The 170,693-nt window shown below is 63.1% G+C and carries 160 protein-coding genes, 2 tRNA genes and 1 pseudogene; 80 read left to right on the plus strand and 83 right to left on the minus strand.

Going from position 1 to position 170,693, the window contains the following annotated elements:
- Nucleotides 1-125: 125 nt before the first annotated feature.
- Nucleotides 126-1,304 (minus strand): DUF6538 domain-containing protein, encoded by a 1,179-nt coding sequence (locus RA21_RS04395; RefSeq protein WP_039146769.1) that lies wholly within the window; start codon nucleotides 1,302-1,304, stop codon nucleotides 126-128.
- Between the two features lie 258 nt (nucleotides 1,305-1,562).
- Here RA21_RS04395 and RA21_RS04400 point away from each other — a divergent pair, with 258 nt between their 5' ends.
- From RA21_RS04400 to RA21_RS04430, 6 genes are all read left to right on the plus strand, one after another.
- The gene (locus tag RA21_RS04400; RefSeq protein ID WP_039146772.1) at nucleotides 1,563-2,750 is read left to right on the plus strand and encodes a tyrosine-type recombinase/integrase; all 1,188 of its coding nucleotides are present in this window, start codon (nucleotides 1,563-1,565) and stop codon (nucleotides 2,748-2,750) included.
- Nucleotides 2,747-3,523, plus strand: coding sequence for a hypothetical protein (locus RA21_RS04405; RefSeq protein ID WP_039146775.1), 777 nt, complete (start codon nucleotides 2,747-2,749; stop codon nucleotides 3,521-3,523). Before RA21_RS04400 ends, RA21_RS04405 begins: the two co-directional genes overlap by 4 nt.
- 79 nt (nucleotides 3,524-3,602) lie before the next feature.
- On the plus strand, nucleotides 3,603-3,788 hold the full coding sequence (locus tag RA21_RS04410; RefSeq protein WP_039146778.1) for a helix-turn-helix transcriptional regulator: 186 nt from the start codon (nucleotides 3,603-3,605) through the stop codon (nucleotides 3,786-3,788).
- A gap of 227 nt (nucleotides 3,789-4,015) precedes the next feature.
- Nucleotides 4,016-4,438, plus strand: coding sequence for a hypothetical protein (locus tag RA21_RS04415; RefSeq protein ID WP_039146780.1), 423 nt, complete (start codon nucleotides 4,016-4,018; stop codon nucleotides 4,436-4,438).
- 283 nt (nucleotides 4,439-4,721) lie between these two features.
- The gene (locus tag RA21_RS04420; RefSeq protein ID WP_039146782.1) at nucleotides 4,722-5,933 is read left to right on the plus strand and encodes a reverse transcriptase domain-containing protein; all 1,212 of its coding nucleotides are present in this window, start codon (nucleotides 4,722-4,724) and stop codon (nucleotides 5,931-5,933) included.
- 565 nt (nucleotides 5,934-6,498) lie between these two features.
- The gene (locus tag RA21_RS04430) at nucleotides 6,499-6,798 is read left to right on the plus strand and encodes a hypothetical protein (protein WP_039146784.1); all 300 of its coding nucleotides are present in this window, start codon (nucleotides 6,499-6,501) and stop codon (nucleotides 6,796-6,798) included.
- A gap of 386 nt (nucleotides 6,799-7,184) precedes the next feature.
- On the opposite strand, the gene RA21_RS04435 is transcribed toward RA21_RS04430, so the two are convergent.
- Nucleotides 7,185-7,439, minus strand: coding sequence for a helix-turn-helix domain-containing protein (locus tag RA21_RS04435; protein ID WP_052257598.1), 255 nt, complete (start codon nucleotides 7,437-7,439; stop codon nucleotides 7,185-7,187).
- Nucleotides 7,440-7,567: 128 nt separating this feature from the next.
- On the opposite strand from RA21_RS04435, the gene RA21_RS04440 reads away from it, so the two are divergent.
- From RA21_RS04440 to RA21_RS04455, 4 genes are all read left to right on the plus strand, one after another.
- Nucleotides 7,568-7,906 carry a hypothetical protein gene (locus tag RA21_RS04440; RefSeq protein WP_152610490.1) on the plus strand — a complete coding sequence of 113 codons (339 nt, stop codon included), beginning with the start codon at nucleotides 7,568-7,570 and terminating at the stop codon, nucleotides 7,904-7,906.
- A gap of 1 nt (nucleotide 7,907) precedes the next feature.
- Entirely contained in the window at nucleotides 7,908-8,306 is a 399-nt protein-coding gene (locus RA21_RS04445; RefSeq protein WP_039146792.1) for a hypothetical protein, read from the plus strand.
- A gap of 251 nt (nucleotides 8,307-8,557) precedes the next feature.
- Nucleotides 8,558-9,199, plus strand: a complete 642-nt coding sequence (locus RA21_RS04450; RefSeq protein WP_039146795.1) for a tail assembly protein — start codon at nucleotides 8,558-8,560, stop codon at nucleotides 9,197-9,199.
- A 72-nt stretch (nucleotides 9,200-9,271) separates the two neighbouring features.
- Entirely contained in the window at nucleotides 9,272-10,153 is an 882-nt protein-coding gene (locus RA21_RS04455) for a DNA adenine methylase (RefSeq protein WP_052257594.1), read from the plus strand.
- Here the strand turns inward: RA21_RS04455 and RA21_RS22550 are convergent.
- The 8 genes from RA21_RS22550 to RA21_RS04500 form a co-directional block, all read right to left on the minus strand.
- The gene (locus RA21_RS22550; RefSeq protein ID WP_152610491.1) at nucleotides 10,150-11,175 is read right to left on the minus strand and encodes a hypothetical protein; all 1,026 of its coding nucleotides are present in this window, start codon (nucleotides 11,173-11,175) and stop codon (nucleotides 10,150-10,152) included. The genes RA21_RS04455 and RA21_RS22550 overlap by 4 nt on opposite strands.
- On the minus strand, nucleotides 11,175-12,317 hold the full coding sequence (locus tag RA21_RS04470; protein WP_039146804.1) for a hypothetical protein: 1,143 nt from the start codon (nucleotides 12,315-12,317) through the stop codon (nucleotides 11,175-11,177). Before RA21_RS04470 ends, RA21_RS22550 begins: the two co-directional genes overlap by 1 nt.
- A 200-nt stretch (nucleotides 12,318-12,517) precedes the next feature.
- Nucleotides 12,518-12,592: transfer RNA gene (locus tag RA21_RS04475), tRNA-Phe, on the minus strand.
- 81 nt (nucleotides 12,593-12,673) lie between these two features.
- The gene (locus RA21_RS04480; protein WP_019295074.1) at nucleotides 12,674-12,877 is read right to left on the minus strand and encodes a DNA gyrase inhibitor YacG; all 204 of its coding nucleotides are present in this window, start codon (nucleotides 12,875-12,877) and stop codon (nucleotides 12,674-12,676) included.
- Entirely contained in the window at nucleotides 12,874-13,896 is a 1,023-nt protein-coding gene (locus tag RA21_RS04485) for a ribonuclease E/G (RefSeq protein WP_039146807.1), read from the minus strand. The genes RA21_RS04480 and RA21_RS04485 overlap by 4 nt, the downstream gene beginning before the upstream one ends.
- Nucleotides 13,893-14,474, minus strand: coding sequence for a Maf family protein (locus tag RA21_RS04490; protein WP_039146810.1), 582 nt, complete (start codon nucleotides 14,472-14,474; stop codon nucleotides 13,893-13,895). The genes RA21_RS04485 and RA21_RS04490 overlap by 4 nt, the downstream gene beginning before the upstream one ends.
- 176 nt (nucleotides 14,475-14,650) lie before the next feature.
- Complete coding sequence (gene infA / locus RA21_RS04495) at nucleotides 14,651-14,869, minus strand: translation initiation factor IF-1 (protein WP_005978431.1); 219 nt, start codon at nucleotides 14,867-14,869, stop codon at nucleotides 14,651-14,653.
- 83 nt (nucleotides 14,870-14,952) lie between these two features.
- Entirely contained in the window at nucleotides 14,953-15,831 is an 879-nt protein-coding gene (locus tag RA21_RS04500; RefSeq protein WP_039146813.1) for a carbon-nitrogen hydrolase family protein, read from the minus strand.
- A 254-nt stretch (nucleotides 15,832-16,085) separates the two neighbouring features.
- On the opposite strand from RA21_RS04500, the gene RA21_RS04505 reads away from it, so the two are divergent.
- Nucleotides 16,086-17,006: a hypothetical protein gene (locus RA21_RS04505; RefSeq protein ID WP_039146816.1), complete on the plus strand. Its 921-nt coding sequence runs from the start codon at nucleotides 16,086-16,088 to the stop codon at nucleotides 17,004-17,006.
- A 39-nt stretch (nucleotides 17,007-17,045) separates the two neighbouring features.
- Here RA21_RS04505 and RA21_RS04510 read toward each other — a convergent pair whose 3' ends face one another.
- The 4 genes from RA21_RS04510 to RA21_RS04525 are packed head-to-tail and all read right to left on the minus strand — an operon-like array spanning nucleotide 17,046 to nucleotide 18,966.
- Nucleotides 17,046-17,633: a GNAT family N-acetyltransferase gene (locus tag RA21_RS04510; RefSeq protein WP_039146819.1), complete on the minus strand. Its 588-nt coding sequence runs from the start codon at nucleotides 17,631-17,633 to the stop codon at nucleotides 17,046-17,048.
- Nucleotides 17,630-18,028 carry a ketosteroid isomerase-related protein gene (locus RA21_RS04515; protein ID WP_039146822.1) on the minus strand — a complete coding sequence of 133 codons (399 nt, stop codon included), beginning with the start codon at nucleotides 18,026-18,028 and terminating at the stop codon, nucleotides 17,630-17,632. The genes RA21_RS04510 and RA21_RS04515 overlap by 4 nt, the downstream gene beginning before the upstream one ends.
- Nucleotides 18,025-18,483, minus strand: coding sequence for an arsenate-mycothiol transferase ArsC (locus tag RA21_RS04520; RefSeq protein ID WP_019295067.1), 459 nt, complete (start codon nucleotides 18,481-18,483; stop codon nucleotides 18,025-18,027). Before RA21_RS04520 ends, RA21_RS04515 begins: the two co-directional genes overlap by 4 nt.
- A 3-nt stretch (nucleotides 18,484-18,486) precedes the next feature.
- Nucleotides 18,487-18,966 carry a UPF0262 family protein gene (locus RA21_RS04525; protein ID WP_019295066.1) on the minus strand — a complete coding sequence of 160 codons (480 nt, stop codon included), beginning with the start codon at nucleotides 18,964-18,966 and terminating at the stop codon, nucleotides 18,487-18,489.
- 160 nt (nucleotides 18,967-19,126) lie between these two features.
- Here RA21_RS04525 and RA21_RS04530 point away from each other — a divergent pair, with 160 nt between their 5' ends.
- Nucleotides 19,127-19,885, plus strand: coding sequence for an SDR family oxidoreductase (locus RA21_RS04530; RefSeq protein ID WP_039146824.1), 759 nt, complete (start codon nucleotides 19,127-19,129; stop codon nucleotides 19,883-19,885).
- A gap of 81 nt (nucleotides 19,886-19,966) precedes the next feature.
- Here RA21_RS04530 and hisD read toward each other — a convergent pair whose 3' ends face one another.
- The 5 genes from hisD to RA21_RS22815 all read right to left on the minus strand — a co-directional run bounded on the left by hisD (nucleotide 19,967) and on the right by RA21_RS22815 (nucleotide 23,814).
- Nucleotides 19,967-21,268, minus strand: coding sequence for a histidinol dehydrogenase (gene hisD, locus RA21_RS04535; protein ID WP_039147045.1), 1,302 nt, complete (start codon nucleotides 21,266-21,268; stop codon nucleotides 19,967-19,969).
- A gap of 123 nt (nucleotides 21,269-21,391) precedes the next feature.
- Nucleotides 21,392-21,904 carry a GNAT family N-acetyltransferase gene (locus RA21_RS04540; protein ID WP_052257595.1) on the minus strand — a complete coding sequence of 171 codons (513 nt, stop codon included), beginning with the start codon at nucleotides 21,902-21,904 and terminating at the stop codon, nucleotides 21,392-21,394.
- Nucleotides 21,905-21,907: 3 nt separating this feature from the next.
- A complete protein-coding gene (locus RA21_RS04545; RefSeq protein ID WP_039146827.1) occupies nucleotides 21,908-22,384 on the minus strand; it encodes a DUF2948 family protein in 477 nt (158 codons plus the stop codon).
- Nucleotides 22,381-23,652 (minus strand): UDP-N-acetylglucosamine 1-carboxyvinyltransferase, encoded by a 1,272-nt coding sequence (gene murA, locus RA21_RS04550; RefSeq protein ID WP_019295061.1) that lies wholly within the window; start codon nucleotides 23,650-23,652, stop codon nucleotides 22,381-22,383. Before murA ends, RA21_RS04545 begins: the two co-directional genes overlap by 4 nt.
- Before the next feature lie 6 nt (nucleotides 23,653-23,658).
- Nucleotides 23,659-23,814, minus strand: a complete 156-nt coding sequence (locus RA21_RS22815; RefSeq protein WP_019295060.1) for a hypothetical protein — start codon at nucleotides 23,812-23,814, stop codon at nucleotides 23,659-23,661.
- 85 nt (nucleotides 23,815-23,899) lie between these two features.
- Here RA21_RS22815 and RA21_RS04555 point away from each other — a divergent pair.
- From RA21_RS04555 to RA21_RS04590, 8 genes are all read left to right on the plus strand, one after another.
- Nucleotides 23,900-23,974 (plus strand) — tRNA-Thr (locus tag RA21_RS04555).
- Between the two features lie 177 nt (nucleotides 23,975-24,151).
- Entirely contained in the window at nucleotides 24,152-24,421 is a 270-nt protein-coding gene (locus tag RA21_RS04560) for a hypothetical protein (RefSeq protein ID WP_039146828.1), read from the plus strand.
- A gap of 143 nt (nucleotides 24,422-24,564) precedes the next feature.
- Nucleotides 24,565-24,714, plus strand: coding sequence for a periplasmic nitrate reductase, NapE protein (gene napE / locus RA21_RS04565; RefSeq protein WP_019295059.1), 150 nt, complete (start codon nucleotides 24,565-24,567; stop codon nucleotides 24,712-24,714).
- A 12-nt stretch (nucleotides 24,715-24,726) separates the two neighbouring features.
- A complete protein-coding gene (napF, locus tag RA21_RS04570; RefSeq protein WP_039146831.1) occupies nucleotides 24,727-25,242 on the plus strand; it encodes a ferredoxin-type protein NapF in 516 nt (171 codons plus the stop codon).
- Nucleotides 25,239-25,517: a chaperone NapD gene (locus RA21_RS04575; protein WP_019295057.1), complete on the plus strand. Its 279-nt coding sequence runs from the start codon at nucleotides 25,239-25,241 to the stop codon at nucleotides 25,515-25,517. Before napF ends, RA21_RS04575 begins: the two co-directional genes overlap by 4 nt.
- A complete protein-coding gene (gene napA / locus RA21_RS04580) occupies nucleotides 25,514-28,012 on the plus strand; it encodes a nitrate reductase catalytic subunit NapA (protein ID WP_039146835.1) in 2,499 nt (832 codons plus the stop codon). Before RA21_RS04575 ends, napA begins: the two co-directional genes overlap by 4 nt.
- Nucleotides 28,013-28,020: 8 nt before the next feature.
- Nucleotides 28,021-28,491 (plus strand): nitrate reductase cytochrome c-type subunit, encoded by a 471-nt coding sequence (locus RA21_RS04585; protein WP_019295055.1) that lies wholly within the window; start codon nucleotides 28,021-28,023, stop codon nucleotides 28,489-28,491.
- A complete protein-coding gene (locus RA21_RS04590) occupies nucleotides 28,491-29,159 on the plus strand; it encodes a cytochrome c3 family protein (RefSeq protein WP_019295054.1) in 669 nt (222 codons plus the stop codon). Before RA21_RS04585 ends, RA21_RS04590 begins: the two co-directional genes overlap by 1 nt.
- Before the next feature lie 126 nt (nucleotides 29,160-29,285).
- On the opposite strand, the gene trhO is transcribed toward RA21_RS04590, so the two are convergent.
- A complete protein-coding gene (trhO, locus tag RA21_RS04595; RefSeq protein WP_019295053.1) occupies nucleotides 29,286-30,197 on the minus strand; it encodes an oxygen-dependent tRNA uridine(34) hydroxylase TrhO in 912 nt (303 codons plus the stop codon).
- A gap of 177 nt (nucleotides 30,198-30,374) precedes the next feature.
- Here trhO and pncA point away from each other — a divergent pair, with 177 nt between their 5' ends.
- From pncA to pncB, 3 genes are all read left to right on the plus strand, one after another.
- Complete coding sequence (pncA, locus tag RA21_RS04600; RefSeq protein ID WP_039147048.1) at nucleotides 30,375-30,971, plus strand: bifunctional nicotinamidase/pyrazinamidase; 597 nt, start codon at nucleotides 30,375-30,377, stop codon at nucleotides 30,969-30,971.
- A 69-nt stretch (nucleotides 30,972-31,040) separates the two neighbouring features.
- Entirely contained in the window at nucleotides 31,041-33,302 is a 2,262-nt protein-coding gene (locus tag RA21_RS04605; RefSeq protein WP_039146838.1) for an ATP-binding protein, read from the plus strand.
- Nucleotides 33,303-33,364: 62 nt separating this feature from the next.
- Nucleotides 33,365-34,654: a nicotinate phosphoribosyltransferase gene (gene pncB / locus RA21_RS04610; RefSeq protein WP_039146842.1), complete on the plus strand. Its 1,290-nt coding sequence runs from the start codon at nucleotides 33,365-33,367 to the stop codon at nucleotides 34,652-34,654.
- Between the two features lie 120 nt (nucleotides 34,655-34,774).
- Here pncB and RA21_RS04615 read toward each other — a convergent pair whose 3' ends face one another.
- Genes RA21_RS04615 through RA21_RS04630 form a run of 4 tightly spaced genes read right to left on the minus strand, consistent with a single transcriptional unit; the run spans nucleotide 34,775 to nucleotide 39,582 of the window.
- Complete coding sequence (locus RA21_RS04615) at nucleotides 34,775-36,226, minus strand: aldehyde dehydrogenase family protein (RefSeq protein WP_039146845.1); 1,452 nt, start codon at nucleotides 36,224-36,226, stop codon at nucleotides 34,775-34,777.
- Nucleotides 36,219-37,826, minus strand: coding sequence for an ABC transporter ATP-binding protein (locus RA21_RS04620; protein WP_039146848.1), 1,608 nt, complete (start codon nucleotides 37,824-37,826; stop codon nucleotides 36,219-36,221). Before RA21_RS04620 ends, RA21_RS04615 begins: the two co-directional genes overlap by 8 nt.
- Complete coding sequence (locus RA21_RS04625) at nucleotides 37,823-38,638, minus strand: ABC transporter permease (RefSeq protein WP_039146850.1); 816 nt, start codon at nucleotides 38,636-38,638, stop codon at nucleotides 37,823-37,825. Before RA21_RS04625 ends, RA21_RS04620 begins: the two co-directional genes overlap by 4 nt.
- Nucleotides 38,635-39,582, minus strand: a complete 948-nt coding sequence (locus tag RA21_RS04630) for an ABC transporter permease (RefSeq protein WP_019295046.1) — start codon at nucleotides 39,580-39,582, stop codon at nucleotides 38,635-38,637. Before RA21_RS04630 ends, RA21_RS04625 begins: the two co-directional genes overlap by 4 nt.
- 199 nt (nucleotides 39,583-39,781) lie before the next feature.
- On the opposite strand from RA21_RS04630, the gene RA21_RS04635 reads away from it, so the two are divergent.
- A complete protein-coding gene (locus RA21_RS04635) occupies nucleotides 39,782-40,903 on the plus strand; it encodes an acetoin utilization protein AcuC (RefSeq protein WP_039146852.1) in 1,122 nt (373 codons plus the stop codon).
- A 39-nt stretch (nucleotides 40,904-40,942) separates the two neighbouring features.
- Here the strand turns inward: RA21_RS04635 and RA21_RS04640 are convergent, their stop codons facing one another.
- Nucleotides 40,943-41,905 (minus strand): hypothetical protein, encoded by a 963-nt coding sequence (locus tag RA21_RS04640; protein WP_241483473.1) that lies wholly within the window; start codon nucleotides 41,903-41,905, stop codon nucleotides 40,943-40,945.
- Between the two features lie 186 nt (nucleotides 41,906-42,091).
- Nucleotides 42,092-43,570 (minus strand): ABC transporter substrate-binding protein, encoded by a 1,479-nt coding sequence (locus RA21_RS04645; RefSeq protein WP_039146857.1) that lies wholly within the window; start codon nucleotides 43,568-43,570, stop codon nucleotides 42,092-42,094.
- Between the two features lie 167 nt (nucleotides 43,571-43,737).
- Here RA21_RS04645 and panB point away from each other — a divergent pair, with 167 nt between their 5' ends.
- From panB to glpK, 3 genes are all read left to right on the plus strand, one after another.
- Nucleotides 43,738-44,568: a 3-methyl-2-oxobutanoate hydroxymethyltransferase gene (gene panB, locus RA21_RS04650; protein WP_039146861.1), complete on the plus strand. Its 831-nt coding sequence runs from the start codon at nucleotides 43,738-43,740 to the stop codon at nucleotides 44,566-44,568.
- An 8-nt stretch (nucleotides 44,569-44,576) separates the two neighbouring features.
- Complete coding sequence (gene panC / locus RA21_RS04655; RefSeq protein ID WP_029204698.1) at nucleotides 44,577-45,437, plus strand: pantoate--beta-alanine ligase; 861 nt, start codon at nucleotides 44,577-44,579, stop codon at nucleotides 45,435-45,437.
- A 67-nt stretch (nucleotides 45,438-45,504) separates the two neighbouring features.
- A complete protein-coding gene (glpK, locus tag RA21_RS04660; RefSeq protein WP_039146864.1) occupies nucleotides 45,505-46,995 on the plus strand; it encodes a glycerol kinase GlpK in 1,491 nt (496 codons plus the stop codon).
- Nucleotides 46,996-47,121: 126 nt separating this feature from the next.
- Here the strand turns inward: glpK and RA21_RS04665 are convergent, their stop codons facing one another.
- The 12 genes from RA21_RS04665 to RA21_RS04720 form a co-directional block, all read right to left on the minus strand.
- Nucleotides 47,122-48,378, minus strand: coding sequence for a flavin-dependent oxidoreductase (locus tag RA21_RS04665; protein ID WP_039147050.1), 1,257 nt, complete (start codon nucleotides 48,376-48,378; stop codon nucleotides 47,122-47,124).
- Nucleotides 48,379-48,456: 78 nt separating this feature from the next.
- The gene (gene idi / locus RA21_RS04670; protein ID WP_019295038.1) at nucleotides 48,457-48,999 is read right to left on the minus strand and encodes an isopentenyl-diphosphate Delta-isomerase; all 543 of its coding nucleotides are present in this window, start codon (nucleotides 48,997-48,999) and stop codon (nucleotides 48,457-48,459) included.
- Between the two features lie 152 nt (nucleotides 49,000-49,151).
- Nucleotides 49,152-49,613, minus strand: a complete 462-nt coding sequence (locus RA21_RS04675; protein ID WP_019295037.1) for a c-type cytochrome — start codon at nucleotides 49,611-49,613, stop codon at nucleotides 49,152-49,154.
- Nucleotides 49,614-49,723: 110 nt separating this feature from the next.
- Nucleotides 49,724-50,746, minus strand: a complete 1,023-nt coding sequence (locus RA21_RS04680; protein ID WP_039146867.1) for a P1 family peptidase — start codon at nucleotides 50,744-50,746, stop codon at nucleotides 49,724-49,726.
- A gap of 82 nt (nucleotides 50,747-50,828) precedes the next feature.
- Nucleotides 50,829-51,182: a cupin domain-containing protein gene (locus RA21_RS04685; protein ID WP_039146870.1), complete on the minus strand. Its 354-nt coding sequence runs from the start codon at nucleotides 51,180-51,182 to the stop codon at nucleotides 50,829-50,831.
- Nucleotides 51,179-51,925 (minus strand): SDR family oxidoreductase, encoded by a 747-nt coding sequence (locus RA21_RS04690; RefSeq protein ID WP_039146873.1) that lies wholly within the window; start codon nucleotides 51,923-51,925, stop codon nucleotides 51,179-51,181. The genes RA21_RS04685 and RA21_RS04690 overlap by 4 nt, the downstream gene beginning before the upstream one ends.
- A gap of 75 nt (nucleotides 51,926-52,000) precedes the next feature.
- Nucleotides 52,001-52,420 carry an alternative ribosome rescue aminoacyl-tRNA hydrolase ArfB gene (arfB, locus tag RA21_RS04695; protein ID WP_039146876.1) on the minus strand — a complete coding sequence of 140 codons (420 nt, stop codon included), beginning with the start codon at nucleotides 52,418-52,420 and terminating at the stop codon, nucleotides 52,001-52,003.
- Nucleotides 52,421-52,683: 263 nt separating this feature from the next.
- The gene (locus RA21_RS04700) at nucleotides 52,684-53,319 is read right to left on the minus strand and encodes a queuosine precursor transporter (RefSeq protein ID WP_039146879.1); all 636 of its coding nucleotides are present in this window, start codon (nucleotides 53,317-53,319) and stop codon (nucleotides 52,684-52,686) included.
- Nucleotides 53,320-53,494: 175 nt separating this feature from the next.
- Nucleotides 53,495-54,406, minus strand: coding sequence for an esterase-like activity of phytase family protein (locus RA21_RS04705; protein ID WP_039146882.1), 912 nt, complete (start codon nucleotides 54,404-54,406; stop codon nucleotides 53,495-53,497).
- Nucleotides 54,379-55,248 carry a penicillin-insensitive murein endopeptidase gene (mepA, locus tag RA21_RS04710; protein WP_039146884.1) on the minus strand — a complete coding sequence of 290 codons (870 nt, stop codon included), beginning with the start codon at nucleotides 55,246-55,248 and terminating at the stop codon, nucleotides 54,379-54,381. The genes RA21_RS04705 and mepA overlap by 28 nt, the downstream gene beginning before the upstream one ends.
- A complete protein-coding gene (locus RA21_RS04715; RefSeq protein ID WP_272946445.1) occupies nucleotides 55,245-56,642 on the minus strand; it encodes an MFS transporter in 1,398 nt (465 codons plus the stop codon). Before RA21_RS04715 ends, mepA begins: the two co-directional genes overlap by 4 nt.
- A 17-nt stretch (nucleotides 56,643-56,659) precedes the next feature.
- A complete protein-coding gene (locus RA21_RS04720; RefSeq protein ID WP_039146886.1) occupies nucleotides 56,660-57,208 on the minus strand; it encodes an acyl-CoA thioesterase in 549 nt (182 codons plus the stop codon).
- Nucleotides 57,209-57,341: 133 nt separating this feature from the next.
- On the opposite strand from RA21_RS04720, the gene RA21_RS04725 reads away from it, so the two are divergent.
- The 3 genes from RA21_RS04725 to yaaA all read left to right on the plus strand — a co-directional run bounded on the left by RA21_RS04725 (nucleotide 57,342) and on the right by yaaA (nucleotide 60,606).
- The gene (locus tag RA21_RS04725) at nucleotides 57,342-57,629 is read left to right on the plus strand and encodes a YggT family protein (RefSeq protein WP_019295027.1); all 288 of its coding nucleotides are present in this window, start codon (nucleotides 57,342-57,344) and stop codon (nucleotides 57,627-57,629) included.
- 125 nt (nucleotides 57,630-57,754) lie between these two features.
- Nucleotides 57,755-59,812 carry a DNA helicase RecQ gene (gene recQ, locus RA21_RS04730; protein ID WP_039146889.1) on the plus strand — a complete coding sequence of 686 codons (2,058 nt, stop codon included), beginning with the start codon at nucleotides 57,755-57,757 and terminating at the stop codon, nucleotides 59,810-59,812.
- Between the two features lie 29 nt (nucleotides 59,813-59,841).
- Nucleotides 59,842-60,606 (plus strand): peroxide stress protein YaaA, encoded by a 765-nt coding sequence (gene yaaA / locus RA21_RS04735; protein WP_039146891.1) that lies wholly within the window; start codon nucleotides 59,842-59,844, stop codon nucleotides 60,604-60,606.
- 243 nt (nucleotides 60,607-60,849) lie between these two features.
- Here the strand turns inward: yaaA and RA21_RS04740 are convergent, their stop codons facing one another.
- Nucleotides 60,850-63,201, minus strand: coding sequence for a response regulator (locus tag RA21_RS04740; protein WP_039146894.1), 2,352 nt, complete (start codon nucleotides 63,199-63,201; stop codon nucleotides 60,850-60,852).
- A 150-nt stretch (nucleotides 63,202-63,351) separates the two neighbouring features.
- Here RA21_RS04740 and RA21_RS04745 point away from each other — a divergent pair, with 150 nt between their 5' ends.
- The 3 genes from RA21_RS04745 to RA21_RS04755 all read left to right on the plus strand — a co-directional run bounded on the left by RA21_RS04745 (nucleotide 63,352) and on the right by RA21_RS04755 (nucleotide 71,822).
- Nucleotides 63,352-68,802, plus strand: a complete 5,451-nt coding sequence (locus RA21_RS04745; RefSeq protein WP_193748050.1) for an alpha-2-macroglobulin family protein — start codon at nucleotides 63,352-63,354, stop codon at nucleotides 68,800-68,802.
- A 182-nt stretch (nucleotides 68,803-68,984) separates the two neighbouring features.
- Complete coding sequence (gene pbpC, locus RA21_RS04750) at nucleotides 68,985-70,946, plus strand: penicillin-binding protein 1C (RefSeq protein WP_052257599.1); 1,962 nt, start codon at nucleotides 68,985-68,987, stop codon at nucleotides 70,944-70,946.
- 27 nt (nucleotides 70,947-70,973) lie between these two features.
- Nucleotides 70,974-71,822: a 2-keto-4-pentenoate hydratase gene (locus tag RA21_RS04755; RefSeq protein WP_039146897.1), complete on the plus strand. Its 849-nt coding sequence runs from the start codon at nucleotides 70,974-70,976 to the stop codon at nucleotides 71,820-71,822.
- Between the two features lie 147 nt (nucleotides 71,823-71,969).
- Here RA21_RS04755 and RA21_RS04760 read toward each other — a convergent pair whose 3' ends face one another.
- From RA21_RS04760 to RA21_RS04775, 4 genes are read right to left on the minus strand one after another with little or no spacing between them, the layout of a single operon-like run.
- Nucleotides 71,970-74,012 (minus strand): membrane protein, encoded by a 2,043-nt coding sequence (locus tag RA21_RS04760; protein WP_039146899.1) that lies wholly within the window; start codon nucleotides 74,010-74,012, stop codon nucleotides 71,970-71,972.
- A 9-nt stretch (nucleotides 74,013-74,021) separates the two neighbouring features.
- Complete coding sequence (locus tag RA21_RS04765; protein WP_039146902.1) at nucleotides 74,022-76,829, minus strand: DUF4159 domain-containing protein; 2,808 nt, start codon at nucleotides 76,827-76,829, stop codon at nucleotides 74,022-74,024.
- The gene (locus tag RA21_RS04770; protein ID WP_039146905.1) at nucleotides 76,826-77,719 is read right to left on the minus strand and encodes a DUF58 domain-containing protein; all 894 of its coding nucleotides are present in this window, start codon (nucleotides 77,717-77,719) and stop codon (nucleotides 76,826-76,828) included. Before RA21_RS04770 ends, RA21_RS04765 begins: the two co-directional genes overlap by 4 nt.
- Nucleotides 77,716-78,723 carry an AAA family ATPase gene (locus tag RA21_RS04775; RefSeq protein WP_039146908.1) on the minus strand — a complete coding sequence of 336 codons (1,008 nt, stop codon included), beginning with the start codon at nucleotides 78,721-78,723 and terminating at the stop codon, nucleotides 77,716-77,718. Before RA21_RS04775 ends, RA21_RS04770 begins: the two co-directional genes overlap by 4 nt.
- Nucleotides 78,724-78,787: 64 nt before the next feature.
- Between RA21_RS04775 and RA21_RS04780 the strand changes: the two genes are divergently transcribed.
- From RA21_RS04780 to RA21_RS04795, 4 genes are all read left to right on the plus strand, one after another.
- The gene (locus tag RA21_RS04780) at nucleotides 78,788-79,372 is read left to right on the plus strand and encodes a DUF1285 domain-containing protein (RefSeq protein WP_039147056.1); all 585 of its coding nucleotides are present in this window, start codon (nucleotides 78,788-78,790) and stop codon (nucleotides 79,370-79,372) included.
- Between the two features lie 234 nt (nucleotides 79,373-79,606).
- Nucleotides 79,607-80,359 carry a hydroxypyruvate isomerase family protein gene (locus RA21_RS04785; RefSeq protein ID WP_019295015.1) on the plus strand — a complete coding sequence of 251 codons (753 nt, stop codon included), beginning with the start codon at nucleotides 79,607-79,609 and terminating at the stop codon, nucleotides 80,357-80,359.
- 113 nt (nucleotides 80,360-80,472) lie between these two features.
- Nucleotides 80,473-80,709, plus strand: a complete 237-nt coding sequence (locus tag RA21_RS04790; RefSeq protein WP_039146911.1) for a DUF2798 domain-containing protein — start codon at nucleotides 80,473-80,475, stop codon at nucleotides 80,707-80,709.
- Nucleotides 80,710-80,799: 90 nt separating this feature from the next.
- Nucleotides 80,800-81,036, plus strand: a complete 237-nt coding sequence (locus RA21_RS04795; RefSeq protein WP_039146914.1) for a DUF2798 domain-containing protein — start codon at nucleotides 80,800-80,802, stop codon at nucleotides 81,034-81,036.
- A gap of 397 nt (nucleotides 81,037-81,433) precedes the next feature.
- Here RA21_RS04795 and polA read toward each other — a convergent pair whose 3' ends face one another.
- The gene (polA, locus tag RA21_RS04800; RefSeq protein WP_039146916.1) at nucleotides 81,434-84,241 is read right to left on the minus strand and encodes a DNA polymerase I; all 2,808 of its coding nucleotides are present in this window, start codon (nucleotides 84,239-84,241) and stop codon (nucleotides 81,434-81,436) included.
- Between the two features lie 157 nt (nucleotides 84,242-84,398).
- On the opposite strand from polA, the gene RA21_RS04805 reads away from it, so the two are divergent.
- Nucleotides 84,399-84,836: a hypothetical protein gene (locus RA21_RS04805; protein ID WP_052257596.1), complete on the plus strand. Its 438-nt coding sequence runs from the start codon at nucleotides 84,399-84,401 to the stop codon at nucleotides 84,834-84,836.
- A gap of 35 nt (nucleotides 84,837-84,871) precedes the next feature.
- A complete protein-coding gene (locus tag RA21_RS22225) occupies nucleotides 84,872-85,285 on the plus strand; it encodes a DUF4279 domain-containing protein (RefSeq protein WP_082008890.1) in 414 nt (137 codons plus the stop codon).
- Nucleotides 85,286-85,344: 59 nt separating this feature from the next.
- Here RA21_RS22225 and RA21_RS04810 read toward each other — a convergent pair whose 3' ends face one another.
- Both RA21_RS04810 and RA21_RS04815 read right to left on the minus strand, forming a co-directional pair.
- Entirely contained in the window at nucleotides 85,345-85,830 is a 486-nt protein-coding gene (locus RA21_RS04810) for a flavodoxin family protein (protein WP_039146919.1), read from the minus strand.
- A 131-nt stretch (nucleotides 85,831-85,961) separates the two neighbouring features.
- Nucleotides 85,962-86,144, minus strand: coding sequence for a zinc-finger domain-containing protein (locus tag RA21_RS04815; RefSeq protein WP_019295009.1), 183 nt, complete (start codon nucleotides 86,142-86,144; stop codon nucleotides 85,962-85,964).
- Nucleotides 86,145-86,215: 71 nt separating this feature from the next.
- Here RA21_RS04815 and RA21_RS04820 point away from each other — a divergent pair, with 71 nt between their 5' ends.
- The 3 genes and pseudogenes from RA21_RS04820 to RA21_RS04825 all read left to right on the plus strand — a co-directional run bounded on the left by RA21_RS04820 (nucleotide 86,216) and on the right by RA21_RS04825 (nucleotide 88,658).
- Nucleotides 86,216-87,145, plus strand: coding sequence for an ABC transporter ATP-binding protein (locus RA21_RS04820; RefSeq protein WP_039146922.1), 930 nt, complete (start codon nucleotides 86,216-86,218; stop codon nucleotides 87,143-87,145).
- A gap of 281 nt (nucleotides 87,146-87,426) precedes the next feature.
- A pseudogene (locus tag RA21_RS22555) lies at nucleotides 87,427-87,558 on the plus strand (transposase); the annotation flags it as partial.
- Nucleotides 87,559-88,028: 470 nt separating this feature from the next.
- On the plus strand, nucleotides 88,029-88,658 hold the full coding sequence (locus tag RA21_RS04825; RefSeq protein WP_052257597.1) for a hypothetical protein: 630 nt from the start codon (nucleotides 88,029-88,031) through the stop codon (nucleotides 88,656-88,658).
- Nucleotides 88,659-88,700: 42 nt separating this feature from the next.
- On the opposite strand, the gene RA21_RS04830 is transcribed toward RA21_RS04825, so the two are convergent.
- A complete protein-coding gene (locus RA21_RS04830; protein ID WP_241483474.1) occupies nucleotides 88,701-91,142 on the minus strand; it encodes a DUF3131 domain-containing protein in 2,442 nt (813 codons plus the stop codon).
- A gap of 104 nt (nucleotides 91,143-91,246) precedes the next feature.
- Nucleotides 91,247-94,528, minus strand: a complete 3,282-nt coding sequence (locus RA21_RS04835) for a glycosyltransferase (RefSeq protein ID WP_241483475.1) — start codon at nucleotides 94,526-94,528, stop codon at nucleotides 91,247-91,249.
- A 737-nt stretch (nucleotides 94,529-95,265) separates the two neighbouring features.
- Between RA21_RS04835 and RA21_RS22235 the strand changes: the two genes are divergently transcribed.
- Nucleotides 95,266-95,769 carry a DUF995 domain-containing protein gene (locus RA21_RS22235; RefSeq protein WP_082008894.1) on the plus strand — a complete coding sequence of 168 codons (504 nt, stop codon included), beginning with the start codon at nucleotides 95,266-95,268 and terminating at the stop codon, nucleotides 95,767-95,769.
- A 631-nt stretch (nucleotides 95,770-96,400) separates the two neighbouring features.
- On the opposite strand, the gene RA21_RS04840 is transcribed toward RA21_RS22235, so the two are convergent.
- Nucleotides 96,401-96,865, minus strand: coding sequence for a DUF1203 domain-containing protein (locus RA21_RS04840; RefSeq protein ID WP_039146928.1), 465 nt, complete (start codon nucleotides 96,863-96,865; stop codon nucleotides 96,401-96,403).
- A gap of 221 nt (nucleotides 96,866-97,086) precedes the next feature.
- Between RA21_RS04840 and RA21_RS04845 the strand changes: the two genes are divergently transcribed.
- The 8 genes from RA21_RS04845 to RA21_RS04880 all read left to right on the plus strand — a co-directional run bounded on the left by RA21_RS04845 (nucleotide 97,087) and on the right by RA21_RS04880 (nucleotide 107,355).
- Nucleotides 97,087-100,014, plus strand: coding sequence for an error-prone DNA polymerase (locus RA21_RS04845; RefSeq protein WP_039146931.1), 2,928 nt, complete (start codon nucleotides 97,087-97,089; stop codon nucleotides 100,012-100,014).
- Nucleotides 100,015-100,114: 100 nt separating this feature from the next.
- Nucleotides 100,115-100,363: a hypothetical protein gene (locus RA21_RS04850; protein WP_039146934.1), complete on the plus strand. Its 249-nt coding sequence runs from the start codon at nucleotides 100,115-100,117 to the stop codon at nucleotides 100,361-100,363.
- Entirely contained in the window at nucleotides 100,360-100,785 is a 426-nt protein-coding gene (locus RA21_RS04855; RefSeq protein WP_019294988.1) for a hypothetical protein, read from the plus strand. Before RA21_RS04850 ends, RA21_RS04855 begins: the two co-directional genes overlap by 4 nt.
- A 147-nt stretch (nucleotides 100,786-100,932) precedes the next feature.
- Nucleotides 100,933-102,450: a 2,3-bisphosphoglycerate-independent phosphoglycerate mutase gene (gpmI, locus tag RA21_RS04860; RefSeq protein WP_039146936.1), complete on the plus strand. Its 1,518-nt coding sequence runs from the start codon at nucleotides 100,933-100,935 to the stop codon at nucleotides 102,448-102,450.
- A complete protein-coding gene (locus tag RA21_RS04865; RefSeq protein ID WP_039146938.1) occupies nucleotides 102,447-103,580 on the plus strand; it encodes a murein hydrolase activator EnvC family protein in 1,134 nt (377 codons plus the stop codon). Before gpmI ends, RA21_RS04865 begins: the two co-directional genes overlap by 4 nt.
- A 7-nt stretch (nucleotides 103,581-103,587) precedes the next feature.
- Nucleotides 103,588-104,922 (plus strand): S41 family peptidase, encoded by a 1,335-nt coding sequence (locus tag RA21_RS04870; protein ID WP_029204693.1) that lies wholly within the window; start codon nucleotides 103,588-103,590, stop codon nucleotides 104,920-104,922.
- A 628-nt stretch (nucleotides 104,923-105,550) separates the two neighbouring features.
- Nucleotides 105,551-106,615: a bifunctional transcriptional activator/DNA repair enzyme AdaA gene (locus RA21_RS04875; protein WP_039146941.1), complete on the plus strand. Its 1,065-nt coding sequence runs from the start codon at nucleotides 105,551-105,553 to the stop codon at nucleotides 106,613-106,615.
- On the plus strand, nucleotides 106,612-107,355 hold the full coding sequence (locus RA21_RS04880) for an isocitrate lyase/PEP mutase family protein (RefSeq protein WP_039146944.1): 744 nt from the start codon (nucleotides 106,612-106,614) through the stop codon (nucleotides 107,353-107,355). The genes RA21_RS04875 and RA21_RS04880 overlap by 4 nt, the downstream gene beginning before the upstream one ends.
- 18 nt (nucleotides 107,356-107,373) lie before the next feature.
- Here RA21_RS04880 and RA21_RS04885 read toward each other — a convergent pair whose 3' ends face one another.
- The 3 genes from RA21_RS04885 to RA21_RS04895 form a co-directional block, all read right to left on the minus strand.
- On the minus strand, nucleotides 107,374-107,751 hold the full coding sequence (locus RA21_RS04885; protein ID WP_019294982.1) for a hypothetical protein: 378 nt from the start codon (nucleotides 107,749-107,751) through the stop codon (nucleotides 107,374-107,376).
- A 26-nt stretch (nucleotides 107,752-107,777) separates the two neighbouring features.
- On the minus strand, nucleotides 107,778-108,539 hold the full coding sequence (locus RA21_RS04890) for a DUF6478 family protein (RefSeq protein ID WP_019294981.1): 762 nt from the start codon (nucleotides 108,537-108,539) through the stop codon (nucleotides 107,778-107,780).
- 82 nt (nucleotides 108,540-108,621) lie between these two features.
- Nucleotides 108,622-109,314, minus strand: coding sequence for a hypothetical protein (locus RA21_RS04895; RefSeq protein WP_241482002.1), 693 nt, complete (start codon nucleotides 109,312-109,314; stop codon nucleotides 108,622-108,624).
- Between the two features lie 297 nt (nucleotides 109,315-109,611).
- Here RA21_RS04895 and RA21_RS04900 point away from each other — a divergent pair, with 297 nt between their 5' ends.
- The 3 genes from RA21_RS04900 to RA21_RS04910 all read left to right on the plus strand — a co-directional run bounded on the left by RA21_RS04900 (nucleotide 109,612) and on the right by RA21_RS04910 (nucleotide 112,927).
- Nucleotides 109,612-110,502, plus strand: a complete 891-nt coding sequence (locus tag RA21_RS04900; protein WP_039146947.1) for a CPBP family intramembrane glutamic endopeptidase — start codon at nucleotides 109,612-109,614, stop codon at nucleotides 110,500-110,502.
- A 63-nt stretch (nucleotides 110,503-110,565) separates the two neighbouring features.
- Nucleotides 110,566-111,516, plus strand: a complete 951-nt coding sequence (gene accD, locus RA21_RS04905; protein ID WP_019294978.1) for an acetyl-CoA carboxylase, carboxyltransferase subunit beta — start codon at nucleotides 110,566-110,568, stop codon at nucleotides 111,514-111,516.
- A 142-nt stretch (nucleotides 111,517-111,658) separates the two neighbouring features.
- Nucleotides 111,659-112,927, plus strand: a complete 1,269-nt coding sequence (locus RA21_RS04910) for a bifunctional folylpolyglutamate synthase/dihydrofolate synthase (RefSeq protein WP_039146950.1) — start codon at nucleotides 111,659-111,661, stop codon at nucleotides 112,925-112,927.
- A 150-nt stretch (nucleotides 112,928-113,077) separates the two neighbouring features.
- Here the strand turns inward: RA21_RS04910 and RA21_RS04915 are convergent, their stop codons facing one another.
- Both RA21_RS04915 and zapE read right to left on the minus strand, forming a co-directional pair.
- Nucleotides 113,078-113,983 carry a bestrophin family protein gene (locus RA21_RS04915; RefSeq protein ID WP_039146953.1) on the minus strand — a complete coding sequence of 302 codons (906 nt, stop codon included), beginning with the start codon at nucleotides 113,981-113,983 and terminating at the stop codon, nucleotides 113,078-113,080.
- On the minus strand, nucleotides 113,980-115,056 hold the full coding sequence (zapE, locus tag RA21_RS04920; RefSeq protein ID WP_039146955.1) for a cell division protein ZapE: 1,077 nt from the start codon (nucleotides 115,054-115,056) through the stop codon (nucleotides 113,980-113,982). Before zapE ends, RA21_RS04915 begins: the two co-directional genes overlap by 4 nt.
- A 150-nt stretch (nucleotides 115,057-115,206) precedes the next feature.
- On the opposite strand from zapE, the gene RA21_RS22560 reads away from it, so the two are divergent.
- Both RA21_RS22560 and RA21_RS04925 read left to right on the plus strand, forming a co-directional pair.
- Entirely contained in the window at nucleotides 115,207-115,773 is a 567-nt protein-coding gene (locus RA21_RS22560; protein ID WP_152612824.1) for a hypothetical protein, read from the plus strand.
- Between the two features lie 90 nt (nucleotides 115,774-115,863).
- Entirely contained in the window at nucleotides 115,864-117,111 is a 1,248-nt protein-coding gene (locus tag RA21_RS04925; protein ID WP_039146956.1) for an MFS transporter, read from the plus strand.
- Between the two features lie 76 nt (nucleotides 117,112-117,187).
- Here the strand turns inward: RA21_RS04925 and RA21_RS04930 are convergent, their stop codons facing one another.
- The 3 genes from RA21_RS04930 to RA21_RS04940 are packed head-to-tail and all read right to left on the minus strand — an operon-like array spanning nucleotide 117,188 to nucleotide 119,725.
- Nucleotides 117,188-118,105 (minus strand): ornithine cyclodeaminase family protein, encoded by a 918-nt coding sequence (locus tag RA21_RS04930; RefSeq protein ID WP_039146959.1) that lies wholly within the window; start codon nucleotides 118,103-118,105, stop codon nucleotides 117,188-117,190.
- Between the two features lie 31 nt (nucleotides 118,106-118,136).
- Nucleotides 118,137-118,757 carry an HAD family hydrolase gene (locus RA21_RS04935; protein WP_039146962.1) on the minus strand — a complete coding sequence of 207 codons (621 nt, stop codon included), beginning with the start codon at nucleotides 118,755-118,757 and terminating at the stop codon, nucleotides 118,137-118,139.
- Between the two features lie 5 nt (nucleotides 118,758-118,762).
- Nucleotides 118,763-119,725: a DMT family transporter gene (locus RA21_RS04940; RefSeq protein ID WP_039146964.1), complete on the minus strand. Its 963-nt coding sequence runs from the start codon at nucleotides 119,723-119,725 to the stop codon at nucleotides 118,763-118,765.
- A gap of 400 nt (nucleotides 119,726-120,125) precedes the next feature.
- Here RA21_RS04940 and RA21_RS04945 point away from each other — a divergent pair, with 400 nt between their 5' ends.
- Complete coding sequence (locus RA21_RS04945; RefSeq protein WP_019294569.1) at nucleotides 120,126-120,464, plus strand: NIPSNAP family protein; 339 nt, start codon at nucleotides 120,126-120,128, stop codon at nucleotides 120,462-120,464.
- Here RA21_RS04945 and RA21_RS04950 read toward each other — a convergent pair.
- Genes RA21_RS04950 through fghA form a run of 3 tightly spaced genes read right to left on the minus strand, consistent with a single transcriptional unit; the run spans nucleotide 120,461 to nucleotide 123,264 of the window.
- Nucleotides 120,461-120,919: a YaiI/YqxD family protein gene (locus RA21_RS04950; RefSeq protein WP_039146967.1), complete on the minus strand. Its 459-nt coding sequence runs from the start codon at nucleotides 120,917-120,919 to the stop codon at nucleotides 120,461-120,463. The genes RA21_RS04945 and RA21_RS04950 overlap by 4 nt on opposite strands.
- Entirely contained in the window at nucleotides 120,916-122,412 is a 1,497-nt protein-coding gene (sthA, locus tag RA21_RS04955; RefSeq protein ID WP_039146969.1) for a Si-specific NAD(P)(+) transhydrogenase, read from the minus strand. Before sthA ends, RA21_RS04950 begins: the two co-directional genes overlap by 4 nt.
- An 18-nt stretch (nucleotides 122,413-122,430) precedes the next feature.
- On the minus strand, nucleotides 122,431-123,264 hold the full coding sequence (fghA, locus tag RA21_RS04960) for an S-formylglutathione hydrolase (protein WP_039146972.1): 834 nt from the start codon (nucleotides 123,262-123,264) through the stop codon (nucleotides 122,431-122,433).
- A 228-nt stretch (nucleotides 123,265-123,492) separates the two neighbouring features.
- On the opposite strand from fghA, the gene RA21_RS04965 reads away from it, so the two are divergent.
- Nucleotides 123,493-123,834: a cupin domain-containing protein gene (locus RA21_RS04965; RefSeq protein ID WP_039146975.1), complete on the plus strand. Its 342-nt coding sequence runs from the start codon at nucleotides 123,493-123,495 to the stop codon at nucleotides 123,832-123,834.
- Nucleotides 123,835-123,844: 10 nt separating this feature from the next.
- On the opposite strand, the gene RA21_RS04970 is transcribed toward RA21_RS04965, so the two are convergent.
- Nucleotides 123,845-124,768: an AEC family transporter gene (locus RA21_RS04970; protein WP_039146977.1), complete on the minus strand. Its 924-nt coding sequence runs from the start codon at nucleotides 124,766-124,768 to the stop codon at nucleotides 123,845-123,847.
- Nucleotides 124,769-125,090: 322 nt separating this feature from the next.
- Nucleotides 125,091-126,065: an iron exporter MbfA gene (mbfA, locus tag RA21_RS04975; protein ID WP_039146980.1), complete on the minus strand. Its 975-nt coding sequence runs from the start codon at nucleotides 126,063-126,065 to the stop codon at nucleotides 125,091-125,093.
- 137 nt (nucleotides 126,066-126,202) lie between these two features.
- Between mbfA and RA21_RS04980 the strand changes: the two genes are divergently transcribed.
- Complete coding sequence (locus RA21_RS04980) at nucleotides 126,203-126,820, plus strand: TetR/AcrR family transcriptional regulator (protein WP_039146981.1); 618 nt, start codon at nucleotides 126,203-126,205, stop codon at nucleotides 126,818-126,820.
- A 32-nt stretch (nucleotides 126,821-126,852) separates the two neighbouring features.
- Here RA21_RS04980 and RA21_RS04985 read toward each other — a convergent pair whose 3' ends face one another.
- Nucleotides 126,853-127,329 carry a c-type cytochrome gene (locus tag RA21_RS04985; RefSeq protein ID WP_039147064.1) on the minus strand — a complete coding sequence of 159 codons (477 nt, stop codon included), beginning with the start codon at nucleotides 127,327-127,329 and terminating at the stop codon, nucleotides 126,853-126,855.
- 112 nt (nucleotides 127,330-127,441) lie between these two features.
- Here RA21_RS04985 and RA21_RS04990 point away from each other — a divergent pair, with 112 nt between their 5' ends.
- From RA21_RS04990 to RA21_RS05000, 3 genes are all read left to right on the plus strand, one after another.
- Nucleotides 127,442-129,115 carry a Y-family DNA polymerase gene (locus RA21_RS04990; protein WP_039146983.1) on the plus strand — a complete coding sequence of 558 codons (1,674 nt, stop codon included), beginning with the start codon at nucleotides 127,442-127,444 and terminating at the stop codon, nucleotides 129,113-129,115.
- Nucleotides 129,116-129,192: 77 nt separating this feature from the next.
- A complete protein-coding gene (locus RA21_RS04995) occupies nucleotides 129,193-129,882 on the plus strand; it encodes an ArsR/SmtB family transcription factor (RefSeq protein WP_039146986.1) in 690 nt (229 codons plus the stop codon).
- A 127-nt stretch (nucleotides 129,883-130,009) separates the two neighbouring features.
- The gene (locus RA21_RS05000; protein ID WP_029204641.1) at nucleotides 130,010-130,354 is read left to right on the plus strand and encodes a DUF2794 domain-containing protein; all 345 of its coding nucleotides are present in this window, start codon (nucleotides 130,010-130,012) and stop codon (nucleotides 130,352-130,354) included.
- Nucleotides 130,355-130,449: 95 nt separating this feature from the next.
- Here the strand turns inward: RA21_RS05000 and RA21_RS05005 are convergent, their stop codons facing one another.
- The 3 genes from RA21_RS05005 to RA21_RS05015 form a co-directional block, all read right to left on the minus strand.
- Nucleotides 130,450-131,286, minus strand: a complete 837-nt coding sequence (locus tag RA21_RS05005) for a C40 family peptidase (protein ID WP_039146988.1) — start codon at nucleotides 131,284-131,286, stop codon at nucleotides 130,450-130,452.
- Between the two features lie 4 nt (nucleotides 131,287-131,290).
- Nucleotides 131,291-132,673, minus strand: coding sequence for a leucyl aminopeptidase family protein (locus tag RA21_RS05010; RefSeq protein ID WP_039146990.1), 1,383 nt, complete (start codon nucleotides 132,671-132,673; stop codon nucleotides 131,291-131,293).
- 85 nt (nucleotides 132,674-132,758) lie between these two features.
- Nucleotides 132,759-133,118: a hypothetical protein gene (locus RA21_RS05015; RefSeq protein ID WP_052254254.1), complete on the minus strand. Its 360-nt coding sequence runs from the start codon at nucleotides 133,116-133,118 to the stop codon at nucleotides 132,759-132,761.
- Between the two features lie 176 nt (nucleotides 133,119-133,294).
- On the opposite strand from RA21_RS05015, the gene RA21_RS05020 reads away from it, so the two are divergent.
- Nucleotides 133,295-133,945 carry a carbonic anhydrase gene (locus RA21_RS05020; protein ID WP_019294554.1) on the plus strand — a complete coding sequence of 217 codons (651 nt, stop codon included), beginning with the start codon at nucleotides 133,295-133,297 and terminating at the stop codon, nucleotides 133,943-133,945.
- Nucleotides 133,946-133,947: 2 nt separating this feature from the next.
- Here the strand turns inward: RA21_RS05020 and RA21_RS05025 are convergent, their stop codons facing one another.
- Nucleotides 133,948-135,111 (minus strand): DUF3095 domain-containing protein, encoded by a 1,164-nt coding sequence (locus RA21_RS05025; protein WP_039146993.1) that lies wholly within the window; start codon nucleotides 135,109-135,111, stop codon nucleotides 133,948-133,950.
- A gap of 127 nt (nucleotides 135,112-135,238) precedes the next feature.
- On the opposite strand from RA21_RS05025, the gene RA21_RS05030 reads away from it, so the two are divergent.
- The 4 genes from RA21_RS05030 (at nucleotide 135,239) to RA21_RS05045 (ending at nucleotide 139,720) form a co-directional block, all read left to right on the plus strand.
- Complete coding sequence (locus RA21_RS05030; RefSeq protein ID WP_019294552.1) at nucleotides 135,239-136,411, plus strand: MFS transporter; 1,173 nt, start codon at nucleotides 135,239-135,241, stop codon at nucleotides 136,409-136,411.
- Nucleotides 136,412-136,493: 82 nt separating this feature from the next.
- Nucleotides 136,494-137,516, plus strand: coding sequence for an aspartate-semialdehyde dehydrogenase (locus RA21_RS05035; RefSeq protein ID WP_039146996.1), 1,023 nt, complete (start codon nucleotides 136,494-136,496; stop codon nucleotides 137,514-137,516).
- A 125-nt stretch (nucleotides 137,517-137,641) separates the two neighbouring features.
- Complete coding sequence (locus RA21_RS05040) at nucleotides 137,642-137,974, plus strand: hypothetical protein (RefSeq protein WP_019294550.1); 333 nt, start codon at nucleotides 137,642-137,644, stop codon at nucleotides 137,972-137,974.
- 93 nt (nucleotides 137,975-138,067) lie between these two features.
- Nucleotides 138,068-139,720, plus strand: a complete 1,653-nt coding sequence (locus RA21_RS05045; RefSeq protein ID WP_029204639.1) for a DUF4139 domain-containing protein — start codon at nucleotides 138,068-138,070, stop codon at nucleotides 139,718-139,720.
- 189 nt (nucleotides 139,721-139,909) lie between these two features.
- Here RA21_RS05045 and RA21_RS05050 read toward each other — a convergent pair whose 3' ends face one another.
- The 8 genes from RA21_RS05050 to RA21_RS05085 all read right to left on the minus strand — a co-directional run bounded on the left by RA21_RS05050 (nucleotide 139,910) and on the right by RA21_RS05085 (nucleotide 147,695).
- Complete coding sequence (locus RA21_RS05050) at nucleotides 139,910-140,680, minus strand: aldolase/citrate lyase family protein (protein WP_019294548.1); 771 nt, start codon at nucleotides 140,678-140,680, stop codon at nucleotides 139,910-139,912.
- Between the two features lie 12 nt (nucleotides 140,681-140,692).
- A complete protein-coding gene (gene hpaH, locus RA21_RS05055) occupies nucleotides 140,693-141,493 on the minus strand; it encodes a 2-oxo-hept-4-ene-1,7-dioate hydratase (RefSeq protein ID WP_039146998.1) in 801 nt (266 codons plus the stop codon).
- Nucleotides 141,490-142,359 carry a fumarylacetoacetate hydrolase family protein gene (locus tag RA21_RS05060; RefSeq protein ID WP_039147000.1) on the minus strand — a complete coding sequence of 290 codons (870 nt, stop codon included), beginning with the start codon at nucleotides 142,357-142,359 and terminating at the stop codon, nucleotides 141,490-141,492. The genes hpaH and RA21_RS05060 overlap by 4 nt, the downstream gene beginning before the upstream one ends.
- Entirely contained in the window at nucleotides 142,359-143,768 is a 1,410-nt protein-coding gene (locus RA21_RS05065) for a pyridoxal phosphate-dependent decarboxylase family protein (protein WP_039147003.1), read from the minus strand. Before RA21_RS05065 ends, RA21_RS05060 begins: the two co-directional genes overlap by 1 nt.
- Nucleotides 143,769-143,903: 135 nt before the next feature.
- Complete coding sequence (gene hpaD, locus RA21_RS05070; protein ID WP_039147006.1) at nucleotides 143,904-144,884, minus strand: 3,4-dihydroxyphenylacetate 2,3-dioxygenase; 981 nt, start codon at nucleotides 144,882-144,884, stop codon at nucleotides 143,904-143,906.
- A gap of 13 nt (nucleotides 144,885-144,897) precedes the next feature.
- Nucleotides 144,898-145,752 (minus strand): 3,4-dihydroxyphenylacetate 2,3-dioxygenase, encoded by an 855-nt coding sequence (hpaD, locus tag RA21_RS05075; protein ID WP_039147010.1) that lies wholly within the window; start codon nucleotides 145,750-145,752, stop codon nucleotides 144,898-144,900.
- Between the two features lie 39 nt (nucleotides 145,753-145,791).
- Entirely contained in the window at nucleotides 145,792-147,303 is a 1,512-nt protein-coding gene (hpaE, locus tag RA21_RS05080; RefSeq protein WP_039147012.1) for a 5-carboxymethyl-2-hydroxymuconate semialdehyde dehydrogenase, read from the minus strand.
- On the minus strand, nucleotides 147,303-147,695 hold the full coding sequence (locus tag RA21_RS05085; RefSeq protein WP_039147016.1) for a 5-carboxymethyl-2-hydroxymuconate Delta-isomerase: 393 nt from the start codon (nucleotides 147,693-147,695) through the stop codon (nucleotides 147,303-147,305). Before RA21_RS05085 ends, hpaE begins: the two co-directional genes overlap by 1 nt.
- Nucleotides 147,696-147,809: 114 nt before the next feature.
- On the opposite strand from RA21_RS05085, the gene hpaR reads away from it, so the two are divergent.
- From hpaR to RA21_RS05110, 5 genes are all read left to right on the plus strand, one after another.
- Nucleotides 147,810-148,250, plus strand: coding sequence for a homoprotocatechuate degradation operon regulator HpaR (hpaR, locus tag RA21_RS05090; protein WP_039147018.1), 441 nt, complete (start codon nucleotides 147,810-147,812; stop codon nucleotides 148,248-148,250).
- Nucleotides 148,251-148,524: 274 nt separating this feature from the next.
- Nucleotides 148,525-149,775: a sarcosine oxidase subunit beta family protein gene (locus tag RA21_RS05095; protein ID WP_019294539.1), complete on the plus strand. Its 1,251-nt coding sequence runs from the start codon at nucleotides 148,525-148,527 to the stop codon at nucleotides 149,773-149,775.
- Between the two features lie 16 nt (nucleotides 149,776-149,791).
- A complete protein-coding gene (locus RA21_RS05100; RefSeq protein ID WP_019294538.1) occupies nucleotides 149,792-150,079 on the plus strand; it encodes a sarcosine oxidase subunit delta in 288 nt (95 codons plus the stop codon).
- Nucleotides 150,080-150,090: 11 nt separating this feature from the next.
- Nucleotides 150,091-153,102, plus strand: a complete 3,012-nt coding sequence (locus RA21_RS05105; protein ID WP_052257600.1) for a sarcosine oxidase subunit alpha family protein — start codon at nucleotides 150,091-150,093, stop codon at nucleotides 153,100-153,102.
- Nucleotides 153,095-153,676: a sarcosine oxidase subunit gamma gene (locus RA21_RS05110; protein WP_039147022.1), complete on the plus strand. Its 582-nt coding sequence runs from the start codon at nucleotides 153,095-153,097 to the stop codon at nucleotides 153,674-153,676. The genes RA21_RS05105 and RA21_RS05110 overlap by 8 nt, the downstream gene beginning before the upstream one ends.
- Nucleotides 153,677-153,750: 74 nt before the next feature.
- Here RA21_RS05110 and RA21_RS05115 read toward each other — a convergent pair whose 3' ends face one another.
- On the minus strand, nucleotides 153,751-154,755 hold the full coding sequence (locus RA21_RS05115) for a GlxA family transcriptional regulator (protein WP_019294534.1): 1,005 nt from the start codon (nucleotides 154,753-154,755) through the stop codon (nucleotides 153,751-153,753).
- 106 nt (nucleotides 154,756-154,861) lie between these two features.
- The gene (locus RA21_RS05120) at nucleotides 154,862-156,208 is read right to left on the minus strand and encodes an NAD(P)-binding domain-containing protein (protein ID WP_019294533.1); all 1,347 of its coding nucleotides are present in this window, start codon (nucleotides 156,206-156,208) and stop codon (nucleotides 154,862-154,864) included.
- A gap of 162 nt (nucleotides 156,209-156,370) precedes the next feature.
- Here RA21_RS05120 and RA21_RS05125 point away from each other — a divergent pair, with 162 nt between their 5' ends.
- Nucleotides 156,371-157,672 (plus strand): ABC transporter substrate-binding protein, encoded by a 1,302-nt coding sequence (locus tag RA21_RS05125; protein ID WP_039147025.1) that lies wholly within the window; start codon nucleotides 156,371-156,373, stop codon nucleotides 157,670-157,672.
- Nucleotides 157,673-157,678: 6 nt separating this feature from the next.
- Here RA21_RS05125 and RA21_RS05130 read toward each other — a convergent pair whose 3' ends face one another.
- Entirely contained in the window at nucleotides 157,679-158,407 is a 729-nt protein-coding gene (locus RA21_RS05130; RefSeq protein WP_019294531.1) for a FadR/GntR family transcriptional regulator, read from the minus strand.
- A gap of 559 nt (nucleotides 158,408-158,966) precedes the next feature.
- Between RA21_RS05130 and RA21_RS05135 the strand changes: the two genes are divergently transcribed.
- Entirely contained in the window at nucleotides 158,967-159,623 is a 657-nt protein-coding gene (locus RA21_RS05135; RefSeq protein ID WP_052257601.1) for a helix-turn-helix domain-containing protein, read from the plus strand.
- Nucleotides 159,624-159,910: 287 nt separating this feature from the next.
- On the opposite strand, the gene RA21_RS05140 is transcribed toward RA21_RS05135, so the two are convergent.
- The 4 genes from RA21_RS05140 to RA21_RS05155 form a co-directional block, all read right to left on the minus strand.
- Nucleotides 159,911-160,957, minus strand: coding sequence for a heme-dependent oxidative N-demethylase family protein (locus tag RA21_RS05140; RefSeq protein WP_039147028.1), 1,047 nt, complete (start codon nucleotides 160,955-160,957; stop codon nucleotides 159,911-159,913).
- An 11-nt stretch (nucleotides 160,958-160,968) separates the two neighbouring features.
- A complete protein-coding gene (locus RA21_RS05145) occupies nucleotides 160,969-161,934 on the minus strand; it encodes a PDR/VanB family oxidoreductase (protein ID WP_039147030.1) in 966 nt (321 codons plus the stop codon).
- The gene (locus tag RA21_RS05150; RefSeq protein ID WP_039147033.1) at nucleotides 161,931-162,542 is read right to left on the minus strand and encodes a dimethylamine monooxygenase subunit DmmA family protein; all 612 of its coding nucleotides are present in this window, start codon (nucleotides 162,540-162,542) and stop codon (nucleotides 161,931-161,933) included. Before RA21_RS05150 ends, RA21_RS05145 begins: the two co-directional genes overlap by 4 nt.
- A gap of 71 nt (nucleotides 162,543-162,613) precedes the next feature.
- Nucleotides 162,614-163,759 carry an aminomethyltransferase family protein gene (locus RA21_RS05155; RefSeq protein ID WP_019294526.1) on the minus strand — a complete coding sequence of 382 codons (1,146 nt, stop codon included), beginning with the start codon at nucleotides 163,757-163,759 and terminating at the stop codon, nucleotides 162,614-162,616.
- Nucleotides 163,760-164,308: 549 nt separating this feature from the next.
- Between RA21_RS05155 and RA21_RS05160 the strand changes: the two genes are divergently transcribed.
- The 6 genes from RA21_RS05160 to glnT all read left to right on the plus strand — a co-directional run bounded on the left by RA21_RS05160 (nucleotide 164,309) and on the right by glnT (nucleotide 170,381).
- On the plus strand, nucleotides 164,309-165,682 hold the full coding sequence (locus RA21_RS05160; protein ID WP_029204636.1) for an ammonium transporter: 1,374 nt from the start codon (nucleotides 164,309-164,311) through the stop codon (nucleotides 165,680-165,682).
- Between the two features lie 11 nt (nucleotides 165,683-165,693).
- Entirely contained in the window at nucleotides 165,694-165,909 is a 216-nt protein-coding gene (locus tag RA21_RS05165; protein ID WP_019294524.1) for a hypothetical protein, read from the plus strand.
- A 132-nt stretch (nucleotides 165,910-166,041) separates the two neighbouring features.
- The gene (locus tag RA21_RS05170) at nucleotides 166,042-166,938 is read left to right on the plus strand and encodes a class II glutamine amidotransferase (protein ID WP_019294523.1); all 897 of its coding nucleotides are present in this window, start codon (nucleotides 166,042-166,044) and stop codon (nucleotides 166,936-166,938) included.
- A 1-nt stretch (nucleotide 166,939) separates the two neighbouring features.
- On the plus strand, nucleotides 166,940-167,623 hold the full coding sequence (locus RA21_RS05175; protein ID WP_019294522.1) for a GltB/FmdC/FwdC-like GXGXG domain-containing protein: 684 nt from the start codon (nucleotides 166,940-166,942) through the stop codon (nucleotides 167,621-167,623).
- An 18-nt stretch (nucleotides 167,624-167,641) separates the two neighbouring features.
- Entirely contained in the window at nucleotides 167,642-168,973 is a 1,332-nt protein-coding gene (locus tag RA21_RS05180) for an FMN-binding glutamate synthase family protein (RefSeq protein ID WP_039147036.1), read from the plus strand.
- A 76-nt stretch (nucleotides 168,974-169,049) separates the two neighbouring features.
- A complete protein-coding gene (gene glnT, locus RA21_RS05185; RefSeq protein WP_039147038.1) occupies nucleotides 169,050-170,381 on the plus strand; it encodes a type III glutamate--ammonia ligase in 1,332 nt (443 codons plus the stop codon).
- Between the two features lie 130 nt (nucleotides 170,382-170,511).
- Here the strand turns inward: glnT and RA21_RS22975 are convergent.
- Nucleotides 170,512-170,693, minus strand: a 182-nt coding sequence (locus RA21_RS22975) for a hypothetical protein (protein WP_206540043.1), incomplete at its 5' end; no start/stop codon positions are given.

Consider the following 170,693-nt stretch of genomic DNA (forward strand, 5'->3'; position numbering starts at 1 on the left):
GAAGCAGTGCCTGTAACGGGAACACAACGGAGACAACCCTCCGCCCCCGGGCACCATCACTTCAGCTAACACATTGGTTTTGTTCCAGCTTTTTGCACGTGCAAGGAGCCGTAGACCATGTCGGCTTATGTGACAGCCTTCATCCACTTCTGCAGCACCTCGACAGGGTAACCAGCCCCGTATCCGTGGCCCACGCCATCGGTCTGCCAGCCGCCGATCTGATCGACGATGTCGGCAGGACACTCAACAGCACGGAGCCTGTCCCGCATAGAATGGCGAAAGCTGTGCATGGTGCATCCTTCGGGTGCCATCTGCTTGATCCACTTGTTCAAGGCGGCGCTGGCCGCGTTCGCGTTTGTTTGGTCTTTCCTGTTGTAGCGCGGGAACAGAAACTCGGTGTCGGTCACCTGTGCTATCAGGCGCTCGGCTGCCCAGCGAGCTTCACCCTCCAGCGGCACATTGCGTTCGCTGCCCTTGGTCTTCAGGCGGCGCCACGGATGCGGGCGCACTTGGGCGACGAGCGACCCATCTGGCCTGCGCTCAATGTCCTCCCTTACCATACCCACCGCCTCAGCGAGACGCATCCCCGTGTCGGAGACCAGGGCCACGAGCCACCGGATGTCGTCGTCCATCTGGCGACACTGACGTTGAACTTTGCTCAGGGCATCGGCAGGGATCGGATTACGTTCACTGACCCCGGCCTCTCGGTCGTAGTATACCCCGTTGAACGGGTTGGTCAGGGTCAGGCCAAGCTCGCTTGCCGTAAAGTTGGTGACTGCCCGAACGGTCCCGAAGATGCGGGTGATGCTACTGCCTGCCAGACCTCGTTTGATCAGCGCGTCCCTGAACTTGTTGGCATCGGCCTTGGTGTAGGCGTCGAGTTGCTGGTCACCACAAGCGTCGATGACATAGCCGCAGGACCTCTCAGCAGCCCGGTGAAAGGTGTCAGGGCGACCCTGTCCTTTGAGGCGCAGATAGATGCCCACTGCTTCGGACAGCTTCACAGAGGCCGAAGAAACCTCAGATGGCTTCGAGCTGGCTACAACGCGACCCTCTCCTTGCAGCCTGAGCATGTGTTTGCCGGGCAAGTCCGCGTCCTTGGACCGAAGGTGAAACCAGTACTCATCAAGCTGATCTGCGGCTCTCCTAGCCCGAGCTTCCGCCACGCGAGCGGCCCTTGTTCGCAGGGAGTATGCGATCCTAGGAGAGCAGTAATGTTTCCTGAGGTCTTTGGGGATGCGGCGGCTGAAGTAGAAAACGCCATCCTTCACGAAGGTGAACGCGGGCGAAATGGTCTCCGACATGGTCTACGGCTCCTTGCACGTGCAAAAAGCTGGAACAAAACCAATGTGTTAGCTGAAGTGATGGTGCCCGGGGGCGGCCTGCAACCGAAGTTTCAGGAAAGGTCATAGGTCGTCACAAGTGGTCACTTTCCTGAGCCTAAACAACTGAAATTCAACAAATAATGCACATCCGGATGGTTCCATGGGTGACCACAGTATGTCATGGTGGCTCAAACAACTTATCAAAGACCAAATGGTGGATAGGATGGTGGATTGAAGATGGCGATTAATCGGCTCGCGGCTGCCCAACTCAAGAGGCTTCCGCCAGGAAAGCACTGTGATGGCGGGGGCCTCTACTTCATCAAACGTGACGACGGCGGAGCTCAGTGGGTTTACAGATATTCAATCTATCAACGCCGGAAAGAAATGGGCCTCGGTTCTTGGCAGGACATTAGCCTAAAGCAAGCTCGAGAAGCTGCGCAAAAATGGCGAGCAGTGAAGGCCGACAGCAAAGATCCAATCAAGGAAAGAGAACGAGAGAAACGTATCGCACTGAAGTCTGATCATTCCCTAGAAACCATTGCCTTGGCTGCTTTTGAAGCCAAAAAAGCGGAACTCAAGGGCGATGGGCAGGCGGGGAGGTGGTTCTCCCCTCTGCAATTGCACATCTTACCGAAACTAGGAAAAACGCCTGTTCAAGAGATCGACCAGCAAGACGTTAAAAACGTACTTTCGAAAATATGGCATGAGAAGGCCCCGACCGCGACAAAGGCGATCAATCGCCTCGGTATTGTGATGCGGCACGCTCTAGCGATGGGCCTAGACGTAGATCCTGCGGTTACCGACAAGGCAAAAATTCTTCTCGGAAAGCAACGTCATACTGAAGAGCACATTAAGTCTCTAGCTTGGCAACAAGTGCCTGAATTTTATGCCAGTCTAGATGAAGGTACGGTCACCCATCTCGCTCTCCGGTTCCTGATTTTGACAGCCGTTCGGTCCGGCCCTATCCGAATAGCACGCTGGGACCAAATAGAAGGTTCAACTTGGACTATCCCTGCAGAAGTGATGAAAGGGCGTCTTGGCCATACTGAGGAGTTGAATGTGCCGCTCTCGGCAGAAGCCATGGCAATCTTGAAGCAAGTGCGCCCCTTTGAAAGAGAAGGCTGGATCTTCCCTGGGGTTCGAAAGGGAACAATCTCTAACCAGACCATGTCCAAGTTAATGAAGACCCGAGGCATGGACGAACGGCCACACGGGTTTCGGTCTAGTTTTGATACCTGGTGCGCTGAAACACAGGATGTTTCGTTCCAGATTTCAAAGGCGGCTCTCGGCCACAAATTCGATAGCAAAGTAGGCCGAGCATATCGTCGAACCGATTTCTTGGAGAAGCGTAGGGTTTTAATGGAGGCATGGGCAAGTCATGTATCCGGGGAAAATTGTCAAGTAATCAAAATAGCTCACACATGACCAGAGAAGAGGAAGAGCTGACAGCAATCGCGACGGTGATCGAGCGTCATTGCCCTAATGTTTTCAAAACAAATAAGGAGGCACTTAGCAGCTACGCCAACCACGTCTACATAGCTCACAAAAACTGCCACAAACTCTTCAATGTGAGCCCCGACGTTTCCACTTTAAGTGATCTTGAAAAGCTGATTGGACAAGCGTCTGATTTACTTAATACTTTGTCTGAGCAGACAATCAACGACTTAAACCTCTCAATATCTGCTCTGGATGCCGACATTTTGTGCGCGCGCTCATCAAGGTATTTAGATCCCGACTTGTCAGATGCGCAGGCAACAAGAAGTTTACAAGCTGACAGGAACGCCAAGTCTCTAATTGGCTCGATGCGTGAATGTGGCATTTCAGAAAACAACGAAATCATCATGTCGCGTGAGGCAGCCCTCACCTCGCTCCTTCGAGGTGTCCAAAAACTCAGAAGCCGCCCTGAGTACGTTAAAAAGTCTTCCAGCAAGCGAAATTATCGCGCGATTGCGGTTGCTTGGGCTTGCAGAAAAGTCTGGCGCGAAGAGTTAAACCCAGGCGAAATACAGCACTGGAAAGACTACCCAAACCCTACGCCGAAGCAAATCAACCCGCTTAGCAAAAACCATCCCTACGAGAGTTTCTTAGCTGATATGTTTGATGCCCTGCGAATTGGGTGCCTACCAAATTCAGCGTTGGCTGCGCTAGAGAAGCTTGGAGGCGAGGAAGCCGTCACTTTGTTGGTCGAAAACGGTTAAACCTCTGGTTTCCTACTTACCAACGTGCCGTCGTGCTGTGCGCATATGGCTCCACAGTTGATCATAAGGAGTCACCTATATGCTCGAAAAGTATCTCACCTTTAGCGACTTGATGGTTCGCCTCAATTCGTCTCGCAGCACGGTCAGGCGCCGCGTTGCGGACGGAACGCTGCCTGCTCCTATCGTAATGGGGCACTTGAAGCGTTTCAAAGAGAGTGAAGTGAAGGACGCGCTCTCGCGCCTTGCCAAAAACCGTTCCCAATAAGAAAACCCGCCCCAGTCAAACCGGGAACGGGCTGTCATTAGATCCGATTGAACAGTACCATTTTCCGGCTCTTGATGCAACCCAAGAGTGAGAAATGCATCACGCTATTTACTGCGTGCAACCGGCTGCAATTTGCTTGAACCTCCCCCATTGCAACCGGCTGCAAAACTCAAATCCGCCCGGTCGTACAACCATTTTCAAAAACTCGCCGAAATGCGAGGTGAGCTATGCCTGACGATTGGAGCAATGTACTCCTTTTCTTGCCTAATGCTCCCCTGCGTGTAGCTGAGAAATTTGAACGTGGTCTGTCCGGAAATGAGATAACTCCTTTAGACCGCAATCAGTGCCATGGGTACTTTTTCCGTGTTTGGCGCAGGTTCCTGTGCCCCAGCCAATACACCATCGTAAAGTACATCTCAGATCGTACCATCATGGTCGGGCAAGATCGCTTTGCCGACACATGGGCAAACATCTTTGAGGGCAGCGAAGATCATCGCCCTCTTGGCCTCGATCTCATGACAACCCTCGAAGCCTTGAATGATCTCAGGGAGCACGGCGTTGTCGAAACCTATGGTATTGCATGTGATGACCGGCTTCTCGGATGCTTGATCAACCTCCGTTGGTCACCGGAGGTTAGCTATGACTTGTGATCTCCGCCATCGCGAAAGCAGTTCAGACTATGGGAAGGTGATAGCCTGCGCCCAGCGCTACAGGGTCGCCGTCTGCAAAGATGGCGTTCAGTGGATACTTCAAAAGCGTGTCTCGCTCGCTGAGAGCCGTTCTGGAGGCGTGTGGAGGTCTGTCAGCTACCACATTGAACGCAAGTCACTAATCCGGCTGTGGAACGCCTCCGTAGGGCTGCCCGCACCGGAGGCAATCACCACATTGCCTTCTTTCTTTCCCACCCGTTCTTGAAGTCCCAAGGAAAAGATCATGCAAGTCGCCAGCGCGTTCGACATGCTCAATCCCGCTTGGGAGGCTGAGCGCTATGTCCAAAAGGCCCACCTAATCCGGGCAGGCAAGAAACGCCGATTGGCGACGGCATCCCAGACGGGCAAAGGCAAGCAATTGCGCCGCTTAGTCGACGGCTACTTGACCAATCCACAAGTCAAGATGTCAGCCTTGTACAAGGCTGGCGTCCGCCGCCCCAACGTTCGAGAATGGCATGCGGAGGCAAGGAGCTTAGATCTGTTCTGCGCCATTCAAGAGACGGTCTATTGGTGGCCGGAACCCAAGCGCTCGGGAAGTTTTAGGCCGGTCTGCAGCCTGCCGCAGAACCTCAAAGCTGCGCATAACATGATTTCGGACGTAATCTCCGCAATGATGGCCCTGCCGCCTTTCATCTACAACGTGAAGGACAGGGGCCGTGACAAACTGGCCCTGCAGCTCCTTGCAGTTCTTCGTCAAGGCTTCAACTGCTACCGCATCTATGATGTCCAGGACTGTTTCCAAAACGTCTGTCCGGACGCGGTCTACCAACTGAAACTACCGAGGAGAGTAATCACACATGCGCTAGACATGAGGAACTTGAAATTGCAGCCAGTTGCAATTCACGATGCCACCCAATCCGATCCTATCCCTTGGGATACTATCATCGATACCGCTGTAGAGAGTGGGCCAGCGGGCCTAATGCAAGGTTCCCCGGCCTCCAATCTCATTCTCGCTTACCTGCTGCAGGCCATGCCACAACCCGCCAATGAGCGCGGACGCTTGTTCCTTTACGGGGACGACCTGATTGCAGTCGCAAAAACAGAAGAGACCGCTGACCGGGTAGAACAATCTCTGCTCCAGTTCTTCGAGCAGCCCAGCATTGGTCCACTCCCTCTACAGAAAAAGGCCGCCGGGACGGGCTGTACCTTTGAATTTCTCGGATACGAATTTCACAGGAACACGATGAAGAACACCTGGTCGATAGGTCTATCTCAACGGAATTGGGACGAATTGACTAGAGACCGCCATCTGGAGGTATTGAGACTGCACCTGGAAAACCCCAGCGGCATTTTCCTGGATGATATGCGGTCTGTTCGTCGCAAGCTACTTGGTCATGCAGCACTGTCCGACCCCGAAGCCATTCTCCGTGCCCTCTACGACATTGGCCCTGACTTAGCAGAAATTCAACGTGCGCGATCAAAATGGGGAACTTAGAAGCAAAAAAGTAGATAGTTGACGCACCTCACCCACCCTGTATGTACTTGATATGGATAGAAGATCTTTGCTGAGCATCACCCGAACTCTCGCCGCTAAACCTCCAAAGACTGTGAAGCTGGAGCAAGCTTTGCAGATTGGTGCGGGCTTCGGCACGGCTTGGTACAGCGACCAGAAAGAACACGTCGTCCGGTGGTTGGAAGAATACGACACCCCCGGCGTCTACGGGCGCAAACCAAACTCCGGCAGAGATGCTAAAGCTATCTACAACCTACTCCTATGCCCGCCCGCGGTGTTTTGGCTGGCAGAAGCCGCAGGTGTGCCGGAAGCCCTACTCGATGACGCGTTCGCCGCCGGGGTCAACGCACACAAACATTGCGCTAGTCAAAGCGCAGCCATACGCCGGGTCATCCCTTGGCCCATCGTCGCACAGCATCTTCACAAGTTGTCAGAGGGGGGTGCAACCCGTTGCAGCAGCCAGAGGGGCGCAAAGGCGCCCAGCGCCTAGTTGCAACGGGTTGCAATGGCTCCCGCATAACTCATCCGCCTGAAAGGACCGCCTAAAATGACCACACTGATCATCATCACCGCCGGGTTGTACTTCGCCATCGGAGCGCTAGTTTGGAAAACCATTGTACTGCGGAAATTCTCGCAGACCGACGCCAGCAAGTGCCGCACGGACGACGAGTACATAGTTATGTATGTCAACCAGCACTCACTTCGGGACAAGGAGAACTCCGGTGACCCCGCTCAACAGATCTGCAAAGCGGTGTTCCTCTGCGCTTGGCCCTTTTTCCTGATGTACGGTTTCTTGTCTGCCCGCTTTCTGGACGCGGCGGACCTACGGGCGCCGGAGACAAGTTGAACCTAGAGGCTATGTCAGCGACCGCCCCCGCCCGGTATCAAAGGTCAGATGGTAGACGGCGGGGGGTAGACACTTGGTCAAGGCCCGAAGCTGGGTGCCACACCACTCAAAAATTGCAACGGGCTGCAGCCGTGATAGATGTTGATAGGGTAGACGGCGCCAAACTGCGGGCTGTTATAATGATAGACGGCGATAGGGTAATCACGAGGCCAGCACAGTTCATGGCACGCTCGCAGACCAAAATTGCAACGGGTTGCAACCGTGTGAGATGTTGGGGGGGTACACAAATGATCAACGCTACAGAGCGGCCAACAAGCTACCTAGATATTGCAACTGGCTGCAATTCACTGCAGCGCAAAGCATTTGCGCCATCGCTCCCCAGCTAGTTATTCGCCGTTCGCGGAACCGTACCCATAAATCTGCTGCAGCAACGGAAATGGGTCCCAGGCGATACAGCGGGCCAGAACGATGAACTCAATCACATCTAACCGTCTCTCAAAGCCCTCGACCTTTGCCACGTAGGATTGAGGCTTACTCAAGGCCTCTGCCACTTGCTGCTGCGTCATCCCGGCATCCAAACGCGCAGCTTTCAGTGCAGCTACAAGTTGCCGATAGGTTTCATCGTAGATGCTTTTTTGCACGCCCACATTCCGTTTGACCTGATGTAAGCGCGTCGGTATTCAGAACGCAGAAATATCCCAAAATAGGATATTTTCTGAGCGCCGCAGGCTGACCTTCCGGGCAAGATGCTGACGAAGGAAACCCACATTTGCAGGCGCATCAGATTTCAATCGGAGGGGGCATTGTGACAAGATTGGGCATTACAGCATCAGCAGGCGCCATGGTGCTGTTGGCAAGCATGGCCTACGGCAAGATCATCACAGGAGCATATGTAGGCTGCGTTACCGAGGACGCCTTGGACACATTCATTTCCGCGGCGAATTCTGAGGATTACCGGCAAATGCAGGCGCTGACAGGAACCGTTTGCACATCAATCGAAGGATTGGAGTTCTCGGTGGTTGATCGTGGCTGGTCGCGCAGTCAGATCAGGGTCTACGCGAATGGCAACTCCGCCCTGCTCTGGACAGTATCCGAGGCTGTGAAGTGACATGGGTATCAGAATACTCGCGGGCGAAGGTCTCCGCCTCGGCAAGCACGACAGCACCAAGGTCCTGTTCGGTCAACTACAACTCAAAAAGGAAAAGGGCTGGTTCGCCACCTGCAACTATTCGCTGACCCAGGTCGCACAGATTGAGACAGTTGACGAAGAGAACTACCGCACCCTTGGCGCCACCGCAGGCTGGGGCTTGGTAGGCATCGCACTTGCAGGGCCGTTTGGTGCGGTGTTGGGCGGCTACTTCGGCGGCAAGAAGAACCTGATTGTCGCCGCGGTAGAGATGGATGACGGTCTGCGGTTTCTGGCCGAGTTCAGCCCGGCGAGTTTCCGGAAACTGACGAAACACTATAAGCACACCGAAGCGCTCCAGAAGACCGGTTTCGCCAAATAACCTAATCGATGGCTGCCCACCTCAATCAGGCGGCCATCGCTCTGTACTTTCTCACTGTTCTCTGCAGCCTCCCAAACGCGGTATAAACCAGCGCGGGCACCCCGTGTAATTGCAACGGGCTGCAATCGAAATACATAGCAAATACAAATAGATAACTTCTTTCCTCCAGCTATTTATGCTATAGAAGGAATGGTGGAACTCCTCTGTTTTCGCCGCATGGAAATTGCAACGGGCTGCAACGGAAGAGATCGATGAGCATCCAGAAAGTTAAACTCTACGGCCTCTTGGCAGAGAAGTTCGGGGATGAACTCCCGATCAAAGGTGACACCCCGACGTACATCATCCAAATTATGGAAGCCAACTTCCCCGGCCAGGTCTACAAAGAGATCAGCATGGGTGAATACTTCATCTGGTCCGAGAATGAAGACGGTAACAAACGAGGCTATGAGACCGAAGAAGATCTGATCACCGCTACATCTGATACTGTGTTGCACATCATGCCGCGCCTTGAAGGGGCATCGAACCAAAAAGGCGGCATCATGGCGATCATTGGTGTCGTTGTGATAGGTGTAGTCATCGCCGCCTCAGGAGGCGCAGCATTGGGTGCCCTTCCCGCTCTACAAGGCGCTTTGGCCTCCGGAGGTTTAGCGGGTACAGCCGCCCAGCTTGGGATTGGCCTCGCCCTTTCCGGCATCGGGTCAATGCTAGTGAAGCCGCCAGCCTTCAATGTCGACAATGACCCGCAGGGCGATCACCAGTCCTACATTTTGAGCGGAGCCGTCAACACCATGGCCGAAGGCGGCGCAGTTCCTGTTATCTATGGTGCCCCCATTGTCGGCTCCACTGTCATCTCTGGCGGGGTCGACATTGAGCAAATTGGTGTTGATGAGTGACGCTTTTGGCGAAGCTTTCTGAAGCTTACATCTCTTCTTTTGATCGGCGTATGAAGAGTTTAAGACGGTGACATGAATACGCTTCCGACAACAGAAATCCCCAGAGACCCCAACCGCTCGACACAGAACGCTGTTTCTCCGTTCCGTTACCCCGGCGGAAAGGGCTTCTTGTCGGCGCTACTCAGACACAGGCTGGCTGTACTGGACCCGAACGAAACACGGATTTTTGCAGAGCCATTTTGCGGCGGCGCTGGCGCAGCCCTAATTCTTTTGGCAGACCGTGATGTCGACATGATCATGCTAAATGATGCTGATCTGCGTATTTTCTCAGCCTGGAAGGCGATGCTTGATGAAACTGACCGCTTCATCAAGCAACTGCGGTCTGTTCAGTTGAACATGGACGAATGGTATCATCATAGAGACGTAGTGGCCGGTTTTTCCGGCGACCAGTATGACTTTAATGTCGGGTTTTCCACCTTTTACATGAACCGGACAACCAGGTCAGGCATCATTCTAAAGTCGGGCCCAATTGGCGGGTATGACCAGAGAGGTAAGTGGAAGATTGACGCACGGTTCAATCCGGAACGCCTTACAAAACAGGTCGGATGGTTATCAGAAAACAGGACGCGCATCGAACTTACTAACAAAGACGCCTTGGCATTCATTGACCAAACTCGCAGAAAACCCAACGCTGCGAACACCTTTTTCTTTATCGATCCGCCGTATGTGAAAGCCGGTGGGCGTCTTTACTTTGATGGGATGAGCGAAGCCAAGCATGTTGCCCTTTCAGACATTCTCACAAGCGGTTCAGTTCCGCACTGGCTTCTAACTTACGACGATGCTCCTTTGGTGCGGCAACTTTATCGCTCGGAAAGATGTTCGACAATTTCCGTGAACTATAGCCTGCAAGCCAAGCGCAAAGAGAATGAACTTCTTGTAGAGCCTACGCGCTAAGCCAACGCTGCCTGCCGGAAATCTTCCACCCAAGAAGTAACCTGTGGCATGTTCCCAGCTTCGTCTGTTTCAGTACCAGCTTCTACAATGCGCAGCCCTTGAAACGCGTATTTTGGCATGCGTGTGCGCTCCAAAATTCTACCATGCCCCATATGCTCTCGATACCATTCTCCTTCGTCCAGCACGCGGAATGGCATCATCGTGGCTGTATTTCGTTCAACCATCGGCCGGATCTCCATGTAGTTCACTTCAAGCAGCTCCATGAAGTACCCTACCGGCTTACCGCGCCAATTGTGTCCGCTGGCTACTTGGCCATAGACAAACAGGCTAGGCGGGGGCACGTTTTCGGTCCGCCATGCAATGACATCAATTCCTCCATCCTTAGCCTGAGGCGGAGTATAGGGGCCTGGGGCATCCTTGGTTTGAAATCCAGCCCCCCTCATTTCGGCACGTCGTAGAGTTTCTAAAACTGTGGCTTTGTCTTCTCGCGGCCAGCCGACGCTAGCAGCTTGTCCATCAACAAAACCACACAATGCGTAGGTTGAAACCACTTGAAACACTCTGTTTCGCAGCCTTGAGATCAAGCCTGTTTCAACCTCAAAGTCCAGAAGACTTTGACGGGAAACATGTGAAGCTAGCAAACAGGTCAGGTACGTCGCGTACCTTTCATCCGTCCAATCTTCTACTAGTTCAAGCTCCTCAGCATCTGCCGACAAAACGAATGGGTACGCACCCTCACAAGCTTGGATGCGCAAGTCCACTTCGTTTTCAACGCTTTCACGCAGCCGCTCATTCCGCGCATCTATGCGCGCAATGTTCTCTGCACCATCGTCGCCGAGGTCGCCATCTTCATCGTCGACCTCATCGTCATCGACTTCTTCATACTGCTCTTCAAGAGCAGCCTCCAATTCATCCAATCGTGCGGTCCGAAACTCATTGAAGAAGGCAACAAGCTCTAACCAGTCCACAAAGACATCCTCTGGCGCACCCAGAGGCGGGGTTACAACAGGTTCGCCAGCCATTATTTTTCTTTGGACGCTTCTAACCCAGACATCTGAACATCAACCGTGGCTTTGATAAGTTGCACACGCTTGAACGCGGAGTTTACGATTTCCTGCAACTCGGACTGCGTCTCCGGTTCGAAACCATCAAGAGTTTCCATCGCGAGCCGGAGCTGCCCGTTGGCTTCCACTATGTGCTTTGAAAAGCGCCGATCTTTGGGGGTAGCGGTAATAAGCGCATCATCAAGATGGCTCGTTTGCTCCAGAACTTTGGTCCCTGACTTTGACCGCAGCACCTCTCTGACCCTACCCAAATCCGGGTTTTGGCTTCTTACAACCGGCTGCAAATCTCTTTCCTTGGAACCATACAGCCAGGTTAACAAGAAGCGCAGGTTGTCAGCATGCTCTGTATCGACCGGCTCACGAGAGGGGTCTTGGTCTCGCTGCGGTTTAGGCATACCCAGATACTCTGTAAATTCCGGGTAGGACAGGCCAGTGTAGAGGTGCGAAAAGCTGAATGCCCGCTTGTACCTGTCTTCCAAATTGAAAACGTCCATCCGCTCGGCCTGCATCAACACATAGTACGCGGTAACCATCCGGTGGATGGTCGCGTGTTTATCGCCCATGCGGTTAGCGATATCTATCAGCTTCAGCGGGTTTTCAGCCTCCAATTGGCTATCAAGCCAACGTGCCGCGAACGTGGCTTTGGCAAAGGCGTCCCATGCTTGCGGCCCGTTGATGTGCTTAAATCCGATTAGCTCCCGAGCGTCCTCTTCTCGCTCAACGCGATAAACAAGAATGTTCTCAAAAGTTGCCCGGATCTCATCACCAAATTCGGGAGCGCTCAATTTGGCGTAGCGAGCGTAATCAGAGTTTCGCAGTGCTTTTAGCGCTGCCAAGCGGCGATTGCCTTCAAGAACGACAAGCTTGTCGTCCCGGACAACAACTACAAGCGGCTCAATATTGATGTACCCGCTAGTGCCGATTGACTGAACCAACTCGGATAGATCAGCTGTTCGAGCCAACTCAGCGATGATTGCTGGGTCCGTGTCCTCACCTGGGCGCCTATCTGGTGTGAAGCGCGGATTGTTGGTGTCGAAATGTAGCAAGTCGACCGACACCAACTCGGTATCCCTGATACCTATAACGTCATCCCAGTTCATCGCAGCCTCCGATGCCGCACCAGTTTTTTTCAGCGGCCTGTTCCAACAGTTTTATATTGATTTCTTAAGTTCTTGCTAGTGGGGCCATACAGAACCCGGACAATTTCGCCTAAGGAAACTGCCCTGGTGGATACACTGGTGGATTGGAAAGCACATGGGGCAACTAACGCTTTGAAAGCATTATAATATTTTCTGATAAATGGTGCCCGGGGGCGGAATCGAACCACCGACACGAGGATTTTCAATCCACTGCTCTACCCCTGAGCTACCCGGGCACGGGAAGGCTGTTCGCCTTGGGTGGGGGCCTTCTATGCCGTGGGCGCGGCGGTGTCCAGAGGGTTTTTCAAAGAAAATCGCTAATGGCGCGTCTGCTGCGGTTTTTCTTTGGATGCTTGCGCGCGTTCCGCTTCTTCCAAAGCGTTTTCAATGTCTTCCGGGTCCTGGCTGGGCACTGAGTAGGCGCCGGTCAGCCATTTTCCGAGGTCGATATCGGCACAGCGCTTGGAGCAGAATGGGCGGTAGCTCTTTTGCGATTCCCCGCCGCAGACCGGACAGCTCATTTCAGCACCTCGCTCAGGGCAATTCGGCCGCGCTTGCGCTGCAATTCGTAGTGGCCGAGGTTGGTCCAGCCTGCCAGTACGGTTTCCTCGGAAGCCGCCCGGAAAGCGGCCCGCAGCGCGGTTTCAAACCCGCGGCGGTCCTTTTTCGGCATCGGGGCCAGGTCCAGCACGATCTGTCCACCCAGGCCGCGCACCCGCAGGGCGCGGGGCAGGGCCTTGGCGGCCGCCATATTGGCCTTGATGCCTGCCGCAAGAGAGGTGTCCGAACCGGTGTTCACATCCACCGCGACCAGGGCGCGGGTCGGCTCGATGAACAGGAAAGCACCCCCTGGCAGCGGCTCGCGGATGCCTTGAGCCGTGTCCAGTGCGTCCAGCACGCCGAGGCGCTCAAACCCGCCCGGCTCGCGCTCAATATCCGCAGGTTCTACCCAGTCCCGCCAGGCCAGCAGGTGCGGAGTGTCGCCTTGGGCCAGAACCTCAGGATCGGTCCCTTCATCCTGCATCACTTGCGCCGCCATGGCCGCCATGGCGGCAACGTCTTCGGCGATCTCTTCACTGTCTGCCCCGGCGCAGGCAGAGCGCAGGATCAGGCCGTAATCAGAGGCGTCCATTTCCTCATGGGCAATCTCCAGCAGCCGGTCGCGTTCATCCTCGTCGCGGATGCTGCGCGAGATGTTCAGCCCCGGCGCCTCCGGCGTGACAATGGCGTAGCGGCTCTTGAACAGCAGCTTCTGGGTCACCGGAATGGCCTTGCCAGGCTCGGCATAGCCGGAGATCTGCACCAGGATCATTTGGCCCGGTGCCAGCCCCTTGACCTGGCGCAGGAAGGCCGGGCCGTCCGGCGTGGTCAGGAACATGCCGCCTTGGCCCTTGACCGGCCGGTCGGCGCGGGCGCGGTAGATGGTGCCGGGGGCAGGGGCGTCGCTTTCGACCAGGATGTCTTCCAGCTTGCCGTCCACCATAAGGGCTGCGGCTTCGCGGTCCTGGATGTGGTCGAGGATGATAGTGCGGCCCTTCATGCGGCGGCCTCCTGATAGAGCGGCAGGCCGGAGGCGCGCAGCAGGTTTGCGGTTTCAGAGAGCGGCAGACCGACAATGCCGGTGAAGGAGCCGCTGATCCAGGGAATGAAGGCGCCGGCAGGGCCCTGGATGGCATAGGCGCCTGCCTTGCCCTCCCAATCGCCGGTGGCGAGATAGGCGTTCAGTTCCTCGTCAGAGAGGTTTTTCATCTTCACCTGGCTGACCACGTCTTTCTCCCATACCCGGTCCCCGCGGCGCACCGCAACGGCGGTAATCACGCGGTGGCGGCGGCCGGAAAGTGCCAGCAGGAATTCTGCGGCTTCGCCTGCATCGCGCGGCTTGCCCAGGATGCGGCGGCCAAGCGCCACGGTGGTGTCTGCGCAGAGAACGACGTCATCAGGGCCGGCTGGAACGGCTTCGGTCTTTTCCCGTGTGACGCGCGCGCAATAGTCGCGCGGCAGTTCGCCTTTTCGGGGGGTCTCATCGATTTCCGGCGGGCACACCTCGTCCGGATGCACACCCAGTTGCGCCAGCAATTGCAGCCGCCGCGGGCTGCCCGATCCCAGGATAAATGCCATGCCGTGGCCCTCTTAACTCTTCGCGCCTGTCATAAGGCGAAATCCGCCATCAGGAAAGCGGGCCGGGTCTTTTCCTCTTGCCCAAAATATCCCTGCCGGAAGCTGCGGCCGTCAGGCCGCCAAAAACAAAAGCCCGGCAGAATGCCGGGCCTTGATATTTCTTCCAGATCAAACGCTTACTTGAAGCGGTAGTTGATCCGGCCCTTGGTCAGGTCATAGGGGGTCATTTCCACCTGGACCTTGTCGCCAGCCAGAACACGGATGCGGTTCTTGCGCATCTTGCCTGCCGTATGTGCGATGATTTCATGGCCGTTCTCAAGCTCGACCCGAAACGTCGCGTTAGGCAGGAGTTCCTTCACGACACCGGGAAATTCGAGCGTATCTTCCTTGGCCATGTTGTCTCCATCATTGGGTTAACCCGCAAACTGCGGGACGTGCGCTTAAATGGGGTCATTTTTCCAATATTTCAAGGGCTCAATCAGCAAAGTGCGGCCTTTGTGACCGATTTCACCCGCGGCACTTGCTCCTCCCAGTGCAGCCGGTTCAGCACGCCGCCATCTGCCCTTACATGGGCGATTGCCTCCAGGTCCGCTTCTCCATAGGTCCAGCCCGGCTGGTTCAGGGTGCCTTCGGCCAGAACACCGGTGCCGGGGAAGCCCTTGTCCGGCGGGCCGAAAATGCCGCCTGTGCCGGTGTTCATGTCCACCGCTTCCGACCATTCATTGGCCCCGGTAATAGAGGCCATGGCGGTCACGCACTGGTTTTCCAGCGCCCGCGACATCGCGCCGATGCGCACCCGCCAATAGCCGGCCAGCGCCTCGGTGCAGGAGGGGACCAGAATCACTTCCGTCTCCGCCAGCGCGCGGCCCAGCAATGGGAACTCGCTGTCATAACAGATCAGCACGCCGATTCTCCCCAGGGACGTGTCAAAGATCTTGAGCGGCCCGCCGCCCGTGATGCCCCATTCCTCGCGCTCGAACCTGGTCATGATCTGCTTGTCCTGATGGTCCCGCTTGCCCGCGGGTGTGTACAGTTCGGCCCGGTTCACCGGCCGGTCCAATCCGCTGTTCACCGGGGCAGAGGCGCCGAGGATATGCACGCCGTGCTCGGCGGCCAGTTTCAGATGCAGTGCAGCGGCATCTTCCAGTTTCTCCGATACGGAATGAATCGACTGCTCCAGATCACCTGCAACCGCAGCGCCATCCAGCGTCGACAGCTCCATCGCGCCGTATTCGGGAAACACCAGCAGCTGGGCGCCATTGCCGGCGGCCTCCGCCACCCAGGCGGCCAGCTTGTCTTCGTACTGGGCCCAGCTTTCGAGCCAGTCGAGCGGATAGGCGGCGGTGGCGATTTTCATGCGGTCTCTCCGGCAGTCAGTGGCCGCATCCCGGTGCGGTCCTTCCGAAGGATTGCCCGGCATTGCGGCCCTGCGCAAGGCTATGCGGCACCCTGGTTTCATCTGATGCCGGGCACGCCGGAAAAACTCAAACAGAATGCACATTTTTGCAACGGAAACAGCCGCGTGCTGCGTTCCATCTTGGTGCTGCCCGGCATTTTGGCCATTCTCTCGTGCAGCGGATCATTTGATTTATTGAAAGAAGGACCACTCCCTTGGCGACCAAGCTTGATGACAAGAACCTGAAAGGCGTTATTGCCGACATCCCGAAAAAAGGTTTCCGCACCAAATTCTGGCGCGAATACCGTGCCGGCGCCTGCAAGGGCAGCGGCGTCGGTAAATACATGGACCTGCTGGAAAAACTGGGAGTGCCAGCCTCAGGCGACCCGGCCAAGGCGGATCTGGATAACATGGCCGAGATCGTTCAGGCCTTCAGCATGCTGGCCAACGCGATGCTCAAGGCGCGCGGCAAGTGCGGCAAGCTGCAGTCCCACAGCCGGGAACTGTGCCTGGCCTATGCCAAGCAGATCGAAAAACGCGAAGACGCGGCGGCGGATCTTGCCCGCAATGCGGACAAGATCAAGCAGAAGCAAATGGCGCAGCAGCTGAAGGCCGAGAAGGCCAACGAGGAAACCGACAAGCATCTGGCCAAGCTCAAGAAAGAGCACGAAGAAACCCGCAAGCTGATCATCAAGGAGATCAAGGCAGCCGAGGTGCGTGGCAAGAAGATCGAAGCCGCCTGCCTGGACATTTCCAAGGATGTGAATGCTGCGCTGAACAAGCTGGAAGCAATCAAGAAGGCTTGGAAGTCCGCCTATCACAAGGAGGGCGCGGATCGCTCCAAGATCGAAGCCCAGGCCGACAAGGGCATTCGCGACCTGACCAAGGCCTACAGGATCGATGCCCACGCCAAGAACGTGAAAGGCGCTTTGCCCAAACTGTTCAAGGAACTGGCTGAGAACTACAAGCAGTTCAAACAGGAAGATTACAGCAAGAAGGAATATGTTGCGGCCGGCAGGGCGGTGACAGCAGCCAAGCGCACATTTGATGATGCCCGCGATTCCGTGAAGCTTTATGCCACCCAGCAGAAGATCGCGCTGGAAGAAGTGCAGGCGGCGCGGCCAGAAGGCGTCTGAGCCAAATCAGTCAGGCGCCCGTCGGGGCGCCTGTCTCCGTTACAGATCCCGGATCCAGAACTGCAGCGGCTTGCTGGTTTCCCCGGTTTGATCCACATCCTTCCAGGAAAAATACGCAATGGCACCCTCCAGAGGCGCATACCCGCGCTTGCGCCAGAAGGGATCCAGCGGCGCGTAATCCGAAGGCCGCAACGGATGATCCGCCGGACGCTGCACGCCGCAAAAGGCGGTTTTCTTGAACCCGTGCTTCCGGGCATGTGCCTCGCGCGCGTCAAAGAACCCATGACCGACGCCATGCCCGCGGTATTCCGGCAGCAGCACGGATTCGGCGCAGTAGAAGACGTCGTTCAGGTCAATTCCGGCGCCTTCAAACGCGGCCGCAAAATCATCTGCATGATCCGCCAGCGGTGCGCCAGTGGAGGCCCCCACCAGGGTATCCCCGTCAAAGGCCCCGACCACCACGGCGCGGGCGCTGTCGCGGTAGCTTTGCAGATACTCCCGCTCATAGGCCAGATCCCCGTCGTATAGATACGGCCAGGCGCGGAACACCGTGATCCGCAGGTGCGCCACATCGTCCAGCGCGGCCTCCAGCGCCGCGCCGGTCATGGCTTCAACCCGGATGGTCATCCGGCTGAGACCTGGGCTATCCAGTCCGCCAGGTTGTAATAGGTGGTGACGCGGGAAATCTTGCCGTCCTTCAGCTCAAAGAACGAGCCCGCAGGCAGGCGGTAGGTCTGGCCCTTGGCCTCCGGCAGGCCCTCGTCAGTCACCAGATAGGTGCCGTTGACGATGAACTCCGCTGCGGCGCGGCTGCCGCCCTCTGCGGAAAAGATCACCATATCGGTCAGCTCTTCCTTGTAGCAGCGGTCCATATGGGCGCAGAACTCCGCGAACTTCTCCTTGCCCACCCGGATTTTGCCTTCGTTCACATGATGGGCAATCTGCTCATCCAGGCAGTCCAGCATGGTGTCCGTGTCGCCGGCATTGAAGGCCGCGAAATAGCGCGCGATGGTATCGGTCATGTTCTCTCCGTCGGTTCACCCCAGCGGTTTTTCAGGTGCTGGATGATTTGATCCCGTGTTTGACGGTAGATATCTAGCTTGGCCTGCCGTGTCTCGCCGAGCCCGGTAGGGTCCATAATCGGCCAATATTCGACATCGAGGTGAAAAAAACGGGTAAGCTCCAGCGCCCGGCGCTGGCTGGCGGGCGACAGCGCCACCACCAGGTCAAAGGACGACAAGTCATCGCCCCAGCGCTCCATCTCGTCGAATGAGCGCGACCGGTGCCGCGACAGTTCGACGTCGATCTCCTGGCAGACCGCGATCGAGAAGCCGTCGATCTCCATGTCGTTCTTGACGCCGGCGGACTGCACATAGGTGCCGGTGCCATAGAATTTCTTCATGATGCCCTCCGCCATCGGAGAGCGGACCGAATTGTGGTCGCAACAGAACAGAACGGACTGCGGCAGCTCCTCCACGCGTCAGCCTCCGAAGTGCAGGACGCAGATCAGGGTGAACAGGCGGCGGGCGGTGTCGGTGTCGACCTCGGCCTTGCCCTCCAGCCTTTCCTGCAGAACCCGGCTGCCTTCGTTGTGAATGCCGCGCCGCGCCATGTCGATGGTTTCGATCTGGCTGGGGGGCATTGTCTTTACCGCAGTGAAATAGCTCTCACAGATCTGGTAGTAGTCCTTGACCACCTGCCGGAAGGGCGACAGCGACAGGTGAAACTCTGCGGCCTTCTCCCCGGCTTCGGTGTTGATGTCAAAGACCAGCCGCTTGTCGCGGATCGCCAGCCCCAGATGGTAGGGGCCGGCCGGAATATCGCGGTCTTCCCGCTGCGGCAGGGCAAAGCTGTTGTCCTCGATCAGGTCATAGATCGCCACCTTGCGCTCCTGCTCGATCTCGGGCGTCGGGGGCGGCAGGTTGCGGTCGTCCAGTTCGATATGGCTGATGCGGCTCATGGGTCTTTGTCTCTGATATGCGCAGGGGCGTCCGGCCATGAGTATCGCACCGCTTTGCCCGGGGCAATGCAGCAGCGGGCGTCAAACGCCTGCCCGTTTGCGGCAGTGCTTGACAGGCAACGCCTCCGCAACCAGCCTGCCGCCAGCAGGAGACAGAGAAATGACAGCCCTCGAACAGTTTTCCCTTCATGGCCGACGTGCGCTGGTGACCGGCTCCACTGACGGTCTCGGCTTCGCCGCGGCCCGCCTTCTGGCAGAGGCCGGAGCCGAGGTCTGGATCAATGGCCGCAGCAGGGCGCGGGTGGATGCCGCGCGCGCCCGGCTGCCCGGCACCGCCCGCCCGCTGGTGCTGGATATCGCCGACGAAAGCGCCGCGACCAAGGCGATGGCCGGGATTGCACAGGAGGGCGGGCTGGACATCCTGGTCAACAACGTCGGCCAGCGCGACCGGCGCAGCCTGCCCGAATTCACCCGTGCCGATCTGCAATCGCTGTGGGAGGTCGACCTGGTCTCGCCCTTCCGCCTGTCCCAGATGGCGGCGGCGCAGATGGCGCCCAAGGGCTGGGGCCGCATCATCAACATCTCGTCGATTGCCGGCCTCATCGCGCAATCCGGCGATGCCGCCTATACCACCGCCAAGGCCGGCATCAACGGCATGACCAAGGCGCTGGCGGCAGAGCTTGGTGCTCAGGGAATTACCGTGAACGCAATTGCCCCGGGATTCTTCAAGACCGCACCCAATATGGCTGCTGCTGCAGACCCTGCGATTGCAGAGAAGCTGAAAAACGCCACTGCGCTGGGCCGCTGGGGTGAGCCGGAGGAACTGGCGCCTGCCATCCTGTTTCTGGCCTCGCCCGCCGCGTCTTACATCACCGGGCAGGTACTGGCCGTGGACGGCGGATACACTGCGCATTATTGATCTGCCAGCCGCTTCTTTCTGGCCCCAAATATCCCGGGGTGAATGCGCGGCACGCGCAGAGGGGCAGCGCCCCTTTCTGCGTTACCCGTTCAGCGCAGCCAGACGTGCAGTTACTGACAGCCCGTGCGCTTCCAGGCTTTCGCTTTTCGCCAGCACCTCGGCTGCAGGGCCGATGGCGCGCAGCGATTCCGGGGTCATCTGGCTCAGCGTCGTGCGCTTGAGGAAATCCATCACTGACAGGCCGGAAGAGAACCGGGCAGAGCGTGCTGTCGGCAGCACGTGGTTCGGTCCGCCAACATAATCGCCAATTGCTTCGGGGGTGTACTGGCCGAGAAAGATGGCGCCGGCGTGCACTGTTTTTTCGCTCAAGGCTACCGGATCGGCGACACACAGCTCCAGGTGCTCCGGCGCAATGCGGTTCGACAGCGCTGCCGCCTCATCCAGGTCCCTCACCGTGATCACCGCGCCGAAATCGCGCCAGGAGGCGCCGGCAATGGCGCGGCGCTCCAGCGTTTCCAGGCGCTTGTCCACGGCCTCAGCTACCGCACGGCCAAAGCCTTCGTCATCGGTGATCAGGATCGACTGGGCGCTTTCGTCGTGTTCGGCCTGGCTCATCAGGTCCAGGGCGATCCAGTCCGGGTTGTTGTCCTTGTCCGCAATCACCAGGATCTCCGATGGGCCTGCAATCATGTCGATGCCGACCTTGCCGAACACCCGCCGCTTGGCCGCGGCGACAAAGGCGTTGCCGGGGCCGGTGATCTTGTCCACCGGCGCGATGCTCTCGGTGCCATAGGCCAGCGCCGCCACCGCCTGCGCGCCGCCGACGCGGTAGATCTCATCCACACCCGCCAGCCGCGCCGCCAGCAGTACCAGCGGGTTCACTTGCCCGTCCGGGGTCGGCACCGTGATGGCCAGCCGGTCCACACCTGCAACCTTGGCCGGGATCGCGTTCATCAGAACCGAGGAGGGGTAGGAGGCCAGCCCGCCCGGCACATAAAGCCCGGCGGCGGAGACCGCCGACCAGCGCCAGCCCAGCGTTGCGCCGCTCTCGTCCGTCCACTGTGCATTTTCCGGCATCTGGCGCGCGTGATAGGCACGGATGCGCTCTGCCGCCAGCTCCAGCGCGCTGCGCTCCTCTGCCGGAACATCAGCGATCGCTGCATCCACCTCGGCTTCGGTGAAACGCAGTTGCGATGCGTCCAGTTCCAGCCGGTCGAATTTCGCCGTCAGCTCCACCAGCGCCGCATCGCCGCGGGCACGTACATCTGCAATGATCCCGGCCACGATGGCATCCACATCCGGGCTGTCCTCGCGTTTGGCACCCAAAAGCGCGGTGAAGGACTGTTCAAAACCGGCATCGGCGGTGTTCAGAAACTGCGGCATCGGGATCTCCTTTGGCCCCCGCATAGCGGCATGGGGGCAGAGCCTCAAGATTTATGCGTGAAGCCGGTGCAATTGGACGCAAGGCAAAAGGACTGGGTATGCCCAGCCAAAGGCGCTGAGACCTTAGTCCAGGGCTTTGCGCATCGGAATGCAGGGGGTACCGCAGCATCCGCCGGTCTCCTCCGAGGTCTCCCAGCCGTGTTTGCGGTAGAAGTCCAGCGCTGTCCGGGTGGCATCAAGGCGGCCCTCGGTATGGCCATCCCGCAGCAGTTCTGTTTCCAAATGAGCCAGCATCGCGGCGCCATTACCCCTGCCGGCCGCGGCTGGGGCAACATACAGCAGGGAGATGGCACCGCCCGGAGAGAGCCCGCCTACGGCGGCGGCCTCTCCGCCATGTTCGGCCAGCCAGTAACGCCCCGGTCCGCCAACCCAGCCGCGGATCTCCTCCGGCGTCTTGTTTGCAGTCCACTCCGCGATCCGGGTGGCATCACCGCAGTGGTCGGCCTGGCACATATCGCGGATCGAGGCGATAAGAACCCGGCTCATGGCAAAGACGTCAAAAACCGTCGCGCGGCGGATCTCCAGCGGTGCCGCCGGGGCGGCGAAGGCCTGGGAAATGCCGCGCTTGTTCTGCACGGTTCAGGCGCCGTGGTCCGGCGCCTGGCCGGAAGGGGCCTGGTAGGGCCGTGTGACATCGCGCAGGGAGACCTCCAGCGCCTCCACCGACAGGCGCACCGCACCATCGCCTGCAAGGGTCAGCAGCACATGGCCCGCGCCGTCTTCGCCCGGCTCAAAGGTGACAGAGAGCAGCGACAGGATCAGGTCCTTGTCCTTGCGGTCGACCCCTTGCGAGGACACCCCCAGCACATTGTCCACGACCAGCAAGGACTGCACCCGTTCATAAGTCCGGCCCCGGCGCTCTGCCGCGTCGCGGTCTTCCCAGCGAAACCGGTTGACCAGCAGGGCAAAGCGGCGCTCAGACGCGCGCCAGCTCATTTCAGTCACCGGAAACACCGCGTCCTGCAGCAGCGAGGACAGCACCTTGAGGTCCTCCTCCTCCAGCGCGCCCAGATTCAGCGGCGCCTCGCGGCCATCCTCGAAGCTGGCATCTGTCATGACTGCTCCTTGATCCGCTCGATTTTTGCACCGACACCGGACAGCTTGCGCACCACATGCTCATAGCCGCGGTCCAGGTGGTAGACCCGGCTGACCTTGGTTTCGCCTTCTGCCGCCATGCCGGCCAGGATCAGCGAAACAGAGGCGCGCAGATCGGTGGCCATCACCGGTGCGCCCTTCAGTTTCTCGACACCGGTCACCGTGGCATGGCCGCCGTGGACTTCGATCTGGGCGCCCATGCGCACCAGTTCTGGCGCGTGCATGAATCGGTTTTCAAAAATCTTCTCCTCCAGAACCGCGGTGCCTTCGGCGGTGCACATCAGCGCCATCATCTGCGCCTGCAGGTCGGTGGGGAAGCCAGGGAAGGGTTCGGTCACCACATCCACAGCGCGCACCCGGTCGTTCTTGCGGCTGACGGTTAGGCTGTTCTTGCCTTCGGTGATCTCGATGCCGGCTGCTTCCAGCTTGGTGCAGAAGCTGTCCAGCAGGCTGCGGCGGCCGCCCAGCAGCTCCACCTCGCCGCCGCAGATCGCGGGGGCCAGCATATAGGTACCCAGTTCGATCCGGTCGGTCACCACCTGGTGGGTGGCGCCATGCAGCCGGTCGACGCCCTGGATGGTGATGTCGGGGGAGCCGTCGCCCTCAATCTGCGCACCCATCTTGCGCAGGCAATCGGCCAGATCGACGATTTCCGGCTCGCGCGCGGCGTTTTTGATGACGGTGGTGCCCTTGGCAAGTGTCGCCGCCATCATGATGTTCTCGGTCGCTCCGACGGAGGCAAAGCTCAGCTCCACCACCGCGCCTTTCAAGCCCTTGGGTGCCTTGGCGTGCAGATAGCCGTCCTTCAGCTCAATTTCGGCACCCAGCGCTTCCAGCCCGTGAATGTGCAGATCCATCGGGCGTGCACCGATGGCGCAGCCGCCGGGCAGTGACACAACAGCCTGGCCCAGCCGGGCCAGCATCGGACCCAGCACCAGGTTAGACGCGCGCATCTTGCGGACGATGTCATAGTCGGCGACATGGCTGGTCAGGTCGTGGCTCGACATTGCCAGCACCTGGCCATCCTGCAGGCTCGACACTTCGGCGCCCAGCGATTGCAGCAGCAGCGTCATGGTTTTGATGTCGCTGAGCCGTGGCGCGTTGGTCAGCGTCAGCGGCTCCTCGCTCAGCAGCGTGGCCGGCATCAGGGTGAGGCAGGCGTTCTTGGCGCCGGCAATCGGGATCTGCCCGTTCAGCGGGCCGTTGCCCGTTACCAGAATCGAATCCATCTGACGTTATTCTCCGCTCTTGCCCGTGTCCTGGTCCTGCTTGTCTGCCCGCGCCTTGGCCTGTGCCTTGCGCCGGGCCATGTTAGCCTTCAGCGCCGCCTTCAGCCGGTCTTCGCGCGATGCTGCGGAACCGTCGTTTTTAGGTGATTTCTTCTCTGCCATAAGACTTCTGTAACTTAGTGCGAAAAAACCGTCCAGAATGGTCTTGCACCCCCCCGCGTTTATGCCTAAAAGCCCCCTCACCGGCGCTGCTGTAGCTCAGAGGTAGAGCACTCCCTTGGTAAGGGAGAGGTCGAGAGTTCAATTCTCTCCAGCAGCACCATTAATCACTGAAATTGCTAAGAAATTTCGCATCATTGGGTGCAGTGCACGGTCCTGTGTTCATGGGCTGATTTCTGCCATTTCGAGGGCGCGGAGGGTTCTTCAGGCGGCATTTGCAAAAACAGACCCGCATACGCGCCTGACGAATCGATGGCGCGGACCCGGCGGCGCGGCACAGGTGCGCGCTGACCGTTACTGGCGCCGCAAATCATCCGACAGCAAGGGCGTATCCATCGCGGCAGCACCGGTTTTTGTGCGGTGCCATGCCGGCATAGGCTGCAATGGCCGCCGAATCGAGTACAGGCCGGTCAGCCCCGGCCTGTCCACACCGCCGCAATTCAGTTTCACCTTTTTGAATATTTATCTTTTTCAAATCAGCAGCCTGCGAAATGATTCAGATCAAGGTGGCCGCAACAGCACATTTGCATGGTGGCGCTGGCAGAGCTGAAGCCGGCCGGCTGAAAAGGTGGATCTGACATCACTGTTAGACAGCCGTCAGTCACATCCGGATCAGCCCGCCACCGCTTGCACAGCAGGCTGCGGTCATGCCGCAGTCCGATTGTGTGAAAACAACAGCCAAGGAGGACTCATATGTCCGAACAGCCAACCAAAGCCGAAGAGAGGAACACCTTTCTGTTCCTTGCCGTGGTCCTGGCGCCGGTTCTGGCAGTGGGAATCGTCGGCGGATACGGCCTGATGATCTGGATCTCGCAGATCTTCCTGGGACCACCCACAGGTTAAGGGCCCAGGCCAATGCCAGCACATGCCAGCACCGCCCCCTCGCGCCGCGCCTTCCTGACCGGAAGAGTGGCCCGCCCGGACCCGGAATTCCGCCCGCCCTGGACGGATGAGGCCCGGGTGCAGGCCCATTGCACCAGCTGCAATGCCTGCGTGGAAAGCTGCCCGGAGAACATTATCGAGTTCGACAGCCGCAACCGCCCGCGGATCAATTTCCGCGGCGGCGAATGCACCTTCTGCGCGGCTTGCGCCGAAGCCTGCCCCGAACCTGTGTTCGATCTGGAGCAGCCGGCGGCCTGGCCGGTCACGGTAGAGATCACCGGCAGCTGTCTGAACGCCGCCGGCATCGCCTGCCAGCTGTGCACCGATATCTGCGACCCGCGCGCCTTGCGGATGGACCTGTCGGTCCGCCCGGTCGGCGCCATTCAGGTGGACGCCGGCGCCTGCACCGGTTGCGGCGCCTGCCTGTCCACTTGCCCGAACAGCGCCATCGCGATCACCGATCCCCGCCAGCAAAGGAAGTCCGCGTGACAGAAGAAATCCATATCTCCAGCCTGCTGGTGCGCAGCGACCCGGCGCGGATGGAGGCCGTTCTGGCCGACATCAAATCCATGCCCCGCGCCGAAATTTCGCAAACCGATCCCTCGGGCAAGATTGTGGTCCTGTTCGAGGCCGACAGCGACCGGGCCATCGGCGATGCACTCGCCAAAATTCAGCTTCTCGACGGCGTCGCCAGCGCGGCGCTTGTCTTCCATCAAACCTGCGATGCGCAGGACCTCGCCATTGAAGAAGGAGTCCCCCAATGACCGGACTTACCCGCCGTGACGCCATCAAGGCGCAGGCCGCCGCCGCAGCGGCGCTTGCTGCCGGCCTGCCGGTTCCCGCGGCAGCGCAGAACCTTGTTACCGACGCAAACGTGACTGAGCTGAAATGGTCGAAGGCGGCCTGCCGCTTCTGCGGCACCGGCTGCTCGATCATGGTGGCCACCAAGGCCGGCCGCGTGGTCGCCACCCACGGCGACACCCAGGCAGAGGTCAACCGCGGCCTGAACTGCGTCAAGGGCTACTTCCTCTCGAAGATCATGTATGGCGCCGACCGCCTGACCACGCCGCTTTTGCGCAAAACCAACGGCGAATATGACAAGAACGGCGAATTCACCCCGGTTTCCTGGGATGAAGCCTTCGACATCATGGCTGAGAAGTGGAAGAAGACCCTGGCCGAGAAAGGCCCGGAGGGCATCGGCATGTTCGGTTCCGGCCAGTGGACCGTCTGGGAGGGCTATGCCGCCTCCAAGCTGATGAAGGCGGGCTTCCGCTCCAACAACATCGACCCGAACGCGCGCCACTGTATGGCCTCGGCCGTGGGCGGCTTCATGCGCACCTTCGGCATCGACGAGCCGATGGGCTGCTATGACGATTTCGAGAACGCCGACGCATTCGTGCTGTGGGGCTCGAACATGGCGGAGATGCACCCAATCCTGTGGACCCGCATCACCGACCGCCGCTTCAGCCATCCGCACGTCAAGGTGGCGGTGCTGTCGACCTTCACCCACCGCAGCTTCGACCTGGCGGATATCCCGGCGGTGTTCACCCCGCACACCGACCTGGTGATGCTGAACTACATCGCCAACTACATCATCCAGAACGGCGCGGTGAACGAGGACTTCGTCGCCAAGCACGTCAACTTCAAGCGCGGCAACCAGGACATCGGCTATGGCCTGCGCCCGGAGCACCCGCTGGAGCAGATGGCCGAGAACGCGGACAAGGCCGGCGGCGCCTCGGATATGACGTTTGAGGAATTTGCCGAGTTCGTCTCCGAGTACACGCTTGAAAAAGCGTCGGAAATGTCCGGTGTTCCGGCAGAAACCCTGGAGAAGATCGCCAAGCTCTATGCCGATCCGGATACTAAGGTGATGTCGCTCTGGACCATGGGCGTGAACCAGCACACCCGCGGTGTCTGGGTCAACAACATGATCTACAACATCCACCTGCTGACCGGTAAGATCTCCACTCCCGGCAACTCGCCGTTCTCGCTGACCGGCCAGCCGTCGGCTTGCGGCACCGCGCGCGAGGTCGGCACCTTTGCCCACCGCCTGCCCGCGGACATGGTGGTCAAGAACCCGGAACACCGCGCCTATGCCGAAAAGATCTGGAAACTGCCCGAAGGCACCGTTCCGGGCTGGGTTGGCTCCCACGCGGTGAAACAGAACCGCGACCTGAAGGACGGCAAGATCAACTGCTACTGGGTTCAGGTGAACAACAACATGCAGGCCGCTCCCAACATGATGGAGGAAGGGCTGCCGGGCTACCGTAACCCCGACAACTTCATCGTGGTCTCGGATGCCTATCCGACGGTGACGGCTGAAGCTGCAGACCTGATCCTGCCCGCCGCCATGTGGGTGGAGAAGGAAGGCGCCTATGGCAACGCCGAGCGCCGCACCCAGTTCTGGTATCAGCTGGTGAACGCGCCGGGTGAATCCAAGTCCGACCTGTGGCAACTGGCGGAATTCTCCAAACGCTTCACCACCGATGAGGTCTGGCCGGCGGAAATTCTCGACGCCAACCCCGAATACAAGGGCAAGACCCTGTTCGAGGTGCTGTTTGCCAATGGCAAGGTCGACCAGTTCGAGCTGTCCGAGAAGGCCAAGGAATACGGCAACCACGAATCTGAGGACTTCGGCTTCTACATCCAGAAGGGTCTGTTCGAGGAATACGCGGAGTTCGGCCGCGGCAAGGCGCATGACCTGGCCCCGTTCGACACCTACCACGAGGTGCGCGGCCTGCGCTGGCCCGTGGTGGACGGCAAGGAAACCCGCTGGCGCTTCAAGGAAGGCTCCGACCCCTACGCAAAACCCGGATCGGACTATGATTTCTACGGCAAGCCCGACGGCAAGGCGGTGATCTTTGCGCTGCCCTACGAGCCGCCGGCGGAAAGCCCGGATGACGAATACCCGATGTGGCTGGCCACTGGCCGGGTGCTGGAGCATTGGCACTCTGGCTCCATGACCCAGCGGGTGCCGGAGCTGTACCAGGCCGTCCCGGATGCGCTGTGCTACATGCACCCGGACGATGCCAAGGCGCAGGGCTTCCGGCGCGGCACCGAGGTGCGGATCATCTCGCGCCGCGGTGAAATCCGCACCCGGGTGGAAACCCGCGGCCGCAACAAGCCGCCCAAGGGTCTGGTCTTTGTGCCGTGGTTCGATGCCCGCCGGCTGATCAACAAGGTCACGCTGGACGCCACCGATCCGATCTCGAAACAGACGGATTTCAAGAAATGCGCAATCCGTATCGAAGCAGTGTGAGGCCCGTCATGAAACATCTCCGTCTCGCCATCCTGGCTGTTCCGGTTTTTCTGGCCACCGCAGCCTTCGCTCAGAACCAGGTCGCCACGCTGCGCAACACCGCGCCGCTGGACCAAGAGGGCGAAGCCACCCAGATCCCCGGCATCGTCAACACCGACATCCGCCAGGTGCGCAACTACCCGGATCAGCCGCCGCTGATCCCGCACAAGACCGACAACTACCAGGTCGATCTGAACTCCAACAAATGCCTGACCTGCCACAGCCGCACCGCCGTGGAGGTCAGCCAGGCGCCGATGATCTCGGTCACCCACTTCATGAACCGCGAGGGCCAGACCCTCGGCGCGGTCAGCCCGCGGCGCTATTTCTGCAACCAGTGCCACGTGGTGCAGACCAACGCCCGGCCGCTGGTCGAGAATGAGTTCGTCGATGTCGACAAGGTGATCGACTACGTGAAGGCACAGCAGGGCGGGGCGGACTGATGATTGCTTTCCTGAAACGGCTCTGGTGGATCATCAGGCGGCCCAGTGCCTACTTTTCGCTCGGCTTCCTGACCATGGGCGGCTTTGTAATGGGGATCATCTTCTGGGGCGGGTTCAACACCGCGCTTGAAGTCACCAACACAGAGGCCTTCTGCACCAGCTGCCACGAAATGCGCGACAACGTGTTCGAGGAGTTGAAGCCGACGATCCACTATTCCAACCGCTCCGGCGTGCGCGCGTCCTGCCCGGACTGCCACGTGCCGCACAACTGGACCAACAAGATCGCCCGCAAGATGCAGGCCTCCAAGGAGGTCTGGGGCAAGATCTTCGGCACCATCAACACGCGGGAGAAATTCCTGGAGCACCGGCTGGAACTGGCGCAGCACGAATGGGCGCGGCTTGAGGCAAACGACAGCTTGGAATGCCGCAACTGCCACTCGGACGAGTCGATGGACATCACCCGTCAGTCCAAGCGGGCAGCGGACGCGCATGAGCGTTTCCTGTTCACCGGCGAGAAGACCTGCATCAACTGCCACAAGGGTATCGCCCACCAGTTGCCCGACATGGCCGCAGCCGAAGGCGAGGACCACGCAGGCCTGCTGGCCCCGGCGCACGGCGAGGGCCTGCTGGCCAGCACCCGCAGCTACCTGGGCCTGAGCAGCGACTGACGCTGCCAGCGCCGCAAAACACGAAAAGGCCGCTGTCCCGATGGGCAGCGGCCTTTTTTAGTGCCTGATATGCCGAATTTTCCCGGATCGATTGCGATCTGGTTCGGCTGAATGGCTTGTGCGGACCTACAGCGGAATGCTGCCCAGGTGCTCCTCGCCGCGCGCGCGGGCCAGCTGCATCTGCTTCTGCCGCTCGCGGAACCGCACTTTGTCTTCTTCCGAGGTCTGATCAATGCACAGGTGGCAGCTGACACCCTGTTCGAACTCGGGCCGCGCCTTGTCCTCGGGCAGGATCGGGCGGCGGCAGCCGTGGCACAGCTCATGCGGGCCTTCGACCAGCCCGTGGCCGACCGACACCCGGTTGTCGAAGACAAAGCATTCACCTTCCCAGGTGCTGTTGTCCGCCGGCATTTCCTCCAGATAGCGCAGGATACCGCCTTTCAGGTGATAGACATCCTCCACCCCCTGGCCGAGCAGGTAGTTGGTGGATTTCTCGCAACGGATGCCGCCGGTGCAGAACATCGCAACGCGCTTGTTGTGAAAGCGGTCCTTGTTCTCTTCCCACCAGGCGGGGAAATCGCGGAAGCTCTCGGTCTTGGGGTCAATCGCACCCTCGAAGGTGCCGATCGCGACCTCGTAATCGTTGCGGGTGTCGATCAGCACCACATCGTCCTGCCGGATCAGGTCGTTCCACTCTTCCGGCTCAACGTAATGCCCGACAGAGGCCAGCGGATCGACGTCCGGCTGGCCCATCGTGACGATCTCTTTCTTCAGCCGCACCTTCATCTTGCCAAAGGGCGGCTCGGCAGCAGTTGCCTCTTTCCATTCCAGCCCCGCACAGCCGGGCAGCGACTTGATATGCGCCAGCACCGCGTCGATGCCTGCCCGCGGGCCTGCGATGGTGCCATTGATCCCTTCCTGCGCCAGCAGCAAGGAGCCTTTGACGTCCTGCGCCTGGCACAGGTCCAGCAGCGCCGGCCGGATCGCGGCGGGATCGGGGAAACGGGTGAAGTGATAGAGGGCAGCAATCGTGTACATGCCCCGCCCTTAGAACCATGCGCGAGGGTTTTCAAGTCAAAGAACCCGCCCCGCGGCACCAATAAAACAAGGGCTTTGGATGCATGTTTTTGCCTTGCGTCCGCGCTATCGTGCAGCAACAGTTCCCATGACCCGCACACACCGCTAGATATTGTGTGCCCAGCATAGGAGATGCCGATGACCCAGGCCCTGATCGTTGTCGATGTGCAAAACGATTTCTGCCCCGGCGGCGCGCTGGCGGTGCCCGGCGGCGATGAGGTGGTGGCCCCGATCAACGCGATGATGGACCGCTTCGATGCGGTCATACTCACGCAGGACTGGCACCCGGCGGGGCATTCCTCTTTTGCCTCCTCGCACCTTGGCAAAACGCCGTTCGAAACCACGGAGATGCCCTATGGCCCCCAGGTTCTGTGGCCGGATCACTGCGTGCAAGGCACTGAGGGGGCGGCCTTTCATAAGGATCTGCGCACCGATGGCGATCTGATTATCCGCAAGGGATTCAGGCCCGTGATCGACAGCTATTCCGGTTTCTTCGAGAACGACCAGACCACGCCCACCGGGCTGGAGGGATACCTGCGCAGCCGCGGTATCACGGATCTGACACTGGCCGGGCTGGCCACCGATTTCTGCGTTGCCTTCACCGCACTGGACGCGGCACGTCTGGGGTTCGGCGTGACGGTGCAGCTGTCTGCCTGCCGCGCCATTGATCTGGATGGCTCTCTCAAGGCGGCCTTGGCGCAAATGGAGCAGGCAGGGGTGAAATTGCAATCCTGAGTTGAAGTTTCCAAATATTAACCAGTTACACATAACACTGGCAGGGAGTCCGGACAGCAAGGCTGACTGATGAACATAGGGAAGGGGCCGGCTGACGGCCCATTGGCCAGCTATGAAAGGAAGTACAGCTCGTTTGAGCTGATGATGCGCTATGCCAAGGGGCGCTATAAAACTTTCTGGCCGCGCCAGGTCTTTGTTTTCGGAATTTGCGTGCTGCTCGGCCTGGCGACCGACATGAGGATTGCCGCCCTGGCGTTCACAGCAGCCCTGATTGGTGACATCGCAGATAGTTTCTGCCTGTGGCGCCTTGCAGCCCTGGCGGCCAAAGGCGTCCCTGAATCCAAGCTAAGGCTGCTGACGACCCTGTCCGCCGCGGTTTATGGCGCGGGAATGAGTATCTGCGCCACGCTGCCGTACTGGCCCTGGGTAGAGGCTGGCGTCGATACCGATCACCATCTCGACATTCTGTTCACCATTGCCTTCCTTGCCGGCATTGCGATGAACGCCGCAATCACCCTGCCGTACCACCGCCCGGCCTCAGTCGTCTGGATGGTTTTCTTTTGTGCGGTGCCTGCTGCGATGCTCGGTGTCGATTTGGTGGAGGGCGGCGGCTTTACTACCGAATGGCAGTTGCATGCTGTTGGTATCGTGACCTTGACCGGCTTCATGTTCTGGCTGGCCGCCTACGGCCGCCGCACCTTTGAAAACACCCGCCAGTACAATCTTGCCACCGCCACCCAGCAGCAGGAGCTGGAGGCGGCAAATGCCCGCTTGCAGGATCAGCGGATGGAGGCCCGGCGCCTGGCGCTGGTCGCCGAAAACGCCAATGACAGCGTGATGCTGATGGACCGGGAGGGGCGGATCACCTGGGTCAATGACAGTTTCACCCGCATCACGGGCTATTCCTTTGACGAGGCGCTGGGCCAAATGCCCGGCGATCTTCTGAACAGCGGTGAAACCGATCCCGGGACAATCAAGATGCTGCAGGACAGTATCCGCTACGCCCAGCCGGTCCGGGTTGAAATCCGCAACCGCCGCAAGGACGGGCGCAAGGTCTGGATTGAAACCAGCCAGGTGCCGATGCTGAACAGCGACGGCAAACTGGAAACCCTGATCGCCGTCGAACGCGACATTACCGCCGCCAAGGAACACGCCCGGCAGCTGGAAAAGGCCCGCATCGCGGCAGAGGAGGGCGCCCGCGCCAAATCGGACTTCCTGGCCACCATGAGCCACGAAATCCGCACCCCGATGAACGGGGTGATCGGCATGGCGCAGCTTCTGCGCGACAGCGGCCTCAGCAAGGAACAGGCGCTTTATGCCGATACCATTCTCAGCTCCGCCGACATGCTGCTGGCCCTGATCAATGATGTGCTCGACTTCTCCAAGATGGACGCGGAGGAACTCACCCTCAGCCCGGTGAACTTCGACCCCCGCAGCTGTTTTGAAACCTGCATCCGCCTGCTGCAGGCCCAGGCGGACGCCAAGGGACTGGACCTGGCGCTGGAGATCCAGGAGGATCTGCCTGCACAGCTGCACGGCGACGACCGGCGAATCCGGCAGATCCTGATGAATCTCGCGGGCAACGCCATCAAGTTCACCAAGCAGGGTCGGGTGGCGGTTGCGCTGGGCGGCACGCCTGCAGCCGGCGGGTATGAGCTGACCTTCACGGTGACAGACACCGGTATCGGGATCGCCGAGGACAAGCTGGGTGAAGTCTTCGAACGGTTCTCGCAGGCAGACGCCGCCATCAGCCGCCGCTTTGGCGGCACCGGTCTCGGGCTGGCGATCTCCCGCCGCCTGGCAGAGGCGATGGGCGGCGGCATTGCGGTGTCCTCAGAATTGGGCACAGGCTCCTGCTTTGCAGTTCGGCTGCACCTGCAGGACGCGCAGGCAGAAAGCGCCGCGCAGACGGAACCTGCAGCGCCAAGCGCCCCAGCGGCGCTGGACGGGCTGCGTGTGCTGGTGGCCGAAGACAACGCCGTGAACCGGCTGCTGGTGGAAAAATTCCTGAACGCATTGCCGGTAGAGCTGACCTTCGCCGAAAATGGCCGCGAGGCGGTGGCAAAGTTTGAGGAATTCGTGCCGGATGTCATCCTGATGGATATGTCGATGCCGGAAATGGACGGGCTGGAAGCCACCCGCGCTATCCGCGCGCTGGCCCGGCCGCAGCCGTTGATTGTGGCGCTGACCGCCAACGCCTTCGACTCCGACCGCAAGGCCTGCCTGGCTGCGGGTATGGACGACTTCATGAGCAAGCCAATCAGCAAGCCCAAGCTGCTGGACCTGCTGGCCCGGCTGGCACCGCAGGCGCAAAGACGCCGCGCGGGCTGACCGCCTTGCCCCGGCTGCCGGGCTGTCCTATCAATCAGTGACCCTTATGCACGAGGCCGACGGTGGATATCGCAACCCGCGTCTACAATCACAAATGGAAGATCGACCCGATCGTCCGGTCGCTGATTGATACTGATTTCTATAAACTTCTGATGTGCCAGTCGGTGTTCCGCAACAAGCCGGACACCACTGTCACCTTCTCGCTAATCAACCGCTCCGCGCAGGTGCCGCTCGCAAAACTGATCGACGAGGGCGAGCTGCGCGAACAGCTGGACCACATCCGTTCGCTGTCCCTTTCCCGCGGCGAAAGCACCTGGCTGCGGGGCAACACCTTCTATGGCAAGCGACAGATGTTCCGCCCTGATTTCATGGAATGGTTCGAGGGGCTGCGCCTGCCGCCCTACCACCTGGAGCGCAAGGGCGACCAGTATGAGCTGACGTTCGAGGGCAAATGGCACGAGGTGATGCTGTGGGAAATCCCGGCGCTCGCAGTGCTGATGGAGCTGCGCAGCCGCGCCGTGATCAACAGCATGGGCCGGTTTGAGCTGCAGGTGCTTTACGCCCGCGCCATGACCCGCGTCTGGGAAAAGATCGAACGCCTGCGCGAGGTGGAGGGCCTGACCATCGCCGATTTCGGCACCCGCCGCCGCCACTCCTTCCTGTGGCAGGACTGGTGCGTGCAGGCGATGATCGAGGGGCTGGGCGAGAAATTCACCGGCACCTCCAACTGCCTCATTGCCATGCGCCGCGAGGTGGAGGCGATCGGCACCAATGCCCATGAGCTGCCGATGGTCTATTCTGCGCTGGCCGGCAGTGATGCGGAACTGGCGCAGGCCCCCTATGACGTGCTGTCCGACTGGCATGACGAGCACGAAGGCAACCTGCGCATCATCCTTCCCGACACTTACGGCACCCAGGGCTTCCTCGACCGCGCGCCGGACTGGCTGGCCGGCTGGACCGGTATCCGCATCGACAGCGGCGACCCGGCCAAAGGCGCCGAGGTGGCGATCAACTGGTGGAAGGCGCGCGGCGAGGACCCGGCAGAGAAACGGGTGATCTTTTCAGACGGCCTCGACGTGCAGCAGATCCAGGACCTGCACGCGCAGTTCTCGGGCCGCACCAAGGTTTCCTTTGGCTGGGGCACGCTCTTGACCAACGACTTCCGCAAGCTGGTGCCGGATGACGCGCTGGCGCCGTTCTCGCTGGTGTGCAAGGCGGTTGCGGCCAACGGGCGACCCACGGTGAAGCTGTCCGACAACCCGGAAAAGGCGATGGGTCCGGCAGAGGAAATCGCCCGCTACAAGCGTGTTTTCGGTGTCGGAGAGCAGGAACGGCAGGCGGTAATCGTTTGATAACACTTCGCCGGTCTAGCGGCAGGGTTTTCGTCAATCAGCACAATTAGTGGCAGAGTCACTGTCCAAATGTTTCGCGCGCGAAACATTTGGACATAACGGCTGACCTATTTTCAGACCTTACCCGTGATGCGCCGCCACGGTCTTCAGCTGCGAAAACCCGTATAGCGCCTCGAACCCTTTTTCCCGCCCGTGGCCGGATTTTCCGACGCCGCCAAACGGCAGCTCCACCCCGCCGCCGGCGCCGTAGTTGTTGAGGAACACCTGGCCCGCCCGCAGGCGTTTCGCCAGCCGCATCTGCCGCGCTCCGTCGCGGGTCCAGACGCTGGCGACCAGGCCATAGTCGGTGGCATTGGCAATCCTCAGTGCGTCCTCCTCGGTGTCAAAGGGGATCAGCACCTGCACCGGGCCAAAAATCTCTTCCCGCGCCAGCACATGATCCTCCGGCACATCGGCAAACAGGGTGGGGCGCACATAGGCGCCGCTTTCCGGGGCGTGCTCCACTATTGCCCCTTGCGCCGCCACCGGCAGGTCCGCGCCTTGTTTCAGATAGTCCTCGACAATCTGCTTCTGCCGGCTGGAAATCAGCGGCCCGACCCGCAGGTCCTCTGACGCCGGCCCCACGGTCAGTGCGCCATAGGCCGCTGCCATCCGTGCCTTCACCTCCTCATACACCCCGCGCTGCACCAGGATGCGCGAGGAGGCGGAACAGGTCTGGCCCGCGTTCTGGATGCCGGCGTTCACCAGAAACGGCAGGGCGGCTTCCAGATCGGCGTCGTCAAACACCAGCTGCGGGGACTTGCCGCCCAGCTCCAGCGTGACAGGCACTACATTGGCCCCTGCCGCCTGCTGCACCAGCGCACCGGTTCTGACCGACCCGGTGAAGGAGATGTGATGCACACCGGGGTGCCCGGCCAGCGCCGCGCCGGCCTCAGCCCCCAGGCCCGGCACTACGTTCAGGGCACCTGCGGGCAGCCCGGCCTCCATGGCGATATGGGCGAACGCCAGCGCGGTCAGGCAGGCCTCCTCCGCGGGTTTCAGCACGCAGGCGTTGCCCATTGCCAGCGCCGCGCCGACGGACCGGCCAATGATCTGCATCGGGTAGTTCCAGGGCACGATATGCCCCGTCACCCCATGCGGCTCCCGCAGGGTATAGACGGTGTAGCCATCGAGATAGGGGATGGTCTCCCCCATCACCTTGTCCGCCGCGCCGCCGTAGAACTCGCAATACCGCGCCAGCGCCACCGCATCGGCGCGGGCCTGGGTCAGCGGCTTGCCCACGTCCATCGCCTCAATCGCCGCCAGCAGCTCCACCCGCTCCAGCACGAACTGGCCGATGCGGGTCAGGATGCGGCCCCGCTCCAATGCGGTCATGCGGCCCCAATCGCCGTCCAGCGCCGCCTCTGCTTCCAGCACGGCGGCCTCGATATCCGCCGCGCCGCCGCGGGGGATCTGGCAGATTTTGCTGCCGTCCGACGGATTCACCAGCGGCAGAGTGCCGCCGCTGGCCGCGGGCAGCCACTTGCCGCCAATCAGGCAAAGCGCAGGATCGAACCAGAGGGGATCAGACATGTTGGGTGCTCCTTTCGGGATCGGAGAGGTCGGGCAGCACCGGCGCTGCGGCGATCAGCTGGCAGGTGTAGGGGTGCTGGGGATCGCTGAACACGGCTTCGGTTTCGCCCTGCTCCACGATCTCCCCGTTCTGCATCACCAGGCAGCGGTCGGTGACCGTGCGCACCACGCTCAGGTCGTGGCTGATGAACAGATAGGTGAGGGAATAGGCTGCGCACAGCTCCGCCAGCAGGTCGAGGATACGGGCGCGGACCGAAACGTCGAGGGCTGAGACCGCCTCGTCAAAGATGATCAGCTCCGGCCGTGTGATCAGGGCGCGGGCAATGGCGATGCGCTGGCGCTGGCCGCCAGAGAACTGGTGAATGTATTTACCGGCATCCTCCGGCTTTAGCCCGACTGCGGAGAGTGTTTCGGCAATCAGATCCCTGCGCGCCGCGCTGGCGGGCGGATCGGGCAGCGTATGGAACGGTTCGGTGACCAGCCGCTCCACACGGTGGCGCGGGTTAAAGCTGCCGTAGGGGTCCTGAAACACCACCTGAATTTTTCGCCGAATCGCCGGTTCAAGCTGAGTCGTCACAGGTTGGCCGTCCAGACGAATCTCCCCGCCTTGCAGCGGCTCCAGCCCCAGAATTGCCCTTGTTAGGGTCGATTTTCCGCAGCCCGATTCACCCACCAGCCCCAGCCGCTCGCCGCGGTTCAGGGTGAAGGAGACATCGTTCACGGCGCGGAAGCTGCCAGGTTTGGCAAACAGCGAGGGGCGCGGGGTCTTGTAGTCGCGTATCGCGTTGCGGACCTCCAGCAGCGGTGCCGGGGCAGGTGGTTCCGGCAGCGCCACTTGATGGTTTGAGGCTTCAAACAGCATCCGAGTGTAGGGGTGGCGCATGTTGCGCAAAAGCCAGTCCGTTTGGCCGGTCTCCACCACCTCGCCCTGGCGCATGACGACAATCCGGTCCGCCAGATCCGCCACCACCGCCAGGTCATGAGTGATGATCAGCAATCCCATGCCATAGTCCTGCACCAGATCCTTGAGCAGAGCCAGGATCTGCGCCTGGGTGGTCACGTCCAGCGCGGTGGTCGGTTCATCCGCGATCAGCAGTTTCGGGCGCAGGGCGATGGCCATGGCGATCACCACCCGCTGGCGCTGGCCGCCCGACAGCTCATGCGGATAGCGCGACAGCGGAAAGCGGTCCTGAGGCAGCCCGACCCGCTCCAGTACCTTGCGGGCGCGGGCCTCGGCCTTCTCGCGCGGCATTGCCTTGTGGATCAGGATGGTTTCCATGACCTGCGCGCCAATGGTTTTCACCGGGTTCAGCGCGGTCATCGGCTCCTGAAACACCATGCCGATGGACTGGCCGCGGAGGGCGCACATGCTGTCCTCGGGCTGCTCCAGCAGCTGGGTGCCCTCCAGGGTGACATAGCCCTTGGCCTCCGCCAGATCCGGCAGCAGCTGCATGATGGCCAGCGCGGTCATCGACTTGCCGGAGCCGCTCTCGCCGGTGACGGCAACAATCTCGCCCGGATCAACGTGAAAGGAGACGCCCTTTAGCACCTGGAAGGCGCCGATGCTGACCGACAGATTGGTGACATCCAACAGGGTCATGCGCGCGCCACCCTGAGTTTCGGGTCCAGGTAGTCGCGCAGGCCGTCACCCAGCAGGTTCAACCCCAGCACGGTCAGGATGATGGCCATGCCCGGCACCAGCGCCAGATGCGGCGCAAAGCTGACCATGGTCTGGGCGTCGGCCAGCATCCGCCCCCAGCTGGGCGTGGGCGGCTGCGCGCCAAGGCCGACATAGCTGAGGCCCGCCTCCGCCAGAATGCCGAGCGAAAACTGGATGGTGCCCTGCACGATCAGCAGGTTCATGACGTTTGGCAGGATATGCTCAGCTGATATGCGCGCCGAGCCCTTGCCTGCGACCCGCGCGGCCAGGATGAACTCGCGCTCCCACAGGGACAGCGCCGCGCCGCGGGTGATGCGGGCAAAGACGGGGATGTTGAAGATGCCGATGGCGATGATGGCGTTGACGGCGCCTGCGCCCAGAACGGCGGTGATCAGGATGGCGATCACCAGCGAGGGGAAGGCAAAGACCAGATCGTTGCCGCGCATGATCAATTCATCCAGCCACGATCCCTTGCGCGCGGCTGCCGCCAGCCCCAGCGGCACGCCCGCGCCCATGCCAATGCCAACCGCCACCATCGCCACGGCGATGGAGGTGCGGGCGCCCACCATGATCATCGACATCAGGTCGCGGCCGAAATGATCGGTGCCCAGCCAGTGCTGCGCATTCGGTGTCTGCAGCTTGCCCGGGATGTTCATCGCCGCGTGGTCAAACGGCGTCCAGATGAAAGACAGTGCCGCTAGCAGCAGCACCAGCGATGACATCACGGCGCCAAGGATCAGGTTGCGGGTCATGTCCGGCTCCTGAGGCGGGGGTCAACCAGCGCATAGGCGAGATCGACCAGGAAATTCACCGTGATGACAGCAAAGACCAAGAGCATCACCACTGACTCCACCACGATCAGGTCACGTGACGAAATCGCCTGGAACACCAGCCGCCCGAGGCCGGGCAGGTAGAATACCTGCTCGATGATGATGGCGCCCGCCAGCAGGAACGAAAACTGCAGCCCGATGATGGTCAGCACCGGGATCAGGGCGTTGCGTACCCCGTGCCGCCACAGCGCCTGACGGCGGCTGAGGCCCTTGGCGCGGGCGGTGCGCATGAAATCCTCGCCCAGGATGTCCAGGAGGGCAGAGCGCATCACCCGGGTCAGGATCGCCGCCTGCGGCAGGGCCAGCGCGATGGCGGGCAGGGTGAGCGCATGGAGGCCCGCTCTAAGCCCCGCTTCCCAGCCCGGAAACCCGCCGGCGCCGAACCAGCGCAGGTTGATGGCAAAGATCAGGACCAGCATCATCGCAAACCAGAAGTTTGGCACCGCGACGCCCAGCTGGGTTGCTCCCATCACCGCCATATCGCCCGGCTTGCCGCGGCGGGCGGCGGCATAGATGCCGGCAGGGAAGGCGATCAGCGTCGACAGCGTCAGCGCATAAAGCGCCAGCGGCAGCGACACCCACATCCGGTCGGCAATCATCCCTGCAACGGGCGTGCGGTAGGTGTAGGAGGTGCCGAAATCACCGGCCAGCATTCCGGTGATCCAGTTCAGGTAGCGGGCGGCCTTGCCTTGATCCAGCCCCAAATCCGTGCGCAGCGCGGCGATGGTATCCGGCTGCGCATTGACCCCCAGCATGAAGGAGGCGGGATCACCCGGTGCCACCTCCACCACGAGGAAAATCACCAGCGAGGCAACGGCCAGGCTGACGATCAGCGACACCAGGCGTTTCAAGGCATAACGCAGCATGGCTGCCACGTTAGGAGGGCCGGGTGTCGCGGTCCAGAGGGGAGAGAGGGGCGGGCAGCGTTGCACGCAAATAAGCGCCCGTTCTCAGCTGGTTGAACGCTTGGAGCCGGAAATTCGTGCGGCTATCGCACGGTATCCCGGGCCCGCGGCGGGGCGCAGGGGCTTTCGCCTCGAGCGCCGTGCAGGCTATGACTATGCCATGCTGTCCCGCCCCTTTTTCATCGGATCCGAAATCTACCGCGGCTCTTCCTATGGCCGCACCCATCCCTTGCGGGTGCCGCGGGTTTCCACCGTGATGGACCTGTCCCGTGCGCTGGGCTGGCTGCCGGATGAGGTCTATGTGAATTCCCCCCGCGCCAAACCCGCGGCGCTGACCATCTGGCACACGCCCGAATATGTCGCCGCGCTGCAGGCGGCGGAGGCTGCGCAGGAAGTGAGTGCAGAGGTGCGCGCACGGCATCATCTGGGCACCATTTCCAATCCTGTATTTCCGGAAATCTTCCGCCGCCCGGCCACCGCCGCGGGCGGGTCGATCCTGGCAGGTGAGCTGCTGGCGGAGGGCGGCATCGTCTACAATCCGGCAGGCGGTACGCACCATGGAATGCCGGACCGAGCCAACGGGTTTTGCTACTTGAACGATCCGGTGCTGGCGATGCTGTCCCTGCGCCATCACGGCGCGCAACGGATCGCCTATGTGGACATCGACGCCCATCACGCCGACGGGGTGGAGCACGGCTTTGCCGGCGATCCTGACGTGCTGATGATCTCGGTGCATGAGGAAAACCTCTGGCCCAAGACCGGCATGCTGGCCGAGGATGCGGGCGGATCAGCGCTGAACCTGCCGGTGCCGCGCGGCTTCAACGATGATGAAATGGCCCATATCCGCGATGAATTGATCCTGCCCGCGGTAGAGGCGTTTGGCCCGGATGCCATCGTGCTGCAATGCGGGGCGGATGCCGTCACTGAAGACCCGCTGCCGCATCTGGATCTGTCGAACAACGCCCATTGGACGGTGGTGCGGGCGCTGATGGGGATGGCGCCGCGCTATCTGGTGCTGGGCGGCGGTGGCTATAACCCGTGGTCGGTCGGGCGGCTCTGGACCGGGGTCTGGGCCACGCTGAACGGGTATGAGGTGCCGGAGCGATTGCCTGCAGCGGGCGAAGCGGTGCTGCGCGGGCTGGAGTTCAACGGCAACCGGCTGGGCCGCAACCCGCCGGAGCATTGGTTCACGACGTTGCGCGACCAGCCGCGCGGCGGAGAGGTCCGGCAGGAAATCCGGGAGCGGGTGGCCTATCTGCGTGACAGGCATTTCAGGGGCTAGCGCAGCATTGGCAGAATGCCAGGCGCAGACTGCGTCTTGTTAAGACGTGACCAGAAACTTCAGCACCGCAAAGCCGACGATGGCCGCATAGCCGATGGGGTAGATCCACTTCAGCGCGTAGTTGTCGAGCTTCCGGGCCAGGGTCTCGCGCCCGGCCAGTTTAAGCCGGCGCAGCACCACGTTGAAGACGATGACCGCACCGGTGGCAAGGAACATCCACTGCAGGATGAAATCAAGAAAGGTCAGGTATCCCAGCTTAGGCAGGTCCGCTGAAATCGCCCAGTTGAAGGCGACAAAGACCAGCAGGTTCGCACCTGAGATTTCGATCCGCTTGCGGTACTCGTCGAGGAAAAAGACCGACCAGCTGACGGCGATCAGCACCAGCATGGGAAGGAACACCCGGATCAGGTAGTAGGTGATGTGCCTGCTGCCTTCGAACACCAGCGTGATCTGGTCGCTGTCATTGCCGGAGATCCCTTCGGCGTTGGACTTGATCAGGCGCGCATTCCCAAGGATCCATTCCTCCTCGCCCAGCAGATCGCCCAGCCCAGAGTGGTCGTTCAGGGGGTAGTAGCTCACGAATTCCGCAGGCAGAACTGAGGCGACTTCGAATTGAAACCGCTGGGTGTCGAACGGGTATTTTCTGAAATCGAAATACGGGGCCTGCAGCGTCAGCGAGGATTTTTCAACATAGACCACATGGCCGTCTGAGCGGACACCGGCTGCGGATTGGTGGATCCAGCGGTTGGATTGCTGGTTCTGGATCACGAAAACCGGAATAATCGCACCGGCAGACTTGGCGTAGTCCGCCAGCGCATCGGGCTGGAATATGCGGTAGTTCCGCCCGAACGCGCCGGCATCGAATGCCAGCGCCGGGTCTGTCCATTCGGCCCGGATGACCGCAACTGCCCCATAGTTTTCAGACTTCTGATCGACGTTGACGATCTGGTCGATCTTGATGCCGATGCCCACTTCCAGCGGGGCTTCGGGTTGTCCGGTCAAACCTTCCAGCCTGCCCGAAAGCTCCTGCTGTGCCCAGGCTGGCCAGGCAAGGCAGGAAAAACACACCGCAGCCAGAGCCAGAAGGCGGATGAGAGGCTGGAAGATACCGGAAACAATCATACTCAAGCTGCCAATTCACAAGGGAAACCGCGAAGCCCGGCCAGCGGGGGCTGCGCGGCAGTACTGTTACTCCGCCCAGCTTAGCGCGCTAAGGTCAATCGCGGCAGTGGGCGCGTTTTCCCACAGCCCTTGCAGCCCTGACTTGGCCACCCCCAGCTTGGCCAGCTGGAACAGGTAGCCGTTCACATAATCCGCTGCGATCACCTCCTGCGCCTCCTGAAGGATGGCGGTGCGGGTGTCCGGATCGGTGGTGGTATTCAGCTTTGCCATCAGTTCCTGAAACGGCTTGCTGTCATACTGGAAGTAATAGTCTGGCCGGGCATAGATGCCGATGTCCATTGGCTCGGTATGACTGATGATCGTGAGGCCAAAGCTTTTGCCGCGGAACACGCTTTCCAGCCATTGAGCCCATTCGACGTTGATGATCTCGGCCTTGATGCCCACGGCGGCCAGCTGCGCGGCAACGATCTCACCGCCGCGGCGGGAGTAGGAGGTCGGCGGCAAGTGCAGGGTGGTCTCGAACCCATCCGGGAAACCCGCCTCCGCCAGCAGCACCTTGGCCTGTTCCGGGTCGTATGAGGACATGCCGGTCAGATCCTTGTAGGCCGGGTGGTGCGGCGCGAAATGGGTGCCGATCGGGGTGCCGTAGCCGAACATGGCGCCGTCGATGATCGCCTGCCGGTCGATGGCATGGGCCAGGGCCTGCCGCACCCGGATGTCATCAAACGGCGGCTGCTTGTTGTTGGTGGACAAGATCGTTTCGCCCTCGGTCGAGCCGACCAGCACCTGGAACCGCGGGTCTGCGTCGAACTGCGGCAGGTTCTCCGGCGCCGGGAAGTTGTCAAAGGCGTCGATATCCTCGGCCATCATTGCGGCGAATGCAGCGGTGGGGTCGGAGATGAACTTGAAGGTGGCCGAGGCCAGCGCAGGCTGTTCGCCCCAGTAATCCGGGTTGCGCGCCAGCGTAATGCGGTCGCCTTGCACCCATTCTTGGAAGGTATAGGCGCCGGTACCGATGGGATTGGTTTTGATGTCTTCGATGCTTTCCGGTGCGACGATCACCGCATCGCCCCAGGCCAGGTTGAACAAGAGGCTGCCGTTCGGTGCCTCCAGCGTGACCTGCACGGTCTGCGGGTCCAGTGCCTCCACCGAAGCGATCCCCTCGAACAGCGCCTTCTGCGCGTTGGTGCTGTCCTCAGCGCGGGCGCGGTCGAGCGAGAATTTCACGTCTTCCGCATCCAGCGTGCTGCCGTCGTGAAAAGTCACGCCCTCACGGAGCTTGAACGTATAGACGGTGCCGTCCTCGGAAATTTCCCAGTTTTCCGCCAGCGCCGGCACCACCGAGCCATCGCCCATGAAGCGCGTGAGCCCCTCGAAGACATTGCTGTAAACCACCGAGTCGATGGCCTGCGCGGCGGCGCTGGTCGGGTCCAGGTGCGGCGGCTCCAGCTGCAGGCCGATGGTGACGCTGTCCTTGGCCCAGGCGCCGCCCGCTACCAGAGCCAGCGCGGAACTGGCGGCAAAAACAAAGGATCTGAAACCCATCTGAAATCTCCCTGTGTGCAATCTGCGGGCCGGAAAACGGCGCCTATTGGAAACGAGTTTCCCTGTTTCCCGTGCGTAATCAAGGCCGGGCGGCATTTCGCGCACTGGAAGCACGCGGCGTTAATTGGTAATCCGTGTCCACTCTAAGAACCGCGGACAGGACAGCCATGAGCGCGACAGCCAAGAAACAGGCGCCCAACGCCGAAGACATCCGTGCCTGCAAGGGCGGCACTCCTTTGGTGAGCCTGACGGCCTATACCACGCCGATGGCCCGGCTGATGGACAAGCACTGCGACTTCGTGCTGGTTGGCGACAGTGTCGGCATGGTGCTGCACGGGCTGACCTCCACCCTGGGCGTCACAATGGAGATGATGATCCTGCACGGCCAGGCGGTCGCGCGCGGTCTGAACCAGGCGATGCTGGTCATCGACATGCCGTTCGGGTCTTACGAGGAAGGCCCGCAGCAGGCGTTCCGCAACGCCGCCCGGCTGATGGCTGAAACCGGCTGCGCCGCGGTCAAGCTGGAAGGCGGCGTCGAGATGGCCGAAACCATCCGCTTCCTGGTCAAGCGCGGAATCCCGGTGATGGCGCATATTGGCCTCACGCCGCAGTCGATCAACACCCTGGGCGGCTACAAGGTGCAGGGGCGCGCTGCGCAAGCCGATGCCGTGCTGGCCGATGCCCGCGCGGTGGCTGAGGCCGGGGCATTTTCCGTGGTGCTGGAGAAGGTGCCGCAGAAACTGGCCGACAAGATTACCGCAGAGGTTGCAATTCCCACCATCGGCATCGGCGCCAGCGCCGGCTGCGACGGGCAGATCCTGGTGGTTGATGACATGCTGGGCTTCTTCACCGCGTTCAAGCCGAAATTCGTCAAACGCTACGCCGATCTTGGCCCGCTGGCTGAGGCAGGCATTGCCGAATACGCCGCCGAAGTGCGGGCACGCAGCTTCCCCGCAGCGGAGCATGTGTTCGCTGATCAAGCGCCTTCCAAAGGATGAGTGCCGACATGACTGCTCCGATCCTGCGACGTCTGTCTGACTTGCGCGCCCAGACGGCAGACTGGCGCCGCAACGGTGAAACCATCGGTCTGGTGCCGACTATGGGCGCGCTGCACGCCGGCCATCTGTCGCTGGTGGAGGCCGCCAAACAGGCTTGCGACCGCGTGATCGTGACCATCTTCGTGAACCCCAAGCAGTTCAACAATCCGGAAGATCTGGCGAACTACCCGCGTACCGAGAACGAGGACGCGGAGAAGCTTGCGCCCTACGGCGTTGACCTGATCTATGTGCCGGACCCGGACCAGATCTACCCTGACGGCTATGCCACCAATGTCTCGGTCGGCGGCAGCATCACCGCGGTGATGGAAGGCCCCTTCCGCCCCGGCCACTTCGATGGCGTTGCAACGGTGGTCGCCAAGCTGTTCCTGCAAACCAGCGCGGACAAAGCGTTTTTTGGCCAGAAGGATTATCAGCAGCTGATGGTGGTGACCCGCATGGCGCGCGATCTGGACATCCCGATTGAGGTCATTGGCTGCGAAACCGTGCGAGAGCCGTCGGGCCTCGCCATGTCCTCTCGCAACCTGCGGCTTTCGGAGGAGGCTTTGGCGAAAGCTGCGGCCCTTAACGCCGCGATGCGCGAAGCTGCCGCCAAGGCGTCCGAGGGCGAACCCTGGGCGCCGCTGGAGGCCGCCGCGCGTCAGGCGCTGGCTGAGGCGGGGTTCGGCGACGTGGAATACTTCGACCTGCGCTGCGCTGAAACACTGGAGGCGCTGGACACTCCAACCCGTCCGGCACGCCTGCTGGCCGCGGCCTGGATGGATGGCATCCGCCTGATCGACAATATCGCAGTATTGAAACTAAATTCTTAGTAGGGGCTGGTAGCGGTAGCACCTTTGCGTTTATTGTCCCCGGTCAGAGGAGACTGGAGGGCAGCCGATGACCTATATTCTGGCAATTGATCAGGGCACCACGTCGACCCGGGCAATCCTGTTTGATGCAGGCATGCAGGTCGCGGGCACCGCGCAGCAGGAGTTTACCCAGCATTACCCGCAGGCGGGCTGGGTGGAGCATGACCCGGAGGAGATCTGGGAAACCACCGTCGCGGTCTGCCGCAAGGTGATGGCGGATCTGGAGGTCTCTGCCGCGGATATCGCGGGCATCGGCATCACCAACCAGCGCGAAACCACCGTGGTCTGGGACAAGGCCAGCGGCAAGGCGATCCACAACGCCATCGTCTGGCAGGACCGCCGCACCGCCGCCATCTGCGAACAGCTGCGCGAGGCAGGCCACGCGGAAATGGTAGCGGACCGCACCGGGCTGCTGCTTGATCCCTATTTCTCCGGCACCAAGGTGAAATGGATCCTCGACACTGTTCCGGGCGCCCGCGACCGTGCCGCGGCAGGCGATCTGCTGTTCGGCACGGTGGACAGCTTCCTGATCTGGCGCCTGACCGGCGGCGCGTCGCACGTCACTGACGCCACCAACGCGGCGCGCACGCTGATGTATGACATCCGCAAGGGCCGCTGGAGCCGCACCATCAGCGATCTTCTGGATGTGCCGCAGCAGATGCTGCCGGAGGTGAAGGACAGCGCCGCTGATTTCGGCACCACCGATCCGGAAATCCTGGGCGGTCCGGTCCCGATTCTGGGCGTGGCCGGCGACCAGCAGGCGGCCACCATAGGCCAGGCCTGTTTCCAGCCAGGGATGATGAAATCCACTTACGGGACGGGCTGCTTTGCGCTCTTGAACACCGGGGATGAACCGGTTGTGTCCAAGAACCGGATGCTGACGACCATTGCCTATCAGCTCGACGGCAAACCGACCTATGCGCTGGAAGGCTCGATCTTCATCGCCGGCGCCGCGGTGCAATGGCTGCGCGACGGGCTGGGGATCATCGAACAGGCGTCGGAATCGGGTGAACTGGCCCTGCGGGCCGATCCGGGCCAGGACGTGATCCTGGTGCCCGCCTTCACCGGCCTCGGCGCGCCCTATTGGGAGCCGGAATGCCGCGGCGGCATGTTCGGCCTGACCCGCAATTCCGGCCCGGCGGAGTTTGCCCGCGCCGCGCTGCAAAGTGTCGCCTATCAGACCCGCGACCTCTATGAGGCGATGCGCGCCGACTGGGAGGACGACAGCCACCACACCGTGACCCTGCGCGTCGATGGCGGCATGAGCGCCAGCGACTGGACCATGCAAAGCCTGTCGGACATCCTGGGCGCCGCCGTCGACCGCCCGGTGATGCAGGAAACCACCGCGCTGGGCGCTGCCTGGCTGGCCGGTATGCGGGCCGGGATCTATCCGGACCAGACGGGGTTTGCGGATACCTGGAAGCTCGATCGCCAGTTCTCGCCGCTGATGCAGCCCGCGGCTCGGCAGGCGGCCTATGCCCGCTGGCAGCGCGCAGTGCAGGCGGTGATTGGCGTGTAACCACAGGGGCAGGGAGGGGGCTCCCGCCTGCTCCGCCGCGTTTGCAGAATGCGCCTCACAGTTGGGCGAGGCGCCGCGGTTTGCGCGGCGTTCTCGTTTTGCTGAGAAGCGGATTGTGTGTGCGGTCTAGCTGACGTGGGCGCCTGCCGGGATGGTAGCAGAGCGGGCATTCAGCTCTTTGATGGAAAAGCCCGCAATGGACTTGTACTTGGCGGCGTGGGCGGCCAGCTCAGCCTTGGGGATGACCTCGCCGATGTCAGCAAAGTCGCCACCGCAGAGATCTTCGACCCGCTGCAGCACCCCGTCCGGCCCGCCGCCCGCGCGGTTGGCGAGGCTCACCGCTGCCGTCACTGGGCGCACCTCTGCCTCATAGGCCTTGAGCGCCGCGGCAGTAACCCCGTGCTCCAGCAGTTTCGCGCCGATCACCCGCGCGTCGACGATGGCCTGGCTGGCGCCGTTCGATCCCACCGGGTAGGTTGGGTGCGCGGCGTCGCCCATCAGGGTGGTGTTGCCTTGGGTCCAGCGCGCCAGCGGGTCGCGGTCCACCATCGGGTATTCATAGACCACTTCCGCCCCGCGGATCAGGGCCGGCACGTCGATCCAATCGAACTGCCAATCCTCGAAATCCGGCAGAAACTCCTGAATGTCCGCAGGCCGGTTCCAGTCCTCCCGGCGCCAAGGGGCGGAGGGATCAAAACTCTTTTCCGCAATCCAGTTCATGGTGACGCGGCCATCACTATCCGGCGCTGAGATCGGATAGGCCACCAGCCGCAGATGATCGTGGCCGATCATTGCCATTGCTGCGCCGCCCTTGAAAGCGGGCGCTTGGGTGGTGGCCCGCCACAGGATGCGGCCGTTCCAGATCGGCGCGCCCTCATCCGGCGCCATCTGCGCACGCAGGGCGGAGTGGATGCCGTCCGCTGCCACAACCAGGGACCCTTCCAACCGCCGCCCGTCCGCCAGTAGCAGCGCTGCGCCTTCGTTTGTGTTTTCAAACCCTGCCGCCCGTGCGCCGGTCTCAATGCAGTCCGCACCGGCACGCTCTGCCAGGGCGCGGTAGAGCATCATCTGCAGCGCTCCCCGGTGCACCGAATACTGCGGCCAGGCATAGCCCGCACCGGTACCGCGGGGCTCTTCCCAGATCGTCTTGCCCAGCTTGCTGTAAAACCCCAGTTGCCGGGTGCGCACACCGATGGCGTCCAGCTCTGCTTCCAGCCCCAGTTCGAACAGCTCCCGCACCGCGTTGGGCTGCAGGTTGATGCCAACCCCCATCGGCTTCAGCTCCTGCGCGGCCTCGAAGATGCGGAAGGGCACTCCGATCTGATGCAGCGTCAGCCCGAGGGTCAGGCCGGCAATTCCACCGCCAGAGATGAGAATGGGCATGATAAGCATACTCGCTAGTTTTGCGCGCAGATAACCACGGCATACGGGGCGGAGCAAGCAGGCAGGGAAGGAAAGAAGTCAGCGCCGTCCGGCGATGATCAGGTCGGGGCCAAAGATCACATCGGCGTAGTTGTGCAGGTAGATCTTCAGCCAGGGGGTGAAGCGTTCCGGATGGCGGCTCACCTCCGCCAAGAGGTCGTGGTAGTCGACCCAGCGGGTCTCCATCACCTCATCCGGGTTGGCGGCAATCCGCAGCGGCCGGTGGGCATGGGCGAGGAACACATCCACGGCCTCATGCTCGACCAGCCCGTTGCCGACATCGGCGCGGTATTCCAGGTGGTGGCGGAATTCAGGATAAAGGCCGGTCAGCCCCAGTTCCTCATTCATGCGCCGCACGGCACAGGCCGAGGGCTGTTCGTCCCACATCGGGTGGGTGCAGCAGGTGTTCGCCCACAGGCCCGGCGTGTGGTATTTCCCCATCGCCCGGCGCTGCATCAGGATTTCCACGCCCTTCACCACAAAGACAGAGACCGCCTTGTGCTTCAGTCCGCGCTCATGCGCAGCCAGCTTGTCGACCGGGGTCAATTCACCGTTCACCCAGGCGGGGATCATATGGCTCATGCTGTGTCCGTGGCAGTTTTCTGTTCTGCGGCCTGCCGCATTCCGGCGGGTATAGCAACTACCGCTAACGTTTGCGGGCACGGAAAGCAATTACGCGAAAAGCCGCGGCTAAAATGCCGCGGCTTCAGGGCCGTTTTTGACGGCTTCAGGGCTTATTCGGTGGCGGCTTCTGCACCTTCCTCAGCGGCAGCTTCCTCCGCTGGGGCGGGGCCGTTGCTGGCCAGGAAGGCATATATGTCCTCGCCGCCCTTCTTCAGGCGGAACGACATTTTCGACTTGGCCTTGCTGTCGCCGGTTTCAGCCTGCAGGAATTTCTTAGGGTCTGCCGCGAAGGCGACGAATTTCTCTTCGTCCCACACCAGTCCGGCTTCGCCAGCGGCAACCAGGTCATCGCTGTAGTTGAAGCCATCGACGGTGCCCGCCTGACGGCCTGCCAGGCCCCACAGGTTCGGGCCGGTCTTGCCGCCCTTGACGATCACATCGCCCGCGTCGGACACCACCATGTGGCACGACTTGCACTTGTTGAACCCCTTCTCGCCCTTGGCCGGGTCGCCTTCGGCAAAGGCAGGGGCGGCGAGGAGGCCGAAAATGGCGGCAGTCAAAAGAGGTTTCATATTGCTTGCTCCAGTCTATGAGTTGGCAGGTGTGACTCATGATTTATTAGCCGGCAGTGTCAACCGGCAGTTTGACGCGCATCAAAGTCCCGGCAGGAAGCTGCGGTGTTTCAAGGCTCGGCCCAGCAGGGCAGCAGGTCGCCTGGTTCAGGCCGGGCGAGATAGACCGCGCGTGCGATGGCACGGCTCAGGCACAGCGCGGCAGCATGGGAGAACTGGCCCAGTTCCGCGTCCGGTGCGTCCAGCGCTCTGGCGCCGGTGCTGGCGGCAAAGACCAGATCGCCGTCGCCGGGGCAATGGGCAGGCAGGATGGCGCGGCCGATGCCGTCATGGGCCGCCGTGGCCAGCCGCTGGCATTGCGCCTTGGAGAGTGCCGCGTCGGTGGCAACGATGGCGATGGTGGTATTGGCCCCCTCCGGCGGCAGCGGGGCGCCGCTCAGTTTCTGGATCGCTTCGACCTTGCGGCTCTGCTGGCTGCGGCCCAGCCCGGAGGCGGTATCAGGCCCGATCCCGCCGAATTCATCGCCGATTTCAAACGGCGCGGCCCAGAAATGCCGCTCCCCCGGGGTGGTGACGGCGCCCAGCGGATTGGCTGCAACCAGGGCGCCAACGGTGACTCCGCTGTCCAGCACCAGCGATGCAGACCCCAACCCGCCCTTCAGCATCGCCGTCAGCGCGCCGGTGCCAGCGCCTGCGGTGCCAAGTTCGAATTCTTCCGCCGCCGCCTCAAAAGCCGCCCGGCCCAGGGCGCGGTAGGGGTTCTGGTCCCAGCCCTTATCCCCGCCGTTCAGCAGGTCAAAAAGAATGGCGCCCGGCACCAGCGGCACCCGCACCGGGCCGACCGGAAAGCCGCGGTCCGCCTCATGCAGCGCGTCCATCACACCGGAACAGGCATCCAGCCCGAAGGCAGAGCCGCCCGACAGCACCAGCGCATCGATCCTGGCGACCGATTTGTCGGGTGCCAGCAGATCGGTCTCCCGCGTGCCCGGCGCACCGCCCATCACATGCACCGAAGCAGTGAAGGGTTTGTCCGCCGTCAGCACCGTGGCGCCGGATTTCAATGCCGCATCCTGGGCGTTGCCGACGAGAATGCCGGGCACGTCGGTGATCAGGTTCCTGGGACCGGGGAGCATGGCGGGACGTCCTTTATCTGGGGAGTGCGCTGGCGCGCGCGGCCTCCGGCGGGAGTATTTGAAGAAAGATGAAAAGGCCGGGTCAGATCCGCGGCTTGGGGGCTGCGGTTGCCGCATCGCCGGTGTTCGGCTCACCCTTCGGCTCAATCAGCAGCACTTTGCATTCCTGATCGGCGCGGGGGCGGTGTGTGACGCCCTTGGGGACCACGAACAATTCGCCCGCGCGCACGGTCCGGGGCGGCTCACCCTCGATATCCATGACCATCTCCCCTTCGAGCACCAGAAAGAAGTCGTCGGTGTCCGGGTGATGATGAAAGGGAAATTCGCCCTGAAACTTCACCACCATCACATCGTTGCCGTTGTATTCCGCCACCACATGCGGGTCCCAGTGGCTGGAGAACATCGCCAGCTTTTCTGCCAGATTCACAGGTCTCATATGCAGCGCCCTCCGTCTACTTCCATGGCAACGCCGGTCACCATGCTTGCCTCATCCGAGCACAGGAAACAGGCCGCGTTGCCCATGTCCTCCGGCGTCGAAAAGCGGCCGATCGGGATGGTGGACAGGAACTTGGCGCGCATCTCCGGGGTGTCTTCGCCCATGAAGGATTTGAGCAGCGGTGTTTCCCCCGCCACCGGGTTGATTGCATTGACCCGCACGCCGTGCGGCGCCAGTTCCACCGCCATGGTTTTGGTGGCTGTGATCATCCAGCCCTTGGAGGCATTGTACCAGTTGAGATTGGGGCGAGGCGACACGCCGGCGGTGGAGGCGACGTTCAGGATCGCGCCGCGTTTGTTTGCCTTCATATGCGGCACCAGCGCACGGGCGGTCAGGTAGACCGACTTCACGTTTACGCCCAGCACCCGGTCGAAATCCGCCTCGCTGATCTCCTCCAGGGGGCTGGGCAGGTGAGTGACGCCTGCGTTGTTCACCAGGATATCCAGCTGGCCGAAGGCCGCCAGCGCTGCCTCTGCCATTGCGCTGACCGATGAGCCATCCGCGACATTTACTGTCTGCGTAATAGCATTGCTGCCCAGCTCCGCTGCCATTGCCTCTGCTGCCGCACCATTGATGTCTGCGATCATCACCCGTGCGCCTTCCGCCAGGAACTTGCGTACGATGCCTGCGCCAAAGCCCGAGGCACCGCCAGTCACGATGGCGGTTTTTCCGTTCAGCCGCATGATTTCCCTCCCGCATTGTTTGGCGTCAGCATGGGCGGAGAGGAAGGCGGGTGCAATCCCCGGATCAAGCCCGGATCAATCCGGGTCGATCTTACCGCGCGTCGCTTTCAACTCACCGCGCTGCTTCTTGGCGTCCAGCCGCCGCCGGACTGAACCGCGGGTGGGTTTGGTGGCGATCCGCCGCTTCGGTGCCACCAGCGCCTTGCGCACCAGTTCCGCCAGCCGTTCGCGCACGATCTCGCGGTTTCTTTGCTGGGACCGCGTTTCGTCGCATTGCAGGATGATGGCGCCGTCCTTGGTCCAGCGCCGCCCGGCCAGCCGTTTCAGCCGCGATTTGACCGCGGGCGCCAACGCAGGCGAGCGCTCGGCCTCGAACCGCAGCTCAACGGCGGTCGCCACCTTGTTCACATTCTGCCCGCCGGGACCCGAGGCGCGGATGAAGCTCTCGGTCATTTCCCAGTCGTGCAGGGTAATCTGGTCGTTGATGCGGATCATGGCTTGGGTGGTTTGCGGAAGGGGACCTTAAAATCGAAAGGGCTGTTCCACACGCGGGGAACAGCCCTTCGAGATGATAGGAGGTGCACCGGTTAGGTCAGCACCAATTCAGTGATCTATACGTACCAAGGGCTGCCTCGGCCGCACTCCTTCTGAACTGTTCCGGCACTGCTCTCCATAGCTTCTCTAGACAATGGGCACCTCCTTTCTGATGTTTCGTGTAAGCCCAGCCTGCCACAGATTCGGCAGATGTCAAAACAAAATCATGTGGTCTTTGCGGACATCTTACGCACGATGATGCGGAAGGGCACAAGCGCGAGCAGCGCAAGCGACAGTTTCACCAGCCAGTCTGCGAAGGCCAGCGAGACCCAATAGGGCACCACCGGCCCCTGTCCGATCAGCGGCAGCATGTCGCCCGCCCAGGACACATCATTGGCCGGTTCGATCCAGGCGAGCGAGACGGAAAAGGCGACGGTGAAGAAGATCGCGGTGTCCACGGTGGAGCCGATCAGGGTGGAAGCCAGCGGCGCCCGCCACCATTTCCCCTCGCGCAGTGCGGAGAAGATGGCAACGTCCAGCATCTGTGCCGTCAGGAACGCGAGGCCGGAGCCAAGCGCGATGCGCAGCGTCACCGCCGGGTAGGTGAAGCCGTCGCCTTCGAGCATCACCTGCGTGCCGATGAGCGAGCAGATCACCCCGGTGACGAAGCCCGCCACCACGACCTTGCGCGCGGCGGCAGCGCCGTAGACGCGGTTCATCACATCGGTGACCAGGAAAGCCACCGGATAGGTGAAGGCGCCCCAGGTCAGCCAGTTGCCGAACAGGAATTGCACCAGGACGTTGGAGGCCACCACCACGGCGGCCATGGCAAGAATGCCGGGAATATGCGAGCGGGTCATGCGCAGGATCCGTTTGTTTCGGGGCCGCAGAGAGGGCTCCGCAGCAAAAGACCGGATCCCTTAGACTGCCTGTGCCGGTTTCGCAAGGTTTCCGCACCCGGGGGAGGCTCCCGCCCGCGCCGTGTGCCTTCTGCAAAGGCCCCCTTGCGGTTGGGCGCGGCGCGGGTGTGCTGCGTCAGCGGGGCAGGGCGTACTCCACCAGCTCGGTGCGCTGCACCGGCAGGAAGTTATCGTCGGATACCATGGTGGCGCGCATCCGGCCGCTTGCATCGGTCCAGACCGACAGGCCTTCAAGGTTGTCATGAGTACCGGGGCCGGTTTGCAGCAGCACGGTTTCATTATCCGGGCCGCTTGCGGTAATATCCCAGCGGCGCAGCCGGGAGCGGAAGCCCAGCAGGGTCAGGTCGCGCTCCAGGAGGTAGAACCGCCCGTCGGGACCGAAATCCGCGTCCACCGGCAGGAACCCGCCGCGCGGCGGCAGGCTGAAGGGCCGGCTCCAGCGCCGCCCGTTCCAGCGCCAGACCGGGATCTGTCCGTGTTTGTCATAGGCCCGTTCCGGCAGCGTGTAGAGGTGCCCGCGGGCATTGATCGCCAGGGTCTCCAGTGACTTGTTGGGCGGCAGCTTGCGGAACCCCTTGGGCCGCGGCAGCACTTTGGCGCGCCCGTCGGGGCGGCGGTAGCGGGCAACCCGCGCCGCACCTTCAAAGGAGATGTAGCGGCTGCCGTCCGCGGCGATGGCCAGACCCTCGCTGTCGCCGGCAAAGCCGCGCAGTGTCTTGCCGGTGGAGGCGCGCAGCCGGTGCGCGGTTTTGGCCGTGACGCCGGAAATCCTGCCGTCCTTGCGCTGAATGTCCGTCGTGACCAGTGTCGCCCGGTCGCTCAGCACCACCATGGCGCGGCCGCCATCGGTGATCTTCAGCGCCGAGAAGCCGCCGAACCAGGGCTTTTTCAACGTCCAGGTATAGCTGCCCAGATACTGTGCGGTGCTGTCCGCCGCCAGCGGCCGGCTGGCGGCATAGCCTGCTGCCGCCAGTCCGGCGGCAGCGGCAACAGCCAGGATCAGTTTGATTGCAGAACGGCGGCGCATTGCTGGGGCAGGTCCGAAAGGGTGTAGTCCCGCCGTGGTTTAGGCTTTGGCGCGTTCGGGTCAACCGGTTTCGGCGGTGGCGGGTTCAGAATGTTGTTCACCCACTGCTGCGCATCGGCGCAGCCGTCGCCCTTGGGCGGGGCCGCCTGATCGACACAGCCGCGCGCACCGCGGGGGCAGGCCAGCCGCACATGGAAGTGATAGTGATGCCCCCACCAGGGCCGGATCTTGCGCAGCCAGCGGCGGTCGCCCTTCTCGTCGTTGCACATCTGTACCTTGGCGCCGGGAAACACGAAGATCCGCGCCACCCGCTTGTCCTGCGCGGCGGCCTTCAGGATTTCATGATGCGCCCGGCTCCAGCTCGCGTTCACATAGGCGCCCTTGGCCCGGCGCAGGGAGATCGAGGAGATGTTCTCGCGGGCACTGCGGCTGAGGTTCAGCCGGTCGGGCGGGCGCATCCAGATGTCGATATCGAGGCCGATCTGGTGGCTGCGGTGGCCCGACAGCATCGGCCCGCCGCGCGGCTGGCTGATGTCGCCGATATAAAGCCCCTTCCAGCCGCGCTGCTTGGCGGCTACGCGGCTCAGGTCTTTCACAAAATCAATAGCCGCTGGATGCCCCCAGTTGCGGTTGCGGCTGAGGCGCATCGCCTGCCAGGTGGGTCCGGTCTCGGGCAGCTGCGCGGCGCCGGCCACGCAGCCCTTGGCGTAGGAGCCGAACGGCGCCGGTTTTTGCTGTGAAGCGCTGGGCTTGGCCCCAAACAGCGCCTTGGCGGGGGTCTGCGCGCTTGCCGGAACACTCAGTCCCGCAACCGCCAGACAGATGGCAAGTAACAGTCTCAACCCTGATCTCCTTCTCCTTGAACCCAGAATAACAATACCAATCCGATCAGAAACAGGCCGATGACCGGGGTGATCCCCAGCCGGGCGCTGCCGGTGACAGTTGTTGCAACGCCGATCAGCATCGGCGCCAGAAACGCGGTGGCGCGCCCTGACAGGCCATAAAGGCCAAAGCTCTCAGTCGCGTCCTTGGGGCTGGTGTGGCGCACCATCAGGCTGCGGCTGGCCGCCTGCAGGATGCCGCCGAAACCGCCGATCAGCATACCGCAGCCAAAGAATACCGTGTCCGGCAGGGTAGAACCCTCCGCCAGCGCAACGCCGAATATCTGGTGCCGGGACATGGAGACGATGATCAGGCACACGAACGACAGGATCAGGATCGAGGTGATGATCACCGGCTTGGGTCCGAACCGCCGGTCGGCCTTGCCGCCGAGCCAGCTGAACACCGTAGCGGCAAAGGCGGCGACAATGCCGAAGATGCCGATCTGGGTGATTTCCCAGCCCAGCACCAGCTTGGCATAGACGCCACCGAAACCGTAGAGCCCGTTCAGCGCATCCCGGTACAGCATCGAGGAGCCGAGGTAGCTTGCCAGGCTCAGCCGGCTGCGCAGGCCGGAGACCAGCTTGACCACCATCTGCCAGGCCTTGCCCAGGCTGGCCTTGCGCCCTGTCGCGCCGCGGTCCTTCACCCACAGGAAGTAAGGGATCATGAAGACGGCAAACCAGATTGCGGTGAAGGGGCCGACGGCGCGGGTGCCTTCCTTGGCCTCCGCATTCAGGCCCAGGGCCGGGCTGAGGCCAATGAGCGTCTTGCCGGTGCCCTGTTCCACAAACAGCAAGAGCATGATGAACAGTGCGATCACCCCGCCCAGATAGCCAAAGGCAAAACCGGAGCCGGAGATGTCGCCCACGTCCTCGCGGCTTGCCAGTGTCGGCAGCTGCGCATTGACAAAGATCAGGGCAAATTCGGCGCCGATGAAACCAAAGCCGAAACTGACCAGCATCCACCACAGGTTGCTGCCGCCCGGGTCCATGTACCACAGCCCCCAAGCGCCGATCAGATACATCAGCGAAAACATCATGATCCAGGGCAACCGCCTGCCGGTGATATCCGCCAGCGCCCCCAGGAACGGCGCCCCGAAGCCGATGATCAGCCCGGTTATGGTCAGGCACATCGACCACACGGTCTGCGCCTGCGCCTTGGCGCCCTCGCTGTCCAATCCCTGGCCCATGAAATACTCGGCGGCCACGGCGGCAAAAAACGGGCTGAACACAAAGGTGACGAGCAGGGTTTGATAAGGCTGGCTGGCCCAGTCAAAGAACCACCACCCCCAGATCCGCTTGCGCGTGGACACCTGCTGCATACCCGGCCTCTTATTCTTGTTGCCTTCAGGTATGGCAGGCGGGCAGGGGCCTAGGCAAGCCCGTCCTGCATCGGCGGCCAGGGCCGGCCGCCATCCGCCGCGCACCAGTCCCTGATCCAGCCGGGCAGCTCGGGTGCGGGCGTCTGGTTCTGTCCCAGCGCCTCCAGCACCTTTTGCGGCGGCACGATGCCGTTCCTGTCTGTCACTGCGGTGCGCAGCATCACATGGCTGGCGCAATCGCCGTTTTTCTTCCACATGGATTGCTCGACATAGATGAACTTCTCGTCCCAGCCGGCCGCCCGGCTGCGCATCTCGAACTTTTCAAAGCCGCGGATGCGGCGGCGGTAGCGCACCGAGGAGCCCGCCACCGTCAGCCCCCAGCGGTTCTTCTTCAGCGCGCCGATCAGCCCGGCCCGCTGCGCCAGCATGGTGCGCCCCAGATCATACAGCGTCATGGTGCGGCCGTTGTTCAGCTCCATCCACATGTCCAGGTCCCAGGGCCAGCAGATGTGGCTGGAGACATGCATGCCAGTGATCGGCAGCCGCTCCATCCGGCTGGCCAGAACGGTATCCTTGATCAGGCGGAAAATCGGGTACATCGGCGCGCGCTCCTAGTTGCCATGTGCCCGTGATGCCACCCGTTTACAGCGCGTCAACCGCAACCTCGCGGAAGCCTTGCGCATTTCGCCGCGTCTGCTTACCTGTGAGGCTGTTCGAAAAAGGGAAATACCGATGGTCTCGCTGTTCCAAATCCTGATGCTGATCCTGGACGTGGTCTGGTTCTTCATTATTGCCCATGTGATCATGAGCTGGCTGATCAACTTCCAGGTCCTGAACCTGCACCAGCAGCTGGTGGGGCAGATCTGGTATGGCCTGAACCGGATCCTGGAGCCGCTTTACGCGCCGGTGCGCCGCATCCTGCCCAACATGGGCGGCATTGATCTGGCGCCGCTGGCGGTGCTGATCGGCGTCTACGCGCTGCGCATCATCCTGGTGAACAACGTCTCGGCGTTCTACTGATCTGAAAATCTCCGGCCCGGCGTTTCCTGCCGGGCTTTTTACCTGCGGGCCTTGCCGCCTCATGCCTCCTGTGGGATTGTGCCTGCCAAAGAAGAGCAGCACTGACCACGAGGCCCTCCGCCCCCATGACGGATATGACCGCCCTCAGCGGCGCGACTCCCATTCTGCGCGAGATTTTCGGCTTTGACGCCTTCCGCCCGGGGCAGGAGGAGATCGTCGACGCCGTGACCGCCGGGGAAAACGTGCTGGCGATCATGCCCACCGGCGGCGGCAAGTCTCTGTGCTTCCAGCTGCCCGCGCTGCTGCGCGACGGCATCACCGTGGTGATCTCTCCCCTGATTGCGCTGATGCGCGATCAGGTCCGCGCTTTGCAGGAGGCCGGCGTCAATGCAGGCGCCCTCACCTCCGGCAACACCGATGAAGAGACCGAACAGGTCTGGGAGGCAATCGAGGCCGGGCGGCTCAAGCTCCTCTACATGGCCCCCGAACGCCTCGCCTCCGGTGCGGCCATGGGGATGCTGCGCCGCATCGGCGTCAGCCTGATTGCGGTGGACGAGGCCCATTGCGTCAGCCAGTGGGGCCATGACTTCCGCCCCGACTACCTGCGCATCGGCGAGCTGCGCCGCGCCCTGGACGTGCCGCTGGCCGCCTTCACTGCGACAGCAGACCAGGAAACGCAGGAAGAAATCGTCCAGAAACTCTTCGACGGCGAGGCCCCCCGCAGTTTCCTGCGCGGCTTTGACCGGCCTAACATTCACCTCGCCTTCGGGGCCAAGGACAGCCCGCGCCGCCAGATCCTGGAGTTCGCCGCCGCCCGCAAGGGCCAGTCCGGCATCGTCTACTGCGGCACCCGCGCCAAAACCGAAGCGCTGTCTGCTGCGCTGCGCGAAGCAGGCCATTCCGCCTGTTTCTACCACGGCGGCATGGAGGCTGAGGACCGCCGCATCGTCGAGACCCGCTTTGCCCGCGAGGACGGTCTGATCGTGGTCGCAACGGTTGCCTTCGGCATGGGCATCGACAAGCCCGACATTCGCTGGGTCGCCCATGCCGACTTGCCGAAATCCATAGAGGCCTACTACCAGGAAATCGGCCGCGCGGGCCGCGACGGCGCGCCGGCCGAAACCCTGACCCTGTTCGGCCCCGACGACATCCGCCTGCGCCGCGCCCAGATCGACGAGGGCCTCGCCCCGCCCGAACGCCGCGCCGCCGATCACGCCCGGCTCAATGCGCTGCTGGGGCTGGCCGAGGCGTTGCGCTGCCGCCGCCAGAAGCTGCTGGGCTACTTCGGCGAAGAGGCGGAGCCTTGCGGCAATTGCGATCTCTGCGACACGCCCGCTGATGTGTTCGACGGCACTACAGTGGTGCGAAAGGCGCTGTCGGCGGTGCTCAGGACAGAGGAATGGTTCGGCTCCGGCCATCTGATTGACATCCTTCTGGGTGCCGACAACGAGCGGATCCGCGCCAAGCGCCATGACGAACTGTCGGTCTACGGCTGCGGCAAGGAATTTGGCAAGCGCCAGTGGCAGGCGGTGTTCCGGCAGATGATGGGCCATGACCTGCTGCGCCCGGACCCGGAACGCCACGGCGCCCTGCGGTTCACCGAAGCGGCGCTGCCGATCCTGCGCGGCGAGCAGTCCATTGAGCTGCGCCGCGACACCATCAAATCCGCAGACCGCCGCCCGGCGGTCAAGGCGCTGGTCTCCGAGGAGGACGCCCCGCTGCTCTCGGCGCTCAAGGCCAAGCGCCGCGCGCTGGCCGAGGCGCAGAAAGTGCCGGCCTATGTGATCTTCCCCGACCGCACCCTGATCGAGATGGCCGAGCTGCGCCCGGAAACCCTCGACCAGATGGCGCGCATCAATGGCGTTGGCGCCAAGAAGCTGGAACGCTACGGCGATGATTTCCTGGGCGTGATCACCGGTGCGGTTGAGCAGCTGCATCCGGCACGGCGCAAGCTGGCGGGCCGGGACTCCGGTTCCGTTTTTGACGGGCTGCTGGAAGCGCAGGCACAGCTCGCCCGCGGTGCATGCGGCACGCTGAAGCCGCTCAGCTGTTCGGCGTCGCTGCTGGCCAAGGTGGCGCAGCTGCGTGCTGGCGACGAGGCCGGCATCACAAGGCTGTTAGGGGAGCGCCGCGCCGAACGTTTCGCCTCGGCATTTCTGGACGTCCTGCGCGGCGCGGGCTAGGGTCGCGCCATGAGCAGAAGGGGGCAGATATGCTGGTAGTAACCTCTCCGGCCAAGAAGCTGGACTGGGCGGAACGGGATCAGGAGATGACCTGGCCCGCGCTGCATGACGATGCGGTGGAATTGGCGGATGTGGCGCGCGAACAATCGGTGGCAGACCTGATGAAGCTGATGCACATCAGCGAGGATCTGGCCAAGCTGAACCATGCCCGGTTCCAGGAGTTTGCCGCCGACCCGAAAACGGATGCGACCCGCCCGGCGGCGCTGGCCTTTGCCGGCGACACCTACCAGGGGCTGGAGGCATCCTCGCTGGACACGGATGAAATGGCTTGGGCGCAGGAGCATTTCCGCATCCTCTCAGGCCTTTACGGCGTGCTGCGCCCCTTGGATGCGATGCAGCCCTACCGGCTGGAGATGGGCTCGCGCCTCAAGAACCCGCGCGGCAAGAACCTCTATGAATTCTGGGGCAGCCAAATATCCGAGGCGCTGAACGCGCAGGCAGAGGCCGTGGGCGCAGAGGTGCTGGTGAACTGCGCCAGCCAGGAATACTTCGGTGCGGTGGATCTGGCGGCGCTGAAGCTGCGGGTGGTCACCCCGGTGTTCATGGAAGACAAGAACGGCACCCCCAAGGTGGTCAGCTTCTACGCCAAGCGCGCCCGCGGAGCGATGGCGCGCTATATCATCCAGCGCCGGCTGACGGATAGCGAAAGCCTCAAGGACTTCGATGCCGGCGGCTATGCCTACCAGCCGCAGATGTCGGAGCCGGACAAGCCTGTCTTCTTACGCAAATCCTGAGTGAGAGCGGGGAGGCTCCCGCCCGCTCCGGCACATTCAAAGAATGCACCGTTCCGGTTGGGCCCGGCAGCGCGCGGAACGCGCAGCCGGGCCCAAGGCCGCATAAGGGCGTCTCCGGCGCGTCAAGACAGGATTAGATTGTGACGGCCGCAGCCTCAGCTGCTTGTGGCGGACCCAAAGCCTTGCCCACCGAGCCTTGGGACGCGGGCAGAAAGCGGCTGGCAATAGGGCCCCGGGGCCTGCTTAGGGTGCGCCGCCCGCGGCAGCCTGGGCAGGCGGACCATCAGCCTCCACCGGTTTAACGCCTGCAGGCGCATGACTGCGGATCTGGTCGTGGATCAGCGCCTTGCGCAGCGGTTTAGTCAGGTAATGGTCCAGCCCGGCAGCCAGAATACCCTCGGAATCGCCTGCCATTGCATGTGCGGTCAGCGCCACCATCGGCACATGGGTGCCTGTCCCGGCTTCCAGCCTGCGGATTTCCATCGTGGCTTCCTTGCCGTCCATCACCGGCATCGAGATGTCCATGAAGATCAGGTCAGGGCGGAAGGTCTTGAACGCCTCCACCGCCTCCAGCCCGTTGCCGGCGAACTGCAGCTCGATGTTCAGCTCCTTCACGATCTTGCGGAACACCAGCTGGTTGGTCTTGTTGTCCTCCGCCGCCAGAACCCGCATCTTGCGCACGACAGGGGCTGCAGGCGGGGCAGCGGCAGCAGGGACAGCAGGTTGTGCCGGCACCGCCGCAGCAGGTGCAGGAGGCACGGGTGAGGGAGCCGGCACCACATCCGGTGCCGCAGGAGCAGCTGCGGGGGCTATTGAAGCAGGCGCCGCTGGAGCAGGCGCGGCGGGAACCGGGGCCGGAGCCGCGGCGTCACTGCCGATCCGGGCCAGCTGGCTGAACAGATCGCTGCGCGGTGCGGGGCTTTGCAGCACGCCGCTGACCAGCTGCCGCACATCTGGCCCAATGGCAGCATGCGGGCTGGAGTTCAGAAGCAGCACCGGCACCCGGTCCCAGCCGTAAGCCCTGAGGTCGCGGGCCAGCTGCAAGCCGTCCAAACCAGGCAGGTTATGGCCGCTCAGCACCAGGCTGATGCCGCCCTGCATCGCCGCCAGCGCCTCGGCGGCAGTGCCGGCCGTTGTCACCTGCAGCCCCAGCATCTGCAGGTGCTTCTGCAGGATCTCGCAGTTCAGCGGCACATCATCCACCAGCAGCACATGGCGCAGGCTGCCGGGCAGTTTCGGCAGCGCCTGCTCAGCCGGGCCAGTCACCGGCAGCGGCACCCGGAAGCCAAAGCAGGATCCCTTGCCCTCTTCGCTGTCGACCCAGATCTCGCCGCCCATCATCTCGATCAGGCGTTTGGAGATCGCCAGCCCCAGGCCGGTTCCCTCGAACTTGCGGTTGCGCTCGTCCTCGACCTGGTTGAATTCGCCGAACACATGCTCGATTTTGTCGGCAGGGATGCCGATGCCGGTGTCCTCAATGGTGACATGCACCGCGCATTGGCCGTCTTCGGGGGAGGTGATGCCGGTCACCCGCAGAGTGACATGGCCCGTCTTGGTGAATTTCACCGCATTGCCGGCCAGGTTCGTCAGCACCTGCCGGATGCGGCCCGGGTCGCCGGTGAAGCGGGTGGGCAGGAACAGGTCGTAATCCACCAGCAGCGCCAGCCCCTTATCGCGGGCGGTGGGCTGCAGCAGCATCACCACCTCATGCAGGCTGCGCTCCAGGTCGAACTCCTGCGGGTGCAGCTCCAGCTTGTCGGCCTCGATCTTGGAGTAATCCAGAACGTCATTGATAATGACCAGCAGCGCCTCGCCCGAGTTCTTGATGGTCTTGGCATAAAGCCGCTGCTCATCGTCCAGTTCAGTGTCGTTCAGAAGTTCCGCCATGCCGACCACACCGTTCATCGGGGTGCGGATCTCGTGGCTCATATTGGCGAGGAAGGCGGATTTGGCGCGGTTTGCGGCCTCGGCCCGGGCGCGGGCATCCTGCAGTTCCTGCTCATAACGCACGGTTGAGGTGATATCGAGCGCCAGCGTCACCACATCACCGCCATGGCCGCGCTGGTCAATCAGCCGCAAGTAACGCTCATCCCAGAGCTGGACCACAACCGGTTCCGGGGAATCGGACTTCCAGCGCTCTGTCATCATCGCATGCCAGTCGCCGGCCTTCATGCTGCCGGTGCTGATCAGCCCCTCTTCGATCAGCAGCTCCAGGATTCGCGCGTAGGTGATGCCCGGCGTGACCTCTTCCAGCCCGTCAAAGATGTTGAGGTAAGCCGTGTTGGCGCCGATCAGATGGCCGGCCGCGTCAAAGAAGGCAAACCCGTCCTGAAACGCCTGGATCGAATGCCACAGCCGCCGTTCGGCGGTCTCGATCTTCTCGTTGGCGGTGTGAAGGTCGGATTTCACCTTGGCGTTTTCGTCACGCACGGTGGCGACCTCGGCCTGGGTCTGGCCGATCTGCTTGGTCAGCGCCAGCGCGTGGCGGCCCAGTTTGCGGTTGGCAGCGGACAACTCGGCTTGCTTCAGCTCAAGCAGCCGTTCGGCGGCGAGCCTTGCCCGCCGTTCCTCCGCCAGTTTGTCAGCAAGGCTCATCCCTGCAAACTCCGCAATCCATCAGCACAAAATAGCGCCCAGCAATTTCTGCGCGCAGGGCAGCGGCGCTGCTCTCCCTTTTTGTTACGCGGAGGAATCTTGCTATGACGTTAAGCCCGTGCCAGCCTGCCCCCAGTATTGGAGGGTGCCATGCCGCGTCTGTTTGCTTCTGCTTTTCTCTATTTCATTGCTTTTGTTGTGTTTCTGCCGGCTGCCCAGGCGCAGCAGGCGGTTCCTGAGTTTCGTTACCAGGCTTACGCGGATACCGATTTCTTCGGATCCGACCTGCAGCCGCTGTTTGACACCGATGCTGCGTCCTGCGCCCGGGCTTGCTCAGCGCAGGCGGACTGCGCTGGATTCGTGTTCAATCAACGGGCAAACGCCTGTTTCCCCAAATCCGCGCTGGGACAATCCAGCCCTTATGCGGGGGCCCTGTCAGCGGTGAAACAGCCCGCCGCGCCCGGGCTGGCCGCCTCCGCAGCATCGCGCGCCGCGCGGCTGGATTTCCTGTCGGATCAGGAACTGCAGCGCGCCGCCGGATTAGCCCGCACTATGGGACTGGACTACCCGCTGGAAACCAATGACGCAGATGAGGCCCGCACCGCTGCCCGCACCCTGCTTCGGGGCGGCGAGTCGCTGGCTGCGCTGCGCTGGATGGCGCAGGCCGCGGTGCTGAGCGATGAGGCTGCGGATTGGACTCAATTTTCAGGAAATTTGCTGCGTGCCGCCAAGGACAGCAACAGCCGCAGCCAGCAGCGCCGTTACCGTGTGCAGGCCTATTCCGCGGCGCTGAACGGCTACCTGCGGACAGAGGCACCCGAGGCGCAGGCCCAGGCGCTGCGCCAGGCGGCTGAGTCGGTGGAAACACTGGGCCGCGGGCGGGATATGCTGCCGCTCCTGCATCTGGCGGAGGAGATCATTCCTCTCAAGGCCAACGCTGAGCTGCTGAACCATGCCATCCGGAAATACGGCTTCCGCGTCACCTCCAGCACGGTGGAGAGCGACAGTGCCGCACCGCGCATCTGTGCCGAGTTTTCCGAAGATCTGGAACAGGCTGGCACCGACTACGAAAACTATGTCCGCATGGGCGAGGGCGGCCTGGCCGTTACCGTTCAGGGCCGCCAGCTGTGTGTGGACGGGGTGGAGCACGGCAAGCGCTACCGCATCACCCTGCGCCGCGGCTTGCCCGCCGCCAGCGGCGAGCAGCTACTGAAGGACGTGGAGCTGACCCACTATGTCCGCGACCGCTCCCCGCAGGTCCGCTTCCCGGGCCGCGCCTATGTGCTGCCCGCAGGCGGTCAGGCGGCGCTGCCGGTGGAAACTGTGAATGTCACGGACCTCGACCTGCGCCTGCGCCGGGTCAGCAGCCGCAACGTGCTGCGCACTCTGCAGGAGGGCTATTTCGCCAAGCCGCTCTCCCAGTGGGAGGATGAGCATTTTGCCTCGGATATTGCCGAGGAAATCTGGACCGGCAGTGCCAGCGTTGACACCGCCATCAATCAGGTGATGACCAGCCGCCTGCCACTGGAAGATGCGCTGACCGGGCAGAAGAAGCCGGGGCTTTACGCCCTAACCGCCCGGGTGCCGGGCGCTGATCCTTATGACGATGCAGGCGCCACCCAGTGGTTTGTGCTGACCGGCCTCGGCCTCAGCACCATGTCCGGTAGCGACGGGCTGCATGTGCAGGTGCAGGGGCTGCGCGATGCCAAACCGCAGGCGGATGCCGAGGTCAGCCTGATCTCCGCCGCCAATGAGGTTCTGGCGACCGCCAGCAGCGACGCCAGCGGATATGTGCATTTTGCCCCAGGCCTCACCCGCGGCACCAGCGGCGCGGCACCGGCGCTGATCACCGCGCGGGCAGGGGAGGGGGATTTCACCTTCCTGCCCCTCAATGATGCCGCCTTTGACCTCTCCGACCGCGGCGTTTCGGGCCGTCCCGCCCCGGGGCCGGTGGATGTGTTCCTGGCGACCACCCGCGGCGCCTTCCGCGCCGGGGAAACCGTGCATGCGACCGCGCTGGCCCGCGACAGCAATGCGCAGGCCATCGACGGCTTGCCGCTCACCGCAATCCTTTTGCGCCCGGACGGCGTGGAATACACCCGCCAGACCTCCGCCGCAGGCCATCAGGGCGGCCATGTCTTTGCCCTTGCCACCGGCCCCGCCGCCCCGCGCGGCACCTGGCGGATCGAGATCAAGAGCGACCTCAAGGCCCCGGCGCTGGCCAGCCGCCAGATCCTGGTTGAGGATTTTCTGCCTGAGCGCATCGACTTTACCCAGAAGGTCGCCAATGCAGATGCCCTCCAGCCGGGCGGTGCAGCCCAGATTGATCTGCAAGCCGACTACCTGTTCGGCGCCCCCGGCGCAGGTCTCAAGGTAGAGGGCAGCATCCGTCTCACCGCTGCCAATACGCTGACTGAATGGCCGGGCTTCCGCTTCGGCCGCTATGATGAGGCCTCCTCCGCCCAGACCGAATACTTCGGCGGCCAGGAAACCGGCACAGACGGCAGCGCTGTCATTTCCGCCAGCCTCCCCGCTGCCACCCCGGCCGAGGGAAAGCCGCTGCTCGCCACCCTAACCACCCGCGTTGCCGATGGATCCGCCCGCCCGGTGGAACGCACGCTGGAGCTGCCTGTGCGGCCCGCGGGCCCGGTCCTTGGCATCAAGCCGCAGTTTGACGAGGTCGCGGCAGAAGGCTCAGAAGCCGGCTTTGAACTGATCGCCTTGGCCCCCGACCTCACCCCTATGCCGATGCGCGTGAAATGGACCCTGAACCGGGTCGAAACCCGCTATCAATGGTATCAGCTCTACGGCAACTGGAACTGGGAGCCGATCACCCGCCGCACCCGTATCGCCACCGGCGAGGCGCAGCTGGGCAGCGACCCGCTTGCGCTCTCCCAGCCCGTCGACTGGGGCCGTTATGAACTGGTGGTGGAGCGTCTCGACGGCGCATATGCCTCTGCCGCCTATGACTTCTACGCCGGCTGGTATGCGCCCGAAGGCAGTACCGAGACCCCCGCCCGGCTGGACCTGTCGCTGGACCGCGAAAGCTACGCCCCCGGCGACACCGCCCGCCTGCGTATCGTGCCGCAGGCCGCGGGCACGGCGCTGGTCTCGGTTGTCTCCAACCACCTGATCCACCGCATGGCGGTGGAAGTGCCTGCCGGCGAAACCGTGATCCCGCTGGAGGTCACGCAGGACTGGGGCAGCGGCGCCTATGTGACTGCAACCGTGATCCAGCCGGTGGCCGGCGACCGTGGCCGCACCCCGCTGCGCGCCCTGGGACTGGCTCACGCCAGCGTCACCCAGCCCGGCCAGCAGCTGCAGGTCGCGATTGACGTCCCCGAAGTCACCCGCCCGCGCGGCACCCAAGTGGCAAAACTCCGCGTGGACGGCGCGGCTGAGGGCGAGGAGGTCTGGCTGACGGTTGCCGCCGTCGACCTCGGCATCCTCAACCTCACCGGCTTCACCAGCCCCGATCCCAGCGCGCATTACTACGGCCAGCGCCGCCTGGGGATGGAGCTGCGCGACGTCTACGGCCGCCTCATTGACCCCGGCAACGGTGCGATGGGACGGATCCGCTCCGGCGGTGATGCGGACAGCGGCATGAAAATGCAATCGCCGCCGCCAACGCAGGACCTTGTGGCGCTGTTCTCCGGCCCGCTGAAAGTGGACGCCAATGGCGAGGCGGAGTTCCCCCTGACGCTGCCCGCCTTCAACGGCACCGTGCGGCTGATGGCAGTCGCCTGGTCAGGCAAGGCCGTGGGGCAGGCGGAGGCCGACATGCTGGTGCGCGATCCGGTGGTGGTCACTGCCTCGCTGCCGCGCTTCCTGGCGCCGGGCGATCAAAGCCGCGCCCGCATTGAAATCGTCCACGCAGACGGCCCCGCCGGAGACATGCAGCTGACGGCAGCCACCGCCGGCGGCCTGACGCTCGGCAGCCTGCCAACCTCCGTCATTCTGGCAGATCAGGGCAAGGCAGTGCTGGAACTCCCCGTCACCGCTGAAACCGTGGGCGACCACGCGCTGACCCTCACCCTCACCACGCCGGACGGGCAGGAGCTGCGGCAAGACCTGCGGATGCCCGTCCGTGCCAATGATCCGGTGACCTCGGAAACCCGCCGTTTCACCCTCGCAGCCGGTGACACCTTCCTGTTCAGCAAGGACGTATTCGCGGGCCTCCGCCCGGGCACCGCCCGGGCCACCATCTCCTCCGGCCCGCTGGCGAAATTCGACGTGCCGGGCCTCTTGGCGGAGCTGGACCAGTACCCCTACGGCTGCACGGAGCAAGTCACCTCCAAGGCGCTGCCGCTCCTCTACCTCAGCTCTGTCGCCCAGGCCGCAGGTCTGGGTGACGGCCCGGCGGTGGATGCCCGTATCAACGCCGCTATCCGCCAGGTGCTGACCCGCCAGGCCCCCAGCGGAGCCTTCGGCCTCTGGCGCGCCGACAGCGGCGAGTTCTGGCTGGATGCCTATGCCAGCGACTTCCTCAGCCGCGCCCGTGCGCAAGGCTATGAGGTGCCGCAACAGGCCTTTGCCCAGGCAATGGACAACCTGCGCAACCGCATCAACTATGCTGCCGATTTCGACATCGGCGGCGAGGAGATCGCCTATGCCCTCCTGGTGCTGGCCCGTGAAGGCGCGGCCCAGATGGGCGACTTGCGCTATTACGCTGATGTGAAGGGCGAGGGTTTTGCCACGCCCCTTGCTGCCGCCCAGCTGGGTGCCGCGCTTGCCGCCTATGGCGACCAGCGCCGCGCCGACCGGATGTTTGCCCGCGCCGCGCAGATGATCGGTGCCGAGAGCCAAGGTGAAGCCCGCCTCTGGCGCGCCGATTTCGGCACCCGCCTGCGCGACACCGCGGGCGTTCTGGCTCTGGCGGCTGAAGCCGGATCAGAGGCCGTGGACCGCGCCGGCCTGTCCGCGCGGCTTTCAAACGCCAGCGGCTATCGCTCCACCCAAGAATCCGCGTGGACCCTGATGGCCGCCCATGCGCTGGCGCAGAATCCCGAGGACGCAGGTCTACTCGTGAACGGCCAGCCGGTCCAGGGCCCGTTTGTGCAGGCGGCTGACGGTCAGGACGTGCCGGAACTGGCACTGACCGCCGCCAGCGGCAAAACAGCTGAAATAACCCTCACCACCCTTGGCGTGCCAGAGGTTCCGCCGGCCGCAGGCGGCTTCGGCTACACCATCGAGCGCAGCTACTTCACGCTGGAGGGGCAGCCGTTGGAGGTGCAGTCCGTGCAAGCAGGCGCCCGCTTTGTCGCCGTCCTGCGGGTGACGCCGCATGAGAAAACCGGCGCCCGGCTGATGATCAACGACCCGCTGCCTGCGGGATTTGAGATCGACAACCCCAACCTCCTGCGCTCCGGCGATCTGCGCGATCTCGACTGGCTGAACCCGGCTGAGGCGGAACACGCCGAGTTCCGCAGCGACCGCTTCCTGGCGGCGGTGAATGTGCGCGACGCCGGACAGGTGACGCTGGCCTATGTGGTTCGTGCAGTGACATCCGGCGTGTTCCTCCATCCGGCGGCCTCGGTCGAGGACATGTACCGCCCGGCCTACCGCGCCCGTACGGCGGCAGGGCGTGTGGAGGTTAGGTGAAACGCCTGTTCAAAAGAACTAAGGGCATTGCCCGTCCGCGGGGGGGCGAGTATCGCCCGCCCGGGGGGGCGGACGGGCGCTGCCCGGCCTATCGGCCAGGCAGGAAGTGGAAATGGGGTGCGGCTGTTCTAGCGCTTGGTCTTGTCGCTGCCTTCTCGGCCCACCGGGCCTTTGACACCTGGATAGACCGCACAAACCTCCCTCTCACCCTCACCGAGACATCCACTGAAGTCCTCGACCGCAACGGCAAGCTGCTGCGTGCCTACCCCGTGGGCGACGGCCTTTGGCGCCTTGCCGTCCAGCCGGCCGACGTCGACCCGCGCTTCCTGCAGATGCTCCTGCGCTACGAGGACAAACGGTTCCGCTCCCACTTCGGCGTTGACCCCATCGCCCTCCTGCGCGCTGCAGGCCAGGCGCTGTGGAACACCCGCGCCGTTTCCGGCGGCTCCACCCTCACTATGCAGGTGGCGCGCCTGCTGGAAGACGGCACCACCGGGCGCTGGGCGGGCAAGCTGCGGCAGATGCGAGTGGCGCTGGCGCTGGAACGCCGTCTCAGCAAGGATCAGATCCTCACCCTCTACCTGACCCACGCTCCCTATGGCGGTGCAGCGGAAGGCATCCGCGCTGCGACCTACAGCTGGTTCGCCAAGGAGCCAAAGCGCCTGACCCCGGCTGAGGCCGCGCTGCTGGTCGCCCTGCCGCAGAGCCCTGAACGCCGCCGCCCCGACCGTTTCCCCGAGGCCGCCAGCAAGGCCCGCGACCGGGTGCTGAAGCGCATGGAAGCCCAAGGCATCCTCAGTGCAGAACAGGCCGCTGCCGGCCGCCAGACCGTACTGCCTTACAAGATGGCCGCCTTCCCGCGCCTCGCGCCGCATCTGTCGGACCGGGTCGCGGCGCAGCATCCCGGCAAACGCCAGCTGCGCCTCACACTCGACGGCGCAGTGCAATCCCGGATGGAAACCCTGCTGGGTGAAGCCGTGCGCAGCTCAGACCCGCGCCTCTCCGCCGCGCTCATCGCCGCTGACCACCAGACCGGAGAAGTTTTGGCGATGGTCGGCTCCCCTGGTTACTCCGATACAAGTCGGCGCGGTTTTGTCGATATGACGCAGGCCATCCGCTCTCCCGGCTCCACTCTGAAACCGCTGATCTACGGCCTCGCCTTCGACCAGGGGCTGGCGCATCCGGAAACTCTGGTCCACGACGGCCCGGTCAATTTCGCAGGCTACGCGCCGCAGAACTTCGACGGCGAATTCCGCGGCGACATAACCGTGCGTGAGGCGCTGCACCTGTCCCTCAACATCCCCGTGGTGACACTGACGCAAGAGCTTGGCCCGGCCCGGGTGATGGCGTCCTTGCGCGCCAGCGGCGCCAGCCCGGAACTCCCCGGCGGCGCGCCAGGGCTGGCGCTGTCGCTCGGCGGCCTCGGCATCAGCCTGCAGGACATGGTGCAGCTTTACACGGGGCTGGCCGCAGGCGGGCAGGGGCCGCGCCTTCGCATGATGCAGGGCAACGCGCTGCAGCCCGCAGGCCGCCTCACTTCCCCCGAGGCCGCCTGGCAGGTCGCTGACATCCTGCGCGGGCTGCCGGTCCCTGCCAGTGCGCGGGCCGGAACCATCGCCTATAAGACCGGAACCTCCTATGGCCACCGCGATGCCTGGGCGATCGGCTGGGACGGGCGCCACGTGATCGGCGTCTGGATGGGCCGTGCCGACGGCACGCCGGTGCCCGGCATCTTCGGCGGCGACCTGGCTGCACCGGTGCTGTTTGAGGCCTTTGGCCGTTTGAAACCCGCGCTCGATCCTCTGCCGCCGCCGCCCCCCGCTACGCTGATCGTCAGCTCCGCAGACCTGCCGCCGCCCTTGCAGCGCTTCCGCCCGCGGGATGCGGCCTTCTCTGAACCAGCAGACGCACCGGAGCTGATCTTTCCGCCCGAAGGCGCCCGGCTGATGCTGGAGGGTGCTGACCTCACTCTGAAACTCCGCGGCGGCACCGCGCCGTTTCTGGTGATGGCCAACGGCCAGCCGGTGCTCTCGGGCCAGCGCAGGCGCGAGTTCTCCCTGCCCAGCCCCGGCCCCGGCTTCTCCTCGCTGGTGATTGTCGATGGCGCCGGCCGCTCCGACCGGGTTAACCTGAGGATCGATTGATCCCGCAATTTTCTTCGAGGCCCTTTCATGCTGAAGCCACTGCTCGCCGCCTGCGCCCTTGCCGTTACGGCCCCCGTCGCCATGGCCGCCTGCGCCAGTGATGCCGAAGTCGCCGAGTTCATGGAGAGCTACCTGGCCAAGACCCCTGCGCAGGCGCTGTCGCCCGGCGGCAGAATGGAGGACGCGCTGTGTTCCCAGGCCAAACTGGCCGCCGCGCTGGAGCCGCATTTGGGTCCGGTGATCGGCTACAAGGCCGGCCTCACCAGCAAACCCGCGCAAGAGCGTTTCGGCGCCACCGAGCCGGTGCGGGGCCTGCTGTTTCAGAACATGATGCTTGAGGACGGCGCTACCCTGGATGCGCCTTGGGGCGCCATCCCGAAGGTTGAGGCCGACCTGATATTGGTGGTCGCCGATGACGGCATCAACAATGCAACCACGCCTGCGGAAGCCCTCGCCCATATCTCCGCCATCCGCCCCTTTATCGAACTGCCCGACCTGACGCTTGCCAAGGACCAGCCCTTCACGGCTGAGACGATCACCGCAATGGGGGTTGGTACCCGTCTCGGCGTCCTCGGCGCGCCACTTCCGGTGGAGGACCCGGCAGCAATGGCCCGGATGCTGGAGGAGATGTCGGTCACAATGCGCGATGCGGCGGGCGGCGTTCTGGTTCAGGCGCCCGGCCGGGCGGTACTGGGCAACCCGGTCAATGCCGCCCTGTGGCTGCGCTCCAAGGGGGTGGTGTTCAAAGCCGGAGACTTGATTTCCGTCGGCTCCTTCGGTCCGCTGTTTCCGCCGCAAAAGACCAAGGGCGGGGTCAGCGTGACCTATCAGGGCCTGCCGGGTGACCCGGTTGTTGAGGTGTTTTTCCCGGAATAATCCGCTGCCGTTGGGATGAGGTGTTTCGCTTCGGGCTGTGCCCGAAGCGACCCGCGCCGCGCCTTTGGCGCGGCGCTTGGCCCAACGCTCGCGGGTTTTTGCCAGAAAACCTGCGAAAGGCGGGAGAGCCCCGGCTGCGGCAGCCGCCTAGCGCCGCCCCTCACGCAGCCAGCCTGCGAGGAGGAAGAAGGACGCGAGCAGCAGCGCCAGCCAGCTGGGCAGAAGCGGGCCTTGGGACACTGAAAGCGTCTCATAAGCCTCCCGCGGGGTCAGGCCGATCCAGCCGCGCCCTGATGCGGGCCGCCCGGGCCGCACGTTGCGCAAGGACGGCATCCCGTCTTCCAGCCGCAGGACACCGCCGCGCAGGGGCGCCAGCACCGGTGCCAGCACAGACCCGGTGGCAATGGTTTCCTCAAACTCCTTCGGTGCCGCAGGACCTAGCCCCACCACCGTGCTCTCCTCGCCTTCTTGCAGATGGTACAGCCCCGGCTCCGGCCCCTCATAGCGGGCTTCCCATTGACCCGGCGCAGTTTGACGCAGATTCAGCGCCACGGTAGAGCCATCGGGCGCAGTGACCGTCACCGGTCCCACCCCACCTGCCAGCGTGCGGCGCAGGATGCGCATCCGCTGGCCCGTCACCTCGGCCCACAGCGCCTCTTCTTCCAGCTCCGGCTCTTTCATCATCCAATGCGCAAGACGGCGCAGCAGTTCCAGCTGCGGCCCGCCGCCCTCATAGCCGCGGCTCCACAGCCAGGCATGGTCCGAGGCCAGCAGGGCCACCCGGCCCTCGCCGACCCGGTTCAGCACCAAGAGGGGGCGTTCGCCGGCACCGCTCATCAGCACATGGCCCTCCGGCGTCCGCAGCTCGATCTGGCGCAGCCAACGGCCCCAGTCTGCCGCCCCCTCCAGCCCCGAGGTTACCGGATGCTGCTTGCCCAAATTGGTGATTTCCGGGCGGTAGGCTTCCTCCAGCACCCGCGCCGAAGGCTCTGCCGGCAGGATCAGCGACAGCGGCGAGCGATAGATGCTGTCGGCGCTGGCAAAATCGGGGCCCGCCGCCACCAGCACCGCACCGCCGCCCATCGCGTAATTGGCCACATTGTCCAGATAGACCGCCGGAAGGATGCCGCGCCGCTTGTAGCGGTCAAAGATGATCAGGTCGAAATCCTCGATCTTCTCCAGGAACAGCTCGCGGGTGGGGAAGGCGATCAGCGACAGCTCCTCCACCGGCACCCCGTCCTGCTTCTCTGGCGGGCGCAGGATGGTGAAATGCACCAGATCCACAGCGCTGTCGGATTTCAACAGGTTGCGCCAGGTGCGCCCGCCCGCGTGCGGCTCACCCGACACCAGCAAGACCCGCAGCCGGTCGCGCACCCCGTTGATCTGCACCAGCGCCTGATTGTTGCGCGCGGTCAGCTCGCCCGGCTCCTCCGGCACAGAGAACTGGATCACGTTGCGCCCGCCGTGCTGCAGCACCATCGGCAGTTCGAAATCGACGCCGACGGGCAGGGCAAACCGCTGCGGCGGCCCGCCCGCGACTGAAACCTCAAGGTCGGCAAAACCACCCTGAACCGGCACCGCACCCTGATCCTCGATCCGAAGCGTCAGCTTGACCGGCTCGCCGATGATGGCAAAGCCAGGCGCGTTCTTCACGATCAGGCGGCGGTCCCAGTCGTCTTCGCGGCCAGTCAGCAGCAGGTGCATCGGGGCGGGCAGGTTCACCGGCTGATCGGCGTCATGCGCCTGCCCGTCCGAGAGGGCAATGATCCCCGCCACCCGCGCTCGCGGCTCATCCGCCAAGGCCTGCGCAACGGCTGCCATCAGCCTTGTGCCCTCGTCGCCCTCGCCATCCGGCACGGTGACCCAGCGCACATCGGTGTTGGGCCGGTCCGCCAGCGCCGCCTTCAACTGACTGCGCGCGCGCTCCGTCTGTTCCGGGCGGTCGCGCAACTGCTGGCTGGCGGTCTGGTCTTCCGTCACGATCACGATATCGCTCAGCGGCGCGCGGTCCTCGCTCTGATGCACCGGACCTGACAGAGCCGCCAGCAGCACCAGTGCCGCCAGCGCCCGCAGCGCCCAGCCGGACAGCCCCTTCCACAACCCCAGCAGCAAGGCGGTCAGGGTCACCGCGCCTGCGGTCCAGATCACGGGCCAGGGCACCAGCGGGTCAAACAGGATCGTCTGTGTCATCGCGCGCTCCTATTGCCCCAGCCGGTCCAGCAGGGCCGGCACATGCACCTGGTCGGATTTGTAGTTGCCGGTCAGCACATGCATCACCAGGTTCACGCCGAACCGGAACGCCAGCTCCCGCTGCCGCTCCCCGGCATAGCCGCGCCCGACCGGCAGCAGCGGCCGACCGTTGTCATCCACCGCCCAGGCCGCGGCCCAGTCGTTGCCGCCGATCACCACCGGCGTCACCCCGTCGTTGAGGTTGCGGAAGGGGATGCCCTCGGCCTGCTCCGCATCCGGCGGTGCCGCCTCGACCCAGACCGGGCCGCGCCCGTGGCGGCCCGGAAAGGCCTGCAGCAGGTAGAAGGCGCGTGTCAGAACATGATCCTGCGGCACCACCTCCAGCGGCGGGATATCCAGCGGCAGCGCAATCTGCTGCAGCCGCCGCGCCGCCGGGCTGGTCGCGCCAGAGGCCGCCAGATCCGCATCGCGGGTATCAAAAAGGATCATCCCGCCGGACCGCAGATAGGTGTTCAGCTTCGTATAAGCCTCCGAGGAGGGCAGCGGCTGATCGCGGGTGACAGGCCAGTAGAGCAGCGGGTAAAACGCCAGTTCATCGCGCTCCAGGTCGACAGCTGCCGGCGCGGCAGGCTCAACCGAGGTGCGGAAGAACAGCGTGTCCGTCAGCCCGCGCAAGCCCGCCGCCGCCACCCGGTCCACCTGCGCGTCACCTGTCAGCACATGCGCCAGCACCAGTTCCGAGGCCAGCGCCGCTGCCCGCAGATCCGCCTGCGTCTGCTCCTGCGAGGGGGCTGGGGAAGGGGCGTCCTGCGCCCGCAGATCCTGCGGCGCGGCCAGTGCTGCGATCCCCAGCGCCGCAGCCAGCGCCGCGGTGCGGGCGCGGCCCAGCAGGCCGGAGACCGCCAGCGTGCCCAGCACATCCAGCGCCAGAAGCCCCAGCGCCAGCGTCAGCAGCGTACCGCCCAGCGGCAGCTCCTGCGGCGCGCCATAGCCGCTGACGGCAACCGAGGCCGGCCAGCGCGCGGCCATCAGCTCATCATCCGGGCGCAGCACATTGCGCGCCAGCATCCGCCGCCCTCCGTCATAAACCCCGGGCCGCAGCTCCGGCCCCGCGGGTGCCGCCACCAGATCCGGGCCTGCCACGCCGGGCAGCGTCTCTGCTGCCTCCAGCCGGCCGAAACCATCCAGCACCTCGACCGGCGTCCAGGTGGTGCCTTCCAGATCCCCGGCCTTGGGCTGCGCGGCCGAGGAGGACACCGCCAGCCGCTCCAGCATCGACACGAACAGGCCCGACAGCGGCAGGCTGCTCCACTCCGCGTTGGCGGTCACGTGAAACAGAACCACCTGGCCCTGGCCCAGCGTCTTGCGGGTGACCAGCGGCGTGCCGTCCGCCAGTTCCGCAATCACCCGGCCGGCCAGCTCCGGGTCCGGCTGCGCCACCACCTGCGAACTGATCGAGACTTCGCCCGGCACCTCCAGCCCGTAGAACGGCGAGCCCTCGCCAAAGGGCGCCAGCGTCTTCGGCTCGCCCCAGCTCATGGCGCCGCCGATGCTGCGCCCGCCAATGCGCAGGCGCACCGGCATCAGCGGCTCCTCGCCTGCGCGCGCGGTATCGCTCGCGGCCAGCCGCGGCCCGGCAAAGCGCAAGAGCAGGCCTCCGTTTTCCACCCATTCAATCACCGCCTCTTCCTGCGCGGGCGCCAGCCGCGCCACATCGGCCAGCACGATCACATCGGGGTTGGCAGGCAGCAGGTCCCGCAGCGCGCCTTCCAGCAGCTCCGCCGAGGGCGCCAGCGCTTGGCGCAGGTAGTGCAGCGGCGACAAGAGCGCCAATCCCTCGTCGGCACTTTCAGAGGACACCAGCGCCACCTCGCGCCGCCTTAACGAGTCATCGGTCAGCGCCACCGCACCTGCCGAGTTCACGCCGCGGACTTCAAACCGGGACAGCCGCGCTCGCAATTCGGAGGGAAGTGACAGTTCAGCCGAGGCCGTGCGGGCGCCATCCGCAAACCGCAGCGGCAGCGACGCCAGGCTGCGCTCGGTGCCGCCCGGATCCTTGCCCTGCGCCACCACGGAAATCTCCTGCGCTGGCCCGGCGCGGCTGCGCTGCACCGTCAGCTCAATTGCACTGCCTGTGTAGCTCGCGGGCAGCAGCCCCAGCACCGGCAGCGGCTGTTCATAAACCTCGATCCCGCCGCGCTGTCCCAGCGCCTCGATCAGCCCTTCGCGGCCCGGATAGTCCAGCCCGTCGCTGAACCAGACAGTGTCAAAACCGCCCTCGGCGGCGCCAATCGCCTCCAGCGCCTGCGCCAGCTGCTCCGGCCCCGGCTGCCAGGGCAGCGGCACCAGCCCGGCCAGCTGCCGCTGCCAGTCGCTGGCGGCGCGGAACTGCAGGGCCTCCGGTGCACTGAGGCGCAGCACCGCCACCGGGCGTTCTGCCCGTCCGGCCTCGTCCAGCTGCACCGCGGCCTGGGCGCTGGTCTGTTTCCAGCCCGCCGCGCCGCCCCAGCTGGCGTCCATCACAATCAGCAGCGGCCCGCTGCCGCCGGTGTCTTCGGTCGCGGGGTTCAGCACCGGCCCCGCCAGGCCAATGATCGCCGCTGCCACCGCCAGCAGACGCAGCAGCAGCAGCCACCATGGCGTGCGGTCCGACAGGCTCTCATCATCCTTCAGCCCCAACAGCAGCGTCACCGCCGGGAACGGCTGGCGTTTCGGCGCAGGCGGGATCGCCCGCAACAGCAGCCACAGCACCGGCAGCGCCAGCAAGCCCAGCAAAAGCCAGGGCGCGGTAAAGCCGATGCCTGCAATCATGGTCATGGCGCGGTCCGCTCCAGTGCATGGTAAAGCCACATCAGCGCCGCCTGCGCCGCGTCGCCCGTGTGATGCTGCCCGAACCGCCAGCCGGCCTCGCGGCAGAGGCGTTCCAGCGCGTCCCGCCGCTCTGCCAGCCGGTCCAGATAGCGCTCCTGCAGGGCAGAGGCCTTCAGTGTTTCATGTGTGACACCGCCCGCGATGCTCTGAAACAGCGTGCGGCCTGCGAATGGGAAAGCCTCCTCTGCCGGGTCCAGCACCTGCAGCAGCACGCCACGCACCCCACGCGCAGCAGCCTTGGACAGCGCCTGCTCCACCGGCTCAAAAGGACCCAGAAAATCCGAGATAAACAGCGCCCGCGCATGCGGGATCAGCGCCCGGTGGCCGGGCGGGGCGTAATCCTCAGCGTCGTCATCCGACAGCGCCTCCGCCAGACGCAGGATCTGCACATTACCGCGCCGCGGCGGCAGCGTGCCGCCGGTGAGGCCCACCCGCTCGCCGCCCTGCACCATCAGCACCGCGGCGGCGAGGCCCAGCAACCGCGCGCGGTCCGCTTTCTGCGGAAGCTTGGGCGCAGATGCAAAGCGCATCGAGGCGCCGGTATCGACCCACAGGTGCACCGTCTGGGCAATCTGCCACTCCCGCTCGCGCACGTACTGCACATCACCCATGGCAGACCGCCGGTGGTCGATCATCCGGCGGCTGTCGCCGGCCTGCGCCGGGCGGTACTGCCAGAAATCATCCCCCGTTCCAGCCCGGCGGCGGCCATGCTCGCCCATCAGGACAGAGCCTGCCAGATGCCGCGCCTGCACCAGGAGCGGCGGCAGGGCGCTGGCCTCGGCCTCCGCCCGGTGCCGCAATCCGGTTGCAGCGTCAGAGGCCGCAGGCCTGGTCACGCGGCGGCCCCGGTCCGGGCCAGTTCGCTCGCGGTTTCCTCGATCAGCGCCGCCAGGCTCTCACCCCGTGCGCGCGCGGCAAAGTTCAGCTGCATCCGGTGGCTCAGCACCGGTTTCGCCATGTCCAGCACGTCTTCTGCGTTGGGCGCCAGCCGCCCCTCCAGCAGCGCCCGTGCCCGCACGGCCAGCATCAAGGCCTGCGCCGCCCGCGGACCCGGCCCCCAGGCCACGGTCTGCGCCACATGGTCCGACACGCCCGGCTCATCCGGGCGGAAGGCGCGCACCAGATCCAGGATCATCTCGACAACCGATTCCCCCACCGGCATCCGCCGCAGCAGGGTCTGCGCCGCGATCAGCTCTCCCGCCGTGAACACCTGATAGGCCTCGTCCTCCTCAACGCCGGTGGTCGCCAGCAGGATATCCCGCTCGGTTGCGCGGTCCGGGTAATTCACGTCGATCTGCAGCAGGAACCGGTCCAGCTGCGCCTCCGGCAGCGGATAGGTGCCCTCCTGCTCGATCGGGTTCTGGGTCGCCAGCACATGGAACGGCGCGCCCAAGGACCGGTCCTCGCCCGCCACTGTCACCACCCGCTCCTGCATCGCCTGCAACAGCGCCGATTGGGTGCGCGGGCTGGCGCGGTTGATCTCATCCGCCATCAGCAGCTGGCAGAACACCGGCCCCGGCACAAAGCGGAACGACCGGTGGCCGTCCTCTGCCGTATCCAGCACTTCCGAGCCGAGAATATCCGCAGGCATCAGGTCGGGGGTGAACTGGATCCGGTTGCCATCCAGCCCCATCACCGTACTCAGGGTTTCCACCAGCCGGGTCTTGCCCAGCCCCGGCAGGCCGATCAGCAGCCCGTGGCCGCCGCACAGCAGCACCGACAGCGTGAGGTCCACCACCCGCTCCTGTCCGATAAAGCGTTTGGTGATCGATTCGCGCGCCTTCTGCAGCTTGTCCTCCAGCGCTTCGATATCACCCAGCAGATCGTCCGTTTCAGGCATGACATTCCTCGTTTCCCGGATATATGCTGTTACTCTATCGTGCTGACAGGAAATGGCAAAAGCAATGAGCGGACAAAAACCCGTGACCCCCGATGCCGAAGGCATTGCCGCGGCGGCAAAAGCAGCCGGAAAGGGCAAGGGATTGCCGCCCGTCCACCTGTGGAACCCGCCGTTCTGTGGCGATCTGGACATCCGCATCGCACGCGACGGCAGCTGGCATTACCTCGGCACGCCCTTCACCCGGTTCGAGCTGGTCAAGCTGTTTGCCTCCATTCTCAAGCTGGAGGACGGCAAATACTACCTTGTGACCCCGGTTGAAAAGGTCGGCATCACCGTTGAGGACGCGCCCTTTGTTGCGGTGGATTTCGATGTGGCCGGGCACGGGCGCGATCAGATGATCACCTTCACCACCAACATTGGCGACAGTGCCGCAGCCGGGCCGGACCACATGATCCGGGCAGAGCGCGACCCCGAAACCGGTGAACCATCCCCCTATGTCATGATCCGCGCGGGCCTGGAGGCGCTGATTGACCGCAAGAGCTTTTACCGGCTGGCGGATCTGGGCGAACACTACGGCGACTGGTTCGGTGTCTGGTCCGGCGGCAAGTTCTTCCCGCTGATTCCGTCCGCTGAAATTGATGTGGAGTAATCTCTCAGCCATCCACAATTCCACCGCCCGGCCGAAAGGCCGGGCAGCGCCCGCCCCCCAACGGGGCGGGCGCTGCCCTCTTCAGCAATTGGTGATCCGGTCAATCGCGTGTGACGTGCGGCAAAAATCAGCCCGCCTTCGGTTAACGAAAGTTTAATAGGAAAATTCTGCTCTTTTGACGCCTTGGCTGCCCCGCCGCGCGGCGCTAGACCTTCAGTCAACAAGGAGAATCCTATGCCCCGCTTCGCGGCCAATATCTCGCTGCTGTTTGCTGAGCTGCCCTATCTCGACCGGTTCCAGGCCGCCGCCGCGGCAGGGTTTGAAGCGGTAGAGATCCTCTACCCTTACGAACTCGCCGCCAAGGAAACCCAGCGCGCGCTGATGGCGAACGGGCTGCGGCTGCTGCTGATCAACGCGCCGCCGCCCAATTACACCGGCGGTATGCCCGGCTATGCGGCGGTGCCCGAAGGCGTCGACCGCTTCCAGCGCGACATCCGCCGGGTGCTGCGCTACGCCGAGGCGCTGAAGGCGGGCAAGATCCACGTGATGGCCGGCTACGCCAAGGGCGCGGATGCGCAGCGGACCTTCATCGAAAACCTGCAATGGGCCGCCGACCGCGCGCCGGAACAGCAGTTCACCATTGAACCGCTGAACAGCGGCGACCAGCCCGGCTATTTCCTTGACGACTACAACCTGGCAATCGACGTGCTGGAAGCGGTCGACCGCCCCAATGTCGGCCTGCAGTATGACGCCTACCACGCGCAGATGATCCACGGCGACGCGCTCAAAGTGTGGGAGACCTTCGGCCCCCGCGCCGTGCATGTGCAGATCGGCGCCGCGCCGGGCCGCTGCGAACCGGGCACCGGCCCGGTGGATTTCCAGGAGCTGTTCGAAGCCATCGACGCCAGCGGCTATGGCGGCTGGGTCAGCGCCGAATACACCCCTTCGACCCGCCGCACCGAGGACAGCCTGGGCTGGATGGGCTGACCGTCGTCCTGGTCCGTCTGCGCAGATATCTGTGCAGCGGCGCAGATTGTTCCGCAGTCAAGGCACCGCATATCTCCGGCAGAACCCCGTGTCCCGCTGCCAAGGAGGCCGCCATGATCCCCGCCCGCTTTGCCCCGCTTCTGTCCGGTTTCCTGATGTCGCTGATGATGTCCTCGATCGTGTCGGGCATCTCCACCCTGCGGGTTGCCGGCACGGATGAGGGCTTTGCCGCCGCCTGGCTGACCGCCTGGGCCTACAGCTGGCCGGTGGCCTTCCCGGTTGTGCTGGCGGTGGCGCCGCTGGTGCGCCGGATCGTGGCTATCGCCATCCGCCCACCGGATGCGGCATGATGCCCGCGGCAGGCTGGAATACACATTCGTGAATTGAAATGTGTATTCCAGCAAGGCATAAGATGCCGTAACATTAAAAGGACTCCGCCCATGCTCCCCGCCCGTTTTGCACCCGTGCTGTTCAGCCTGATCCTGTCGGGGATGATGTCCTTCATCGTGACCGGCGTCGCCACCTGGAAGGCGCTGGGTTTCGGCACAGGGTTCGGCGGCGCCTGGATGCAGGCCTGGAGCCTGAGCTGGCCGATTGCCTTCGCTGTCGCCTTCACCGCCGCGCCCCTGGTGCGCAGGCTGGTTGCCAAGCTGGTCAAGCAGCCCGCGGGCAGCTGAAACGGGGCGGTAACTGGGCAGGGGGAACTCCCGCCCGCCGCAAGCTGCATCAAAGATGCAGCAGCACCGGTTGGGCGCGGCGCCGCTGGCGCGGCGCACAGAGAGTTCGCTGAGAAGCCCCTAAGGGCAGGTCTGCCCTTGAGGGGCGCTGCCGATTGTTTTCAGGGCGGGCCGCGTCAAGGGCAAGCCGCGCTGACCGCGCGGAGACCTTAGGCTCCGCCCGTTCACAAGCGAAACGCTCCCCCAGAGCGTTTCCAGGAAGCTTGTTCACTCCCTTGACCCGGTGAGGCGAGGGCGCGGCACAATCCGCGCCGCGCCAGCGGCGCCATGCCCAACGGGATGAGATCGCCAGTTCGAAGCCGGGCGGGAGCGTCCCGCCGGCTTTGCGGGGCGGTTCTTAGTGCGCTTCGGCCCAATTGGAACCGCGGCCTGCGTCCACCACCAGTTTCACATCCAGATGCACCGCCGGATCGGCGGCGTTCTCCATCACCTGGCGGGCGGTTTCGATGGTCTCCTCCACCGCCGCCTCCGGCACCTCAAACAGCAGTTCGTCGTGCACCTGCAACAGCATCCGCGCGGGCAGATGGGCAATTGCCTCCGGCATCCGGATCATTGCCCGGCGGATCACGTCTGCGGCGGTGCCCTGGATCGGCGCGTTGATCGCGGCGCGCTTGGCAAAGCCCGCCTTGGGCCCCTTGGCGTTGATCTCCGCGGTGTGGATCTTGCGCCCGAACAGGGTCTGGACGTAGCCATGCTCCTTGGCGAACTCGACGGTGCTGTCCATGTACTTGCGGATGCCTGGGAAGCGCTCGAAATAGCGGTCGATGAACCCCTGCGCGTCCTTGCGCGGAATGCGCAGGTTGCGCGCCAGGCCAAAGCCCGAGATGCCGTAGATCACACCAAAGTTGATCGCCTTGGCCTGGCGGCGGATCTCTGGCGTCATCTCCTCCAGCGGCACCTCGAACATCTCGGAGGCGGTCATCGCGTGAATGTCGACGCCTTCGGCAAAGGCCTGTTTCAGCGCATCAATCCCGGCCATATGGGCGAGAATGCGCAGTTCGATCTGGCTGTAGTCGAGCGACAGCAGCACATTGCCTTCCTCTGCCACAAAGGCCTCGCGGATACGGCGGCCTTCCTCGGTGCGCACCGGAATATTCTGCAGGTTCGGATCGGTCGAGGCCATGCGCCCGGTGCTGGCCCCGGTCTGGGCATAAGACGTATGCACCCGGCCGGTGTCGGGATTGATATGGTCCTGCAGCGCGTCCGTGTAGGTCGATTTCAGCTTGGACAGCTGCCGCCAGTCCAGCACCCGTGCGGGCAGGTCATGCTCGGTCGCCAGATCCTCCAGGATGTCCGCACCAGTGGCATAGGCGCCTGTTTTGCCCTTCTTGCCGCCTTCCAGCCCCATCTTGTCGAACAGGATCTCGCCCAGCTGCTTGGGCGAGCCGACGTTGAACGTCTCCCCCGCCAGCTCATGGATTTCGGCTTCCAGCCCCGCCATCTTCTGGGCGAATGCATTGGACATGCGCGAGAGCGTATCGCGGTCGACCTTGATGCCGTTGCGCTCCATATCCGCCAGCACCGGCACCAGCGGCCGTTCCAGCGTCTCGTAGACCGTTGTCACCCGTTCCTGGTGCAGCTGCGGCTTGAAGACCTGCCACAGGCGCAGGGTGATGTCGGCGTCTTCCGCCGCATAAGGCACCGCGTCCTCGATCGGCACCCGGTCAAAGGTGATCGCCGATTTGCCGCTGCCCAAGAGCGGCTTGATCGGGATCGGCGTGTGATCCAGATAGCGTTCGGACAGCGCATCCATGCCATGCCCGTGCATGCCGGCATGCAGCGCATAGGACATCAGCATGGTGTCATCCACCGGCGCCACATCCACGCCGTAGCGGTGCAGGATCTTGGCGTCGTATTTCATGTTCTGGCCGATTTTCATGATCGCCGGGTCTTCCAGAACCGGTTTCAGCATGGCGACCGCTTCCTCCAGCGGCATCTGCCCCTCGGACAGCCCCTCGCCGCCAAACAGATCATCGCCCCCGGCCTTATGCGCCAGCGGGATATAGCAGGCCTCACCCGCCTCCGCACACAGCGAGATGCCGACCAGATCGACGACCATTTCATCCAGGCCGGTGGTCTCGGTATCCACCGCCACCCAGCCGCGCTCGCGGATGCGGTCGACCCAGACCTGCAGCGCCGCTGCGTCGCGGACGCATTCGTATTTCTCCTTGTCGAACGGCACCGCCTCCGGCGCCGCTGCCGCACTGGCCGCCGCTGCGGCGGGGGCTTCCGGGATCGCCGGCGCCTCCATGCCCAGCTGATCGGCCATGCGCTTGGACAGTGTGCGGAACTCCATCTCAGACAGGAAGGTCAGCAGAGTCTCCGCGTCCGGCTCCTTCACTTCCAGATCGTCCAGGGTGAAGTCCAGCTCCATATTGCAGTCGAGCTGCACCAGCTTCTTCGACAGCTCGATCTGATCGCGCTTCTCGATCAGCGTCTGGCGGCGCTTGGGCTGCTTGATCTCTTCGGCGCGGTCCAGAAGCTCTTCCAAAGAGCCGAATTCGTTGATCAGCAGCGCGGCGGTCTTGATCCCGATTCCCGGCGCGCCCGGCACGTTGTCAACCGAGTCGCCAGCCAGCGCCTGCACATCCACCACCCGGTCCGGCCCGACGCCAAACTTCTCCACCACGCCGTCGCTGTCGATGCGCTTGTTCTTCATCGCATCCAGCATCTCGACACCGCCGCCGACCAGCTGCATCAGGTCCTTGTCCGAGGAGATGATGGTGCAGCGCCCGCCCGCATCGCGCGCTTGATGCGCCAGCGTTGCGATGATGTCGTCAGCCTCGAAACCCTCGATCTCCTTGCAGGCGATGTTGAAGGCACGGGTCGCCTCGCGGGTCAGCGGGAACTGCGGCACCAGATCCTCCGGCGCCGGCGGGCGGTTGGCCTTGTACAAATCGTACATCTCGTTGCGGAAGGACTTGCCGGAATAGTCGAAAATCACCGCCACATGGGTCGGCGCATCCGGGCCCTTATTGTCCTCGACCTGCTTGAACAGCATGTTGCAGAAGCCCGCCACGGCGCCGATCGGCAGCCCGTCGGACTTGCGCGTCAAGGGCGGCAGCGCGTGATAAGCGCGGAAGATGAAGGCCGAGCCGTCGATCAGATGCAGATGGCAGCCCTTGCCGAATTGTGTCCCGCTCATATGCGCCGCGCTCCCTGGAAAATCCGTTCGTGTTCTGTTTCCCGGTTATCGGTGATCCTGCGGGGAAGGGCAATTGGAGTTATCAAGTGCAGCAAGGGCGGAGTTGCGCACAACAGATAATCTGGACGTGCAGCTCAGCCATAGGTAGACGGGTCCTATGCAGGATGCCGTTAAAAAATCCGAATACGAAGTGGAACCGCTTGGTCAAAGCAGCGGGGTTTGCGATTGTTGCGGCAATGAAACCCGCTTGGCCTGGGGATTTGTTCATGCCCCGGCAGGCACGGTCGCCAGCTACTATGTGCACTGGACTGCCGGCGCCGCGCTTGACTGTCACCCGGCAAACTATGACTTCATCATCGGCCCGTGGGGGGAGGGCGCATCCCCTGCTGACCGGACCGCTGTTTCTCTGATGCATTTTGAAAACGAGGACGGCCCGGGTGTTATGGTCGTTGACGCTGGCGGCCGCCCATCCGCAACCAGCGGTTTGGCTGACCACGCTCTCGATCGTGAAAGCGTGGTTGGAACCGGGATGGCCGCGACCGCATTTGCACTCTTTGATACAGTGTTTCTGCAGGACACGCGGCTTTACAAATAGCTGTGCGGATGTGTTTCAGATGACTTGGCGGAAAAATGGCACGACTTAGCAGGAGCGCAGCTGCGCTGCGAATTTTGGGAGATGATCTTGATCCGGCAGAGCTGACGGCTGTGCTAGGTAAAGAGCCCGACCGGTTTGAACGGAAGGGCGATACGATCGCATTGCCCAAACAAGGTTTTCGGACGGCCAGTACCGGGTCTTGGAAAATCAACGCTAGCCGAATGGAGCCGGGAAATTTGGACGCACAGGTTGCTCAAATTCTTCAGGGAACAACTGACAATCTCGGTGTCTGGCAAGACCTTTGCCGCCGTTTTGATGTTCATCTGTTCTGTGGCTTGTTCCTAAGTGACGAAAACGAAGGTTTTTGCATCTCGCCTGAAACAATGAGGCTGCTTGGTGCTCGTGGAATTGCCGTGGACTTTGATATCTATGCGGCCGGAAAAGAGTAGCTTGTGATGCCTATCGCTGCTCAAGCTTCAGACAAGGCGTGAGCAATAGGCGAAAATAATCAAAACACCCCCATCGCCAGCCCCGCGCCCATTGCCAGCCCCAGTTCGCGGCAGGCCTCCAGCTGCTCCGCCGGGATCACCTTCTGCGCCAGAATGGCCTCCGGCGTCTGCGCATGGGTGCAGATAATCAGCGGCCTCTGCGCCTCTTTCAGGCGCCAGCCGGTGGCGATCCGCGCGCATTGCCGCGCCGCGTTCTCCCCGTCGGAGCCGGCACAGACCATCTGCGCATAAGGCCGCCCCTCGATCCGTCCCAGAACCGGGTAATAGCAGCGGTCGAAGAACTCTTTCATCTGGCCGGACAGCGCCGCCAGATTCTCCGGTGCGCAGAAGATATACCCATCCGCTGCCAGCAGATCCTCCGGCCCGGCATCTTCGGCCCGCTTCAGAATGGTCCGGGTCTCATCGCGTGCGGCCTCATACGCGGCCTCCGCCATCCGGCGGCTGCCGCCAGTGCGTGAGTGGTAGACGATCAGAAGCTGTGCCATATCCGCTGCCCGCGCTTGTTTCCCGCATCGGACACTACCGGATGCAGGCAAATTTCTTCAAAGAAATTTGGCCGGAAAATTCGAATTTTCCGGCGCCCGGACACTGCCTTTGCAGCCTGCTGCGGCCCGGATCACTCCGCCGCCTTGGCCGCGTCCTCATAGATGAACTTGCAGTCGCAATAGGGGCATTCGACCCAGCCCTGCTCCTCCGGGATCTGCAGATAGACCCGCGGATGCCCCAGCGCGCCTTCGCTGCCGTCGCAGGCCACCTTGCGGCTGTTCACGATCCTGGTTTCCGGCGCTTCGGTGCTCATGGCTGGCAGTCCTTTCACTTTTCGGCTAGGCGCTTTTATGAGCCAAGGAAAAACCGGGGGCAAGTGCGGCGATGAGTGCGGACGCAATCCAGATCAAAGCTTTGCGCAAAATCTACAAGGGCCATAAGGGCCAGCCGGAGAAACACGCGCTGAAGGGCGTTGACCTGACAGTGCCGCGCGGCTCGGTCTTCGGGCTCTTGGGTCCCAACGGCGCGGGTAAATCGACGATGATCAACATCCTGGCGGGCCTGGTGCGCAAGACCTCCGGCTCGGTCTCGATCTGGGGTTTTGACCAGGACGCAAACCCGCGCCAGAGCCGCGCTGCAATCGGCGTGATGCCGCAGGAGCTGAACCTCGACCCCTTCTTCACCCCGCGCGGCGCGCTGGAGGTGCAGGCAGGGCTGTACGGCGTGCCGAAGGCCGAACGCCACAGCGACGAGATCCTGCGGATGATCGGCCTGGAGGGCAAGGCAGAGGCCTATGCCCGCACCCTGTCAGGCGGCATGCGGCGGCGGCTGCTGCTGGGCAAGGCGCTGGTCCACCGCCCCTCGGTGCTGGTGCTGGACGAACCCACCGCGGGCGTCGACATCGAGCTGCGCCAGATGCTGTGGGAGAACATCCGCAAGCTGAACGCGCAGGGCATGACCATCATCCTCACCACCCACTACCTGGAAGAGGCCGAGGAGATGTGCGACGAGATCGCCATCATCAACCAGGGCGAGGTGGTGGCACGCGATACCAAGTCCAGCCTCTTGGGCCGGCTGGACGCCAAGACCATGGTGGTGCAGCCCGCAGTGCCGGTCACGGTGCTGCCGCAAGGAGACGGCATTGAGTCCGAGCTGCGCGAAGACGGCGCCGTCTGCTTGCGCTACCGCAGCCAGGCCACCAGCGCCGAAGACGTGCTGGCCGCGGTCCATGCGGCAGGGATTTCAATCCGCGACGTGAAGACCGAGGAAGCGGACCTGGAGGATGTGTTCCTGTCGCTGACCAAGGCAGGGTAAGGAGGCCTCAGCATGGTGACCAGATCCGGACTTTGCGGCCTTTTGCTCACGCCGCTATTGCTGATGCAGAAAGCTTTCGCCCTTGCGGCAGAGTTCTTGTGGCGACGTAGCGGATTTCCCGATTGCGGTCATTCATCGGCGTAAATTTCGGCCAAATCCAAACCGCCCGTTCGCCGCGACCGGGATCGACCATCGAGGAGTGGGACGAAGCCGTCCTTTACCAGTGGACCCTCAGTAGCCGCTTAGCCATCAGTTTCAGCCATTTGGGGTTTGAACCGCACCGATACAGGCGACGCAATGGCATTGAGCTCATGTTCGGCAGGCTGAGGGATAGGCGGCGTGTCGCGACTGGATATGACAGATCCCCGAAAGCCTTCCTATCTGCAATCACGCTGGCCGCTACCGTCATCTACTGCATATGGGTCTTGACCCTAGCTTCTAGTGCAGCCCTCCTTACCGAAACGAACATCGCAAACATAGTTGACTTCATTCGCCATCAAAGGTTTTGTGATTCCAGTGAGATATTTACCAGAGTATCTGACTTCAACGACCCCCCCAAGGGTCCGCGGCTCTGTTCGAATTGCTAGTTGAAAGGCTGCAATTTTGATCATCCGCACTCCCTTTTTTCTGCATTCGGCTACGGCAACGGGTCAGTGCCGCTGTTCTGTTGCTACTTAACACAGAAATCCAGCACGAAACGCTTGGAAAGCCTGCAGCGACTTCTCTAAGCAACACGGCTGACTTCAGAGGATTGGGAGAGTTAAAATTCTCCCTTTTATTTTAACATGTTATTATCATCCATCATGCATATTGCCACCGTTGGCGGCCGCAATATCTAAGTGCGCTGCGGCTTCCTGAGTTCTCAGTAAAACAGGATGGCGGTATGACCTACAAAGTTTCCAGAATTTTGCTCTTAACCGGGGCGTTGCTTTCAATAGCTGCTTGTAGTGTGAGTGGAAATTCCAACGACAGTCTCGAGGGAGTGCAAAGCACCCGCCTCCTAGTTGACGAAGGAATGCCTAGAGAAATTGGCAGAAGTTCCATGTACGAAATGGAACAAAACATGAACGTTTTCTTGACTGGCTACAGTTACTGGGATAACACTCCCCGCGGATCGGCACAGATTGCCCGGCCAGTGATCCACCGGCAGGCTGGCGGAACAGGAACCTACGAGGATCCGATCACTCTTGCAGTCGGGCATGTGAAACGAAACGGCCGCAGCTACATGGACTACCCTGCAGGCACGAAATTCTATGTTAAAAACCTGCAAAGATACGCAATTGTCGAGGATCTTTGCGGTGACGGGCCGAAACCGCAAGCAGGCCCTTGCCACAGCGGCTACCAGGGGCACGATTGGTTGGATATCTACGTTGGCGGCCAAGGTATCGACGAGAATTGGGTCGACCGCTGCATGAACCGTATCACGGGAATTCAGCCGGTAATTCTAAATCCCGGTCCTGGCTACCCGGTTACACCAGGGGAAATTGCAGCCAGCGGGTGTGCAGCCCTTTGACGCGAAGCTGCAGTAAATCCATGTCTTGCCGGCTTAAGCCTGTCAGTTGGAGCGGGCAAGACGATGGGCAATGGCCTGAAGAATAACACCGTTTGTATTCAAGTCAGAGTAGGTCTCGGTTGTTCGACCGGTCTTAAGGTAGATGCTCGACGCAAACCCGTTCTTTGTTTTCGCGGCACTTCTAGTGAACCTGTATAGTTTCTCAGAGTATTCATGCGGCTGATAAGCTGACCAGAGAAAAGCAGCCTTACTGCTGATAACCAGATTTTCCTCACGAAACTCAGGCGTTCTGTATTCAGGCTCCTGCCCAACCGTGTCAAAGGCCCAGGTCCGTTTCTTTGCATCCAGTTGCAACCCCTGATAGAGGAACCAGGGCGACTTGTCGATTGGCCCTTCCGAGACGCAAATGAGCCGGCCGGTCTCGCGAAAGTCCTCCAGTTGGGCGGCAAACAGGACGTCCGCCAGATAGGCGCTTTCCTTCGACATCCCCATTTCCATTGCTTCAAGCAGCAGGGGTTCTGCGCCGAACGGCCCGATTTTGGCTGCAGCTTCCAGCAATGCCATTTGCCCATCGGCCGCCGACCGGCCAGAAAACACCTCATATGGGGATTTGGCAGCAATCCCCCAGCGCCGGAAGGCCAATGCCGAGTAATGGGCGCTATGTGACACATATGAAGTCTCAAGTTCTCCACTTGTGACCGAATGAATTTCGCCCTCTATGATCACCTTCCGAAGGTCCCAGGAAGCGACAAGCTTAGCCAGTTGCTCTCCGAAACTGCTGTGCCGGCGCAGGTTGTCCAAGGCAGCAAGCAGCCGGCCTGCGTCGGATCCGTCAAAGTCCCTGTTGCCCCATTTGCGGCGATCAGTCCGGATCCATCCCTGCGGCAAGTGACGTCCCATGAAGGTCCTGCCCGTGATATTGGGCAGGATCTTGCGGATAGCAGTTTCAAAGTCCGGTTGGCTGATCAAGCCAATCTGCACAGCAGCCACTAAGCCATTGATGTGACTGCCAACATCCCACATCGTGACGGCCTCGTGTTTCCGCCCGCCCGGAGCGAAGTCCACTGTCGCCGGACACAACCCGGTCCTGGGATCAGTGAAATTTTCGAAATACTGCCAGGCAACGCGGGCATCTTCCAAAAGCTCTTGCCGCTTGGCATCCGAGAGGTTCTGGCGTGTTCTTGCCAGCTCCGGCGCGGCGGCTGCCGTCCTCCTCCATCGTGTTGGCAGCGGCCCTGCCGGGGCAACGGTCCGGGCAAACTCTTCAAGAAGGAGAAACTTCGCCTCCTCATCCCTGAGCATGTCCTTCAAAAGGGTTTCCAACGCTCGCCGCTCAGGCGGAAAGGCAATCGCCTCCGGCTGTATAAAAACCACCACATCCCCGGTTCCCGCCGTGGCTGACTCAAATGCTTCCGCCGCACCGCCATCGCTGACAACCCGTTGCGGGAATTGCAGGAATCCCGCGCCCTCCAGTCCTTGGACACCACCTGTTTCTGCAATAAAGGCAACGCCGATTCCAGGCCCCAACGGCCTGACCGTCCGGATTTTCGCCTCACTCCGGCTTTCAATTTCCACAGGAAGCATTCTGTGTTGCGCGGCACTGGCCTCAGCGTTCTTTGGGTGAAAGTCGGTAGGAACCCAAAAGCCGTTGTCGGCCTCTCCCGCAAACTGGTTTCCGGTGGAATGGGGGATTCCGGCTGCCTGAAGAAACTTTGTAAAACCTGAATACCCGGATAATTGATCACGATCATTCTCTTGCGGCTTCAGAACATGCAGGCAAAGCGTCCGTTTGAAGCCGTAGGTGTCGCGCAGTTGAATGTCTGTCACCGGCAATAGCGACACATCCCCATCCAGCTCTTGTTGCGACAGCGCGTTGGCAAACCAAACCGCGGCTGCCTTCAGCTTTTTCACATCCATCCCAGAGAAATCCTTCGCTGAGAAGTAGACTATATTCTGGCTGGCCGAAGCTGCGGCGGTTTGCGCTTTCCCGTCAAAATCATTCAGGGATAGCAGGTTGCCGCCAAACAGCCTCACGACACCATTGTCCCAAGTTTCGGTCCTGACCGGGGCTGACTGCGCCGGAACCGACAGGAGATTGAGAATTCCCGCAGAACGCACTCCGCGCGGAGCAGCAGGATTTTCCTGGTCCGCACAGGCGATTGCCTGCAGGACCTTGGCCGGCTGCCGGGCAGAGCCCCCCGACCACAGCATCCCTTGCATGGCAGAGACGGCGTCATGAGCCGCCCGGGCTTGGAAATGCTCGGACAGTGACTGCAGTTCCGGAACGTAAGGCACAACATCCAACCCGCTTCTGCCAATCAGATAGCCGTTCAGAACCTGTGCTAGTTTGCTTTTCACAGCATGCGGGCGGCCTTGTTTGTCAAAGGGGTTCACCACGCAGGCGAGCGGTATGTTCTGGTCAACAAAGGCATCAATCACCGCAATGAGATGCGGGATTGAAACGTCCTCGTTGATATCTGTCACTATGGGGACAGTTTGCGCAGGCAGCTTCTGTGTAACAGAAGCTGATCCAACCCTTGGGAACAGGGCCAAGCCGGCCGCAACCGATTTCAGAAATAATCTGCGTCTCATGTATGGCCGGCCACCAACCCATAGTCTCGTCCCTGGCGCTTTACGCTACCCCAGCTGGCTAAACGTCCGGTTACGGCACGTAAAACTGAGCGTATTACCGAAAAATACATGAGCGGACGGTAGACGAGGCGTTGAAGCGGAAACAGCAGCAAGGACCATTTGCTTTCGTCTTCATCGGACGTGATGGCAATGGCTGCAATCAACAGCTCCAACGCCGGGAGTGCTAGGTAGGCCCATATGTACTGCGCCGGCTGTGTGTGCTGGGAACCTCCAACCTCGCCGGCCCAGCCACCGGCCATCAGCTTGTACAGCATCAAGATCACAAACAGATCTGCGATAGGGGCCAACAGCGGGAAAACATAGCCAAACACAAACATGTCAGAAATTGATACCAGGCCAACCGAACGCCTCTCAATGATCGCCCGTTTATGCTTCCAGGCGCTTTGGAACATTCCAAAGGACCAGCGAAGCCGCTGTTTCAGAAGCTGACCGACCTTTTCCGGCACTTCGGTGTACGCCTTGGCCTTTGGCTCGAAGACGATATTATACCCCGCCCGGTTCACCTGAATTGTGAGGTCAGTATCTTCGGTAAGAGTTTCCTCACTGAACAATCCCGCTTTCTTCAAAGCCTCAACCCGCCACGCACCGATGGCTCCTGGAACCACAAGAATGCCGTTAATCAGGTCAAACGCTTTCCTTTCGACATTCTGGGACGTTGCATACTCAAATGCCTGCAGCCGGGTCAGCAGGTTCACACGGTTGCCTGCAATGATTTTACCTGCCACCGCACCGGTCTTCGGATCTGCAAAGTGCCTGACAAGATGTGTAATTGCGTTCCTGCCCACTTGCGTATCCGCATCGATGCAGACGACAAACTCAGCATCTGTGCTCAATATCGCCCTGTTAAGCGCACTCCACTTCCCTTGGTTTGGTTGTGAGATAAGGCGGACTTCGCTCTTGTGGCCAAACTTGAGCACCTCAATAAGCGTGTCGTCGGTGGAGCCGTCATCCACCACGATAATTTCCAGGTTCTTGTAGCCGCTGGCGCGCACGCTTTCGATGCTCTGGGAGATCACCTTTGCCTCATTGTGGGCGGGAATTATCACCGCAACCTTCGGCTGTCTTTGCAGGGGTGTAAATCTTTCACGGCGGTTCAAAAGCGCCAGGATAAGAATGCCGGCTGAGCGAACTATGCCAATTGCGAGCACCATCCAGAAAACAACAACGACAGCTTGCTGCGCCATCCAGACAATGGAGAAGGAAACTCTGTCAAAGGCCGGGGATCCGCCCTCGGCAACAGGCATCAGCGCAGCCCGGTTGGCGCCAAGAAGGTCCGCCAGCGTCGTAAACTCATAGCCTTTTGCCCGCAGCGATCGGATTATCGGGCGAACTGCGTCTACTGTGGCAGTACGGTCCTGGCCACCGTCATGCAAAAGAATGACATTGCCGCTTCCCTGTTCCACCTGGTCTATCACATAATTTGCGATCTCCCCGCTGTCCCAGCCTTCCCAATCCTTGGGAACAATATCCATACCCGCAATCGCGAACCCCCGGGCTTCAGCTGCCTCCAGTGAGGCCACCCGCTCTGCGCTGATCGGGCCACCGCTACGCTGGAAGGGTTCGCGGTAGAGCAAGGTCTTCCGACCGGTAGATCCAGCCAGGATTTTGGCTGAGAGCGAAAACTCCAAATCAACGCGGGTGTTGGAGATCTGGTCCATTCTGGGGTGAGAAAAGCTGTGCGCACCGACCTCGTGCCCTTCGTCAACCATCCGGGTGACCAGGTCGGGAGAATCCATGACACTGGTGCCGACAACAAAGAAGGACCCCGGAACGTTCTCTTCCTGCAGGATATCCAGAATTTCCTTGGTGTATTTTTCATGCGGACCGTCATCAAAGGTCAGCACAAGCTTGCGCCTGTCCGGTTTGCCGTAGAGCTCAATCGAATACGGCTTGGGCAGAAGGCTATAGGTCTGGTTGCTGATCAGGCCACTCTCCGCCTCGAAGGACAATTGACGTGCTCCTGCAGTTGCGCGCTGGTCGATGCGGATAAACGCGCCCTGTCCTTTGTAATCAACATAGTTATTGAGCTTTACAACATGAAGCTCAGCCCCCAAAACATCTCTGGAAGCATCTTGATGCTGCAGGACTTTCCAAATTCCGGGATCCTCTTGCCCAAGAGACCACACGGCAACGTTGGCAATGCCAAGCTCCTTGAAGCGCACCAGCTGGTTGTGTGCTGACGCGGCATCCAGCATCCAGATTTTGCGCTGACGTCCTTGGGCGTCACGGTAGCGGCTAAAGCTATTTTGGGCTTTGGCGCTGAACCGCAATTTTGCTCCTGAGGAGCTTACTCTATGCATGGCTTCCGAGTATGACAAGACCTCAGGCTTTGATACGCCAGACGTCCACTCAACCGAGAAATTGCCGAGCGCGACAACCAGCTTACCTGCTCCGACGGCCTGAACTGCCTCAGCGGACAAGTCCTCAATCCAAGTGTACGGTGCAAGCGGACCTGGCACGGTCTCCGCCCATGGCTCCTGAAAGAGCTTCAGGATGATCTGGTCAAACAGATCAGTCAGATCGGGTTCCTTCCAATGGGGCTGCTGGCCCGCAAGGACAGTACAGGCTTTCAGCCCTCGGGAACGGAATGCTTTTGAGAAGCCCGACATCAGAGGCCTGAGGCGACGGAACGCGTCTGGCTTCAATCCAGTGAAGTCCAGGCATGCACCTTGGGCATTCAATGCCGCTACAGCGGCGGCCATATCTTCGGCAAGGGCCGCCACGCGCTCTGCATTTGCCAGGCTATCCAGAAAGACCTCTTTCTGCCTTGCCTCACCCAGCAAAATGACCGGCAAAAGCTGCGGACGCAAAGCCGCCCCGGCAATGTACTCTTCAACAGCAATCCGGGTATCCTTGCTGATAACGGATACTGCAGGACGGCCCTTTTTCTCGACAATGCTGATCCACTCAGGCACGACCACGCCAATTTGGCCGCAACTGTCATCCAGCGACAAAAATGCTTGTTCAGATGACACAGGCACATGACCAAAAACCTTGGGAACCGCCGTGTTTGCCAGTGCCGAAAAAAGGGGCTGTTTGCGTCCATCTCCACAGGAAGTTTCTGCTTCTGGTACCGCAAAGGCCGAAGCCAAATGAACCTGATCGTGATGACCGGAACCGCCCGCGGTAATGGAAGAATGAATATGTTTGTCATCGTGGAAGGGATTCAGCTCCCGCAGTGCAGACTGCAAAGAGAAAGAGCCATCAAGAAAAAGCACAGCCCAGCAAATGACAGCCGTTAGCAAGGCAATAAGAACAGCCCTAACCCGGCGCACACGGACCCTTTTGGGATCGGCAAATACCCTGCCGGATGACGCAACAGTTTCAAGTCTGTTCTGATGAAAGGAAAACCGCCTCAAACAGCCACCCTCCGAACACAGCAGTACTGCGCTTCGAAAGCCGCCAGGCACACACCTGCAAAGCAAATATCAACACTGCTGTTAGCCACGGTCCCCCGACCCCTTTGCAGGCCAACACTGCCGTCAAAATCGCGCGGTGCCTGTCCCCACAGACTTCCACGCATGACAATCAGATCAGGCTACATGGCGTCCAATTTCCCCATTGAGGGAGGGCTTGTCAAAATTTCCTCAAATTTTAGCGGAAATTTCCTTTTAAACTCCGAGTTCAAGCGACAATTCCATGACTTTCGGAGGCACTGTTGCCACAAGCCGCATTAAGTACAGCTGCACGGGAGTCAGTCTAGTACCGTGGACACCCCTAGAATCAGATTCCCAAAGGAGGACGGCGTCGTGCGGGCACAGGCTGTTGCGGACACGGAGACAATAGCTGGTGATTATCGGGATTGCGTGAAAAATCCAGCGGGACGTGCGAGGTTTGATTCAGTTTCTGCAAAAAATTATTGTTTCTCTTAGGAAGCGTTCTATCACCTTTTACCCAAGGGGTTTTCAACCGAATGAAAATCCAAGCTTGGGCAAGACCGCTTAGTGGGGTTCACATGAAGATATCTGTAAAACTGATGGCCGCCGTTCTTTTGGGCGCCATTCCATCTCTTGTCCTGGCGGACCCGAAGCCGCGCAGCGCCAAGCCTGCACCCCCGCACCTTGTATCGAAAATCTATGCTGGGAATACTGATATCTGGGCTGAAGGGTGCAATGGCGGCATCTACTACTCGCCTAATCAGCAAGCCCGCGCCTGGTGCGGCGACAACAGTGACAGCCTTGGCGCCGGGGAATGGAATGTCGACGCCCAGGGCCGCTTGTGCCACCAGCTGTCTTGGTATTGGCCCAACAACAGCCGGGCAGGAAAGAGTCTTGGCGATCAAACGTGCATTTCTCATGTTGTCGACCGCTGGGGAACAGTTTGGCGTAGCTGGCCAAATGACGCGGAATGGTGGCCGCTGTCTGGAAAACACTCTGGAATTAAGGATTATTCCGGGATGAAAAAGGGTTACAAATTTCATTCGAATGTTATGGCAACCCGTTCAAAACTGGGGCTTTAGCAGCTGTTTTATGGTTCGCTTGGAACTTGAAGCGTGCTAATAAGCAGCCCTACCATTATCAGACAGGCACTGCGTGCAGCGCCTAAAATCACATCTTGTAATTTCAGATTGAATACGCTCAATGCGTCAACAAGTCCTAAGTTTTTTGAGCAAAGGGCATTGGGCTGATCAACATCGCCTTGATGTTCTTAGCGTATTTTGGATTTGGGTACGCTCGGAATTTAATGACTGATCAGCAGTTCAAGTCTTCGCCGCCTTCTTGAGCCCGCTTTAGCTTTTCTGAAGCGAACCCCGAGCAACCGCAGCAAATTCTCACTTTCTGCCTGACCGGGATGAGTGGCTTTAGCGCTCGGTCGGCGGTCAGGAAGTCGGTTTGAGCAGCCTGCAGCCATAGCTTCCGGTAACGGGAGCGGCAACTTTGTCCGCGACCTGTAAATTCCCACCTTAAAAGTGCTGCGCGGTGCGCGAACGGCCGGAATGGCCGCCGCACCGCAACATGAGAAGTTGCGCGCGTGCAGAAAAATCCTAGCAGCGAGCGCACGCAGCACAAATTAGCAACGACTGGTGTGGGCTCAGAGCCGTCGTCAACCCGACGGGGCTTTCTATCAGCCCGAAACCCTGACCTCCGCCCTCACCCCCGGTCGATCCGTGCCTGATAGCAGTTGTTGCGCGATGACCGGATGTGGATGTAGTCCACCCGCTCATCGGCAAAAATCGCCTCGGCCCGCCCCATCATCTCCGCCTGCGGGATCACGATGCCGGTGCCGTAAACGATCCGGTGATCGGCGCTGTAGCCCTTGATCAGGTAATCGGGAGAGCCTTCCAGAGCCTCCGGCACCGCCTCGCCGTCATGGCGTTCGCAATGATCCGCGCACAGGAAGATCGGCCCGGTCTCGGCATAGGGCTGTGCCTCGGGGAAGGGGCGGTGGGCGAGGATCAGCATCTCCTTGCCCTCGGGGATGTAGTGCAGGCAGTGGCGGCAGGGGTTGCCGCCGCCGTCCGACACCGTGCGCTCCGGCATCTGGCCATGGGCGTCAGAGCCGCCATCCTGCAGGGCGCGGACGGTATCGGTGGGCAGGGCGGTGATCTTGGTCATCGGGTTTCTCCTTTGCTGCCAGCACCCTGCCCGAACTGCAGGGCGGCAATCGACCCGGATCTTGCGCATCCCGCAGTGAGTTGGAGTAAAGCCCTCCCGCCCGCCGGGCGGGCATTGAAAATGCCCTGCGGCGGTTGGGCGTAGCGCCGCGCAGGCGCGCGGCGCGGCACCGCATTCCAGCAGGACTCCACATGAGAACAAAACGGGAATATCATACCCCCATGTTTGCCGAATTCGCCTGTCTCTCCAACTTCACCTTCCTCACCGGCGCCTCCCACCCGGAGGAGTATGCGGCGCGCGCGCTGGAACTGGGGCTTGGCGCCTTTGCCATCGCGGATGAAAACTCGGTGGCGGGCATCGTGCGCGCCCATGCGGAGTGCCGCGACATTGCCCGCCGGGTGCGGGAGCGGCAGGCCTGGGACCGTACACACACACCCATCGGCCCGCCGCGCCCCGCAGATATTGCGCAACCCGCCTCCTTCCCGGTTTATGAAACCGTGCGGCTGATCCCGGCAGCGCGGCTGATCTTCAGCGACGCGCCGGAGGTGATCGCGCTGCCAGTGACCCGCGTGGGCTGGGGCAGCCTGACCCGGCTGCTCTCAACCGGGCGGCTCAGGGCAGAGAAGGGCAGCTGCATCCTGCATCTCTCCGACCTGATGGAATTTGCGGACGGCCTCCACCTGCTGCTGCTGCCGCAGGCGGGACATGCGCCCTGCGGCGCGGGCGGATGGGGGCCGCATATGGACGCGCTGACGCGCCGCTTTGCCGGGCGGATGCACCTGTTGATGACGCCAGCCTATGACGGCGGCGACCGGGCCCGCTTTGCCGCGCTTGCAGAGCTGGCGGAACATCTCAACCTGCCCCCCTTGGCCAGTGCCGCGCCCAAAATGCACCATGGCAGCCGCCGCCGCCTGGGCGATGTGCTGAGTGCCATCCGGCTGCGCTGCAAGGTGGAGGAGCTGGGCCGCGCTGCCATGGCCAACGCGGAGCAGCGCCTGCGCTCGGAGGGGGAAATGCGCCGCTTGTTCCGGGGTTATGAGACGGCGGTGGACAACGCGGGTCATCTGGCGGAGCAGCTGACGTTCTCCTTGGATGAGCTGCGCTATGACTACCCGGACGAGGGGCGCGAGAGCGAAACCCCGCCCCAGCGGCTGCGGCGGCTGGCCGAGGAGGGCCTCAGCTGGCGCTACCCCGGCGGCGCGCCGCAGCGGGTGCGCGCCCTGCTGGAGCATGAACTCGCCCTGATCGCCAAGCTGAAATACGATCCCTATTTCCTCACCGTGCGCGACATCGTCGCCTTTGCCCGCTCCCGCGGCATTCTCTGCCAGGGGCGCGGCTCGGCGGCAAACTCGGTGGTCTGCTACTGCTTGGGTGTCACCTCCGTCAGCCCGGAACTGGGCACCATGGTGTTCGAGCGATTCGTCAGTGAAGCCCGCGACGAGCCGCCCGACATCGACGTGGATTTCGAGCACGAGCGGCGCGAGGAGGTGATCCAGTGGATCTATGAACGCTACGGCCGCCACCGGGCGGGCCTCTGCGCCACGGTGATCCACTACCGCGGCAAGCGCGCCATCCGCGAGGTGGGCCGCGCCATGGGCCTGACGGAGGACACCATCTCCGCCATGTCCTCGCAGCTCTGGGGGTTTTTCAGCGCCAAGGGGGTGGAGGCCGAGCGGATGCGCGAGATCGGCCTGGACCCGAACAGCCGCCGCCTGCAGCTGACCCTGCAGCTGGTGGAGCAGATCATCGGCTTCCCCCGCCACCTCAGCCAGCATGTGGGCGGTTTCATCATCACCCAAGGGCGGCTCGATGAACTGGTGCCCATTGAAAATGCCACCATGGAGGGCCGCACGGTCATCTGCTGGGACAAGGATGACATCGACACGCTGGGCATTCTCAAGGTCGATGTGCTGTCGCTGGGGATGCTCACCTGCATCCGCAAGGCGTTTGATCTGATGCGCCAGCATCACCAGCTGGACTACAGCCTGGCGACCCTGCCGCCGGAGGACCCGGCGGTCTACAACATGCTGTGCCGGGCTGACAGCATCGGCGTCTTCCAGGTCGAAAGCCGGGCACAGATGAACTTCCTGCCCCGGATGCGGCCGCGCAATTTCTATGACCTGGTGATCGAGGTCGCCATCGTCCGCCCCGGCCCGATCCAGGGCGACATGGTGCACCCCTATATCCGCCGCAGGAACGGCGAGGAGCCGGTGCATTTCCCCTCCGACGCGCTGGGGGAGGTGCTGGGCAAGACCCTCGGCGTGCCGCTGTTTCAGGAGCAGGCGATGCAGATCGCCATCGTCGGCGCCGGCTTCACGCCGGAGCAGGCCGACCGGCTGCGGCGGTCGCTGGCGACCTTCAAGAAACACGGCAACGTCAGCGAATTCCGCTCTCTGTTCCTGCGCGGCATGGCCAGGAACGGCTATGACGCGGAGTTCTCCGAACGCTGCTTTTCCCAGATTGAGGGCTTCGGTTCCTACGGCTTCCCCGAAAGCCATGCCGCCAGTTTTGCCCTGCTGGTCTATGCCTCGGCCTGGATCAAGTGCCACCATCCGGGGATCTTTGCCTGCGCGCTCTTGAATGCGCAGCCGATGGGCTTCTACGCGCCCGCCCAGATCGTCCGTGATGCCCGCGAACACGGGGTGGCGGTGCGCCCGGTCTGCATCAACAACTCCTACTGGGACAACGTGATGGAGCCTGACGGCCACGGCGGCCTGGCGCTGCGGCTGGGGTTCCGGCAGGTGAAGGGCCTGCGGGACGAGGACGCCGCCTGGCTCACTGCCGCCCGCGGCAACGGCTATCACGAGGTGGAGGACGTCTGGCGCAAGGCCGGCATCTCGCCGCCGGTAATCGAGCGGCTGGCCGAAGCGGATGCCTTTGCCGCCCTTGGCCTCAACCGGCGCGAGGCGCTGTGGGCCGCCAAGGCGATCACCGCCCGCAAGCCCCTGCCGCTGTTTGCCCGCGAGCTGGAAGGTGAGGGGATTTATGAGCCGGAGGCGGACCTGCCGCAGATGGGCCTGGGCGAGGAAGTGGTGGAGGATTACGTCGCCATGCGGCTGAGCTTGCGGGCGCATCCGGTGGCGCTGATCCGGCATCTGCTGACGCCGCAGGACACGGGCGGCGGTGCCAGAGGCGGGCCGGGGAGTTGAGTATTTGGGCAAAGAAGAAGCGCAGATTGATAGCAGGTATCTTGGTACCTTAATACCAAAGTTGAATCGTTCTATATCAGCCCTCTGAAAGGAGGGTGCGATGAAATCAGTAACCCGTGTTCAAACCGGCCTGCGCCTGGAGGCGCGGCTCCTGAAGACCATGAAGGCGCTGGCGGAATATCTGGACATTTCGGTGGCGGAACTGGTTGAGGGCATGGCGCTGCACGCCTTTGAAGGCAAGGCGCCGTTCTCGGAAGAAACCCTGAGCAAGATCGGGGCGCTGCGGGCGGTTTACGGGCTGGACCTGACCGCCGCCGACAGCCACAGCCTGACGGAGGATCCGCAATGAGCGAACGCACAGATTATGCCGTGATGGCAGCGGAGCTGGCCGCGGGCACGCTGCAGCCGCAGGGCTTCAGCCACCGGGCGCACCTGGGCGTGGCCTATGAAATCCTCTCCCGCCAAGAGGTGTTCGAGGGCATGGCCATCTATGCCCGTGGCTTGCGCCGGCTGACCGAAGCCGCCGGGGTGCCGGAGAAATTCAACGCGACAGTGACGCTGGCGTTCCTGAGCCTGACAGCGGAGCGGATGGCGGGTGGCGATTATGCGGACACGGAGGCCTTTCTGGACGGCAATGCCGACTTGCTGCAGCCCGGTGTTCTGCACCGCTACTTCCCGGCGGACACGCTGGCCAGCGATCTGGCGCGGCGGGTGCCGGTGCTGGTGCCGCAGAACGCCGGCAGCGGGGATGCCGCGCCGGCCCGGAGTTGAGTATTTCGGGAAAGATGAAGCGGCATTGCCGGGGTGCCGCGCCGTGATAACGCCAACTGTGGCAGGAAAGCCGGTTCACCCCGGCGCGGCAAGGCGTTAGAAGGCTTGCGAACATTGCCCAACCTTGCCCTGCCCCGGAGCTGATCCATGACCGCACCCAAACCCGTTGTCCTGTGCATTCTTGATGGCTGGGGCAGCGGCGAACCCGGCAAGGCAAACGCGCCCTATCTGGCGCAGACCCCAACTTTTGATGCGATCATGGCCAAGGGGCCGAGCGCCAGGCTGATCACCCATGGGCCGGATGTGGGCCTGCCGACCGGGCAGATGGGCAACTCCGAGGTGGGGCACACCAACATCGGCGCGGGCCGGGTGGTGGCGATGGACCTGGGCCAGATCGACCTGGCGATCGAGGACGGCAGCTTTTTTGAAAACGCGGCGCTGCAGGCGTTTATCGCGCAGCTGAAGGAAAGCGGCGGCGCGGCGCATCTGATGGGGCTGGTCTCCGACGGCGGTGTGCATGGGCATATCAACCACATCCTGGCGGCGGTGAAGGCGATCCATGACGCTGGAGTGCCGGTCTGGCTGCATGCGATCACCGACGGGCGGGATGTGGCGCCGAAATCGGCCTTTCGCCACTTCCGCCGGCTGGAGGAGAAACTGCCTGAAGGTGTGCGGATTGCCACAGTCACCGGGCGCTATTTCGCAATGGACCGGGACAACCGCTGGGGCCGCGTCAGCGAAGCCTATGATGCGATGATCCACGCCAAGGGCCGGCCCGGCCAGACCGCACACAGCGCGGTGGACCATGCCTATAACCAGTCGGAGACGGATGAGTTCATCGGCGCCACGGTGCTGCAGGGCTTTGACGGGGTGAAGGATGGCGACGGGTTTTTCTGCCTCAACTTCCGCGCCGACAGGGCGCGGGAAATTCTGCGCGCCATCGGTGAACCGGGGTTTGCAGAGTTCGATACCGGCCAGCGCCCGAAACTGGCGGCGCTGATGGGAATGGTGGAATACTCCGATGCCCATAATGATTACATGACCACCGCCTATCCGAAGGCGGCGATTGTCAACACGCTGGGCGCCTGGGTCGCCAAGCACGGCAAGACCCAGTTCCGTCTGGCCGAAACCGAAAAATACCCGCATGTGACGTTCTTCCTCAATGGCGGCAAAGAAGAGCCGGAAGAGGGCGAAGACCGTTTCATGCCGAAGTCTCCCAACGTGGCGACCTATGATCTGCAGCCGGAGATGTCGGCGCCGGAAGTGACGGAGAAATTCGTCGAGGCGATCGAGGCAGGCTATGACCTCATCGTGACCAACTACGCCAACCCCGACATGGTGGGCCACACCGGCGATCTGAAGGCGGCGATCCGCGCCTGCGAGGCGGTGGACCAGGGGCTGGCCAAGGTGGTTGCGGCGCTGGAGAAGGCAGGCGGTGCGATGATCGTCACCGCCGACCACGGCAACTGCGAGGTGATGGTGGACCCGGAAACCGGCGGCGCCCACACTGCCCACACGCTGAACCTGGTGCCGGTGGCGCTGGTCGGCGGGCCGGAGGGCGCGGCTTTGCGCGATGGCCGCCTGGCCGATCTGGCACCGACCATTCTGGAGCTGATGGGGCTGGAGAAACCGGCGGAGATGACCGGGGAGAGCCTGCTGTCATGATCCGGCGTGCGGGCCTGATGCTGCTGGCCCTGCTGGCCGCGCCGCTGCAGACGGCAGCGGACCCGGCGGATGCCGCGCGCGACGCGGCAGAACAGCTGGAAGCGGCCTCGGTCAAGCTGCAGGAGGCCGACAGTTCCCGCGACCGGGTGAAGGCGCTGACCGCTACCGTGCAGGCCTATGAAGCCGGCCTTGCGGCGATGCGCGACGGCCTGCGCCGGGTGGCGCGGCGTGAGGGGCAGCTGAGCGCGCAATTGGCGGCGCGGCAGGAGGAGGTCTCGGGCCTTCTGGGCATCATCCAGACCATTGAAACCTCGCCGCCGCCGGTCTTGATGGTGCATCCCTCCGGGCCTTTGGGGGCAGCGCGGTCTGCGATGATGCTGGCAGAGGTGACACCGGCGCTGCAGGCCAAGGCGCAGATGCTGAAGGCGGACTTGGACGAGGTGCAGGCGCTGCGGCTGCTGCAGCAGAACGCCGCCAAGACGCTGGAGGAGGGGCTGGCCGGCGTGCAGAGCGCCCGGGTGCAGCTGTCTACCGCGATTGCCGACCGCACCACATTGCCGAAACGCTTTACCGAGGATCCGGTGCGCACAGCGATCCTGATCTCTTCAACCGAGACGCTGTCAGGCTTTGCCGATGGTCTGGCGGAAATTGCCGGCGGTGAGATTGCTGCCAGCGAAGCCGACATCAGCGGTTTGCGCGGCACGCTGCCCCTGCCGGTTGAGGGGCTGCTGTTGCGCGGCTACGGCGAACGCGATGCCGCGGGCATTGCCCGGCCCGGCTGGCTGGTTGCGGCCCGCCCGCGGGCGCTGGTCACATCGCCCACCGCGGCCACCATCCGCTATCGCGGGCCGCTGCTGGACCTGGGCAACGTGGTGATTCTGGAACCGCAGCCGGAGACGCTGTTTGTGCTGTCGGGCCTGGCCGAGGTGTTCGGCGAGGCGGGGCAGGTGATCCCCGAGGGCACACCGGTCGGATTGATGAGCGGAGAAAACCCGAAACCGGACGCAATTCTGTCAACAAGCGGTGAAGGGGGTGGAACTGACCGGACAGAAACGCTCTATATAGAAGTGAGAATGGACAACAGCCCGGTGGACCCCGAAACGTGGTTCCGCACTGGAAAAGGTGGATGAAGGCTTGATGAAAAAATTTGCGATGGCCGCCGTTGGCGGTACGCTGGCAGGGATCGTAGCGACAACCTATGTGGCAGGCCCCTTGCTGGCGCAGGAAGGCGCGCGCGAGGCTAACGTCTATGAGCAGCTGGACCTGTTTGGCGATATCTTTGAGCGCATCCGGGCGCAGTATGTCGAGGAAGTCGACGAGAAGGAGCTGATCGAGGCGGCGATCGGCGGCATGCTGGCGTCGCTGGATCCGCATTCCAGCTATCTGTCGCCGGATGATGCGGCCAGCATGCGGGTGCAGACCCGCGGCGAGTTCGGCGGCCTCGGGATCGAGGTCACTCAGGAGGAGGGCTTTGTCAAAGTTGTCTCCCCCATTGACGGCACCCCGGCGGATGAAGCCGGGATGGAAGCCGGCGATTTCATCACCCACGTGGACGGCGAAAGCGTTCTGGGCCTGTCGCTGGATGACGCGGTGGAGCTGATGCGCGGACCGGTTGGATCGGAGATCGTGATCACCGTTGTGCGAGAGGGCGAGGCGGAGCCGTTTGACGTGTCGATCATCCGCGACACCATCAAGCTGACTGCGGTACGCGGCCGCACCGAGGGCGACACCGTGGTGATGCGGATCACCACCTTCAACGACCAGACCACGCCGAACCTTGAGGAAAACCTGAAGAAGCAGATCGAGGAAGCCGGCGGCATGGAGAACGTCAACGGCATCGTGCTGGACCTGCGCAACAATCCGGGCGGCCTGCTGACCCAGGCGATCAAGGTGGCCGACAGCTTCCTGGAGTCGGGTGAGATCGTCTCCACCCGCGGCCGCGATCCGGAAGACGGCGAGCGGTTCAACGCCACCCCGGGCGACCTGGCAGAGGGCAAGCCGATTGTGGTGCTGATCAACGGCGGCTCGGCCTCGGCGTCAGAAATCGTTGCAGGTGCGCTGCAGGACCACCGCCGCGCTATCGTGGTGGGCACCAAGTCCTTCGGCAAGGGCTCGGTCCAGACCGTGATGCCGCTGAAGGGCGAGGGTGCGATGCGCCTGACCACCGCGCGCTATTACACGCCGTCGGGCCGGTCGATCCAGGCGCTGGGCGTGTCCCCCGACATCGTGGTGGCTCAGCCGCGCCGGGTGGCTGCGGCTGAGGAGGAGAATGACTCGCCCGCCCGCCGTTCCCGTTCGGAAGCCGACCTGCGCGGCAGCCTGAACAACGACAGCCTGTCCGAGGATGAAATCCGCCAGATCGAGGAAGAACGCGAGAAGGCCGAGAAAGCCGCGGAACTGCGCGAGCAGGATTACCAGCTGGCCTATGCCATCGACATCCTGAAAGGGATGGTGGCGCTGGGGCCGAAGTAAGCCCGCGCAAACACGCATCAGGAAGGGGCCGTCCGGTTGGGCGGCCTTTTTCATTTTTGCTGTGCCGCCGGGTCTGGCGGGGTTTGGGTGCTGTACCGTTGTTGCGCTGTGTCCCAGTTAAGGGGGCGGCGCCGCCGGGGTGGAGGTGGACAGACCCCGCCGGGGGCCTGCTCGGACAGGATATCCTGGACGACCCCCTTTTTATCAGGGCCGGTCTCCGGGGTGTCGCGCAGGCAGCCTCACAGATGCCTGCGCCTCGTACCATGGCCCATGCGCGGAGCCATGGCGGGGGATCGCGATCTTTTGGGAGTATGGCAGAGGGGAATGAGAATTGCGTGAAGGGGGCGTACGGTGGGTACGCAACACCTTGGCGGAAGTGAGCTTTTCCGCCCGGAACAAGGCGCGCAGCGCCGCCGGGCGAGCGCCTGCCCGCCCGCACGGGCTGGCGCTTTCGAGAGGGTAATGCTCCCTTGAGAACTCGTACGGACGCGGCTGGGATAAACTGCCCCACGCAAGCGTTGCAGCGCCACCCCGCGGGCAGGCGCCCGCCCGGCTGGGTCGCAATGATTTGAAAATCAACGCCCGATATCCGGCGTACTGACGGGGCGGGCTGGTCTATGCTCCGCCCATGATGTTTGACCTGCCTGATTCCCGCACGCTTTACCAAGCGTTGCTAGACCGTGATGCCGCCTATGAAGGGCGCGCCTATGTCGGTGTGACTTCCACCGGCATCTTCTGCCGGCTGACTTGCCCGGCGCGCAAACCGAAGTATGAGAACTGCCGGTTTTTTGCCACGCCGGGCGAGTGCATCGAGGCGGGCTTTCGCGCCTGCAAGCGCTGCAAGCCCTTGGCCGCCGCCGCGGGCGATGATCCGATCGTGCAGGACCTGCTGGCGCGGCTGGAGGAACGCCCCGCCTACCGCTGGGGCGAGGGGGATCTGGTGCGGCTGGGGCTGGATGCCTCCACTGTGCGGCGCGCGTTCAAGCGGCATTTCGGCATGACCTTCCTGGAGATGGCGCGGCAGCGCCGCTTGCGTGAGGGGTTCACAGCGCTGAAAGCCGGCGAGCCGGTGATTGCGGCGCAGATTGATGCCGGTTTTGAGAGCGCCAGTGCCTTCCGCGCGGCATTCGCGAAACTGGTGGGGATTGCACCGGGGGCGTTCCGCAAGGATGCGCTGCTGCTGGCGGATTGGATCGACACGCCCTTGGGCGCGATGATTGCGATCAGCTGCGCCCATCAGCTGCACTTGCTGGAATTTGCCGACCGCAAGGCGTTGCCGCGGGAGGTGGCCAAGCTGCAAAAGGCGCAGCCCGGCGGATTGGGCTTTGGCCGTCCCGCACCGACCGCGCAGATTGCAGAGGAGCTGCGCCACTTCTTTGCCGGTGAGGGCGCGGATTTCCGGACCCCGCTGGCGCTGCACGGCACCGCGTTCGAGCGCGAGGTCTGGCGCTATCTGCTGACCATCCCGGCAGGCGAGACCCGCAGCTATTCGCAGATCGCGCGGGAGCTGGGCCGGGCCTCCGCCACCCGGGCGGTGGCGCGGGCCAACGGCTCCAACCAGCTGGCGCTGGTGGTGCCCTGCCACCGGGTGCTGTCGGCGGACGGATCGCTGACCGGCTATGGCGGCGGCTTGTGGCGTAAGCAGCGGCTTATTGAAATTGAAACAGGCTACAGACAGAGGATTTCAGCATGACATATTCCGAGCGCGCCAAGGCATTTGCGGCGCTGCACCAGCCGGGTGATCCGGTGGTGCTCTACAACATCTGGGATGCGGGCAGCGCCAAGGCGATTGCCGGGGCGGGCGCCAAGGCCCTGGCGACCGGCAGCTTCCCGGTGGCGGCGGCGCAGGGGTTCCCGGATGGCGAACAGGTGCCGCTGGAGTTTGTGCTGGGCAATGCGGAGCGCATCATTGCGGCCACAGATCTGCCGGTGACGATTGACTTCGAAGGCGGATACGCGCGCGGGCCGGAGCATCTGACCGCCAATGTGAAGCGGCTGGCGGAGACCGGCGCGGTGGGCCTCAACTTCGAGGATCAGGTGGTCGGTGGCGAGGGCTTTTACAGCATCGAGGAGCAGGCGCGGCGGGTGGCTGCGGTGCGGGCGGCCCATGCGGACATCTTTGTGAATGCGCGTACAGATCTGTTTCTGAAGGAAAAGGATGCCGCCAAACACGCCGTCCTGCTCGGCGAAGCGCTGGAGCGCGCGGCGGCTTATGCCGAGGCTGGCGGCAACGGGTTCTTTGTGCCGGGGCTGACCGATCCCGATCTGATTGCGCGGGTCTGCGAGGGCTGTTCGCTGCCAGTCAACACGATGATGCGCGGCATCACGCTGGAGACCGCGCGGCAGGCCGGTGTGGCACGCTGCAGCTATGGTCCGATTCCGCACGCCAAGCTGATGCAGGTGCTGGCGGAGCATTTCCAGGCGCTGGAATAAACCCTTAGGGCCAGGCCCTTACATCGTTTCCAGGCAGTGGCGGCGGAAGGCGCGCTTCAGCATGTCGAGCTCAGCGCGCAGCAATTCGACTTCAGCTCGCAGGTCGTCGGCCACTGCCTCCCCTGCGATCAGGGTGAAATCGCCCAGCCGGGTGCTGTCTGCGGCATCAAAGATCACAAAGGTCTGCACCCCGTCGGCCACAGCCTCTGGCGGCACCGGCACGGCCACCAGCCAGTCGCGCTCTGCCGTGCCTTCCGTCAGGATCACGTTTTCGACCGGCTGATCCTGAAACATCACGGTGATGTCCGGCTTGGCACCGCTGACCGGGGCATTGCCGATCTTGCCTTCCCAGATACCGTTGCGGAAGCGGATTTTGGTCAGTGTCAGGTCGCTCATGTCAAATCCCTCATGGGGCTGGCTCCTCAGATCGCCGCGCGGCGGTGGCGCGAGAAGGTCAGGTCGCGCAGGATCACCTGGTTCAGGTCCGGCGCCTCAAAGATCAGGTCGAGCCAGATCTTCTCGATCCGCTTTTCGTTCAGCTTGGAATAGGCCAGGTCGAACTCCACCACGATGTTCTTTTCCTCCTGCGGCAGCTCGCGCACCAGCTGTTCGGTGTTGGGGCCGTGCTGGATATTGAGGCGGGCGAAGATCTCAATCGGCTTTTCGGATTCGATGATGCTGTCGATACGCAGAAGGTGCTGGCGGGTGATGCCCTGCACCGCCTCCGGCGGCAGGTCGATCACCAGCGACAGGAAGGAGCCGTCGAATTTGAACACATCCATGCGCAGGCCGAAGGGGGCGAGGTCCTCCTCGCGGGTATTCCGGAGCTGGCGCAGGGTCAGTTCAGAGAAGGCGCAGTCGTGGAACAGCTGCACCTCATCGCCCAGCCGGGCCTTGGGCGGCACCGAGGCGAGGCCGCGTTCCGGCAGCGGACCGCGCCACATTTCCGGGCGCCAGGACCAGTCGGTGCCATGCGGGCGCGGAAAGAAGGAGGAGCCGATCTGCGGCAGCGCCAGGCGGCCGTCGGCGGTGTGGATGAGCCGGTCCAGATGGGTGCGCAACTGGCGGGCCTGGTTGCGCTGGCGGCGCAGTTCCGACAGCGGCGCGCGCGAGGACTCCTCAGCCGCGGCGCGCCAGCGGCGCAGGCTGCGCAGGTGAAGCAACCGATCCATGATCCTGCCCATCGTGCTCTCTCTCGCCTGTTATTGGGTCTTCTTTGCCCGTGCTGCCCCGCTGCGGGGCTGGCGGCAGTGTAACCGCGCAGGCCTATTGAAATAAACCGGCAATCCGCTGGCTGAGCCTGCGTTTTTTGCGCGGCTCCGGGATGGCTTCTGCGTTCTGCGCCAGCATCTGCACCGGGCGGGGCTGCGGGCGCAGGCCGGGTGCGGGTACTGCGGCGGCCGGGCGCGGCGTCGCCGCCGCGGTCTCCAGCGACGGCAGGGTGGAGGCCTCCAGCGTGCGGTGGGTCATTTCGTTCAAGAGCGCGGCTCCTTGGCTGCCAAGCGCCCGGCTGCCTTCAGGCGCGTAAAGCGCCAGCGCGACAAGGTGGCGGTCCAGCACGAATGCACCGCGCCAGTGCACCGGGCTGGCGCCGTCGGCGACAGCGCCGGGGAACTCCAGCTTGACCAGCGGCAAGAGCTGATCCTCGCTGGTTTCCAGAACTTTGGCGTCCGGGAACATGGCGGCGATGTCAGCCGTCTGCGGTGCGGCGGCACCAGCTTTGGCGGGGCCAACCGACGCGGTGAGCACCGCCGACTTTTTGGCGCCGAACCAGTTCTGGCGGCCCATCCGGCTGCAATGTGCGAGGAGAGCAAAACCGCCGTCCTTGTCCGGCTGGCTGCTGCGGCGGTCAAAGCAATAGGCATCGGGTGCGGCCAGCAGCACATCACCGCCGCCAAAGGACATCACCTGAACCCCGGCCTGCGGCGCCTGGCTGGCGGTGCGGGAGGCAAAGGGCATGCCTTGGGGGGACGGGCTGCATCCCGCCAGAGCGAGGGCTGCGAGCACAATCGCCGCCGCCGCGCCGCACCGCATGGGCGCCTTTCCGCCGGGCGCGGCAAAAGGCACGGATTTCCCGTTGCTTGTTCTGGTCACTGCTGGTCCTGCCGGTCTTGTTTTTTGCAGGAATCATTACGGAGCAGGGGGCGGGGCGGCAAGCCTGAACCGCCACCAGGCGTGCCTGCCTTGCCTTGGCGTTGCAGCAATGCATAACGTGGGCCGGATTGCCGCCGGCTCCTGATGCGGCGCGGAGGACCTATGCACGACTGGCACAGCTACAGAGCGCATGAGGCGATGGTGCGCTTTGCCCGGCAACAGCCGGCGCTGTGGCGCCTGATGCTGGGGCTGGTGCTGGTGGCCTCGGTCAGCTTTGCCCTGACGGCGGCGCTGCAGGTGATCCTGGCCGGGCTGTTTCCGGGCGATTGGCTGCAGGGGCTGGCGGATGGCAGCACGCCGGGCGCGATGCTGGTGCTGCTGGGCAGCTTTGCCTTTCTGTCGCTGGGCGTGGCGATGGCGGCGCGGCTGTTCCACCAGCGCGGCTTTGCCACCGTGACCGGCCATCTGCGTCCGCTGGTGCATCAGTTTGGACGGGTCAGCCTGTACCTGCTGGGCCTCAGCCTGCTGCTGATGGCCTTGCCGCCCTATGACATGGGGCCGCCGATGACCCAGAACCTGCCGTTCTGGACCTGGCTGGGCATTCTGCCGCTTTCTATCGTTGCAGTGCTGGTGCAGACCGGATCGGAGGAAATCCTGTTCCGCGGCTATATCCAGCAGGCGCTGGCGGCACGGTTCCGCCACCCTGCGGTTTGGCTGCTGGGGCCCTCGGCACTGTTTGCACTGGGCCATTACCTGCCGACAGAGGCCGGGGGCAATGCGCTGGTGATTACCGCCTGGGCCGGGCTGTTCGGGGTGCTGATGGCGGACCTGACGGCGCGGGCCGGCACGCTGGGGCCTGCGATGGCGGTGCATTTCTTCAACAACGTCACAGCACTTTTGCTGTTCGGCTCCCCTACCAGCCTCAATGGGCTGGCATTGTATCTGATCCCCTTTGATCTGGCCGACGTGCAGGCGCTGCGGCCGTGGATGGCGGTGGATTTCCTTCTGATGGGTGTCAGCTGGCTTTGCGCAAGGCTTGCCATACGCCGCTGATTGCAATTGCGGCAAATGCGCCTTATCTGGGGGACAAACCGCGCCCCCGGAGAGGCAAGCAATATGAACTGGATCACCAACTACGTCCGGCCCAAGATCAACTCGATCTTTTCGCGCCGCGAAGTGCCCGAGAACCTTTGGCAGAAATGCGATGAATGCGGCACCATGCTGTTTCACCGCGAGCTGAGCGACAATCAGAACGTCTGCACCAGCTGCGGCCATCACATGAACATCACCCCGCGCGACCGCTTCACCGCGCTGTTCGACGGCGGTGTGTTCACCGAGGTCGCGGTGCCGGAGCCGCTGGCCGATCCCTTGAAGTTCAAGGATCAGAAAAAATACCCCGAGCGGATCAAGGCGGCACAGAAGAAGACCGGCGAGAAAGACGCGATGCTGGTGGCCGCCGGTGAGATTGGCCGCACGCCGATCATCGCTGCCGCGCAGGACTTCTCCTATATGGGCGGCTCGATGGGCATGTATGTGGGCAACGCGATCATCGCCGCCGCTGAGGAAGCCGTGAAGCTGGGCCGCCCGCTGGTGCTGTTCTCGGCGGCTGGCGGCGCGCGGATGCAGGAAGGCATCCTGTCGCTGATGCAGATGCCGCGCACCACTGTTGCGGTGGAGATGCTGAAAGAAGCGGGGCTGCCCTATATCGTGGTGCTGACCCATCCGACCACCGGCGGCGTCACCGCGTCTTATGCGATGCTGGGCGATGTGCATATCGCCGAGCCGAACGCGCTCATCTGCTTTGCCGGCCCGCGGGTGATCGAGCAGACCATCCGCGAGAAGCTGCCGGACGGCTTCCAGCGCGCCGAGTACCTGCTGGATCACGGCATGCTGGACCGGGTGACCCCGCGCACCGAAATGCGCGAAGAGCTGATCACCATTATCCGCATGCTGATGGGCCTGCCGCCGCAGGTGGCGGGCGATCTGCCCGCGCCGGAAGCGGAAGAGGCGCCCAAGGCCGCAAACGCGCCGGCGGATGGCGCAGTCAGCGAAGAAGCTGCCGAGTAACTTCGATTAAATACCTATGCCTGGCCGAAGGCCGGGCAGCGCCCGTCCCGCCCCCCACGGGGCGGGCGCTTCGCTTCCACCCCGCCGGGACGGGCGCTGCCCTTTGCGTTTGAGGCAAGCCGGCTGAACAGGACCCAGGCTGATGACCCAGACCTCCGACGCGATCCTCGCCCGCATGATGGCGCTGCACCCCAAGATCATCGACCTGACGCTGGACCGGGTCTGGCGGCTGCTGGCCGCACTGGACAACCCGCAGGAAAACCTGCCGCCGGTGATCCACCTGGCGGGCACCAACGGCAAGGGCTCCACCCAGGCGATGATCCGGGCAGGGCTTGAGGGCATGGGCAAGAGCGTGCACGCCTATACCTCGCCGCATCTGGCGCGCTTCCATGAGCGGATCCGGCTGGCGGGCGAGCTGATCTCGGAGCAGCATCTGACCGAAGTGCTGGACGAGTGCTATGCCAGGAACGGCGGCGAGAACATCACCTATTTCGAGATCACCACGGTGGCGGGGCTCTTGGCGTTTTCGCGCACGCCTGCGGACTACACCCTGCTGGAGGTTGGCCTGGGCGGACGCCTGGACGCCACCAACGTGATCACGCCGGAGGTTTCGGTGATCACCCCGATCTCGATCGACCACGAGCAGTTTCTGGGCAACACGCTGGCCAAGATCGCAGGCGAAAAGGCGGGCATCATCAAGCGCGGCGTGCCGGTTGTGGTCGGCCCGCAGCCCGAGGAGGCGATGGAAGTGATCGAGGCCACTGCCGCCCGCCTGGGCGCGCCGCTGATTGCCTATGGCCAGCACTGGCATGTCTGGGAGGAGCGCGGCCGGCTGGTGTTCCAGGACGAAAACGGCCTCTTGGATCTGCCGCTGCCGGCGCTCTTGGGCGCGCATCAGATCCAGAACGCCGGTGCCGCACTGGCAGCGCTGCGCCATCTGGGCGCCGATGAGGCCGCCTGCGAGGCCGCTATGGCGAACGCCGAATGGCCCGCGCGGATGCAGAAACTGAAAACCGGTCCGCTGATCGCAGCGGCACCAGAGGCTGAACTGTGGCTGGACGGCGGCCACAACGCCGCGGCGGGCATTGCGCTGGCGGATGTGCTGGCAAAACTGCCGGCGCGCCCGACGCATCTGGTCTGCGGCATGCTGAACACCAAGGACGTGAGCGGCTACATGGCCCCGCTGGCGCCGCATGTCGTGAGCCTGACCGCGATTTCGATTCCCGATGAGATCAACACGCTGAGCGCAGAGGAGACCGAAGCCGCAGCCAAATCGGTGGGCATCGCGGCCGGCACGGCGGAAAGCACGATGGCAGCGCTGAAAGCGATCACCGCCAAGGACCCGCAGGCCCGGGTGCTGATCTGCGGGTCGCTTTACCTGGCGGGCCATATCCTGCGCGAAAACGGCTGAATTACCCCGGGGCGGGGGAGCTCTCCCGCCCGGCTTCGACCTGCCGGTCTCATCCCCTTGGGCCGGGCGCCGCTGGCGCGGCGCGGCCTGCTGCTTCTTTCTGGTTTGAAGTACCCCGAGGGGGCAGCGCCCCCTTCTTCCCTCCGCCCCCTAGTCCAGAACGTAGTCCACGGGTTCCAGCCTGGGCGGCGCCTCGCGGCCCAGAGCGTTGCAGACCGAAATTTCCATCACCCGGCACATGGCGCTGAGCGGTACTGAGTTGGCCTGCTTGCGGAACGGGTGTTCCAGCTCATGGGTGACCTCGGCCAGGCCGAAGAACACATAGGCCACAACCGCGGCGACCAGCGGCTCGAACCAGCCGGCGCTGTCCAGGAGGGCGAAGGGCAGCAGCAGGCAGTAGAGATAGGTGGTGCGCCAGACCAGCAGCGAATAGACGAAGGGCAGGGGCGTTGTCAGCAGCCGCTCGTTCCCGGCCTGGGCGGTGGGGAATGCTGCCAGGCGTTCGGCCAGGGCGCGCTGGCCGAAGCCGTCGATGCGGCCGTCCTCTGCCATCTCGCGCAGGCGGGCGGCGATGTCGCGCAGGGCGGCGTTGGGGCTGTTTTCCGCCTGCATCAGCTGCTCAGCTGCCTCCGGCCCGACCCAATGCTCCACCGTCTCCCGTACCTCATCGCCGCGCAGCTGGGCGCGGTGCAGATGGTGAAAGGCGAGGATGCGGGTCAGGATGAAGTCCTCGTCGGGGCCTTTGCCCGCGAAGATCCGCAGCTCCTGCGCCAGGCTGCGCACGTCTGAGACCATGCGGCCCCAGATCCGCCGCGCCTCCCACCAGCGGTCATAGGCGGCGTTGTTGCGGAAGCTGAGGAACAGCGAAAGCGACAGGCCGAAGACACCCATCGCGGCGATGGAAATCTGCGGCATCGCAATGACATAGCGGTCCAGCACCAGCACCAGGAGCGCCCAGAGCGCGGCGCCGATGATATTGGGCAGGATGCGCGGCACCACCGATCCGTTCAGGATCAGGAAGATTTCCCGCCGCCGGGGCGTATCGCGGACGATCATGGGGTTTCGCTGCCCCAGTCCTTGTCCTGCATCTCGCGCAGGCGGGAGGCGGTGCGTTCGAACTCAAAAGTGCCCTCGCCCTCGACATAGAGCATTTCGGGCTGTGCCGCGGCGGAGCAGATCAGCCGCACCTTGGCCTCGTACAATGCGTCGATCAGAGTGACGAAGCGCTTGGCCTCGTTGAAGTTGTTGCGCGACAGGCGGGGAATGTCCTCCAGCAGCAGCACCTTCACCTTGTCGGCAATGACCAGATAGTCGCCCGGCCCCAGCATCTTGCCGCAGAGGTCATAAAAGCTGGCGCGCGCCACGCCGTTGCGGAAGGCGGGCAGGGTGACCTCGCGGCCGGTCACCTCCAGCGTCAGCGGCTGTGCCGCGCCGCCGCCGGTGAGATCCTGCCAGATCTCCCGCATCCGGGCGCGGGATTCGGCATTTGACGGCGTGAAATAGACCGGCGCGCCAGTCAACCGGTGCTGGCGGTAGTCGGTCTTGCTGACCATCTCATGCACCGCCATATGCTCCTTGATCAGGTCGATGAAAGGCAGGAACAGCTGCCGGTTCAGGCCGTCCTTGTAAAGGTCATCCGGCACCCGGTTGGAGGTGGTGATCACGGTGACTCCGGCGGCAAACAGCGCCTCGAACAAGCGTCCGACGATCATTGCATCGGTAATGTCAGTGATCTGCATCTCGTCAAAAGCCAGCAGCCGTACGGCCCCCGCCACCTCCTCCGCAGCCGGGGCCAGCGCGTCCTCGACACCGTCCTGACGGGCCTGATGCATCCTGGCGTGGATTTCCTGCATGAAGGCATGGAAATGCACCCGCCGTGAGGGGATATCGCCGAGGCTGTCGGCAAACAGGTCCATCAGCATCGACTTGCCGCGCCCGACCCCGCCCCAAAGGTAGAGCCCCTGCACCGGTTCATATTCCGCCTTGCGGAAGAAGCCGCGTTTCACCGGCGGCGCCATTAGCCCTTCGGCGATGCGGTCGAAATGGGGCAGGACGGCTTCCTGGGCCGGGTCGGGCTTCAATTCGCCCGCGTCGATCTTCTGCCGGTAAAGCGTGCTCAAATGGGTCATGGGAAAGGGATAGCGCGGGGCGCGGGGGATGGGAAGCGGGGAGCAACTGGTCTCACATTTCTTATGGCAGAGTTCAGATTGAACGTTTACGCTCGGCTATGCTGCTTAGGGGTTCTTACATCCCCGCAAGACAGGCGTCGTGCACCCGGATTGCCAGAACAGATTATTCAGGAGAAAGGCCTTTTGCTGCGATACTCAAAAGCTAAAGCATATCGTTTGTTTTTTGTTTTTGTCATGTTCAGTCTGACTGCTCTCCTGCTGTTGAAACCTGTTAAAGGCCATGCAGCATCATTTTTTGAAAGTGTGACAGACACGATAGATGACACTTATCTTTTTGAGGGGCACTGGCCGCAAGAAGCCAGGGATGAAACGCTTTACCCGATTGTAACAATTCACAAAGTGATTAATCGGGACGGCAGAACGTACGTATGTGCTGCATACATTTCTGCACACAGTAAGGCGCATTTGTTCTTTAAACGATCTAAGGTCTACGCTGGGAAAAGAAACTTGAAAGCGGCCCTTTGGCGCCTGAAGACGCCTGCCATAGGTCGCTCATATACTGGGACCACAGAGATTCAGGCAATAACAGAATGGTTTTCAGGAAGAACAATCAACTGTGCCCGGGCGCGTGCCCGATGGCGACCGGAGTTTTCCAGCAAACCTTCACGGTTTTCAGTTCCTGAAACGGTTTGGATCAAAGAGCAAAAACGCTGGTGATCAAAATTTCTTAACCTGAGCCGCAAAAATCCTGATTTGACTGTGTGGAAAATTTCCCTGACAGTTCCGCAGCTTATCAGGAGAGAGCCCATGGACCGTTCCGCGCCGCTGTTTACGCCCGTTCTGATCGTCGGCTGCATCATCATCATGGTGAGCTTTGCGGTGCGCGCCTCCTTTGGCGTCTTTCAGATCCCGATTGCGGATGAATTCGGCTGGCTCAGGTCGGAATTCTCCTTGGCGATTGCCATCCAGAACCTCGCCTGGGGCATCGGGCAGCCGATTTTCGGCGCCATCGCCGAAAAGATCGGCGACCGCAAGGCGATCATCATGGGCGCCATCGTCTATGCCGCCGGTCTGGTGCTGAGCGCGGCGTCGACCACACCGTTTGAGATGCAGGCTTATGAATGGCTGGTGGGCTTTGGCATTGCCGGCACCGGGTTCGGCGTGGTGCTGGCGGTTGTGGGGCGGGCCAGTTCCGACGAGAACCGCTCGATGTCCTTGGCGATTGTCACCGCAGCCGGCTCTGCCGGGCAGATTTTCGGCGCGCCGACGGCGGAGTGGCTGCTGGGCTTCCTGCCCTGGCAGACGATTTTCCTGCTGTTTGCGGGCGTGGTGCTGGCGCTGATTGCGCTGCTGCCCTTGATGCGCGCGCCGGAGGCCGCCAGCAAGGCGGAGCTGGAGGAGAGCATGGGCACGATCCTGAAGAAGGCGTTCAAGGATCCCTCATACACGCTGATCTTCCTGGGCTTTTTCAGCTGCGGCTATCAGCTTGCCTTTGTCACCGCGCATTTCCCGGCCTTTGTCACCGAGATGTGCGGGCCGATCCTGCCGGGCGGGGCGCTGCATTCAATCGGCATCACCACCACCTCGGCACTGGGCGCGGCAGCGATTTCGCTCATTGGCGCGGCCAATGTGGGCGGCACGCTGCTGGCGGGTTATCTGGGCAAGCGGTATTCCAAGAAATACCTGCTGGCGGCGATTTACACCGGTCGGACGATTGCGGCGGCGGCGTTTATCATGTTCCCGATCACGCCGCTGAGCGTCATCATCTTCTCGGTCGCGATGGGGTCGCTGTGGCTGGCGACGGTGCCGCTGACCTCGGGTCTGGTCGCGCATATCTATGGTTTGCGCTACATGGGCACGCTTTACGGCATCGTGTTTTTCAGCCATCAGCTGGGCAGCTTCCTGGGCGTGTGGCTGGGCGGTCGGATGTATGACGCCTATGGCGATTACACCTTTGTCTGGTGGATTGGCGTGGCGGTCGGTGCGTTCAGCGCGATTGTGCATCTGCCGGTCAAGGAGCGCCCGCTGAGTGCGGTAGTCCCCGCGGCGGCGTAACAAAAGCGACCCGCCTAAGGCGGGCCGTATCTATGGGTATTTGTGACCAGAAAGAAGCGGGGCCGGGGATGTTTTGTCAGGCCCTGGCTTTCCACTTTTGCAGGATGTGATGGCTGGTCATCAGGTCCAGATGGGCACCGCCGCCGTTCTTGAACAGGGTGATCCGGGCGGGGTCATAGGCCGGGAATTGGCCGAGGCTGTAGTAATCCGCCAGCACATCGCTGCGCTGGATGGTGCCGGCGGCCAGCGGGATCTTGAACTCGCCGATGTGGTCCAGGGTGGTGTCAAAACTGTCGCAATAGATCTGCGCGCGCTTGAGCGCCTCGTCATCGGCCTCGCGCATGTCGGGGCGGTAGGCGCCGATCAGGTTGAGGTGCTGTCCGGGACGCAGCCATTCACCCTGGATCACCGGGTCTGAGGACATGGTGCAGGTGACGATGATATCGGCGGCGCGCACCGCCGGTTCTAGATCGGGCGCGTGTTTGGTGCCGGGGTACTGGGCGCAGAGTTCTTCGGCCTTGGAACCGGTGCGGTTCCAGACGCGGATCTGCGCCTGCGGGAAGCCTGCGCCGAAGGCCTCGATCAAAGAGCCGCCAACTGTGCCAGCGCCGACGATCAGCACCTCCCGTGCGTCCGGGTTGGCCAGCCGCAGGGCACCCAACAGGCTGTCGCCTGCGGTCTTCCATTTGGTGACCAGGTGGAAGTCGACAAGGGCTTCAAGGGTGCCGTCGGCATCGGAGTAGAGGCAGACAGAGCCGTTGATCATCGGTTTTCCGGCGTCGGGGTTGCGGGGGAAGATGTTGGCGGTTTTCACCGCCAGCCCCAGCCCGTCGATCCAGGCGGAGCGGCTCAGGAGCGTGTCGGACCCGCGGTAGAGGAAAGTGTCGCCGATCTCTGCCTTAGGCAGCTCGTGGCTGGCGGCCAGCGCCTCGGCAAAGCTGACCCAGTCGAGCAGGGCTTCGCCCTCTTCAAAGCTGATGAACGGGATGGTCATGGGCCTGTTGTCCTTCTTTTTGCGGGCCGTTTCAGGCGGCGTCCTGGTCTGTCAGCAGCCCTGCCTGCACCAGCCGCGCCGCGAATGGGGCGGGGGCGGTGAACAGATGGGTCTGCCAGCCGCGTGCTTTGGCGGCTTCGATGTTTTCCGGGCGGTCGTCGGTGAACAGCAGCCTGTCCGGCGCCACCCTGGTTTCGCGTTCCAGGATGGCATAGATTTCCGGTTCCGGCTTGATCGTTTTCAGATGCGCAGAGACAAATGTGCGGTCAAAGCCGCCCAGGAACGGGTAGGCGGCGCAGGCGGTCTCGAAGGTTTCCGCGCCGAAGTTGCTGAGGGCGAAAACCGGCGTGCCCTTGGCCTGCAGCATCTGCATCAGGCGGACGGAATGGGGGATGTCGCGCGGCACCATCTGCAACCAGCAATCGTGCCACCAGCGGATTTCCTCAGCCCACTCCGGGTGCTGGTCCGCCAGGGCATAGACGCTGCCGCGGAAGGGGTGGCCGCGGTCGATGTTCAGGTTCATCTCGTGCAGCGGCACCTGGTCGAACAGCTGCTGGCGGCGGGCGGCGCCGATGCGGTTGTCGTAGAAGCGTTCCGGCTCCCACTCGATCAGCACACGGCCGATGTCGAAGACGACGGCGTCAATGGGCATTGGGGTTATCCTTCTGCGCGCGGGCGGGGCCGCGGGGCGGGGCGGTTCTTGCGGGTCTCGCGCCAGACTGAGACCAGGCCGGAGGCGATGATCAGGGCGCTGCCAAGCCAGACCTGCAAGTCGGGCCATTCGTTGAAGATCAGCACGCCCCAGAGGACCGACATCGGCATCGCGATGTACTCAAACGGGGCCGCCAGCGCAGCCTCGTTCATGCGGTAGGCCTGGCTGACCAGATAGCCGCCGGCGGAACCAGCAATGCCGACACCGATCAGATAGGGCCAGTCTTCGGGCGCGGGCCAGATCCAGGCGCGCAGGATGAAGTCGAAGGCGGGGCTGTCGCCGGTGGCAAAACGCCCGTCGCCAAAGATAAGCCCGGCCAGGGCGCTGAGCACCAGAAAGCCCAGCATCGGGTAGAAGGCGAGCGTCGCCCCAGCCTCGGACCCGCCTGCGCGGCGGGTCAGCACGTGCAGGGTGGCATAGCCGCAGGCGCCCAGCAGCGGCAGGATGGCGGCGGGCTGGAACGTGCCGGCGCCGGGGCGCATGATGATCAGCACGCCGAGAAAACCCGCAAACACCGCGCCCCAGCGCCAGGGGCCGGGGCGTTCACCGAGGAACAGGGCTGATAGGGCGGTGACGATGAGGGGCGTGGCAAAGGCGATGGCGACGGCTTCGGCCAGCGGCAGCAGGGTGAGGCCGGTGAAGAAACAGATGTTGGCAAAGAACACCACCAGGCAGCGCATGAGATGCAGCTTGGGCTGGTGGGTGCGCAACAGGTGGTAGCCGCCTTCCAGCGGCATGATGATGGCGAGCATCACCGCGACCGCGATGACGGATCGGAACAGCACCATTTCATAAAGCGGGTAGTCGCCCGACAGGAACTTGAAGATCATGTCGATGACGGAAAAAGCGATGCCCGCCCCGGCCGCGGCAAACAGGCCGGGGACGCTGACCTTCATCTCTGCGCTCATGCCGTTGCCCTTCCGTCTGCTGCCCTTGATCAGTGGCGGATTTGATCTGGCCGGGCAATGGGCGGGGGCGGAAAAATGCAATTTTTCCGGGCAAAATTCCGGGGCGGAATTTTGGGCCGCGGAACGCTGGGGATTGGAAATTGGGGAGAGGGGGATTTCTTGCTGAGAAGCGGTTCAGGGTCAGGTCTGCCCCTGAATGCGCCTGTTCCAGTGTGTCGGCTTGATCCCGCGTCAAGGCCAAGCCGTGCTAAAGCACGGTCCGCTGGCGCGGAGCCTTGACCCGGGAGCTGGCCTGCGGGCGCGTGTATTTGCGTTTGCGAACAGAGGGATCACGCAATGTCATTGGGCACGGCGGGCAGCGGCGCCTAGGTTTGGCTGCAAACCAGCACATGAGGCGGCCATGATCACCTGCTACATCACTTATGAAATTCATCCCGATAGGATTGAGGCCTTTGAGGTCTACGCCAAGGCCTGGATCCCGCTGGTGGAACGCTTTGGCGGCACCCATCACGGCTATTTCCTGCCGCACGAAAGCGCCAATGATCTGGCGGTGGCGCTGTTTTCCTTCCCGTCGCTGGCGGCCTATGAGGACTATCGCGCCAGGAGCTTTGAGGATGAGGATTGCCTGGCGGCGTTCCGGTTCGCCCGGGAGAACGGCATTGTCCGGCGCTATGACCGGACCTTTCTGCGCCCTGTTCTGGAAGGGGATCTGGCGCCGCTGAAGGCCGCGATGGCTTAGCGGCCCGCCTTGGCGGCGCGCAGCTCGCGCTCCAGCGCATCCAGAAACCGCGAGCGGTCGGCCTTGGTGAAACCCTTGCCGCCGCCGCCGGCGCCTAGCGGATTGGCGGCGCGGAGATCCGCCATCAGGTCGCGCATCGCCAGCTGCTGGCCGATGTTGGCTTGGGTAAAGTGCTCGCCGTTGTGGCGCAGCACGCGGGCGCCGGCTTCGATGCATTTGGCGGCGAGAGGAATGTCGCCCGTCACCACCACATCGCCGGGGCCGCAGCGCTCTGCAATCCACATGTCGGCCACATCGGCGCCCTCGGCCACGATCACAGTTTCCACCAGCGGGTTCTGCGAGGGGCGCAACCCGCCGTTGGAGACCACAAACATGCGCAACCCGTGGCGGGTGGCGACCCGCTCGGCCTCCTGCTTCACGGGGCAGGCGTCAGCGTCGATGTAAAGCGCGGTCACTCCGCGGCCTTCTTCTCGGCCGCGGGGGCCTTCTCCGCCTTGGGCTCAGGCTTGGCCTTTGCCTTGCGGGCAGGTTTCTTCACCTTGAACTCCTCCGGGATCGGCATCCGGTTGAAGGCGTCGAGACCCGCGATCTTATACGCCTCGGCCAGGGTCGGGTAGTTGAAGGTGTTCTGCACGAAGTAGTCCACCGTGCCCTTGAGGTTCAGCACCGCCTGGGCAATGTGGATTAGTTCCGTCGCGCCTTCGCCGACGATCTGCACGCCCAGCACCCGGCGGGTTTTCAGGGAAAACAGCATCTTGAGCATGCCGTGCTCCAGCCCCATGATGTGGCCGCGGGAGGTTTCGCGGAAGCGGGCGACGCCGACCTCGTAAGGGATGCCGCGCTCTTTCAGCTCTTCCTCGGACATGCCGCAGGTGGACATTTCCGGCACCGAGTAGATGCCATAGGGGTACCAGGGGCTTTCCGGCAGCGTCGGGGTTTCCAGCGCGTGGCAGGCGGCGACGCGGCCCTGCTGCAGCGAGGTGGAGGCGAGCGACGGGTGGCCGATCACATCGCCCGCGGCATAGATATGCGGCACCTCGGTCTGGTAGGTCTTGCGGTCCACGCTGAGGCGGCCGCGGTGGTCGGTCTTGAGGCCAACAGCCTCGAGGTTCAGGGCGGAGGTGGCGCCCATCCGTCCGGCCGCAAAGAGCAGCATTTCAGAACGCACATGGCGGCCGTTTTCGAGGATCACCTCAACATGCTCGCCACGGTCCTCGATGCTTTCGACCGCGGAGCCAAGCCGCAGGTCGACGCCGTTTTCGCGGATCTGATGGGTGAAGTCCTGGATCAGGGTCTTGTCGATGAAGTCGAGGAAGGTCTCGCGCGGCTCAATCAGGGTGACGCGCACGTCCAGGGCCGAGAACATGGTGGCATATTCCACCCCGATCACGCCGGCGCCGATCACGGTGAGGGAGCGCGGGATCTCGGCCATCTCCAGGAATTCGTCGCCGTCGACCACGGTCTTGCCGTTGAAGGGCACATATTCCGGGCGGTAGGTCTTGGTGCCGGTTGAGATCAGGAATTTCTCTGCCGTCAGCCGGGTGGTTTCGCCCGCCTCGGTGGCGACCTCGACCTCGTTCGGGCCGATGAATTTCGCCAGTCCCAGCAGCGTGTCCACGTGGTTGCGGTTGAACTGGTGCTCCAGCACGTCGACCTCGTAATCGAGGGTCATGTGCAGGCGCGCCTTCAGGTCGTTTGCTTCGATCTGGTCCTTCACCCGGTAGGAGCGGCCGTAGAATGAGCGTTCGCGCCAGCCGGAGAGGTTCAGCACGGTTTCGCGCAGGGTCTTTGACGGGATGGTGCCGGTGTGCACCGACACGCCCCCCAGCCGGTCCTTGCGGTCGATCACCAGCACCCGGCGGTGCAGTTTGCCCGCCTGGATGGCGGCGGCGCGGCCCGAGGGGCCGGAGCCGATGATGATCAGGTCATAATCAAAGTCTTCACTCATGGCCGCGTCCTTCGTTTCTTAGTTCTGGTACAGCGCGTCGGCATGGAAGGAGACATGCTCCTCCATGAATGTCGACACGAAGAAATAGCTGTGGTCGTAACCCGGCTGCATCCGCAGGGTGGCCTGCTGGCGGCGTTCGGCGACGGCGTGGGCCAGCGCCTCGGGCTTCAGGAGGTCGATGAACTGGTCGGAGGTGCCGGTGTCGATCAGGACCGGGCCGTCAAAGCCCTTTTCCCGCATCAAGAGGGTGGCGTCATGCTTGGCCCAGGCGGCTTCATCGTCGCCCAGGTAGGCGCTCAGCTGCTTGCGGCCCCAGTCCGATGCGGTCGGGTTGGAAATCGGCGCAAAGGCGGAGACCGACTTGTAGCGGCCAGGCAGGTTCATCGCCAGCGTCAGCGCGCCGTGGCCGCCCATGGAGTGGCCGGTGATCGCCTGGCGGTCCAGGTCGATGGCGAATTTTTCACCCAAGAGTGCTGGCAGTTCCTCGGCCACGTAATCCCACATGCGGAAATGCGGCGCCCAGGGGTCCTGGGTGGCGTTCACGTAGAAGCCCGCGCCCTGGCCCAGGTCATAGGCGTCATCATCCGCCACGCCTTCGCCGCGGGGCGAGGTGTCGGGGAAGACGATGGCGATGCCCTGCTCGGCGCACCAGGCCTGGGCGCCTGCCTTGGTCATGGCGTTTTCATGGGTGCAGGTGAGGCCCGACAGATACCACAGGACCGGCACCGGGCCGTCCTTGGCCTCCTCCGGCAGAAACAGGCCAAAGGTCATGTCGCCGCCGGTGGCGGTGCTGGCGTGCTTGTAGACGCCCTGGGTGCCGCCAAAGGCGCGGTTCTCGGAAACGGTTTCCATGGGTGAGGCTCCTCAAAATCTGTTAGCCCTACCGCTACCTGCTGATGGCCTCAGGGTCCAGCGGATGGGCGGCAGCAATGCCGGTTTTTGCGGCACAAGGATTGCGAATTCGCAAACAATCGGGGCTTTGGCCGCCGGGAGGATGCCGCAGTTGCGCAAGGGGGTGCTGGACAGCCGCCGCGAAAACCGGGACAGTCCGCCGCCAAGGCAAGAGGGAGGCACAGGGCCATGAGCGATTTTCTGAGACTGACACCGGAGGCCGCGGAGGCGGAGGTGGAGCGTCCGGCGCCAGAGAAGGTGCTGGCGGGTGATCCGGTGTTCACCACCTGGAACGCAGAGGAGCGCGACGGTTTGTACTGCGGCATCTGGCAGTCGACACCGGGCAAGTGGCGGATCACTTACGACGAGTGGGAATACTGCCGGATCCTGGAGGGCCGGTCGGTGATCACCAGCGATGACGGCACCGCGTATCCGCTGGCGGCAGGCGACAGCTTCATCCTGCGCCCCGGTTTCAGCGGCACCTGGGAGGTGATCGAGACCACCCGCAAGGATTATGTGATCCGGCTGTAGGGGCCGCGGGTCAGGAGACCCAGGCGATCACCGCCGGCACGGTGACAATCGACACCACGGTGGAGATGAAAATGGCGGCGGAGGCCCGGTGCGGGGCCACGCCGTAATGCTGCGCCAGCATGTAGACATTGCCGGCCACCGGCAGGGAGGCGGCAGCGATGGCGACTGCGGCGGAGAACGGTGCTGCCGGGACCAGCCACAGCACGGCGATTGCGACACAGGCCGGGTGCAGCACCAGCTTGGCAAAGCTGAGCCAGCCGGAGATGTGCACTCGTTCCGCCGATTTCGAGGCCAGCGAGGCACCGATAGCAAAGAGGGCTCCGGGGGTGGCGGCGCCGCCGAGGATGGTGAGGAAATTGTTTGCGGGTTCCGGGATCGGCAGCGCCGATGCCGACCAGGCAAGGCCCGCCACGATGGACAGTATCATCGGATTTTTCAGCAGGCCCAGCCCCACCAGCCGGAGCGTGGCAAGACCAAGCCCCTGGCCGCGGCCCGCGTTGATCAGGATCACGATCAGCGAGGAGAACACCACCAGATCGACGCTGAGCACCACCATCATCGGCGCCGCCGAGGCCGGGCCGAACAGGATCGCCATCATTGGCAGGCCGAGGAAGCCCACATTGCCGATCGCCGCGCATTGCGCCTCCACCGCGGCGGTGGGCACGTCCAGGCCGCGGGCCATGGCGACAGCTGTCACCAGCAGGTAGACCGCCAGCGTGCCCGCCAAATAGCCGAGGATCAGTGTGGGATCGAAGACCTCGGCAAAGGAGAGGTTGGCGGCAAAGCCGAAGATCATCGCCGACAGCGGGAAGTAGAACACAAAGCGGGTGAGATAGGCGGTGGCTTCCTCGGTGAAAAACCGGCTGCGCCCGGCCCAGTAGCCGAGGCCGATGATTGCAAAGAAGGGCAGGGTGCGGAAGAAGATCTCGGCCATGAAGGATTGGTAACAAGACCTGACCAATTGGCAAAGTCTGTTTTTTGGGCAGGCTTGGGACGAGCAGATCTTGATAGGGCAGGGGCGTGCTCCCGCCTGTTCAGCGGCAATCTGAAGAATGCCCTTCACAGTTGAGCGTGGCCCTGTGCTGCGCTCAGGGCAGGGGTTGTGCTGAGATGCGCTCTAAGGGCAGGTGTGCCCTGAGAGCGCCTGGTCAATTGTGATATCGTCCAAGACAGCCTCAAGGGTAAACCGCGCTGGCGCGCGGCGGCTGTGCCGCCCTTGACCCTGCCTTGGCCAAGCGGAGCAGCTCGCAGCGCTTCTAACCGCTGCCGATCAGCGCGCCGGCGCCCAGCACCAGCGCACCGCCCAGCACCACCTGCATAGTGGCGCGCCAGAACGGGGTTTCCATGAACTTGTTCTGGATCCAGGCGATGGCCCAGAGCTCCACAAAGACGATCAGCAGCGCCAGGGTGGTGGCGGTCCAGAATTCCGGGATCAGATAGGGCAGGGCGTGGCCGAGGCCGCCGACGGTGGTCATGATGCCGGAGGCCAGCCCGCGTTTGACAGGGGAGCCGCGGCCAGAGAGCTCGCCGTCGTCGGAGGCCGCTTCGGTGAAGCCCATTGAGATGCCCGCCCCGACCGAGGCCGCCATGCCAACCAGGAAGGTGGTCCAGGTGTCCTGGGTGGCAAAGGCGGTGGCGAAGATCGGCGCCAGGGTGGAGACCGAGCCGTCCATCAGCCCGGCCAGTCCCGGCTGCACCCAGGTCAGCACGAACTGGCGGTGGGCGGCGCGGTCCTCGTCCGCGCGGGTGTCTTCGTCCAGATGGGCCTCCTGCAACTCGCCCGCACGGGCCTGGTGCCCTGCCTCCGCCGCGGCGAGGTCGCCCAGCAGTTTGCGTGTGGCAGCATCCTGCGTGCGGGCGGCGGCGTGGGTGTAAAACCGTTCGGCATCGCGCTCCATCGCGCGGGCCTCGTCGCGGATGCGGTCGAGGCTCAGGTTCTCCATCAGCCAGATGGGGCGGCGGGCGTAGTATCCCGCCACATGCTCGCGCCGGATCAGCGGGATTGCGGGGCCGAACCGGCTTTCGTGCAGGGCAATCAGTTGGGCGCGGTGCTCGTCTTCCTCCGCCGCCATCCCGTCAAACAGTGCCGCAGAGGCGGGGTATTCGCTGCGCAGCCGCTCGGCATAGCCGCGGTAGATGCGCGCATCGTCCTCCTCGGAGGAAATTGCCAGGGCCAGGATCTCTTGCCCGGTCAGGTCCGTAAACCGTTTGCGCTGGGTGAAAAAACGCATCTGCCGCCCCTCAATTTAGAATAATTCTAAACATAACGGTTCCGCGAGGGAGCGCAAGATGATGCGGGTTCTGCTGTTGCAATGGGGCGGCGCAGGCTACATTAGGCCCAGACCCCTACGCAGCCATTGGAGCCCGCATGAACCAGCAAGCCAGCGTCCTGCGCACCGGCCGCAAATTCGATCAGGTCCTGGACGGCGCGCGCGAGGTGTTCCTGGCGGACGGGTTCGAAGGCGCCAGCGTCGACAAGATTGCCAAGGCGGCGGGGGTCTCCAAGGCGACGCTCTACAGCTATTTCCCCGACAAGCGGGTCTTGTTCATGGAAGTGGTGCGGTCAGCCTGCGTGCAGCAGGCGGATGCTTCGCTGGATCTGGCGCCGGGCAGCTGCGGGCCGCGGGATGTGCTGCGGGCGGCGGCGGAGCGGGTGCACGGGGTGCTGCTGGGCGGTTTCAGCCTGCAGCTGTTCCGCATCTTCGTGGCAGAGGCCGACCGGTTCCCGGAGCTGGGGCCGATGTTCTACGAAAGCGGTCCGATGGTGCTGCACGGGGAGATCCAGGCCTATATGGAGGCTGCGGCGGCGCGGGGCGAGCTAAAGATCGAAGACGCCGATCTTGCCGCGGCGCAGTTCATCGAGCTGTGCAAGGCGGATGTGTTCCTGCGGTTCCTGTTCAAGATCGACACCGAATTCTCTGAGGCCGAGCGCGAGCGGGTGATCAGCGGCGCGATTGACACCTTCATGGCGCGTTTCGGGGCCTGACTTGCCGCCCCGTGGCAGGGGCTGCTGTCCTGTTAGTGTGTGGTGAAGCTGTTGGGGGTGCTGCGGTAGGTCTCGTGGCAGCTGAGACAGCTTTGCATCAGGCCGGGCAGGGTGCGGCGCAGGGCGGGCAGCGAGCGGGTGCTGAGGTTGCGGGCCGCGGCCTCTGCGGTTCCGGCGCGGGTCTTGAAATCCTTCCAGCTGTGCCAGATCAGCGGCCGCGCGTTGGAGCGCGCATCCAGCCGCGGTTTCTTGAAATGCTTGCGAATGCTGCCGGTGGATTTGATCAGCTGGCGCCGGGCGCTGCGCGCCTTGTCCCGGTCGAAGACGATGCGTCCGGCCATCATCCCGGTGAGCACATCCATCGCCGCTTTCTGCCCTGTCATCAGGGCCATCCGCCGGGTCACATGTTTGCTGAGACCGCTGTCTGCCGTGACCGGGGCGGTCACGCCTGCGGCCAGAGCGGCGAGGATCACGAGGAAGGCGAGCCCCTTGAGACGGCGCAGGGTCATTGCGCAGCGCCCCTGCGGATTGACCGAATCGCATTTTGAGAACAAAATAAGAACATCTGCCAAAAAACTCCTGTAACCTGCCGCCTGCCGGCCCTTGCTGCCCGATTTGCCCATGCCCCATCGCCGCATTCTGTCGCTGTGGTTTCCGCGCCTTGGCGCCGAACGCATTTTGCGGGCGGAGCGCGGCGGTATTGCCGGGCCGCTGGCCGTCGTTGAGGAAGTCTCCAACACTCAGGTTATTTCCGCGTTAAACCTGGCCGCCTCGGCAGAGGGGCTGCAGGCCGGCCAGCCCTTGCGCGATGCCCATGCGATGTGCGCGGGCCTGGTGGTGCGGCCGCGCAACCGGGCGGCGGAGATGGCGTTCCTGGCCGCACTCCGGCGCTGGGCGGGCAAGTTCAGCCCCTGGGTGGCGGAGGCGGGGGAGGACGGGCTTACCATCGACCTCACCGGCTGCGCGCATCTGTTCGGCAGCGAGGCGGCGCTGATGGAGACGGCGGGGCAGGATTGCGCGGAGATGGGGCTAAGCGTGCGGATGGGGCTGGCGGACACCCTGGGCGCGGCCTGGGCGCTGGCGCGCTATGCGGGGGAGGAGGCGGCGCCGGAGCGGTCGGGCGACGCCATCGACCAGGAGGCGCGGGCAACCCGTGCCCGGGCGCAGAAACGCCAGAGCGTCAAGCGGCGCCACTGGACCCGCGGCGGCGCGGCGCCGCAGCTGCAGGCGGCGGTGCCGCAGCTGGGGCGGATTGCCGAAGCCGGCCAGGCCTATGGCGCGCTGGCGCCCTTGCCGGTGGCGGCGTTGCGGCTGGACAGCGCCACCGTGGCGCAGCTGAACCGGCTGGGGCTGCGGCGGATCGGCGATCTCTTGGGCCAGCCGCGGGCCAGCCTGGCGCGCCGGTTCGGCCAGGGGCTGGTGCTGCGGCTGGACCAGGCAATGGGCAGCGCGCCGGAGCCGGTCTCGCCCGCGCGCAGCCCGGACCGTTTTGCGGTGCGGCTGACCCTGCCGGAGCCGATCGGGCTGATGGAGGATCTGCTGGCAGGCATCGACCGGATGCTGCCGCGGCTGTGTGCCCGGCTGGAGGCGCGCGGCAAGGGCGCCCGCGTGCTGCGGCTGGAGGCGCACCGCTGCGATCAGGAAATGGAGGCCGTGACCCTGGGCCTGGCCCGTGCCAGCCGCCAGCCTGCCCGCATCCGGCCGCTCTTGGAGATGAAGCTGGAGCAGATCGACGCGGGTTATGGCATCGACATGCTGCGGCTGGAGGTCTTGCAGGCCGAAGCCATTCACGCCGGCACCCCGGCGGGCCATCTGCAGGCAAGTGCCGCGGCGCGGGCGCGGCAGGAGGATGGCGCGGCGCTGGAGGATCTGATCGGCCGGCTGGGCGCGCGGCTGGGGATGGAGGCAATCACCCGCTGCCATCCGGCGGAGAGCCACATTCCGGAAAAAACCTTCACCGTGCAGGCGGCGGCCTGGTCGGAGCCTGCCTCCGGCGATTGGCCCTTGCCGCCGCGCCCGCGGCCGCTGCTGTTGTGGCGGCCCGAGCTGGTGCATGCGCCGGATGTGCCGCAGGTGCCGGAGCGCTTCCGCTGGCGCGGCCGGGACTGGGCGCTGGCAGCGGCGGAAGGCCCGGAGCGGATCGCGCCCGAGTGGTGGCTGGAAGACTCCGAGTGGCGCAGCGGGGTGCGCGATTACTGGGTGGTGGCGACAGGCTGCGGGGCGCGGCTGTGGCTGTTCTTTGCCCATGGCGGCGCGCTGTCGCCGGGCTGGTTCTGCCATGGGTCGTTTGCATAACCAGGCGCAGGGATACTTCGGCGCGGGACGAAGGGTTTTGCTTGGGTGTCCCTGCGCAAACCGCGTAGGGTAGGGGCATGATCACACCGCGCTTCGATATTCTGGGCCAGGCCATCAGCGACGCCAGCCGCACGCAGATGCTGTGCGAGCTGATGGAGGGCCGCGCCTATACCAACAAGGAGCTGGCGGCTGCTGCTGGGGTGACGCCGCAAACCGCCTCGGCGCATTTGCGGCTGCTGCAGGACGCAGGGCTGGTGGTGGCGGAAAAGCGCGGCCGCTGCGTCTATCACCGGCTGGCAGGCGCCGAGGTGGCGCACGCGCTGGAGCAGCTGGCGGCAATTGCGCCTGCCGACAGCCTGCACCGCGCCCAGCAGCGCAAGGCGGGCGGGCTGGCACAGCTGCGCAGCTGCTACGACCACCTGGCAGGCCCGCTGGCGGTGGCGATGACCCGCGCCTTTCTGGACCGCGGCATGCTGGTGGAGGAGCAAGGTGCCTTTCGCGCAGAACCCGCCGGAGAATGGCTGAAACTGGGGGTGGTTCTGCCGGAAAAGACCAGCCGCCAGCCCTTCGTTCGGCCCTGTCTGGACTGGACCGAGCGCAAGCTGCATGTGGCGGGACCAATGGGGCGGCAGATCCTGGAACATGCCTTGGACAGCGGCTGGGTCAAACGGCACCGGCACAAGCGCGGGCTGATGCTGACGGCGCCCGGACGGGTGGCGCTGGAGCAGATTCTGGGTGTGCAGTGCGGGGCACTGGCGGCGGCCTGAGAGGGTCTGAAAAAGGCTCTGATACAGCCGGAAACGCGCTACTTTCGCCTGTGCGCATCCTGCACCACACGAAAAATCGAACGTTAAAACCCTTGATTTGCCGGGGAAACGGCGCAACCTGTTATCTATGAGCTTTGATCAGGTGCAGCCTTTTCCCGGATCTCCCATACCTCAGCAAGTCGCCTTTGACCGCCGGGAACTGTCGGTCATTATGACTCTCTATGGCCGTATGGTGGCCGCCGGGGAGTGGCGCGATTACGGGATTTCTTCCTTGCGTGATCTGGCAGTTTTCTCCGTCTTCCGGCGCACGGCAGAGCATCCGCTCTACCGGATCGAAAAGCGCCCCAAGCTGCGGCTGCGGCAGGGACAGTATTCGGTGGTCGGCATGGACGGGCATATCCTGAAGCGCGGGGCGGATCTGAAGACCGTGCTGAGGGTGCTGGAGCGCAAGCTGATCCGCTCCGTGGAGTAGCCGCAAGCTTTGCGGCAGGGCGGGGACCGGAAAATTCGAATTTTCCGGCTAAAAATCTTCGCAAGATTTTTGCCGCCGGTGGCGGGCGCAGGGGCCTACGCCAGCCGTTTATGCGAGGTAAGCGGGCCGTCGCCTTGGGCCTGGATACGCTTTATTGCAGCACCGATGGGTTCGATGGCCACCGCCATGTCATGGGCATTGGCATGGATCAGCGTCTCTGCGTCCCGCACCAGGGCGACATGACCCTTCCAGAACAGGAGATCGCCGCGGCGGTAGTCTGCGTCCGGAACGGGCTCGCCCAGTTCCTCCTCCTGCATGTCGCTGTCACCAGGGCAGGGGGTGCCGCATGCCAGCAGCGCGGCCTGCACAAGGCCGGAACAGTCGATGCCAAACCGGCTGTTGCCGCCCCAAAGGTAGGGGGTGCCGAGGAACAGCTCTGCCACCATCACCGGATCATCGGCATGGGCACCCAAGGGCGACAGGTGGCGGGCGGGGATGAAGCCAAGGCTGGTTTCCACGAACCGCCCAGTGAACTGCCCGGTGCCGCCCATCACCTCCACCCGACTGCCGTGGCTGAGGGCGCTGGTTTCCGGCGATTTGAAATCATCCGCGGAATAGGCGTGGGTGGCCGGGGCGCTGACCCAGTGGGTGGCCTCGAACGGTGTGGTCAAGGCGGAACTGGGAACATAGCCCACGTAGGAATCCTTGGCGGCCTGCAGGAAGGCCCAGCCGCCACAGTCCTCGTAGACCGTGACCGGTTCGCCGTAGACCAGCTGGCGGTCGCGGGCGCCGTCCGGTGTGCGCAGCAGGTCTGCGACGGGCATGCCGATGCGGGCGGCAATGCCGTCAACACGTTCCAACCCTTCAGGCGCGTGTGTCAGATGGGCGGCGGCGATGCGGTCATTTACCGGAGTACGGCGGCGGTCTGCCATGGGATCAGAGCTCCAGCATGTCCGGCAGCGCAGCAAACAGAGCGCGGGCGCCCTGCAGGGCACCGCCCTTGGGGCGTCCGGGTGCTGCGCTGGGGGTCCAGCCGTAGATGTCGAAATGCATGTAGCGGGTCTTGCCGGCGAAGCGGCGCAGGAACAGGGCGGCGGTGATCGAGCCTGCGAACCCGCCTGAGGGTGCGTTGTCGAGATCGGCAATACCGGGTTCGATCATCGTCTCGTAGGGATCGTGGAAGGGCATCCGCCAGACCGGGTCGGCGGTGCGGGCTGCGCTGACGGCAAGCGCTGCGGCGTCGGCCTCGTGATCGGTGTAGAAAGGCGACAGGTCCGGGCCGACCGCAACGCGGGCCGCGCCGGTGAGTGTGGCCATGGAGACCAAGAGGTCCGGCGCGCCCTCTGCCGCCAGCGCCAAGGCGTCGGCCAGAACCAAACGGCCCTCTGCGTCGGTGTTGTTGTTTTCAACCGTCAGCCCCTTGCGCGACATCAGCACATCGCCGGGACGGAAGGCTGAGCCGGAGACGGCGTTTTCCACTGCCGGGATCAGCACCCTGAGCTGCAGGTTCAGCCCGGCGGCCATGATCATGCGGGCCAGCCCCAGCACGTTGGCCGCGCCGCCCATGTCCTTTTTCATCAGCGCCATGCTGTTTCCGGGCTTGAGGTTCAGCCCGCCGGTGTCGAAACAGACGCCCTTGCCCACCAGGGTGAGCTTGGGGCCGGTGCCGCCCCAGCGCACATCGATCAGCCGCGGCGCGCGGGTCGAGGCGCGGCCGACGGTGTGGATCAGCGGGAAGTTCCGAGCCAAGAGGTCCTCGCCCAGGGTGACGGAGATTTCTGCGCCGAATTCCTGCGCGAGGGATTCGGCTGCGGCTTGAAGCTCTGCCGGGCCCATGTCGGAGGCGGGTGTGTTGATCAGGTCGCGGGTCAGGCATTCCGCCGCGGCCAGCGACTCCACGGCGGCGGAATCCACGGCCTCCAGTGTCTGCAGGGCCGCAGTTTCGCCCTTGGCCTCCTTGTAGCGGTCGAAGCGATAGGCCGTGAGCAGCCAGCCCAGCGACTCGCTGGCGGCATCTTCCGCGGGCAGGCCTGAGGCGATGCGGTAGGTTCCGGCGGGCAGTTTCTGCACGGCTTCGGCCAGCACGAAGCGGCGGCGCGCGCGCTGGGCGGCGCTGCCGTAGCCCGCAAGGGCCATTTCGATCCCGCCATCGGCATCCGGCACTGTCAGCGCCTGGCCGCAGGCGCCGGTGAAGCCCTGCGCCGATGCCCAGGCCTGAACGCGCTGCGGCTGGCCTGAGAGCCAGCTGTCCAATTCATCGCTTGCAATAACATGCACAGGGCAGGCGTCAGGGCCGGGCGCGGCAAAGACTGGCGGCATCGAAAAAACTCCGGTTGCAATCACTTCTGATGCGCCAGAGTAGCCGCCGCCGCGCGGCCTGCAAGCCCTGCGGGCTGCACAATTGTCAGATCGTCATGTCCTGCTGGTCCCAGACCGCGGTCAGCGAACGCTCGCCCACCCGCATCAGCCGGAACAGGATGGCGGCGACCGCCGGCCCGTCCTCGGCATCAATCGCCTCGGTAACGTCCTTGGCAATTGTTGCCAGCGCGGTCATGCCGATCTGTTCGGCCATTGCAATCAGCGACCGGGCGCTCTTGCGCAGGTTCATCATATCGTTCTGCCGCCACAGACGCTCGCAATGCGTCAGGCGGACCGCCATTTCCTCAATCGCCCGGCACACGACGTCCTCAGCACCGGCCTCGCCGAGCTGTTCATAGAGCGCGGAAAGTTTGTCTGGATCTAATCGCACTGTCTCGGAGTGCATCACTGTCAGTATATTGGCCACCACATTCACCCAATTCTTCATGCCCCCACGGCACGCTGCCCAATGTGGAAGCCAGAAGTTTTCAAAAGGTTTCCGCGGGCGGATCAAATCCCTCGAATTTTGAGACAATGCAGGGTAATACGGCCGGCAACGTGAAATGAACCGAGGATTCGACAATGGAATTTGCCAAGCCTCTCCCGAGCTATCTGGTGACCCGTTATCACGGCTGGAAAGCCACTTCATACGAGGAAAACCAGGGCTGGTACCGCCGTCTGGCGACCGAAGGCCAGCGGCCGCGGGCGATGGTGATCTCCTGCTGCGACAGCCGGGTGCATGTGACCTCGATCTTTGGCGCTGACCAGGGCGAGTTTTTCATTCACCGCAATATCGCCAATCTGGTGCCTCCGTTTGCGCCCGATGGCGACCACCACGGCACCTCGGCGGCGGTGGAATATGCGGTCACCGCGCTGAAGGTCTCGCATCTGATCGTGCTGGGCCATTCGCAGTGCGGCGGCGTGCAGGGCTGCATCGACATGTGCAAGGGCCATGCGCCGCAGCTGGAGGAAAAGACCAGCTTTGTCGGGCGCTGGATGGACATTCTGAAGCCGAAATTCGGCGGGGTTGCGGATATTGACGACCCGGTAGAGCAGGCGCGCCAGTTCGAACGGCAGGCGGTTGTCGCCTCGCTGGAGAACCTGATGACCTTCCCGTTCATCGAATCGGCCGTGAAGGCCGGAGAGCTGAGCCTGCACGGTCTGTGGACCGACATCGGCGAGGGCGGGCTGGAATGCTATGACCCCAAGGCGGGTACCTTCGCCCCGGTCTGAGGTCAGGCCGTTTCCTTGCTGATCCCGAATGCAGCCGCCAGATTGGCGGCTGCTTGCGTATAGCCCCCTGCCGCGCCGTCGATAAAGTGGATGTGATCGTCCTCCACCGGAGAGGGCACGATGCAGGTGACCATGGCAGCGTCCTGTTCGTGCAGTCCGAACTGTACCAGACCGGCCGAGGCGGCCTGTTGCAGTTTCTGGCGAATGCGGCGGCTGATCCCGGGCGTGCAGTCCAGTGTCATCTTGAGCCCGTCGTCGAATTTGCGGAAGTCGGAATGCGCCCGCAGCATCGACAGGTAATGCAGCGTGTCAAATGCGCCCACGCGCCGTTTTCCGGTGAAAACCCAGGCGGCAAAGGCGCAATGGCCTAGCAGATAGAGCTTGCGGAGGAACAACGGAAGCCGGCCGCGGGAGGCCTTGGCCTCAAGCGTCAGACCAGCAGGCGGAAACTGCAGCCGGGGGCCTGCCTCGGGAACGGGGTGGCCGCTGTCCTCGAGCTCTGCCGCCAGATCCAGCACATCAGCGGCGAGCCGGGCAAAGTCCTGCGGGCTGGCGCCGGGGGCGGGCTGGGCCACCACAGACAGGATGATGCCGTGTCGGGCAGGGGTGTTGCTCCAGCGGCAGGAGAGGCCTGCGAGGTCGGGCGGGTCCGCCTGCGGGGCAGGGGCAACCGCAAAGGCGCCGGCCTTCATCTGCGCCTCCGCCCAGGCCAGGCCGCCGCCGCTGAACATGGCGAAATCGGCGTGGTCCGACACCGCGTAGCGGGCCACCTGCACGTCCAGCCCCTCGTCGCGGATCGCAGAGGCCGGAAGGACCGCGGCGCGCAGGGAGATGCCGTATTCATCTTCGGTCCAGCTGCGTAAGGATCCCAGAACGCGCTGTGTTGTGGCCTGATGGCGGGGCGGCACCGCGAAAGAAGCGCCGTCGCCACCGAAGACATAGGGAAACGCCTCGCCCTTAAGCGCGTTACGCATGGCGGCAATCACTGCGGCGCCGACCATGTTCACGGTCTTGTAGCGGCCTGCCTTCACCAGTCCGGTGGAATTCACGATATCGGTGCAGCAAAGCAGCCAATCGCCGGGCAGCGGCGCAAAGACCGATGGGTCGGAGAGATCGCTGAAATCGCGGACCTTGGGGAGGGTGGCATAGAAAGTGTCCGTCGTCATATGCGTCTTCCCTCTGTGGCACGGTCCCGCGGCCTGCCGTTTCTGTGTAAACAAATTGTGCGCCCGCGCCAAACATGCAAGCTGTACGGCAGTCACGAAAAACTGTGCAGGACTTGGGGGAGAGAAAATGCAGGCAGGATTGATCTTATTGTGCCTGGCCTATGTGCTGAGTCAGTTTTTTCGCGCCTTCCTGGCCGTTTTGTCCGGGGTGCTGGGGCTGGATATCGGTGCTGCGCCGGATGATTTGGCCTTTGCCTCCGGGCTTTGGTTTCTGTCCTTTGCGGCAATGCAGCTGCCGGTAGGCTGGGCGCTGGACCACGTTGGCCCCCGCAAAACGGCGTCGCTGCTGCTGCTGCTGGGCGGCGGCGGCGGTGCGGCGCTGTTTGCCGCTGCTACAGCCCCCTGGCATGTCGGTGCCGCCATGTTCCTGATCGGCATCGGCTGTTCGCCGGTGCTGATGGCGTCCTACTATATCTTCGCCCGCCAGTACCCGCCCGCGCGTTTCGCCACATTGGCGGCGCTGATGCTGGGGGTGGGGTCGGCCGGCAACCTGGTGGCGTCTTACCCGACTGCACTGGCGGTTGATCTGTTCGGCTGGCGCGGCACGCTGGCGGGGCTGGCGGTTGTTTCGGGTATCGTCGCGGCGGGGATTTTCATGACCGTCAGTGATCCGGACAAGCCTGAAGGGGAGCACACGGGATCGGTGCTGGACCTGCTGAAGATGCCGGCGATGTGGGCGATCTTCCCGCTGATGCTGGTGGCCTATGCGCCGTCGGGAGCGCTGCGGGGGCTTTGGATCGGGCCTTACTTAAGCGATGTCTACGGACTCAGCACCCAGGCTGTGGGGCTGGCGACGCTGGTGATGGGGGCAGCGATGATTGCCGGCACCTTTGCCTATGGGCCGCTGGACCGGGTGCTGGGCACCCGCAAGTGGCTGATCCTGGGCGGCAACCTGTTGGGCTGCGCGGCCCTGGGCGGGCTGATCCTGGCCACCGGCGCGCCGGTCTGGATGCCGGTGGTCATGATGGCGGCCGTTGGCTTCTTTGGCGCGTCCTTCCCTGTGATCATGGCGCACGGGCGTGCCTTTGTGCCGCCGCATCTGGCCGGGCGGGGGGTGACGCTGCTGAACCTGTTTGGCATCGGCGGGGTGGGAATCATGCAGTTTGCAACGGGCCGTCTCCACGCAAATCTGGCCGGAGCGGACCCATCCTTGCCCTACACGGGTATTTTCACCTTCTTTTTGGTGCTTCTGGGGCTCGGCTGCGCAATTTATCTGCTCAGCCGCGACAGCATGGACTGATCGGCCCCTTTAAACTTGTCCCCATAGGCAGTATCACTCCCGCGCCGGCCATGGGGCCGGGCAATACTGGAGAAACAGACAAATGGGTTACCGCATCGTCGTCGTTGGCGCCACTGGCAACGTGGGCCGCGAAATGCTGAACATCCTGGCCGAGCGCCAGTTTCCTGTGGATGAGATCGCTGCGCTGGCAAGCCGCAAATCTCTCGGCACTGAAGTCAGCTTTGGCGATAAGACACTCACTACCCAGGATCTGGACACCTTCGATTTCACCGGCTGGGACATGGCGCTGTTTGCCGTCGGCTCCGCCGCGACCAAGGATTACGCGCCCAAGGCCGCTGCGGCGGGCTGCACCGTGATCGACAACTCGTCGCTCTACCGCTACGACCCGGAGATCCCGCTGATCGTGCCGGAAGTGAACCCGCAGGCGATCCACGGCTATGCCAAGAAAAACATCATCGCCAACCCCAACTGCTCCACCGCGCAGATGGTGGTGGCGCTGAAGCCGCTGCATGACCGCGCCAAGATCAAGCGCGTTGTGGTCTCGACCTACCAGTCGGTGTCCGGCTCCGGCAAGGACGCGATTGATGAGCTGTGGAACCAGACCAAGGGCGTTTACGTCCCTGGGCAGGAAGTGCAGCCCAAGGTCTACCCCAAGCAGATCGCCTTCAACGTCATTCCGCATATCGACGTCTTCATGGAAGACGGCTCGACCAAGGAAGAATGGAAGATGGTTGCCGAGACCAAGAAGATCGTCGATCCGTCGATCAAGGTCACCGCGACCTGCGTCCGGGTGCCGGTGTTTGTCGGCCACTCCGAATCCGTGAACATCGAGTTCGAGGACTTTCTGGACGAGGACGAGGCCCGCGACATCCTGCGCGAGGCGCCCGGCATCATGGTGATCGACAAGCGTGAGGCCGGCGGCTACGTGACCCCGGTGGAATGCGTTGGCGATTTTGCCACCTTCATCAGCCGCATCCGCCAGGATTCGACCATCGAGAACGGCCTGAACCTGTGGTGTGTCAGCGACAACTTGCGTAAGGGCGCGGCGCTGAACGCGGTGCAGATTGCCGAACTGCTGGGCCGCGAGGTCCTGAAGAAGGGCTGAGGCATATATCCTTTTGGTGAGGGGGGTGCTTCGAAAGAGGCGCCCCCTTTGCTTTTGCGCCCCTGCCGGAGGGCGGCGGCCGGGCCTAACCTGATCCTGAAATTATGAGTGAAGGAGGTGAGGCCATGCTGGCGCAAAAGGAATTTCCCGCAAATGTCATGAACCAGAACGCTGCCCCGGCGCAGACCGCCTGGGCCAGCGCACGTATCCACAAGCGGCTGGATTCGGAGATGGCGGCGCAGCTGCGGATGCTGCTGGCGGGGATCTTTCATTCCGCCCAAAGCTGGCTGGAGCTGCGCAAGGGGCTGAAGCAGCACGGGTTTTACCTGCGCCGGAAAGGGCTGCGCCTGCTGCTCTGCGATATGCACAGCCATGTGGAGATCTGCTCTTGCCGGTTTCTGGGGTTTCCTGCGGCAGTGCTGGAACAGCGTTTGGGCAGCCTTCTGCCGCGGGCCTGAGGCAGGCAACGGCCGGGCTGGCCGGACCTCCCTGACGGGGGTAGCATGGCATCAGGCGGGACCACCGCCGTGATTTTTGATTGAGAGATGCCAATGCGATTTTCTTTGATGGCTTTTGCCTTTTCTTCAATTGCCGCGGCGGCGGCTGCGGACACTATCCCCGTCAGCAGCACGGTGTCGGAGGTGACGCTGTATCCCGGGCTGGCGGAAGTCACCCGCAGCGCCGCGCTGACCCTGCCGGAGGGGCGCCACCGGCTAATCCTGCAGAACGTGCCCAGAACGGCTGCGCTGGAGACACTGCAGGTGGAGATCGCCGGCGCCCGCCGCGTCGCCACCCTGCTGCGTGAGAATTACGTGCCGCCGCGCGATGCGGATGACCCTGAGGTCGAGGCCGCCGAGGCGCGGGTGCGCGAAGTCGAGGCGCGGATTGCCGCGGTGCGGGACGAGGCAGCGCAGGCACGCGCCGGGGTGCGGGCGGCGGAGGCCTCAATCGGGTTCCTGCAGCAGCTGGGCACAAACGAAGGTTTGGCTCAGGCGGATGCGGTTGCATTGAGTGAAATTGCCCGGATGATCTCTGCGGAGGCGGCGGGCGCCAGTCAGGCAGCCGTGGCGTCAGAGGCTGAGGCGCGCCGGATCGAGCTGCAGATGCAGGACTTGGAAGAAGAGCTGGCAGAAGCGCAGGCGGCACTGGCGGCGATCACGCTCGAGGATGACGACCGTCTGTACATCGCAGTGGACATCGAGGCGGAGCAGGCGGGTGAGGGCGCCGTCAAGGTGAGCTACTATACCGCGGGCGCGGGAAATATCGGCTGGCAGCCGTCTTATGAGATGCACTTGAATACCGTGACGGAGCAGCAGGTGATCCTGAAGCGTGCGGTGATGCTGGTGCAGGATACCGGCGAGAACTGGCAGGATGTGGCGCTGACACTGTCGACAGCGGTGCCCGGTGAGCAGGGCAGCCCGTCTGCGTTGCGCCCCTGGCTGCGCCGGATTGAGGAGCCGCAGCCGCCGCGGGCGCTGAAATCCATGGGGCAGGATGTGGCGGAACTGTCCGCGCTGGCGGAGCCGGTGCTGGAGGCGCCTGCCGTCTTTGAAGAAACCCGGGGCGGCTGGGGCGCGGATCTGGGCGGTGCCGCGGCGACTTACCGGTTCGGGTTGCCGGTGTCGATTGCCTCCGGCGCCGATCTGCTGCGGTTGGAAATGGACAGCCTGACGGCGGAGGCAAAGGTGCAGGCGGTGGCAGTGCCGTCGCGGGATGAGACCGCCTATAGAGTGTCGACCTTCACCAACAGTTTCGGCGAGCAGCTGCTGGCCTCGGATGAGGTGCCGCGGTTTGTCGATGGCAAGCTGGTCACGGTGGAGGACTTCGCCGGGCTGGCGCCGGGGGCGGAGATGGACGCAGGGTTCGGCCCCATCGAAGGGCTTCAGTTGCGCCGCGACGTGCTGGGGCAGAGCGAGGGTGAGCAGGGGCTGATCTCACGCAGCAACGCGCAGGTGCAGAAGGTGGAGATCACGGTGGAGAACCTGACTGCGCAGGAGTGGGTGGTGCGGGTTCTGGACCGGGTGCCTTATTCGCAGCAGGACGATCTGGAAATTGAGTGGAGCGCCACGCCGCGGCCCACGAAGGAAAACGTCGAGAAGCAGCGCGGCATTCTGGCCTGGGATCTGGAGCTGGGTGCTGGCGAGAGTGAAACCATCCAATTGGATACCACGCTCAGCTGGCCCGAGGGCATGGTGCTGCGCTGACGCTGGTTTGGTGTCAGGCAACGGACAGGTGGCTCCCGCCCGTCGTCAGGCATTGAAAATACCTTCCTCCCGTTGGGCGTGGCACCGCGCTTGGCGCGGTGCCACGCCCAAGACAGCTGCCGCTGCGCTGGCAAAGCCGGAGCAGCGGGCAGGCGCGGGAGTGCTTCCTTTGCGATGTACGGCAGGCGGTTAGTCTGCCTTCCACTTGGCCGCTAAATCACGGGCGTTGCGGGCAAGCACCATGACGTCGATGCCGACCGCCAGGAACTGCGCGCCCATGTCCGCATAGGCCTGAGTAGCCTCATCCGTGGTGCCGAGGATGCCGGGGGCGATACCAGCCGCCTTGATGCGGGTGATGGCATCAGCAATTGCGGCGCGCACCTCCGGGTGGGCGGAGTTGCCTTGGTGGCCCATGTCGGTGGACAAATCCGCCGGGCCGATGAAGACGCCGTCGATGCCCTCGACCTGCAGAATTTCGTCCAACGCAGCCATCCCGGCGCGGTTTTCCACTTGCACCAGCAGGCAGACCTCCTGATCGGCGGTCTGGATATACTCGGAGACCGTGCCGAACATGGTGGCGCGGGCCGCCGTGGCACCGACGCCGCGCAGGCCCTTGGGCGGGTAGTGGCAGGCGCGGACCAGCTCGCGGGCCTGTTCGGCGCTTTCGACGATCGGCACCAGCACCGTCTGGGCGCCTGCATCCAGCACTTGCTTGATCATCCAAGTCTCCCCCACCGGCACCCGCACCACCGGGTGGCTGGGCGAGGCCGCCAGCGCCATCAGTTGGTCGCGGATCGAGCGGATGTCGTTGGGGGCATGCTCGCCGTCGATCACCAGCCAGTCGAAGCCGCAGGTGCCCATGATCTCGGCGAGCTGACCGTCGGCAAAGCTCATCCAGCAGCCGATCTGGCGTTTGCCCTGTGTTAGAGCCTGTTTAAAGGGGTTCTTGGGCGCGGGCATGGGGGCCTCCTGTCAGGCGAAATTGATGGATACGGAACCGAAGGGGCCGAAATCTGCGGCGGTCTCCGTGCCCGGCGGGCATTCGATGGGGCGGATGAAAGAGCCCGAGAGCACGATATCCCCGGCCTCGATCTGTTGTCCATATTCCGCCATCCGCCGCGCCAGCCACAGGACCGAAGTCACGGGATCGTTCAAAACACCCGCGCCGAGGCCGGTTTCCTCGACTGTGCCGTTGCGGGAGGCGATGGCGCCGACCCAGCGCAGGTCATGCGCGTCCACCGCGTGGCGCTCCGCCCCCAGAACCACGCCGGCATTGGCGGCGTTGTCGCTGATGGTGTCGGTGATGATGCGGGCCTGGCCGGTGGCGGGGTCGGCGCGCAGGATGCGGGTGTCGAGGATCTCCAGCGACGGGGCCACAGAACCCGTTGCGGACAGCACGTCCTCGCGGGTGCACTCGGCACCTGCGAGAGGGGATTTCATAATGAACGCAATCTCCGCCTCCACCCGCGGCTGGATGAAGCGGCCAGCAGGAACGGTGGCGCCGTTTTCAAATGCCATGTCGTCCAAGAGCACGCCGCTGTCGGGAGTGGTGATGTTCAGCGCCTGCTGCATGGCGCGGCTGGTGAGGCCGATTTTCCAGCCGATTTTCTTGCGCCCGGAGGCCAGTTTTTGCCTTATCAGAGCCTGTTGTACCGCGTAAGCATCGTCCAGCGTCATGCCAGGATAGGCCAGTGAGAGCAGGCCGCATTGCTGGCCGGATTGCTCGGCTTTGAACAGACGGTCAGCGGCTTCCTGATGCTGTTTCGGGGTCATGCCTCTCCCCCGCTGAACTCATCTTCAACGGTGTTGCGTAAGGTTCCGATGCCTTCGACCTCAACCTCGACCACGTCACCGGGTTTCAGGTACTTCGGCGGATCAAACCGCGCGCCTGCGCCTGTCGGGGTGCCGGTGATGATCACGTCGCCGGGCTGCAGGGTCGTGAAGGTGGAGATATAGGCGATTTCTTCGCGGATCGGGAACATCATCCGGTTGAGGGTGTCATCCTGGCGGGTCTCTCCGTTCACACGGGTGAGGATGCGGGCCTCGTCCAGCTGCGCGGCGTCGGTGAAAGGCACAATCCAGGGGCCGATGGCGCCGGAATTGTCCCAGTTCTTGCCTTGTGTCACGTTGAATTTGGCGTGGCGCACCCAGTCGCGGATGGTGCCCTCGTTTGCCAGCGTCAGGGCCGCGATGTGACCGTAGGCGTCTTCGGGCTTGATCCGGCGGCCCGGCTTGCCGATCACCACGGCGACCTCCCCCTCATAGTCTAGCGTGTGGTTTTCGGGCGGGCGGATCAGCGGACGCTCTGCTCCGGTGAAGGAACGCGGGAAGCGGGGAAACAGGGACATGTGCTTGGGCTGGGCAGAGCCGTCCTTGTACTCCGCGTTGCGGTCCGGGAAGTTGACGCCGACGCAGATGATCTTCTCCGGGTTGGGGATCGGGATTTCGTAGGTGAAATAGGTATGGGTGACGGGTTTGCCTTCCGCGGCCTTCGCCAGCACGGGCAGGCCGTCTGCCGCGATCACTTCGCGCAGAGTGGGCCAGTCCGGGAACTGCGGCGACAGGGCGATCATGCCGGCATCCGTCACCGCGCCATAGAAGGTTTCGCCGTCGGCGGTGTAGGTACCAAAGCGCGTCATTACAGGTTCCTTGCGATTTCGGTGATGACGTCGAAGGCCATCATCACGTCTGCTTCCGTGGTCTCGAATTGACCCGCCTGGAAGCGGATCACCAGCTGGCCGTCGAGGCGGGTCTGGGTCAGGTAGATGCGGCCATCGCCGTTGATTGCATTGACCAGTCGCAGATTCAAATCGTCCAGATCCGCCGCGCCCTCGGGCGCATAGCGGAACGACCAGAGCGACCACATGGGCGCGGAAGTGATTTGAAAATCAGGCTCTAACTTGAGCTTTTCGTGCAATTGTTTCGACCACGTGATGTGGTTGCGCAGGCGCTGGCGCAGGCCCTCCAGGCCGTAGGTGCGGATCAGGAACCAGATCTTGAGCGCGCGGAAGCGGCGGCCCAGCGGCACCGACCATTCGGAATAGTTGATGATGCCGTCATGGCCGTGGGTCTTGAGGTATTCCGGGCTGATCGCGAGGGATTGAATCAGATCATCCGGGTTTTTCAGGAAATGGGCGGAGCAGTCGAATTGCACGCCCAACCATTTGTGCGGGTTGAAGACGATGCTGTCGGCGCGTTCGACGCCGGGCCAATAGTGGCGGTATTCGGGGCAGATCATCGCGGAGCCGGCCCAGGCGGCGTCCACATGGGTGTAGAGACCGTATTTTTCAGCGACGTCCAGCACCTGGTCCACCGGGTCGGTGGCGCCAACGCCGGTGCCGCCAACGCAGAGGATCACACCTGCGGGCTGGTGGCCTGCGGCGAGGTCGGCCTGGATGGCGGCCTCCAGCGCTTCGGGGTCCATGCCGCGCCAGTCCCCCTTGATCGGCACGCGGATCAGGTTCTGCTGGCCGATGCCCGCAACCCAGATGGCCCGGTCGATGGAGGTGTGGACTTCGGAGGAGCAATAGATGCGCAGCGCCTTCTTGCCGAACAGCCCTTGTTGGTTGCCCTGCCAGTTCAGCGCCTTTTCCCGCATCGTCAGGACGGCTGCGAGGGTGGCGGAGGAGGCGGAGTCCTGGATGACGCCCTGGAACTGGTCCGGCAGGTCCAGCGCCTGGCGCAGCCAGTCCATCATCCGCGTTTCCATCTCGGTCGCCGCCGGCGAGGTCTGCCACAGCATGCATTGCGGCGCGATGGCGGAGACGAGGAATTCCGCCAGCACCGAGGGCGCGGCGGCGTTGGAGGTGAAATAGGCAAAGAAGCGCGGGTGCTGCCAATGGGTGATGCCGGGCATCACGATGTCCTCGAAATCGCGGAAAATCGCCTCCATCCCCTCGCCATCCTCAGGCGGGGTTTGGGGCAGGGCGTTCAGCACTTCACCGGGCTTGGTTTTGGCGCGCACGGGGCGGTCACCAACGGTCAGGTGGTAGTCCTGGGTCCAGTCTGCGACCCGGCGGCCCCATTCGGAGAATTTATCCCATTTCATCTCGTATTCCTTAAGTCTGTGCCATAGGCACGGACGGCGCCCGGACCGACCCGTCAAACTGAAAGTTTGCCTTCGGCAAAACGGGGAGGGCGCTTCACGCCCACCCCTCGGTCCGGGCGCCGTCCTTATGTTTTGCTAGGGTGCAATAATCGGCTGCGCGTTCAAAGCGCTGGGTTTCGGAGTGGTTCCTTCGAAGACGGAGCCTTCCTCAAACCAGCTGCGCGGCGCCGGAGCGCCCCAGAGGGTCTGGCGCTGCGGGTCGGTGAGCGACCATTTGATCGGTTCCAGATCCGGGTCGACGGTCTGGTAGTCCGAGCAGTAGATCTCAATCCGGTGGCCGTCGGGGTCGCGCACATAGAGGAAGAAGGCGTTGGAGATGCCGTGGCGGCCGGGGCCGCGCTCGATGTTATCGACATAGCCAGTCGTCGACATCAGGTCCAAGAGGTCAATGATATTCAAGGGGTTCGGCACCCAGAAGGCGGTGTGGTGCAGGCGCGGGCCAAGCCCGTTGGTGAAGGCCACATCGTGCACGCCGCCCTTGCGGTGCATCCAGGCGGCCCAGACCTTGCCGCTCTCGTCATCTTCAGTGAACTCAGTGGTTCGGAAGCCCATCTCGTTATAGAAGGCAACTGCGCCGTCCACATCCGCGCTGAACATGTTGAAATGGTCGATGCGCAGCGGTTTTACCCCATTATAGAGCCTGTATTTCTGGTGGATCGGCTCCAGCCGGTCCATTTTGACGTAGAACTCCAGCGGGATGCCCCAGGGGTCGCGGGTGCGCAGGGTTTTGCCCATGTGCGGGCGCTCGACCCATTCCACCGGCAGGTCCTTGGAGATGAAGAACTCCGCCGCCTTGTCTAGGTCCGGCGCGTCATAAAGCTTGAAGCCCAGCACCCCGACCGAGGCCGTGTTCGCCTGTACCAGCACGATGCAGTGGTGGCCGCGTTCCTCCATCGCACGCAGATAGATGCGCTCGCTGTCCTCATGCGTCACCTGCAGGCCGAGCGTATCCACATAGAAGGCGCGGGAGGCGGCGAGGTCGGTCACGGCGTATTCAACGTGGCTGAGCCGCACGATGTTGAAGGGCGGATAGAGGTTCGGGGCGGGGACGGGCATTCGGGGTCTCCTTTTACTGAACCGGGAAGATCACGTTGGTCTGGCCGGTGCCGGAACTGGGGAAATACTCGGTGATCACTTCGCAGGGGGCAGTGTAGCTGTCCCAGCCAAGCGCGCCATACAGCATGGCGGTGTCGTGCATGGAACCTTCGCCGCAGCAGAAGTCGGCGTATTCGCCCAGCATTTTGAGGAAGGTGGCGTGGTCGCCCTTCTGCCACAGTTCCAGCACCCGCAGGTCCATCTGGCGGTTGAACTCGGAGCTGATGGTGAAGGTGCCGTTGTTGGCGGCATAGTCCTTGTTTGCCCAGATCTTGTGGCTGAGCGAGCCGGAGGCGACCAGCAGCACCTTGCTGTCCGAGGCTTCGACTGCTTCGCGGATGGCCTCGCCGATCACCCGGCTTTCGTCGTGATCGTGGACGGTGCACCAGGCGGCGACGGAGACCACCTTGAAATCGCCTTCGCGGCTCATGAAACGCATCGGGACCAGGGTGCCGTATTCCAGTTCCAGCGAGTCGAGCTGGTGCGACAGGGTGTAGACGCCCTTGTCCGACGCCGCTGCCGCGATGGCATCGCCCAGGGCCGGGTTGCCCTCGTACTCATAGGGCAGGTTCTGGATGAACTGCGGGAATTCGTTGGAGGTGAACAGCCCCTTGAAACGGCTGTTGGCGTTGATGTGGTAGCCCGCGTTGATCACCCAGTGGGTGTCGCAGATCACGATGGTGTCGGCGCCGAGCGCCTTGGCGCGGCGGGCGATTTCCCGGTGGCCGTCGATGGCGGGCTTTCGGGTGCCCTCCAGCCGGCCGGGCTGTTCCGACATCAGCATGGTGGGCACGTGGGTGCATTTGGCGGCGAGAACGATTTCTCCCATGGTCTTCTCCTCAAAGACGGGTTGCGCGTTTCCTTGAGGTCAGGCGCCGAGGCGCGGGATCTTGTGGTGGCCCAGGGCAAAGCCGATGTGTTTCTGTTCCATGTAGAACTCGAAGCTCCAGTCGCCGCCATCGCGGCCGATGCCGCTGGCCTTGACCCCGCCAAAGGGGGTGGGCAGGTGGCGGACGTTTTCTGAGTTCACCCAGATCATCCCGGCCTCCAGCGCGTTTGTGAAGCGCAGGGCGCGGGTGAGGTCGTTGGTCCAGACATAGCCGGTGAGGCCGTACTGGGTGTCATTGGCCAATGACAGAGCCTCATCCTCGTCCTTGAAGCGGATCGCGGTGAGGACGGGCCCAAAGATTTCCTCCTGCGCGATGGTCATATCATTGGTGGCATTTGTGAACAGGGTCGGGCGGACAAACCAGCCCTGATCACCTGCGCGGGTGCCGCCGGCGGCGATGGTGGCGCCGTCCTGTTTGGCGGTCTCGAAGTAGGAGGTGACCTTGTCGAAATGCACCTTGTGGATCAGCGGGCCGACCTCTGTGGCGGGGTCCAGCGGGTGGCCGACGCGGATGTTGTTCACGCGTTCGATCAGCTTGGCCTCGAACTCCTCCGCGATGCTCTCCTGCACCAAGAGGCGCGAGGAGGAGGTGCAGCGCTCGCCGTTCAGCGAGTAGATCATGAAGATCGCGGCATCGAGCGCACGGTCGAGATCGGCGTCGTCGAAGACAACCACCGGGTTCTTGCCGCCCAGTTCGAAATGCACGCGCTTAAGGGTGTCGGCGCCTTGTTTCATGATCATCGAGCCGGTCTTGCTCTCGCCGACAAAGGCGATGGCCTTGATGTCTGGGTGTTCGGTGAGGGCCTTGCCGGCATCCTCGCCAAAGCCGTTCACCAGGTTCCAGACACCGGCGGGCAGACCTGCCTCGTGGGCGATTTCGGCCAGGATGCGGGCGGTGAGCGGCGAGAATTCAGCCGGTTTGTGGACCACGGTACAGCCTGCGGCCAGGGCAGGTGCGATCTTCCAGGTCGACAGCATGAAAGGCGTGTTCCACGGGGTGATGACGCCGACCGGGCCGATTGGCACCCGGGTGGTCACGTTCATCAGTGTCGGGGATTGCAGCTGCTGGCCGTCGCGGGCGGAGGTGGCCTTGTCGGCAAAGAAACGGAAGTTCTCTGCACCGCGCAGGGCCGCCTTGGACATGAAGCGCAGGGCCTGGCCGGTGTCCCAGCATTCGCACAGCGCGATTTCCTCGGCGCGTTCGACGATTAGGTCGGCGATGCGGTGCAGGATTTTCTTACGCTCCAGCGCCGGCATGTCGCGCCAGGCGGGGAAGGCCGCCTTGGCGGCCGCTGCCGCGGCGTCGATGTCCTCAGCGCCGCCTTTGGCAACAGAGCAGATCACGCTTTCATCGACGGGTGACGATGTTTCGAAGGTGTTGCTGGAGGCGGCGGGGCGGCTCTCGCCGCCGATCAGGCTCAGGATGCCGGTCTCGCGGAAGCGGGCCAGGTGGCTTTTCAGCGTTTCGATGTTGGTGGTCAGATCGCTCATCACTGGTCCGCCTTTTGCATGTGGTCGCGGATGGTGCCGCATTTCGGGGAAAGCTCCGGGTCGATGTTGCGCATCTCCAGCGACAGCGCGATGGAGTGCTGTCGCATGGCCGGCTCAAGGAAGGATTGCGCTGCCTCGAACACCGCCTGGGCTGCGCGTTTGCGGGTGTCCAGGTCACGGCCCGCGCGCAGCCGGATGGAGATGTCGAGATAGCCGTGCCGGTCATCGCCGTCGGCAATGGAGGTGTGATTGGCCGCAAAGGCACGCACCCGGATGCCCGCAAGGGGGAACACGCCGGTGGCTGCCGCTGCCTGCCGCAGATGGCAGCACAGGGCGGCGATGTCGGTGCGCGCCTCCATATTGGCTGAGTAGTCCAGCGTGATGTGCGGCATCTGCGTTACCTCTCCTGAATTACTTAACATGTTTAGCAATTGTGCGGCGATGAGTCAAGCGGAAGAAACCCAAGCGGCAATTGCGTTTAGCCGGAAGCGGGGTGATAATCGCGTATGACCAGGATGATGCCCTCCACCGACCGTTCGCTGCCCATTGCCCTTTTGAGGGCGCGGGAGCGTGTGATGGGTCCGATCCGTGCCCTGCTGAGCGGCGCGGGGCTTACCGAGCAGCAGTGGCGCGTTTTGCGGGTGGTGCAGGAGAGCGGGCCGATTGATCCAACCCAGATCGCCGACAAGGCCTGCCTGCTGCTGCCCAGCCTGACGCGGATCCTGCAGAAGCTGGAGGAAAAGCAGCTGATCAGCCGGGAGCGCGACAAAGAAGACCGCCGCCGTCAGGTGGTGCGGATTGCGCCTGCAGGGGAGAAGATCATCACCGACAACCTGGAGGCCAGCCTGGAGCTGATGGAGCAGACCCGCCGGAAGATGGGGGTGGAGCGCTATGAGGCTCTGCTGGATCTGCTGAACGAGCTGGATCAGATCGATTTGTCCGAGTGAGTCGGATTTGCCGCATTTGGCGCGGATGCCGGGGTGCGTGACGCAAATGGACCAGATTATTCAGTTTTGTGGCGGGTCAATGACTTTCATACTATTGTCAAATAAAATCAATTGTCTAGATGTGGTTTGAGACTGCATTGCTGCAACCTGTGATGCTGCATCTGCACAGGTGATTTCCCGCCTGTGACGCAAATGGCGCTGCCGATGTCCGAAATCCCTCTGTGATGTGACGCATTTCTCACTCATCCTGCCGGGGACAGTTGATGAGGACATCATGCGGTACTCTGGCCTGAAAGTGATCAAGGAGGCCCTGACGGGCCACAAGGGATGGCGCCCGACCTGGCGTGATCCGGAACCCAAGAAAAGCTACGATGTGGTGATCATCGGCGGCGGCGGGCACGGGCTGGCGACGGCCTATTACCTGGCCAAAAACCACAACATCACCAATGTCGCGGTGATCGAGAAGGGCTGGATCGGCGGCGGCAACGTGGGCCGCAACACCACCATCATCCGCTCCAACTACCTGCTGGACGGCAACGAGCCGTTTTACGAGCTGTCGCTGAAGCTGTGGGAAGGGCTGGAGCAGGACTTCAACTATAACGCCATGGTCAGCCAGCGCGGCATTCTGAACCTGGTGCATACCGATGCGCAGCGTGATGCGGCGCGGCGGCGGGGCAATGCGATGATCCTGAACGGGTCCGACGCGGAGCTGCTGGATACCGATGGCGTGCGGGCGATGTACCCGTTCCTGAATTTCAATGATGCGCGTTTCCCGATCAAGGGCGGCCTCCTGCACCGCCGCGGCGGCACCGTGCGCCACGATGCGGTGGCCTGGGGCTATGCCCGCGGGGCAGACCTGCGCGGCGTGGACATCATCCAGAACTGCGAAGTCACAGGTTTCAAGATCGAAAACGGCAAGTGTCTGGGCGTGGAGACCACCAAGGGTTTCATCGGCGCCAACAAGGTCGCGAGCTGTGTGGCTGGATCTTCCAGCCGGGTGATGGAGAAGGCGGGCATGCGCCTGCCGATCGAGAGCCACGTGCTGCAGGCGTTTGTCTCTGAGGGGCTGAAGCCGGTGCTGGACGGGGTCATCACCTTTGGCGCTGGTCACTTCTATTGCAGCCAGTCGGACAAGGGCGGCCTGGTCTTTGGCGGCGATCTGGACATGTACAACTCCTATGCGCAGCGCGGCAACCTGCCGGTGGTCGAGGACGTGATGGAGGGTGGCATGGCGCTGATCCCGGCGCTGGGCCGGGTGCGGATGCTGCGCAGCTGGGGCGGTATTATGGACATGTCGATGGACGGCTCCCCCTTCATCGACAAGACGCATATCGACGGTCTCTATTTCAACGGCGGCTGGTGCTACGGCGGATTCAAGGCAACCCCGGCCTCGGGCTGGTGCTATGCGCATCTGCTGGCGACCGATACCCCGCACAAGGTGGCAACGGCCTACCGGCTCGACCGGTTCCGCCGCGGCTGCATGATCGACGAAAAGGGCCAGGGCGCCCAGCCGAACCTGCACTGAGGAAAGGAAGACAGCGATGATTATCAACCATCCGATCCTCGGGCCGCGGGATTTCCAGGAGTTCACTTACCTGGGTGATGCGTCCCTGATCGACCGGCCGGACTGGCAGGCTGACAATGCAGCGGATCAGTTCCACGACTACCTGTATCTGCGCGATAACCCGGCGGGCGAGCACCGCGAGCTGTGGTTTCACGAGCAAGGCGACCGGTCCTGGCTGGTGGTGACCCGCAACACCGTGACCCATGAAATCCTGAATGTCGAACTGGCCCGTGATGTGGCCCGGGCAAGGGGACGCAGCAAATGACTGACGCAGTGATGAATGCCGGCCGCGTGGCCTTTCAGGCCGACGGCAGCACCGGTGCCCGCAAGGGGGTGCAGGTGAACCGCTTGGACGGGGGGCTGATCAAGGGCGGCAAGCCGCTGAGCTTCACCTTCGATGGCAAGCGTTTCAAGGGATTTGAGGGCGACACATTGGCCTCGGCCCTCTTGGCGAATGGCGTGCGGCTGATGGGCCGGTCGTTCAAATACCACCGTCCGCGGGGCGTGCTGACCTCCGGCTCCGAAGAGCCGAACGCGCTTGTCGAGCTGCGCAGCGGCGGGCGGCAGGAGCCGAACACCCGCGCCACCGTGGCGGAGCTGTATGACGGGCTGGAAGCGAACTCGCAGAACCGCTGGCCGTCGCTGCAGCATGACTTCATGGCGATCAATGACCGGTTCTCGAATTTCCTGACCGCGGGTTTCTACTACAAGACGTTCATGTGGCCTGCAGCGTTCTGGGAAAAACTGTACGAGCCGATCATCCGCAAGGCGGCGGGTCTGGGCAGTATCAGCTTTGAGGCCGATCCGGATGCTTATGACAAGGGTTTCCTGCATTGCGACCTCTTGGTGATCGGGGCCGGCCCCACCGGCCTGATGGCGGCGTTGACCGCGGGCCGGGCGGGCGCGCAGGTGATTATTGCCGACGAGGACTTTCTGCTAGGCGGGCGTCTGAATGCGGAAACCTTCGGTGTTGGCGACCTGACCGGTGCTGCCTGGGTCGAGCAGGCGCAAGCGGAGCTGGCGGCTATGCCGAACGTGCGGGTGATGCCGCGCACCACCATTATCGGCGCCTTTGATCACGGTATCTATGGCGCGGTGGAGCGGACTGCCGACCACGTGCTGGCGCCGGAGGCGGGCAAACCGCGGCAGATCCTGTGGCGGATCTACTCCAAGCGGGCGATGCTGGCGGCGGGCGCCACTGAACGCCCCATTGCGTTTGAGAACAACGACCGTCCCGGCGTGATGCTGGCCGGTGCCGTGCGCGCCTATGCCAACCGCTGGGCGGTGACGCCGGACCAAACCGTTGCGGTTTTCACCAACAACGACGACGGCCACCGCACTGCCGCCGACCTGATCGCCAAGGGCGTCAAGGTGACCGCGGTGATCGACACCCGCGCCGATGCGCCCGCGGTCGAGGGGGCTGAGCTTTTTGCCGGTGCGCAGGTGATCGACACCAAGGGCCGGCTGGGCCTGGAATCCGTCCGCCTTCGTCTCGCCAGCGGCATCACCCGCGACGTGCCTTGCGGGGCACTGGCGGTGTCCGGCGGCTGGAACCCGAACGTGCATCTGACCTGCCACCAGCGCGGCCGCCCGGCCTGGCGCGAGGATATTGCGGCCTTTGTGCCGGCAGGCGAGCTGCCGCAGAACATGGTCGTCGCCGGTGCCGCCAATGGCGATTTCTCCACCGCCGCCGCGCTGCGCGCCGGTGCCGAGGGCGCCGTGGCCGCATTGTCGGAGCTGGGTATCGAGGCAAAAGCTGCCGATCTGCCTGAGGCTGAGGATGCGCCGGTCAACGTGACCCCCTTCTGGTATGTGAAGGAAGGCAAGGGCCGCGCCTGGCTGGATCAGCAGAACGACGTCACCGTCAAGGACGTAAAGCTGGCGCACCAGGAGAACTTCCGCTCTGTCGAGCACCTGAAGCGTTACACCACCCTTGGCATGGCAACCGATCAGGGCAAGACCTCCAACATGGGCGGCCTGGCGATCATGGCTGAGCTGGCGGGCAAGCAGATCCCCGAGGTCGGCACCACCATGTTCCGCCCGCCGTATACGCCGGTCTCCTTTGGTGTGATGGCAGGCCGGTCCGTCGGTGAGGAATTCCGCCCGACCCGCAAGACCCCCAGTCACAAATGGGCCGAGGAGCAGGGTGCGGTGTTTGTCGAGGTCGGCCAGTGGCTGCGCGCGCAGTGGTTCCCCAAGGCGGGCGAAACCCATTGGCGCCAGTCGGTGGACCGCGAGGTGCTGCAGACCCGCAATTCGGTCGGCATCTGCGACGTGACTACGCTGGGCAAGATCGATGTGCAGGGCAAGGATGCTGCCGAGTTCCTGAACAAGATGTATGCCAATGCCTTTGCCAAGCTGCCGGTGGGCAAGGTCCGCTATGGGCTGATGCTGCGCGAGGACGGCATTGCCTATGACGACGGCACCGCGGCGCGGTTCGCCGAGGATCATTTCGTGGTGACCACCACCACCGCCAACGCAGTTCTGGTCTACCGCAACATGGAATTTGCGCGCCAGTGCCTGTTCCCGGACATGGATGTGCAGCTGATCTCGACCACCGAGGCCTGGGCGCAGTTCGCGGTGGCGGGTCCGAATGCCCGCAAGCTGCTGCAAAAGGTCGTGGATCCGGAGTTCGACATCTCGAACGAGGCGTTCCCCTTCATGGGCTGCGGTGAGATCACCGTGGCGGGCGGCTGCCGGGCGCGGCTGTTCCGGATCTCCTTCTCGGGCGAGCTGGCCTATGAGATCGCGGTACCGACCCGCTATGGCGATGCGATGATCCGCAAGCTGATGGAAGCAGGCGAAGAGTTCGGCGCTGTGCCTTACGGCACCGAGGCGCTGGGCGTCATGCGGATCGAGAAGGGCCATGCCGCCGGCAATGAGCTGAACGGCACCACCTCGGCGCTGAACCTCGGCATGGGCAAGATGGTCAGCAAGAAGAAGGACTGCATCGGCAATACCCTGAGCGAACGCGAGGGGATGAACCAGGAGGATGCTCTGAAGCTGGTTGGTTTCAAGCCGGTGAATGCCGCCGATCCGGTGCAGGCCGGGGCGCATCTGATGAATGCCGATGGCGAGGTCAGTGCTGCCACCGACCAGGGCTATATCACCTCGGCGGCCTATTCGCCGGTGCTGGGCTGTTCGATCGGGATCGGTTTCCTGAAGCGCGGCGACAGCCGCAAAGGCGAGGTGATCCGAGCGGTCAACCCGCTGGAGGGCAAGGAAATCCAGGTCGAAGTTGTCAGCGCGCATTTTGTGGATCCGGAAGGGGAGCGTCTCCGTGGGTAAGTTTGATAATCATGGGCTCAAAGCCATCTCTCCGCTGGGCGGGTATGAGCCGCGGGTGGATGTCTTCACGGGTCTCCAGATCCGGGAAGTCACTGACCGGGCGCTGGCCTCCTTGGCGGCGCGTCAAGGCAGCGAAAATGCGGTGAAATCTGCGGCCGCGTCTTATCTGGGCGGTGCCCTTCCTGAACCTGCCGGCTGGGGTGAGCACGGTGTGTTTTCTGCCTGGTGGATGGGGCCGGACCTGTGGATGGTCTCTGCGCCGCATGACAGCCACGAACTGATGGCGGCGGATCTGAAGCGGGCCGTGGGCGAGGCTGGCTCCGTGGTGGAACAGACCGACGGCTGGTGCCGCTTCGATATGGAAGGCCCGCGCTGCTTTGACGTGCTGGAGCGGCTGTGCAATGCCAATGTCCGCGCGGGCAAGGCGGGCGATGCCACCCGCACCTCGATGGAGCATCTGGGCGTGTTCCTGCTGTGCCAGACGCCGGGGCAGGGATATTCGATCATCGGCCCGCGGTCCTCGGCAGCATCGCTGCATCACGCGCTGGTGGCGGCTGCGAAGTCTATGATCTGAAAAAAGAAAAAGGCCGGTGGTTTCCAAAGAAAGCCACCGGCCTTTTTGTGTCTGGTCTTTGCTGCCTGGGAGGGTCAGGCCGAAGGGATGGGCCTGTTGTCCTGGACCCTGAACAGGTTCACCTTGCGGCGTTCCTCCTGTGGGGTGACGCCGAAGCTTTCGCGGTAGTGCTGCGACAGGGTGGAGGAGGTGGCATAGCCCACCGCATTGGCGATCGAGGTGATCGAGTCGCGGGAATACATCACCAGCTGCCGTGCCGCGTTCATCCGCAGGGTGCGGTAATAGATGGCCGGGCTCTGGCCGGTGGCGGCCTTGAAGCTGCGCTCCAGCTGGCGCGGCGAAACGCCGATTTCGCTGGCGGCATCACGGATTGAGACCGGGTGCTCCAGATTGTCGGCAAACAGCTCAACCGCCTTGGCAACCGGCGGCGGCAGGCTGTCGGCGGTGCTGTCGGTCTTGAAGGCGGGGATTTTCTGACGCACGCCCTCGGCGCGGACCATCGGGTGCTGGAACCAGCAGGCGACCTCTGTCATCACGGCGTCGCCCATGGCGCGCTCGATCAGTTTCAGCGACAGGTCGAACATCGCCGCGGCGCCGCTGGCAGTGAAGCGGCGGCGGTCCAGCACGATCACGTCGTCGACGGTGGCAAGGGACGGGAACTCGGCTGTGAAGGCTGCCTTATAGCACCAGTGGACCGAGCAGCTGTGGCCGTCGAGCAGGCCGGAGCGGGCCAGCGGAAACACCCCGCCGGAGACCGCGCCCATGGTGGTGCCGTGCCGGGCCAGGTGGCGCAGCTTGCCGTTGGAGGCCTTGGGGTCCTCAAATTTGCCTTGCGGGCTGGACAAGAGGAACAGGGTGTCGACGCCGTCGGCCTCATCCAGGGCGCAGTCGGGCTGGAAGGCCACATTGGCGGAGGCGTTCACGCTGCTGCCGGTTTCGGACACCAGTTTCCATCGGAAGGTTTCAGAGCCGGCAATTTCATTTGCCGCGCGCAGGGGTTCGATGGCCGAGGTCAGGCAGGCCATTGGAAAGCCGGGAAAAATCAGAAAGCCGAGTGTCATGGTGTTATCGCGCTGCATGAGGTGAATAATAGCTTGCGAAGAGAGATTCGCACAGCGGCGAAGGGATGCCTGCGCCGTACAGGAAGGGGAAAACGGCGCAGGCGTATCTGCCGGGGACGAGTCCCTAGTTCTGCAGATATGCTTCCAGCGAGTCGTCCAGGGCGTCCTTCCACGGGGTGTGGTGCACGGGTGCCATGGTGCCGGTGATCACTGATTTGTAGGAGTTGTTGCGGAAGGCCATGATGTCCTGGGCCTTGTGGCCTTTCCACTCATAGAAGGCCTGGCAGGCGCCCGCCACGTCGAAGGTCGGGTAGTCGGTCTCCTCGATCAGTTCCAGCACGTAGTCGCCCTGGTACTTGATCGCGTATTTGACGTCGTCTGAGGCTTCCTCGCGCTCTTCGCGCTCCTTGACGTCGGCCAGAAGGGTTTCCTTGTCCGCCGGAATCTGGATCTTGCCCATGATCGCGTCGCGGACCCACCAGGCCTGGGCGTCGAACATGTTGAAGGTGAACCACTGATCCTGCATGCCCAGATAGAACATCTTGGGGTTATGGGCAAAGACCACGCCTTTGTAGAGGTCGGCGGTGGCCAGGCGATTGGCGGTTTTCAGGCGCAGGTCGTCCGGCAGGAAGTTGAAGAAGTGCTTGTAGCCGGTGCAGAGGATGATCGCATCGACTTCCTTCTGGGTGCCGTCAACGAAGGTGGCAGTGTTGCCGGACACCGATTCCAGCGCCGGAACCTCGTCCCAGTTGTCCGGCCATTTGAAGCCCATCGGTGCTGAGCGGTAGGAGGTGGTGATCGACTTGGCGCCGTATTTCCAGCACTGGGAGCCGATGTCTTCGGCAGAATAGGATGAGCCCAAAAGCAGGATGTCCTTGCCTGCAAATTCGCGGGCATCACGGAAGTCGTGGGCGTGCAGGACGCGGCCGTTGAAGGTGTCGAAACCAGGGTAGAACGGCACATTCGGGGTTGAGAAGTGGCCCGAGGCGCAGATCACGTGATCGAAGTCTTCCTTGTAGGTGCTGTCCTTGGCGTGGTCATGCACGGTGACGGTGAAATTGCCCTTGTCCTCGTTGTATTCGACCCAGCGGATCGGGGAGTTGAAGCGGATCCACTTGCGCACATCCGCCTTTTTCACCCGGCCTTCGATGTAGTCGAACAGCACGGCGCGCGGCGGGTAGGAGGCGATCTGTTTGCCGAAATGCTCTTCGAATGAATAGTCGGCAAACTCCAGGCCTTCCTTGGGGCCGTTGGACCACAGGTAGCGGTACATCGAGCAGTGCACCGGCTCGCCGTTTTCGTCCAGACCGGTGCGCCAAGTGTAGTTCCACAGGCCGCCCCAGTCGTCCTGCTTTTCAAAACAGACGATTTCCGGGATCTCCTCGCCCTTGTTGGCCGCGGACTGGAAGGCGCGCAGCTGGGCCAGGCCTGAAGGGCCGGCGCCGATAATGGCAATACGTTTCTTGGTCATCTGGTTCTCCCGTTGGTTCGGACCAATATCTTAATTTGGCTCATTTGGTCTGGTCCAATTAGGTCCAAACTTGCACCAATAAGTCAACATTTTTTCACATGCGGAATGTTTTTGGGCGCAATTGGACTGGAAACGCATTGTTTTATTGGTAGGATTTCAAACATGAAGACGACCAGTTTTGTGCACCAGCTAACCGCCCGCGCGGCGTTGCCGCGGCTGTCCGTGGGGATGGCAGAATCAGTGAATATCGGGTTCCTCGGCCCGCTTTCGGGTCCTGTGGAGAGCTGGGGGCTGCCTGGATTGAACGGCTGCCGGATCTGGGAGGACGGGCTGAACAAGGCCGGCGGAGTGCTGATCGGCGGCCGCCGCTACCCGATCCGGATCCACTCATACGATTGCGGCTATGATCCAGAACGCGCGCTGGAAGGTGCGGTTGAACTGGTTCAGCAGCACAACGTGAAGCTGATGCTGATGCTGGGCGGTGATACCTTTGCGCCGGTGCGCGACTTCCTGATGCGCAACAAAGTGCTGACCTCCACGCTGCTGCCCAGCGACCTGTCGCCGGACACGCCCTATTTGATTGCGCCAAGCGAGGCGCACCCGATTCAGAATGTGACCGGGGTGTCCTGGCTGGCGGAAAACCGGCCGGAGCTGAAAACGGTGGCCCTGTGCAGCCAGTTCGATCTTCTGGGGCTGCCTTCGCAAGCTGTATACCGGGCGGCGTTCAAGGCGGCGGACAAGGAGATCTTGCACGAGGTGCAGTATGATCCCGGTGCCAGTGATCCGGCGCCGGTGGTGGATCCGATGCTGGAAAGCGGCGCCGATATCCTGTGCTGGTGCTCGTCTTATGCGCCGATGGTGCACGCAATGACCGAATATGCCCATTCCAAAGGCTTCAAAGGGCAGATCATCAGTTGCACCATGGACGGTTATGACCGGCTGGTGGAGCGGACCTCGCCGGACTTCATGGAGGGGGTGGTGTTCCAGTTTCCGGATTTTGATGATCCGATGCTTCGGGAAAAGGCGTTTTTCTTCAACCGGCCGCATGTGTTCTATGAGGAGTACAACCGGCGTTTCCCGGGCAGCTGGTCTGCGGTGAGCTGGGAATATGTGGCGATCCTGGATATCTGGCACAGCGCGGTGGAGAAGGCGGGATCGGTCGCGCCGCCCTCGGTGCTGGCAGCAATGAAACAGCTGGGCCATGTCACCCACGCCTTTGGCCACGCGGAATGGTGGGGTGAAGAAATATTCGGTATTTCCAATGCCTTGGTGGGCGATTGGCCGGTGGTGACGATCCAGGACGGCAAGGCGCGGATTGCGGATTTCAAGTCGATCCCCGCCTGGCTGGCGCAGCATTCAGGTCTGCTGAAATCAGAGATGGAAGCGCTGGGGCAGCTATGGCACCAGCGGCTGGAAAGCGATGCGCCGGGCAGCGAGGTCAGCTCGCGTGCGGTGGAGGGCTGAGCGGGATCAGACCTCCTGCAGCAGCAGCTTCTGCTCGTCGATAAGGTGCAGCTTGATGAATTCCACCGCCGATTCCACATCGCGCGAGGCGATGGCGTTGAACAGCGTGTTGTAGCGCTTTTGGTAGTCCTGAATCCGCTGCGGCGTCAGGTGGCGGCGGCGCAGCGCAGTGCGGTAGGACAGGCGGCAGGCCTCGATCGTCAGCTCGTAGCAGGAGTGCAGCAGCGGGTTGCCGGTGCCTTCGGCGATTTTGCGGTAGAGATCCTCCTCCGCATCGATGAATTCACCTGGGTCAGTGCGCACGGCTTCGACACGGGACAGGATCTGATCCAGCTCCTCGATCTGGCGCGGGGTCATGTTGATCACTGCCAGCCGCACCAGTTCCGGCTCCAGAATGCCGCGCACCACAAGATGGTCGAGCGGTGAAACCTCGTTGGCCAGCGAGCTATAGGAGGTGGCTTCCGGCTTGGGGTCGGAGCGGTATTTCACAAAGCTGCCGGAGCCGGCCCGGCGGTGGATCACGTTCTGGGTGGCCAGAACATCCAGCGCCTCCCGCACGGTGTTGCGGGCGACGCCCAGTTCGGACGCCAGTGTGCGTTCCGAGGGCAGCCGGGTGTCCACCGGGTAGGTGCCGGATTTGATCCGGGCAAACAGCGTGTCGATCACCACCTGCACAGTGGCGCCGACGGAATGGGTGGTCAGAATTTGCGAAGTGGTTTCTTCCGCTGAGCTCATGGTCTGTCTTTTCCGGGCCGTGTGAGCGGGAAACCCTGCTCCTGAGTGCTGTGCGCTCGCTGCTTGTGCCAGTGTGGGTGGCGGCGTTGCAGGTGTTTTCACAGCGGTGATTGGGTCTCAGATTAGCGGTTCCGCTGCTAGTCAGCAAGGACAGCTCTGCGAATTGGTTCTGTGTTGTGGTGTTTTCACAGGTTTAGACGGACGGCGTTATCTCTCTGTTTTTCTGCCATTTTTAGGTCGCAGAGCGAAGTCGCTGTCTGGAGGGCCGCAAAATTGGTGCCTTTTTGGTCTGGAGGCCGCAAGCGCGAACCGGGCCTGTCTTCTGGCGGCGGTGGCCCTGTGTCCCTGCCGGCCTAATTTTCAGGTCACGCCGGATGCCGCCCTTCGGTAGGCGGGCGCAGCGCCGCGGCAACAAATTTCTTTCCTGTGGCGGTAAGGGGTTGGGAAAAATGAGTAATGGCAGTAAAATAATTTTCGCAGCATTCCTTGCGTTTGGGAAAGTTTTTACATATCGGCTGCTGCGCGCTTGTCAGAGGCCATCCATAAGGAAGATAACACAGTGGCTAAACTCAAAGATGATAGTGACGCAGTGGCAAATAACCTTTCCCAAGACCCGCACCGGGTCCGTGATGGTGCAGAAAAAGTTCTGGAAGTGGCGATTGGCCGCGAGGTGCGGTCGTTCCGGCGGCAGCAAGGGATCACAGTGGCGGATCTGGCCAATCTGACCGGGCTGTCAATCGGGATGCTGTCGAAGATCGAGAACGGCAACACCTCGCCGTCGCTTACCACTTTGCAGCTTCTGGCCAATGCGCTAAGCGTGCCGATCACGTCGTTTTTCCGGCGGTTTGAGGAAAGCCGCGAGGCGGTGCACACCAAGTCTGGTGAAGGCGCGGAGACGGAGCGTGCGGGCACGCGGGCGGGCCACCAGTACCAGCTGCTCGGGCATCTGGGAGCCAATGCGTCTGGCGTGATGGTGGAGCCTTACATGATCACCCTGACCGAGGAGTCGGATGTGTTCCCGACCTTCCAGCATGACGGGGTGGAGATGCTTTATATGCTGGAGGGCGAGGTGGACTACCGCCATGGCGACAAGGTGTTTCCGCTGAAGCCGGGCGATACGCTGTTCTTTGACGCGGATGCGCCGCACGGCCCGGAAAGCCTGGTCAAACTGCCGGCACGTTATCTGTCGATCATTTCCTACCCGCAATCGAGCTGACCCGCAGTGGCGGAGGCTCCCGCCGGCTGCGCGGCATCAGGAGCTGCCCCTGCACTGTTGGGCGTGGTTGCGTTCTGCTGCGGCCTTGCCGGTTGCCGCCTGCAGCGCGCATCGCGCGCTGCCCGGCCCAACGCCGCGCGGGGCGCAGGCGCAGGCTGCGGCCTGATGCGGGGGCGGGAGGCGCTGCTTTCATTGGGAAAAAGAAACTGCCGGAGCCAGAGGCAACGGCAGTCAGTGAAGCGGGCCTAAGTGACAGGGGTAGGGATGGCCCGCAAGTCCGCTCGGGATCAGTCGTCGTCGGGCCAGATGCCGTCTGAGGTTGGTGTGCCGTCGTCAAACTGCGACAGGTATTCCACCATCAGCGGGCGGTTGTCGATGAAGCCCTTGTAGGTCGCCAGCTCCTCCGGCAGGTCGCGGATCACCCGGTGCAGGCGGCGTGCCCATTTCGGGACCGTCACCAGATCCTCGAAGCGGATCAGGTAGCAGCGGATCGGGAATACCAGCGCGTTGGAGCGGGGCAGGCGGAAGAAGGTCTGCAGCTCGACCCGCAGGTGCTGCTTCTCGCCGATGTTTTCCATCGTCAGCCCCTGCTTCATCACGCCCCATTTGTGGTAGTTCTCGGGGCTGGTGTCCAACAGCGGGTTGACTGTCATTGTCCAGTTCAGGCGGCGGGCGGGCTGGCCCTGCTGGATGTTCAGCAGGAACTTGAGCGCGCGCACGAAGATGCCCATCTCATGCGCTTTCGGCACCGGCGCGTGCCATTCGAAGAAGTTCATGCCGATGTCGAAATCCAGTGACCAGTCGGCCTGGGTGGTGACCATGCCGGCATCCATCCACAGGTTGTCGTCACGCTGGTCCAGCACTGCAAAGTCGCCCTGGGTCTGGCGGGTGATGTATTCCATCGGGCCGTAGGGCAGGGTGCTTTCATCAAGGAAGGTGAAGGTGTCGTCGATGCCCAGCGGCTTGTTGATCCAGCGCCAGCGGTTGCCTTCTTTATGCAGTTCGAACAGGTCCGGGTATTCGGCTGCCTTGGCTTCCATGATCAGCTCGACCAGATCCCAGCCTGCCAGCGTCATATGCGGCAGCGACTGGCAGCGCAGCGGGTCGTTTGCCAGCACCCGGGCGCGGTCCTTCATTTCCGAGACATAATGCTCGTCCACGTCGAAGGTGCGCTCGAATACCGAGCCGGGCCGATAGGATTTATGCGGCTCCATGTTCACGGAGTACATGTAGCTGTCTTCGTGGAACGGGAAGGGGAACCGCTTAATTGCCCACTCCGAGTTCTTGAAGGTGAAGTCGCCGTGGAAGGTTTCGTCGTTGAATTGGATAGTCATCTTTCTCTCCCTCAGCGGTCCAGAACCAGTGTCTTGCCTTCAAAGCGCGACACGCAGGGCATGATGTGTTTGCCGCAGGCTTTTTGCTCATCGGTCAGCCAGTGGTCGTAGTGCAGGAACTTGCCGTCGTAGCCGATGACATTGGTTTCGCACTGGCCGCAGGCGCCACCGCGGCAGAGGTAGGGCGCGTCGATGCCGGCCGCTTCCAGCGCCTCCAGCAAGGACTGGTGTTCGCCGACCTGAACGATCTTGTTCGACACCGCGCATTTCACCTCAAAAGGTTTGCCCGATGCAGGCGCCAGGAATTCCTCGGAATGCACCGCCTCACGCGGCCAGCCCATGTCCTCTGCGGTGGAATGCACCCAGTTGATCATGCCCTTGGGGCCGCAGACGTAGACATGGGTGCCGAGCGGCTGGTTGGCGAGCAGGGTCTTGAGGTCGATCGCCTCTTTCTGGTCGTCATGGTAGATGTGCACCTTGCCCGGGTAGCGCTCGGACAGTTCGTTGGCATAGGTGCCGAGCGAGGCTGTGCGGACCGAATAGTGCAGTTCGAAATTGCCGCCCATCATCGACAGCTGATGCATCTGCGCCATGAAGGGGGTGATGCCGATGCCGCCGGCCAGCATCAGGTGCTTCTTGGCCCGCAGGTCCAGCGAGAACAGGTTGACGGGGTTGGAGATCACCATCTCCATACCCTCTTTCACCTTGCTGTGCATAAATTTTGAGCCGCCGCGGCCCTGATCGTCGCGCCGCACCGAGATGGTGTAGGCGCCGCGGTCGGCCGGGTTGGACATCAGCGAGTAGGCGTTCAGGCGGGTGATATCGCCGTCCTGCATCTCGACCACGGTATGCGCGCCGCCCGAGAAGGTGGGCAGGTCGCCGCCGCCGGTGCGGACGAATTTGAAACGGGTGACCAGGTCGTTGATCGGTTTGACCTCGGCCACGGTGACATTCAGTTTTGCGGTGCCAGCACTCATTTGAACAGCTCCACTTTCTCGGGGATGTTGCCCGGATCCTCGGCATCCACCCGCACACCCTGAAAGGCGGCGAGGCGGCGCGAATAGTGATCGCGCACGAACAGGCTGAGGCCGCAGTGACTGCATTCGAACGGGTCGGTGGTGACGTCCTCGGTGATGCCCTTGCAGTGCACGCATTGCATGCGCCGCGCGGTGGAGCCGCGGTGTTCAGTCTGGATGGCGGTGTGCGGAATGCCAGCGGCTGTGGCCTCGGCCATGGCCTGGCCCATCAGGCTTTCGGTGCCTGAGAGGTAGACCTGCGTGCCCATGTGGCAGTCCTGCAAGGCGCGGCGGATGCGGCTCTGTGCGGCTTCGTAAGACGGGCCTGCGTAATATTTGCCGGCCCCCAGTGCCTCCAGCTGGCTGCTGTATTTGGTGCCGGTCTTCTTGGGGATGTAGATGATATGGGCCTTGGCCCAGAAGTCCGCGTCTGCGGAATTGGCCAGATCCAGGATCGCCTCGGCGCCTTCGGCGTCGGCGATCATCAGGTGGCCGCTGCCGGAGCGGGCCTCAAGCTCGCCGTAAACCGGGCGGCTGGTGATGGAAGGGGAGAATTCGGTCTTAGACATGTGGGTCGCTTTTCCTGCAGTCCGGGTGAACGAAAGCGGGCGCCCCCGAACGGGGACGCCCGGGATCCGGATCAGCCCTTTGCGGTGCGGATCGATTTGTCCTTGTCGTAGAAGGGCATCTCTTCGGCGGTGGCGGCAATCTCTGTGCCGTCGCCGTTGCGGACAGTCAGCTTGGTGCCCGGCTTGGCGCAGGCGACCGGCATCCGGGCGATGCCCACGTTGTGGTTGTTCACCTCGGAGTACATGCCGTAGGTGACCACGCCGACCTTCTCGCCGTTCTGCAAGAGATCCGCGCCTTCGTCCGCGGGGGTCTTGCCCTCCAGCATGACGCCATAGATCTTGAAGCGTTCCTTGCCTTCGGCGGCATAATGGTTCTCGGCGCCGATGAAGCCGGTCTTGCCCGGGGAGACGGTAAACTCGAGGCCCAGTTCCCACAGAGTGTCGCCGCAGGGCTCATCGTCGAACGGGTAGGTCTCGGAGTTGTCGCCCGGATAGAACAGAAGGTAGCTTTCGGTGCGCAGCAGGTCGAGGGTGGAGAATTGCACGGGAACGATGCCCATCCCCTTGCCCTTGTCCAGGATGCTGTCCCAGAGATGCACCGCGTCCTTGGCCTGGCAGAAGATTTCATAACCGCGCTCGCCGGTGTAGCCGGTACGCGAGATCATCACCGGGCAGCCGAACAGCTTGGTCTGGATGATGCCGAAATAGGCCAGATCGCGGATGCCGGGCACATATTCGGCTAGGAAGTCCACGGCGACGGGGCCTTGCAGCGACATGTCGTGCAGGTTGTCGTCGAACACAACCGAGCAATTCTTGCCGGCGGCAACGCTGCTGAGCTGTTCCATTCCGGTGCCGGTGCCGTGGACCACCATCCAGCTGTTCACTGACAGGCGGTAGATGATGCAGTCATCCACGAACTTGCCCTGTTCATTCAGGATCGAGGCATAAGTAGAGCGGCCCGGCATGATCTTTTCGACGTTGCGGGTGGTGACCCGGTCGATGACCTGGGCGGCGTGCTCGCCCACGACGTGGACTTTCTTGAGGCCGGACACGTCCATGAGGCCCGCCTTGGTGCGGACCGCCTCATAGTCGGCCTTGGCGCGTTCAGGTGTCTGGTCATAGAACCAGGCGGTTCCCATGCCGTTCCAATCTTCCAGCTCGCCGCCGATTTCCTTGTGGCGCTGCGCCAGTGCTGAAGTCCGCCAGATGATGGCCATTGTTTGCGTCTCCCTATTGGTGCGGACCAAAACTCTTGATTTGGTTCCTTTGGTCCGGTCCAGTTAGCCAAGGGAGGAGGGTTCATGTCAACGATTATTCCTAACAGGAAAAAGATTTCTCTTAAAAGGCGGTTTTTGAACGTGTTTGCGGCATGAATTGGCCTGAAACGGTCTTTTTGGTCTTCGGCTTGGGGTTGCGGCGGGCCTTTGGCGGCCCGCTGAGAGTGAGAATCGCTGTGCGGCTGTGCCGGAGATTCGCGTGATTCCGTCGCAAATTGACGATGCGCCCTTGGATTGGATGGCCCTTCCTTCCGCGGTCTCCTGCCTGAAACTGTTGCGCTGCGGCAGATGTTTAGCCCTTGAAAGTCCAAGGCTTAGGGGTCGCATCGGGAGTGGTAAGTGCCGTTTCTTGGTTGCAATGATTTCCCCAAAGGTAACAATTTTTCACATGATTATTGACAGCTCGCCCCCCTGAGACCCAATAATATAGGAAAATAATTTTCCCAAGAGGCAAAAAGCCCGGGATACTGCCAACAGGAGGGCAAAACATTGGATGGAAATCTGAACGCGTTAACGACGGTGTTCACCGAGTTCTATTACTGGGTGACCGTTGTCTTCATGTTCCTCATTCACGTGGGGTTCTGCATGTATGAGGTCGGCGCCAGCCGTCACCGCAACCACATGCATACACTGATGAAGAACATCATGATCATTCCGCTGGTCACGGTGACCTTCTTTTTCTTCGGCTGGTGGATCTACTGGTCCTTCCCGAACTTCCCGTTCTTCGGCGGGCTGAATCATGATGCGGGGGCTGCGAACCTGCCGTGGTCGGAAAACATGGGCACCAACCTGTCGGACCGGATCACCGGTGTGTTCTGGGCAGCGTTCCTGCTGTTCTCCTGGACCGCGGCCTCGATCGTGTCCGGTGCGGTCATTGAGCGGATCCGCTCTTCCGCTCTGTGGGTGCATGCCGTCATGATCGGTTCGGTGTTCTGGATCATCGACGCGGCCTGGGGCTGGCACGCCGAGGGCTGGATGGTGAAGTACCTGGGCTACCATGATGCCTATGCCTCCGGCGTGATCCACGCGATTGCCGGCGGTTATGCGCTGGGTGTCATTATGGTGCTTGGCCCGCGTCTGGGCAAGTTTGCCGCCGATGGCACTCCGCGGGACATCCCGCCGCATAACCCCTGGATGCTGACCATCGGGATCTTCCTGATCTATTCGGGTTTCTGGGGTTTTTACGCAGCCTGCAACATCCCGGCGATCTCGCCTGAGGGCATTGGCGGCCTGCTGACTGGCGAGACCTGGACAGCCACCAATATCTACCTGGCGCCGACCTCGCTGTCCGCAATCACCTTCAACTTCCTGATGTCGCTGTCCGGCGGCCTGATGGCAGCCTATGTGGTGTCCAAGGGCGATGCATTCTGGACCTTCTCTGGCGGTCTGGCGGGCATCATCACCGCCTCTGCGGGCAACGACCTGTACCACCCGATCCAGGCGATGCTGGTCGGCGCGGTTGGTGTCGTCATTGTTTACAAGCTGCACTACTGGGTCGAGCGTACTTTCAAAATCGACGATGCGGTCGGTGCGGTTGCGGTGCACGGTTATTCCGGCATCGTGGGCCTGATCATCGCAGGCTTCCTGCTGTGGGGCGCGCCGAGCTCGCCGTATGAAGGCTATGCCACCGTCAACCCGGTTGGTCAGACCATCGGCGCGGTGATCATGTTCTTCGTGCTCGGTTTCCTGCCTGCCTTTGTGATCTCCAAGATGCAGGCCGCGGCCGGCGTGCTGCGGATCCCGCTGGAGGTCGAACTGCAAGGTCTCGATTACGCTGAACACCATGCCTACGAAGATGCCAAAGCCGAAATCATCGCTGCTGACAAGGCTGCGCTGAATGGCGGCACTGTCCCAGCTGAATAAGGAGAACTGGAATGTCTACGATCGGTTATGACAGCTGGGCGGTGGACCTGGCAGAGGTTGGAGCGGTCTATCCGTTCCAGGGATCAGAAGGCCTGATGGTTGTTCTGGGGGTAATCTTCTGGATCGGCTGGCACAGGATCCAGTTTGTCCGCGAAGGCGCCCATCTCGATAAGGCTAAAGAGATGGGAGACAAGGAGAAAATAAGCGCTCTGCTCGAAAAATACTGATGTGGAGACCTGCAAAGGCGCGCCAGGACGGCGCGCCTTTCTTCCTTCTAAGGAAAATAAGTTTCATAAGAGTTGAATGAGTGAACGCAAACTGCTAGCGTTGATTCGAGATGAAAAGCAGGAGGCGCACCCATGTGCGGGATTGTCGGTCTTTTTCTGAAAGACAAATCACTAGAGCCAAAACTGGGCGATATGCTCACCGATATGCTCATCACCATGACGGACCGCGGTCCCGACAGTGCGGGCATTGCAATCTACGGATCCGAGGCGGGCGGGCGTACCAAGCTGACCGTTCAGTCGGACGCACCTGACGAGGCCTTTGACGGGCTGGACGGGGCGCTGGCCGAGGCGCTGAGCACCGATGTGTCGATCCGGGTCATCGATACCCACGCGGTGCTGGATGTGCCCGCGGGCAAGAGCGAGGAGGCCCGCGCTGCGCTGGCTGAGCTGCGCCCCGGCATGCGTGTCATGAGCGCGGGCGACACCATCGAGATCTACAAGGAAGTGGGTCTGCCCGAGAAGGTTGCCGAGCGTTTCAACGTGCGCGGCATGAGCGGTACCCACGGTATCGGCCACACTCGTATGGCCACCGAATCCGCCGTGACCACTGAGGGCGCACACCCGTTCTCCACCGGCTCGGACCAGTGCCTGGTGCACAACGGCTCACTGTCGAACCACAACTCCCTGCGCCGCAAGCTGCAGCGCGACGGTGTGCGGATCGAAAGCCAGAACGACACCGAAGTGGGTGCGGCTTACCTGACCTGGAAGATGCAGCACGGCGCCACCCTTGGCGAAGCGCTGGAGGGCACGCTGGAGGACCTGGACGGTTTCTTCAACTTTGTCGTCGGCACCAAGGACGGTTTTGGCGTGGTCCGCGACCCGATCGCCTGCAAGCCGGCCGTGATGGCAGAGACCGACCAGTATGTGGCCTTCGGTTCCGAATACCGCGCGCTGGTGAACCTGCCGGGCATCGAAGACGCCCGCGTCTGGGAGCCTGAACCCGCAACCGTTTACTTCTGGAACCACTAAGATGCAGACATATGATCTTGAAGCAAATGGCCTGCGTGGTCTGAACTCCGCCCTGCAGGAACTGAACGGCAGCTCCAACAAGACTGCCTGGGAAATCGTCAACCCCAAGGGCAGCCATGCGATTGCCGTTGGTCTGAACTCGCCTGTCGAGGTGACCGTCAAGGGCTCCACCGGGTACTACTGCGCCGGCATGAACCAGCAGGCGACGGTCCGGGTCGAGGGCTCGGTCGGGCCCGGTGTGGCGGAAAACATGATGTCCGGCACCGTGATCGTCGAGGGTGACGCCAGCCAGTATGCCGGGGCCACCGGCCACGGCGGCCTCCTGGTGATCAAGGGCAATGCCTCGTCACGCTGCGGTATCTCAATGAAGGGCATCGACATCGTTGTGCACGGCAACATCGGTCATATGTGCGCCTTCATGGGGCAGGCCGGCAACTTGGTGGTGCTGGGCGATGCCGGCGATGCGCTGGGCGACAGCTGCTACGAGGCGCGTTTCTTTGTGCGCGGCTCGGTCAAGAGCCTGGGTGCGGACTGCATCGAAAAGGAAATGCGCCCCGAGCACATCGAGATCCTGAAGGATCTGCTGGCCCGTGCAGGCGCCGACGCCAAGCCGGAAGAGTTCAAGCGCTACGGCTCCGCCCGCAAGCTCTACAACTTCGACGTCGACAACGCGCAAGCGTACTAAGGACAGGGATCAAAAGACATGGATAGCAATAACATCCCCCGTACGGTCCCGATCCAGTCGGCGACCTTCTCCAACCCCATCAACGCGGAAATACGCCGCGCCTCGGCCACCGGGATCTATGACATCCGCGGCGGCGGCGCCAAGCGGAAGGTGCCGCATTTCGACGACCTGCTGTTCCTTGGCGCCTCGATCTCGCGCTACCCGCTGGAGGGCTACCGCGAGAAATGCGAGACCAAGGTGACGCTGGGCACCCGCTTCGCCAAGAAGCCGATTGAGCTGGATATCCCGATCACCATCGCCGGCATGAGCTTTGGCGCGCTGTCGGGTCCGGCGAAGGAGGCCCTGGGCCGCGGCGCATCGGCTGCGGGCACCTCGACCACCACAGGCGACGGCGGCATGACCCCGGAAGAGCGCGGTCATTCGACCAAGCTGGTCTACCAGTATCTGCCGTCCCGCTACGGCATGAACCCGGACGACCTGCGCAAGGCCGACGCGATTGAAGTTGTGGTCGGCCAAGGCGCCAAGCCGGGCGGCGGCGGTATGCTGCTGGGGCAGAAGATCTCTGACCGGGTTGCGGAAATGCGCACTCTGCCGAAAGGCATCGACCAGCGTTCTGCCTGCCGCCACCCGGATTGGACCGGCCCCGATGATCTGGAAATCAAGATCCTGGAGCTGCGCGAGATCACCGACTGGCAGGTGCCGATCTACATCAAGGTCGGCGGCACACGGCCTTATTATGACACCGCGCTGGCGGTGAAGGCCGGAGCGGACGTGGTGGTGCTGGACGGCATGCAGGGCGGCACCGCTGCCACTCAGGACGTGTTCATCGAACATGTCGGCCTGCCGACGCTTGCCTGTATCCGCCCTGCCGTTCAGGCATTGCAGGATTTAGGTGTGCACCGCGAGGTGCAGCTGGTGGTTTCCGGCGGCATCCGCACCGGGGCTGACGTTGCCAAGGCGCTGGCGCTGGGCGCAGATGCAGTTGCGATCGGCACTGCAGCGCTGGTGGCACTGGGCGACAACGACCCGAAATGGGAAAGCGAGTACCAGAAGCTGGGCACCACCACTGGCGCCTATGACGACTGGCACGAGGGCAAGGACCCGGCCGGCATCACCACCCAGGACGCGGAACTGATGAAGCGCCTGGACCCGGTTGATGCGGGCCGCCGCCTGCGCAACTACCTCAAGGTGATGACGCTGGAGGCCCAGACCATTGCCCGCGCCTGCGGCCACAACCACCTGCATAACCTCGAGCCCGAGGATCTGTGCGCCCTGACCATGGAGGCCGCCGCGATGGCGCGGGTGCCGCTGGCCGGCACCGACTGGTACCCGGGCAAAGCAGGGTTCTGACGATTGGCGGGGCGCGGCCGGCAACGGTTCGCGCCCCATTTCCGAAATACGTTCAACAGGGAAAGGAAGTAGGACCATGACCACAGATCTGGCTGCTTTCGCAAAAGAAAAAGGCGTCAAATACTTCATGATCTCCTTCACCGACTTGTTCGGTGGCCAGCGCGCCAAACTGGTGCCGGCGCAGGCGATTGCGGATATGCAGGAAGACGGGGCCGGCTTTGCCGGTTTTGCCACCTGGCTTGACCTCACTCCGGCGCACCCGGACATGCTGGCGGTGCCGGATCCGTCCTCGGTGATCCAGCTGCCGTGGAAGCCGGAGGTCGCCTGGGTGGCGGCGGACTGCGTCATGGAGGGCGAAGACGTGGCCCAGGCGCCGCGCAACGTGCTGCGCCGCCTGATCAAGGAAGCTGCGGACGAAGGGCTGCATGTGAAGACCGGCATCGAGGCCGAGTTCTTCCTGCTGTCGCCGGACGGGGAGCAGATTTCCGACCCGTTCGATACGGCTGAAAAACCCTGCTACGACCAGCAGGCGGTGATGCGCCGCTATGATGTGGTGCGCGAGATCTGCGACTACATGCTGGAGCTGGGCTGGGGCCCGTACCAGAACGACCATGAGGACGCCAACGGCCAGTTCGAGATGAACTGGGAGTTCGACGACGCGCTGTCGACCGCCGACAAGCACAGCTTCTTCAAGTTCATGACCAAGTCGGTGGCGGAAAAGCACGGTTACCGGGCAACCTTCATGCCGAAACCGGTCGAGGGTCTCACCGGCAACGGCTGCCACGCCCATATCTCGGTCTGGGACGCGCCGGGCAAGGATTCCCGGGTCAACGTCTTTGCCGGTGAAAAAGGCACGGGCCAGATTGCCGAGCTGGGCCTGTCGGAGCAGGGCGGCTGGTTCCTGGGCGGCATCATGAAGCACGCATCAGCCCTGGCGGCGATCACCAACCCGACGGTGAACTCCTACAAGCGCATCAACGCGCCGCGCACGATGTCCGGGGCCACCTGGGCGCCGAACACCGTGACCTGGACCGGCAACAACCGCACCCACATGGTGCGCGTCCCCGGCCCCGGCCGGTTTGAGCTGCGCCTGCCGGACGGGGCGGTGAACCCCTACCTGCTGCAGGCGGTGATCATTGCGGCGGGCCTTTCCGGCGTCCGCTCCAAGGCCGATCCCGGCCCGCGCCACGACATCGACATGTATGCCGAGGGCCACAAGATCACCGATGCGCCGAAACTGCCGCTGAACATGCTGGATGCTCTGCGCTTCTACGACAAGGACGACGGTTTGAAGGCGATGATGGGTGAGGAGTTCTCTGCGGCCTACCTGAAGATGAAGCAGCAGGAGTGGAACTCCTTCGTCAATCACTTCTCCCGCTGGGAGAAGGACAACACGCTGGACATCTAGGCACTGATTCCCCTGTCCGGCTTTCGGGCCGGACTTTGCACGGCCCGGGTTCTGCCCGGGCCCTTTTTGTTTGCGGCAGCGCCTGCCGCATATGCGCCGTTTTCACCCCGGGTGAAAAACCGCCTGTTTCCTATCGGCGGCGGAAATGCGGAAAATGCCCGCTTTTGCACTGAAAACCTGGCAGGAGGGTGTTGACGGTCAGGAAAATAAATTGAGTAATAGGAATATATCTTGCCTCGCACTCAACAAGTGCCGCGGGGAGTGAACCGGAACGGATGGCAGCAGGGAGATGGCCATGAGCTACAAGAGTGA

The sequence above is a fragment of the Leisingera sp. ANG-DT genome, assembly GCF_000813785.1.
GTDB lineage: Bacteria > Pseudomonadota > Alphaproteobacteria > Rhodobacterales > Rhodobacteraceae > Leisingera.

Bases quoted from the DNA above. Each gene is read 5' to 3' on its own strand.
- RA21_RS04785 (WP_019295015.1), top strand. From the start codon at position 79,607: ATGCCCCGCTTCGCGGCCAATATCTCGCTGCTGTTTGCTGAGCTGCCC.
- RA21_RS04725 (WP_019295027.1), top strand. From the start codon at position 57,342: ATGGTCTCGCTGTTCCAAATCCTGATGCTGATCCTGGACGTGGTCTGG.
- RA21_RS04990 (WP_039146983.1), top strand. From the start codon at position 127,442: ATGCCCCATCGCCGCATTCTGTCGCTGTGGTTTCCGCGCCTTGGCGCC.
- recQ (WP_039146889.1), top strand. From the start codon at position 57,755: ATGACGGATATGACCGCCCTCAGCGGCGCGACTCCCATTCTGCGCGAG.
- glnT (WP_039147038.1), top strand. From the start codon at position 169,050: ATGACCACAGATCTGGCTGCTTTCGCAAAAGAAAAAGGCGTCAAATAC.
- RA21_RS04980 (WP_039146981.1), top strand. From the start codon at position 126,203: ATGAACCAGCAAGCCAGCGTCCTGCGCACCGGCCGCAAATTCGATCAG.
- RA21_RS04455 (WP_052257594.1), top strand. From the start codon at position 9,272: ATGAATACGCTTCCGACAACAGAAATCCCCAGAGACCCCAACCGCTCG.
- RA21_RS22225 (WP_082008890.1), top strand. From the start codon at position 84,872: ATGGCACGACTTAGCAGGAGCGCAGCTGCGCTGCGAATTTTGGGAGAT.
- RA21_RS04760 (WP_039146899.1), bottom strand. From the start codon at position 74,012: ATGACACAGACGATCCTGTTTGACCCGCTGGTGCCCTGGCCCGTGATC.
- RA21_RS04720 (WP_039146886.1), bottom strand. From the start codon at position 57,208: ATGTACCCGATTTTCCGCCTGATCAAGGATACCGTTCTGGCCAGCCGG.
- napE (WP_019295059.1), top strand. From the start codon at position 24,565: ATGTCCGAACAGCCAACCAAAGCCGAAGAGAGGAACACCTTTCTGTTC.
- RA21_RS05115 (WP_019294534.1), bottom strand. From the start codon at position 154,755: ATGCAGCGCGATAACACCATGACACTCGGCTTTCTGATTTTTCCCGGC.
- hpaE (WP_039147012.1), bottom strand. From the start codon at position 147,303: ATGAGCGATCTGACCACCAACATCGAAACGCTGAAAAGCCACCTGGCC.
- sthA (WP_039146969.1), bottom strand. From the start codon at position 122,412: ATGAGTGAAGACTTTGATTATGACCTGATCATCATCGGCTCCGGCCCC.
- arfB (WP_039146876.1), bottom strand. From the start codon at position 52,420: ATGATCCGCATCAACGACCAGATTACCCTGCACGACTGGGAAATGACC.
- RA21_RS05000 (WP_029204641.1), top strand. From the start codon at position 130,010: ATGAGCTTTGATCAGGTGCAGCCTTTTCCCGGATCTCCCATACCTCAG.
- RA21_RS04850 (WP_039146934.1), top strand. From the start codon at position 100,115: ATGAAATCAGTAACCCGTGTTCAAACCGGCCTGCGCCTGGAGGCGCGG.
- RA21_RS04995 (WP_039146986.1), top strand. From the start codon at position 129,193: ATGATCACACCGCGCTTCGATATTCTGGGCCAGGCCATCAGCGACGCC.
- RA21_RS05125 (WP_039147025.1), top strand. From the start codon at position 156,371: ATGAAGACGACCAGTTTTGTGCACCAGCTAACCGCCCGCGCGGCGTTG.
- RA21_RS04545 (WP_039146827.1), bottom strand. From the start codon at position 22,384: ATGACAGATGCCAGCTTCGAGGATGGCCGCGAGGCGCCGCTGAATCTG.
- RA21_RS04585 (WP_019295055.1), top strand. From the start codon at position 28,021: ATGAAACATCTCCGTCTCGCCATCCTGGCTGTTCCGGTTTTTCTGGCC.
- RA21_RS04790 (WP_039146911.1), top strand. From the start codon at position 80,473: ATGATCCCCGCCCGCTTTGCCCCGCTTCTGTCCGGTTTCCTGATGTCG.
- RA21_RS04625 (WP_039146850.1), bottom strand. From the start codon at position 38,638: ATGACCCGCAACCTGATCCTTGGCGCCGTGATGTCATCGCTGGTGCTG.
- RA21_RS04705 (WP_039146882.1), bottom strand. From the start codon at position 54,406: ATGCGCCGCCGTTCTGCAATCAAACTGATCCTGGCTGTTGCCGCTGCC.
- RA21_RS04855 (WP_019294988.1), top strand. From the start codon at position 100,360: ATGAGCGAACGCACAGATTATGCCGTGATGGCAGCGGAGCTGGCCGCG.
- RA21_RS05105 (WP_052257600.1), top strand. From the start codon at position 150,091: ATGAATGCCGGCCGCGTGGCCTTTCAGGCCGACGGCAGCACCGGTGCC.
- RA21_RS04895 (WP_241482002.1), bottom strand. From the start codon at position 109,314: ATGCCCTTTGCCTCCCGCACCGCCAGCCAGGCGCCGCAGGCCGGGGTT.
- RA21_RS04840 (WP_039146928.1), bottom strand. From the start codon at position 96,865: ATGACCAAGATCACCGCCCTGCCCACCGATACCGTCCGCGCCCTGCAG.
- RA21_RS04930 (WP_039146959.1), bottom strand. From the start codon at position 118,105: ATGACCATCCCGTTCATCAGCTTTGAAGAGGGCGAAGCCCTGCTCGAC.
- RA21_RS05140 (WP_039147028.1), bottom strand. From the start codon at position 160,957: ATGACTATCCAATTCAACGACGAAACCTTCCACGGCGACTTCACCTTC.
- RA21_RS04745 (WP_193748050.1), top strand. From the start codon at position 63,352: ATGCCGCGTCTGTTTGCTTCTGCTTTTCTCTATTTCATTGCTTTTGTT.
- RA21_RS04890 (WP_019294981.1), bottom strand. From the start codon at position 108,539: ATGGGCAGGATCATGGATCGGTTGCTTCACCTGCGCAGCCTGCGCCGC.
- RA21_RS04485 (WP_039146807.1), bottom strand. From the start codon at position 13,896: ATGAAGGGCCGCACTATCATCCTCGACCACATCCAGGACCGCGAAGCC.
- panC (WP_029204698.1), top strand. From the start codon at position 44,577: ATGACTGCTCCGATCCTGCGACGTCTGTCTGACTTGCGCGCCCAGACG.
- RA21_RS05130 (WP_019294531.1), bottom strand. From the start codon at position 158,407: ATGAGCTCAGCGGAAGAAACCACTTCGCAAATTCTGACCACCCATTCC.
- RA21_RS04430 (WP_039146784.1), top strand. From the start codon at position 6,499: ATGACCACACTGATCATCATCACCGCCGGGTTGTACTTCGCCATCGGA.
- RA21_RS22550 (WP_152610491.1), bottom strand. From the start codon at position 11,175: ATGGCTGGCGAACCTGTTGTAACCCCGCCTCTGGGTGCGCCAGAGGAT.
- RA21_RS04405 (WP_039146775.1), top strand. From the start codon at position 2,747: ATGACCAGAGAAGAGGAAGAGCTGACAGCAATCGCGACGGTGATCGAG.
- RA21_RS04500 (WP_039146813.1), bottom strand. From the start codon at position 15,831: ATGAAAATCGCCACCGCCGCCTATCCGCTCGACTGGCTCGAAAGCTGG.
- RA21_RS05175 (WP_019294522.1), top strand. From the start codon at position 166,940: ATGCAGACATATGATCTTGAAGCAAATGGCCTGCGTGGTCTGAACTCC.
- RA21_RS04870 (WP_029204693.1), top strand. From the start codon at position 103,588: ATGAAAAAATTTGCGATGGCCGCCGTTGGCGGTACGCTGGCAGGGATC.
- RA21_RS04470 (WP_039146804.1), bottom strand. From the start codon at position 12,317: ATGAACTGGGATGACGTTATAGGTATCAGGGATACCGAGTTGGTGTCG.
- RA21_RS04515 (WP_039146822.1), bottom strand. From the start codon at position 18,028: ATGACCGATACCATCGCGCGCTATTTCGCGGCCTTCAATGCCGGCGAC.
- infA (WP_005978431.1), bottom strand. From the start codon at position 14,869: ATGGCCAAGGAAGATACGCTCGAATTTCCCGGTGTCGTGAAGGAACTC.
- RA21_RS05030 (WP_019294552.1), top strand. From the start codon at position 135,239: ATGCAGGCAGGATTGATCTTATTGTGCCTGGCCTATGTGCTGAGTCAG.
- RA21_RS04845 (WP_039146931.1), top strand. From the start codon at position 97,087: ATGTTTGCCGAATTCGCCTGTCTCTCCAACTTCACCTTCCTCACCGGC.
- RA21_RS05120 (WP_019294533.1), bottom strand. From the start codon at position 156,208: ATGACCAAGAAACGTATTGCCATTATCGGCGCCGGCCCTTCAGGCCTG.
- RA21_RS04630 (WP_019295046.1), bottom strand. From the start codon at position 39,582: ATGCTGCGTTATGCCTTGAAACGCCTGGTGTCGCTGATCGTCAGCCTG.
- RA21_RS04880 (WP_039146944.1), top strand. From the start codon at position 106,612: ATGACATATTCCGAGCGCGCCAAGGCATTTGCGGCGCTGCACCAGCCG.
- RA21_RS05015 (WP_052254254.1), bottom strand. From the start codon at position 133,118: ATGCACTCCGAGACAGTGCGATTAGATCCAGACAAACTTTCCGCGCTC.
- RA21_RS04415 (WP_039146780.1), top strand. From the start codon at position 4,016: ATGCCTGACGATTGGAGCAATGTACTCCTTTTCTTGCCTAATGCTCCC.
- RA21_RS04480 (WP_019295074.1), bottom strand. From the start codon at position 12,877: ATGAGCTGTCCGGTCTGCGGCGGGGAATCGCAAAAGAGCTACCGCCCA.
- RA21_RS05155 (WP_019294526.1), bottom strand. From the start codon at position 163,759: ATGGCCATCATCTGGCGGACTTCAGCACTGGCGCAGCGCCACAAGGAA.
- RA21_RS04400 (WP_039146772.1), top strand. From the start codon at position 1,563: ATGGCGATTAATCGGCTCGCGGCTGCCCAACTCAAGAGGCTTCCGCCA.
- RA21_RS04805 (WP_052257596.1), top strand. From the start codon at position 84,399: ATGCAGGATGCCGTTAAAAAATCCGAATACGAAGTGGAACCGCTTGGT.
- RA21_RS04780 (WP_039147056.1), top strand. From the start codon at position 78,788: ATGAGCGGACAAAAACCCGTGACCCCCGATGCCGAAGGCATTGCCGCG.
- RA21_RS05095 (WP_019294539.1), top strand. From the start codon at position 148,525: ATGCGGTACTCTGGCCTGAAAGTGATCAAGGAGGCCCTGACGGGCCAC.
- RA21_RS22815 (WP_019295060.1), bottom strand. From the start codon at position 23,814: ATGGCAGAGAAGAAATCACCTAAAAACGACGGTTCCGCAGCATCGCGC.
- RA21_RS05180 (WP_039147036.1), top strand. From the start codon at position 167,642: ATGGATAGCAATAACATCCCCCGTACGGTCCCGATCCAGTCGGCGACC.
- mbfA (WP_039146980.1), bottom strand. From the start codon at position 126,065: ATGCGTTTTTTCACCCAGCGCAAACGGTTTACGGACCTGACCGGGCAA.
- RA21_RS04935 (WP_039146962.1), bottom strand. From the start codon at position 118,757: ATGCCCATTGACGCCGTCGTCTTCGACATCGGCCGTGTGCTGATCGAG.
- RA21_RS04445 (WP_039146792.1), top strand. From the start codon at position 7,908: ATGGGTATCAGAATACTCGCGGGCGAAGGTCTCCGCCTCGGCAAGCAC.
- RA21_RS04690 (WP_039146873.1), bottom strand. From the start codon at position 51,925: ATGCGGCTGAACGGAAAAACCGCCATCGTGACTGGCGGTGCCTCGGGC.
- RA21_RS04685 (WP_039146870.1), bottom strand. From the start codon at position 51,182: ATGAGACCTGTGAATCTGGCAGAAAAGCTGGCGATGTTCTCCAGCCAC.
- RA21_RS04680 (WP_039146867.1), bottom strand. From the start codon at position 50,746: ATGCTCCCCGGTCCCAGGAACCTGATCACCGACGTGCCCGGCATTCTC.
- RA21_RS04810 (WP_039146919.1), bottom strand. From the start codon at position 85,830: ATGGCACAGCTTCTGATCGTCTACCACTCACGCACTGGCGGCAGCCGC.
- RA21_RS05050 (WP_019294548.1), bottom strand. From the start codon at position 140,680: ATGCCCGCGCCCAAGAACCCCTTTAAACAGGCTCTAACACAGGGCAAA.
- RA21_RS04825 (WP_052257597.1), top strand. From the start codon at position 88,029: ATGACCTACAAAGTTTCCAGAATTTTGCTCTTAACCGGGGCGTTGCTT.
- RA21_RS04940 (WP_039146964.1), bottom strand. From the start codon at position 119,725: ATGAGCGCAGAGATGAAGGTCAGCGTCCCCGGCCTGTTTGCCGCGGCC.
- RA21_RS05040 (WP_019294550.1), top strand. From the start codon at position 137,642: ATGCTGGCGCAAAAGGAATTTCCCGCAAATGTCATGAACCAGAACGCT.
- RA21_RS05145 (WP_039147030.1), bottom strand. From the start codon at position 161,934: ATGAGTGCTGGCACCGCAAAACTGAATGTCACCGTGGCCGAGGTCAAA.
- RA21_RS05165 (WP_019294524.1), top strand. From the start codon at position 165,694: ATGTCTACGATCGGTTATGACAGCTGGGCGGTGGACCTGGCAGAGGTT.
- RA21_RS05035 (WP_039146996.1), top strand. From the start codon at position 136,494: ATGGGTTACCGCATCGTCGTCGTTGGCGCCACTGGCAACGTGGGCCGC.
- RA21_RS04795 (WP_039146914.1), top strand. From the start codon at position 80,800: ATGCTCCCCGCCCGTTTTGCACCCGTGCTGTTCAGCCTGATCCTGTCG.
- RA21_RS05020 (WP_019294554.1), top strand. From the start codon at position 133,295: ATGGAATTTGCCAAGCCTCTCCCGAGCTATCTGGTGACCCGTTATCAC.
- RA21_RS04765 (WP_039146902.1), bottom strand. From the start codon at position 76,829: ATGACCATGATTGCAGGCATCGGCTTTACCGCGCCCTGGCTTTTGCTG.
- RA21_RS04450 (WP_039146795.1), top strand. From the start codon at position 8,558: ATGAGCATCCAGAAAGTTAAACTCTACGGCCTCTTGGCAGAGAAGTTC.
- RA21_RS05060 (WP_039147000.1), bottom strand. From the start codon at position 142,359: ATGACGCGCTTTGGTACCTACACCGCCGACGGCGAAACCTTCTATGGC.
- RA21_RS04635 (WP_039146852.1), top strand. From the start codon at position 39,782: ATGCTGTCCCGCCCCTTTTTCATCGGATCCGAAATCTACCGCGGCTCT.
- napA (WP_039146835.1), top strand. From the start codon at position 25,514: ATGACCGGACTTACCCGCCGTGACGCCATCAAGGCGCAGGCCGCCGCC.
- RA21_RS05010 (WP_039146990.1), bottom strand. From the start codon at position 132,673: ATGCCGCCAGTCTTTGCCGCGCCCGGCCCTGACGCCTGCCCTGTGCAT.
- RA21_RS04815 (WP_019295009.1), bottom strand. From the start codon at position 86,144: ATGAGCACCGAAGCGCCGGAAACCAGGATCGTGAACAGCCGCAAGGTG.
- hisD (WP_039147045.1), bottom strand. From the start codon at position 21,268: ATGCCGCAGTTTCTGAACACCGCCGATGCCGGTTTTGAACAGTCCTTC.
- hpaR (WP_039147018.1), top strand. From the start codon at position 147,810: ATGACCAGGATGATGCCCTCCACCGACCGTTCGCTGCCCATTGCCCTT.
- hpaD (WP_039147006.1), bottom strand. From the start codon at position 144,884: ATGCCCGTCCCCGCCCCGAACCTCTATCCGCCCTTCAACATCGTGCGG.
- polA (WP_039146916.1), bottom strand. From the start codon at position 84,241: ATGAGCGGGACACAATTCGGCAAGGGCTGCCATCTGCATCTGATCGAC.
- idi (WP_019295038.1), bottom strand. From the start codon at position 48,999: ATGAGCCATATGATCCCCGCCTGGGTGAACGGTGAATTGACCCCGGTC.
- RA21_RS05100 (WP_019294538.1), top strand. From the start codon at position 149,792: ATGATTATCAACCATCCGATCCTCGGGCCGCGGGATTTCCAGGAGTTC.
- glpK (WP_039146864.1), top strand. From the start codon at position 45,505: ATGACCTATATTCTGGCAATTGATCAGGGCACCACGTCGACCCGGGCA.
- RA21_RS04775 (WP_039146908.1), bottom strand. From the start codon at position 78,723: ATGCCTGAAACGGACGATCTGCTGGGTGATATCGAAGCGCTGGAGGAC.
- RA21_RS04970 (WP_039146977.1), bottom strand. From the start codon at position 124,768: ATGGCCGAGATCTTCTTCCGCACCCTGCCCTTCTTTGCAATCATCGGC.
- gpmI (WP_039146936.1), top strand. From the start codon at position 100,933: ATGACCGCACCCAAACCCGTTGTCCTGTGCATTCTTGATGGCTGGGGC.
- napF (WP_039146831.1), top strand. From the start codon at position 24,727: ATGCCAGCACATGCCAGCACCGCCCCCTCGCGCCGCGCCTTCCTGACC.
- yaaA (WP_039146891.1), top strand. From the start codon at position 59,842: ATGCTGGTAGTAACCTCTCCGGCCAAGAAGCTGGACTGGGCGGAACGG.
- RA21_RS04510 (WP_039146819.1), bottom strand. From the start codon at position 17,633: ATGACCATCCGGGTTGAAGCCATGACCGGCGCGGCGCTGGAGGCCGCG.
- fghA (WP_039146972.1), bottom strand. From the start codon at position 123,264: ATGGAAACCGTTTCCGAGAACCGCGCCTTTGGCGGCACCCAGGGCGTC.
- RA21_RS04410 (WP_039146778.1), top strand. From the start codon at position 3,603: ATGCTCGAAAAGTATCTCACCTTTAGCGACTTGATGGTTCGCCTCAAT.
- RA21_RS04675 (WP_019295037.1), bottom strand. From the start codon at position 49,613: ATGAAACCTCTTTTGACTGCCGCCATTTTCGGCCTCCTCGCCGCCCCT.
- RA21_RS04985 (WP_039147064.1), bottom strand. From the start codon at position 127,329: ATGACCCTGCGCCGTCTCAAGGGGCTCGCCTTCCTCGTGATCCTCGCC.
- RA21_RS05065 (WP_039147003.1), bottom strand. From the start codon at position 143,768: ATGAAATGGGATAAATTCTCCGAATGGGGCCGCCGGGTCGCAGACTGG.
- RA21_RS04885 (WP_019294982.1), bottom strand. From the start codon at position 107,751: ATGAGCGACCTGACACTGACCAAAATCCGCTTCCGCAACGGTATCTGG.
- RA21_RS05170 (WP_019294523.1), top strand. From the start codon at position 166,042: ATGTGCGGGATTGTCGGTCTTTTTCTGAAAGACAAATCACTAGAGCCA.
- RA21_RS05045 (WP_029204639.1), top strand. From the start codon at position 138,068: ATGCGATTTTCTTTGATGGCTTTTGCCTTTTCTTCAATTGCCGCGGCG.
- panB (WP_039146861.1), top strand. From the start codon at position 43,738: ATGAGCGCGACAGCCAAGAAACAGGCGCCCAACGCCGAAGACATCCGT.
- pncA (WP_039147048.1), top strand. From the start codon at position 30,375: ATGACCCAGGCCCTGATCGTTGTCGATGTGCAAAACGATTTCTGCCCC.
- RA21_RS05150 (WP_039147033.1), bottom strand. From the start codon at position 162,542: ATGTCTAAGACCGAATTCTCCCCTTCCATCACCAGCCGCCCGGTTTAC.
- RA21_RS04925 (WP_039146956.1), top strand. From the start codon at position 115,864: ATGGACCGTTCCGCGCCGCTGTTTACGCCCGTTCTGATCGTCGGCTGC.
- hpaD (WP_039147010.1), bottom strand. From the start codon at position 145,752: ATGGGAGAAATCGTTCTCGCCGCCAAATGCACCCACGTGCCCACCATG.
- RA21_RS22235 (WP_082008894.1), top strand. From the start codon at position 95,266: ATGAAGATATCTGTAAAACTGATGGCCGCCGTTCTTTTGGGCGCCATT.
- RA21_RS04420 (WP_039146782.1), top strand. From the start codon at position 4,722: ATGCAAGTCGCCAGCGCGTTCGACATGCTCAATCCCGCTTGGGAGGCT.
- RA21_RS04615 (WP_039146845.1), bottom strand. From the start codon at position 36,226: ATGTCTGATCCCCTCTGGTTCGATCCTGCGCTTTGCCTGATTGGCGGC.
- trhO (WP_019295053.1), bottom strand. From the start codon at position 30,197: ATGTACACGATTGCTGCCCTCTATCACTTCACCCGTTTCCCCGATCCC.
- RA21_RS04740 (WP_039146894.1), bottom strand. From the start codon at position 63,201: ATGAGCCTTGCTGACAAACTGGCGGAGGAACGGCGGGCAAGGCTCGCC.
- murA (WP_019295061.1), bottom strand. From the start codon at position 23,652: ATGGATTCGATTCTGGTAACGGGCAACGGCCCGCTGAACGGGCAGATC.
- RA21_RS04490 (WP_039146810.1), bottom strand. From the start codon at position 14,474: ATGGCATTTATCCTGGGATCGGGCAGCCCGCGGCGGCTGCAATTGCTG.
- RA21_RS04915 (WP_039146953.1), bottom strand. From the start codon at position 113,983: ATGATCGTCCGCGATACGCCCCGGCGGCGGGAAATCTTCCTGATCCTG.
- RA21_RS04395 (WP_039146769.1), bottom strand. From the start codon at position 1,304: ATGTCGGAGACCATTTCGCCCGCGTTCACCTTCGTGAAGGATGGCGTT.
- RA21_RS04620 (WP_039146848.1), bottom strand. From the start codon at position 37,826: ATGACCCTGTTGGATGTCACCAATCTGTCGGTCAGCATCGGCGCCTTC.
- RA21_RS05005 (WP_039146988.1), bottom strand. From the start codon at position 131,286: ATGGCAGACCGCCGCCGTACTCCGGTAAATGACCGCATCGCCGCCGCC.
- RA21_RS04820 (WP_039146922.1), top strand. From the start codon at position 86,216: ATGAGTGCGGACGCAATCCAGATCAAAGCTTTGCGCAAAATCTACAAG.
- RA21_RS04755 (WP_039146897.1), top strand. From the start codon at position 70,974: ATGCTGAAGCCACTGCTCGCCGCCTGCGCCCTTGCCGTTACGGCCCCC.
- RA21_RS04530 (WP_039146824.1), top strand. From the start codon at position 19,127: ATGACAGCCCTCGAACAGTTTTCCCTTCATGGCCGACGTGCGCTGGTG.
- RA21_RS04605 (WP_039146838.1), top strand. From the start codon at position 31,041: ATGAACATAGGGAAGGGGCCGGCTGACGGCCCATTGGCCAGCTATGAA.
- accD (WP_019294978.1), top strand. From the start codon at position 110,566: ATGAACTGGATCACCAACTACGTCCGGCCCAAGATCAACTCGATCTTT.
- RA21_RS04700 (WP_039146879.1), bottom strand. From the start codon at position 53,319: ATGACCCGCTCGCATATTCCCGGCATTCTTGCCATGGCCGCCGTGGTG.
- RA21_RS04590 (WP_019295054.1), top strand. From the start codon at position 28,491: ATGATTGCTTTCCTGAAACGGCTCTGGTGGATCATCAGGCGGCCCAGT.
- RA21_RS05085 (WP_039147016.1), bottom strand. From the start codon at position 147,695: ATGCCGCACATCACGCTGGACTACTCAGCCAATATGGAGGCGCGCACC.
- zapE (WP_039146955.1), bottom strand. From the start codon at position 115,056: ATGACCCATTTGAGCACGCTTTACCGGCAGAAGATCGACGCGGGCGAA.
- hpaH (WP_039146998.1), bottom strand. From the start codon at position 141,493: ATGACCCCGAAACAGCATCAGGAAGCCGCTGACCGTCTGTTCAAAGCC.
- RA21_RS04865 (WP_039146938.1), top strand. From the start codon at position 102,447: ATGATCCGGCGTGCGGGCCTGATGCTGCTGGCCCTGCTGGCCGCGCCG.
- RA21_RS04875 (WP_039146941.1), top strand. From the start codon at position 105,551: ATGATGTTTGACCTGCCTGATTCCCGCACGCTTTACCAAGCGTTGCTA.
- RA21_RS04965 (WP_039146975.1), top strand. From the start codon at position 123,493: ATGAGCGATTTTCTGAGACTGACACCGGAGGCCGCGGAGGCGGAGGTG.
- RA21_RS04945 (WP_019294569.1), top strand. From the start codon at position 120,126: ATGATCACCTGCTACATCACTTATGAAATTCATCCCGATAGGATTGAG.
- RA21_RS05025 (WP_039146993.1), bottom strand. From the start codon at position 135,111: ATGACGACGGACACTTTCTATGCCACCCTCCCCAAGGTCCGCGATTTC.
- RA21_RS04900 (WP_039146947.1), top strand. From the start codon at position 109,612: ATGCACGACTGGCACAGCTACAGAGCGCATGAGGCGATGGTGCGCTTT.
- RA21_RS04645 (WP_039146857.1), bottom strand. From the start codon at position 43,570: ATGGGTTTCAGATCCTTTGTTTTTGCCGCCAGTTCCGCGCTGGCTCTG.
- RA21_RS04525 (WP_019295066.1), bottom strand. From the start codon at position 18,966: ATGAGCCGCATCAGCCATATCGAACTGGACGACCGCAACCTGCCGCCC.
- RA21_RS04910 (WP_039146950.1), top strand. From the start codon at position 111,659: ATGACCCAGACCTCCGACGCGATCCTCGCCCGCATGATGGCGCTGCAC.
- RA21_RS04665 (WP_039147050.1), bottom strand. From the start codon at position 48,378: ATGCCCATTCTCATCTCTGGCGGTGGAATTGCCGGCCTGACCCTCGGG.